Source organism: Rhizobium mesosinicum, assembly GCF_019511345.1.
Lineage (GTDB): Bacteria > Pseudomonadota > Alphaproteobacteria > Rhizobiales > Rhizobiaceae > Rhizobium > Rhizobium mesosinicum.
Window position 1 is genome coordinate 1 of sequence record NZ_JAEUAK010000007.1, and the last position, 228,401, is coordinate 228,401.

Below are 228,401 nucleotides of genomic sequence, written 5' to 3' on the forward strand. Positions count from 1 at the left end.
TCAATCTCGGCTTCATCCGGCCGGTGGAGAATATCGGCTCGCTTCGCTTCTTCTCGATTGCCCATGAGCGCTACCTGCTGGCGGTGGCCAAGGAGAGCCCGCTGTCATTGAAGAGCGAGATCGATCTCGAGGATCTGCGCTCCGAGAAGATCATCTCCTTTTCCCGTCAGAACCTCTCCTACAGCGAGCGCTATTTCGCCGAAAAATTCGAGGAGCACGATCTGACCGACAATGTCACCTATACCTGTGACGATACCTTCTCGCTGGTGTCGCTGGTGTCGGCAGGGCTTGGCATCGGCTTCGTGCCGGAATGGACGCAGGATCTGCCGAACCGCAGTTTCGAGCTCAAGAAGGTGAGGGGGATCGACTTCAAGATCGGGCTCGGTGTTGCCTGGAACAGGGAGGACCCGACTGCCGGCCGCGACGACATCATCGATATCGCCCGATCGCTGGCGCGGCCGGGCAGGTGAGGGCAGGGCCGGTCGGTCGTTGATGCTGGGTTGGGGTGAGGATTTTGACGCGCAATGGATTTCGCCGGTGGCTATCTTTCCCCTGTGAAGGAATGCGGGATGAGGAATCGGAAAAAGCGCTCGCGACGGCTTTCGAGAATGGGGAGTACAGGCGAGTGACGCGGCTTTACGGTGGTGATGAGGTGCCGGTCGAGCAATGCTGGCTTCGCGGCCGCGGCTGGTGACGCATCGACGGAATTTAACCTACAGTCTCGATAAGCGACCCGATGGCTGGGAGCAGGTGACAGTTTTGCCGCCTGCTCATGGCATCTGCGAGGTTGACGAACTGGTTACCTTCCAATAATTATCCACAATCTAAAGTCGATTCATCATCCACAACTAGCGGGCATGACGCTCCCGCCCTCTTATCAGCGGTTCGAACACCGATGACGGTGGTCGACCTCCGAGGACACAGCGCATGACGACCATTCCGACTTCCGCATTTGATTCCTCCGTCGCCTATATTCTGCTCGGCATCCGCAATAAAGCCGCTGAAGATGGTGTGACGCAGCAGTCTGCCGCCGCCCGAATTTTGCAAGGCCTTGTCGACGCTGGAGTTGAGACGGTTGGGCCACCCCAGGACTTTCTCCTGAGCATGAAATACGATACCGGCATGATCGTGATCGGCTCATCCTTCCAGTCGCTTCAGGGTACCAAGGGTGACGATGTCATGTGGGGTGGGGCCGACAGCTCCATCTCCGGTGGCGACGGCAACGACATCCTCAAAGGTGGATGGGGCTCGACAATCTCTGGAGGCGCAGGCGACGATGTCATTTTCGGCGACTACCGCACGACGATTTCGGGTGGCTCCGGTGACGACTATATCGATGCCAGTTTCCGCGGGATCGCCAATGGCGACGAAGGGAACGACAAGATCGAAGGCAGCGAAAGCAAAATCACAGATTTGGCAGGCAACAATGTCATTCGGGGTCGGCTTGGGAGCGTGATTGTTGTCGGCGATGGAAATAATGACATCACCGCTGACAATGGCAGTACCGTCCAAACTGGCAATGGAAACGATACAATCGAGCTTTCCATGAAAAGTTCGGCCAAAGCGGGATCTGGCAACGACGGCATTCGTGCTTCGTTTGGCAGTTTAGCCGACGGTGGTGCCGGCGATGACGTTATGAGTGCCGCTTATGGCTCTGAGGTTATCGGTGGACTCGGGAACGACAAGATTTTTCTTGAGACCGGATCGATGGCGTATTTCGCCGCCGGAGACGGTCACGACACCGTCACAGTCGGCACGAGTGACAACGTCCTAAAATTCGGTAACGGTTTGACCGCCAACAAGATGCACGTCGAGGCGATCGCTGGTGGCGCCATTATTACTTTCGAAGGCTCGAACGATAAGATCACTGTGGATTTCTTGCGGCAGTCTACCTCGTCTCTGACGATAGCTTTCCAAGACGGCACGACACAGACAATCAAGGGATTCAAACCAACCATCCCCGCGTCGGTCTACGCAAACGCTTACAGCCAATTTTGAGTGCAGGGCGTGATGAGCTTCGAGAACTCATCACTGACCCGTCGATGTTGGCGATAGATGATCGAGGCATGGCCGAACTTCGCATAAGGGATCCGAGCTTCCGAAGCACCTGGCACTTGAACAACGTCACCAAGTACTCGACAGAATGACCATTCGGATATGTATACCGAAAATCACGACCGCCGAAGACACCGACAATCTTGTCTGCGGAGACCACAAGTCCGGTTTCCTCCGCGACTTCCCGAACGACAGCCTCCTGGGGCGTCTCGCCGGGTTCGATTGCCCCTGCAGGTAGGCTCCATCCTTCTTCTGAAGCCTTTTCTTGCAGCAGTAGATTGCCGGCGTGATCATGGATCACGGCGGCAACGGAAGGGAGCAGAAGTAACCGATTTCCGATTAAACCGCGAAGCTCCATTACATGACGACATCCAGATGCTTCCTCTTATGCTCGAGCGATTATTCTGCAAGTAGAGGAAGACCCAGGCAAGGGTGTCGCCTGGCCGTAACCTGGTTCTCGTGAGGCGATCGGCATCGCGGGTTTCACGTATTTCCCGGCGACCACGGATGACGACGCCGCCAACGAGAAACGCGGCCGAAAGTGTGGCAGAATCAATCTCGCTGAAAAATCATTGCTGCCGGTTCTTTTTGATAAATGGAATAGGGTTGCTCTGCTAGACGCCTGGCTCGTGGCTGGGGCGATTGCTCAAACGGTATGGAACCATGCGGCGGGGTTCCCTTTGGCTCATGGCATCAATGACATCGATATCGTCTATTTCGACGGGAACGATCTTTCCGAGGACGCCGAAGCGGAACACGCAGCTCGAATACGTAGCGCCTTTTCCGAACTGGGTCTTTGGATCGATGTGAAAAATGAGGCGAGGGTTCACCTCTGGTACGAGACGAAATTCGGCTATCCTATCATACCATACCTGTCGACCGCCGATGCTATAGCGACCTTTCCGACGACGGCCACGGCGGTTGGCCTTCGTTCCAATAATGGCAGCCTCGAATTTTGCGCTCCCTTCGACCTTGCCGATCTCGAGGGTATTGTCCGTCCGAACAAGAGCCAGATCAGGGAGATTTACGAGCAGAAGGTCAACCGATGGATCAAAATGTGGCCAAAGCTCCACGTGGTGCCTTGGGTTGAGGAAAAATGATCAGCAGTTTTTTGGTGCCAATCCCGCTTCGCGGTGCGATCCGAGCATACCCGATGATACCGAACCAGCACCGGTTGCTCCGACGCAACAGAAAAGTTGCATTGCGCGCAACTTCGTCCTATATGGATTTTAGAGCAACGCTCCGGGGTCAGCGCTAGGCGCTGGCCGCAAACGAATTAAGGTCCGCAAGGACCTTTTTTCATTTGAAGCAGCTGTATTTGATGCCTAGATTCGGCCTGTCCTCTTCGCGGAGGAGTGCGTCGATCAGTTTTCCCGCCTGCATCAGGTCCACATACGGTTTATAGGTGGGGTCGTAGCCGCCCTTGGCCATCGGGTACAGCATCAGATCTGCGATTTGCAGCATCGGCGCCTTCTTGGTCCGCCGTTTGGGTTCACCCATGACGATCCGCCGGAACTCCTCTGGAGGCAGGCTCTCGTATGCAGCGGCACCCTCGCCGGCAAAGGGCATGCCCTCGGCCTTCACCGCTTTGGCATAAGCAATCAAATCCCGGTCCTCGTGTTTACCGCTTTCCTCAAAAAAGACGCGCAAGGTGCGGCCCTCGCTATCGGCAAACTTGGCAGCACGTTCGATAAGGATGGAATATGCGGTCTTGCACATGAGCCAGAGCCGTTCGTTATACTTCTCGCGATATCGCAACACGTACCCCGGCCGATCGATGACGGCCGCAATGCCAATCACAGGCAGTCCGAGAATGAAGGCGTCCAGCTCTGGGAAGAAGATCCGCGCTTTCTCAGGATTCTTCAGCCAACCGAAATCTCCGCGGCCACCCCGAATCTTGTGCGAGTGAAGCGGATAGGTGATGTTATGTGCCGCGCAAAAGACGGCATACCTCTCCTTCAACTCGTCGACGTCTTCCTCCTTGATGAGGAAGCCGCCGAGGCCGAAACAGTCCATACCGTCTTTTCGCTGCTGGGGAAGATCGTGGTCGGGATCCCGGCTGCCGGTATCGTCAATGAAGAGGAGGTATTCTGGGCGAGGGGTCATCGCGGATACTTTATCGAGCCTCTTGTGTTTTGTCATCGTCGAGCATTCGCCGCTATACATTACGTGGCATGCAGAGCTGAAAGCTCGGTCGCGGGGGGGGGGGGCGTCATCACCTCTTACGACGGCGATCGGGTCATGGCTGCGTTAATCGGCGGCACCTAAACCTCAGATGCTGCCATTTGTGGCCTGAAGATCAATTTGACGATTCAAAGCGTTATCAACCCCGCCCCCTCCAAGCAGCATGCAGGAAACACGTTCGCCGTGAGCCAGGTGGTGGGTATCGAACGAGCTCGATACGAGCCGCGCGAACAGACGTTCGCGGCGACAACGATATCGTCTGGTGGGCCGGCAGCCAACTATGCCAAGCTGGCCGAAATCACGCTTCCGCAACGTACCTGGATCACGGAAGATGCTTATACTCGCTGAGGGACGCGGCGACGTTGGGGCAGCCGCAAGAAGAACATCTGGAAGCAATTCAGCTGGAAACAGTAGAACGACATTCCCCTGGCTCAACCTGTTGGTGGACGTTTCGAGCTAAGGTTGAGAAGCCCTGCCTGGTGAACATGTCGTGGTTGAGATAGAACGGCGTCGGCCGCTAGCGTCTTCATGGAGTTTTCATCCCAACCTTTTCTCTATCATTGTTTTTCAAGGCATAATTCTTGCGGGCACTGCACTTAACGGTGTTGCAGTGGCCGCAGAATGAAGTCCGTGGAAGCAGTGCTTTGCGAACATTCGGAAAGCAGGCCAGGCTTCCTTTTGAAGTCAACGGAGAACCTAGGAATGAATAAACTTGAGTTGGTAATCTTCAACATGCGGATCGAGGGCGTTGGCTTTTACGGGCAAACCCTGGCCGCCTTAATCGGGCTCCTGCTAATCGGCCTGATCTTCTGGCGGCGCGTATGAAGGCATTGGCTTGGTGGAGAGGCGGATTGAAGCGGCCGCTGGTGACCAAAGAATGGTTGAGGTTAGGTCAGCAGGGCTGACCGTGCGCGTAGGGCAACCAGACGCCGCCGGGCGCGTCACCTAGGCGCTGGGCCACTCGTCTATGCGCTAGCGCCGGCCGCGTCAGCTCCCTCCTATCTGTGAGACATTATCAGAGATAATTAGTGCATTGGCGCGATCCACGTGGAGTCTTCGGTTCCAATCCCTTCAAGCGCTTCATGCTGAATGTTGTCGCCCAACGAACATCCTAGTTGCAGTGAACGATTCGGCTGCGTTGCGCTCCAAATCGGACATTTAGGCTCACCGGCGCAGTGCCTGGAAGCTGCCGTAGGCGGGCATCCGGCAGCAGATGGTTTGCCATCACAGATCAATCTCACCGTTCAAACACGTCGATAGCCACCTTGAACGTCATTCTTGCGGCTTGCACCGTTCGATCAATATCAGACGTGGCAATTTCATCTAGCAAGCCGAGAAGTGAGTTCCAAGAGTCCGCCCGTGAAATCTGGCTTGCCAGATGCCGCGCACCGAAACTGGGGGAGTAACCGAGTTTCTCCGCGCGACGCGTCAACACACGCGCGCCCAGACCGGAGCCTTCCAGCACATAGAGCACGCCGAGCAGACCCTGCCGGTCATTGGGAAGGTCGAAACTCGACGCCGCTTTAGGCTTGATCTGGCCAAGGTCTTCCAAATCCTTCCTAAGCAAAGGTGCGATCTCGCCTGGTAGCCAGCCGTGAATCACTACAGAAGCTGCTGCGCTGACGAGTTGGCGTTCAATCGTTTCGCGGAATGTCATCATCCCCCGAAGGTAGCGGATATAGGTCTCGGCGTCCGAGAACTGCCCCACCGCGCTTTCCAACGTGGCATGGACATCGTTCGTCCGCTCTCTAAGAATGAATCTGTTCGTCTTCTGGGTCATTCACATTGCCATCGGAGAGGTTTTCACACAGTCGCCTCGAAGGCCAACCGCCACGGAGCTATTCGTTTTCGATCATGGCCCTTACCCGCCGTGCCAGCGTGATTATATCGTAGGGTTTCGTCATCACCTGCATTCCCGGCTCGAGATGACCGTGGTTCAGCACGGCATGCTCAGCGTACCCCGTCACAAACAACACTGGCAAATTCGGGCGTCTTTGCCGGGCAGCATCGGCAAGCTGCCGGCCGTTCATCCCATTTGGCAAGCCTACATCCGTGAGCAGCAGTTCCAATCCCGGTTCCGTCTCGAGAATCTGAATCGCCTCTCTGGCATCGCCAGCCTGAAGAACGACGTAGCCGAGTTCCTCTAGTTGTTCGGCTGCGACCATTCGTATGAGCGGCTCATCGTCGACCAGGAGGATTTTACGTTCGGTCGCCATGGCGTCAGGCGTGTCCACCTGAACATATCCGCCAAGCTCAACCTTTCCCGAAAACCGCGGAAGGTACATGGACACCGTGGCGCCTTTGTCGAGCTCTGACTCGATCCTTACACTGCCGCCCGACTGTCCAGCAAAACCCCAAACCATTGACAAACCAAGACCGGTACCCTGTCCCGTGGGCTTGGTCGTAAAGAAGGGATCGAATGCGCGGGAGATCGTATCCGCACTCATTCCTGTCCCGGTATCGGAGACTGAAATCGATACGAACTGACCGGGCGAGACGCCGAGTTGTGTAGCTGCACGTGCATCAATGTTGCGATTTGCCGTCTCGATGGTCAGCTTACCCCCTTCGGGCATGGCGTCGCGGCCGTTGATACACAGGTTCAGCAGTGCGTTCTCCAATTGACCGGGATCGACCAGGATCGCCCATGTGTCGGAAGGCCGATCGGTTTCGACCTCTATCGACGGCCCCACGCTGCGACGAATGAGTTCCTCCATCGATCCTATGAGGCGATCGACATCAGTCGGTTTCGGATCTAGGGTCTGGCGCCTGGAAAACGCAAGCATTCGCTGTGTCAGCGAGGCGCCGCGCTTAGCCGCGCTGGTCGCTCCGCTTAGATATCGCTCGATCTCGCCAACGCGACCCTGTGCGAGCCTGGTTTTCATCACCTCCAAGCTACCGAGAATGGCCGCCAGCAAGTTGTTGAAGTCATGGGCGAGGCCACCAGTGAGCTGGCCAACCGCCTCCATCTTCTGCACATGGCGAAGCGATTCCTCCGCCGCCATGAGCTTCGCCGTTCGTTCGGCGACTGTTGCCTCAAGGGACTCGTTTGCCCGACGCAACTCTGCTTGGCTAGCCTGGAGGGCCGTCTCGGATCTCACTCGTTCAATATGGGCCCAGGACCGGTCCGTGACCTCGTGTACGAGTGCGAGTTCATGAGGTGTCCAGCGATAAGGCTCCTTATGATGGACCGCCATCAGAGCCGTGAGCCTGTCCCCCTTGACGAGCGGCATGCAGATCGTTGCCGAAACCCCGATATTCTGAAAGGTAGCTGCCTCGTGTGGGGCGAGCTCTCGAAGATTGTCATTGACGATCAACGGGCGGCCGGCTGAAAGCTCCTTAACTGCGAGCTCTCCGAAATCCCCCAATTTGTAGCGTCCCGTAATGTGGCCGGAGCCGGGCGCCGCCCAAGCCCCCCTTATGGTGAACCCGTCGGCATCTTCGTCCATATCGGCGTAGGCGCATATGGAAACATCCAAGATTTCGCCCAGCATCTGAGTGGTCGTCCGCAGGATCGCATCGGCGTCTTTGAGACCCGAGGTCGCCCTCCCAAGCGCGTCGAGAAAATCCAAGCGTTCCGTATAGCGCGCCTTCTCCGCCTCCGCTTTAGCCCGCTCGACAGCCGACCAGGTCCGTTCCGCAACTTCGCTGGCCAAGGCGATATCGTTGGAGGTCCACTTTCTTGGAGCGGGGTCATGAAGAAAGAGCATTGCTCTGAATCGACCCGTCTTGATCAAGGGCACGGCCAACACCGTCTTCGTGCCGATGGCGTGGAAAGCCGCGGCCATGCCACCGACGCGACGATCATGATCGACATCATCTACGCACATCAGACGCCCGGCTCTAAGCTCGTCGATGATTGGGGGGCCGAAATCGTTCATCCTGTACGTGCCGCAGACGCTCGCAATTCGGCCATCGGTCCAGTCACGTTCGACTGTGACATGCTGTTCGCCATCATCGATTTCTCCGTATCCGACGCGGGCAACATCAAGTGCGCGGCCCAGGGAGCGCGACGCTGTTTCCATCACTGCAAGCGGATCGGCAAGATCCCTCAATTCCTCTTCTAAGGCGAGATGAACCGCTTGGCGCTGCTGCAGAAGCACGCGTTCAGTTGTTTCAGTGACTGCACAAAACATGCCTTGGACGACGCCCCGGTCGTCGCGGACCGGCGAATAGGAAAAGGTGAACCAACTCCGCTCGTCATATCCAGCACGGTTCATGATGAGGGGAAGATCCTCGCTGTAGGTGGCCTCACCGTCCAGGGCCTTTCTGATCAGCGGGAATATGTCTGCCCAGATCTCAGACCAGATGTCCTTGAACCGGGCGCCGAACGCGGCGGGATGTTTGCCCCCGAGTATCTCGGCATAGGCATCGTTATAGAGGAAAACGAGCTCTTCTCCCCAGGTGACAAACATCGGGAAGTGGCTATCAAACATCAGTGCCGTCACCGACCGAAGCGGTTCACGCCAGTTGGTCGGCGCACCGATGGAAGTCTGGGAAAGGTCGACGGACTTCAGCAGATTGGCGACAAGGACAAAGGGAGGTTGTGTCGGAGCATCTCGCCGCTGGCTGCGTGAAGTTGCTTCGTAAGCCTCAGCCTCGATCCCGTTCGTCATCGCACCCTCGAACCAGCCCAAACATTTCTCACGCGCTGGAGGTCGGAGCTGTTCCAAGCCCATCCCGCTACCTTTCTCAGCTGGCCCATTTGTGCTCTGAAGCGGAGTTGCGAAATCATCCTCTATCTCCGACAATCAGGTTTTCCGCTAATGGACTGGGGCCGTGAGGATGACGCGCAAGCCTGGCCCGTTGTCCTCCTCATCGATGTCGCCATGCAACTGGTTGACCATCGCGTTGAGCATTCTTGACCCGAAACCACCGCCCGGCGCAGTTGCCTGTTTGCCCTTCCCCTTGTCGGCGACGGTAAGGCGGAGCTTGTCTCGATGCTGTTCGAGCCGAATGGCAAGAGGACCCTCCTTGCCATCATAGGCATATTTTTGCGCATTGATGAACAGTTCGGTCACGACAAGGCCTATGTTCACGGCGCGGTCGGTCGAGATAAGGACCGGCGCCAGCTCCAGCGACAGCATCTCGGACCACCCTGCATCCATGGTCGTCATCATGTCCGCGAGCAGGCTCTCGATGTACCGGGAGAGGTCGATGATCTCGACGCTGTCGTCTTGGTAGAGGCGGCGATGCACGAGCGCTACCGCATTGAGACGCTTCTGCGCCGCGTCGAGGTTCGATTTGACCTCGTCGCTCGCAGACGCTTTGGCCTGCATACGCAGGAAGGACGAAACGAGCATAAGAGAGTTCTGGACGCGATGATTGACCTCCTTGAGAAGATAGTCCTTTTGCGTCAAGAGGTTTTCATTCTCGCGGAGGGTTGTAGTCAGCTCGCGATTAAGGTCGCGCATCCGATCATTGTTGCGGGCTTCCAACATCTGTCTGACAATGCGGCCGGCAGCCTCGACTTCGGCATGGCTCCATCGTCGGGACTTACCCCTGACGCTCTCGCTCCAGGCCTCGAATGATGCCCTTGGCGTCAGCGTGTCACCGGGAACAGCCGGGCTGTCCTTGTGAGGGTTGCCCGCCCATTTCAGCACTTCGATGTGCTCGGCGCGGAACCACATGAGGATCGTGGGGACCTCTGTGGACATTGTGACAGCTAGCAATCCACTTGCGCGTTCGCGGAATGTGGCGGCCTCTGGCATTCGGGTAGAGAGCGACGCGGTGGCGAGCACCTGTCCGGCCGCAGGAAGCCTCACGTCCTCGGCGATGCGCCTGATATCGATTTGGTCGGGGCATATGCCGCAGGTGAACAGCTCCTTACCCTGCACGGCTGCAAAACCATCAGCCGACAGCAGGCGTAGCAGCTCGGGGCCTGACGTCCTTAGAAATCTATCGAGAGAACCGCCTTCCCCAAGCTGCGAAAGCACGGTGTCCTCCTGCGACCTGAGCCGTATGCGCTCACGAAATAGTGTCGCCTCCTCCTTCTTCCCAATCTGCCTTGATAGGGCATTAGCCAGCGCTTGACAGCCCATTCGGGCTGAGAGGGCGATCTCGCGGGGCGCGTGATGGTGACATGCGATTAGCCCCCAAAGGAAGCCATCCTTGACAATCGAAAAAGAGGCCGAGGCGACTACGCCCATATTCTTGAGATATTGGATGTGGATGGGCGACACGCTCCGGATCGTGGAGTCGCTCAGATCGAGTTCGCTCAGATCCGGGTCACCTTGAATGGCCCGGGGCTGGTAGCTCACATCTGGTATGACGCGAACACGGTTGCGAAGGTAAAGTGCCCTTGCCTGCCTGGGAATGTCGGACGCCGGAAAATGGTGGTTCATGAAACCGGCGGTGCCGCCGGCGGTAGACTCGCCGACGACAACCCCGGCGTCCTCGTCCACAAACTGGTAGACCATGACGCGGTCATAACCGGTGATGTCCCGAAATGCGCTTGCCGCTGCTCGGCAAAGCTCGGCCATACTGCCGGTGCGCTCGAACCGACTGCTCGCTGCGTCTAGTCGAACAAGGAACGGCACCGCCTCGATTGGCTCCTCTTCGGCCCTGTCGAGTTCGACGATTAGGTAGCGTCCGCTTCGGTATGCGACCGCATTCAGTTCGCCGGCTCGTGCCTTAACTCTCCCGAGCACCGTTACGGATCCAGTGGAAATCTCACCAAGCCGCTTTCCCAGATCCATTCCGAGCAGCTGTGAAACCGTGACCCCGGACGGCCAGTTGCCGACGACTTCCGCAACATCTCCCGCCTGACCGACGCGCTCAAGCGTAGTTTCGTCGGCGATGAGCATCACGCCATGAGGCTGAATGGACCCTGGAATATGAATCGGCTCGAGGTCACAGGCAGTGGCCTCCCCCGCATCTGTTGTTCCCCTCAAATCCGCATTCCGATCATGACGATGTCCCCTGTCGCGCCCATCAACTCAGCACAGACGCCCACTAAAGAGGGAAATGTTGTGCCTGCGTTAGAGTTCCACAACCGTTTGGGAATTTTGCAAACTTCAATGCGCAATTCGATCAACTCATCACATATCGATCGCGCTGCCTCCGACAACTTTCTTCGCCGCGTCGGAACCGCTGGGGGCATGTGCCATTGAGTCGGGCTTTCGCACGGGAAAACCATGGTCGATAAAAAAACAGCGTCACAAGAGGCAAAGTCGCTGCTGGTCCACGAGGTGGCCCGAAAGACGCTCCGTTCCGTGTTGAACCGCGTGGAAGCTCTCAGCATTGCACAACGGAAGGTGTTCAACGACAAACGAGTCGACCGCTTCGATGTCGGTGATTTCGCAAGCGACCTGTTGCTGGACATGGTCGGCTCGCTCAATCGCGATGATATCACTGCCACGATCGTTCGAAAGCCAGGCGCTCCGCGCCTCTGGTCTCAACCTCGTCGTCAGTGCAATCGTCCATTGGAATACCGTCTATCTCGACCGTGCAATCACACAGCTGAAGCGAGCGGGTCGAGATATTCCTGATACTCTGTTGAAGCACATCTCGCCGCTCAGTTGGGAACACATCAACCTTACCGGCATCTACACCTGGGATGCCGAACATCAGATGCCGAACGGATTTCGATCGCTCCGTTGCCAGCCGGGCTACGGCGGGTCGCATAAGTTCTCATTCCGTTCGCCCTTAGCGTAGGATTTCGGACTGCTCTTGTTCTGGCCCCCATCAGGAATGTCAGCCACCGCCTAGCGTTTCAGATCGTACGCTTGGTGGGAGGCGCGAAGCTCAGTCAAGGTCTTGCCGACGCATGTGCCTCCACCTTCACCGCCGATTGCCTTGGCCTTGCCGTCGAGGGTGATCGTGCCGGCGATCCGTTCGGATGCCCGATATGTTGCGATGCCATCCTGTGAGATGCGCGACAGGTAAAAGGTGTGGTAGGTTTCGTTGGACTTGCACTGAATGACCAAGGGAAATTGCTCGAACGGCTCGTCATGCGCCTGAACGATCGCGAATGGAAAGGTCACCAGCGACAGTAGACCCGCAATGCATGTTGTGACCGCTGCATTCGATCTTTGGCGGAATAGGCATCTCATGGTTCAATCCCCCTTTGCACGATCGATTTCAATCCATGACCGCTAAGCGCACCGTATGAAACTTGATTCAGGGGTGCGCTTTGGCCTCTTTGCTTTGGCCAGGACCTTGTCCCAGAATCGTCCACGCTTCCGGGCGTCATGCATCAGATGGTCAGCGCAATCAGCGCGTCGCGGTCTAAAAGTCGAACGATGCGCTGCAGCTTGCCTTTCAGGCAAAGGACGCCTTTTTCGCGGAGTTTCGTGAAGCAGCGGGCAACGGTTTCGACGGTCAGACCGAGATAGTCGGCCACATCGCTGCGCGACATCATCATGTCAAATTCCAGATCGTCCGGATGACGGTCGGCCATTTCGCAAACGAAGGCCGCGACCCGCTTCAGCGCGCTTTGCTCGGTGATGACGAGCTGCTTGTGCTGCGCCTTTGCGAGGTTCGTCAGCGCGATGTGAAGAAGGTCGACAGGAACGACTGCGTTCTGGTTGGTCCGAAAGGGCTTGATGGAGGCCTCGCAGACGGCTTCGGCAAAGTCGGTTCGAACATTCCCGGTTTCAAGGCCGAACCATTCGCCCTCGCCGCAAAACGTCAGGATATATCGCTGTCCACTTGCCATCAGGCGATAAATTCGCACCGCGCCGGTTTCGACCTGATAGATCGCAAGTGCATGTTCGCCTTCGCTGTAGATTGTCTCGTTGGCCTTGAGCTTGATCGACTGATCTTTGGTTGTTCCGACAGCTGTTCCGTGTCGACTGCCCGGAATTGCCGTTTGCGTTATGGTAGCGTGGTGTTGAAGCATAGGCGTCGCCCCCCAATCCGCTTGGCAACATAACCAATCGCCGCCTGCCGCGATATTCGAGAAACCCCTTAAGTATCGCTACGGAAGCCTGATCACCGACAGCTCTCTGCCGCTGCGCCTGACCTATCGGGCAGGCGCCCAAGCACCGTGGCCGGACTGGGCCTTGGCGGTTTCGATCGGCTGCGCTGCCGTGTCGAGCGTGATGGCCATCCGCATGAGTTCCGCCAGATTACGGGCGTCCATCTTCGCCATCACATTGGCGCGGTGAACTTCGACCGTGCGTGCGCTTATACCAAGCTGATAGGCGATCATCTTGTTCTGCAGGCCATCAAGAACGCCGGCCAGAACCTGGTGTTCGCGCTCCGTGAGCTGGCGAAGCCGTGCTGCAATGCTCTCAGAGTCAGCGATGACCCCGCCCGAGCGCTTCTGTCCCACCGCCGCGTTGATCGCGGCTATCAGCACCTCTTCTCTGACGGGCTTTTCAAGGAAATCCGATGCGCCGGCCTTCATTGCCCGGACGGCGGCGGCGATGTCGCCCTGACCGGTAATGACAATTACCGGAACGTTCAGTCTCAAACGTCGCAGGCGCTGGAGCAGCTCGATGCCATCAATTTCGGGCATGCGCAGGTCCGTCACGAGGCAGCTTCGTCCCGAAAGCGGCAACAGTTCCAGAAAGGCTTTGGCAGAGCTATGGGTCCGAACCGCGAAACCTGTCGACACCAACAGAAACGTCAAAGATCGCCTGAGCGACTCCTCATCGTCGACGAGATGGATCGTAAGGTCGTTTGCCATTGATTGTTGTCTCCACCAGCGGAAGGGAAAACGAAAGGATTGAACCGCCATCCATTCGATTGCGCGCGCTTATGTAGCCCCCATGTGCCTCGATGATGCGCTTGGACAGTGCCAAGCCCATGCCGAGGCCGCGCGGTTTGCTGGTCACGAAGGGACGAAACAGCGCCTCTTCGATGTCGACCGCAATTCCGCAGCCATTGTCGGACACATCGACAACGAGACGGGATAAATCGTCGGTTGTGGTTCGGATGGTGATATGCGGCTGCGCAATACCGTCGGTAGCCTCCACGGCGTTGCGAATAAGGTTCGTCAGCACCTGCACGATCTGGACCCGATCGGCAAGCACGACGTCCCGTTCCGCTGCGAGCTGAAAATTGACGCAATCGCCGTTTCGCTGGGATCCGGCAAGCGCGAAAGCCGTCGCCTCAAGGATGAGCGCATGCATCGCTTCAATCTTTCTCTCGTCGGCGCCGCGTTTGGCGAATTCCCTGATGTTCTGCACGATCTTTCCCGCCCACAGGGCGTGCTGCGTAATCTCGGACAAGGCTTCACGGAGTTCTTCGCAGTGGCCATGACGATCCTTCGTCACAAGCTGCTCGCAACCTTGCGCGTATGCGGCGATCGACGTCAGCGGCTGGGCAAGTTCGTGGGCCAGCGTCGATGTCATTTCCCCGAGCCCAACTATTCGGGCGATGCGGGCAAGCTCACGCTGAAGCTCCTGAACAAGCTGCAAAGTCTCGCGCTCGGTGCGGAAGTCCTCGAAGATCACCGCAGAGAAGTGTCCTTTACTGTCGTGTTGTCTGATGATCGTCATGGCGGCCGGAAGTTGGACGCCGCTCCTGGTCATTGCCACACCGGCCCGCACCACTCCCCTGTCCGCCCAGCGTCCCTTCAACGGAACATTCGGCGTGGGATACCAGACAAGGTCGATCCTCTGACCAAGCAATTCGTCTTCCTCATAACCGAACAACGCCACAGCGGCCCCGTTGCAGGCCGAAATTCGGTGGCAGTCGGTGATGAAGAACACCGCGTCCGGCAGGTGTCGATAGAATTGCCGGATCCAGTCCATCGACGGCTCGCCATCTTCTGCACGCAAAGCGCCTTGCCGGTCGCGGCCTGTTATCCGAGCGCCCGTGAACGAGGTTCGTCCGGCGACGTCCCGGTCAATGCGATCGCGTTCGTCAACATGCGGCGCCTCCATCTTGATGGACACGATGGTTTCCTCCGCCCTTTTTGAGCCGGTCAGCCCCTTTACGGGCTTTTTGCCTCTGACAAGGCCTTGAGATTACCACCTTTGGGAAAAGGGTCGGTGTAGTATCGCGTAGCCTCTATGGGTATTCCATGCAAATGACCAGTCGAACGGCCCTACCTGCCAAGGTTTTGATCGGCTCCTTCCATTGATCCGGCTCAATGCCGTCGCCTCATTCTTCCGCTATTCTTATAGGTAAAGGGCACACGGGCCACTGAGGAGCAGGAGAGATCGGAAGGGCGGGATAATGATGTCGTTGCGCCGCCGCCCGCGAAACGCCAGCTGGATAAGCAGTTCCGGACGAGCGACCGGGTTGCCTGAGAATGGCACGATATCCGATCGACGCTTGTGCATCATCGGGGAGGGATCGGTGATGTGGCGGTTGGTCGTCGAAGCGCCGCTCGAAGAGGATATCGAGCTCGCCGTCATTGACGGCGATGGTGTCCATGCCCTGATATTTCCCTGCCAGCGCTTGGTAAGCGGATGGGCCAATGCCTTGACGGGCGAGATATTGGACGTTCATCCCACCCATTGGCGCCCATGGCAGATACCGCGAAATGATCTGTCCGATCTTCACTGAGTGCTTCCTGGGCGGCGCCGGAGTCGAATGCTGCGCCGCACCTTGTCTGCAATCAATGACATGAGTGGATCGGCCAAAATAATCTGACGCTGTTCAAAGAGCCGGCGATGGCTGGAAGGAGGACCACATGCGTGGTTTCGGTGTTCATTCTGAGGTCGGAAAGTTGAGAACCGTCATGGTCTGCCGACCATCTTTGGCTCATCAGCGCCTGACGCCTGCAAACTGCCATGATCTTCTTTTTGATGATGTTATCTGGGTCCATGAGGCGCAGAAGGACCACTATGATTTCGTCCTGAAGATGCAGGAAAGAGGAGTCGAGGTTCTCGAGCTCCACGATCTGCTCGGTCAGACGCTCTCAAACAAGCAGGCGCGCGATTTCATCCTCGACCGGCGCATAACCCCGAACGTTCTTGGCTCGCAGGTTGCCGAGGCGATGCGGCCATGGCTCGACGAAATGCCGTCCACACAGCTTGCCGCATTCATGATCGGCGGCATCGCGATTGCCGACCTGCCCGATGTCAAGGCCAAGGCGTTGATGCTCAGCGCCTTGCCGGAAAGCGATTTCGTCACCCCACCGATCCCCAACACGCTGTTTCAACGGGACCCTTCCTGCTGGATTTATAACGGCGTGACCTGCAACCCGATGTTCTGGCCGGCGAGACGCGCCGAGACATTGGTTCAGCGCGCTATTTACAAGTTTCATCCGATCTTCCAGGGCGGCGATTTCCAGATCTGGTGGGGTGATGCCGACCATCAATTCGCCAACGCCTCGATGGAAGGCGGCGACGTCATGCCGATCGGCAACGGCACGGTGCTGATCGGCATGGGCGAGCGCACCACCTATCAGGCCGTCGGCCAGGTGGCTCAGGCCCTTTTCAGAAGCAAGGCGGCGAAACGGGTGATCGGCTGCCTGATGCCAAAGAGCCGCGCGGCAATGCATCTCGATACGGTTTTCAGCTTCTGCGACCGTGACCTCGTCACGCTGTTTGCCGAGGTGGTCGACCAGATCCGCTGCTACAGCATGCATCCCAAGGACGACGACGGCACATTCGAGATCCATCCGGAAAATAAGCCGATGCTCGATGTCGTCGCCGAAGCGCTCGATCTGCCGAAGCTGCGAACCGTCGAAACCGGCGGCAATTCCTATCAGGCCGAACGTGAACAATGGGACGACGGCAACAACGTCGTTGCACTCGAACCCGGCGTCGTCGTCGCCTACGACCGCAACACCTACACGAATACGCTGCTACGCAAGGCAGGTATCGAGGTCATCACCATTCGCGGCTCTGAACTCGGACGTGGGCGTGGTGGCGGGCACTGCATGACATGCCCAATCTGGCGCGACCCCGCTTACTGACCTTTCCATCCACGAACCAGACGACGGAGCAAGACCATGAGTTTCAATCTGCGCAATCGATCGCTTCTGACCGTGCAGGACTATACGCCGCGGGAATTCCGCTATCTCCTCGATCTCGCCCGCGACCTGAAGCGGGCCAAATATGCCCGCACCGAGCAGGAGCATCTGAAGGGCAAGGAAATCTGCCTGATCTTCGAGAAAACCTCGACCAGAACGAGATGCGCTTTCGAAGTGGCCTGCTCGGACCAGGGCGCCAACGTGACCTATCTCGATCCGTCCGGCTCACAGATCGGCCACAAGGAATCCTTCAAGGACACGGCGCGGGTGCTGGGGCGCATGTATGATGCGATCGAATATCGCGGCTCGGCGCAGAAAGGGGTAGAGACGCTGGCAAAATACGCCGGGGTGCCTGTCTACAACGGCCTGACCGACGAATATCATCCGACACAGATGATCGCCGACGTCATGACCATGCGCGAACACAGCGACAAGCCGATCGCTGAGATCAAATATGCCTATGTCGGCGACACCCGCTCGAATATGGGGCATTCCCTGCTGATCGTCGGCTGCCTGCTCGGCATGGATGTGCGCATCTGCGGCCCGCGATCGCTGTGGCCTTCAGAAGAATATATGAAGATCGCCAGGGATTTGCAGCAGGTCTCGGGCGCGCGGCTGCTGGTCAGCGAAGATCCGAGAGAGGCCGTCAAGGACGTCGATTTCATCCACACCGACGTCTGGGTGTCGATGGGCGAGCCGAAAGACGTCTGGCGCGAACGCATCAAGCTGCTCACGCCCTACCAGGTCAACCAGGACTTGATGAAGGCGACAGGCAATCCGCAGACCAAGTTCATGCATTGCCTGCCGGCGTTCCACGATACCGAAACAACACTCGGCAAGCAGATCGCCGAAGATTACGGCATGGACAACGGCCTGGAAGTCACCAACGACGTGTTCGAGTCCGAGGCCAATGTCGCCTTCGAGCAGGCGGAGAACCGTCTGCATACGATCAAGGCACTCCTTGTCGCCACGTTGGGAGATTAGCATGCGTGTGGTCATTGCGCTTGGCGGCAATGCGCTTCTCCGGCGCGGGGAAGCGATGACCGCCGATACCCAGAGGCGAAATGCGCGCACCGCCGCTGAGGCGATTGCGCCACTGGCGGCCGAGCATGAGATCGTCGTCACCCACGGCAATGGCCCGCAGGTCGGACTGCTTGCGCTCCAGGGAGCGGCCTACAAACCAGAGGAGGCCTATCCGCTCGATGTTCTCGGCGCCGAGACCGAAGGCATGATCGGCTATATGCTGGAACAGGAACTCGGCAATCTCCTGCCGTTCGAGCAGCCCTTGGCGACACTTCTCACCATGGTGGAAGTCGACGCCGAAGATCCCGGTTTCCGGAACCCCACCAAGTTCGTCGGGCCGGTCTACGACAAGGGCGAGGCGGATCGGATCCGTGGAGAAAAAGGCTGGATTTTCAAGCAGGACGGCGAAAAATGGCGACGCGTTGTCGCCTCGCCGTTGCCGAAGCGCATCTTCGAGATCCGGCCCGTCCGCTGGCTTCTGGAGCAGCGCACCATCGTCATCTGCGCTGGCGGCGGCGGTATTCCAACGATGTACGACAAGGGCGCCGATCGGAAACTAATCGGCGTCGAAGCCGTGATCGACAAGGATCTGTGCTCGGAACTGCTGGCGCGCGAACTTGATGCCGATCTCCTGGTCATGGCAACGGATGCCGAGGCTGTCTGTGTCGATTGGGGCAAGCCGTCCCAGAAGGCGATCCGTCGCGCTCGTCCTGACGATCTCGACCAGTTCTCCTTCCCGGCCGGCTCGATGGGACCGAAGGTCGATGCTGCCTGCCATTTTGCACGGGCAAACGGCAAGACGGCCGCAATTGGCACCCTTGCCGATATTGCCGGGATGGTTCGCGGCGACCGCGGGACGATCATCAACGAGCGTTTTGACACCTTGAGCTGGCACGCCTGACGGCGTGGTCCGTCAGGCAAGCTTGTCCTGAGACGGGAGCGGTTGCGTAACGGCGCTCGCTGCCGTCTCCTTGTCCGTCGCGCCAGCCGTATTGCGTCTTTGCCAGACATAGACTGGGATTCCAAGCATCAGCAGCACGAGGCCGTAGAGCACCGGTTCGGCGCCGGAGCCGTAAAGGGTGAAGATCGCAAAGATGAACGCGACAAGCTCGATCGCGCTGACCTGCGGCATCCGTCCATCAGACACGCCCGCAATGAGGCTTCTGGCAAGCGCGCAGAAAGCATAGGGAACGACGGCGGCCATGGTGCTGAGCCCGACCATCAGCCGATAGACGGCGGCAAAGCCTTCGGAGCCGAGCGCCTGGACGAGCACGAGGAGCGTTGCGAACAAGGCCGAGATGATCATGCCCCATGCCGGCACGCCCCGCGGGGAAAGTCGGGAAAAAAGCGGCGGAAATAGCCCGTCCCGGGCAGCAGCCATCGGAACCTGCCCCATCAGCAAGGTCCAGCCGTTGAGCGCGCCAATTGAGGACACGAGGACTGCAAGCGCGATCGCCAACTCGCCGGGGCGTCCCCACATGATCCCTGCCGCCTGGGAAAATGGCGCAACCGACTTGACGAGCTGTTCACGCGGCACGAGGCCCATCACCACGATCGTGCCGAATACATAAAGGGCAGCGGCGATGGAGATACCGAGCACGGTCGATCGTGGGATTGTCCGCTGCGCATTCTCCACGTCGCCGGCCGGAACCGTAGCCGATTCCAACCCCAGATAGGCAAACATGGTGAGAGGCGCCAGTGTCGCAAAAGACTGCAGCAGCGGCTGACCGCTTGGATTAAATTCGGCGAAATGCGATGGATCGATGTAGAGAAGACCGATAATGGCAACGGCGCCGAAAGGCAGCAACTTGGCGTAGGTCGTGACTTGCGCGAAGACGCCCGCCGCGTGAACGCCGCGAAGATTGACGAGCACGACCGCCCAGATCACGCCGAGCGTCACCACGGTCGCGGCGAAGCGGTTGGCGAGAGCAGGGAAGAGATCGACCATCACGCCGGCAAAGGCAATCGCGATGACGGGCAGAGATGTCCATATCGAGATCCAGTAACCCCAGGCGATCAGAAAGCCGGCGAAATCGCCATAGGCGAGCCTGGTATAGGCATAGGGGCCGCCGACAGCGGGCACGAGGCTCGCCAGGCGCGCGAAGGTCAGACCCAGGCAAATCGCGCCGGCGCCCATGATGATCCAGACGACAATCGCAAGCTTGCCATAGGGCGCGACCGCGGCCGGTGAAAGATAAAAGCCCGATCCCACCATATTGCCGACCACAATCGCGGTGCAGGCAGCAAGTCCGAGGCTCTTGCCATTTGGCGAGGTTGTCATGGTCCCCTCCGAGAGACGCCCTTTCCGGTGCCGATGTCGCCTCGGACATCGGCTCTCGGTGACAATCTTCTGCTCAAAGGATGGGCGCCGCAATCCGGTTCAATGCGTAGTGAGCGACCGCCTTCAACGGCGTGTTTCCGGAAGACGTTGTTACCAGCGGTCCACTTGTCTGGGCACCATTGATCGTACTCAATGCCCGGCTCCGACGCATGAGCTATCTTCCTCAGCCGGACATTGAGCTCTAGGGAGTTTGAGCGATGAAGATGGTCATGGTCATTGGACTTGCCGTAATCACTGCCGCCGCCGGGATTGCCCCGGTCGAGGCCCAACAGACTCGGCGCGAACATCGAAGAATGAACTGGAGCGAGAACCTGCCTGAGGCGGTGCGAACCTATCATGACAGGCGATTCACAATCGTCAGCTATCGAATTGCAGGTTTTTCGGAGACCGGCTCACATCCTTCGCCGGGAAGCGACGAGCAGGTCAAGGCGATCAGGGACGCAATTCGTGCGAACAAATGGCTTATAGCCCAGCTCAAGGCCAAGAAGCTTACCGCGAACGATATCGAATGGGTCTCGCGGGCACGCAACGGCAATATGACGTTCTATACAAAATGACCAGTGTCCACGTCAGGCGAACTTCAGACTTGGGTAGGCCAGGCCACCACACACGTTTCAGACCTCGTCTCACCTCAGCGACCAGCATAAGTTGCTAGCGCATCGGCCGAAAATCGCTTCCGATTTTCGGGCTGATGCGTAGATTGAGTGTTGGGGCTGCGGATGTCGAGGCGGAGCTATTGTTAAGCGAGCAGGGGTTTCTCCGGATATCGATCGCGGCGACCGTCCTGGTGGCAACGCTCGGAGTCGTCTTCGGCATTCTTTCCGGCTCTTTCTCGATCGCCTTCGACGGCGTTTATTCGCTGGCCGATGCGGCGATGACCGGACTTGCGCTCTGGGTTTCGAGCCTAATCCTGAAATCGACGCAGAGCGACGCTCGGTCCGGCAGAATCCGGAACCGCTTCACCATGGGTTTCTGGCATCTCGAGCCCATCGTGCTGATGCTCAACGGCTGCCTGTTGATGACGGTCGGCATCTATGCGCTGATCAACGCGATCATCAGCATCTTGAACGGCGGTCACGAACTGCGCTTCGGCATGGCGACCGCCTATTCTGCGGCGACCCTACTTGTTTGCGCCGCCATGGCCTTCGTCGGCGTCAGGCTGAACGCCCGCATCAAATCCGATTTCATCTCGCTGGACATCCAGGCCTGGATCATGTCGGGCGGCATTGCGCTTGCCCTGCTCGTTGCATTCCTTATCGGCATGGCCGTACAGGCGACGCCGGCTGCCTGGCTTGCCAGCTATATAGACCCGGCGGTTCTGGCGCTGGTCTGCCTCATCATGGTTCCGCTTCCGATCGGCACCGTTTGGAGGGCTTTCACCGAGATTCTGCTGATCGCCCCTGTCGACCTCCAGGAGCATGTCGATCGTGTCGCCTCGGAAACGGTTCGACGCCTCGGCTTCCTGTCGCACCGAGCCTATGTTGCCCGGGTCGGCCGCGCGATGCAGATCGAACTCTATTTCATCGTCCCTGAAGGGCTTCCTGCAAAGACCGTGGAGGAATGGGACGCACTCCGCGATGAGATAGGGAATGCGATCGGCGACGAAAGCGCCAATCGCTGGCTGACGATCGCCTTCACCGCCGATGCGGAGTGGGCCGAATAGCCTAATCAAAATCCAAGTTCCTCCGGCGACATCGAAGTGCTTCGCTTTACCTTGATTGCAATCAAGGACGCTGCACGACCCGTCATGTACGATCCTTCAACCTGCGATCCACGCGGTCTGCACGCGGCCGCAGCCTTTGACGTCAGGTTCTGGAGGAACGCATGGAATTCCAGATGGCATTTCCGATAGCCGTTATCGACGAGGATTTTGACGGCAAGAGCGCAGCCGGACGCGGTATGCGCGATCTCGCCGCCGCCATTGAAAGGGAAGGGTTCCGGATCGTCTCCGGCGTTTCCTACGAAGATGCGCGCCGTCTCGTGCATGTCTTCAACACAGAGTCCTGCTGGCTCGTCTCCGTCGACGGCACCGAAGACAAGACGACGCGCTGGCAGGTGCTGGGAGAGGTGCTCACCGCAAAGCGGCAGAGAAATGACCGGCTGCCAATTTTTCTGTTCGGCGATGACACCACCGCAGAAGACGTGCCGACAGCGGTGCTGCGTCATGCCAACGCCTTTTTCCGCCTGTTCGAGGATTCGGCGGAATTCATGGCGCGCGCCATCGCGCAGGCCGCTCGCAATTATCTCGAGCGGCTGCCGCCGCCGATGTTCAAGGCGCTGATGGATTATACGCTGGAAGGCGCTTATTCGTGGCATACGCCCGGCCATGGCGGCGGCGTCGCGTTTCGCAAGAGCCCGGTGGGCCAGCTCTTCTACACGTTCTTCGGTGAAAACACGCTGCGATCCGATATTTCCGTATCGGTCGGCAGCGTCGGTTCGCTTCTCGATCATGTCGGGCCGATCGCCGAGGGCGAGCGCAATGCCACGCGCATCTTCGGCGCGGATGAGACCCTGTTCGTCGTCGGCGGCACGTCGACCGCCAACAAGATCGTCTGGCACGGCATGGTCGGGCGCGGTGATCTGGTGCTGTGCGACCGCAATTGCCACAAGTCCATCCTGCATTCCCTCGTCATGACAGGCGCCACACCAATCTACCTGACGCCTTCGCGCAACGGGCTCGGCATCATCGGTCCGATCTCGAAGGACCAGTTCACGCCTCAAGCGATCGCCGGCAAGATCGCCGTCAGCCCCTTTGCCGGACAGACCAGCGGAAAAGTCAGGCTGATGGTCGTCACCAACTCGACCTATGACGGCCTCTGCTACAATGTCGACGCGATCAAGGCGTCGCTCGGCGACGCGGTCGAGGTGCTGCATTTCGACGAGGCCTGGTACGCCTATGCCAATTTCCACGAATTCTACGACGGCTTCCACGCGATCTCGTCGAACAAGCCTGCGCGGTCGCAAAACGCCATCACCTTCGCCACCCAATCGACGCACAAGCTGCTGGCCGCCCTTTCGCAGGCGTCGATGATCCATATCCAGCATGCCGAGACCAAACGTCTCGACATCACCCGCTTCAACGAAGCTTTCATGATGCACACCTCGACCTCGCCGCAATACGGCATCATTGCCTCCTGCGATGTCGCGGCCGCCATGATGGAGCAGCCGGCCGGACGTGCGCTCATCCAGGAGACGATCGACGAGGCGATCAGCTTCCGCCGGGCGATGAACGCGGTGAGGAAACAGACGAAAGACACCTGGTGGTTCGACGTCTGGGAGCCGACGATTGCCGGGCAGACGCCGAGTGACACCCATGCCGACTGGGTCTTGAAGCCGGATGATGCCTGGCATGGTTTTGCCGGCCTTGCCGAAAACCATGTCATGGTCGACCCGATCAAGGTCACCATCCTGTCGCCCGGCCTGTCTGCAACCGGGGTCATGGACGAGCATGGAATACCGACGGCGGTCGTCACCAAGTTCTTGTCCTCCCGGCGCATCGAGATCGAGAAGACCGGCCTCTATTCCTTCCTCGTGCTGTTCTCGATGGGTATCACCCGCGGCAAGTGGAGCACGCTCGTCACAGAACTGCTGAATTTCAAGGATCTCTATGACGCCAATGCGCCATTGACCCGCGCACTGCCGGCACTGGCCGCGGCCCATCCGGAAGCCTATGCAGGGATGGGACTGAAGGATCTCTGCGAGCAGATCCACGCGACCTACCGCAAGGACGATGTGCCAAAGGCGCAACGCGAAATGTATACGGTCCTGCCCGACATGGCACTGCGTCCGGCCGATGCCTATGACCGGCTGGTCAAGGGCCGGATCGAGAGTGTCGAGATCGACGACCTCATGAACCGCATCCTTTCCGTGATGATCGTTCCCTATCCGCCGGGCATTCCGCTGATCATGCCGGGCGAACGGATCACCCAGTCGACGAAGTCCATTCAGGACTATCTGCTTTACGCGCGTGACTTCGACAGGAAATTCCCCGGTTTCGAAACCGATATCCACGGCCTTCGCTTCGCGCCCGGTGACGGCGGTCGCCGCTACCTCGTCGATTGCATTGCAGGGGAGGGGCAAGAATGATCCCGCGCGACGTGAAATCTCCGACGGTCGCAATACCGTTCCACAAGATGCTGAAGATCGTCGCGATCATCGAGCGCGAGAATGCCCAGGCGCAGGAACTGGTGTCACAGATCACCGCCCAGGGCTTCGAGGTGGAACAGCGCGACGATTATTCGGCCGACGTGTCAGAGGATGCTGACGTCGGCGCCTATATCGGCTCGGTCGAGGGCGGGCGGCTGGTTTCGGCACGCAGCTTCCTTCGTTCCGTCAGGGATATCGGTTTCCGCACGCCGATCTGGGCGATGGCCGATACGCTGACGATTGCGGATATGGATGTCGTCGAGATGGCCGGCGAGGTGGACGGTTTCGTCTATCTCGGCCAGCAGACCCCGGCCTTCTATGCCAAGCAGATCGTGTCCAGCGCCGTGAATTACGGCAAATCGCTGCTGCCGCCATTCTTCGGTGGCATGATGGCCTATGACGGCGAGGCCAATATCGCCTTTGATTGCCCGGGGCATCAGGGCGGCCAGTTCTATCGAAAATCGCCGGCCGGACAGCTCTTCTTCAAATATTTCGGCGAGAGCATCTTCCGCAACGATCTCTGCAACGCAGATGTCGATCTCGGCGATCTCCTGATCCATGAAGGCCCCGCCGTCGAAGCCCAAAAACAGGCGGCGCGCATCTTTGGCGCGGACCGCACCTATTTTATCCTGAACGGCACGAGCACCTCCAATAAAGTCGTCGCCAATGCGCTACTGCACAGCGGCGATCTGGTGCTCTTCGATCGCAACAATCACAAATCCCTGCATCAGGGTGCTCTCGTGCAGGCCGGCGCCATCCCGATCTATCTGCCGACCGCCCGCAATTCCTTCGGTATGATCGGCGCGGTCGACTGGGCGGCTTGGGACGAAAGCTGGCTGCGGCAAAAGATAGAGGAGCACCCACTTGTCGCCGACAAGAGCCGTGCGAAGGCGGAAAGGCCGTTCCGTCTGGCCTGCATCCAGCTCGCGACCTATGACGGCACGATCTACAATGTCGCCCAGGTGATGGAGAAGCTCAGCCATCTCTGTGATTACGTGCTCTGGGACGAGGCTTGGATCGGCTACAACGCCTTCCACCCGCTCTTCGAGGGCCATAGCCCGATGCGGTTGGAGGACCTCAGGGCTGATATGCCCGGGCTGTTCTCCACCCAATCGGTCCACAAGCAGGGCGCCGGCTTTTCCCAGGCATCGCAGATCCACAAGCGGGACGAACATATTAAGGGCCAGCGCAGGTTCGTCGAACACAAGCGCTTCAATGAATCGCTGCTGATGCACGTTTCGACCTCTCCCTTCTACCCGCTTTTCGCCTCGCTTGACGTCAATGCCAAGGTGCATGAGGGCAAGGCCGGCGAGATGCTCTGGGACCGCTGCATCGAGCTCGGGATCGAGGTTCGCAAGAAGCTGCGCGGTTTCGTGGAGCATTATGAAACCAAGGCCGCGACCCCGGAGGAGCAGTGGTTCTTCGATCCCTTCGTGCCGGACAGGGTGACGGTTTCGGGCTCCAAGCACACCGGCGATCTTGCCGCCGCCAAGTGGGAAGAAGTCCCGAGTGGGGTGTTGAAACGCGAGCAGCAATGCTGGCGGTTCGATCCGGAGGCAAAATGGCATGGTTATTCGGGATATGCTCCCGGCTACGCGATGGTCGACCCGAACAAGCTTACGCTGCTGACCCCCGGCATCGACCGGAAGACAGGCGACTATCGCGGGTTCGGCATTCCGGCGACCGTTGTCGCCAACTATCTGCGCGAGCAGCGGGTCGTGCCTGAAAAATGCGACCTGAACAGCCTGCTCTTCCTCCTGACACCTGCCGAAGACGAGAGCAAGCTGAACACGCTCGTCGCCAAGCTTGTCAAGTTCAAGAACCTGTGGGACCGCGATGCGCCGCTGCAGGAGGTGTTGCCGACCGTCTTCGCCGCCCATCGCGAGCGTTACGCCGGCTACAGTGTCCGCCAGGTCTGCCTCGAAATGCATTCATTCTATCGCGAAGCAGGCGTCAAGGAGCTGCAAAGGCTATGCTTCCGCTCCGAAAGTTTCCCGCAACCGGCGATGGCGCCCAAGCAGGCCTATGAGGCTCTAGTCGCCAATGATGTCGACTATGTGCCGCTGACGGAGGCGGCCGGCCGCATCTCTGCGACGCTGGCGTTGATCTATCCGCCCGGCATTGGCGTGATCGTGCCGGGAGAGCGTTGGGACGACAGGGCGCGGCCGATGCGGGACTATTTCCTCGCCTTCGAAGAATCCTTCAACCGCTTCCCCGGCTTCAATTACGAGGTCCAGGGCGTGTTCCAGGAGCGGATCGATGGGCGGATCAAGTTCCACACATATGTCGTGCGTGAGCAGGGGCTAGGGAGGATTTCGTCATGACCGACAACACGATGCATCTTGCGGCCGAGGCCACGACCAAGAAGAAGATGAACTTGGTGCAGCTCACCTTCATCGTCGCCGTCAACATGATGGGATCGGGGATCATCATGCTGCCCGCCAATATGGCGCAGGTCGGGGCGATCTCGCTGCTTTCCTGGCTTGTGACCGCCATCGGCTCGATGGCGATCGCCTATGGCTTCGCCCAGGCCGGACTGTTCAATCAGCGCCCTGGAGGCATGTCCGCCTATGCGGAGGATGCCTATGGGAAGGACGGCTATTTCATGGTGTTCTTCCTGTATTTCCTGTCGCTTGCCGTCGGCAATGTGGCGATCGGCATCTCGGCCGTCGGGTACCTGGCCGGGTTCTTTCCGGTGCTGACCTCGACCCCGATCGTGACCTGCCTGGCGCTGATCGTGCTCTTGTGGCTGACCACGGCCGCCAATTTCGGTGGACCGCGCATCACCGGCCGCATTGGCTCGGTCACGGTATGGGGCGTCATCCTGCCCGTTGGACTGCTGTCGATCATCGGCTGGCTCTGGTTCAGCTCCAGCACTTTCGCCGCCGCCTGGAATCCGCAAGGCCTGACGCTTGGGCAAGGTATGGGATCGAGCATTTCACTGACCCTCTGGGCATTCCTCGGCATGGAATCGGCCGCTCAGAATTCCGATGCCGTCGAAAATCCCAAGCGTGACGTGCCGCTCGCCTGCATGTTCGGCACGCTGGGCGCCGCCGTCATCTACATCCTGTCGACGACAGTCATTCAGGGCATCGTGCCGAATCCGGATCTCGCCAGCTCCACGGGGCCCTTTGCACTCGCTTATGCCACCATGTTCAATTCCACGGTTGGTTCCATCGTCATGGCGCTTGCCGTGCTGGCCTGCCTCGGCTCGCTGCTCGGATGGCAGTTTACGATCGCCCAGACCGCGAAAACCGCCGCCGACGAGCGGATGTTCCCATCCATATTCTCGCGGGTGAACGAGATGGGGGCGCCCGTGGCAGGCATGATCATTCTCGGCATCGTGCAGACATGTCTTGCCTTGATGACCATTTCGCCGACGTTGAGCGAGCAGTTCTCGGCGCTCGTCAACCTCGCGGTCGTCACCAACGTACTGCCCTACATCATCGCGCTGTCTGCCCTTTTCGTCATGATGAAGGCCGCCCGCGTGCCACGGCCGAAATATCGGCTCAACGCCACCATCGCCTTGGTCGGCATGGCCTACAGCGTCTTCGCCATCTATGCCTCCGGCAAGGACGCGGTTCTCGGCGGCATGATCGTCACAGGCATCGGTTTCATCATTTACGGCCTGATCGCCCCGCGTTTCGCCAGCAACACAAACCAGCTTCCGGCCGAGTAATAGAGGAGGATCAGACATGTCAGGAACAAATGATCGCTGGGCGGGTATCGCCGCCTCTGTCCTCACCGCGGCGGCCATGTTGGCCGTCAGCATGCCCGCGCAGGCTCAGACACTCGACCGCGTCAGAACAAGCAGTGCGCTGAAGCTCGGCTACGATCCGGATTCAAGGCCCTTTTCCTTCAACGGGGAACAGGGACGGCCGGACGGCTATGCGGTCGCCCTCTGCAACAAGGTTGCCGATAGTCTGCGGGCACAGCTGAACCTGCCGAAGCTCGATGTCGAGTGGGTTTCGCTTTCAGGCGACGCCAAGGCAGAGGCGATAGCGAGCGGCGCGGCTGACCTTGTCTGCGCTGCGGAGCCGGTGACATTGACGCGCCGGCAGCAGGTGTCGTTTTCCATCCCGATCTTCCCGAGCGGCACCGGCGCGCTTTTGAGCACCAGTTCGCCGCTGGCTTTGCGCGAAGTGCTGCAATATGGCGAACCCTCGAGCCGTCCGGTCTGGCGTGGTTCACCGGCGCGCACGATACTGGAGCACAAGACCTTTTCCGCCATTGCGGGCACGACGAGCGAAGGCTGGCTCAGCGACAGGATCCAGACTTTTCAACTCGCTGCAACGGCTGCGCCGGTCGACAATTATCAGCAGGGGATCGAGCGCGTCGTGGACGGCAGTTCGGCGGTGCTCTTCGGTGACATGCCGATCCTGATGGATGCCGCCGCACGCAGCGACAATTCCGGGAATCTTATAGTCCTGCGGCGACATTTCACCTACGAACCCCTGGGTCTTGAACTAGCGCGCGGCGACGAGGACTTTCGCCTTGCCGTCGATCGCGCGCTGAGCCAAGCCTATGCCGGGCGGGATTTCCGGTCATTCTTCACAACCTGGTTCGGGCCGCCGGATGAAGCGACCGTCACATTCTTTCGGCAAACAGCGCTGCCGGAGTAGCAATGCATTGCAACGGTTTACCAAACTGTCAAGTGAATGGCGCGCTCCGGATCTGGCTATATCCACCTATAACCCGCTGCATGCCTCAAACCACGGATGACGGATTCAACAACCCAGCGGGAGTGACGGGTGAGCCTTCTTTGGAAAGAAATTCGTGACAGCCCCATGCTGTGGCTGCTCCTCGCGGTGCCGGTGGTCTTCGTTGCTGCGAGCGTTGCGCCCGAGGCACACACGGTGCTCTTCATCCTGTCTGTGCTTGCCGTGATACCCCTTGCCGGGCTCCTCAGTCACGCTACCGAGTCCGTTGCTGCAAAAACGGGCGATGCCGCTGGCGGGCTGCTTAACGCCACCCTGGGAAATCTGACGGAGCTTGTCATCGCGCTGACCGCCCTGCGTGCCGGACAATATACGCTGGTAAAATCGTCGGTTGCCGGTGCAATCGTCACCAACACGTTGTTCATGCTGGGTGCGTCGTTTTTGCTTGGCGGCCTCAAGCATCACACTCAGGAATTCAACCGAGCCAATGCACGTCTCCAGGCTGGTCTGCTCTTCCTCGCCACCGTTGGCCTGCTCGTACCGTCAGCGGTTGCCTCAAGGGATTCGGGCTCTGCGACGGACGTCCTTCATAAGCTCAGCTTGGGCCTCGCCATCCTGCTGATCGTCGGATATGCGCTGGGGCTCCTGTTCACTCTCAAGACGCATCGAGAGTTTTTTGCTTCCGCCGAGCACGCCGAGACGGAAGAATCTCCGTGGCCACTTGGCTTGGCGCTGTCGACGCTTGCCGGTGTCACAATACTGGTCGCGCTGGTCAGCGAGGTCTTCGTCGAGTCCGTGCAGCAGGCTGCCGAAGTTTTTGGGATGACGCCTGCTTTTGTCGGTTTCATCGTCGTCGCGCTGGTCGGGGGCGCAGCCGAAATGGCTTCGGCATTCTCTGGTGCACGCAAGAACCGCCTCGACTTGAGCGTGGGGATTGCGCTCGGAAGCGCGTCGCAGATAGCCTTGTTCGTAGCGCCCGTGCTGGTGGTGTTGAGCTACGTCATCGGACCGACACCGATGGATCTGCAGTTTCCTCCGGGCGTTGTCGTCATGGTCTTCCTGGCGACCATGACCGCGATGTTCGTCACCAACAGCGGGCGTTCAGCATGGATCGTCGGCATATTGGTCCTGATGGTTTACATGATCTTCGCCATGACTCTTTATGTGTTACCTGATCGGGGTCATGAAGCGGATCCGGAAAGAGTCGGGGCTCGGCTCGGATCGGTGCCCTGGTAAGGGTGGCGTCGCGGGAGGACTCGATGGTATCGGAAGAGGGAAGAACCAGCCCCGCACCTCACGATCCCGCAGCCGTTCGCGAGCAGCTCGATCGAATCCTCGCCAGTCCCGAGTTTCATGCTCCCGAGCGTGGGCGGCGGTTCCTGGAATATATCATCGAGGAGATGCTGGAAGGACGCGGCGAACAGCTCAAGGCCTATACGATCGCGCAGGCGGTTTTCGGGCGCGACGCCTCCTTCGATGCGCAGAATGACCCGGTCGTGCGCATCGAGGCGGGCCGCATTCGCCGGGCGCTGGAGCGATATTATCTCGTCAGCGGAAGAAGAGATCCGATCGGGATAACCATCCCCAAAGGAGGCTATTCGCCACATTTTTCAAGCACCAATGGCAGCGCAAGTCCCGGCGGAGCGAATGACTCGCAAGACCGCGGAAACAAGCGCGGCGGTCTTGCTCGGCCGATTGCCTATCGCGATCTTCTGCTGCCGATTGGCCTACCGGCGCTGTTGGGCGTGATCGCGATTCTGGCCATCATCCGCCCGTTGGAAGATTATTTTTCAGGGCCAAAAGCGCCGCCGGCGCCCGCCGCGTCGACCCTTGCAAGCAAGGCCAGCATCGTCGTCGAGCCCTTCTCGGCTCTCGGGGGCAGCTCCGAAGGCTTAGATTTTGCGAATGGCTTGGCCGACCAGCTGCTGACGAAGCTGATGAAAGCGGAAAATCTCGTCGTGCTCGCGCCCGACCGGCCCGCCGCTCAACCGATCGCTCCACTGTTCAATTTGCAGGGAAGCGTTGCCATCGAGGGCTCGGCCCTTCATCTGCATGTCCGACTGATCAATGGCGCCGACGGCACGGTCATATGGGCAAATCAATATGATCGCGAGATCAAAGGCCGCACCATTCTCGATATCGAGGACGAGATCGCCATGCAAATCGCTCTGGAAATCTCGAAAAGACGCAGCGCCGCACCGCCAGATCGATAGCGGCATTATCGTTTCGCGGTGGTGTCGACAGCAATTCCAGAGGCACGCAATCCGTTCAGGAAACGCTCCCGATCTTCAGGCCGTTGCAGGCGCAGCGAAACTTCCTCGCGGATATTGGCCATCAATGCCGGCGCGTGGGTATAAAGCCAACGCTGTTCCGCTTCGGCTTCCTCGGCCTTGCCGGCGGCCCCGAGAATGGATAGCAGCACGAGACGATGGACAGGGTTCGAAGCAAGATCGGATTTTCGCGACCAGCGCTCCGCCTGCTCGAGGTCGCCTTTGATGAATGCACAGAGCGCCATGCCAGCTTCATAGTATCCGCTGGGACCGACGTCCCTGTTGAGGGCGATCGAGAGCAGTTCGCAGCCTGACTGCCATTTCCCGGAAAGCGCCAGTCGATAGCCATATTCGCCGGCGACTTCGACGTCGCCGGGATTGGCGGCATAGGCCGCCGTGCCGGCCTTAAGGGCTTTGTCGACATCTCCCTGGAAGAAACCTACCAACATCAGCGCCTGCAGAACACGGGGATCGCTAGGCGCGAGAGATGCCGCCCGTTCCACCGCAGCGGTCGCCATTTCGAGTGGTTGAACCGACGAGGGCGTGCCGAGCTTGTAACGAAACCGCAGCTCGTCAAGATAGACCATGGCCAGCACTGTCCAGGAAGCAGCGTTATCCGGGGAGCGCTGTGTCGCCTGCCGGAGGCATTCCAGTGCGGCAGCGTGGCTTTGCGCGGTCATGGCCCGACGGTAGCTGTAATAGGCGCGCGTGCAGGCATAGTCATCCTGACCGCCGTTTTGCGCTGGCCCGACGATCTTATCCGTCTCGGTTTGAAGGATGGCGCCATCAGAATGCGCGATGGCGCTGGAAATCTGCCGGGAGATGTTGGCTTGGATGACAAGCTTGTTCTCGGCTTGAAGATCGGCATCGAAATTTCTAGCCCAGATGACGGCGCCGTCCGATTGACGCACCAGCCTAGCTGCGGCGCGCAACCTGCTTTTGTCGAGCTGCACATTGCCCTGGAGCGAGTAGTCGGCACCGGCGCCCCGTCCGCCGCGCAGCGGATCGGCAACGACGATGATGCCGTCGACCCGGGCAAGCTGACCGATAACGTCGTCCCTCAGGCCGCGAGCGATATCCGGACCGGCGCCGGCGACGCCGCTTTCGGAAAAGAACTCGACGAGCACCTTCGGATGGGTGCTCGCCAGCGGCGGCGTCCCGGTCGTTTGCCCGTTCCAAACAGACAGAGCAAATGCAAGGGCCAGGGCGAGGAGCGCAAACCCCATTGATATGAGGATTCCGACGCCTCGAGCTGCCGACCGCGTCGAAGCACGGATCGCGCGACGAGGGCTGTCTTGCACACTAAGCTCTGCAGCCTGGGGGTCCTCCAGGTTCGCCCCCGACGGAAGCAGCAATCCCTGAGCATATTCGAAATGCGGTACGTATCCGCCTTTGGGCACGGTGATGATGACCTCGTCCGTGCGCCCTGCGACGAGATAGTAACGCTCGAGCGCCTTTCTGATCCGACCGGCCTCGATCCGGACGACTGGATCATTCTGCGGGTCAAATGAAGCTTCCCGGCCGAAAACGACATTCGCTATCGTAAAAGCTTTCAGGAACCCCGATCGGCCGGCGAGCGTCTCATTGACGACGAACTCGAGGAAATCCCGCCCCCGCTTCGGCGCATGAAATTCCTCGCTTCCGAGAATCCGCTCGACCTGACGGCAGATTTCATCCGCCGTCGGCTCAAGACTGCCCAAAACATTGACCTTTGCGTTCCTCATGATCGCCCCACGACAAGTCACGCAATTATCTTAGCTAATTCTAATACATCATAGCGCGCGAGACTGTGGTTGCAAGTTTTGCATTTGGACTCGCGCATAAGGCCACAATTTTGGGCGGGGGCTGTTCGTTTATGCAGCTTCTAAGGAGCGAATTTGGGCATCGCATTGAGCGTTCGATACCGAGCGGATTTGGCAATGAGAGCTTCCGGTCTGATACAGTTGATGTTACCTCGGGAACAATTCGGGGGCTTTCTGACTTCGTATCAATTGCAGACGCGGTACCAATGCGGAGCAAGTTCATGAGCCAAGAACGTGGCCGCAGAAAACTGATGTTGCGGCTTCCTGATATCCGCCATCTGCTAGCGGACATTACCAACGAGACCCTCAGCGAACTGTTCGAGTCCTACGATCTTGCGGTCGATGCACTGGATCGGTTCCGGACTCAGAACCCGAGGGAAGACAAGCTCGTTGTGGAATATGAGGAGCTCTGTCGCGACATAGAGCAGGAGGTCGTCGTCTACTGTACCAGCAGGTAGACCGGCAAAGACCTATCCGGCGCGCTTAGTTTCGGAGCTGAAAGCCGGCGGGCGATCATGTTCTGATCCTTCTACGATTGCCGGAGGCCAGGCCCAGGCTCTCAGCAGCTCAAAAAAAACACTGAGAACGACCGGTCCGAGAAAAAGCCCGAGCAGCCCGTGGGACAAAGTGCCGCCGATCACGCCGATCAGGATGACCGGCATTGGAGTCGAGAGGCCTCTCGCCATCATGATGGGCTTCAGGATGTTGTCGACGATCGAGATCGGCACCGCAAGGCAGGTAAAGGCAAAGGCACTGGCGAACGGCCAGGAGAACCAGGCCCACACGACAAGGGGCAGCAGCACCAGCGCTGGCCCAAGTTGCATGACGCACAGTAGGAAGACCACGAAGGTGAGCGCTCCACGCGCTGGAACGTCGAAGACGGCAAAACACAGTCCGCAGAGCAGGGCCTGCAGGAAAGCCACGCCGATGACCCCGCGCGAGACATTCCGCACCGTGGTTCCCGCCAGCCGGGCGAAACCGACGCCTTTGTCTCCCGCTACCCGGCTTGCCAAAACCTGTATCGCCGCGGCCAAACGCGTTGACTGGGTGAGAAACAGGCCGGAGAGCATGATGGAGACTACAAAACGCAACACGTCGCCGCCGATCGAGGCAAGCTTTGTGACGACCGCACCCATGACCTCAAGGATCGGCGCCTGAAACTTGATGATCGTGGAAGCTAGGTCGCCGGCGAGCCGGTTCCAGATGTCATGGAGCCGCTCGCCGATGACCGGCCAATCCCTGATGGCGTCAGGCGCTGCGGGCAGGGTGAATTCTCCCGTTCGTAACCTGCCGATCAGCGGCTCTACGGTGTCGGCGAAATTAACGGCGACGAGGGCGAGCGGCGCGATGATCAGGACGAGGCAACCGGCGACGATGACGATAGCGGCGATCACGGGCCTGTTTCCGATCAGCCGCGAGAATGTCGCAAACATCGGAAAGAGAGCCACCGCGAGGATGGCGGCCCAGCTGATGATGAGCGCGAAGGGAGCAATCAGCGTCATCGTCCAGTAAGCGAAAAGTCCAATAATGCCCAAACGGACCAGATCGCTTACTCTCGCCTCTATCGAAATCTGACCCGCGCCGGTGCTTTGCGTTGTCGTATCGACTGTCTGCTCCATCGTCCCATCCGTGAGGTTACAGGCCGGACTGTCATCCCCTATGACGTCGTGTCGGGCACGACATGGCGGACGCTGCGATCCTCGGTGAAGTCGGCCGGTCGTTTCTGCCGTTTCCCCAGATCGGGTTCGTCAAATTTCACTCGTTCATAGGGAATGGACTGCAGGATGTGCGAGATGCAGTTGATCCGCGCCCGTTTCTTGTCGTCGGAAGGCACGATCCACCACGGTGCATGGTTGGAGTCGGTCATCCGCAGCATCTCGTCATAGGCGCGCGTATAATCCCACCAGCGCTGGTAGGATTCGACATCCATGGAACTGAGCTTCCATTGCCGCACCGGATCATGAATCCGGCGCCTGAAGCGACGCTCCTGTTCCTCCTCGGTGACCGTCAGGAAATATTTGAGGAGGATGACGCCGCTTTCGACGATGGCGGCTTCGAAGCGGGGCGCGAGTTCGAGAAAGCGCTGGGCCTTCTTGTCACTGCAGAAGCCCATGACACGATCGACGCCGGCACGGTTATACCAGCTGCGGTCGAATATCACGACTTCGCCGGCTGCCGGCAGGTGGGCGATGTAACGCTGCATGTAGATCTGCGACTTTTCCCGGTCGGTGGGAGCCGGCAGGGCCACAACGCGGAAAACACGCGGGCTGAGCCGTTCCATGATACGCTTGATCATGCCGCCCTTGCCGGCGGCGTCGCGCCCTTCGAAGATGATGACGATCCTTGCGCCTGACTTCTTCACCCAGGCCTGAAGATACGCCAACTCCACATGCAGCCGGCTGATTTCCTTGTTGTAATCCCAGGATTTCTTCTTCTTTTTATCTTTGCCGTTGCGGGTTGCCTCTGCTTCTGCCTGTCTCGGCTCGTAGTTTTCGTCCATGGCTCTCCCTCCTTCTCTCAACTAGGGTACATTAGCGGCCGGGACTGTGCGGTCGGTCTGGTCGATATCGCCAATCAGCGCCCGCAAGGCTTCTTCCCTGCCGTTGAAAAGATTGTCGGCGCCGATCGCGTTGATCACGCCGGCACGATCAAGAATCGCGCGGCTTTCCTCGCTGAGATCGGCGATCGCGAAGGTTATGTTGCGTTTCGCAAGCATGTCAGCGATGGCCTCCAGAGCGGTTGCTCCGGTGCTGTCGATGTGCGTAATGGCGCTTGCATCGAGCACCAGGCATTTGGTTTCGGCGGAAAGCGCCTTTATCACCGACGTCAGCCGCAAGCGCACGTAATCGGCGTTGTAAAACAGGATGCTGCCCTGGACCGCAAAGACTGCCGCCCCCTCGATGGGACGGGCTTCAGGAAAGCGCTGTAGGTCAAAGAAGCCGTGCCGCCCCTTGATGCGGCCGAGAAGGCCGTCGCGCGGAAACATCGTTTGACGCAGCAGATAGGCGAAGGTTGCCGCGATGGCGACGATGACGCCGTTGAGGACCCCGAAGCTGATCGCACCCCACATGGCGATCAGCGCAAAGATGAACTCGATACGGCTGATGCGCCAGATCTTCCTGAGTTCATCGACATCGATGAGGCTGATGGCTGCCGTTGCTAGGATGGCCGCCAGCGCCGGGATCGGGAGGACACGAAGCGCGTCGTGGAGGAACACCAGAGCCGCGACCAGGGTGGCGGCCGAAACCAGCCCTGCAAGCTGGGAGACACCGCCGGTCGAGAGGTTTATGGCGGTTCTGGAATCCGATACGCTGATTGGAAACGAACCGAAAAGGCCAGGTGCGATATTGGCGGCGCCAAGTCCGATCAGTTCCTGGTTTGCATCGACTTCCTCGCCGGTGCGCGACGCGAAGCTGCGCGCCGCCACTATGCCGGCGCCGAAGCTGACGAGAAAAATCGCGGCTGAACCGAGCACAATCTTGTCGAGAGGCATCTGATGAAATGCGGGCAGGGAGACGGCCGGCAGGCCACTCGGCAGATCGCCGACCACGGCGATGCCGTAGTAGCGGAAATTGAAAACGGCCGACAGGACGACCGAGACGACCACCACCAGAACAGGGCCAGGGACCTTCAAGCGCAGAGCCCGGACGATCCATAGCAGCGCAAACATGGCAAGGCCAAGGATCAGCGAAGGCCAATGGATCAGCCCGCTCTTGGCGAACATTTCGACGAGCGGAGCGACCAGGCCGTCGGACTCGATCTTCACGCCCGTAAAGCGGCCAATCTGTCCGACGAGGATTGAAAGCGACACTCCAGCGAAAAACCCGACCAGAATCGGCCGGGAGAGGAAGCTCGCGAGAACGCCGAACCTCAACAGCTTCGCGGCGATATAGAAGACGCCGACGCCGATAGCGAGCGTCGAAGCGATCGCGACCCGGTCGCCAGCGGTTCCGGCCGGCGCCGCCGCGATGATGGCGCCCATGGCAGCTGCAAGCACTGTCATCGTCGCCGCGTCGGGCCCGACGATCAGCAGCCGCGATGGCCCGAAAATCGCGTAGGCGATCGGTGCAAGAATGCTGGCATAGATGCCAGTCTCCGGCGGCAGGCCGGCGATCGCCGGATAGGCGATGGCGCTTGGCAGGCCAACGGCAGCGACCGACAGCCCAGCCGGGATATCGCTGCGAAGCCAAACCCGGCTGAAACCGCTCAGGCCCCGCAACATCGGAATGCTACCTATCACCGCTGGCTCCTATGCTTTCACCGTTTGGTTCTTCCCAGGTCATCACGCAGCTTGTCCGCACGGTCGGGATTGGCGTCAACTGGCACCAGCAGATCGCAACGACCACCCGTTCGGCAGTGTTCAGCGGCGTGCTGCTGGGGTGGTTTCGTGCGTTGGCGATCACATGTGGAACGTCGATCGCGATCATGATGCTAATCGAAACACGGCCGCTCCCTTCCGGCCGGCCTGGCACTGCCGCTTGATCGCTATCAACCGCCGATATTAGGCTCGTTTCGGAGTCGAGGCTCGTAGCATCGTGTAATCTCTATCGGGTCGCGGCCATCCAAGTACTCCAGGAGCTCGTCTGCGCTCCGGAGCCGAGGGACGCGAGCGGCTTGATTCGTGCCATTGCGGCCAACGCTTCGAATTCGCCCGGCGCTTGGAAGGCCGGCTACCGTAGGTTCGCGTATTTTACGTCAGCCGCCGCTGCGCCTGTTGTACAATTTTGACATCTGCTGAGCGCAGTCGGCGGCGGGGGCGGAGATGGCGTCGGGAGATAAAGGTTCGACATATCTATCCGCCCTTGAGACGGCCGAGACTTATTTTCCCAACCAGACGCGGCTGGTACAGCGGCTTTATTACGTCAACGAGCCCTTTCACAGCATGTGCGAGGATCTCGCGGCCGCCGCCCAGGCTCTGGCGCATGTCGAAGGCCTGCCGGAGGCGGTTCGAGAGGCGCGGCGGCAGGAATATGCGGGCCTGGTAGAGGCTCTGCTTAAAGAGATGGGGGAGGCAATCGCCCAATCGAAAGTAGTCCTGCTGGGGCGGCCGCCCCTCATCGGGCCGAAGTCTTCATAAAGGCATCCGTCATTGTTTGATCCAAGGGAGGTCGATGCGATGAAAGCAATTTCCCGCAAAGTATTTGGGGGCCGATTCCTCCTTGGCCAACTCATCGCTGGCCAAGTCATTGCTGGATTGTCGGCTGTCGCGATCATCGCGTTGCAGCCGGCCTTGCCCGCGCGCGCCCAGGCGCCTACACCAGCGGCCGGCCCGGCCCAGCCGGCTGCCGAACAGCCTGCGGCGGCACTTCTGTCAGACGATGAGCTGGAAGTGCTCGTGGCGCGCATTGCCCTTTATCCGGACGAGTTGGTCGCAGCAATTTCGGCTGCCTCGCTCTTTCCCCTGCAGATCATCGAGGCGCAGCGTTTCCTTGAGGCAAAAAAGAAGAATTCCGACCTCAAGCCGAAGAGCGATTGGGACGGCAGCGTCATTTCCCTGCTCAACTATCCCGACGTCGTCAAGATGATGAGCGAGGACCTCGACTGGACGCAATCGCTGGCGGATGCGCTCACCAATCAGCAAAAGGATGTTCTGATTGCCATACAGCAGCTTCGCGACGAAGCGGTGGAAAAGAATATCATCAAGACGGATGACAAGGTGACTGTCGTTACCGAAAACGAAAATATCATCATCCGGCCGACCGATCCCGAGAAGATCTATATCCCGCAATATCCACCGGAAATGCTCTATGAACCGGGTTATGCGTCGGAGCCGATCTCCTACTATCCGGATTATTACGACAGCTATTATTACCCCGGTGCGGGGTTCTTTGCCGCTGCGGTCACGGGCTTGACCTGGGCGGCCATCGTCAACTGGGACGACTGGGGCGTCTGGGGCGGCCGCTGGGACGGCGATATCGACATCGACTGCAACAATTGCCTGAACAACGGCAACTTCAATGGGAAGCTCAAGTTTAACGACGTCGACTGGAGCAATGTCGACCGCAGCAAATTGAGCATAGGCAAGGACCAGCTCTCGAAGCTGGACCGGTCGTCGATCAAATCCAGTCTCCAGGGCGATAATCGCAACCAACTGCGCAACAGAGCCAACGATGTCCAGGCAAGCCAGCGGCCCGCTAATCGCGGTAATGCCGCGCGCGCCGAGGATATCCGCAAAAACACGGCGCAGGGCCTGAAGGCCAAGCCCGCCGCCAATAGGCCGACGGCAAGCAATCGCCAGGCCGCCTCCCGCCCGGAAGCCCGTCCTCAGAAGGCCGCCAATCGCCCCGCCAAGCCCGCCCAGAAATCCGTCAAGAAGGCCAACAAGCCGCAAATGGCCGCGAGACCTGACAATCGCGGACGCCAGCCGAGCGCTCTCGGCAACCCGCAGTCCGGTCGCCGTGAGGCCATCTCCTCGCACCGGGGCGCGCAGAGCATGGGCCCCCAGCGTTCAGCCCGTCCACCTCAGTATCGGTCGCGCCCGTCAGGCGGCGGCGGCCGCGGCGGTGGTGGTCGAGGCGGTGGACGGCGGTAGGACCTGTTTCCAGCTCAGGGAGTGACATCATGCGACGCCAATCGACAGTAATTTCGCTCATGATCGCTGCAGCGCTTTGCACGTTTTCGGCAACGCCAACGATCTCGCAGGTGCAGGCGGATCTCGCCGCCTTCAAGGCGACCGAGCCCTCGCCGAAGTTCGACACTCCGCAGCTTGCCATCGATAAACTGAAGTCGGTGCTGGCTTCCAACAATGTCGGCGAGCTTGCCGCGCTGCTTGGTCTCAATGCCGACAAGCTTCGTTCCAGCAACGAGGCGATGATCGCGTACGGATTGATCCGGGAGGGCGCAGAGCGCCAGGTGGTTCTAAGGGATCTCGCCGATAGGAAAGTGGCTGCGATCGGCGATCGGCTTTGGCCGCTGCCGTTTCCGTTGGCCGAAGACAAGGATGGCAAATGGTCCTTCGACACTCAGCGTGGCCTTGAAGAAATCATCAATCGCCGTATCGGCGAGAACGAGCTCGCCACCATCGACACCATGCGTGAATATGTGGCGGCCCAATACCGGTTCGCATCCGAAGATCGCGACGGCGACGGCATCTACGAGTTCGCAAAGAAATTGATCAGCAGCCCCGGCAAGCTTGATGGCCTTTACTGGGATCCCAGCGTCTACCCAGAGGAAAGCCCGGCAAGCGGGCTGGTCGAAACGGCCGCTTTCGGAGCCGCCAAACGCGGCGAGGGTTATTTCGGATATCGCTACCGTATCCTGACATCCCAGGGAGACAACGTGCTTGGCGGCAAGCAAAGTTATCTCGTCAACGGCTATATGACAGGCGGCTTTGCGCTGATTGCCTGGCCGGTCAAATATAGGGTCACCGGCGTGCAGACGTTCATGGTCAACGGGATGAGCGTCATCTACCAGCGCGATCTGGGCCCGACAACCGAAGAGCGCGCCGCGGCGATCAAGGATTTCAATCCGGACGCAAGCTGGACTGTGGTAAAGGATTGAGGTTCCAGCCGACGGTGCCCTGCGCCGCCGGCTGCTTGCGCGGACCAGCTGCCATGGCGCGGTTGGAATATCGCCTCTCGCCCGTGACCTCGCGCCCCAGCCATTGCGGCAGGTTGAACCGGTCATCCTCGCTCGCCATTTCGATTTCGGCGAGCGTTAGTCCCCGGTAAGCGCCGGCGAATACGTCAACGTCCCAGGTTCTGCCGTCATGCGGGACGCGGTAGCGCGTCTTTTCAAGGACATGCCCTGCATGGAGCAGGAGGTCGCGTGCCTCCTCGACGGGAATATCGTACTCAAATTCCTCGCGCGCCAGGCCTGGCGAGCGGAATTTGAGAGTCAGGAGGGCGGAACGCCCGTCGATCAGGCGGACGCGGATGCAGTTCTGATCGAGGCAGAGATAGGCTTGCTGCAGGACGTGCGGCTCGTCGGCGCAAGCGCGCCAACTGTCGTCCCGGACCAGGAACTTTCGCTCAATCTCTATCGCTTTCAATGGGATATTCCCTTGCTCACGCCTGCTCTTGCCGTCAATCGACGGGGGGTTCCCAGGTAAGGAAGAAGCCGACATCTCCCGGCATGCCGTCGGGGAAATTGATGATCATCGCCTTGAGCCCGTAGCCTTGCGGCTTGGCGACCTCCTCGAACAGTCCATACAGTTCCTTCGCCTTTCCCTGCAGCGTTTTCTGCCACCCGGCCAGATTGTTGTTGATGGCCCTGCCGCTATCCGTGCAGAAGGTCGATGGAAAGCTGTAAATCAGCGCCTCGTATTTGCCGTCGGCGGCGGCTTTCATCACCAGCCGTTTGATAACGGCGCGTTCCGCTTCTCCGATCTGCTTGCGGAAGAAATCCTCCACGAACTCAGCATGTTTCTTCGCTTCACGCGCCTTGATCTTTTCGCTGCGCTCCATTTCCAGGAGCTGGAGTTCCAAAGCGCGTTTGCGCAAGTCCTCGGCGCTCGTCATGGATGATGTGGACGTTTCAGGTGATGTCATCGCCGCCTCCTCCAGGATGTTTAGGCGATGATAGAGCGCAGGGAATGACGAAGGCAGTAAAATACATGTCCGCCCCGGTAGGATACGGTATCCTACGCTGATCCGGGTTATGCCGGGCGACCATCGACTAAGGTGATCCTTAATTAGCTCATTTCTTCAAATCGCATTGCCGTTATGCCGACTCAGGTCTATCGTCGATGGCTAATACTGCAGGTTGTTCGCAATCGGAGTCTTGGGGGAGCCGATGCAAAATGCAGGAGCTGACAGGGCAGGCAGCGATATTTCTTCACCCGAAGAGGTGCAGCAGCAACTTGAGCATATTCTGTCCAGTCCGGAGTTTCGTCTTCCGGAGCGGGCGAGAAGATTCCTCGAATTCGTGGTGACGGAGACGCTTGCCGGCCATCGCGACTACCTGAAGGCATTTACCATCGCACAGGCTGTGTTCGGCCGAGATGCGAGTTTCGATGCTCAGCAGGATCCGTGTGTTCGTATCGAAGCAGGACGACTGCGCAGGGAACTGGAACATTATTACCTGACGGCCGGCGCCGCGGACCGGGTCATCATCACCATTCCCAGAGGCGGCTATGCGCCTGTCTTCGAGGTGAGGCAAGGAGCCGTGCCTGCAGATATGCCGCAAACCGGACAGTCCGCTGCGCTGCTGCCCTCCGGAGACGATGCGCAGCAAATCCCTCCGACAGCGGGCAGGCGCAGCCGAGACAAGACAGACAGGCGCGTGTCGCGGCCCCGACATTGGCTCGCTGCGGGAGGCGCGATGGTCATGATTACCGCCGCTGCCGCTGCCCTTCAGTATGCGAGGCCGTTCGATACCGGCAACGAGATTTCGTCTGGAGCTGTCGGCCGCCCTATCATCGTCGTCGAACGCTTCGAAAGCGCCTCGGGCAGCGGGGTAGCATCCGATATCTCCCAAGGTATCACCGACGACATCATCGAAAAGCTCGTTCCTTTCAACGATATCGTCGTCGCCGCCGTTCTGCCGCGCAATCGCGATGGTCAGTTGTCCTCGCAACCGATCTATGCCTTGCAGGGCAGTATCAGGATGGAAGGCGAGACGCTGCGCTCGACGGCCAGACTTGTGCGGCGAGCCGATGGGACCGTCATCTGGGCCAACAATTACGATGCGGACATGAAAGTCCAGGGCCTCCTGCAAACGCAGGCAAGTCTTGCCGAGGATATTGCGACGGCGGTGGCCCGCCCGTTCGGTGTGATATTCCAGGCGGACACCGCCAACATCGCCGGAAATGCGGACGCGTTTTCCTGCATTCTGTCCTACTACAGCTATCGGAGCGAAATGACACCGCAGGCGCAGGAAGCGGCAAAATCCTGCCTGCGGCATGCCGCCGAAAAGATGCCCGATGATTCCAATATCGCGGCCTTTCTTTCGCTCACGTATCTCGACGAATTCCGCTTTCCATATCAGCTGAACACGAAGCCGACCGCTGCCACGCTGGCGATTGCCAAAGAGCTTGCCGAACGAGCGGTGCGGCTCGATCCAAAGAATGCCCGGGCTCTGCAGGCGTTGATGCTTGCCAATTTCTTCGGCAATGACCCGACAGAGGCCATGCGCGCCGGCGAAGCGGCCTATGCCAGCAATTCGAACGACACGGAAGTTGCCGGCGAATACGGCCTGCGCCTGGCAATGTCGGGGAAATGGGACAGGGGTTGCGAGCTGATTTCGGACGCGGTCGGCAAGAATGCGGGACCGCAGGGATATTATGAGGTTGGGATGGCGCTTTGTGCCTTCATGCGGGGCGATACCCAGGCTGCCGAATTATGGTCCCGCATGTCGGACCTCAACTACAATCCGATGCATCGCCTCGTCCTGCTTTCGATCCTCGGCACCCTCGGAAAATCGGCGGAGGCAAAAGAGCAAATCGACTGGATCGAGGCCCGGTCGCCCGCCTTGATCCTGAATGTCCGGCGGGAGGTCGTCCGGCGGCTGGCAAGAATCGAGGACCAGGAACGTTTCTTTGCCGGATTGAAGGCTGCGGGCCTGCCCGTTCAAAACGACCCGCCGGCGAATTGACGGCGGTGTCCGACCGGCTGTCCTCGCCGTCGGCCGAACTAAGCGACAGGCGCTGTTACCTGTAACATACAGGATCATACATGCCTGCGGATGCGTCTTTGGCCCAATCTCTTCCATGCTGGACCGGGTCGGCCCCGGCAGCATGCGTCAGGGTGGGGAGCAGTGTGAACATCAGCAACATGCGCGGCAGGCAGGCCGCTTTTCGGCGGACGCTTCGACGGCTTCTGGTCTGCGTTGCGATGATGTGCCTGTCGGGCTGCGGCGGGCATCCGAAAGGCGTGCTAACCCCGGTCGCCGAGACTGCTCCTCGCGCCGATCGCGTCGATATGCTGGTCGCCACGACGCGCAGCCGCTCCCCTGTTCCCGGAGAGATGTTCAGCGGCGAGCGCGCCCGTGAGCCCACCTTTGCCGATATCACCGTATCGATTCCACTTGGGCGAAAAGCCGGTGAAGTCGCCTGGCCGAAGAAGTTGCCGTCCAACCCCAAGACCGATTTTGCGACGCTCAAGGCAACCGAGTTGGATGTCGATGCGGCAAAGGCCTGGCTCAGCGCCAGCGTGCGCAAGAGCCCCGACAAGAGCGTTTTCGTCTTCATCCACGGCTACAACACCCGCTTCGAGGACTCCGTCTACCGCTTTGCCCAGATCGTTCATGATTCCGGCGTGCACAGCGCGCCGGTGCTGGTGACGTGGCCCTCGCGCGGCCGGCTGCTCGCCTACGGCTATGATCGGGAGAGTACCAATTACACCCGCAATGCGCTGGAGAAGCTGTTTCAGTACCTCTACCATGATCCGGAGATCAAGGAAGTCTCGATCCTCGCCCATTCGATGGGCAATTGGCTTGCCATGGAAGGCCTGCGGCAGATGGCGATCCGCAATGGCCGCCTGCCAGCAAAATTTAAGAACGTCATGCTCGCAGCTCCCGACGTCGATGTCGACGTGTTCCGCCAGCAGATCGCCGACATGGGAAAGCAGCACCCCCAATTCACCCTCTTCGTATCCCGCGACGATAAGGCGCTCGCCGTCTCCCGAAGAGTCTGGGGCGATGTCGCCCGCCTCGGCTCGATCGATCCGGAGCAGGCGCCTTACAAGCAGGAGCTCGAGGAATACGACATAAATGTCATCGACCTGACGAAGGTGAAGACCAGCGACCGGCTTAACCACGCCAAGTTCGCGGCATCGCCCGCGATCGTCCAGCTGATCGGCGCCCGTATCTCGGAAGGACAGACGCTGACCGATAGTCGAGTCGGTCTCGGAGAGAGAATTCTTGCGGCGACGACTGAAACGGCGGCCGCCGCGGGCAATGCTGCGGGTCTGGTGCTAGCGGCGCCTGCCGCCGTCGTCGATCAGGACACGCGCGACGCCTATGCCGCCGATCTCAGTGCGCATACCCGGCCTGGCGGCAGGTCGAAGCCCACGTGTGGCAATGCTTTCAGAACGGAATGTCGGCCATAGGGCGCGCAGTGTGCGATACGCGGGACTAAGAGGGATCATGGCGATAGTGTCATCAACGAACGTTCTTCGGACGCTGCTCCTGGCGGTGATGGCATCTCTCGTCGCCGCACTGACGGCCATGCCCGCGATGTCCGAGACGACGCCGGCCGGGCTGCCGGCCGAACGGATCGAGCAGTTCATAGCCTTGTCCACCGATCCGGCGGTGCAGGACTGGCTGAAGCAGCAGGCAGCGGCAAAAGCGGCTGCCGAACCAGGCGAGGCGAAGCCAACCGTTCCCTCTTTTTCCGAGTTCGCCACACGCTTCCGCCGGCATTCCTCCGATCTGATGAATGCTGCGACCTCGTTTCCATCGCAGATGATGGCGGCCGCGGCCGTGCTCGAGCGTGATATCCAGGCGAACGGCGGCACCCGGCCGGTGGTGCTCTTGATCGCCTTCATGGCGGCAGGTTTTGCCGCCCAGTGGTTTTTCCAGCGGATCAGCGGCGGCTGGCGCGCCTGGATGGAGCGGGCGCCCTTTTCGACGGTCCGGGAGCGGCTTGTCCTACTCGGCGCGAAGCTTCTCCGGGCCGTATGCCACGTGCTCGCCTTTGCGCTCGGCAGCATCGGCTTCTTCCTCGTCTTCGACTGGCCGCCGCTGGTGCGCGAAATCGTCGTCGGTTATCTCTTCGCTTTCGTCGCCTTCCGCCTTGCGGCCGCGCTGCTGCACGCTTTCCTCACTCCCCCCGCCGCCGCGCACCCAGGATTTCGCGTGGTGCCCGTCAGCGATCCGGCCGCGACGCATTGGGCACGCCGCCTCGCCTATCTCTTCGGATGGTTCGCCTTCGGCTGGGTGACGGTGCGGCTGCTTGCAACGCTCGGCCTTCCCCCCGCCTCGCGGCTATTGGCCGCTTATGCGCTGGGTGTCGTGCTTCTGACGATCACAATCGAAAGCCTGTGGCGCCGGCCGGTGGACGCGCCCGCCGAGGGGCAGGCGCCGCGCATCGGCCGGACGATCCGCAACTGGTTGTGGAGCGCCTATTTCATCGGTCTCTGGGCTCTCTGGGTCGTCGGGGCGATGAAGCTCTTCTGGATCGTTGCGGTGTGCGCCGCATTGCCGGCCATCCTTGCGCTCACCCGCGTCTCCATCGCCAATATCCTGTCCTCTCCCGCCGGCGAGGAAAAGGCCGAGCGGTCAAGCATAGCCTCCGTCCTAGTGGAGCGCGGCGTCCGGGCAGTTGTCATCGTCGGGGCCATCCTCCTGCTCGCCCGTGCCCTCGATGTCGAGTTGACCCGTATGACCACGCAGGATACCCCGATGCTGCGCATCGTCAGGGGCATGCTCAGCGCCGGCATCATCCTTCTCGTCATCGATCTCGCCTGGAGTCTTGTGCGTGTCGTCATTGACCGCAAGCTTGGCGAGACCGAAACACCGCACGAGGCCGGCAGCGAAACGGCCCGCCGCCGGGCGCGGATCCGCACGCTGCTGCCGATCCTGCGCAACGTGCTGATGATCCTGTTTGCCGCAATCGCGGTGATGATGGCGTTGTCATCGCTCGGCGTCGAGATCGGTCCGCTGATCGCCGGCGCCGGCGTCGTCGGCGTTGCGATCGGCTTCGGCGCCCAGACCGTCGTCAAGGATATCATTAGCGGCGTATTCTACCTGCTCGACGACGCCTTCCGCATCGGCGAATACATCCAGAGCGGCAACTACAAGGGAAGCGTAGAATCCTTCAGCCTTCGATCGGTGAAGCTCAGGCATCACCGCGGCGCCGTCTACATCGTGCCCTTCAGCGAACTTGGCGCGATCCAGAACATGAGCCGCGACTGGGTGATCGAGAAGATGACGGTCAGCGTGGCCTATGATGCCGATGTCGAGAAAGCCCGCAAGATCATCAAGAAGATCGGCCAGGAACTGTTGGCCGACCCCGAGTTCAAGCCCATCACGATCGAGCCGCTGAAAATGCAGGGCATCGACAGCCTGGGCGACTCCGGGTTGCTGCTACGCATGAAGTTTATGACGCTTCCCGGAGAGCAGTTCACGCTGAAGCGCCGGGCGCTGCGGATGATCTATGAGGCCTTCCATGAAAACGGCATCCGCCTTGCCGTGCCGACCGTCCAGGTTGCCGGCGACAAGGTTGCCGATACGGCCGCAGCTGCTCAACAGGCTCTGACGGCGCACAAACAGGCTCTAGCGGCAGGCGCCGGCTGACGTGATCCATGCAGCCTGCCGGCTTGCAGGCGACTATCGCAGTCACGAAAGGAGATTTCGATGGAAGACTATCACTCCGCTCTCACCGATCACGTGCCCGGCTTCATCACCGGACCGGGCCAGACGGACTATTTGTCTGTCGGCGTCATTATATTTCTGATCGTGATGATTCTCGTGGTCGGCAACCTCTACTTCCAGCTTCACGCTGTTCCCGAACGCATCGCCCACCACACGAATAAGGTGCAGATGGAGATCGTCGCGGTTCTGGCGCTGATTTCGCTCTTCACCCACAATCACCTGTACTGGATTCTCGGTCTGCTCCTGGCCCTCATTCGGTTTCCCGATTTCACGACCCCGCTTTATTCGATCGCCCGATCACTCGCCAGGCTGGCCCGACGCGACCCGGACGAGCTCGAGGACGAGGCGTCGGTCGCAGCCGATCATCCCGAACCGGTCCGCGCGCCGGCACCGGCACCAGTGGCAGAGGCACCGCCCGCCCGGGTGCCCGCCAAGACACTGCACGAAGAGGGGATCTGATCATGCTCGAATTGCTGCTCTGTTCAATGCTGACCATCTTCCCGGACTATCTCTATCGGCGATATGTCCAAGGCAAGCGCATCGGCCAGGAAATCACCCTTTACAGCATGTGGTACGAACTGCGCTGGGGCATCTCCGCCTGCCTGATCCTGACGGTCTCGCTGATCACCATGATCTTCTATTTCCATCCCGCGACAAAAACGGTCACGGCAGTGTTCCGCACCGTGACGATTCTGCCGGAAGCGTCCGGACGCGTTGACGAGGTCTATGTCGGCGTTAACGAAAAGGTCGCTGCCGGCGCGCCGCTTTTCCGCCTCGATGATTCGCAGCAGAAAGCGGCGCTTGAGACGGCCCGGCGGCAGATTGCCGAAGCCGATGCGGAAGCGAAGGTCGCGCAGACTGAGCTCGCAAGCATGGACGGCCAGATCCAGGAGGCTGAAGGCGCTCTGCGAGTGGCTGAGGACGAGCTGGAGATGAAGACCCAGCTCCTGAAAAACGACGCCGTCGCCCGCCGGGAGGTGGTCCGCCTCACCAATACGGTCGAAGGTCGCAAAGGCTCCCTCAGCGCTGCACTCGCCAAGAAGGAGACCCTGCAAACCAAGCTCAGCGTTCTCCTGCCGGCGCAGAAGGCAAGCGCGGAGGCCGCCCAGGCCGAAGCGCAGGTGGAACTCGACAAGACGATTGTCAAGGCGGGGGTATCGGGGACCGTCCAGCAGTTCACGTTGCGGCCCGGCGATGTGCTGAACACCATGCTGCGCCCTGCCGGAATCCTGGTGCCGAGCGAAGCGGGCCGCGGCACGCTGATCGCCGGTTTCGGGCAGATCGAGGCGCAGGTGATGAAACCCGGAATGGTCGCGGAGGCCGTCTGCGTCGGCAAGCCGTTCACCATCATCCCGCTCGTCGTGACCGAGGTGCAGGACGTGATCGCGGCCGGCCAGCTGCGCCCTACCGACCAGCTGATCGACGTTCAGCAGTTGGCAAAACCCGGAACGCTAACGGTGTTCCTGCAGCCGCTCTTCGACGGCGGCCTGGCCGACGTGCCGCCGGGAAGCAGCTGCATCGCCAATGCCTATACCAACAACCACGACGCGCTCGCTGATCCTAATATCAGCACGCTGCGCTGGGTGTTCCTGCATGTCGTAGACACGGTGGGTGTCGTGCATGCCATGATCTTGCGTATACAGGCGATGTTGCTGCCGGTTCAGACCCTGGTATTCGCCGGGCATTGAGCTCGAAGTCAGCTTCTCCAGCTTTTCGCCATAGCCGGGACTTTGAAACTTGACTTGGCGGATATCAGGCGGTTGAGTTTTGACGGGTGCGGCGTGGAGGGCGAACCCGCGCGAACTCCTTTCACAGGCTCGACCGTTTCATCGAGCGTCACGTTTTGCGATCTCTAATCAACGGGCACAACAAAGGCCTTGGGTGCAGGCACGGGGGCGCAGGTGCTAAGGATTTCGCCCGCTATTTCGATGGCTTTCTCCATCGGCTCGAACGATCTCACGCAACTGACGCTCGGCATCGACAGGGACGCGGGCGTTCTCGCCGATCTTTTGAACCCCTAGCGCAAGCCAGGACTTGCCAGCTCGGCCAGAGCACCGACGGCGCAGGGCAGAAAGGGCAGACCGAGAGAGCGGAGTTCTCCGGGGAAAGGAGAAGAACATGACATCGGAGTTACTTAGGTACACCTTACAGGTCGCGCTCGTCTCGTTCATGCTCGGCAGCCTGGCAGATGTCGGCCTCAAGCTTGATGTCAGGGATGCCTGGACTGCGCTGCATGACAAGGGCTTCGTCGTCCCCAGCCTATTGTCAGGCTTCGTTCTGGGGCCGATTCTTGCCATTGTTATTGCAAGGTTGCTCGCATTGCCGGAGCCCTATGCCGTTGGTTTGCTGCTGCTGGGCCTGGCGCCATGTGCACCATTCATGCCGATGCTGTCGGACATTGCGAAAGGAGACGCCGCCTATTCGGCGGCACTCATCTTGATTGCTGCCCTTGGCACAATCCTCTTGATGCCGATCGCACTTCCTCTTTTTGCTCCAGACCTTCACGCCGGTGCGGGTACGATCGCGCGGCCGCTTCTGCTTCTCATTCTCGCACCTTTCGGCGTCGGAATAGCAGTGCGTCAACTGTCGAAGAGGTGGGCGGATAGGTGCGATCCTATTGTCAGGAAGCTTGTCTCTTTCAGCACTGTCGTGTTGCTTTCCGTCGCATTCCTGCAGAATTGGGATCAAATTCTCAGCGCCATAGGAACCTGGGCGATAGCAGCTCAGTTCATCTACTATTGCGCGCTGGCTCTGTGCTCTTACGCAGTTTCGTTCAGGCTTCCTCACGAGAAGCGCGGCGTGGTCACACTTGGGGTCTGCACCAGGAATGTCGGGGCGGCTCTCGCCCCATTGTCAGCAGTTGCCAATGCCGATCCACGATCAACCACGATGTGCATCCTGGCAGCCTTCATCACCCTCATAGTCGGATTTGCCGTAGCGAAAATATTGGGCCGACTGGCGCCGAGGCGCGATGTGGCGATTAATGCTCGCTAGCTCCGCTTGTTCGCTCGGCGGCCCCTCCCAATCCCTGTGAGTCCGGTGTGCGTGCCAGCGCCAAGTCTTCAGGAACGACGTAAGTCCTCTCGAGCATCCGGTCGAGGAGGTCGAGTTCAGCGAGCAGCGCCGGTCGCCGGTCGTTAGGCAAGATTTGTGAGGCATATTCGATCATCGCTCGCAAACGGCGGGCGATCTGAAAGTTTTCCGCGCCGTACAGGCGTATCTCGCTGAAGGTCAGTTGCACGAAGTCCTCCCAGTTCGGCGTTCTGCAGATAAACCTCAATTTGCCGGATTTTCCGCGGACCTCGTCGCCGAGGAGATGCCTTCCTCCCACGAAGCAAAGGAGGCGTTGAAGCTGATCGATCGCGAGAACGGCCGTCGTGGGATCGTTGATAGCCTTCGACAGCGCTTTGATTCCGATGTCAACGATGATCCTGAAGGCAAATGTCGCATCCTGTTCGAGCGTGCGTTCCGGCCCGAAAGCGACCAAGGCTGTCACGACGCTGTCCGGCGGCAGATCTTGGCCGTATAGGCGGAAAAGAACTTCGCCCGTACCGACGAAATCGCCGACTTTTGGCACCAGCTCAATGATCGAATCTGTCCTCTCGGCCAGGGCGACCAGCGCAGCCATATTGACAGCGACCACGACCGCGGAATTGGCCTGATGGCAGACGATCCTGTCGGCCGAACCCGTGCACGTGATCAACTCGGGATGGGAGCAGTCAGTTTTGGCGGGTGCGGGATAGACTTCCTCGATGACGGCATGACCGCTTTCGCCGACTCTCAAGATGATGCTGACAGGACGCAGCAGGCGGGCCGCGTAGTCTATGAGATACAGGAAGGCTGCAATGGAAAGAAAACCAAGCAGCGCCGCGATCGCAGAGATACCATGGGGAACGGTTGCATCAAGCCTCGCAAGGGCGCCGGTTGCAAACAGCAATGTAAAAATAAAAAGGCCTACGGTGAACCGGATGGCATTGTCGCGCAAAAGAGTCGTTGCGATGATCCGGGGCGTCAATTGACCGCCGGCAACTTGAATTGCCACCAAAAGCGATCCGAAGGTGAACACGACGAATGTCAAAGTCATTGTAATGATCGTCTCAAGCATCCTTTGCGTGCCCGCCACTTCCCAGGGCCATAAAGTGAGCCACTGGGTCCAGTTTTCAAAGAGGTAGACCAACCGTATGGCGGCGACGTAAAGGAGCAGGGCGACAAAGGGTACGACCCACAAAGAAGATCTGATGTAACTCCTGAAGCTATACCAGCGGTTCCAACGCATCGAAGTATCTCATAACTGAAGCAGAGGGCGAATTTTGCCTGACAAACATGGCTGATCCCCCCGAAAGAGCATTGATGCTGATCAAGACACGCACTTCTATTTGATCTCGCGCAATGTCCGGCCAGCCGAATGTGCGTAGATTTCAAACGATCCCGTCGCACCTCCCTGTTAGGCATGCGACGAACGGATCATGACAGGAGCAGGTGGAACATTCTGGTAGGTGGGAAGCCAAGACGATGAATAAGAAAGGGCAATATGTCTGCGTTCCAGCACCCTTCGATCTCTACAACGTGGTCGAAGCGAGCAGCGGTTCACCGGTGGAGGCGGACGTGACATCGGTTTTGCTGACACGGAAAGAAGCCCGCAATCTTATTGCTCGGCTAAGTAGTGGTACCTTTATGGAACGCCAAGTCCGACCGTCTCCGCCTGCCCAATCAGCCGTAGACCGCGCTTGCGGGTAGAGGAGGCCGAGTCAAACGGGCCTCGGGAGGCGGTCACTTCACCTTCAGCATCGAATGTGCGATGCTGACCAGAGCGCAACCTGCCAATCGACGACTTTCTCCTCCCAAGTGATCACGAAGCTTTTGCGCTTTTGTGACAAGTGGGTCATCAGACACGCCGGGCTTTTGATATTGATCACGGTCAATGAAATAGGCTGCTGCGTCCATCATAGTTCGCTTCAGGCTTTACCCGTGCCACGGCGGCATCCACATCGAGACTGGCTCGTCCTATGGTGGCTGGATAGCCGAGGGCAAACCGTCATCTCTGTCAGCTGGGGCGCAATGACTTCGAACACAACCAGTCAATTTGCCAACATCATCGATCCCGGAGATGCTCTGGGCGAGGTTCTTTTTGGATTGATCATGGCGCTGACGTGGACGGTCGGTTCGAGACTCGTCTTCGAACAAGAAGGTCTCGACGTCTACGAATTAGTTGTAGCGACAATTGGGTGCAACGTTGCGTGGGGCATCATCGACGCCGTATTGTTCGTCCTCGGCACCACCTTCTATCGAAGCCGTCGGCTGCGCCTTTTTCGGCAGATCAAGTCCGCCAAGAACGAGTCCGCTGCGCTCAAGGTTCTTGAAAACGAATTCCCGGTCCGAGACGTACCGCTCTCTGCAAAGGCTGCAGACGCAGATGCGCTTTATCGTTCATTCCTGGCATTTTCGCGCCGGTCCGATCCGGTGAAGGTGTCTCTGTCGAAAGCAGACCTGCTTGGTGCGTTTGCGGTCTTCATTCTGGTCGCAGCCACCGCCATACCGGCGATTATTCCTTTCCTGCTCACGGACAATACGTATCTTGCGTTGAGAGCCAGCAACGCTATTCTCGTCCTATTGCTGTTCGTGACGGGCTACACGTGGGCGAGTTTTTCGGGTGGCAGGCCGCTGTACGCAGGCATTACGATGACTGGCCTGGGATTGATATTGGTAACGATCGCGATCGCTCTCGGTGGTTGAACACCCTTCGTAGGCCCTTACTTGCAGTTCGACCTGCTTTTTTGCGGCGTGGATCATTTCGAAGGACCGGACGATGGCGACTGGCACTTTCTTAGGGCGCACCGCCCGCTGGGATCTGGAAGGTGCGCTGGAAGGAGCCGTAACGACGTTCGAGCACATGGCATTCCTTCTGCTTATCCTCCTTCTCGTCCTGCTTTTCGCCACGGATTGTCAGGTAGCTGTTGGACAGCGTGACTTCGATGTTCTTTTCATCAAGGCCGGGCATTTCGGCAGTGATTTCTCGAAGGCGTCGTCCTTTTCGATCACATCGACAGCCGGGGCGGCTGCCCATCCATTCAGCGACGGAAAGCCGCGCGAAAATGGACCGGTCAAAGGATGCCAGTGCGAGTGCGTGAAGTCATCGAACAGACGATCAATCCCCGAGCGCAGCGCTTCGAAGGGGACCAGATTCCTGCCGACTGGACCGGCTTAAGAGAGCCCGCTGTCATGCAAGAGCGAGATCGATCTTGCGGATCTTCGCTCCGAGAAGATCATCTCCTTTTCCCGCCAGAACCTCTCCTACAGCGAACGCTATTTTGCAGAAAAGTTCGAGGAGCACGATCTGACCGACAATGTCACCTACACCTGTGACGACACCTTCTCGCTGGTGTCGCTGGTCTCGGCCGGGCTTGGCATCGGCTTCGTTCCGGAATAGACGCAGGATCTGCCCAACCGCGGCTTCGAGCTCAAGAAGGTGCGGGGCGTCGATTTCAAGATCGGTCTCGGTGTCGCCTGGAACCGGGAGGACCCGACTGCCGCCCGTGACGACATCATCGATATCGCCCGATCGCTGGTGCGGCCGGGCAGGTGAGGGGTGTGATCTTGTCTTGCCGACGTGCCGTATAGGTCATCGGCTTCCGTTGGGTATTATCTGTAATGTCTGTGTGAGGTCGTGCATCCGGTGGCGACACAGCTGTCTGGCCCGTACTGACCGTGACAGAAAGTTCAGACTGCCAACGGGAACAAGAGACGAGTGTTTCCTATCCTAAATCTCGCTGTGGATATCGTCATGCAAATGCATTACGTTTGTGCCAGATATGGAGATAGCCATGGCTGCAAACGCACTTGTCCAAACACGTATTGATGCTGACGTTCGCGATCGTGCTTCCGCCGTTCTTGAGAGCATGGGCCTAACGGTATCGGACGCGGTTCGGATCTTACTCACCCGGACGGCCAACGAGGGTGCGTTGCCATTTGAACTTTTCTCGGGCAGCGAAGCTCACGACGCTTGGTTTCGCGCGAAGGTGCTGGAAGCGCTGAATGACCCGCGGGCCGATATTCCGGATGATGAAGTCGAGGCACATTTCGCGGAACGCCGGGCGACAGCGCGCCTCAAAGTGGGTAGCCGCAAATCATGAAGCTGATATGGTCTGCGTTCGCTCTGTCGGATCGTGACGCCATATTCAGCTATATCGAGGCAGATAATCCTTCAGCCGCTATCATGATCGATGAACGGATCATGGATGCCACTCGCCGCTTGATCAACTTTCCCAATGTCACGCCTTTGGCGTAGGCCCAGAGGTCGAGATCGCGTGACACGAACTCCGTCCCCTGGCCAACACGGATCGTCTTCGGATAGCCGACCTGACGGCACACCCGTTCGAGCGTCTGCACGACATCTTCTCCGCGGTAGCTATGCCGCGGATCAAGCACCGGCACGTATCGTGAGAAGGTATCAACCACCGTCAGAACCCGCAGTTTCTTGCCGGTCGCCAGCTGGTCGTGCACGAAGTCCATCGCCCAGACATCATTCGGTCCGACAGCCATTTTCCGATCCTCCCGGAGCTTGGCTTTCACTCTGCGCTTCGGCGTCTTCTTCCTGAGTTGAAGGCCCAAGTCCCTGTAAATGCGGTAGGTCCGCTTAATGTTCGTGCCCCAGCCCTCACGCTCTAAGAGCACATGCACGCGGCGATAGCCGTAACGGACACGGGTCTCGCAGATCTCACGAATACGACGTTCAAGACCGGCCTGGTCGGCGCGGCGAGAGGTGTAGTGGTAGGTTGACCGATCGAAGTTCAGCGCCCCACAGGCACGCCGGATCGAGATCGCCCAGTCCTGGCACATGCCCTTCACCATCTCTCGCTTGCGAGCAGGCCTTAGAGCTTTCGCCGAATGACGTCCTGCAACATCTCGCGGTCCAATGTCAGATCCGCGACGATCTTCTTCAATCGCGCATTCTCGTCCTCGAGCTGCTTCAGCTTCTTCATCTCCGGCGGCAGCATGCCCGCATATTTTTTCTTCCAGTTGAAAAAGGTCGCCTGGCTGATCCCTGCACCCTGCTTCAGGATGAACGCCTTCTGGGCGTCCGAAAACTGCGATGCCTTCATCGTCTTCCGCTCCTTTCCCAGCCAGGAAAATCCACCAGAAAACTCTAACCAAAACTGGTCCAGTTTGAAGGGCTCAGATCAATCGACAACACTCCCAGTCCGCCAAGCAAGACGAACCAGCGCCCCACGTATGGCCGCGGCGGTTGAGATTGCTTTCGGTGAACATTAACGTTGGAGCGGTTCAGCTTTTTGTTCTTCGCAAGTCCAGAGGGAGATCCGCGTGGTACTCTTCCGGAATTGCCCTAGCGGCCAAAGAACAACGTTTCGGCGTTCTCGACGAAAATCTTGCGTGCAAGGGCCGGATCGCCAATCGCCTCCTGCACCCGATCGATCAGGTCGGCATCATCGGGCATATCGCTCCAGAGTTCGGTATGCGGCCAGTCGCTGCCCCAGAGCAGCTTGTCCGGATGGCTGGCCGCAAGCGTGCGTACCACTTCGGCAAAACCGGCATAGCCGGGCTGACTCGTCAGCCGATAGGGCGCGGTTAGCTTGATATAGCCACCAGGATGGTCGGCGAGCTGCTGCAGCGCCCGAACATACGGGCGCCATTCGCCGCCATCAAGCGCTGTAAAGCCCAGGTGATCGATAACGAAGCGGATATTAAGGGGCGGCAACCGCACGGCAAGATCGTCGATCTGGTCCGGGTTGATCTGCAACTGCAGTGACCAATCGAATTCGCGGATGGCTGCCGCAAGCTTTTCAGCAGCTGTCAACGGCAGGCCGCCCTTGTTGCGGGTATTGATGCGAATTCCACGCACGCCGAGTGTGTCGAGCCGGACAATTTCGTCGGTGCCCACCTCGGGATCGATGACGACAATGCCGCGTAGGCGATCAGGAAGCGCGGCCAGAGCCTCAATCAGAACCCGGTTGTCGAGGCCGTAGACGCTCGGCTGCACGAGAACCCCCTTGCCGATGCCAAGCTCCTCAGCGAAGGCAAGCCAGTCGGCAGTCGTTGCTATCTGGGGCGTATAGCTGCGGGGAGAGTTGAGCGGAGCGTCCGATCGGAAAACATGGAAATGGGTGTCGATCGCGCCTCGCGGCAGGGGCTTTGCCGGAAGATGTGTCAGCGGCCGGCGCGGCAGGCAGAGTGGCGCTTCGCTTTCTGTCAGGTTCATTTCTTTTCGAGTTCTTCGTGCTGGAGAAAGTCGAAATCGACACCTTCGTCTGCCTGCAGCACACGCGTGTGATAGAGCTTCGCATAGCCGCGTGCCGGCTCTGTTGCCGGCATCTGTCCAAGCCTGGCCAAACGCCGGTCGAATTCCACCTGGTCGATTACAAGGTCAATGCGTCTTTCCCTGACGTCGAGCCGGATGCGGTCACCGGTTCTGACGATCGCCAAGGGTCCGCCGGCGGCAGCTTCGGGGGCGATGTGGAGTACGATGGTCCCGAAAGCGGTACCGCTCATGCGGGCATCGGAGATCCGCACCATGTCCTTGACACCTTGACGGGCGAGCTTGCGCGGGATCGGCAGGTATCCGGCTTCGGGCATGCCCGGCGCGCCTTTCGGACCGGCATTGCGCAGAACGAGTATATCGTCGGCGCGAACGTCAAGGTCGTCGCTGTCGATCCGCAGGGTCATGTCCTCGACGGAATCGAACACGACCGCTCGTCCCTCGTGCTGCAGCAGGTCCTTCGATGCGGCAGATTGTTTGATGACTGCGCCGCGAGGCGCGAGATTGCCATGGAGTACGGCAATGGTGCCGATCGGCTTCAGCGGCTTTTCGACCGTGCGGATGATTGTCTGCCCAGGCTCATCGGGAGCGGCGTCGATCACCTCGCCAATGGTCTTTCCATAGACCGTCTGCTGGTTGCCGTCGAGCTCGTGGCGAACGGCTTTCAGCAGCGTCTGCACACCGCCGGCCTCGTGGAACTGTTCCATATAGTGCTGGCCGGAGGGCTGCAGATCGACGAGCAAGGGGATGACCTTGCCAAGCCTGTCGAGCTCGGCCATGTCGAGGTGAATGCCGAGCCGTCCCGTAATGGCGGCAAGGTGGACGACGGCATTCGTCGAGCCGCCCATCGCCTGCAGCGCGACAAGACCGTTGCGGATGACCGCTGGTGTCAGGATATCACGGACAGTCGGCGCATCCGGGTTGGCTGCAAGCGCGGCGGCGACACGTCCCGTCTCTTCGGCAAGCCGTACCCGCTCGGATTCGGCAGCCGGTGCCGATCCCGCCCGCGGCAGGCAGAGACCCATCACCTCGGTCAGGTTGGCCATGGTGCTCGCCGTTCCCATGACCGTGCAGGTGCCGATCGAGCTTGCGAGCTTGTTATTGACATCGGCAATCTCCGACTCGTCAATTTCGCCTGCGCGAAAGCGGCCCCAGAAACGGCGGCAATCGGTGCAGGCGCCGAGCCTCTCGCCCTTGTGATTGCCGACGGCCATCGGCCCTGTCGGCAGGAAGATCGCCGGGATCTCGCTGCTGGCGGCGGCCATGATCTGCGCCGGCAGGGTCTTGTCGCAGCCACCGATCAGGATCACTGCATCCATCGGCTGGGCGCGGATCATCTCCTCGGTTTCCATCGCCATCAGATTGCGCAAATACATCGAGGTCGGCGAGGCAAAGCTCTCGTGGATAGAAATAGTCGGGAAGACCATAGGCATGGCGCCGGCGAGCATAACGCCGCGCTTGGCCGCTTCGATCAGCTGCGGGACATTGCCGTGGCAGGGGTTGAAATCGCTGTAGGTATTGGCAATCCCCACGATCGGGCGATCGAGGGCATCGTCGGAATAGCCCATCGCCTTGATGAAGGCCTTCCGGAGGAAAAGGGAAAAACCCTGATCGCCGTAACTCGTCAGCTTGCGACGAAGACCGCTCGACATTGTTCCTCCCTCGTCCCTTAATCGATCTCAAGCCTAGTGGGATACGCAGGATTGTCAATAAATAAGATATAGCGACATGCGTGCGGCTTAACTTGGCAGGCAATTTGATAAAGAAAACTCACTATAATTCACGATATTCTGCGGTTTTTATCTGCATTAGGCATTGGCTTTCCGGCGGGTGGCGCTTAGATTATCGATAAAACAGGGTGCGGTGATTTGTGGAAGAGATCAGGCGAAGGCGCGTAGGAATTATTGGCGCCGGCTGGGTGAGTGAATATCATCTGCCGGCATGGGCAAAACAGTCGGCGCGCGCCGAGATCGTCGCGGTCGCCGATCCCTCCGCCGAGGCGCGCGAGGCCAAAAGCCAGCACTTTGGCATCCCACGCGTTTACGCAAGTGCGGAGACGATGCTGGCGAATGAAGCGCTCGACGCGGTCGATATCTGCGCGCCGCGCGAGGTCCATGTCGCGCTTGTGCGGCTCGCCGCGGCAAGGGGGCTCGATATCATCTGTCAGAAGCCACTCGCGCCCGACTATGATCAGGCCGCTGCTCTCGTTGCCGGTTTGCCGTCGTCGATCCGGCTGATGGTGCATGAGAACTGGCGTTTTCGTGCTTACTATCGCCGGCTGAAGGCATGGATGGAAGAGGGCATTGCGGGTGCCGTCAGGCAGGTCCAGTTCGAATTCCTATCGAGTGGAATGATCGCGGACGGTGAGGGCAGAAGGCCGGCGCTCGTCCGCCAGCCGTTTTTCCGCAGACAGGAACGCCTTCTTGTCATGGAGGTGATGATCCATCATCTGGATACGCTGCGCTACCTGTTAGGCGAGATGGAGGTTGTTGCCGCACATCTCGAGCGCAGCAATGACGACATTGTCGCCGAAGATGTTGCGTCCGTAATCCTGCGCCGTCTGGACGACGGGGTGATCGTCACTGTAAACGCCAGTCTCGCGGTGCATGGCGCTCCGCCGGCGCCACGTGACCATCTGCGGATTTTTGGTACACAGGCGACGCTGGAACTGGATGGCATCCGTCTTTCGGCGAAGGGGCAAATACAGCGCCTGGAGGAATTTGACGCGGATGCGGTCTATCAGGGCGCCTATGATGAAACGATCAGCCATTTTCTCGACGGGCTGGAGGGGCGTGCGGCGATGGAGACGGTCCCCGACGATAACATGAAAACGCTGGCGCTGGTTGAAGATATCTATCGGCTGAGCCGGTTCGACGCTCGAGACAAACCGCGGTAAGATGGCCAGCCGCCGGAGGATTATGGATGCAGACGCTTGATGATATCAGGGAAGGTGAGATCGAACACGACGACCTCAGCATCGCGCGCGCCCTTGAGGAAGACATCATCTTCGGACGGCTGGCGCCGGGCACGCGGCTGACCGAGGACACGCTGCTGGCGCGCTTCCATGTCACCCGCCATTTCGCCCGCCAGGCCATTGTCCAATTGGAGGCGATGGGCATCGTCGTGCGCGAGCGCAACAAGGGTGCCACTGTCCGTTCGCTGACCCCTCGGCAGGTGCAGGAGATCTATGACGTGCGCGAGCTGCTACAGCGGCAGGCCGCTCTCTGGATTCCATTGCCGGCGCCCGACGAGCTGATCGCTGAACTGACGGTCCTGCATGAAGAGCACGGCCGGCATGTCGAATCTGGCTACCTGCGCGGCGTGCACGAGACGAACGACCGGTTCCACCTGACGCTCTTCGCAGCCTGTGGCAATTCCCATCTCGTTCAGTCGATCGAACTCTATATGCGCCTCAGCCTGCCGGTGCGCGCCAATTCCATGTCCAGCAAGGAATCGCTGCAGATCTCACACGAACATCATCGGCTGATGATCGAGATGCTGAAAGGCAGGGACAACTGGGTCTTGGCGCAGCTCTGTGTCGATCACCTGCAGCCGAGCAAGAAGCGCTACCTCGCCTATGTGAGCGAAAACTGAGGTCCTAGATGGATCGGCCGGCAATCATATCGGCTGCCGCCGTTGGCGTGCGATCGCCATCCCCCAGCAAAGCCGAAACCTCGGCACGCTGCGGTGCGCCGAGCCGCCCGCCAAAGGTGCTGCATTTCAACGCTGCAGCGGCAGAGGCCATCCGTATGGCGGCATCTGTCGTCAATCCCTCCGTGACCGCCAACGCATAGGCGCCATGGAAAATATCCCCGGCCGCCAGTGTGTCGACCGCCTTGACCCGAAATGCGGGCAGATGCGCGACATCAGCAGTTTCTTCGTTCCACCAATAGCTGCCGCGCTCTCCGGCGGTAACCACGATCAAAGCTTGCGGATATTGCGTCTTGAGAAGGGGTACCATGCCGGCCGGATCGTCGATTTGCGAAAGGCTGTTGGCTGCCGGCTCCGAAAAGATGATGTGGTCGGCATGTTTCGCCAGCATGTCGATGATGTGAGGCGCAGCGACATCGCCATCGAGGATCGCGGGCTTTCCGGCTGCCCTTGCTGCCTGAAGGACGTTGAGGCCGAGAGCCGGCCAGCGCACATCCACCATGACGGCATCGAATGTAGCGAGATCGTCGGCCGTGACCTCCTTGACGTGTTCGTGCAGTCGCGGATCGTAGAAGGGAACGATCAGCCTTTCGCCATCGTCGTCAATGAGGATAGTCGAAACGGCCGAACGGGCGCCCGCAACCCGGGCGCTGCCGTCGACATCAATTCCCGCTTGTTCGAGCTCTGACAGGATCTGCCGGCCGGCCGGATCGTCGCCGACTGCGCCCCACAGGCTTGCAAGACCACCGAGGCGCACGATCGCATAGGCCGCACTGGAAGCCATGCCCTCGGCCACTTGCAGCATTTCATAGGGCAGAACCTTACCCGGCGTCTGCGGGATCGTGCGGACACGAAACAGTGTATCGAGCACGGCAGCACCGACGCAGAGCACGTGGCGCGGCTTGCTGCCCGCATCGGAGAAGGTCGGGCTCAAATGCGTCGGCCAGTTGACTTGTCGAAGAGATGGACACTTGCCGGATCGATCGCGATCGAAACTGTATCGCCGTACGCGATTGCCAGCCGTTCACGGAAAAGGCAGGAAATCTGTTCTCCATTGCAATCCAGCTTGGCGAAGATTTCCGATCCCGTTCCCTCGACAATTTCGGCACGGCCGCCAATGCCGCCTTGGCTGGCGCGAATATGTTCGGGACGGATACCGTAGACGAGCTGACCAACGGGTGGTGCGCTCTTGATGTTTTCCGGCAGTGGCAAGATGAGGCCCATCTCGGTGCGGAAGACACCTTCTTCAATCCTGCCGTCGATGAAATTCATGGAGGGCGAGCCGATAAAGCCGGCGACGAAGAGATTGGCGGGGCGGTCATAGAGTTCCAGGGGAGCGCCGACCTGCTCGATGACGCCATCATGCAGAACGACGATCTTGTCAGCCATCGTCATCGCCTCGATCTGGTCGTGGGTGACATAGATCGTCGTCGTCTTGATACGCTGATGCAGCGATTTGATTTCGGCGCGCATCTGCACGCGCAGCTTCGCATCGAGATTGGAAAGCGGCTCGTCGAACAGGAAGACTTGCGGATCGCGCACCAATGCGCGGCCCATGGCGACACGCTGACGCTGGCCCCCTGAGAGCTGTTTGGGATAACGGTCGAGCAGCTTTTCAAGGCCAAGGATGTTAGCCGCCTTAGCGACCCGTTCGGAAATCTCCGACGTATCGGCCTTTTTCAGCTTCAGAGCAAAGCCCATGTTGTCGGCGACGCTCATATGCGGATAGAGCGCATAGTTCTGGAAGACCATTGCGATATCGCGGTCGCGGGCCCTCAGGTTGCTGACGTCACGAGCACCGATCCGGATTTCGCCGTCGCTCATTTCCTCCAGGCCGGCAATCATGCGCAGCAGGGTGGATTTGCCGCAGCCGGACGGACCGACGAGCACAACGAATTCTCCGTCGGCAATATCAACGCTGATGTCCCTGATGACATTGACGGCGCCAAAGCGTTTCTGGACGTTTCGAATATTCACGTTTGCCATGTTGATGGTCCTTTGAATGCCTGGGTCAGCCGCCCTTGACGGCACCAGCCGTCAGGCCCGCAACGATCTGCTTTTGCGCAAACATGGTGAGTACCAGCACGGGCAGGGTTACGATGAGTGCGGCTGCAGCAAGCGGCCCCCAACTGACCTGCTCGAACGAGAGCATGTTATAGACGGCCACAGGCAGGGTTCTGGTTTCGCGGCTCGCAAGCACGATGCCGAAGACGAAGTTGTTCCAGGAGAAGATGACCGAGAGGATGAAAGCTACGACGATGCCGGGCTTGGCGATCGGCAGCGCCACCAGGCGGAAGACCTGCCAGGAGGTCGCGCCGTCGATGCTGGCCGCCTCTTCAAGCTCCATCGGCGTCGTTTCGAAATAGCCGATCATGATCCAGACGACGATCGGCACCGTTACCACCAGATGGATGATGATCTGCGGCCAGAGCGTGCCGAGAAGGTTCAGCCACTGGAACAGCAGGAACAGCGGAATGAGGAAGGACAGGCCTGGCGTCATGCGGGCGATCATGATGACCATGGCGGAACGCTCCGCCTTGAGCCGCGCGATGCCGTAGCCGGCGGGTACGCCGATCAGCAGCGCGAGCAAGGTTGCGCCGCCGGTTACGAGGATCGAATTCCAGAAATAGAGGAAGAAATTATTCTCCTCGAAGACCTTCATGTAGTTCGACCAGGCGAAACGCTCGGGGATGAAGATCGGCGGATAGGCGCCATTGTCGATTTCATATTTCAGCGATAGCGAGATCATCCAGAGAAAGAACAGGATGACAGGGGAGACCATGACGAGGGCGACAAACAGCAGCCCGATGCGATCGATCGTCTTGCGTTTCATCAGCGTGTCTCCGTGTCGGACCAGTTGGCGCGCTGCCGGATCATCATCAGGACGAAGGAAAGCGCGATAATCATGATGAAGAAGACGACCGCCATCGCCGACCCGTAGCCGATGTCATAGTAGGAGAAGGCCGTATTATAGAGATAGATGTTGATCGTCTCCGATGCGGTGCCGGGCCCGCCCTGTGTCATCGCATAGATGATATCGAAGCTCTTGACCGCATCGATGCTTCTGATCATCACGCCGATCATCAGGAAGGGTGCGATCATCGGCAGGGTCAGGTAGCGGAACTTCTGCCAGGCGTTGGCGCCGTCGATTTCGGCACTCTCATAGGGTTCGCGCGGAACGGCCGCCAGGCCCCCGAGAACGATCAGCATGATCAGCGGTGTCCATTGCCAGGTCTCGACCAGCACGAGCGAGGGAATGACGCTGTTCTGGTTGTAGATCCATTCCTGCGGCCCGATGCCCACGAGCGACAGCAGGTAATTGAGCACGCCGAGCTGCGGATGGAACATCATCGTCCAGACGAGCGCTATGGCGACCGGTGTCGCCATCATCGGCATGACGAAAACGCCGCGCAGCAATCCGCGGAACGGAAACTGCGCGTCGAAGATCAGGGCCGCGAGCGTGCCCAGGATGAGAGGGGCGACGACGGCAAGCAGCGTGTAGAGCGCCGTGTGCCAAAGCGATTCCCAGAAGCGCATGTCCACCAGCAGCCGGGTGTAATTGTCCAGACCGGCAAAAACCACCGGCTGGCCCAGGGTCCAGCTGTTCACGCTCATCCAGAGCGTAAACACCCAAGGAAACACGATGACCGCGGCGATGACGAGCAGCGCCGGGACAACGAAGGGCCAGTAGTTCGGAGCAAGCCGACCTGGCTTGCTCCTCCCGTTTGCGATGCTATTCGATCGCGTGGTGTCCATGCTCACGGATGCCATTATCCCTCGCTTCGGGCCAGTACCGGTTCGAACTGCGCCGTGGCGCTCTTCAGTTCCGCTGCCGGATCGGCGCCGCCGATCATGTTGGTCAAGCCGACGCCATAGATGTCGCGGAACTCGGTAACCGGGATGATGACCGGCAGCGCGAGCTGCGAGACCTTTGCCGAGCCCGCAACGGCATCGACCCAGGTGCTCGGCATGGTGACGCCCTCGCGAACCTTGGCGTCTTCGAGAATCGAATTGCGGAAGGGAACGCCGGCACCCGCCTGCAGAAGGCGCGCGCCCATGTCGTGGGAAATGACCCACTGGCAGAAGAGATAGGCCGCTTCCTTGTTCTTGCTGGCGGCGGTGACGCCGATGCCGTCACCGGTCGTGGCGGCCGCCTGTGCCTTTGGTCCCTTCGGCATGATACCGTAGCCGACCTTGCCGACGACGCGGGACTTTTCCGGATTCTCGATCGGCGGCGCGAAGCCGACGCCATCGAGCCACATGCCGACCTTGCCCTGCAGGAAGGCAGACTGTGCCTCCGCCCAGTTGAAGCCGGACACGCCAACGGGCGCAGACTTCGTCATCAGGCGCTGATACATCTTGGCCGCCTCGACGGCTTCGTCAGAGGTCGTGCGCAGCTTTCCATCCGGGCCGAGCGGCGTCGAGCCATAGCCGAGCAGCAGGGTGGTCCAAACCGGAACGTTGGCATTCTTGAGGCCACGAGCCACGAAGCCGTAGCTATTGGAGGACTTATCGGTCAGGGCTTCAGCGGCACTAGCCATGTCATCGAATGTCGACGGATAGGACAGGCCCTTCTTCTCGAACAATTCCTTGTTCCAGTAGACGATCCAGTAGTCCACCGAGAAGGGAAGCGAGCGCAGCACGCCTTGCGAGTCCTTGGCAAACTGCAGGCCGGCTTCTGCAAAGTCGCTTTCGACCAGAGATGGGTCGGTCAGCGACGGATCCTTGATGAAGCCACTGATGTCGGCAAGCCAGCCGCCCTTTTCGAACTGGCGCTTCTGGACGTGATAGCTGAGGTGCACGACGTCGAAGCTGGGCTTGCCGGAGCTGAGTTCGATCGTCGTCTTCTGGCGCTGCTGCTGCTCCGGCGTTGCCTCGGCATTGACCTTGATGCCGGTCAGGGCCTCGAACTCGCTCAGATATTTGAGGATCGTCTCGCTACGCGGGCTCTTGACGAGATTGACCTCGAGCGTCGTTCCGGCAAAGCGCTTCCAGTCGACAGCTGCCGAAGCAGGCTTGATGCCCAGCAGGCCGGCGGCACCGATTGCTGCGGAACCTGCCAGGAAGTTTCGGCGCGTCGGACGAATGAATGATGATGACATGCTGCTCTCCTCCTCTTGTGTAGCCTGCGATCTCCTCACCGCAGGCGTCAGTCTAAATTCTCAGCGCGCGACTTCGCGCGTGATTGATATGTGCGGCAAGCGCATCGACGGCCCCTTGCGCATTCCTTTGCTCAATGGCCTCCAGGACGCGAAGATGCTCACCCATGACGGGGCCGACGCGCCCGTCGATGCGGAAGCGTTCCTGGCTGATCAGGCGCATCTTGATGGAGTTGACGCGGTAGGCGTTGGAAATGATGGTGTTTCCGAGCGCATCGATGAAGGCATCATGCATGCCCCAGTCGACGGCCTGGGCGTGGGCTTCCAGTTCATGTGAATGATTGCCGCCTTCGATTGCCGCCACGATCTCGCGATGCTGCTTCAGGAGTGCCGCAATCGTCTCGTCGCTTGCCGTTTCCGTGAAGATGCCAACGGCTTCCTTTTCGAGAAAAAGTCGGAGCTGAAAGGCTTCGCGGATGAGGTTGAGATCGATGTGGGCAATCTGCAGACCGCGCTGCGGTACGGTCTTGATGAGGCCCTCAGCTTCAAGCCGCGGAATGAGCTCGCGAATGGCGCCAAGCGTCAGGCCGGTCAGCTCGACAAGTCTGCGCTGCGAGACGAATTGCCCGGGACGAACGTCACGCGCAAGCAGATGCCGGGTAAAGCTCTCATAAGCTTTCTCTCTCAGCGTCGGCTGCTCGTCCGCTCCATCCATCGGGCTCTCCTCGTACATGACCGCTATGCTGCCTTTGTGCGAAAAAGTCCGTCAAAAGCAAGGGCAAGCTCGCGTCTGCCATCGGCGGAGATTGACGTCAAAGGAGGGCGAACCGCAAGCCATCTATCATCGCCAGTCATTTTTGCCACCATGACTTTCACAGCCGGCGTCACGGGATGCTTGAGAAGTTCGCCAACGAACTGTTCGACGCGCGGATCGTCATTGCCGTCGACGGCCATGGCGCGGACTTCGTGCGGCGCAAAATTGGCCATGCCCGAAATCGCACCCTGGCCTCCCATACGCACACCCTTGGCGAGGTGCCGCTCGTCGCCGATCAGGATGATCAGGTCGCCATGCTGGCGCAGCAGGGTCTCGGTGTAGGGCCAGTCGCCGGAGGAGTCCTTGACGCCGGTGACGATGGATGGGAAAGCCTTTCGCAACCGGCTGATCAGGTCGATGCTCAACGCGACCATCGTGACCGAGGGAATGTTGTAGACCAGCACGTCACGCGCTGTGTCGCCTACGTGCGCAAAGACGTCGGCAAACCAGGCAAAAATGCCGTCATCGCTGACATTCTTGAAATAGGAGGGTGGGGCGAGAAGGATGTTGCCCACGCCCTTCGACAGAGCCTGTGACATCTGCTGCGCCGCATCCTCCGCCGCATCGACGAGCACACCGACGACGATCTGCCCCGGCTGAACGCCGGCGGCAATAAATGCGTCAAGGATCCGTTCGCGTTCTTGACTGCCGATCGATGCGCCTTCCCCTGTTGTTCCGAAGAGAGTGACGCTGGCGCAGCCCGAATCAAGGCTTCGCTTTGCCTGGGCGAGCATGACCTCGGCGGCGATGGCGCCGCTGCTTTCAAAAGGTGTCGCCAATGCGACCGACAAACCAAACACCGTCACCAATATGTCTCCTTAATGTCAGTAGAGTATGACTAACATGTCAGTTGTCGGCTGTAAACCTGTTTGTGGTAAATGCGTCTTTTGGTGGCGAAGGGCTGTGGATGGGTCTCGGGAACAGGTGGCTCGTGCCCGCGGTGCTGCGCTGGTCTCGACGGCGCCAATTGTAGCGCAGTGAAGCGACGCGCGGTCAGTGACGTGACGATGACCGCGCGCCGGATTGCTCTGAGGTGGTCACGGAGTGCAACTTGAAGGGTTGCGCTCCCGCTTTTCCCGCCGTCTCACCAGTCCAGGCGCAGGAGAGACACGCCCTGGCGCGGCAGGGAGAAGGTGAGATCGATCTTGCCGTCGCGGACCGAAACAGATGTCTTGTCGTCGATCTCGGCGAGTTTGCCGGAGGCCTCGAGCCTGGTGTAATCGGCGCCCGCGATATCCTGCGGTTTGCCCATTTCTTTCCAGATGCGGAAGGAGTTGGAGTGCTGCTCGTCCATGCGGAAATGCTTGAGCGCGGCCGGACGATTGCCCCAGCCATCGATCGACAGGCTGATCTCGGCAGCGGGGCCTGCCTCGTCGTCATCGTGATAATGCCAGACGAGAACGGAGACGCCCTTGTCGTCGCGGGTCGCGACGACGTTGACGTCGGGCTTGTCGCGAACGCCGTGGCTCATGATATCCTCGATGTCGCGGCGATAGTCGCTTTCGGATTCCAGCCACTCGCCGCCAAGTTTGCCGAGCATCCGGAAGCCGTTCAGCACCGCCTTGTCGACGCCGTTGGTCGCGAGATCCCGGAAGCCGTCGAAATAGGGCTGGTCGTCGAAAAGGAAGGCCCAAGTTACGGCACCTTCGATTTCGATATTGGCACGGCGCGACAATTCATAAGTGCGGATCATGCTCTCGACGACATAGACGCCGTAGAGCGGTCCGTTGCGGTAGCCGTTCTGCGGGTGGACGCGGGCCGAGCAGGCAGCACAGCCTTCCGGGTCGGATTCGCCGATGACGACGGGCAGATGCCGAAGCTCGGGGAATTCATTGATAATGGCGAGATTGGTTTCGATGTCTCGCAGCTGCTTGTGCAGGCCCATGCGCACATGGCCGTCGAAGATGACCGGATTACCCTTGGCGTGGAATGCGATGAAATCGATCGGTGGCTTGTTCTCGACAACATGGCGCAGAAAGGCGCGAAGGAAGGTCTGCGCCTTCTCATTGGCGAAGCCGCCGCACGTGTGCGGGCCGCCGACGCGGGCTTTCGGCAGGGCGTGTTTTACGGCGCGCGCGCTCGCATCATACATGGCGCAGAATTCCGCAATCGTACCGGTCCAGTAATGGCCGTCTGGCTCGTTCCACACTTCCCAGGGCCAGGAGGAGACGACGTCTTCGCCGTAGCGGTTGGCCAGATGCCGCGCCCAGGCCTCGATGAGGTCGCCCCATTTCTTCAGGTCCTTCGGCGGCGCGGTCCAGCCGGTGGTGATCGTCGCGTATTTATCCGCCGGCTCCCAATGATGCTTGTAGGGACCGTCGAAATCGGAAAGCGCCTCCGGCGTGAAGCCGATCTGGATCAGCGGAATGTTGCCGGCCTCGACATAGGCGTCGAAGATCTGGTCGATGATCGTCCAGTCATAGACGGGATTGCCGTTCACATCCTCCGTATAGGCATTGGTCGAGCCCCACTTTAGGGCCGGCTTGCCGTCGCCGCTCGTCAACAGATTATGGGTGCGAATGCGCGGAGCGACGGGGCTGAGTTCTGTCAGCTCCTTCAGAAGCTTCTTGCCATGGGGGGAATAGGTGTAGTTCGGCTCGTCATAGCCGAACCAGTTCCACAGCGGTTTATAGGCCCCTGTCGGCCTGCCGGCGTGAACGTTGATGGTCACGTCATAGGGACTCGTCATCGTCTTTCCTCGTGAACGGCCAAGCCTCTGCCTCCTCCCGAAGGCTAACCGACCAATATGGTGATGAGATGCGGCTGTCTTGGGAGGGCGCCGCGCTCGCCGCAAAAGCTAAGCGAAATGGCCATTTTGTCAATAATACAAAAAACAACGATTAAACATGCGATAAAAAAACCCGATATTTACAAGAGTTTTTGGCATTTAAGAAATTACCTGTTGCCGTTTGGCGAATAATTGTCGATAAATGTTGAGGCGAAGCTTGTCGTCTGGAGGAGCCATATGGACGATCAGGTCCTATGAAGACGCTTTCGCCGGAGCGTGATCGATAACGGATTACAGGAAGCGCCCGCCTCTGCGGGCCAAGGAGGAGCGTCCGATGAAGTTCCCAAGATTTGCAGCCATTGTCTTATTGTCTCTAGCCGCTCTGCCTGCTTATGCGCAGGACTTCATTGCTGGTATTCCGCGCAACGAAACTCTGATCATCCAGGGCACGCCGCAGCAGAATGCCGACTGGTTTAATGTCTGGGCGCCGGGCGGGGGCGGGTCTGCCAATGTCAACGGCCTGCAGCAGCTGACGACCGATACGTTCTGGTTCATCAATCCGGAGGGTGGTCCGGATGCCTGGCAGAATGCGCTCGCCACCGAGCCGCCGGCTTATAATGCCGATTTCACGCAAATGACCGTGAAGCTGCGCAAGGGCGTCTATTGGAGCGACGGTGTCGAATTCACCAGCGATGACGTGGTCTATACGGTCAAGACTCAGATCGACCATCCCGGCATGTCGTGGAGCGCGCCTTTTTCCGTCAACGTTGCCAGCGTTGAAAATCCCGATCCGCAGACAGTCGTTTTCCATCTGAAGAAACCCAATTCGCGTTTTCATACGCTGTTCACCGTGCGCTGGAACGCCGCCTGGATCATGCCGAAGCATGTCTTCGAAAAGGCCGGCGATCCCCTGGCGTTCAAGAACAATCCGCCCGTCTCGCTCAGCGCCTATGTACTGCAGAGCTATGACAAGGGCGGCAACTGGACCATCTGGAAATTGCGTGACGACTGGCAGCGCACCTCGATCGGTATGGCCGCCAAGGAGCCGCCGCAGGTGAAGTACGTGGTATATCGCGCCGCCGGCAACCCGGAAGCGCGCGTCATCGAGCAGCGCAATCATAATCTCGACGTGATCAACGACATGGCACCCGAGGGCATGTTTGCGATGATGCGCGACAGCAAGAGCGTCGCCTCCTGGCTGAAGGGCTTCCCCTTCGCCCATCCCGATCCGACCTTGCCTTCCGTGTTGCTCAACACCAAGAAACCGCCCTTCGACAACAAGGATGTGCGCTGGGCGCTGGCATTGATGATCGATATCCGCGCCGTGGCTCTCGGCTCCTATCGCGGTGCCGCCAATCTGGCTGCTCTCGCCACGCCGCCGACCGGCTCGGCCCCGGACGATTATTACGCGCCGATGCAGGACTGGCTCACCAATTTCGAGCTCGATACCGGCAGCCGCAAGATCAAGCCCTATGATCCCAATATCTCCGCCCAGATCGCCACCATGGTCCGTGGCCAGTGGGGCGACCAGATCCCGACCGATCCGAAACAGCTGCAGCGTACCTTCGGCTTCGGCTGGTGGAAGCAGGACGTTCAAGCTGCAACCGAGCTCCTGCAGAAGGCCGGTTTCAAGAAGAGCGGCAATCAATGGCTGAAGCCCGACGGCACGCCGTTCACGATTCGCCTGCAAGTCGAGGGCGACGCCATTCCGACACTCGCGCGTGCCGGCACGGTCATTGCCCAGCAATGGAGCCAGAACGGCATTGCCACCAAGGTCGACGTTGCCGGCCCGACCAACGGTCAGCGCCTCAGCACCGGCGATTACGAAGCCGCAATCTACTGGAGTATTGAAACCTGGGGCGGCCATCCGGATCTGTCCTTCTTCCTAGACAGCTACCATTCGGAATTCATCAAGCCGCTCGGCCAGATCCAGCCGCCGCGCAACCTGCAGCGCTGGCAGGATCCGCGTCTCGATCAGATCATCGCGAAGAACCGGTCCATCGCCTTCGATTCTCCCGATGTCACCAAGGTCGGTCAGGATTTCCTGAAGCTCGCGGTCGAAGAGATGCCGATGATTCCGCTGATGGCCTACAACAAGTTCGCCCCGTTCGACACGACCTACTGGACGAACTATCCGAGCGCTGAAAACCCCTATTCCGCCTCGGGCCCGAACTGGTCGAACATTCGTTACATGGTGACCGGCCTGAAGGCCAATCCGGACGCTCCGAAGAACTGATCGCGTCGACACGGGAGTGGCCGATTGCCGCCGCTCCCCTTCTGCTACTGGAGGATGGATGCCATGAATGGTTTTCTGATCTATGCGGGCAAACGTTTCCTGCAGTTCCTTTTCGTGGTCGTGACCGGCATCACGCTCGCATTCCTGATCGCGCATTTCTCGCCGGTCGACCCGGTGGAGCAGACCGTATCGCTCTTGACGAGTTTCGGCTCGACCGATCCACAATCGGTTGAAATTCTGCGACAGTCGCTGCGGGAGCTCTATGGAACCGGCGGCCCGCTTCTCGATCAGTATTTCACGTTCTGGGGACGGGTGCTGACCGGCGATTTCGGTCCGTCGCTGTCGTCGTTCCCGACGCCGGTCATGACCGTCATCGGACGCGCTTTGCCCTGGACCGTCGGCCTTCTGACGCTTGCCACGATTATTGCATGGATCATCGGCAACCTGCTCGGCGCGCTTGCCGGTTATTTCCGCAACAGCCGGCTGCTCAAGCTTGCCGGCATCGTCATCATGGCTTTGCAGCCGATCCCCACCTACATTATCGGCCTCAGCCTCGTCATTCTCTTTGGTTTCGTCTGGCCGATCCTGCCGATCAGTGGTGGCGCGCAGGTCAATCTTACGCCTGCCTTCAGCTGGGCCTTCATCAGTTCGGTTATCGAACACGGAATTCTGCCGGCGCTGACGCTGGTCCTCGTCGGCATCGGCGGCTGGTTCATCTCCATGCGTTCGCTCGTCTCCAACATCATCACCGACGATCATGTCGTTTATGCCGAGCTCGGTGGTGTGCGCTCAAGCAGCATCTTTTCGTATTACGTGGCCCGGAACGCCATGCTGCCGCAGGTTACGGGTCTCGCGCTCAGCCTCGGCAATGTCTTCGGCGGTGCCGTCATCGTCGAGTTTGTCTTCAACTATCCGGGCATCGGCAAGCTGCTGATCTCGGGCATCTATTCCGGCGATTACAGCCTGGTCCTCGGTGTCACGACCATCGCCATCATCGCCGTCGCCGCGGCCGTCTTCGTGATCGACGTCATTTATCCGCTGATCGATCCGCGCGTGAAACTGGGATAAATGCGATGTTCAAGATCCTCAGAGACCTGCTCCGCTACAACAAGGAATTCCTGTTCGGGACGATCCTGATCCTGATCATTGTCGGGTTGATCGTCTCCTCCTTTTTCTCGCCCTATGACGAGACCGCCATCTATGTCGTGATCCCCGACATGCCGCCATCGGCCGAATTCTGGTTCGGCACGACGTCGCGCGGGCAGGATGTCTTCTGGCAGATCGGCGCGTCGCTGCGCAACACGCTGCTCTTCGGCATCATCGTCGCCATCATCAGCCGCCTCATCGCGCTCGTCGTCGGCCTCGTCTCCGGTTACATCGGCGGGCGCACCGACCAGATCATCATGGGCGTCAACGATACGCTGGGCGCACTGCCAAACATCCCGATCCTGCTTCTTCTGGTCTTTGTCCTGCGTGACCAGATGACATGGTCGATGCTGGCGGTCGTCGCAGCCCTGCTCGGTTGGACGCATGACAGCCGGCTCATCCGCTCCGTCGCACTATCGCTACGTCAACGGGAATTTACCCGGCACGCCGTCTTTTCGGGCATGCGCACGTCGCAGATCCTCATTCGCGAGCATCTTCCCTATGTCATGCCGATCGTCTTCTTCACCACGATGAACAACCTCATCTGGGCAATCGGCCTGGAAGTGACGCTCTCCATTCTCGGCTTTTCCGACATCAACCGGCCGACGATCGGTGGCATGATCTACTGGGCCAATGCGCATTCCGCCATGGTTGCTGGCATCTGGTGGTGGGTGGCCTTCCCGATGCTCTTCGTGGTCATCCTCTTCCTCGGCCTCTTCATGCTCGCCATGTCGGTCAACGAATATATCGATCCGCGCTCGCGGCTGGCCCGGATGGGAGCCTGAGACGATGCAGAATTCTTTGAGGAAAGCACCTTTGACCCTCGTCGAAAACTCCCGGGACGCGCTGACGATCGACGGGCTCAAATGCTACTACGTCAACGATTATTTCGGTGTCCGGCGCGAGATCAGGGCCGTCGACGATATAAGCCTGACCGTAAGCAAGAACGAAATCTACGGCATTGCCGGAGAATCCTCGAGTGGCAAGACCTCGCTCATCAAGACGCTTGCCGGCGCCATTCGTCCGCCGATGCGGGTCATCGGCGGCACGGTCAACTTCAATTTCGATGGCAAGCCGATCGACGTCTATGGCGAACCGCAAAAGATGCGGGCTGCGCGCTGGCGACATCTTTCCTACATCATGCAGGGCTCGATGAACGTGCTGAACCCGGTCCGGCGGGTGAAGCACGCTTTCAATGATTTCGCCTCCCGCCATATGGGGCTGGATCAAGCGGCCTTCCGCCAGCGGGTCGAGGCGCATCTTGCCCGCCTGCATCTCGACCCGCACGTCCTTGAAGCCTTTCCGCACCAGCTCTCCGGCGGCATGCGCCAGCGGCTGACCATTGCGCTTGCGACCGTCTGCGAACCGGAATTCATCATCGCCGACGAGCCTACGACGGCGCTCGACGTTTTGGTGCAGCAGGATGTTCTGGCCTTGATCAAGGAAGTGCAGACACGCATGCAAGCCTCGGTCATCTTCGTGACCCATGATATGTCCGTCCATGCTGCCATCACCGATCGCCTTGCGATCATGTATGCGGGGCGGCTCGCCGAAGAAGGACCGACGCAGGCGATCTTCGACAATCCGCAACATCCCTATACGGCGCATCTGATCGGCAGCCTGCCACGCATCGGCGATACCAGGACGCGGAAGAGCCTGCAGGGCAAACCTCCGGCGCTCTCGAACCCGCCGTCGGGATGTCGCTTCCATCCACGATGTCCGATTGCGATCGACAGGTGCTCGAAGGAGGTTCCTGTCATGCAGCCGAGCGCGGCCGGCGGGCGCGTGGCCTGTTTCAGGGCAGGGGAGTACAAGATCCAATGAAGAGTGAACACCTTCTCCAGCTTGAAAATGTTAGCAAGTTCTTTCCGATCGGCGGGTTCTTTTCACGGGCCAGGATGACGGCAGTCGATGACGTGAGCTTTGCGCTTGCGTCTGACAGGCCAGAGATTTTCACGATCGTCGGCGAATCCGGCTCCGGCAAATCCACACTCGCCAAGATGATCCTCGGCAGCGAGGCCGCAGATCGCGGCACCATCCGCTTCGACGGCGCCGACATCGGCGATATCAGCAGCCGCAACGCCCGCGAGGCCTTCATGACCAAGGTTCAGCCGGTTTTCCAGAATCCCTTCGAAGCCTTCAATCCGCTGACACGTATCGACGAGTATCTGTATGCCACGGCGCATCGCTTCAAAGGTGCGAAGAGCCGCGCCGAAAGGGAGGCCTTGGCAGATATGTCGCTGCAGCGGGTCGGCCTCTCCATTGCGGAGGTTCGCGGACGTTATTCGCACGAATTGTCCGGCGGCCAGCTCCAGCGCATCGCGGTGGCACGCGCGCTCATTCCCGAACCGAAGCTCATCGTCGCAGACGAGCCAGTTTCCATGGTGGATGCGTCGCTGCGCATGTCGATCGTCAATCTCTTTCGCGAATTGCGCGACGCGTTGAAGGTATCAATCATCTACATCACTCACGATCTTGCGACCGCCTACTATATAGCCGACCGTGTCATCATCATGCGCAAAGGCGTGGTCGTCGAAAGCGGCGAGGCGCGTAAGGTGCTGGACAATCCGCAGCACGAATATTCGTTCGCTTTAAAGAATGCCATTCTGCCCCCGGATCCAAAGCGAGCATCGGCGATCCTATGCGCGCGTCAGCGCGATCGTATGTCTGGTTGACGGAGGCGATATCCTGAGGCCGACCTGCAGGTTTTGCCTTTTTCGGAAACCTAGGATCGCCTCAGCAACTTTGCCAGGATCGTAAGGGTCGAAGGTTAGTTTCCATTCAAGAGCAAAAGACGTTCGATATACGCGTACCCTAAGTCTGCGAACGGACCGCGTCTGCGATCGGGTGGAGGTCGTCGTGTGGTAGCGCCCCGACGAGGCTGTAGCCCAGACCGTTCTTTGCCCAGCTCCAGCCTCTAATATAGCCCGTTTCACTAGCAACCATCGGCTTGTTCTGGTCCACCATCATGGGACGGGTGAGCATGACGAGGCGGCTACCCTTATCGTCGTCGTACATCAGCATAAGACCGGGACCATGTGCAGTCGGGACCACACGCCCGCCCATGAGGCGGTAGCCGGCCTTGCTGAGGTCCGGAATGGCGGCGGCGCGTCCCAGCGTCGCGGAGGCGAGCTGGTGAAGCGTGTCGCCTCCGTCCGCTCGCACCTCAACGGGATGCAGACGATCTGGAGCGAAGGTGCCGTAGCTGGCAGATGCCTCCTGCGCGAGCGCCGCCACGCCTTCGGTCGGAGGCAGGGTGTAGCCCTTGATCATCCAGCCGCCCGTTGCGCCGATCGCCAGCAGCAGGACGGCAGCAGCAGCAAGCCGGAATTGTCGTGGCCTACGGGCGGGGGCAGGGGGATGAGCCGCCGCGATTGTCCGGAGGTTCAGTCTGGATGGTACGGGCTCGCGCGCCACGGGATCGAGGGCGAAGCGTAGCGACGCAGCCTGGGTCCGGTAGGCTGTGACGCGAGCATCCGCTTCGGGGTTTTCCCGCAGGTACTCGGCCACGTCACAGTGACGCTCCGCGTCCAGCGCATTGTCCACGTAGGCCTGGAGGTCGTCTTCAGTGATCGGCTTCATGTTCATTTCACCCTCCGGATATAGGGGCCGCTGGCATAGGCTCCCAACGGCTTCAATTCCAGCATCGTCCTCAACTGCTCGCGCGCCCGCGACAATCTCGACATGACGGTTCCGAGCGGGATCTCCAGCACTTTTGCCGCCTCGGCATAGGAAAGATCTTCCACCGAGACCAGCAGCAGGACGCTGCGGTAATCGGGTGACAGGCGATCGACGGCCGCCATGACCTCCTGGCCGTAGATCGTCTCCTCCTGCGTCGCCGCGCGTGCATTCAAGGCTTCGGGCGCATCTTCGATCGGCAGGGAAGCGCCCCGTCTGGCATCCTGCCTCAGCCTGTTGACGGCCAGATTGTGCAGGATGGCAAACACCCAGGAACGGGCGTTTTCATCGCGGCGGCGGCTCCAGTTTGCCACGACACGCTCCAGGCAATCCTGAACGATGTCGTCGGCGGCTTCGGTGTCGCGCACAAGACCTCGCGCATAGCGCCTGAGGGCCGGGATCATCGGCTCCACCTGGGAAAGCAAGTCATCCATGTTCTGACCCTCCGAATGGATGGCCTGCGCGGGTGCGCGGACCATCCGGCCTTCATTACTCCGCAGCCTGAACCTGCAGCACCTTGCCGGGCTTGCCGTCGTCGACGGAGGCCACCACGAGGTACCGGCGTTCGTCCTTGTGCTTGGCTTCTACGATCTGCCGGATGGGTCCGACGGCATTGACGATCGCCGAGCCTGCCGGATTGGTCATGAAATTCGACAGTGCTTCAAGCGGACCACTGCCGTCGGCTTTGTCGGAAAGGGCCAGCACATACATGGTCTTGGGCTCCAGTCCCGTGACCGAGGCCTGCAGGACCTGCGTCAGACCCTGATCAAACAAGGAAACGCTGGACGGCGTCTTGTCCTTTTCCCCTTTTGCAGAGAGCTTCAGGTGGGCAGCTTCGCCCGCCTTGCCAAGCGGCACCAGGTTTGCCAGGCCATCGCCATCCGCCACGGCATTCGGAACGTATGCCACCGCCTGCGGCGCCTGGCCTATCGGGATATTGGCGATCACCTTGTTGGTCAGCGTGTCGATCACCGCGAACTGGTCGGCATTTTCCAGGCCGACATAGACGCGGGTGCCGTCGCCCGAGGGCCAGATGCCGTGCGGCAGGTTGCCAACCGGAATGGTCGCAACCTGCTCGAAAGTATCGGTGCGGAACACCTTGACCTGATTCAGCCCCCCGACCGTCACATAGGCAAAGCTGCCATTCTTGTTGGTGACGAGATTGACGTGATTGGTGATCGGCCCTGTGTCGAGCGTCTTGATCAGGTCGAAGGGTGCCTGGGCATTGAAGACCTGCGTCTTGCCAACATCCTTCAGGGTGAACCAGACCTGTTTGCCATCCGGCGAAGCGGCGATGTTGGGGCAGAATGGGCTTTCCTGCTTCAGGTGCCCGACGATCTGGTGGTCGGCGACGGATACAACAACAGTCTCCGGATTGAAGGACGAGCATATATAGCCGAACTTTCCATCCGGCGAGAAAATCTGCATGCCGGGGCCGGCCGGCACCTTGATCTGCGCCTTTTCCTCGAAGGTCGCTGCGTCGATGACCGAAATATAGTCCTCGCCGCGAACCGTGACCCAGACCTCCTTGCCGTCGGGCGTGAAGAAGGCCTCGTGGGGAGAGCGGCCGACATAGGTCGTATGCTTCACTGCATTCGTGGCCGTATCGATGAAGGTGACGGAGTTGGAGCCGATCGACACGACCGCCAGCGTCTTGTGATCCGGCGAGAAGCCCATGCCGTGAACGAGGACCTGGCCCTTGTAGAGCGGGCTTAAGTTTCCCGGCTGCGGATCGCCGAGCTTGATGACGCCGAGCAGTTTGTTGGTCGAGGGATCACTGACCGAAACGGTATTGGAGAACTGCTCGGCGGCATAGACGCGGTCCTTGCTGCTGATCGCGATATTCGGATCTGAGGCGGCGCCTGGCGCCTGTCCGGCAAGCGCGGACAAAGGCAATAGCATGCTGCCCGCCAGGAGGTTGGCGGCAAAAGATGTGCGAATGTTCATGGGGAGGACCTCTGCGTTACATCTTCATGTTGGGAGCCCTGCATTGTCTTGCCGGGCATGGACGGGGCGGGAGTGTTCTCCGGGGCGGCTTGCGTGGGAGCGGGACCGGAGGGCGGAAGGGTGTCGCCGATCGCAAGCTTCATGGCCGAGATCTCCTGTTGCTGGTCGACGATGATCTCCTGCGCGATGCGCTTGAGCTGCTCGTTCTTCCCGTATTTGAGAACGGCAAGCGCCATGTCGATCGCACCTTGGTGATGCGGCGTCATCATCGCCACGAAGTCACGGTCGACATTGCCGCTCGGCTTCACCTCCATATCCGCCATCATCTTTTCCATGGCGGCGACGTTCTCAGCGAGGTAAGCGGCTTCGGCGCTATCCGAAACCGTCGTATCGTGTTGATGCTGCGCGTGCTGGTGCTGTGCCGAGTCATGAGCCAGGGCCGGATGAATGCCCGCGGCTGCAACAATGATGGCCGCAAAAGCTGCTGGTTTGCCAGTCGACCAAATCGTCATCGGCTTCTTCCTTGTGTTTTCTAAACGTGTAGACATCCGGCTGAGGCATCTATTCCCCTCGCGAACGAAAAAACTCAGGTGGCAGGGTCGTCGAGACCGAAGGACGACACGAACGCCAAGGCAACCAACCAAAGCGCGACTTCAAAAGCGGCAGCCGTGATGAGAAGGGGTCTGCAGGTTCCGGGTGCTTTCGATTAAGCGGAAGGACAAGGTACCGGTTGGAGATCGCGAGGCATGTCATGAACGCCGCGACGAAGATCTTGGCGAGCAGCTTCCACTGGTAAGGGGCGGCCATGTTGAGCGGCAGCCTTCGCAGGATGAGCCAGGTATTTATTGCGCCGCTGGTCAGACGATGGCGACCGCGGCGTGGCCGAGGCTCGAAAAGCGACCCATCGAAATCACCGCGCCTCGTCGATTCATGGGGGATCCGCGACAACCTCACCAGCAGAACGAATGGAAGCAGCGCGCCGACCCATGCGGCCGCCGAGAGCACATGGACCGCCTCTACCGCTGACCGAATAAGGGCCGCATGGTTCGGATCGCCAGCCGCGTGTCCTCGTGTCGCCAGCTCGCAAAGAGCGAGTCCTGCAATGCCGACCGCCGTCCGATGATGCCCCGCCGGCGAACGCCGCGAGCATTATCAGCGTGGTAACCCTTAAGCTGCAAGCGAGATAAGCGGGGCCGCGCATAGGACGTAATCGAGTTCGCAAAGCTTCCGTGCCTTCATTGAGAAATCCGCGAGCGAGCCGCCACGGATCACACAATCGATGCCTTCGCCGATCAAGTCTGCCGACCGGTCGCTGACGCCCAGCATCAGATCGATGTCTGTATATTGTTTTTGAAAGTCCGGAAGGGACGGGATCAGTATCTCGTTAGCCAGGACCGAACCGACATCAACCCGAAGCTTTCCTTTTGGATCGCTTCTTGAGCCTGCGACTGTGCCGTCCATGTCATCGAGGTCCGCCAGCAGCCGCAACGCGCGCTCATGATACGTCACGCCCTCACTCGTCATTGTCACGGAGCGCGTGGTGCGCTCGACGAGTTTCGTTCCAAGATGCGCCTCCAGATCTTGCACCAGTTTGCTCACGGATGATCGGGGCAAATTCATCGAGTCCGCGGCTTTGGCGAACGAACCGGCTTCAGAAACGTGGATAGATTTGCGCTGTTCGGAGGGGAATCTAAGTTACCGAAACTGTTCAGTTTTGTGTTAGAGGGGGTCGATGGTTCGAGTCTCATCAACTCAGCCAATCGTCCAATAAAGGGGCTCAGGCTAGCGGTGTCCATGGTGTGAGGCCTAACAACGCGGAGCGCAGCCGGACTAGGATGCAAAGCCGTTTCTCCCGCAACTCGCTCGAACCAGGAACTCATAGGGCAGTAACTGAGGTTCGGCGACGTCGACATCAGCATCGATTTGACGAAGCAGCGTTTGCGCTCCCAGGACGCCGAGACGTCTGCGCGGCACGGAAATTGTCGTTAATGCAGGGCTGAAGGCTTCGCTGACCGGATGGTTGTCGAAACCGATGAAAGCGAGCTGCTCGGGGACCTTTATGCCACGTTCCCTCGCGACCTGAATCGCGCCGAACGCAAGTTCGTCGCTGGCGCACAGAATAGCATCGGGAAGCTGCTTTCTGCTAAGGATGCTGCGCATCGCATCTCTACCCGCCGCGATATCGAACGAGCTGAAATGCTGCACGTCGCTAATGTCTTCAAGGCCCGCTTGCTCCATTGCAGTCCGATAGCCACGGGCGCGCGCGGCGAAGATCGGGCTCTGCTCCGGCCCTCCGATGTGAGCTATGCGCTTGCGGCCGAGCGAAAGCAAATATCTCGTCGCTTCAGTTGCAGCCTGCTCGTTGTCTATGCCGACGAAGGCTATTCCAGGATTCGCGACAGGTCTGGAAATTGCGACGATCCTGCGACTGTAGTGCGTAAGCTCGCCCAGTTCGTCCGGAAGTCTCCCGTTTAACAAAATGAGGCCGTCGGCTGCTCCGGTTACAAGCTGCCGGGCCAGTGCAATCTCCCGCGCCTCGCTCCCCTTCGTGCTGCCAACGATGACACCGATATTGTATTCTTCAAGCGCCTCCTCGATGCCCAATATGACATCCGGATGCGAAAAGGCGGCGATGTTTGGAACAATAACGAGGATCTGGTTGGCTTTTCGCGACCGGAGCATGCGTGCGTTGTGATTTGCGATATAGCCGCTTTCCTTGGCGATCTGTGCAATGCGCGCACGCGTCTGCAGCGTCACGGCCGATGATCCCGAAAGAGCGCGACTGACCGTCGACGGATTGACGCCGGCGAGCCGGGCGATATCGACGATCGTGACGTTTGAGTTCGATCGCGCTGCTTTTCCTTTAGCTTTTTCTGCGGTCACGGGCGGTCAGCGTTACCGGTTGAAAGGACACAGGCGCTTTCTCGATTACTCCGCAAACTCATTCGGACTCCTCCTGAAGTTCGTCGACATAGGGCGCGATGATCAGGTCAGCCACGACAGAGGCGTATCGTACCCGTTCCTCGGCATTCAGACCCTCGTCGGTGATGATACGATTTATCCGTTCGATTGGCGTTGTTCGGTAGATTGCCCTGCTACCGAACCGGCTGCTGTCGATCAAAAGTGTCGTTTCGACCGAGGCGTCGATCATCGCGCGTTGCAGCTGGACCAGTTCCAGGGACGTGTCGCTCGCGCACTCCGTGTCGACTGCCTGAGAAGACAGGAAAAGATGATCGCAGCGTAGCTCGCGAACGAAATTGATCGCCGTTTCCCCGAGCAGGGAATAGGCCCCTGGTCGACAGATCCCACCAGGAACCACGAGCTTGATATGATCTTTGTTGACGAGGACATCGGCGACATGCACGTCGTTCGTCACCACCGTCAGCGGTATCGTCAATTCGGTGATGACATAGGCGAATTGGTGAAGCGTTGAGCGGGAATCGATGAAGATGCTCTGTTCCGGCTGAAGCAATTTTGCGGCCGCGACGGCGATGGCCCGTTTTTCCTCGACAGCCGTCTGGCGCGCTTCATCGACCAGTTGCTCGAACGTCGTATTGCGACGAACACGTACGGCTCCGCCATGAGTTCTTCTCACGACACCTTGGGACGCCAGAAAGTCGAGGTCGCGACGGATCGTCGAGATGGAAGTATTGAGACGCTTGGCGAGATCCTGGCTTGAGGCGACCTGATTGGACGAAAACCATTCCATGATTTTCTCGCGCCGCTCGGCGGGCAAGAAGTCTTCCGATTGCGGTGTTTCCGTCTCAGCCAAGAGCAGACCCTCTTTCTTTCTCAATGGAGCGCGACCTTACAGAAACAGTGGGAAAACGAAAAGCAGGGGCAACGCCTCGCTTTGGTGGCCGGCCGCCCGCCAATGTCGGGCGGCCGGGGTCGTCGTTAAAGGCTGACGTTGATATATTCCGAGCCGGCTGCACCCACGCCCTTATAGGCGGTCACTTCGATCTCGACGCGGAAATCCGGGCCGCCGAGCGGCGGGCAGGTGACCGTGCTGCAGGGATCGATGCCCCTGAACTTTTCCCCGACATAGGCCATGACGGCGGGGGCATCGGCAACGTTCGGAATGACGACGCGCGAACGCACGACATCGGCAAGCGTTGCGCCAACTGCTGCAAGGGCGCCTTCGATATTGTGGAAGCACTGTTTGGCCTGTTCGACCGGGTCGGTCGACATTTCCCGGGTCTTATAGTTGCGTCCGGCGGTGTTGGACACGAACACCCAATTGTCGACCGCAACGACGCGCGAGTAGCTTTCCTTTTCTTCGTAGAGGCTGCCAGATTTGACTTTCGTTACCTTTACCACGGATGAGATCCTTCCTCTGATGTGGGATTGAACGATCAAGCGGTCGCCGCCAGATGCGATTCTTGTTCGGTGCCGCGGCCGTAGATGCGTTCGGCAAATTCGGCCGTGATGCGTTCTTCCTTGATGTCCCGGCGAATGGAGTCGACGGATCGGCCGGAGGGCGAGCCGTAGCCGCCACCCCCGGGCGTCACGAGCTCGACCACCTGTCCCGCCTTCAACTGCACCGTTCCAGGCAGATTCTGCTGGCCGTCGCCGAAATCAAAATGAGAACCGGTCGCCTGCAGGCCGCCCTCCAACCCCCAGGGATAGACGGACAGCCGGCCACCTTCGACGCTGAAGCGGCAATCGGCCTCGATGCGATAGACGCGCCGCAAGCCCATGCCGCCGCGCCAGGTGCCGGCTCCGGCCGAGCCGTTGACGAGTTCATAGCGCAGGAGCGTCAGAGGATATTCGAGTTCGAGTGCTTCGACCGGAAGGTTGGATGTGTTCGTCATGTGGACGTGCACGCCGCTCAGGCCGTCTGCCGTCGGCCGTGCACCGCCACCACCGCCGATCGTCTCGAGATAGACCCAGAGCGAGCCATCTTCGCGTGTGCCGGTAAAGAGCGCGCCAGTGCAGGCGCCGTTGCCGGCGGCCGTGACCCTGCCGGGCAAGGCCTTGGCCAGCGCGCCCTGCACCAGATCGGCAACCCGCTGGCAGGCGGCGATACGACCGTCGACGGCCGCCGGGTGCTTGCAGTTGAGCAGCGATCCATGCGGCGCCTCGACGCTGATGGGGCGCGAAAGACCGGCATTCGGCAGGATCGTCGGATCGATGACGGCCTTGACCGCATAATAGCAGGTCGCCAGAAGTGCGGTGTAGATGACGTTGAGCCCGACGGGGACCTGGGGTGGCGCATCGAAGGCAATGTGCATCGCATCGCCCTTGACGGTGATGTCCACCTTGAGTTCCATCACATCGGAGAACTGGTTGCTGTCGAAGTAATCCGTAAAGCTGTAAACGCCGTCCGGGATAGCTGCGATGCCGGCCCGCATCTTGCGCTCCGCGTAGTCCTGCAGGGCATCGCCGGCGGAAAGCACGAGATCGGCACCATATTTCGTGCAGAGATCCTGCATGCGCTGGACACAAAGCCGGTTGGCAGACATCTGGGCGCGCAAATCAGAAAGCCGCTCGTGAGGAACCTGGCAATTCAGCAGGAACATATCCTGCAGGTCTTGCTGCAACTGACCCTGACGATAGAGCCGCACGGGCGGGATGCGCAGACCTTCCTGATAGATATGGGCATGGCCGCGGTCGGCGAAGTCGGCATGGTGAGCCGTATTGACCGCCCATCCAACCATCGTCTCGCCATGAAAGATGGGTTCTGCGAGCACGATATCCGGCAGATGTGTTGCACCGCCCTCGTAGGCGTCATTGCCCATGAACACGTCACCCGGCTTGATATCATCGGCGGCGAAGCGCTTGTTGATGTGCGGGATGATCCCGATGAAGCTTCCAAGATGCATCGGAATGTGCTCGGCTTGGCAAAGCGTGTTGCCATGCCTGTCGAACAGGGCAGTGGAGCAGTCGCGTCGCTCCTTGATGTTGGTCGAGTAACTGGCACGCACCAGCGCCTCGCCCATTTCTTCGACGATCGACGTCAGCGCGCTGCCGATGACTTCGACGGTGATCGGGTCGATCTTGCTCATGCCCGCGTCTCCAGAATGAGGTTGAGATAGGGATCGACCGTCGCCTGCATATCCGGCAGGATGACGGTGGTGGTGTCCATCTGCTCGACGATCGCCGGACCGGCGATGCGGTTGCCCGGTTTCAATTTCTCGCGGGCATAGACGGGGCAGGGCACGAAGTCCTTGGCCTCGTCCATATAAACCTGTCGCGAGCCGATGACGGCGGCGTCGCAGGACGGGCCGGCGTCCGGCAATGAGGCAAGTTCGGCCTTGTTGACGACACCGGCCGCCTCAAGCCGCAACGTCACGATCTGGATCGCCTCGCCCTCGGCGATGAAGCCGAAGCGCTGCAGGTGGGCCTGCTCGAAGCCCTTGATCAGGGCAGCAAGAGTATCCGGTGCCAACGGACCAGCAGGCACGGAGACCTGCAGCTCGTAGTTCTGGCCGAAATAGCGCATATCCGCGGTCCGATTGACAACGCGCCGACCTGGCTCGATTGACTCCTGATCGAACCAGGTGTCGGCCTGGGTTTCGAGTGCCTCAAAACCGCTGATCATCGGTTCGACGGCGTTCTCGTCGACTTTCATCAGACGAGAGATCGCGAAATCCGAGCGCAGATCGGTCAGAAGCAGGCCAAGTGCGCAGAGCGTGCCCGGTGTGAGCGGCACGATGATGCGGCTCATGTCGAGTTCCTTGGCGAGCCGGGCGGCGTGCAGCGGCCCTGCGCCACCGAATGCCATCAGCGCGTAGTCGCGTGGGTCATGCCCGCGCTGGACGCTGATCAGGCGGATGGCCTTGGCCATATTCGCCGTGACGACGGAAATGATGCCCTGCGCCGTCTCCATCAGCCCAAGGCCGAGTTGATCGGCAAGGCGCTGCACGGCTTCGATCGCGAGATCACGCCGTACCTTCATGCGTCCGCCGAGGATTTCGACGGGATTGAGGGTCTGCAGAACGATATTTGCGTCGGTGACGGTCGCCTCCGTATTGCCGCGTCCGTAGCAGACTGGCCCGGGGTCGGCGCCTGCCGAGCGCGGGCCGACCTTCAACAGTCCGCCGCTGTCGACAAAGGCGATCGAGCCGCCGCCGGCGCCCACCGTGTGGATGTCGAGCATCGGCGCCTTGATCGGATAACCATGCACATTGGCTTCACCGGTGAGCTTGCAGATGCCGCCCTGCAGCAGTGCCACGTCGCTCGAGGTTCCTCCGACATCGAAGGTGATGATATTGTCGAAGCCGGCAAGGCGTCCGACTGCCTGGGCCGCCACGACGCCGGTGCTCGGACCGGACAGCACGGTGCGGACCGGAAGCTGCGCGGCCATGTCGAAGCCGATCACGCCACCGTTAGACTGGGTCAGCTGCGGGGCGACAGGCACGCCGAGTTTGCTCAGGCGCAGTTTGAGCCGGTCGATATAGCGCTGCATGACTGGGCCGAGATAGGCGTTGACGACCGTGGTCGACATGCGCTCGTATTCGCGAAACTCCGGCGCCACCAGATGCGATGCACTGACGAAGACATCAGGCATTTCTTCACGAAGGATCTCGACCACGCGCTGCTCGTGGGCGCTGTTCAGGAAGCCGTAGAGGAAACAAACCGCGATTGCCTTGACGTCCTCCTCGGCAAGCTTGCGCACAGCGGCGCGCAGCTTTTGCTCGTCGAGCGAGCGATCCATCGAGCCATCGCATTTGAGCCGTTCGGGGACCTCCTGCCGGCGGTCACGGCTGACCAGGGTTTCCGGCTTTTCGGCGTTCATGTCGTAAAGGCTTGGGCGTTTCTGGCGGCCGATCTCCAGGAGGTCGCGAAAGCCGTCGGTGGTGATCAGCCCGGTGGCGACACCTTTGAGCTCGATCAGCGCGTTGGTGGCGACAGTGGTTCCGTGGCCAAGGAAGGCCACATGCGCCGCCGTGCTGCCCACGGTCGCGAGCCCTTCCGAGACACCATCTGCGATCCCGCGTGAAGGATCGTCCGGTGTCGATGGCACTTTCCAGATGTCGAGCTTGCCGGTTTCGTCGTCGAACAGGCAGACGTCGGTGAACGTGCCGCCGGAATCTACTCCAATTCTCAATGCCATGTCTTCACCCTCTGTGGCCAAGGCTTTCGCAAGCGGATCAGGCTGCCTTGGTCTTCTTGAAACGATCGAAGCGGAATGGCGCAGGGTCAACGCAGGGCCGCGCGCCGGTGACGATGTCGGCCATCAGCTTTCCAGCACCCGGACCGATGCCGAAACCATGGCCGGAAAAGCCGCTGGCGATGAAGAACCCAGGAATGCCGCCGGCCGGCCCGATGACCGGAACCGCATCGGGGGTTACATCGATCAGCCCGGCCCAGCTCTGCGTGATGCGGCTTTCGGCAAAGGCCGGAAATGCCTTGACGAGATGCGCAAGGCCTTCCCGGTTGAAGCGCTCGAAGGGTACGGGATCGAGAATTCGCACCTGTTCGAAAGGCGTTATCGCATCAGGCGTCCAGGAGCTGGGCGTCCGCCATTCTTCGATGAACCTATTGCCGACCCTGAGTTTCAGCTCGCGCCAGCTTTTGATAAGTGTTGGCACGAAATCGGCAAACAGCCGGAAGCTGTCCGGCACGATCGGCGCGATGTTGGCGTTGCGCATGGCGATCGAAAAGCTGCCATCCAGCCGTCGCCGGAAGGAGAAATTGTCCGCACCGACGGGCAGGTCTGGCACACCGTCGACCGAAGTGGCACGCGCCACGGAACCGAGGATCTTCAGCTGCGGAAAATCAACGCCCATGTTTCCGCTGAAAAGCCGCGACCAGGCGCCGCCTGCCAGGATGACGGACGAGCAGGCAATGCGGCCCCGTTCCGTGATTACGCCGCTGACCGCACCTGCCGAGCGTTCGATCGCCCGGACCGCGCAGCCCGTCATCACATGGGCGCCGGCGCGGATGGCGCCGCGGGCAATCGCAGGGGCGGCCTTGAACGGTTCGGCACGGCCGTCGGTGGAGGTATGTAGGGCGGCAGTAAACCCGCCGGTCATGCCGGGCAGGTGCCGGCTCAATTCCTCGCTTCTCAACAGTCTGGAATCGAGGCCGACATCGCGCGCATGCACCAGCCAGGCCTCGTATTCAGCCTCCTGGCGTGCGTTGCGGCAAAGATAGGCGATGCCGGTCTGCCGGAACCCGGTTTCCTCGCCGGTGCGCGCGTTCATACCCTTCCAGAGAGAAAGGCTCTCGATGGCGAGATGCAGTTCGGAGGGGTCGCGCCCCATCTGCCGCACCCAGCCCCAGTTGCGCCCCGACTGTTCGCCCGCGATAAGACCTTTTTCGCAAACCGCAACGGAAACACCGCGTTCGGCCAGCTCCAGCGCCGTCGAGGCGCCCACGATTCCGCCGCCGATGACGACGACATCCACCTTTGCCGGCAGGGCCTGAGCGGAGGGGACGGCGTCGGGAATAATACGTGACATAGTGCTATCTCGCGGGCATTGATCAGAGCATGTCTTCGAGCCGGCAATTCACCAGCATCTCAGCCATTGCTGCATTGTTGGGAAGCTCAATCGCGGTGCGCACGAGCGAGGCAAGGGTTTCCGGTTGGATCATCTCATCGGGCGTGACCTTGTTCGTGTAGGCGCTCATTTCGGTGCGCACGAAGCTCGGGCATATCGCCGTTGCCCGCACGCCCTTTTCCCAGGCGACATGGCGTGTCGTATGGGTCAGCCCCATCAGAGCGAACTTGGTCATGTTGTAGCCGACGAAGGCGTTTCTGACCCGCTTTCCAGATAGCGAGACGACGTTGATGATACGTCCGGCGCCTGTCGCTTCGAGGTGGGGCATGCAAAGACGGGTGAGGCGCAGTGGCGCCTTTACATTGACGGCCCAGAGCCGGTCGAGTGCCTCGTCGTTATCGTCCATGAGCGACACGCGCTCACCGAGGCCGGCATTGTTGACGAGTGCGTCGATCCTTTGAAATTTCGCGGCAGCAGCAGCCACCCATTGCTTTGCCGTTGCCGGATCGTAGGCATCGAAATGCGCATAGTGCAGCCGATCGTTTTCCGGGCCGAACTGGGCCTCCACCGTCTTGACGTCGCGGGCGCCGAGGCTGAGGCGATAACCATGTTCGGCGAGTTCGCGGGCAATCGCGAGCCCGATGCCGCGGCTCGCCCCTGAAATCAGCGCCACGCGTGAGTGATGTTCTGGTGTCATTGTCCATTCCCCAGTCGCGACTGACCGGTCGCGCATTCGGTTGCATTGACGGTAAGTGGGCTTTTCGTTTCTGACAAGCTGGAATTTGGTAGAAATCTCAAAAAAGCTTCAAAAACTATCACCAAAGAAAAGTTTCTGCCAAAATACAAACGTGTGCTTGACGGAGTTTGGCGCTTTGTGCCTTAATAATTCAAAATATGCGCATAAGCGCTCAAAAACTACGGGAACAGGCTCTCCGGCAATGGAGGGCAGAAATCGCAGATCGGATTGCGGTATGCCGGGTAGGGAAGTTCTGAAAATTGACAATCTTTCCGTCGCCTTCAAGACGGGCGAGGGCCTGCGCACTGCGGTCAACGGCGTGTCACTTGCGCTGACATCGGGTGAAATCCTCGGTCTCGTCGGTGAAAGCGGCAGCGGGAAAACCATCCTGTCGCTGGCTGCGATGGGTCTTCTGCCGCGCAACGCGGTGGTCACAAGTGGACGTGTCGACTTCGCCGGCGAAAATCTGCTGACGGCTCGGCCGGACGTCTTGCGAAAGCTGCGCGGCAAACGCATCTCGATGATCTTTCAGGATCCGATGGCGTCCCTCGATCCGGTATTCTCCTGCGGAAGCCAGATCGTCGAAGCGATCCTGCTGCATGAGCGGATGACCCGTCGGCAAGCCGGCGAGCGGGCGCGCGATCTCCTGGCGCGAGTTGGGATCGCCGATCCGGCGCGCTGCATGCGCTCCTACCCTCACGAGCTTTCGGGTGGGCAATGCCAGCGCGTGATGATCGCCATGGCGGTTGCCTGCAAGCCCGATGTCATCATCGCCGATGAACCGACGACAGCCCTTGACGTTACGGTGCAGAAGCAGGTGCTCGGCCTTCTGCGCAGTCTCAACCAGGAGATGGGCGCCGCCATCCTGCTCATCACGCACGATCTTGGCGTCATCTACGAAGTCGCCGACCGCGTTGCCGTCATCTACCGTGGCGACCTGATGGAGGAGGCCGCCACAGGTGATCTCTTCGCCACCCCGCGCAGCCCATATACCGAAGCGCTGATCGCCTCGATGCCGTCCGTTTCCGCACCGAAGACGCGTCTTCCGGTCATCGGCAGAGACGGGAGCGGCGCAATCGCAAGCATCGTCGAAGCACGCCCGGCGCGGAGGCTGCGGCCCGTTGCGGAACCGGAGAGCACGACGCTCCTGAATATCCGCAATCTGACGAAGACATTCTGGACGCGGCAAAGCGCCCTTTCGGCGCCGCAGCCCTTCCGCGCCGTCGACGATGTCAGCCTAACCATCCGTGCCCGTTCGACGCTCGGCCTCGTTGGCGAGTCGGGTTGCGGGAAGTCGACCCTCTCACGGCTCGTCATGCGATTGATGCAGCCTGACAGCGGTTCCATCGAATTTGAGGGCCGCGATCTCGTCTCGCTCGACCACGATCGATTGCGTGCCGCCCGGCGCGACTTTGCCCTGGTGTTCCAGAACCCTTATGGCTCTCTCAATCCGAGACAGACGGTCGTCGACCTTGTCGCCGCGCCGATCGACATTCACGAAAAGGGCCGCGATCGCGAAGCGACGGTTGCAAGGCTCCTCGATGCTGTGGGCCTGCCCCGGGATGCAATGCGTCGCTATCCCCACGAGTTCTCGGGCGGCCAGCGTCAGCGTATCGTCGTTGCCCGCGCTCTGGCCCTCAAGCCGAAGCTTCTGATTTGCGACGAAGCCGTCTCGGCACTCGATGTCTCCGTTCAGGCGCAGGTCCTCAACCTGCTGCAGGATTTGCAGGACGAATTCGACCTGACCTACCTGTTCATTTCCCATGACATGTCGGTCGTCCGCCACGTCAGCGATACGATCGCGGTGATGCAGAAGGGCAGGATCGTCGAGACAGGCCCTGCCGCGGATGTCTTCGACAATCCCCAGGCTGAATATACCCGAACGCTTCTCAGCGCCGTGCCAAAGATCGGCACGGCGCAGCCAACCGCTCTGGAGGTGCGTTGATGGAAACCCTGTCGACATTCGTCATCACGCTCGGATCGAGACTGATCACGGCGCTGGTCCAGCTCTGGGTCATCGCGACCCTCGTCTTTTCCATCATGTACATCATGCCGGGGGATCCGGTGCTGCTGCTGCTCGGGCCGGAGAGCAATCCTTCCCCGGAAACGGTCGCCGCAATGCGCCATCAGCTGGGCCTCGACCAGCCCGTCCTCTCCCAATATTTCAAATGGCTCGGCGATGCCGCAAGCGGCGATCTCGGCAACTCTCTCGACGGCGTTCAGGTCATGGAATACGTGACCTCCAGTCTTCCCAAGACTATCGAGCTTGCGAGCGCCGCAATCGTCCTTGCCGCCATCATCGGCGTGCCCGTCGGCATTGCGGCAGCGTTGCGACGCGGGCGCTTTCTCGACGGTCTTTTGACCTCACTCTCGACGCTCGGCATTTCGGTGCCCGTCTACATTCTCGGGTCGCTTCTCATCCTGCTGCTCAGCCTCAAGCTCGGATGGCTCCCGTCGAGCGGCTACACCGACATTTCCCGAAACGCCTTCCTGCATTTTCAGAAACTGACCTTACCGGCGGTCACGCTCGGGCTCGGGCTCGCCGCTTCCATCGCCCGCATGACGCGTTCATCGATGCTGGAGATCCTGGGTCGTGATTTTGTGCGATCTCTGAGGGCAAGGGGAATGCGCGAACGCCGCGTGATCTGGCTTCACGTCCTGCGCAATGCGGCAATCCCGATCGTGACGATTATCGGCCTGCAACTCGGCAATCTGATGGGCGGCACGGTTCTAGTCGAAGCCCTCTTCAATTGGCCAGGATTGAGCACCCTTCTCGTCACGGCCGTTTCCAACCGCAACTATCCCCTGGTCCAGGGAAGCATCCTGACCATCGCGGCGTTGTTCATCCTGATCAATCTGTGCGTCGACATCCTCTACAGCCTGCTCGATCCACGCATCCGCCGGAAACGCGCATGAAGACGATCTTTCTTTTTCGCCGGCCGCTCGTCGCCTCCAGTCTCGTCGTCGTGACGGTGGTTCTCGGGATCGCCCTGGCGGGACCTCTTCTCGCCCCGCACGACCCCCTCGCCATCAACCAGAATGCGGTCAATCAGGCGAGTTCGACGCAATACCTGCTCGGCACCGACGAGTTCGGCCGCGATATATTATCGCGTCTCCTGGTCGGCATCCGTCCGACGATCCTGGTTGCGGTCATTTCCACCATTATCGCCGCGATTGGCGGAACGGCTTGCGGCATCGTGGGCGCCTACAGCCGGCCGGTGTTCGCCTTCTTCGTCATGCGCGGCGTCGATATCATGCTGAGCTTCCCGGCAATCCTGCTTGCGTTGTTGGCCGTCGGTTTCTGGCGCAGTGGCGTGGTGAGCCTCAGTGTGGTCATCGGCATCATCTTCATCCCTCAATTTGCGCGGGTTGCGCAATCGGCGACCCTGCAGGTGATCAGGCAGGAATTCGTGGAAGCCGAGCACGCCATGGGCGCGCGCTACCTTCGGGTCGTCTTGCGGGCGATCCTGCCGAACATTCTTTCGCCGCTGGTGGTTCAGGCCACGCTAACGATTGCGGCCGCGATCCTGCTTGAATCAGGCCTGAGTTTCCTCGGTCTCGGCATCGTGCCGCCCGAACCGTCATGGGGGCAGATGATCGGGACGGCGCGCGGCTATCTTAGCCAGAATCCCATGTATGTGGTCTGGCCATCCGTGTGCCTCGCGGTCACTGTTCTCGCCATCAATGTCTTGGGTGATGCGCTTCGCGACCATCTCGATCCGAGACTTCGCGAAAACCCATAATCTTCAACAAGGAAAGGGAACATCATGAAGAGAATTCTCAAAATGGCTCTCGCTGCGAGCCTTCTGGGGCTGACGGCAACGAGTGCGCTCGCCGGTGGTACCCTCTACTTCGGCCTTTCGGGAGAGCCGTCGACCCTTGACACGATCATCCAGCCCGGCACCTCCGGTCGCACCGTCAAGCTGGCGATCCATCGCGGGCTTGTAAATTACGGTATCGATGGAAAGATCACACCGGAACTGGCCGAAAGCTACGACGTCAGCCCCGATGCCAAGGAGTTCACCTTCCATCTGCGGCAGGCTACGTTCCACGACGGCTCTCCGGTAACGGCCGCAGATGTGAAAGCCTCCTTGGAGAGAATTCTCGACCCCAACGGCAAAGCAGCCTTCCGTAATGAGCTCTCAATCATATCGAAGATCGAGACCCCGGACGAAAAGACCGTAAAACTGACCCTTTCGAGCCCATCGGTCGCCCTCGTTGATTATTTGGCGCTGCCGGAATCCGTCATCGTTCCGGCAGACTGGCTCGCAAAGAACGCCGACAATCCGACTGCTTCGCCGATTGGTGCAGGGCCGTTCAAATTCGCCGGCTGGACGCGCGGGAGAGAGATCGTCGTCAAGAAATATGACGGTTATTACAAACCAGGCAAGCCGGATCTAGATGAGGTCCATTACGTCTTTTACAGCGATGAGAATACGCGCGTGAACGCGCTGAAATCGGGCGATGTCGACATTATCGACTACGTTCCGGCCAAGGATGCTGCCGATCTTGAAAAGGGACCCGATACCGAGCTTTTACGGAACACCGGCCCGTTCATGGGACTGCAGTTCAATACAAAATTCGAGCCATTTTCGAAACCGGAGGTTCGCCAGGCAATCGCCTACGCCGTCGATCGCAGCGTCATCATCAATACAGCCTTCAACGGACTGGGCAGCCCGATCTACGGCATCGCCATTCCGAAAGGTTACATGGGCTATTCCGAAACCAAGGCGAACTATTTCTCGCATGATACTGAGAAGGCCAAGGCACTTCTCGCCAAGGCCGGATATCCGAATGGCTTCGAGGCGCGATTGCTCGCATCGTCGCAGTATAGTTTCCACCAGAATACGGCGATCGCCATTCAGTCGGAGCTTGCGAAAATCGGTATTAAGGTGAAACTCGACCTGCCGGATTGGGCAAGCCGCATGGCCAAGGCAACCGCTGCAGACTACGATTTCACCGTGCTTGGCAGTCTCGGTGAGATCACCGACGCCGACTGGCTGAGCAACTACTACTACGGCGGTGCCAAGCTCGTCCGCACAAACAACTCTCCGTACTTCAATGATCCGCAGATAAACGAACTGCTCGATAAGGGAAGGAGCACTGTCGACAAGGCGCAACGAGCGAAAATCTACGACGCATTCGTCGACAGAGCCCTCGAGCTATCACCGCTTGTTTACTTCATGTGGCGTGAACAGAATTATGCGGTCAAGAAAGGCGTGACCGGCTTTACGAACATGCCTGGCTTCCTGACATTCCAGTCGGGCCTCAGCATCGAGAACACCAAGGTCGAATGAAACCAGAGCTACCGGAGGGATGTCTATCCCGTGGCCTTGTCACCGATCACGGTCCCGGCAACCTAGCAACCATGCGCGTTTTACGCAGTCGCTCGAGAGTAGCGCAGGTAGCGATGAGTGGTGACTTGGAAGTCACGCGGTCGCGCTAGCGGATCGATCCAACAATCGCGGCTTAGCGAAGAAGTCGCTAATTCAGGCGCGAAACGCTTGTGATCGAAACGAAGCGGGACTTGCAGGATGTCGTGTCCATTGCAGACCGCAACGTCGAAACGTTGATCAGGCAGCGCGTAGCGGAAGCTTTTGCTGCAGACGGGTTTCTCGGCGAGGAATGCGGTTATCAGGAAGGCCAGTCGGTATTGACATGGGTGGTCGATCCGATCGATGGAACGGCGCCCTTCGTCAATGGGATGCCGACATGGTGTGTATCGATCACCGTTCTGCACTGCGGCGTCCCGGTGATCGCCGTCATCCATGTTCCATGCTACGATGAGCTTTACGCAGCGGCAGCGGGCATGGGTGCGAACCTGAATGGCAAGAAGCTCAGCCTCGATCCGTCGCGCAATTTGCAGAATTCAATGACCGGCATCGGCTGCAACAGCTATGTCGCCCCGGAACGGATGGGCTCGATTGTCTCTGCCGTGCTTGGTGAAGGGGGGAATTTCATCCGCAACGGATCCGGCGCTCTGATGCTCGCCTATGTGGCCGCAGGCAGGCTTGTTGGCTACTACGAGCCCTATATGCGTGCTTCAGACTGTATGGCCGGCTACTGCCTCGTCAAGGAGGCAGGTGGAACCCATCTACCGTTCCCGGCTGAGGGAGAGGGCTTGTTGCAGGGCCATCCGGTGCTGGCGAGCAATCAGACAGTCTATACGGATCTATGGCAATCCATACTGGTTGCATGGCCTAGTCCACCCGACGCAGGACTTCGAAAACCTGCGCAATGTGCCACTAGACTTGCGACGGTCTATTCGGCAGGCATCCCATATTTCAAGCAGAAGCCGAGGTCGGCACGCTCTTCATCGTCGACCTCGCCACGACCGGCATTCCTGCCAAAACTCCATATGGTTTGCGCCCTCAGCATCACGGTAGCCGATTTTCATTCGAACATTTGATGAAGGCTTGGGAGGGCACGTTCCAGCAGCGCTCTAGATCTCGAACGGCAGATTTCGATCAGGTCATCGTCCAAAGCCGAAAAGATCATCGCTAGTCGAATATTTGCGGCGCTTGGCATTTTCAAGGAATGTTCAAATGAACATTCTTCATTGCAATATGAATATCGGCTGCTAGGGTTGCGTTCGGAGCGGGAGGCTCCAAACATCAATTGGGAGTGAGAGATGATTAAGGCTGCTTATTATCTGTCTGCGGGCCTGCTGAGCCTGTCCTTAACCGCTCCGGCCATGGCGGCGACCAAGATTCAATGGTGGCACGCAATGGGCGGCGAGAACGGTGCGAAGCTGGAGCAGATCGCTAAGAATTTCAACGCGTCGCAGACCGATTACGAAATCGTGCCGGTTTTCAAGGGGACATATGACGAAACTCTGACCGGTGCCATTGCTGCGTTCCGCGCCAACCAGCAGCCGGCAATCGTCCAGGTCTACGAGGTCGGAACAGGTACGATGATGGCCGCCCAAGGCGCAGTTTATCCGGTCTATCAACTTATGAAGGACGAAGGAGAGGCCTGGGACCAGAGCAAGTTCATTGCTCCGGTGGTCGGATATTATTCCGATACGAACGGCAACGTCCTGTCGTTACCGTTCAATTCCTCTACTCCGATCCTGTACTACAACAAGGATATTTTCAAAAAGGCCGGACTTGATCCGCAAACACCCCCTAAAACCTGGACCGACGTCGAGGCGTTTTCGCGCAAGATCATGCAATCTGGCGCCGCCAAATGCGGATTTACCAGCGCCTGGATTTCCTGGATCCAGACCGAAAACCTCAATGCGTTGCATGACAAGCCTTATTCGACCAAAGCAAACGGCTTTGGCGGTCTCGATGCGGAATTTACTTTCAACAACGACCTGACCGTCCGCCACTGGGCCAATTTGAAGAAGTGGCAGGATGAAGGCCTGTTCAAGTTCGGCGGCCCTGGAGGCGGCGATAACGCTCCGCCGATGTTCTATTCGCAGGAATGCGCCATGTATATGAATTCGTCCGCAGCCCGGGCAGGTGTCGTCAACAACGCCAAGGGCTTCGAGGTCGGGTTTGCGCCTGTCCCATATTATGACGATATCATCCAGCAGCCTCTGAATTCAATCATTGGCGGTGCCACCCTTTGGACGCTCAAGGGGCGGCCCGAGGAAGAATACAAGGGTGTCGCGAAGTTCTATACCTATCTGCAAAAGCCCGAGGTCCAGGCCGACTGGCATCAGTTTTCCGGCTACCTGCCAATCACCGAAGCGGCATACAAGCTCGGACAGGATCAAGGCTATTACGACAAGAACCCCGGATCTGACATCGGAATCAAGCAGCTCACGCGCGTCACTCCTACCGAAAATTCTAAGGGCATCCGCTTCGGAAACTACATTCAAGTTCGCGGCATCATAGACGATGAATTTTCCGCCCTATTGTCGGGCAAGAAAACCGCCAAAGAGGCGCTCGATTCTGTCGTTTCACGCGGAAACGAACAGCTCCGAGACTTCGAAGCCTCCAATCAATAGTCGCACCGAAGGGCCGGCTTTTGCGCCGGCCCTTGGTCCAGAAACTATTGGGACGTGAGGACTTATGCAAAGCAAACGAACCGTCTTTCCGGGCAAGGTTTTGCCTTATCTGCTGATTGCCCCGCAGATCTTGGTAACCGTCGTCTTTTTTCTCTGGCCGGCTGCAACCGCGTTCTGGCAATCGTTTCTGCGTCAGGATGCCTTCGGCTTCAAAACGAACTTCGTGTGGTTCGACAACTACCGCCGCCTGTTTGCCGATCAGCTCTATCTCGATGCCTTTGGCCACACCCTGATATTCGCTTTTCTGGTGACAGCGTTGTCAACGTCGATCGCTTTGGTACTGGCCGCAGCCGCAACGCGCGTATTGCGCACCTCACGGCTCTATTCGACCCTGCTGATCTGGCCTTACGCCGTCGCACCCGCAATCGCGGGTATTCTGTGGTGGTTCATGTTCAACCCGTCGATCGGGATCATCGCCTATCTCCTGCGCTGGATGGGGGTGAATTGGAACCATCTGATCAATCCTAACGATGCGATGGCACTCATCATCGTCGCCGCTACTTGGAAGCAGATTTCCTACAATTTCCTGTTTTTCCTCGCGGCACTGCAGTCCGTGCCGCAGTCCCTGCAGGAGGCCGGAGCCATCGACGGAGCGGGTCCCGTCAAGCGCTTCTGGACGATCGTCTTTCCGCTCATCTCACCGACGACCTTCTATCTCGTGGTCATCAACATCGTCTACGCGATGTTCGACACGTTCGGCATCGTCCATGCGACCACGCAAGGAGGTCCCGCACGGGCCACAGAGATTCTTGTCTATAAGGTTTATTTTGACGGCTTCATCGGGCTCAATCTCGGCTCTTCGGCTGCCCAATCGGTCATTCTCATGGTGATCGTCGTCGCGCTGACGGCTATCCAGTTCCGCTTCATCGAGCGACGCGTCCAGTATTGAGGATCACGACGATGGTCGAAAATCGCCCCTTTCTAACTTTCCTCGCCCACCTGGTTTTGATCCTCGGTGTCGTCGTCGTGGTCTTTCCGGTCTATGTCGCCTTCGTCGCATCGACCCACGGGCCTAACGACTTTCTTTCTGGCGTCGTGCCGCTTACGCCGAGCACGCACCTGATCGAAAATTATTCCACGATGCTTACAGCCGGCATGACAAATGCCGGCGCGCCGCCCATCGGGCCGATGATGCTGAATTCGTTGGTCATGGCAATCGGTGTCGCAGTCGGCAAGATCGCAATCTCGATCCTGTCGGCCTTCGCAATCGTCTATTTCAGATTCCCGTTCAGGAACCTGGCTTTCTGGATGATCTTTATTACCCTGATGCTGCCGGTCGAGGTGCGTATCGTGCCGACCTACAAGGTGGTCGCCGATCTCGGCATGCTCAACAATTACGGCGGCCTCATCGTTCCGTTGATCGCTTCGGCTACGGCAACATTTCTGTTCCGTCAGTTCTTCCTTACCATACCTGACGAACTGATGGAGGCGGCACGCGTCGACGGCGCGGGACCGATGAAATTCTTCTGGGACATCCTCCTGCCCCTGTCGGTCACCAACATCGCCGCACTCTTCATCATCCTCTTTGTTCTCGGCTGGAACCAATATCTGTGGCCCTTGATCATCACGACCGATCAGAGCTTCTACACGGTGGTGATGGGTATTCAGCGCATGGCGGCCGTCGCCGATGCAGAACCGCGCTGGAACGTCGTCATGTCGGCCGTCATCCTTGCGGCTCTACCCCCTGTCCTCGTCATCGTCGCCATGCAACGCCTTTTCGTTAAAGGCTTGGTGGAAACGGAGAAATAAGAATGGCAACGATCAATATAATCGACATCAAGAAGAACTACGGTTCAGTCCCCGCGGTCAAAGGCATCGACCTTTCGGTCGAAGACGGCGAGTTTATTGTCTTGGTCGGTCCCTCGGGCTGCGGAAAATCGACCCTGTTGCGAATGATCGCAGGCCTGGAAACAGTCAGCGACGGCGAGATCCAGATCGGGGGGCGCAATGTCAACAAGGCAGAGCCGGCCGAACGGGACATTGCCATGGTGTTTCAGAACTATGCGCTTTATCCGCATATGAGCGTGCGCAAGAATCTCGAGTATGGTCTGAAGAACCGTGGCACGCCGCGAGCAGAAATCGATCGCCGGATCGCTGAAGTCGCAGATATCCTGGAGATCGGGCCGATGCTCGAGCGCAAGCCGCGGCAACTGTCCGGCGGCCAGCGCCAGCGTGTCGCCATGGGACGGGCCATCGTGCGCGAACCGGCCGCCTTCCTCTTCGACGAACCCCTGTCCAATCTCGATGCCAAACTAAGGGTGCAGATGCGGGTGGAAATCCGCAGATTGCAGCGTCGACTGAAGACCACCAGCATCTATGTCACCCACGACCAGCTCGAGGCGATGACATTGGCAGATCGTCTCGTGGTGATGAACGGCGGTCTTATCGAGCAGATCGGAACACCTGTGGATGTTTACGATCGCCCTGCCAGCCTCTTCGTCGCGAGCTTCATCGGCTCGCCGCCGATGAATATCCTGCCACTCGACCTCCTCAGGCAAGGGGACGGTAGTGGATTGCTCACGCTGCCTGCCGGCACGGATACGATCGGCATCCGGCCCGACGGTATTTTGACGGAGAAGCCGGGCGAACCTGCAATCCGCCTCGATGCGACGGTGGAGCTGTTGGAGCCGATCGGTGGCGAAAGCCATTTGCACATCCGCCTGGGCGAGAGTAATCAGACGGCCATTCTAACGGTGCCTGGACGACCCGACTTCAGCGAAGCCAGCAGGACCCCGGTCTATATTTGCATTTCAGCTCTTCATCCTTTCGAGCGTCAGACAGGCAAGCGGACAGACCATCGCTGATATGGCGCAGCGACCCCAACGATACCGATTTTTGCTTTGAAAAGTGAACATGATGACCAAGCACCTGAAGGCTTCGGGCCCTGCAAAAAACGAGATCCAGGCCCATCGAGGCGCGTCTGCCGTCGCCCCCGAAAACACGATTGCGGCGTTCAAGGCGGCAGCGGAACAGGGCGCGCAATGGGTCGAACTGGACGTGGCGCTTCTCGGCGACGGGACGGCCGTTGTCATTCACGACGTGACCGTCGATCGTTGTTCGGCTTCGGAGGGACACCTCAAGGACATGACAGCCGCCGATCTCTCGGAAATTGATGCAGGCTCTTGGTTTGGCGCGAGATTCAAGGGCGAAAGGATCCCGCTGCTTGCCGATGTCGTCCCGGAGCTGGGTCGCCTCGGCCTCAACGTCAATGTAGAGATCAAGCAGCATCCCCATCAGACATCGCTCGAGCAATTGGCATCAACGGTACACGAGCATCTGCAAAATCGTGCGGCGCACACGCAGGTGATGATCTCCAGCTTTGACCCGCATGCATTGCGGGCAATGAATAGGCTGGATGCGAACTATGATCTCGCTATGCTTTGGAGCAAGCTGCCCGAAGACTGGGCCGACCAGCTTGCGGCCGTACCGGCACGAACAATTCATCTCCTCTATAAGTCGCTGAGCATCGGCTTCCTAGAAGAGGCGGCAAGCTGCGGGATCAAGGTACGCGCATGGACTTGCAATGATCCTTGTTTGCTGACGTCTTTCTGGCCGGCCGGTCTGACTGGTGTGATAACCGACGATCCGAGCCTTTTTCTAAAGTAGGGACAACCGATGGCGCAGCGCATGATCTCAGCGCGACAGCGTGAAATCCTGGCATTGATCGAAAACGACGGAACCCAGTTCATCGAGGAGCTTGCCCGTCGTTACGATCTGACGACGCAAACCATACGCCGCGACATCAACACGCTCTGCGATCTAGGCTTTGCCCGTCGATTTCACGGCGGAGTAGACCTCCCGGTCGAAGGCAGCAATATATCTCTCAATGCGCGCGCGCAGTTGAACAAGCGCGCTAAGCGGTCAATCGCCAGGCGCCTGGCCAGCGATATCGGTCACGACTCCACCGTTTTTCTCGGGATCGGGAGCACAGTTCAATTCGTGGCCGAGGCGCTGCGCGACCACAAGGGACTGACTGTGATAACCAATAATATTCATGTGGCGCTGACGCTTTGTGATGCTCCAGCTGTGGAAGTGCATCTGACGGGAGGATTGCTGCGCCATGACGACCGCGATGTCGTTGGCGCCGACGTCATCAAGTTCATCGAGAAGTTCTATGCCGACTATGCGGTTTTTGGTGCCGGTGCGCTGAGCGCGACGAACGGGATTATGGACTTCAGCTATGGTGAGGCGCAAATCACCAATGCTTTAATCGAGAATTCGCAGATACGCTTTCTCGTCGCCGACGTCAGCAAGTGGGAGCGAATCGCGGCTGTTCGCGTCGCTCCGTTCAAGCAGCTCAACCGCTTGTACACGGACCGCCTGCCAGGCGATGCTGAAAGCAGGCAAGCACTTGCCGCGAGCGGCGTGGAAATCGTCACAAGCGGCGAGGAAAATCGATGACTTTTGTTGATCGAGCTCCCTCTCCAGAGGAGCTTCGAGGCGTGCGCTATCTCTTCACCGACATTGACGACACGCTGACGACCGAAGGCCGGCTGCTGCCCGAGACCTATCAGGTGCTTTGGGATCTCAACGATGCCGGCATTGCCGTCATTCCGGTCACTGGAGGTTCTGCGGGCTGGTGCGAGCATATTGTCCGCGCCTGGCCCGTTAAGGCAGTCATCGGCGAAAGCGGCGCCTATGCCGTCTTTCAGCGGGGGCGCAATGTGATTTTTGATTATTGGGAGGGAGAGGCCGTTCAGAGCGAGCGGCAACGGCGGCATCTCAAAACGGTCGCCAATATTATCGCACGCGAGGGCTTGCCCTTTCAAATTGCACACGACCAAATCTTTCGGCTGGCAGACGTCGCCATCGATATCGTTGGCCGTCCACCGGCAGAGGTTGACCGCTTAGCAGCGTGTCTGCGGGCCCTTGGGGCAACCGTCGCAATCAGCTCGATCCATATTAACACCTGGATCGGTAATTACGACAAGCGCGCTATGAGTGAGCGTCTCTTAATACAGGAATTTGGCATCGGCGTGGAAGCCGTGCCGCAGCTAGCAGCCTTTGTCGGTGATTCCCGCAACGATGCGCCAATGTTCGGCTATATCGCCAATTCCTTCGGCGTTAACAATATCCTGTCGATATTGCCGCAGTTGCCGCATGCCCCTCGATGGATTTCGAGCCGGCCTGCCGGCCTCGGCTTTGCTGATATTGGGACGACCATTCTTGCAGCTGCCAAAAAACACAAAGGCTTAGAGTAAGAGTAAGAGCCGGCCCGGACGCGGGAGATGGGTCGCTGCACTCACCAATTGCTCAGGCGCGTGGTCTTGTGGGGCGGCATCTCGAGGAAATGGTCTACCAATTGGTGCAGGATTGTCGTCACGCCCGGCCACGAATTCCGTTCGCAAGATCTAGCTTTGTGAGGCATTTAAAGCGCCGACGTATCGCCGTTCGACACCCAACGGCCGTCGCTTTTCAGACCTTCTTGTCTTCTCATCGCTCGTTCCGGTTGGTAGTTTACCTTTTCGAGTCGGATCGGCTCCTCCACTCCCTCTGCATTTTCGATAATAATCTTCTACCCTTCCCGCAGGCTAAGAAGAGCAAGACCGCGAAGCGTATCCACGGGGAGCAGCCTGCCGATCGGCGTCGTCATACGGCCAGTGGTGAGGACCCGCGTGTCCCGCCTCCCGTCGACACTGAAGGTCACTCGACTGTTCAGGCTTCCAGCATCTTCTGGCAGATCCTTCCTAAACACCAAGATCGCGGCGTCCAACTTTCGCTTAAGGAGCGGGAGCAGCGGGCTGGCGCGAACGAAGGGGTCATCGGACATCGCCTAGAGCAGACATTCCCCGGCTTAGTTTTGCTATCGATTGTGCCGAACGCGCCAATCTGCATAGCGCTGTTCGTATTCTTCTTTAGTTTTCGGATAGAGACCAATGATCTGTTCGCCGCTCTTTACCTGCTCCAGGACGAAGTCCTCATAGCTTTCCATTTCGGTGCACTCGTCGGCAAGCTCCTCGGCGAGATGAGCTGGGATGACCATGACGCCGTCCCGGTCACCGACCAGCACATCTCCAGGAAACACCGCAACGTCACCGCAGGAGATCGGAACGTTGATATCCAGCGCCTCGTGCAGAGTGAGGTTGGTCGGGGCCGACGGCTTGGAGTAATAGGCGGGCATGTCCAACGAGGCGATCCCTTCCGCGTCGCGGAAGCCGCCGTCAGACACGACGCCCGCGGCACCCCGGAGAGCGAGACGGGTGATGAGAATGGAGCCAGCTGTCGCCGCCCGCGCATCCTTGCGCGCGTCCATGACGAGGACTTGTCCGGCAGGGCAGGTCTCAACTGCGACACGCTGCGGATGATCTGCGTTGCGAAATACCGTGATCGGGTTGCGGTCTTCGCGGGCAGGGATGTACCGGAGCGTGAACGCTTGGCCTACCATTGTTTCGGGCTTCGGCGAAACAGGTACGACGCCTTGGATGAACTGGTTGCGAAGGCCGCGCTTGTAGAGCGCAGTGGCGATCGACGCAGTCGAGATCTTCTTGAACTTCGCGCGCGTTGCGTCGGAAAGCACATAGTCGGTCATAGTCACCTCAAAAGATATCTGGTTCGCCCGCTGCACGGCCGAAGTCGGTTTGAAGGAAGTCGAAATCGCAACCCTTGTCGGCCTGAGTGACGTGCTGAGAGAACATCCAGCCCCAGCCCCGCTGGAACCGCGGCTCGGGCGCCTGCCAAGCTGCCCTGCGCCGCGCCAGTTCCGGTTCATCGACGAGCATGTCGAGAGTGCGGTTCGGGAGATCGAGACGAACGATGTCTCCTGTTTTCAACAGCGCAAGAGGGCCGCCCACGAAGCTCTCCGGCGAGACGTGCAGGACACACGCACCGTAGGACGTACCCGACATCCGGGCGTCCGAAATCCGGAGCATGTCTCGATGGCCCCTCTTGATCAGAGCTTTCGGAATCGGGAGCATTCCCCATTCAGGAAAGCCGGGGCCACCCTGAGGGCCGGCGTTACGAAGAACAAGCACGTGGTCAGGCGTGACATGGAGATTTTCGTCGTCGATGGCCTTCTTCATTTCCGGATAGCTGTCGAACACCAGCGCCGGACCCTCATGGACGTGATATTTGGGATCGCAGGCCGCAGGCTTGATGACCGCGCCGTCAGGGCACAGGTTTCCGCGAAGAACAGCAAGCGATCCTTCGTGGTAGACGGGATTGCTCAATGGTCGGATGACATCGTCATTGAAGACCTGCGCGCCTTCCAGGTTTTCACCCATCGTCCTGCCCGTCACAGTCAGCGCGGAGAGGTCCAGGCGATCGTCCAATTGCTTCATCAGGGCACGAAGACCTCCTGCATAAAAGAAGTCCTCCATCAGGTAGTCCTTGCCGGACGGACGGACGTTGGCAATCAGCGGCGTGACCCGGCCAAGCTCGTCGAGGTGATCAAGTGTCAGCTCGACGCCAGCACGTCTCGCCATCGCGATAAGATGCACGACGGCGTTGGTGGAGCATCCGGTCGCCATTGCTACAATTGCGGCGTTCCGACACGAGGCGTCGGTGACGATCTTATCCGGTGTGAGGTCTTCCCAGACCATCTCGACGATGCGTCGGCCGCACGAGGCGGACATGCGCTGGTGGTTTGCATCGACAGCAGGAATAGAAGAGGCGCCCGGAAGGGTCAGGCCCATTGCGTCGGCGATCGCCGTCATCGTGCTCGCCGTTCCCATCGTCATGCATGTACCGGCGGAGCGGGCGATACCGCCCTGGATGCCGAGCCACTCTTCGTCGGAGATGTTACCGGCGCGACGCTCGTCCCAATACTTCCAGGCATCCGACCCGGATCCGAGGACCTTACCTGCATAGTTGCCACGAAGCATCGGGCCAGCGGGAAGGTAGATCATCGGAACGCCCGCTGACAGCGCGCCCATGACAAGGCCCGGAGTGGTCTTGTCACAACCTCCCATCAGAACCACCCCGTCGAGTGGATGCGAGCGGATCATCTCCTCAGCCTCCATCGCCAGCATGTTGCGATAGAGCATCGAAGTCGGTTTGGTGAAGCTTTCGTCAACGGACAGCGACGGCATTTCGACGGCAAAGCCCCCAGCCTGCGCCACGCCCCGCTTTACATCCTGCACTCGTTCCTTGAAGTGCGAGTGACAGGAGTTCAGTTCCGACCACGTGTTCATGATCCCGACGATCGGCTTGTCGCGGAAGTCTTCTTCCGCATAGCCAAGCTGCATCAACCGGGACCGGTGGCCAAAGCTGCGGAGGTCGTCCGGGGAGAACCAGCGCGCAGACCGCAGCGTTTCAGGTGTCTTCTTCGTCATGGTTCATTCCACACGTCTTGCGTTTTGATGCATCCGACGTCCAAGGTTGGCATGCCTTTTGGAGCCTTGGCCCGACCATCGACGGTCCGTCAGACTATTCCTTCATTCCCCATTTCTGGATCGTGTGCCGCTCGAGCGTCCGGAAGACGAGGTTCTCGACGACGAGGCCGATCACGATAACCGTCAGCAGGCCAGCGAACACTGCTGGGATGTCGAGCAAGTTGCGATTCTCGAAGATGAACCAGCCGAGGCCGCCCTGACCGGAGGAGACACCAAATACCAGTTCGGCAGCGATCAGGGTTCGCCAGGCAAATGCCCAGCCGATCTTCAGTCCGGTCAAAATCGACGGGAATGCAGCCGGAATCAGGATTCTGGTGACGTAGGAGAAGCCGGTGAGACCGTAGTTCGCTCCGACCATTCGCAGAGTGCGCGACACCCCGAGGAAGCCCGAGTGCGTGTTCAGCGCAACTGCCCAGAGAACAGAATGGATGAGGACGAACACCAGGCTTGAGGCGCCAAGGCCGAACCAGATCAAAGCCAGTGGCAATAGCGATATCGCCGGAAGCGGATTGAACATGGCCGTCATCGTCTCGAGAAAATCGGTGCCGATCCGGGTGTTGATGGCAAGGACTGTCAGGATGGCAGCGAGCACCGTGCCTGCGGCGTATCCCATGAGTAGGATCTTCAAAGTCGTCGCGATACGGGACGGAAGCGTACCGTCTGCCAACCGGTCGACCAAAGTTTGCAGCGTGTCCGTCAGTGTCGGGAAAAGAAGCGGGTTGTCCAGGTGCACCGCATAGACTTGCCAGAGCACAGCCAGGACGACGATGATCAGGGTCTTGCGAAATGCGCCGATGCCCCAGACCAGTTCGAAGGGCGAAAGCTTCTGTTCGACTGCCGCGAGGTTCCCGTGCAGAGCCCCGGCGCCTGTATTGCCTTCAACGAGAAAGATCTGTGGCTTGGTCATGTTTTACTCCCGGTGTCCCGGCTCCGAAAAGAGCAAATCGTGGATATCTTTTTCCAGTGCTGTGGCACTGCCATCTTCTGTAGATGCGGCGTCGGCATTGACGACTTCAGCCTTCACCCGGCCGGGATGCGGCGAGAGAAGAAGGATTCGATTCGAAATCTTGATCGCTTCGGCAATCGAATGCGTTACGAAGATCACCGTAAACTTGGTGTCGTCCCAAAGCTGGAGCAGTTCGTCCTGCATCTGGCGACGGGTGAGAGCGTCCAGAGCCGCGAAAGGTTCGTCCATCAGCAGGATGTCCGGCTGCATCGCCATGCCACGAGCGATCGCGACACGTTGCTTCATGCCGCCAGACAGGGTGTGTGGGAAGCTGTCCACCGCGCGGGTGAGCTTGACCTTCTCGATGTAGGACCGGGCGATCTCTTCCGCTATTTTCTCGGGAAGCTTTCGCGCCACGAGGAGCGGGAACATCACGTTCTGTAGAACCGTCTTCCACGGCATCAGCTGGTCGAATTCCTGGAAGACCATCATCCGATCCGGTCCCGGCTTCGTCACTTGCCGACCATTGATGGAGATCGTTCCCGCCACCGGCTTCATATAGCCGCCCACGGCTTTCAGGAGTGTGGACTTTCCGCACCCCGAAGGTCCGAGGAGGACGAAACGGTCGGATTGACGGACGTCGAAACTGACGCTCTCGGTTGCTGTGACCAGCAGGCTCGGCGTCTTATATCTCAAGGTGACTTTATCGACGCTGAGAAGCGGCTGCAGCGCTGCTGTTTCGACTGGACTTTGCCCAGCCCTGACGGTCGCGTGTAGCATTGGAGAATTCCTTGTGTGAGTGCGCCTGACACCGGCGCAAGGCTCGCGCCGGTGTCTTGGCGCGTCAGTTGCCGTTCAGGTCAGCCGATTCCGGTAGGAAGTAATCCGTCCAGGCACCGGGCATCGCCTTGAGCGTACCGATCTTGTGCAGATGCGTCGCGAACTTCATTGTGCCTCGTGGATCCATCCGGTAGTCTTCGATGAAGCCCGGCTCGTTGAGAATTGACATCAAATCCTCGATTGGCGTCTTGTCGCCTGAAACTGCCTTATAGGCTTCCAACGCCGCGTTTGGATCCGTCTTGATCGAATCTATGGCCTTCTTGGTCGCTTCGCGAATAGCCTTGATAAGGACGGGGTTAGCTTCGGCGAACTTGGTGGTCGTGAAGAAAGTGGCCTGAGTAAGTCCGCTGCCCAGAATCTCGCGAGAATCCGTCACACGGTGAACTCCCGTCTGCTTTAATTCGATATACTGGAAGGGCGGTGCGGAGAAGTGGCTCTTTACTTCGTGGTTCGGATTGGCGATCGCCGCGACAGCGTCGGGATGACCGAGCTGGACTGTGTTCGGGTCAAACTTCTTTACCTGGTCGTCGCCGTACTTTTTCGCGGCCGCGATTTGGAGCAGGATGGCCTGGGTGGAGACGCCAACCGTCGGGACGGCGATCTTGTCCTTGGGCGTGATGTCGTCCAGCGACTTGATGCGCGGGTCGTTGGAAACCATGATGACGGGCTGGGCGGAACTCGTGACGATGCCCTTCACCTTTCCTTTCGTGCGGTCCCACAAGAGAAGCAGGTTTCCGGTGCCGGTGTTGACCACGTCGACGTTGCCTGCAAGCAGCGCGTCGGTTTGGGCGCCGCCGCCGCTGAACGTCCGCCACTCGACCGTCACGCCCTTTACGCCAAGGGCTTCCGCTTCCTTCTCGATTAGCTTCTGCGTCTCCATCACGTGGCTGGCGAGATAGAGGATGCCCGGTTGCCTGGTGATTGAGATCGACGTTTTTTCCTGCGCGACTGCAGGAAGCGCGATGCCTACGACGGCGGCAATTGCGGCAAGACCGCTAACGAAATTGAACATTCCTCGCCTCCCAAAAATGAGTTTTCTTTGTGCGCACCTCCCTGCGCGGCGGTTGCTATTAGTACACTAAAACATCAGTGCATCAACCGGAAATTTGCGCTATGTAGATTCAAAGGATGAATCGGAGACCATTATGACGACGAAAACTGGGTTTCTCTTGCTCGACCGCTCAAGACAGGTTGCTGTGCAAGTGCATGAAATTCTCAAGGAACGGATCCTCACGGTCTCGCTCCAGCCAGGCACCGCGTTATCTCGGGCCTCGCTCATGGAAGAATTCGGAGTAAGTCAGACGCCAGTGCGGGACGCACTTTTAAGATTGCAGGAGGATGGGCTCGTCGATATTTTCCCGCAATACGCTACCCGCGTTTCTCGTATCGACGTCGACCACGCTCGGCAGGCCCAATTCCTCCGACTATCCGTTGAAGTGGAGGCCGTCCGGCGGCTGGTCAGGACGTCGCCGAAAGAAACGGCAGACGCGTTGGATCGCGTGTTGCGGCAGCAGCAGGCGGTGGCCGATCCTTCGACGTATGATCAATTCGATACGCTGGATCGTGAGTTTCACCGTGTGCTCTATGAGCGGAGCGGAAACAACCTTCTCTGGAAGGTCATCAGACAGCAGAGTGTTCACCTCGACCGGCTGCGCCGTCTCAATCTGCCAATGGAAGGCAAGATCCAGTCCTTGCTGCGTGAACACCGTGCGATCGTCGATGGCGTCCGCGAAGGAGACGAGGAAGACGCGGTCAGCGCGCTCCGGAAACATCTTTCAGGAACGCTTTCGATAATCGACGCGATCCGTGCGAAGTTTCCCACCTTCATATATGAGCCGGCGGCGGAAGCCCGTTCAAACGCCCGAGTTGGCTAGAGTGGAAGCGGCCCAACATTAAGTCTGTCGAAGTGATCGCCAACGCACCTCATGCGCCAGTTCGGCGATATCGCCCGACAGGAGTGTCACGCCGTCGGCATCCCAGGAGGCGTAGTCTCGAGGTCGACTTGCAGGTGATCCTCGCTGGCCGCGCATCAACGGCACCTTCGGCGAGATACGCAACTTTCAAAATCCGGGACAGAAGCCTATCTCGCCGGTTTTCAGGTCGGTGAGCGGTATCAACAAGGAAGGCTGACCAGACGGCAGCCTTGACCGGCCTTGGAGCAACCCATGCTGCCGAGAGGTCCGCTACCGCTTGTTTTGCTAGCGGTTGATCTCAGTTGTCTTCACTCCCCCGCCGCCTCAGGCAGCCACGAGTGATAAAGCGGGTGGTTTGCGGAAATTGGCATTGCCGTCGGCATGCCGGTGCGTTGCGAGTGATAGGCGGCAGTGACGAGTTCGAGAGAGCGGCGGGCATCTTTAAGTGTCACTGGCGGTTCAGTACCATCGACGAGTGCCTTGTGGAAAAGCTGAAATTGGCGGGTATAGCCGTCCTCCTCGTCCTTATATTCGGCAAGTGCAGCGTCGACGCGGGTCTGATGCTCTTCCGTGCCCGCGACGAAGGTCCATGGGTCACGGCCCATCGTGTAGGGTTCCAGAATGCTTTCCGCCACCAGATCGGAAAAGCAGAAGCGCAATCGTGAGATTTCCTTGCGGGAACCGAGTGTCATGGACAAAGCTGCCAGGGAGCCGTTCTCCATCTTTACCGAAAGCGTCGCTGTGTCCTCGACCTCAATTGGGTTCACCAGCGTCGTACCATGGCTGAACACTTCGGCGCAGGCGCCATGGACGTAGTTCAGCATGTCATGGGCGTGGATCGCGTGACCCAGTAACCCACCGCCGAGTTCGCTCGTCCATTTGCCGCGCCACGGAACGGCATAGTAGTCCGGCCCGCGCCACCAGTGGGTCTCGATGGTCGTGAGAAACGGCCGGCCGGCCAGGCCAAGTTCGATAAGGTACTTCAGCTTCTGCAAACCGGTGCCGTAGCGGTACTGAAAGATCGGCATCAGCAAACGGTCTGAGCCGGCTACGATCTTGATCATCGCATCAACATCGGCGATCGAGCCATAAAGCGGCTTCTCGCAGATGACATGCTTGCCGGCCTCAATGCCGCGCTTGCAGAGTTCGAAATGCGAATCCGGCGGCGTGCAGATGTCAATGATGTCGAGATCATCGCGCGCGAACAAAGTGTCCACGTCTTGGGTGTATTCGGCGATCTTATGCTCCTCGCAAAGTGCGCGCCCGCGGTCCTCGTCCAGCGAGCAAAGGACGGCGACCTCGAACAGATTAGGGTTCCACCCAAAGCCGGACAGATGCCTCGCGGCGATCCCGGCCCCAATGACGCCGACGCGTAATCTCTTGGTCATCTCAATATTCTCCCTCGGCGCCGATCCGGGCGGCATTGGCCTGTGCCTCAAGCGAAAGGCGGCAGACTTCAAAGACATGGGCCTGCGACATCGCCGTTTCGGTGCGATGGGCAACGTCGTCGACAAAGGCGCGGAAATATATGAGCTCCTCGTCGCTGCAATCGATGTAGCGGTTTTCCGTACCGTTAATGAGGAAGAGGTGATCCTTGCCGGGTCGGCCGGAAATGTCGATATACTTGCGAAGCTCGATGTAGCCTTCGGTACCTAGGATGATCAGCCGTCCGTCGCCCCACGTGCCGAGCCCGTCTGGGGTGAGCCAATCGACTCGGATATAGCCGGTTGCCTTGTCGGAACGCAAAAGAAGGTCGCCAAAATCCTGAAAGCTCGGCTTTTCCGGCATCGTGAAATTGCCGATGCTGCTGGCAACGATCTCGCCCGTTTTCGAGCCTGTATAGAACAGAAACTGGTCTATCTGGTGGGAAGCGATATCGACGATGATGCCGCCGAAGCGTTTGGGGTCGAAAAACCAATCCGGTCGTGAGGCAAGCTGAAGCTTGTGGGGGCCGGTGCCGATCGTCTGGATGACCCGGCCAATCGCCCCCTCCTGCACCAGCTTGCCCGCTTTGACCGCCGAGCGGACGCTGTGGCGTTCGGTGAAGCATATGGAAAAGATCTTTCCAGTTTCCTCTACCGTCTTGCGAACCTCCGCGAGCTGCTCAAAGGTTGTAACCCCGGGCTTGTCCAGCATCACATCCTTCCCGGCCTTCATGGCACGGGCGGCCAGGTCCGCGCGATCCGCCGGGACGGCGGAGATGCAGATGACGTCAATCTTCGGATCATCAAAGATCCGGTCGCGGTCGATCTTCGGCACGTCGGGATAATTCTTCTCCATCGCCTCGAGAACGCCGGGGGCGGTGGTTTCGGGGCAATAGCCGACAAACTCAGCGCCAGTCGCCAAAAGTCCCTTCACATGATCGAAAATATGGCCGTGGTCGAGACCGACAGCTGCAAACCTCAACATCGCTCACTCCTTATTGCAAGCCAGCCTGAACCGGCCGATGTCATGCATTGTCACACCGTTAATTCGGCGTCGTGGACGTGCTTCGACAGCGTCTTGCGACCGTCCGGGTCGAAGAAATGCGCCTTCCCCAAATCGAAGAATACTTCCACGCTGTCGGCAACCGCCGGCTGGCCTTCAAGCAAAATCGTCAGCGGCTGCCCGTCGGCGAGGCTGGCATACACGACCGTCTGCCCACCGAGGCTCTCCACAAGATCCACCGCAGCGATGCCGAGTTTGATCCTGCTGCTGCCGGCAACGATCGAGAGGTGCTCGGGTCGGATGCCAAAGGTGACGGGAGGCGTTTCGAATGACGGGCAGGGCATCGAGAGGTCGCCGATCCTAACGCCGTTCGAGGAAGCCGCGGCCGCAAGAAAATTCATCTTTGGCGAGCCGATAAAACCGGCAACGAACCGATTGCAGGGCTCGTTGTAGAGATCAAGCGGAGAGCCGACCTGCTCAATGCGCCCATTATTGAGCACAACGATCTTATGCGCCATGGTCATCGCCTCGACCTGATCGTGGGTCACGTAGATCGTGGTGTTGCCGAGCCGCTTGTGCAGCTTAGCGATCTCGACGCGCATCTGGACACGCAGCTCGGCGTCCAGGTTAGAAAGCGGCTCATCGAACAGGAAGAGTTTCGGCTCGCGCACGATTGCCCGGCCAATTGCCACGCGCTGGCGTTGACCGCCGGATAGCTGCCGTGGTTTGCGACCCAGGAGTGCCTCGATCTGAAGGATCTCAGCTGCCTCCTGGACCCGTCGCTTGATTTCCTCCTTCGGCATCTTCGCGGTCTCGAGGCCGAAGGCGAGGTTCTTATAGACCGTCATGTGAGGGTAGAGCGCATAGGATTGGAAAACCATGGCGATCCCGCGCTCGTAGGGCGCGATATGATTGACCGTTCGGCCGTCGATCATGAGGTCGCCACCAGTAATCTCCTCGAGTCCGGCGACCATTCTCAAAAGAGTCGATTTACCGGAGCCGGATGGTCCAACGAAAACAACGAACTCTCCAGGGTCGATTTGAAGATCGACGCCGTGAACCACCTGTAGCTCGCCATAGGATTTGGTAACGTTGCGCAACTCAACGGTGGATGTCATCGATCGCCTCCCGGCTGGGCTTGAGCTTAATTTTCGGGCGTGAACAAAGTCCCGTCATCGCTTCATCCCCGTTGTTGCTATCCCTTCGATAAGCAGCCGCTGAAAGAGCAAGAAGAAGGCGAAGACCGGCATCAGGGACAGCACGGACATGGCGAACAGTCCGCCGAAATTCGACACGCCGCTCGAATCCACGAAGGTCCTGAGTCCGAGCATCGCCGTGTACTGCGGCATGTCGCTCAGGTAGATGAGCGGTCCCAAAAAATCGTCCCAGGTCCAGATGAAGGTGAAGATCGAGGCGGTGGCGAGCACCGGCATCGACAGCGGCATGATCACCTTCCAGTAAACCCGCCAAGGCGAGCAGCCGTCGATCATCGCCGCCTCATCGAGTTCCTTCGGAAGGCCGCGAAAGAACTGCACCATCAGGAAGATGAAGAAGGCATCGGCGGCGAGGAATTTCGGAACAACCAGCGGCAGGAAGGTGTTGACCCAGCCAAGTTCGCGGAACAGCACATACTGCGGGATCAGGGTCACATGATAGGGGAGCATCAAAGTCATCAGCATCAGCGCGAAGCAGATCCGGCGCCCCGGAAATTCCAGCCGCGAGAATGCGAAGGCGGCAAGTGAACAGCTAAAGACGTTGCCAAGGACGCAAAGTATCGCGATCAGGAACGAATTGCTGAAGAACCGGCCGAAGCTCACCGGGAGACCGTTCCAGCCTTCGACATAGGAGTTGAGGCTAAAGGTAGACGGAATGAGGCTCGTTGAGGTGAAGATCTCGTTTTCGGGTCTGAACGAGGCCGACAGCATCCATAGCAGCGGATAAATCATTGCGATCGAGGCGCCGATGAGCAGCACGTGAGCGACACTGCCGGCAACACGCGAACGCATCGTAGCTTGGGAGAGCGAGAGCTTATTCGTCATAGTGCACCCAATAGCGGCTGGTGAGGAAGGCGAAGGCCGTAAACAGCGCTATGATGATCAGCAGCACCCAAGCCAGGGCCGAGGCATAGCCCATGCGGAAATATCCGAAGGCTTCCTGATAAAGATAAAGGGTATAGAACAGCAGCGAATTGACCGGATTGCCCGATCCGTTCGAGATGATGAAGGCAGGCGTAAAGGTCTTGAACGCATCGATCGTCTGGATGATGGCGTTGAAGAAGATGACGGGAGTGAGTAGGGGCACCGTAATGCGTGCGAACTGCCGCCAGCGCCCGGCGCCGTCGACCCGCGCCGCCTCGTAGACATCGGCCGGTATCTGCCGGAGGCCGGCGAGGAAGACGATCATCGGCGAACCGAATTGCCAGACGGCGAGGATAATCAGCGTCCATAGCGAGTAGTTGGGGTTCGAGATCCAACTCGGACCCTCGATGCCGAACTGGGCGAGGAAGTGGTTCACCAGCCCATTGCCAGCAAAAAGCTGTCGCCAGAGAACGGCAATCGCAACGCTCGCCCCGAGAAGCGAGGGTAGGTAAAACAGCGCCCGGTAAAGCGGTAGACCGCGGATGCCGCGATTGAGCAGCATGGCAACGGCGAGCGCAAAAGCGAGCTTCAGTGGCACGGAGAACAGGACATAGACAAAGGTTATCCTGACGGAAATCATAAATTTGGGGTCTGCGGTAAACATGCGCACGTAGTTGGCAGGACCAACCCAGTCGGGCGCGGTCAGAAGGTCGAAATCTGTAAAGGACAGATAAAGCGACCACAGGATCGGGCCGAGCGAAAGGCAAAGAAAACCGATCGCCCAGGGCAACAAGAAGAGGTAGGCCGCGCGCTGCGTGGAGGAATACCGCTTAGACGCTTTTGTCGGCACCATTCCCCCGCGTGGCGCGGCCGTTTCGGGCGACTTCAGAACCGTCATAATCAGCGCCGGCTCAGGAGTTCGGTTGCCTGCTGGATAAGCATCGGCCCGGCGTTCTCCGGCTTTTCCATTCCGAAGGCGACCTGCTGGCTGATAGTGGCAAGCACCGATTGGCTGACCTCGCCGGCGGCCGTCGGCGGAGAAGGAGGGATAGGACCAAGGATATCGCCCAGCCCCGACACGTATTCCAGCCCCGCACGTTCGAGCGGCGACAGCGTTGGGGCAAGGGCTTGGCGCACCGGTTCCGAACAGGGAATGCCACGTTCGGTCCCGAGAAGCTGTGCAGCTTCCAGGTCATTTACAAAGAAACTGAGGAACTGGGCGGCTTGGCTTTTCGCGGCCGACGAGTTCGCGATCGAGAAGAACATTGACGGTTTGCGGTACTGGCCACCGATTGCACCGGATGAAATCAACGGGTAGGGCGCGAGCGCCAGCGGATCCTGCATCAAGGACTGATAGGCAACCAGAAGATTTGAATTGTCCGGTTGAAGGGCGGCCTTGCCCGACACAATCATGGTCGATTCCATCGGCCCTGTTGCCAACGCGTTATCTTCGGCCGTAACGCAAACGCCGGCCTCGCGCAGCTTCGACCACAAGGTAAACCACTCTGTGGCATCGTCGGCATCGAAGGCAAGTTGACCGTCGGCGGTGTAAAGCGCCTTCTTGCGCTGACGCAGCCAGTTTTCGAGCATCTGTTCATTACCCGAAGCGTCCACGATGACGCGAATGCCGTTGGGTAGGCCCGCCTGCTTGAAGACGTCGGCATATTCATAGAGCTGGTCATAGGTGAAACCACCCACTGGCAGTTTAATGCCAGCTTTATCGAAAACTGCGGTATTGACGATGGTCGCGACGGAGTTTGCCCCGAGGCTGATGCCATAAAGCTTTCCGTTGACTTTACCTCCCTCGATTTGATCTCTATCGAAGCCAGCGAGGTTCAATTCCTTGCCGATAAAATCGTCAAGCGGCGCGATTGCGTTACGGGCGGCATATTCGGCGATATAGCGGTAGTCCATTTGCACGACGTCGGGCGCGTTGCCGCCGGCGATCTGTGTGGCGAGTTTCGTCCAGTAATCGTTCCAGGCAAGAAACTCGTTTTGAACCGTGACGCCATTTTGGTTGGTGAAAAGCTTGCTTGCCTTTCCAGTCTTGTCCGCGCGAGCTTGCCCGCCCCAGAAGATTAGGCGAAGTCTTTCTGCGGCGGCGTGAGCGATAGCTCCGTTCAGGTTGGCGGCAAGGGCTGTGAGGCCCACGATTTCCAAGAACCGGCGGCGGCCGATAGGATTGATCATATGCTCCTCCTTTATGCCGAACTCTCCTCACTCGGCACCAAAGAGATATCAATCACGAGGGCATATGAAAAATACGATTTATCCGAAGCAATATAGAATTTATCTATATCGACAATTAATCTAGTCCCATTGTCGCCAGCTTTGAGGCACCGAGAGCCTGGATTTCCTCAAGGAGGGCGGCGAGTCGAGGGTCGCGTTCGGCGCTGTGTGTGGCATAGATGCCCACCCTGGCCGGCCGCTCCGCCTGATCATCCCGCAACGTGATCTGGTGGAGCCCTTTCTCCTCCAGTTCTTTCGCGACTACGGAGGTGAACCGAAGGACCCCCTCGCTCTTCAAAATATACTCCACGCAGACCGACATGGAATTTGATGAGAAGCTATTTGGCTGCATACGAAAACGAGGATTGCCAAACGCATCTCGGTCCCGAAGGAACAACCGCTCGTAGCGTTCTTCGGGCGAACCGACGGCCACTGCAGGGTAGGCTTGAATGGCCTCAAAGGCCTGAGGCCCGTTAAGCAACGGATGCCCTTTTCGCACGAAATAACCCTGCTTCGCGCTGCCGAATGGCACGAACCGGGTGTTGAATTCCGCGGCCATGCCGGGTGTCTCATGTCCGAGAAACATTGAAATTTCGCCAGCGAGGAGCTGATCCATGCAGCGCAACTGATTACCCACGCTCACATGCACAGGCGCATCGGGATGACTACTGCGGCGCTCAAAGACCCAGTCGCGAAGGAAGAGGATCCACCAAGTATAACCGACGCCGATACTGATTGTTAGTTCGGACTGTATGCGCTGCCGATCGATCTGGTCGATGGTGTTGTCATAAAGCTTGCGCATCACGCGCGCATTTTGGAAGAGGGTCACGCCGTAAGGTGTAAGGATCGCGCCCCGGGCCGTGCGTTTGAAGAGCGTGACACCAAGACTCTCTTCAAGCTTCCTGATATTGAACGTAAGGGTTGGTTGCGTCACGCTCAGCAATTGCGCAGCGCGACTGAATGAGCCAGATTCTGCTATTGCTAAGAACTGCTGCAATATCTTGTCCATCAAGCCTCCGTCGCTGGAGCTCGCACCTGGGCTCCTCGTCCGAATTACAATTTCGCGAGTAATTCAACTAGCCTCAAATACAACCATCTGGGCCACGCGCTATATACCGCGGATCTGAACCCATTTTTGTCGGTTCCCAAGGCACCAGTGTCCCCCTCCATCAAGCCACAAATCCACCGTCTACCGTAAGCAGTCGCTGGTGGGCACGCTGTCGTGATCCCGCCGCTATCAATGCCGGGTAAACTTCCCCAAAAGTGGGGCAATCACGGTCCGATGCGGGAGCGCAAAAAATCTATTCTTCCTCTCCCTTAGATAGATCGCTTGATGATTCTTGAGGGCGTTCGGGGTGCCGCGCGCTACGAAGGCGCCCGATGGTGGCAGATTGAGAAGGGCGGATTGGTTGGAAGGTGCTTTGGCGAGCTTCGACTGTGAGCTGGAAGACGCGATCATTCATCGCTCCTCAGGCGATCGTCATTGGCCTGATCAGGTCAATCGCAGCTTTCAATGTAGGCGAGCCGCTGCTTTACTTGCGTGACGCTTTTCTCCTAAGTTGAGCCCTACTTCATGCCACCTAGGCGGACCTATGAGCGAGGTCTCCTTGCTGGCGCCCTTTGCTCAATATCCATCGATGGAATTCCCGGCCGGCGGGCTTATCAAAGGCCGCCGAGGACCACGCTACATAGTAAGGTTGCGGCATGGGAAGCCGAAGGTCGAATGGCACGATCAGACGGCCCGCTACAATATCGTCCCAGACCATCGATAATTGCGCGAGCACGACTCCTTCGCCGTAAAGTGCGGCGTCCAGAGCCGCGTTGGTGAATGAAAACACCAAGGTAGGCTCTATAAAGGGGGAGCTCTTACAGTGTACCGCTGCCCATTGTGACCACCCCGGGGATTGCCCATCACTGTCTGCCCATTCAATCTCGGCGCCGGATGGTGCGCCGGATCCAGTTGAGGTGCGTCTGCTTTCGATCAGGCCACCTGACCGGCGCCTAGGCGCCTGAAGCGCTCGGGGTCGGTCGACTTCAGGCGTGCAGCCGCGATGAAGCCGATGGCGGCGGCAATGACCACGAGACTGGGTAGCAGGATAGCGATAAAACCGCTTGCCCCGGCGATGCCGCCAAAATTGATGGTAATGTGGACGACCAGCGCCAGGAGGATGACGCCGGTGATGACCGGCAGGATCTTCGTCACAAGCACATTGCTCTCCAATCCCGGCTGATGGCTGAAAAAGGCCACGATGGAGAAGGAGGTCGACGCCATCAGGAGAATGATAGCCAGCGTGGCCACGTTCGTCAGCCACGAGAACATCGCCAGCACGGGATCCTGCCCGGTGACCACGAAGAGCGTGGTGACGAGCACGGCAATGATGGTCTGAATGACGGAACCGACATGCGGGCTCTGGAATACAGGATGGGTGACCCCGACCGGATCCGGCAGCAGCCCCTCGCGGCCGGCGACATACTTGTAGCGGGCGACGCCGTTGTGGAAGGCCAGAACCCCGGCAAACAGGCTGGTGACGAACAGGACGTTCATGATGACGACGACCCAGTGTCCGACATAGCGTTCCGCAAGGTTGAACAGAAAGCTCGTGGGATCGGCCAGGCCCTGAAGTTCAGGCACGAGCTTGTCGGCGCCCGCCCCGACGACCATCAGCCACGACGTCAACATGTAGAACAGGCCGATGATGAAGACGGAGATATAGGTTGCGCGCGGAACCGTCTTGCGCGGTTCTCGCGCTTCCTCGCTGTAGATCGTCGTGGCTTCAAAGCCGATGAAGGCGGCAAAGCAGAAGAGAACCCCGATGGCGGGAGAACCACTTAGCAGCGCGGAAGGGGTGAACGGCGTCGAAGAGAGACCGCTATCTCCGCCTTTGAGAAGAATGGCTCCATCGATGACCAGAACGACAAGATATTCCAAGATCACCAGCACGGTGAGAACCTTGGCGGAGAGATCGACCCGGCGATAGCCGAAAACGGCAACGACCGCGATGCCGACATAGGTCCAGACCCACCACGGCAGGCTAAACCCAAGCCCGACAAAGAGGCCGGCTGTGGCTGCGCCGAACAGCCCGAAGACGCCAATCTGCATGGCGTTGTAGGCAAGGATGGCGACAAGTGCCGCGGCACCGCCAATCCGTCCGCCAAGGCCCTGCGCCGTGTAGGCATAAAATGCGCCGGCGCTGCGGATGTGCCGCGCCAGGGCCACGTAGCCCGTTGCGAACAGGAACAGAATGGCGGTCACGAGCAGAAAGGTCAGCGGAATGCCGGCTCCGTTGCCGAGCAGCATCGCGAGCGGGACGCCGCCTGCGACCGCCGTCAGCGGTGCCGCCGCCGAGACCACCAGGAATGTGATCGCGCCGACGCCCAAGGTATTGCTGCGCAGCCCTTGCGAGCCGGCCGGTGATGAAGGCTCTGTCATGTTACCCCTCCGATAGGCCTCTGGGAGGCTTCGGTTTTGTGATTTGAAGTTGGTTGGCCGGGTCCTGAGCGCGATGCTTTGCCTAGTCCCGGCCCGTGCAGCTTTCAGCCTGCGCCCGCCGGTGCACTGAACGCGTCAAGGCACTGGGGGCAGAGGTCGGATTTACGCCTCGTCTGCGTAGCTGGTAAAGTTGAGGACCCGCGCATGCGCGCCGACCGGGAAATTCGAGAGGTTGCCGACATTCTGGCCTTCGTAGCCCAGGATCTTGCCCGTGGTCTTCTTGCGGTCGAGGTCGATCATCACGACGCCCAGCGTCGGCACGATTTTTTCTCGCCAGACGAACAGGTAGAGGTTCTGGTCGATTTTGATGTAGTGGCAGCGGTCGGTGTCACCCAAGCCCTTCTCCACACCCTCGATGCAATGCCAGGTGTACAAGCTGGTGTTCAGGTAGATGTGCTCGTAGAGCTCTGTCTTGCTGTAATTGTACATCACGCGCTTTCCAACCATTTCCGCGGTGGGATGGTGGAGTTCGGCTGCGTCTCTGCCCGAGCCTGCAAGACGGCCGGAGAAGATTGCAGCCGTCACGGAGGTCAGCTCCTGCCCTTCGGCGGCGCGCTTGAAAAGGCTCTTGTCGATATCATCCTGCGCGGGCAGGCGTGCCGTCACGGACGTGTACAGGTTGCGTGCCAGATCGACCACGAGACTGACGCTCGTTTCACAGGAGATGTAGTCGATGAAGAAGATGCCATCCCGCAGCGATGTTGCGAAATAATGCTCGCTACCACGCTGTCCGTCGGCTGCACGCTTCCAGGTCAGCGTGTCCGCCGTCTCGAAGGTGATTTCGGTTTCCGCACCTTTGGCATCGGTCAAGCGGATGACCTTGCCGAGTAGCGCACCGGTGGATTCAAGCATGTAGTTGTCGGCCGAGAACCCTTTTTCCAGATCTCCGACCATGATCCATGCGGGGTTGATGTCGCTCATGTTCTGATTGCTCCGTCTCTGTTTGGCCTGCCCGAGCCAAGACCGAAACTTCCGCAAATCGCAGCAGATTGGCAATCAACCGAATGGTTGACGCCTACTGGAGGTGCGCCATGAAGGCGACGACGCTGGCGCGATTTTCAACGCCCAGCTTTTGATAGATCCTGATGAGATGGGTCTTTACGGTGGCCATGCCGATCTGCAGCAGTTCCGCGATCTCGGAATTGGTGCGCCCGCAGCAGATCAGATCGATCACCTCAATCTCGCGAGGGGAAAGGCCGAGCTTGTTCGTCAGCAACATCCGCACATATCCGCCGGATTTACGGATATGCCTTTGGAGGTTGAACTCGATATAGGCGTGTGCTGCCGAGATGTGCAGCGGCTCGATCGTCTGCCGGTCCCGGTAAAGGACGCTTGCTCCAGCGACAACGTGTCCCTCGAACCGGAACAACAGCTCAAAGACGTCGGAGATTTCGAAACAGCTCAGGAACGAGCGGTATTTCGAAATCGCCTGGGGAAGACAGTCGCGCTCCTGTCGCCACAAATGGTAGATGGCGGCGCGCTGGTCTGCCCTATTCAGGCGAGAAACATGAAGCGGATCAAAGGCATGCATGCCGCTGAGATAGCCGTTGTGAAAACTGTGATCGATATTCTGGAGCGCGAAATCAGTCATCGTCTGGCCATTGTCGACCCGATAAAATGCGATCCGGTCGGACCCCATGAACGCCCCGAGATAGTTCATCGTCACACCGATGAAATCTGCATTGTCTCTTTGCATCGGATACATCTGGCCCTCCAGGCAATCCATGCGCAGATCAAGCCTATGCGGGGACCGTCCCCGCACGGATCGACGCGCGCTACCTCTCTCAGCCGCTTTCATCGAGATAGGCAAGATGCATGCCAGAATGTGGACACGCAATGCCGCCACACCGGTCCGCAGGAGCGTTCAATGACCGACATGGCTGGATCGGTCGGCATTCGCGGCGAAGATGGCGGCCAGATCGCCATCGCATTTGTTGTGCCCCGTGTTTCGGAATTAAGGGCCGGCTCATATTCTGTTGCGGTCCGCGCATAACGCTGCTCCGATGGGGCGCGCCTATTGCGTGTTTTCAGGGTTTGGCCTTTTAGACGGTTCAGAAAGAACCGATCCGAATCATTGGTCCGTTTAATCAAGCTTCTGGGACGCACACAGAGTCTTACGTCGCTGGCCGTAGTTGCAGGGTCGCAGGTTCGATACTTTTCAAGAGCTGCATTATTTCCGTTGTTAAAAGCTGGCGGGCTTGGGGATGCGATGGCCTCTCGCCTACCTCATACTGCTATCTAGCATGCCACCGACTTTTGGTTTGTTGTTTCAATTGGCCGCCACGTGAACTTCAATTGGTCAAGACTTGACTTTCAATTGGTCATCGCCGTAGTTTCAAACGGTCACCAATGGAATGAAGCTATGGCGCTGTATCCAAGGCTCGTTGAGCAACGCGTTGCCGACGCCATGTCAGACACGCGAGTCGTTCTAATCGTAGGTCCCCGACAATCAGGCAAAACGACGTTGGCCAGGAAGATGGCCAACGAGGGGATGGAGTATTACACGCTGGACAATGGGACGACCCTGGAGGCAGCGCGACAGGATCCAGTTGGCTTTGTAAGGGGTATGGACCGCGCCATTATCGATGAAATTCAGCGCGCTCCCGAGCTGTTGTTGGCGATCAAGGAGAGTGTGGACACCGACCAGCGCCCAGGGCGTTTCCTCCTGACCGGTTCAGCCAATCTTATGACGCTGCCACGCGTGGCAGACTCGCTTGCAGGGCGTATGGAGGTCGTTCGATTGCTGCCGCTTGCGCAAAGCGAGATCAGACGGGCCGGCAGCAGCTTCCTGCGTGACGCCTTTCAAAACGAAGCAAAGGCCGGAGAACCAATCGTCGGAGACGACCTGATGGCTGCGGTTCTGGCCGGTGGATATCCCGAGGCATTGGGCCGCAAAACCTTGAGCCGCAGACAGGACTGGTATGCGGATTACATCCAGGCGATCGTTCAACGCGACGTTCGCGATATCGCGCAAATCGAGCAGATTGCTCAAATGCCGCGACTGCTACGCATTCTAGCAGAGCATTCGGGCCAGCTCGTGAACTATTCCGGGATCGGGGCTGCCATCGGGATGAACCACATCACGACGCAAAAATACGTCGGAATCTTCGAGAGCCTGTTCCTCGCTCGAACCGTGCAACCTTGGTTTTCCAACAAACTGAAACGCCTGACCAAGACGCCGAAAATACATTTCCTCGATTCTGGTCTTCTCGCATCCCTTCGCGACCTCTCTCTTGAGCGCCTCCGCGACGACAGGGGCCAGTTCGGGGCGTTACTGGAGACTTTTGTTTTTGGGGAGATCCTCAAACTCGCCAGCGGTGGGCAAACCCGCTTCGAGTTTTCGCACTTTCGGGACAAGCAGCAGAACGAAGTCGATATCGTCATCGAAGATAGAAGGGGGCGGATCGTCGGTATTGAGATAAAAGCGGCAGCAACCGTCTCGAATTCCGATTTTTCGGGGTTGCGAATTTTGGCCGAAGCATCCGGAGAAAGGTTTGTTTCGGGTATCGTCTTGTACGACCATGACAGGGTGATCCCTTTCGGGGAACGTTTGTCCGCTGTTCCAATATCGGCATTGTGGCGTTAGCGCGTGAGAATTTCGCTCAGTCTCCAGACTCGAGCATTTTTGAAACTTCGACGGTTTCGATAACAAATTGGCCTTAGGTTCGATTCCCATCAACTGCAGCCAGACAGCGACGGTGTGGAGTGCCCCCCATTTCGCCGGACAGATCAGCTATTGAGACAATGCTTTGATGAACTCCCTTGGGGAGGCCATTTTCAGCGCTGAGTGTGGGTGGATTTCACTATAGTCTTCGATCCATCCGTCGATCTTCCGGAGGGCTGTTGCGGCGTCCGGAATGGGTGAGATGCGTATGTAGTCCCGCTTCAGGGTTTTGACGAAAGCCTCCGACATGCCGTTGGACTGAGGACTGGCCACGGGCGTGAAGCATGGGATCAGGTTGAGGGCTTGGGCAAACAGCCTAGTCTCCCGCGCGGTGTATGCACTGCCGTTATTAGATAGATGTTCTATCGCATGCGGGGCGCTGGTTGCGCCGAAGCGCTTTTCGACGGCCTCCAACATCATGTCTCGAATGTCGGAGCCCGATATCCCGGCATTGGCGACGGCTGCCCATGAGATAATTTCCCGGTCAAACGCATCGATGATGAACGCGAGACGGACCACTTCGCCATTCCAGCAGGTGAACTCAAGGCCATCCGAGCACCAGCGCAGGTTAGACCGCATGACCATGACCTTGCCGTCGTGGACACGGCCTATTCGCACCGCCGTGTGTTTCTCAAGGATCATAGCGTGATTGGCCATGATGCGATGAACTCGCTTGCGATTGACGACGGGCAGATCGGGGGCTCGCCGCTGCCTGTTGAGAAGGGCAGCGATCCGCCGATAGCCGTAGGTCGGTCGAGCATCCACGAGTTTACGAATGGCAGGCAGCATCAATCTCGGCTTCATCCGGCCGGTGGAGAATATCGGCTCGCTTCGCTTCTTCTCGATTGCCCATGAACGCTATCTGCTGGCGGTGGCCAAAGTGAGCCCGCTATCCTTGAAGAGCGAGATCGATCTTGAGGATCTGCGCTCCGAGAAGATCATCTCCTTTTCCCGCCAGAACCTTTCCTACAGCGAGCGCTATTTCGCGGAAAAGTTCGAGGAGCACGATCTGACCGACAATGTCGCTTATACCTGTGACGACACCTTCTCACTGGTGTCGCTGGTCTCTGCCGGCCTTGGCATCGGCTTCGTGCCGGAATGGACGCAGGATCTGCCGAACCGCGGCTTTGAGCTCAAGAAGGTAAGGGGGATTGATTTCAAGATCGGGCTCGGTGTCGCCTGGAACCGGGAGGATCCGACTGCCGGTCGTGATGACATCATCGATATTGCACGATCGCTGGCACGGCCGGGCAGGTGAGGGCGGGGAGGGGCCGGACGTCTGTTATCGAGAGCGCCACCAGCCGCGACGTCGGCCGGAAAAGCGGAACACTCGGTCGCGGAGCAGTCGGTCCCGCGTCTCCTTCCGACCCCTTACGCTGACGCTCCTGCGGCTGCCCTTCTTCGCGCCCTCGTGTGACGCGAATTCCCGCTTTCCCACGCTTGTTCGCGCGACCACTTCTCTAATCGGCGTGTTAAGGTCAAGTTCTTTCGTAACTTCCTGCTCGATGCGGCATTGTGCGTTTCTCGCGGCCCGTGCTTCTCTCCGGGATCGGCAAACAGCCTTCCCACCATGGGGTTCAGAAGATGACGTGGCCCAATCTATGCTGCAACCTGATGATCGTATTGTCATCGGAATAGCGGCCGCACGAACTCACATCACCATCGTCCGCGAGGGACGTCTTCCGCCGCTGAGCGGAACTTCGAAATTGCTTTCCTGGTTCGCCTTGAAATTTTGCGTTCTACAGTCAGGCGCCAGGCGCCTGCTCCCGCGTCCAGCGGAATTCTGAGCCGTCTACCCACATCCTATGCATCACCACCGCAAGCCTTCTTGCCAATGCAACGGTGGCTTTCTTTCTGCCATGCCGTTTTGCAATGTTCATTGCCCATGCCTTGAGCCAACACCACTTCACCAAGCGAGTCAGCATGGTTTGCGCCGCCTCATTCCGGGCCTACATGCGCGAGAGCCAGGAGATGGTGTTCGACGCGCATGACAAGGCCTTCGCCTTCTTCCGTGGTACCTGCACGCGCGGCATCTACGACAACATGAAGACGGCGGTCGAAGCGGTGTTCGTTGGAAAGGAGCGGCAATACAATCGCCGCTTCCTGCAGATGTGCAGCCACTATCTGGTCCACCCGGTCGCCTGCACGCCCGCATCCGGATGGGAGAAGGGACAGGTCGAGAACCAGGTTGGTCTCGTGCGCGAACGCTTCTTCATCCCACGCCTGCGCGTCAAAAGCCTGGAGGAGCTGAACGTCTGGCTGCTCGATAAGTGCATCGCCTACGCCAAGGCTCACGGCCATCCTGAGCAGACCGAGCGAATGATCTGGCAGGTGTTCGAGGAGGAGCGCGGCAGCCTAGTCCATTACGTTGGACCGTTCGACGGTTCCACTGCGTCCCGGCCTCGGTGTCGAAGACCTGCACGGTCCGCTTCGACAACAATAAATATTCCGTCCTCTCGACGGCGGTCGGCCGCCCTGTTGAAGTTCATGCCTATGCCGAGAAGATCGTCATCCGGCAGGATGGTGTGATTGTCGGCGAGCATCCGCGTTCCTTTGGTCGTGGCGAAACGGTCTACGACCCCTGGCATTACGTCCCTGTTCTGGCTCGCAAGCCCGGTGCTTTGCGCAACGGTGCGCCGTTCCGCGAATGGGTTCTGCCAGCGGCCATGGAGAAAGTCCGCCGTCGGCTGAAGAGCGTTCATGATGGTGATCGGCAAATGGTCACCATCCTCGGATGCGTTCCTGCCGATGGCCTGACGGCCGTCGAGGCTGCCTGCCAGGAGGCGCTGGATCATGGCGTCTGCTCGGCCTCGGTGATCATCAACATTCTGGCCCGCAGCCGTGATCCGGCTCCGGCAATCACTCTTCAGACCCCAGATGCGCTGCGGTTGACCCATGAGCCGGTCGCCGACTGTGCACGGTATGACAGCCTCAGGAGGGCAAGCTGATGGAACGCACACAGGTTCTCGAACTTATGAGCACGCTCAAGCTCTATGGAATGCGTAGTGCTTACGACGAGGTCATGGGCAACGGCATCAAACGACAGCATGAACCGCCGCGCATCGTCGGCGACCTTCTGCAGTCGGAGATCGCCGAGAAGCAGGCCCGCTCCATTCGCTACCAACTCAGCATCGCCAAGCTGCCGCTCGCAAAGGACATCGACGATTTCGACTTCACCGATACGCCGCTCAATGAATCCTTGGTGCGGGAACTGGCTACAGGCACCTTCGTCGCCGATCAGCGCAACGTCGTTCTCGTCGGCGGCACGGGAACCGGAAAGAGCCATCTCGCCATTGCAATTGCCCGTGCACTGATCCGCAACGGAACACGCGGGCGCTTCTTCAATGTCGTCGATCTGGTCAATCGACTGGAAACGGAAACGCGCAGCGGCAAGCAGGGGCGGACAGCCGACTACCTCAACCGTCTCGACTTCATCATCCTCGACGAACTTGGTTATCTACCCTTTGCCCAGGCGGGAGGTCAGCTCCTGTTCCATCTGATCAGCAGGCTCTACGAGCGCACGTCGATCATCGTCACCACAAACCTGGCATTCGGCGAATGGCCGACGGTGTTCGGCGACGCCAAGATGACGACGGCGCTGCTCGACCGTCTCACCCATCATTGCGAGATTGTCGAAACCGGAAACGAATCCTGGCGCTTCAAGAACCGCTCTCAAAGCTAAAGCCGAAGAACGACATCACCCGCACTTGGCCTACCCTCTGCAACCCCGGCCAGCGCCGGGCAGGCCAAGCGCTGATCTACATCATCAGGGGGGTCAAAATTGGATGCCGATAAGGGGTGAATTTTGGACGCTGATTGACAGTCTTGAAAAGGCCGACCCGCATCATCTGCGCTATTCCACGAGCGTCGTTGCGGTCACTTTCGTTTGAGTCTCGAGACATGGTCGAATTGTTCTTAGCAAGGCGAGGCAGTTTGCAGAAGTATTTGAAGGTGAAGCTTTCGAATCGCAGGGATGGCGAACTGAAAACACAAACTTTAGTATACCTTCTTCGTGAGGGCAGCCATGGTATCGTTGGGCGGTACAGGACCGCCTAAGGACGACCCTCTACGACCTCTAATGCTTCGTCGCGGCGATCCAATGCGCTGCATGGAGTGCAACATAGGTTGCCAAGGAATGTCTGGCTCCCGGGCGAAGACTATCGCTATAGTCGATGACGACCGTAATTTCCGCGTCGCGTTGGAGGATATGCTTGCGTCGGCCGGATTCTACGGCGAGCTATATGCTTCGGGCGAAGATTTCGTCACTAGGAAGGGCTACCTCACTTGCGATTGCATTCTCAGCGATCTGCGAATGCCAGGAATGTCTGGAGTTGAACTTCTCCGGCGGCTGAGGGAAGATGGAATTGAGCAACCAGTCATCATAATGACATCCTATCCAGACCCGGATGCTTCGGCTGTCGCTTTAAAACTGGGAGCCCGTGCATTTCTCAGCAAGCCGATAGATAGCAATGAATTGCTCAATCTGCTGAGGCCACCATGACTAAGGCCAGCCATCCCTCGATGTCGTCTAGGACGGTTCACGTCATTGATGACGATGCCAGAATTCGAACGTCGCTTGTCGATTTCTTCGCGTCGGTCGGCACGAAGGCTACGGCGTATGCGTCAGCGAGCGACTTTATGGAGCAGGCCGACTTATCGGAACCCGGATGCGTTCTTCTGGACGTCCGGATGCCTGGAATGACCGGTCTGGAACTGCAGGAAAAGCTGTCTGCTGCAGGGTGCCCATTGCCGATCATATTTATCACGGGGGACGCTTGTGTCGAGGCCAGCGTCTCGGCCATGAAGGCCGGAGCGTTTGACTTCCTATTGAAACCACTGAAGCTCGAAACTCTCGCAGAGCTTACAGCTCTCGCGCTTTCGCGCAATGCGGAGATGCGTGCCAAATATCTCGCGCGATTCCACGCGCAAACAGTCGTAGATACGCTCACACCGCGTGAATCTGAAGTATTCGCCCTTGTTTCGAAAGGGTTGCCCAACAAGGCGATAGCACGGGAGATGAACATCAGCGAGATAATGGTCAAGCTTCACCGCAGTCGGATGATGAAGAAGCTGCAGGCCCGTTCGGTCGTGGATGTCGTGCGCACGTTCGACGACCTCAACACCGCCAAGGCCAACTAGCGGCGATCATTTGACGGCGTGCCACGATCGGCAAACTAACGTATACCGTCCGCAGCCGCTCCGTTTATGTTAGACTGCTGCGCAATGGTCCGACAGGTCTTGGCAGACAAGTACCCCGGCGGGGAGGCGTACCATGGCAGCTTTGAGTCCCAAAGCGGAAGCAACGGTCGAACCCATTGTCTATGTCGTCGATGACGACGAACGGATGAGGGAATCGCTAGTTGACCTTTTCATGGCCTCTCACAAGCAGGCATCCGCGTTTGCCAGTGGAACTGAGTTCCTCAAAGCGGCGGACACGGGGCGACCGGGATGCATAGTCCTCGATCTTCAGATGCCAAACAGCAGCGGCCTTGCGATACAACATGAACTGATAACCTCGGGAAGCCGAATGCCCATCATATTCCTGACCGGGCACGCCGATGTTCCGTCCAGCGTCACCGCTCTGAAGGCAGGGGCGGCGGATTTCATCTTGAAGCCATTCACGGCTCAAAACTTGCTTGAGGCAGTCGATAAGGCGATCAAGCTGGATGAGGAGCGTCGTCGGGTGCTGAACGAGCGAAACCGCCTATGCGCACTGGCGGATACGCTTACACGGCGGGAGCGGGAGGTGATGTTGCTCATCGCAAGCGGTCTCATGAACAAGCAAGCCGCTTACGAGCTGGGGATCAGCGAGATGACGGTCAAGCTGCATCGGATGAGCGTGATGAAAAAGATGGAGAGCCGATCCCTCGCCGATCTCGCCCGCAAGGTGGAGAAGCTTGGCCAGATCGTCCAGCATGAATGCGGTGTGGACGCCTGATTTACATGCGCCGAGTGAAGGCGTAGGGTTTCGACTGGTGAATAGACGCGGTCGGAACCGCCGGACATGGGCGATATTTCGGGCATTACCGTCGCATCTCGCGATCCCCCCTCGTTGGTGATCGGTGCAATCGCTTGCCAGATAATCGGCGGCCTCGTTCCTCAAATGTCGCCTTTTGTTGTCGCAGGGTTGATCGACGGCCTTTCATTGTCTGAGCGCGATGCTGGTTTCGTGGCGTCGGTCGAGTTGCTCTGTCTCGCGGCAGCGGCGATCCTGATCGCCCCGAACTTGACACGGTTTTCCTACAGACAAGGCAGCCTTTTCGCGATCGTTCTAACGCTGTCGGCGCAAGGCGCATCCATTTTCGTCGGCGGATGGAACGCACTCGTGCTTTTGCGAGGATTGGCGGGCATCGGGGAAGGGGTTCTCTACGCGATATCGCTCAGTATCGTAGCTGCTCACTGCCAGAACCCTGAGAAGGTCTTTGGCTACTTCCAACTTATCTGGGCGATAGGAAGTGTTGCGCTCTTCAGCGTCGGTGGCGAAGTCACCGCTGCGTTTGCTCATCGTGGTATTTTCACCCTCCTCGCGGCGACGTCCCTGGCGTTCGCGCCACTTCTTTTACTCATCCCAGACAACCGCGCGGTGAGCGACGACGGCAAAAGCGGCGTTGCCACGGGCAGGCCATTGCTCGGAATGCTGCTCTTTGGTGCAATTGTTCTCTACGTGGCCGTTTCGGCCGGGCTATTCGCATTTAGCGGCCCTTTGGGCGAACGGGTTGGCCTCGTTACAAGCGCGGTGGGGTACATACTGACCGCGTCAACGCTCGTCGGTCTGGCGGGAGCAGGCGCTGCTACGACGCTGAACGTTCGCTGGGGAAGGGCGATTCCGATAACGGGCTTCTGCGTGGGTTACATCTTTGTCGCGCTGGCGCTCTGCCTCTGGCGCGACCCCATCGTCTATAGTGCTGCGGTCATTGCTTCGGCCGTACTCTATTACTTTTCGCTGCCGTATCTGTTCGGTCTGGCTGCCGCGCTCGATTCCACCGGACGGTGGGCCGCAGCGGCAGGTTCTGCCAATCTCCTCGGATTTGCAGCAGGTCCTGTTTTTGCAGGCGTCGTGATCGAGGCTTCTGGCTATGTGAGCTTGGCGGCGGTTTCTAGCGGAATGATCGCTGCCGCCTGGCTACTGGCCATGTACGTAACAGGCCGCGGGTACAATGGACGGAGCCTTCGCGAGCGCCTGCCACGCTCGTTGGCCTAGACTTGTCTAGTTGGGAGCCTCGATCGGCAACGTGAACGCGACCGTCGCGCCCACCGTCTCATTGTTTTTCACCCAAAGACGGCCCCCGTGGGATTCCACCATTGAACGGCAGATCGGAAGTCCCATTCCCATCCCGGTGCTCTTCGTCGTGAAGAACGGCTCGAAAACGCGGTCCGGATCGCCGAACCCGCTTCCAGAATCCTCAACCGAGATGCCAACGGCGCTTGGGCCGTCTCGATCTGATTTAATCCTCAACAATCGCATCGGGTTCGTGCTGTCCATCGCCTGAATTCCATTCCGGATCAGGTTTACCAGTACCTGTTGCACTTGTACGCGGTCGACGAGAACCGGCGGCAGGCTTGGATTGAGTTCGGTGTCGATGCGGGTGGTCGTCGCGGCAATTTCGTCCGACATGAGGCTCAAAACCTCGTTGATCAAATGGTTTATATCCTCGACTGTTCGCGGTTGGGGCTTGTGCTGAAACAGGGCGCGGATTCGGCCGACGACATTAGTTACCGCCACGACGTCCTCGGCGATACGGGCTGCAGCCAGTTTGCCTCTCTCGACGTTCGGCGGGTCGATCGACAGCCATCGCGAACAGGCGTCGGAGTCAGCGGCGATGGCGGCAAGTGGCTGATTGATTTCATGGGCGATCGACGCCGAAAGTTGCGACAGGTTGGCTGCTTGCGTTGCCTGCGCAAGTTTTTCCGCCGAACGACGCAGAGCGGCCGTCGCTTGCACCTGGTCTTCGATGTCGTGGCAGAGGCCAAACCACTGAACGATGTTTCCTTCCTGATCCCGCAGTGGTTCCGCTCTGCCAGACATCCACCGAAATACCCCATCCGCTCGGAGCAGCCGATATCTCATCGAGAAACTATCCCCGGTGGCCAGGCACCGGGTAAGTTCGGTGCTTACAGGTTCGACGTCATCCGGATGGAACATGGTGTCCATAACGGACTCGAGGGTGCTTACATTAGACAAATCAAGGCCAAGAAAATCGGCCATGCGCTTATTGACCAGCGTCGTCATCCCGTCGGGCGTCAACCGCCACAGGTGGCTTGGAACCATGTCGACGAGTAGGGATAGCTCTACCGTTCGCGCCTTCAGCTCCTCCTCGGCCGCTTTCTGATCCTCGATGTCGACGTTCTGACCGTGCCATGCGGCGACACGGTGGAGTGTATCTCTCGATGGCCGTCCCTTGGTTCGAAACCATCGATGTTCCCCGTTCGCGCCGGTCAAGCGATGCTCGCTCTCGAAAATCTCGCCGGTTTGCAGCGAGTGCCGCCACTTGGCAGAGGCGGCGTCATAGTCTTCCGTATATACGTGCTCCAGCCAGTCAAATCCTTCCTTCGAGGACTCGAGCCCGAAGTACTCTTGCATGCTCGGGTTGATGTAGGTGAACTGGCCGTCGCGGTCCGCTGACCACACGTGACCAGGCAACGCTTCCACAAGGTCCCGTGCCAGCTCCGCGAGGTCGCGGTCGCCTTGGAAATCAACCCGCGACAGCGGCTTGCCTTCAGACATTGGCCCCTCCGGTCGAAAACCCACAAACGACCCTTTCGCTCGGGTTCGGGCGATCGGCTTGTTGACGGAAGGGCGCATTATACGCCGAAGGAACGCTTCTTCAATGTGGCAGCCGTGCCGCTTTCGAGTGACGACCCAATGGTGCGCCACCACCAGACCTCGGAAGAAGAGTACCCAAACTTCAGTTTACTTGTTGAGAGCGCGCCCGCGCCTTACGAAGGATATCGATGGTAGGCATCGGTACGCGCGCGACCCTGTCGAGCGGGTCACCGTGACTAGCGCTTAAAGCGGCGGCCCAGCACCGGACAACGCGAGAGGAGGAGATATTATGAAACCCTCGAAGAAAGTCGCCAACTTCGGAGTCCCTTGGGAAGCAGCCTATGGCTACTGCCAAGCAGTCCAGGTCAAGGATGTCGTTTATGTTTCCGGGCAACTCAGCCACGATAGCAATGGCGACCTCGTAGCTCCTGCGGAGTTGGATGCATCCGGGCGTCCTGTGAATTTTTTGAATATGGAGCCCCAGATGCGGCAAACCTATCTCAATGCCGCGGTTCTTCTCGCCAAATTTGGAGCCACTTTTGACGACGTAGTCGAAGAGACTTTGTACGTTCTGGACGTCGATGCCGCCTTCACGGTAGCCGGAAAAGTCCGGAAAGAAATTTACAGGGCTGAGCTGCCGCAGTGCGCCAGCAACTTGATCGGAATCTCCCGGCTCGCATTCCCCGAGCAACTCATCGAAATCACATTCCGGGCAGTCTTGGCGTCTGGTTGACCTATATCTGTCGAAGGTGTCTCAGTGCCCTCCACCTGCGGAAAGCTGGCCGGGCTTCTTCAGCAGAAGGGACGCTACCAACGCAAAGACGAGTGCCGCTCCCATCAGGAAAAACGTATCGCTGAACGCCATGATGTTTGCCTGCTGTCGGACCTTGAGGGCGATGGTCACGATAGCCTTGTGCGTCGCGGCGGCCTGATCGCTGACGCTATGGCTCAAATAGTGGGCCGCCAGCTTGGCAATGCGGTTACGGGATATCTCGTCGAAAGCGCTGATCGAGTTCGTCAAGATGTTGGAATGAAACTGTTCGCGCTTGGTGAGAAAGGTCTGCAATGACGCTATCCCCACCGCGCCACCGAGGTTGCGCATCATATTAAATAGCGAGGATGCCGACCCGGCGTTTTGCTCTTCGATTCCCGCGGTGGCGACTGCCGATAGCGGGGTGAAGACAAGGGCCTGACCGATGGCGCGGACAACGTTCGGCCAGAATAGCTGGTCGCTCGCGTAGTCTACGGTCATGTAGACGTTCATAAAGTTCGAGGCCGCAAACAGCGCGAAGCCAAGGATGATCAGAAGGCGGACGTCAAAAAGCTTCATCAGTCGCGGAACGAGCGGTATCAGGAGGAGCTGCGGGATGCCCGTCCAGGCAAGCACCGCCCCAATCTGCTGCGAGTTGTAACCCTGCACGCGGGAAAGGTAGATCGGCAGGATGAAGGCCGATCCAAAGAGTGCCATTCCAAGCAGAAAATTCGCGACGATCCCGAACCCGAAGTTTCGCCTGGCGAGAAGCCGGAGGTTGAGCAGTGGGTGATCGCTCCTGAATTCAATGATTAGAAAAAGGGTCAACGCAATTGCCGCGACAATCGACAGGCGTGCGATGAAGTCCGAACCGAACCAATCTTCCTTGTTCCCTTCTTCAAGCACTGTCTGTAGGGCGGCGAGGCCAATGGCCATCGTGACGATCCCGAGCCAGTCTCCCTTTGCCAACATGCGTAGGTCCATGGGCGCGCGATCGAGCGATGCCCAAAGCATGACGACCATGATCACTCCGGGGACGAGGTTCACGTAGAAGATAAATTCCCAACCGTAATTCTCCGTCAGGTAGCCGCCGATCGTTGGTCCTATGGCCGGCGCGAAGGTGGCTGAAAGCGCGAAAAGCGCCAACCCTGTCGGTTGCTTCGGTTTGGGAAGAAGGGTGATGATAATGGTGAAGGCCATCGGAATCAGCGCTCCGCCGGAAAAACCCTGGACGGCGCGGAGTGCGATCATCTGCTCGAGATTGGTCGCAAACGCACATGCGACAGAGAAGACGAGGAAGAGGATCGCGCTGGCGAGAAGGTAGTTACGAACGGAAAACACCCGCGCGAGCCACCCACTCAATGGAATGACGACGATCTCGGCGATCAGGTAGGACGTGGATATCCAGCCGCCGTCATCCTTCCCGGCCCCGATCGCACCCTGAATGTCGGCGAGCGACGCATTGACGATCTGGATGTTCAGAACAGCCATGAATGCGCCGAGTGTCGAGGCGACGACGGCACACCAAACCCGAAACGTGCTGGCGGCGTGTGACATTGGAATATGACGATTTTGGTTCGTCGAAATTAGAAGAGCAGCCATGGCCATGCCTCTTCGTAGTTTGATCGTGCGGGTCAGCTTTCGTTTCGGAAATTCTATGGAGCTTCCGGCGCGTAGGCGTCCTTCGTATCGATTTGCGGCTCTACAGACATGCCGGACCGAAGGGTGGCGGAGACACGCTCGTCGTCGATGAGAATCTTCACCGGAATACGCTGTACGATCTTCGTAAAGTTGCCGGTCGCGTTGTCGGGTGGAAGCAAGGAGAACTCCAAGCCGCTGGCGGGAGAAATACTATCGACGTGTCCCTTGATCTTCAGTTTTGGGAAGCTGTCCACCCTGATCTCAGCGTGTTGTCCGGGGTGCATGTGTGTGAGCTGGGTTTCCTTGAAGTTCGCCACGATGTAGACCGCATGCAAGGGTACGACGGCCATTAGTTGCGTACCTGGTGTCACGAACTGTCCGACCCGGACCGATCGCGCGCCGACCGTCCCGTCAACGGCTGCGACAATGCGGGTATAAGAGAGATTGACCTCTGCCTGATCGACGGCAGCCGTGGCCTTGTCCCGTTGAGCTACCGCTTGATCACGCTGCGTCCTCAGGACCTGAACCCTGCTCTGAGCGGAGACGAGAGCGGCTTGATCGCGCTCAACCGCCGCGGAAGCCTGGTCCAGGATGGATTTGCTTTGCTCCGCGCGCGACAAAGTCCCCGATCCGTTCGAGGTTAGCAGCGCGTTCCTAGCCGCATCTCCCTTAGCGAAGTTGTAAGACGCTTTGGACACCTCGACGGATGCTCTTGCCTGCTCGATAACCGATGCCTGCAGTTCGATCTGGGCGTCGAGATTGTCAATCGCAGCGTCTGCGCCATGCAAGTCGGCTCGCGCGGAATTGCGGGCGATCTGGAAGTCCCGATCTTCAATCGTCGCAACGACTTGACCCGCATTCACGAAATCATTGTCGTTGACCAGAACATCCTTGATGTAACCGGCTACCTTGGGGGCGATGGTGGTATAATCCGCTTTAACATAGGCGTCGTCGGTCGACTCTATGAACCGGCCAGTCGTCCAGTAGTCGTAGCCGAAGTGAGCGGCATATCCCGCCGCTGCAACAACAGCGATCGCGTACGCGCTTTTCTTGAGCAAAAGTTTTGGTGATCGGGTCCGCACCTGCGAGAGGGGCTCTGACGTTTGCGGCTCCGCGTCCTCGTTCTGCCCTTCTGGCTCTATACTTTTGCCAAATGTTTCCTGTCTGGGCAATTCGACCATGGCCCTATCCTCTCAACACGTTCTGTTGGCAGGCCTAATTGGCCGCCGGTCACGGTCCTACGCGCCCGGCGGCCGGATTTTCCTCACTTAGGCTGCGGCTTGGGAGCGTCGCGAGTGCCATGTCCTGAAGTCGAGCGTTCCAAGCTTCGCCGTGCCTAACGGAACCAGCGCCCGGTCATCGACCAGCGTCCCGAAGTACCGCGCCTGAGGATCGACAAGGACTTTTCGAGTATCTCCGATGGAAGCGAGATATTCGGTCACGAAATCGCTCATCGGCTTCTTCTCGGGGCCGGCGATTTCTATCGTTCGGTTCTCGGCGCTAGCGGTCGCCGCTTCCGCGACGAAGCCCGCGACCTCGTCCGCGGCTATCGGTTGGAACGCGCCATGAGGGACGTGGACGGTTCCATCAACCGTAGAACTGTCCGCGATGCCCCCCAGAAACTCGAGAAACTGCGTCGAGCGCACGATCGTGTAGGGAACAGCATTCTTCTTGATGAGTGCTTCCTGTGCGAGTTTCGCCCTGAAGTATCCGTTGTCTGGAGATCGCTCGATCCCGACGATGGAGAGTGCGACATGGTGGCGAACACCAGCGGCGCGCTCCGCCTTGAGCAGATTGGTCGTTGATGTCTCGAAGAACGAAAGCACGGCGCTAGGCTCGTACGAGGGGGAGTTTGTGACGTCTATTACGACGTTTGCTCCGGCAAGCGCGCCGTCGAGGCCCTCGCCGGTGATAGTGTTCACACCAGTAGAAGGAGAGGACTGAAGTACCTCGTGTCCCTGCTTTCGCAGGCGCTCGGCAACTTTTGTCCCGATCAGGCCGGAGCCTCCGATAATGACGATTTTCATGGGTCCATACCTTGTTCAGGGGCGGCACATCAAAGTTCGGATGTGGCCGCCCGGGTTCAGAGAAGATGTGGTTTGAAAGGGTCAGTGCCGTTCCCAACTCTAATCGGTAGCGCGATCCGGCATCGTGAGTTTCGTCTCGTCCGTGTTGACAACGAAGACCGCGAGAATTTTGGCCGGCTTCGTATCGCTGGCATTGGCACTGACCTGATGGTGGTCACCGGGCATTTCGGTCCAGTTTTCGCCTGTCTTATAGATCGTCACTTTACCGTCGTTGATCTGGCTTTTGATCTCGCCTTCGATGACGGTAGCGTAGATGAACGCGCTCTTGGCATGGGTATGGGAGGGGTTACGCCCACCTGGCCCATACTCGACGAGCACGCCGCGCACGCTCTTGCCTGGCACGTTGGGAAGAGGGTGGTCGAAGACCACGGAGACTTTGGCGCTGCGAGGCTTGTCCGCCGCAGCGGCCGGTACTGCGATCAGCACCGAGCAAAACAAAAAGGTCGCGAGCTTTCGCATCATGCTTCTCCTTGGCTGTTGATCCTGCCTATGACCGACGCGGATCGTATGCGACCTACCGTGAGGAGAAATAGATATACCAAGGTTAGTAACCACGGTCGGGGAAGGGTCAGTCGAAAACGGGTGCCTTCGATCACGCACTTTGAAGACAACGACTGTTGGTGGGGTCTGCTGGAAGCGTAGCCGATTAGGTCGCGGCGCTATGCTCGCGTCGGTCCCAAACCTAAGCATACCTCGACCACCCCCTGGCCTCGATTTAGGGTTCTCCTGCAGCCTATGACCGACAGCTCTCACCAACCACTTTTGGAGCCTATTATGTCAACGGTAGAAGCAAGACCCACCACTACATCGATCACTGGAGCTATGCTCGGTATCCCGCAGAACGAACTGGTCCCCTCGCGTTATGCAGTGCGTGTCGGAGACATCGACGTTCTTGTGATCAGCGACGGCGTGCTTACGCCGCCGGCCGAGTCAATGGCCACCAACGCCGACGCGGCAACCCGTTCGGCTTGGCTGGACAACATGTTCTTGTCGAAAGACGCTTTCGACTGGGCTTTAAATGCGATCGTTGTGCGCAGCGGCGCGCAAACCATACTGATAGACAGCGGTCTGGGGGAGGAATATCCGGACTTCCCTCGTGCGGGCTTGTTTGTCCAGCGGCTGGAGGCAGCCGGGATCGATCTCGCGGCCGTGACCGACGTAGTTCTTACCCATATGCACTTCGACCACGTCGGCGGATTGCTGGCCGAGGGAGTGAAGGAACGGCTGCGTTCGGGCCTTCGAATACACGTGTCTTCCGCTGAAGCCGAGTTCTGGAAGTCGCCCGACTTCTCTCGTACCGCCATGCCGCCGGCCCTTGTCGAACTGGCACGACGGGCTTCTCTCGACTTCCTTCGCGAATACGGCAGCCATCTTCGAAGGTTCGACGAAGAGGCAGAGGTAGCACCGGGGGTTGTCGTCACTCGTACCGGCGGCCACACCCCCGGACACAGCGTAGTCCGCCTTGAGTCTGGCGGCGAGCGACTGATGTTCGCGGGCGACGCCATATTTCCGGTTTCGTTCGATCATCCGGAATGGCACAACGGATTCGAGCACGATCCAGAGGAGGCAACCCGTGTTCGCCTTCGTCTGATGAAGGAACTTGCCGCCAATGGCTCGTGGCTGGTTTCGACGCATTTGCCGTTCCCCTCCGTGGGGCGCGTGGCGGCTGCCGGCAATCTCTTCCGTTGGGTCCCGGTCTGGTGGGACTTCTGACGGCTATCTGCCATTGAGGCTCGAAACCAAGCGGACCGGCGTGGTCTGTTCTGAAGCGTGAATCTCGTAGCCGGCGCTTACTACGCCCGTTTCGGCTTTTGCTTGAAGCGGGCGTCGTTTGTATGTTGCGTGAGCTGCATGGTCAGGGGCAATCAAGCAGGTCCGTTATCGCCTGTGACCATTTCGGCATCCGCAGACCGAAGGAAGTTCGGGGGTAGTTCCGTCTAAATTAATCATCCGTTACCGATGGCGCAGGGAGGCCGCATGCACACTTGCGATTAATGCACGTTCTCGACAATGGGCTGCATGGGTCGAACGTCTACAAGATTCTTGCCGAAGGGGTTTATCGCAAGCAGCGCGACCAAGATCGCCAGTGCAGACGCGGCGAACAATTTTCGCTGAAAGCTCATGTTGTCCGACCCTCAGGTCCACCTAGATCGGTGGAAGCGTCCGGAAGCTGGATGTCATCTCTGATGACCCGAGCGAGGTCATCCTCGCCCCGTACGCCAAACTCGAACCAATCGACGAGTGTCTTGGCTTTCGACTGCGCTTCGGCACTGTCTGGAGAGACACCTGTTTCTGCGCACCAATCCCGGAGAATGCGGTCGAGCGTCTGCATGATCTCGTCCGTAATCGGCTCTTTTGGCCAGTCTGTCTTCGACATCTCATTCCCCGCGCCGTTGATCTGACCCAACTCCCTCCAGGCCTCACGGTTCCAGCTCGTAGATAGAGCTTCGTCAACAACGTCACGCAACCCCTTAGAAGGCGTGGGGTAGCGTCATCGTGAATCGGCGGAGGTTTAATGGCTTTTGCCGCGGCTGCCGCAGTCGGAGAAGTCACAGCTGGCCGCTGGAGCCCTTCTTCACGGCAGGATCGCCCACATGAGGGTACCAAAGATCACGATGAAGCCTACAGGCAATGCCAGAAAGCGCGCCATGCCGGCGTTTGTATTGTGATGCCCGACCCACGCGAACCACCAGCTCGGGCCTTGATTTCCATCCGACACGCGCAGGCTCCTTTCCTAAGAAATCAGCAATAGATGACCCGGGTGGCTAGGTTCAGACGCCAGGCGTAACCTTTGGTGGAACCCGCCCGGTGTGATGAACCGGATTATCATCGCCAGCCGCTTCAGCCGGTTTCTCCGTTTGTTGGGACATTCCAGTACGTGCCGGCGGGGCGTCCGCATCCTCGGTGCCAGATTCGCCCGGTTGATCTGGCGAAGGGATCGGCTCGAGGTCCATTTCCGGTGGGCTCGGCTTCCAATTCGTGGACGGTACCGGGTCGTTCTGTGGCTTGTCCTTGGGATCGGTCATCGTCGCGCTCCTTCTCTGTCGAGGAGGAACCGGCTGTCCTCGATAAGGTTCCCTCAACCCCTGGGGCACGGTAGGTTTCGGTTTTAGTTGGACAAGGCCGCTCAGAATTTGCAGTCCGTGGATTGATGACCCGGATGCCTCGTACGAGGTTTATAGCCTCAGCAAACCAGATATGAGGCCGACTCTGCTCATGCATGTTCGCAAATCGTAGGTTGAACCCAATACGGGGGCGGACGACATAGCGTGCCGGGGCTGGATTAAGACGGCTATCGTGTCGACGCTAGACTGGCTACACGTTCGGCAAAGTGATTCCCGGCCAGCTTCTCGCCCTGACTTGCAACGTTCAGTTTTGGTTGTATTCTGTCACTCTGCACAGTCTTTGCTCAACGTGGGGGAGAGCTTATGCGGTCGAACCAGAGAGCGACGGCGGTACCAAACCGGCCGATTAACCTCACTTCGGCGGCATGAACGGGGGGACAATGCCAAAGTCATTTTGGATACCGATCCCCGCTGAGCTACTGATGACTGCCGTCATAGCGGCTGCCTCCGGCAGTCTCGCCGCAGACGCGCTTCCTGTCACCGCTCCAAGTCCGGCTGAGCGTGATCCGAACCGCGTCACCTTTGCGTTCTCGCCCTATCTCTGGATCGCCGGGATTACCGGTGACACAGCCGTGTTCGGTCTTCCCGAGGTGCACAGCAGCGAAAGTTTCGGCGACATCCTCAAGGACGTCGACTTCGGTTTCATGGGAGCCGGCGAGCTGAGATACGGATACTTCAGCGTTCTGAGTGACATCTCATACGCCCGCGTTACCTCGGACTCCGCGACGCCTCGCGGTGTGCTGGCGGACTCCGTCGACCTCAAGCAGGAGACCTTCAGCGCAATGCTGGGTGTCGGATATACGCTGATCGGCAACGAGGAGAGCAGGCTCGACGCGGTCGTAGGTGCGAAGCTCTGGTGGACGGAGACGACCATATCATTCGCCGGAGGACCTCTTGGCGGAACCTCGGGAACAGATGAAGCGACATGGGTTGACGGCTTGGCAGGCTTCCGCGGCGTCTACTCCCTCACGCCAGAAATCTATCTAACGGGGTGGGGCTACATCGGAGCGGGCGGAGCCGACCTCGACTGGGATATCATGGCTGGTGTCGGCTACAAGTGGAAGGAGTCGATCTCCGCCGTCATCGGCTACCGCGCACTCGGCGTCGACTACTCCAACGGCAGTCTCACCAACGACATTGTCGAACACGGGCCCATCCTGGGCGTCGTCTTCCGCTTTTGATCTGGAGATCGCCACAATTACGTTAGCAATCGGAGGAACTGCAATGAATCGCCGTGAATTCCTGACAGCCTCAACTTTTGCAGCCATCGGCGGTTGGACCGCCAGCGATACAAACTTGGCATCTCTCAATCCGATCTCATCCGCGTTCGCCCAGGATGGCGGACCCAAGCCTCCGACACAACACACCCTAGCTATTAACAAGAAGGTGCTCGAGGAGCTGCCGTTCAACGATCGCACGGACTTCGAGTTGGCGCAGCGTGGCTTCATCGCAGGACTCCCAGATGGAGTGATCAAGGACCCTGACGGCAAGATCGCGTTCGACGCAAAGAAATTCGCTATCCCCCTCGACCAGCCACCGCCCGACACATGGAACCCAAGTCTTTGGCGCGTGTCCCAGCTGGACGGCTTATCAGGCCTCTTCAAAGTCGTAGACCGCCTCTACCAGCTGCGGAGCCTTGATGTTGCCAACATGACGATCATGGAGGGCGATACTGGCCTCATTATCATCGACTGCTGCGGTACAGTTTCGGCAGCGCGGGCTGGCCTTGACCTCTACTACCAGCATCGCCCGAAGAAGCCGATCGTGGCGATCATCATGACGCACAGCCATATCGACCATTTCGGAGGCATCGGTGGTGTGGCCACAGCCGAAGATGTGGCCGCCGGGAAGATAAAGGTCATTGCGCCGGCCGGCTTCACCGAAGAAGCGGTGAGCGAGAACCTCTACGCCGGAAACGCGATGATCCGGCGATCAAGCTATCAATACGGGATGGTCCTTCCTAAGGGACCGGACGGTACGCTCGGCTCTGGCCTCGGCATCAGTGGCGCAGACGATCCGCCTACGCTCATCGTTCCGACCGCCTTCATTACGAAGACTGGCGAGAAGATGACCATTGACGGGCTTGAGTTCGAGTTCCTGATGGCACCTGGCAGCGAAGCGCCAAGCGAAATGCACTTCTACACGCCCGCGCTGAAGGCCCTCTGCACTGCCGAGAACGCTTGCCACACGCTTCACAATTTCTATACCCTCCGGGGTGCGAAGACCCGCGACATCTCGAAATGGGTCAAGTACCTCAACCAGACGCTCGATATGTGGGGCGATCAGGCCGAGGTGCTCTATGCGCCGCATCAATGGCCCGTCTGGGGTAACGCCGAGATCAACGACCACATCGAGAAATACCGCGACGTATTCAAGTTTATCCACGACCGGTCTCTTCATCTCGCCAATTCCGGCTACACGATGCCGGAGATCGGCACCATGGTCGAACTGCCGCCTGAACTCGCCAACAACTGGGCGACGCGCGGCTACTACGGGACTGTCAGCCATAACAGCCGCGCCGTCTACAATTTCTACCTCGGCTACTACAGCGGAAACCCGGCGGAATTGAACCCGCTTAGCCCCAAGGACGCAGCCCCGCGTTATGTCGAGATGATGGGTGGTGCCGACGCCATCGTCGGCAAGGCCCGCGAGGCCTACGAAAAGGGCGAATACCGCTGGGTCGCGCAGTTGCTCGAGCACGTGGTCTACGCCGAGCCGAATAATTTGGATGCCCGCAATCTTCAGGCCGATGCGTTCGATCAACTCGCCTACCAGTCGGAGGCCGCGACCTGGCGAAATTTCTACACAATGGGAGCGGTCGAACTTCGCAAGGGCGTTCCGGAGATCGAAATGGCGATTGGAACCTCACCCGACCTTGTCAAGAACATCCCTCTGGAGATGACCTTTGACTACCTCGGTATCGCGCTGGACGCCGAGAAGGCGGCCGGCAAGACAATCAAGATCAACTTCGAGGTCGACGGCACCGGAGAAAAGCGCTCCCTCGTGCTCCGCAACAGCGTCCTGAATTCGCGAACTCGACTTGATCCGTCGCCCGATGCCACGCTGAAGGCCTCAGGAGCTGTGTTGAACGCCGTTCTTATGGGAGGTGACCCCACCAAAGCTGGGGAGATGGGAGGCCTCACGATTGAAGGTCGGAAGGAAGCGCTGACCGATCTTTTGAGTACCATCGGGACCTTCAAGTTCTGGTTCCCAATCGTGACCAGACCGACCTAGCTGCTTCCATGTGGTCAGCACAGCCGCGGTGATCATTAATCTTGGCGATGTTGCTTGGAACGAAGCGACGAGGCAAAACCACCCCCGGAAGCAGGCTGTGCCGGTCGACGGATGGGTTACGCTGTCCCTCGACTTCGCGAGCTGGCCACTTGTGCTGATCTGGGTCCATGTTGACGCTCTGCAAGAGGAGAAAGACTGAATCTCAGTGCCCCAGGGGATAGAACCACTCGGGACGACAGGTGTCGAGCGGGATCGTAAAACCGCATCAGGGAAAGCTCGGTCAGTGGCTGTGTCTTTCGCGCTTCGTGTGCGGTTGTCTCCATTGCACCGTCGATCGGCTAGCCGACGACCTAGCTCGGATTCTTGGCTTCTGTTCGTCGTCCGGGAGAACCTTTAAGCCCGCATCCCTTGCGGCGGCGACGAAGGCTTTTCTGGCCTTCGTGGTATCTGTCTCAAGCTGGACAGCTCTCACGCATGTGGCAAGCGCATGCTGCCATACCGTGTCGTTCGCCCGTTTCGGCCAGCGCTCAGACATCAATATCCCCATCATGCCAGAGACGGTCGTGGCGGTGCTGAAATGATCTGCATCGGGAAGACCGACTGCGACTTCCCTGATAGGTGCGAATGCAATGTCGTTCATTGAATTCCTCCTTATCCAGCCTTACGCGATTTCAGGTCCTTCTCGACCGACTTTCTCAAGGCATCCATGATGTTGACGACGTTGGAGGCCGGAGCGGCTTCGGATTTCTTGCCTTTGGTGGTCTTCTTCGGTTTCAGTGCTTTCTTCTTCTCCTCGATGAGGGCCAGCAAGGCTTCCTGTATGGGATCGGTGACCATGGTCGGTGACCAATGTTTCGTCCGCTGCTTGATCAGCTTCTCGACCAGGGGAAGGGCGTCTTTCTCGCAATCGGGATCGATCCCTTCGAAGTAGGATTCCTCCGGACGCACCTCGTCGCCGAAGCGAAGGGTCCAGAGCACGATGCCTTCGTCACGGGGTTCGAGGATCACCGCCCGTTCCCTTCGTCCGATGACGAGCTTCGACACGCCGACAACCTTCGACGCCTTCATGGCGTCGCGAATGACGGAAAAGGCCTCCTGGCCGACCGGATCGTCGGGCGTCAGGTAGTGAGGTTTCTCCAGATAGGTCCAACCAATGGAATCGGCAGGCACGAACTTCTCGATGTCGATCGTTCGCACTGTGTCGAGCGCCACCGAGTCCAGGTCTTCGTCCGTCAGGATTACATAGTCGTTCTCGCCGCGTGCGTAGCCCTTGGCCTCGTTCTCGTCCTTGACCGGTTTGCCCGTGACGGAGTCTATGTACTGCGAGACGACGCGATTGCCGGTGGCGCGATTGAGCGTGTGAAACCGCACCTTCTCCGATTCCGATGTCGCCGGCGACATTGCGACCGGGCAGGTGACCAGCGACAGCTTGAGGTAACCTTTCCAATAGGGACGGGGTGCCATCGCGCGTGCTCCTATCCGGCCTTCCGCTGCGCGGCGGCTGGCGTTGCGGTTTTAGCGGCCCTGCGCGAGGCAGGTTGCCTGGCAGTGCCCTTGTTGGCATTGGCGGCCGTGCGTTTGGGTGGTTCGGGAGATTTGCCTGCGAGGCCTGCGCTTTCACGAAGGGCTGCCAAAAGGTCATTCGGCTTCGAAACCTGCACCTTCTTGGGCTTCGGCAGGGACCTGCCTTCGATCTTGGCCTTCACAAGCTCTGCCACTGCCTGTTCGTAGCGGTCGTCAAAGGTGGCGGGATCGAATTCGCCGATCTTCGTGGAGATGATATGCTTGGCAAGATCGAGCATTTCGCCCTCGATCTTCAGCTTCGGTATTCCTTCGAATGCAGCCTTCGAAGATCGTACCTCATAATCGTATTGCAGAGTCGTGGCGATCATCCCGTTGCCGTGAGGGCGAACGAGTACGGTTCGCATCCTTCGGAACAGCACTGTTCGGGCAATTGCTGCAACGTTTGATTTCTTCATACCGTCGCGTAGCAGCGTGAACACGGCTGAGCCAATTCGGTCGCTGGGCGTCAGATAATAGGGCTTGTCGAAATAGACGTCGTCGATCTCGGAGCAGGGGACAAAGGCTTCGATTTCCAGCGTCTTATTGCTCTGGGGAACGGTGGTTGCGATCTCCTCCGGATCGATCATGATGTAGCGACCATCGTCGATCTCGAAGCCTTTCGTCTGCTCTTCTTTCGGAACCGGGTCATCAGTTTCGCTGTCGACGAAAATACGATTCACCCGGTTACCCGTCGCTTTGTTGATGGTGTTGAAGGTAATGCGTTCAGCAGTAGAGGCAGCCGTGTAGAGGGCCACCCCGCAGCTGACTTCTCCAACTTTCAGAAAGCCCTTCCACTGGGCACGGTGTCCTGACGCCACGACGCGACACTCCGAATCGATGATCAACGACTCAAAGACGTGCGAAGGTGATTCGTTCCGACTCGAAACGAATCATTTTTCAATGGCTTACGACTTGATGTTGAGGTTTTGATTCAGGACGCCTTCACCGAGCAAATTGCCAACGCTGTCGTCGTAGTTTAGCCAGGGCCCTCTGTCGTCGAACATATGCCAGTGTCGATCAAATCCGGAAAGCGAGTCTCGCACCGGTCGATGCCGTCCGAGGAAACCATCCTCGGACATCCCATTGCCACACGCCTCCGGAGCTGTTGAAAGCTCAAGCTCGCTCCGTAGCGTTTGACGAGGACCTGGCGGTCGAATTCCTCCCTCCGGCCGCAGGCGCGACATTCCACCGTTATAATGGGCTGGCGAAATTCTCGGAGCGTCACGCTCGGTCCGTAGGTATTATTTCCCATCTATTGCTTTCTCGGGGCCGTGAGCTTCTTTTGCTCAATCAATTGAAAATGCTTATTTATCGACAATTTGCGTCCTGTGAATGGTGTGTGGATTAGGAAAATACACCCGAACATGCGCGTTGACTTACATGCCGATTGGGAACAAATAAAGAACAAGATCGCTTTTGGCGAGACATGAACTGAATGCGATGACGACCGGCCATGGCCCAGATGAGCGCCAACACCATCATATCCGAGCTGAGGGAGCGCATCGCGCACCTGGGGGGCGACATTGGTCGGAAGGCGGCTATCTTGCCGTTCGGCGTTCCGGAAATCGACCAGGCCCTTCCTGGCGGCGGACTGGTCTGCGGCGCTCTGCACGAGTTCGCAGGTGGCGGGACGGGAACGGTGGATGGCGCAGCCGCCGCTTTAATGGTTTCCGGAATAGTGGCGCGAATGAAGGGCAAGGTGCTTTGGTGCCTGACGAGGCCCGACCTGTTTTTTCCGGCGGTCTCGCAGGCGGGCCTGCACCCAGATCGGGTCATCTTCTGCGAAAGCGACCGCGAGGAGGATGTCCTGGCGTCAATGGAAGAGGGCTTAGCGTTCGGTGGTCTCGCAGCTGTGGTCGGGGAACTGGTCCGATTGCCGATGACGGCGTCGCGCCGCCTGCACCTTGCGGCCGAGAAGACCGGAACGATGGCCATCGCCCTTAGGAGGTGGCGAAGACAGTCCGAGGCCTCTGACTACGGTCAACCGACCGCATCGACCACGAGATGGCGGATCAGCGTGCTGCCCTCCGAGCCGTTACCTGTCGCCGGCGTAGGCCGCGCTAGGTGGCTCGCCGAATTGATGCGCGTGAAATCAGGCGAGTGTGCTGAGTTCAAAATAGGAGCCTGTGATGCCGAGGGTCGTATCTGTCTACTTCCCGTTTCTGCCGACGGACCGGATCAGACGGCATGGCAAGGACGGAGTTCCGGCTGACCAGCCTCTGGTGGTGATCGCCAAAAGCGGATCGAAGCGCTGGATATCGGCTGCCGATAGCAATGCCCGAAAGCTTGGCCTCCATATCGGCATGCCGGCGAGCAAGGCGCAGGCCATGGTCTCCACTCTCGTGGTCGTCGATGCCGACCCCACGGCGGACGCTGCTGCGCTCGAACGTCTGGCACTTTGGGCGCTGCGACAATACAGCCCGGCCGTCGCAGTGGACGGTACCGATGGCATCGTCATGGACACGGAAGGGGCCGACCATCTGCAGGGCGGCGAGGAACGTCTAATTTCTGGTCTCGTGAACATGCTCCGCGCGCGCGGCCTCACCGCAAGGGCTGCTGTCGCAGATACATGGGGTGCGGCCCATGCGCTCGCCCGCCTGACATCGGCCGAGACGACCGTCGTCCCGATCGGGGATGTTGCGAAGGCGGTGGTCGGATTGCCGATCCACTGTCTGCGCTTGGCACCGGACACTGTTCACAGTCTCAGGGTAATGGGCATCGAAACGGTCGGCGAACTCTCTGCTTTGCCGCGGGCTCCGCTGACACTGCGGTTCGGCCCGGAACCTGGGCGGCGGCTCGACCAGCTGTTCGGCCGCGTCGCCGAACCGATCGAGCCGCTGCGCACGCTCGAACTGGTCGAGGTGTCGCGCAATTTCCAGGAACCGATTGGAGCTGCCGAAACCATTGCCAAATACGTCCTCCGCCTGGTGAACCAGCTGACGGCGAAGTTGGAACAGCGTGGGCTTGGCGTCAGGCGGTCCGACCTTGTCATCCATCGCGTCGACAATACGCGCCAGAGCCTACGCGCCGGGCTTGCCAAGCCTGTTCGCGATCCCGCCCGCCTTTCCAAGTTGCTCTGCGACCGCATCGAGAAAATCGATCCAGGCTACGGGATCGAACGGATGGTCCTCGTTGCGATTATGGCAGAACCCCTCGAAGAGAAGCAGATCGCCTCGTCTCTGATCGAAGAGCAGGTGGTCGACGTCACGCCGTTGGTCGATATCCTCGGCAACCGTGGCCAGCGTCTCTATCGGGTTACTCCCGTTGCTTCAGATGTCCCCGAGCGCTCGGTGGCGCGTATCGGACCGACTATCGAGGAGACCGGAGCCACATGGGCCGCCAAATGGCCGAGGCCATCACGTCTCCTGCCACATCCGGAGGAGATCGAGGTTATCGCAGTCCTGCCGGACCAGCCGCCGGCGGTATTCACGTGGAGGGGAAAGCGTCGCCGCGTAAAGCGGGCCGATGGACCCGAGCGCATCTTTGGGGAATGGTGGACAACGCCGTTGGAGATGCGGGCCGTCCGCGATTATTTCGTCGTTGAAGACGAAACCGGCGAGCGATACTGGGTCTTCCGCGCCGGCGACGGCCTCGATGTCGCAACGGGATCGCACAAATGGTTTCTGCATGGAGTATTCGGATGAGATATGCCGAACTCCAGGTGACGACGCATTTCAGCTTTCTCAGGGGAGCGAGTTCGGCCGAGGAGTTGTTTGCGACAGCCGCCATCTATGGCATCGATGCGCTCGGTATCGTCGATCGCAACAGCCTCGCAGGGATCGTCCGCGCCTGGGAGGCTGCCAAAACGGTGGGCGTTCGGCTTGTCGTCGGGTGCCGTCTGGACCTGAGGGACGGAATGTCATTGCTCGTCTACCCGACACACCGCCCTTCTTATTCCCGGCTGACCCGATTGCTTTCGCTCGGCAAAAGCCGCGGCGGCAAAGGCAAGTGCATCCTCGATCTGACCGATGTCGAAGCCTATAATGAAGGGCTGCTGGCTATCCTGGTACCCGATGAGGCAGACGATATTTATGCGGGTCAATTACGCAGGGTCGCCACAATCTTTGGTGATCGCGCTTACGTCTCCCTTTGCCTTCGCCGCCGCCCTAATGATCGCCTCAGACTGCACAATCTATCGAACATGGCAGCGCGTCATAAAGTGAAGACCGTCGTTACCAACGACGTCCTGTTTCATGAGCCCGGGCGGCGGCAGCTGCAGGATATCGTCACTTGCATTCGCAATAAAACGACCATCGACGACGTCGGATTCGACCGCGAGCGGCACGCCGACAGGTTCCTCAAGCCGCCGGAGGAAATGCATCGGCTGTTTGCCGACTATCCCGAAGCTCTGGCCCGCACGCGCGAGATCGTCGATCGCTGTCGTTTCGATCTTTCCGAACTCGAGTATCAGTATCCCGAGGAAGCAATAGTGCCGGGCCTCGATGCGCAACAGTCGCTCGTGAAATTGTCTTGGGAGGGGGCGGCCGAGCGCTATCCCGAAGGCGTTCCGGAAAAGGTCAGGAAGGCGATCCTTCACGAGCTGGACCTGATCCGGGAGATGAAATACGCCCCTTATTTCCTGACCGTTTTCAATATCGTCAGGTATGCGCGTTCGCAGGGAATTCTCTGCCAGGGCAGAGGATCGGCGGCCAATTCCGCGGTCTGCTATTGTCTGGGTATCACGTCGATCGATCCCGAGACGTCGGACCTGCTGTTCGAACGTTTCGTCTCGCGCGAGCGCGACGAGCCGCCCGATATCGACGTCGACTTCGAACACAACAGGCGTGAGGAAGTGATCCAGTGGATTTACGAGACCTACGGCCGTTCGCGGGCCGCACTCGTCTGCACAGTCGCCCGCTATCGCACCAAAGGGGCTCTGAAGGACGTGGGCAAGGCGCTGGGCCTGCCCCAAGACCTGATCGAACAGCTGTCCTCAGGGGTCTGGGGCTGGTCCGAAGGGGTGAGCGAGCAGCAGCTGAAGGAGAACAATCTCAACACGGCTGATTATCGTCTGCGCCTGGCACTTGAGCTGTCGTCGCAATTGATGGGCGCGCCGAGGCATCTGAGCCAGCACCCGGGCGGATTCGTGCTGACACAGAACAGGCTCGATGACCTTGTCCCGATCGAGCCGGCCGCAATGGAAGATCGTCAGGTTGTCGAGTGGGACAAAAACGACCTTGAAGCCCTGAAATTCATGAAGATGGATGTCCTCGGTCTGGGCATGCTGAGTTGCATGTCCAGGGCATTCGAGTTGCTTGCCGAACACAAGGGGCTTGCCATGGGACTTGCAGATGTCCCGCAGGAGGAATCGAAGACCTACGCGATGATCCGCAAGGCCGATACGCTCGGGACCTTCCAGGTGGAATCCAGAGCCCAGATGGCGATGTTGCCACGCCTCAAGCCAGAGACGTTTTACGACCTGGTGATCCAGGTGGCGATCGTCCGCCCCGGTCCTATTCAGGGCGATATGGTCCATCCCTATCTCCGCCGGCGCGAAGGCAAGGAGAAGGTGGTCTATCCGACCCCCGAACTCGAGGCGGTGCTGAAGAAGACCCTCGGGGTGCCGCTGTTCCAGGAAAGCGCCATGAAGGTCGCCATGGTCTGCGCGGGCTTCACCGCGGGCGAGGCCGACCAGCTGCGGAAATCGATGGCGACCTTCAAATTTACGGGCGGAGTCTCGAGGTTCAAGGACAAGCTGATCAAGGGGATGATCAACAACGGCTATACGCCGGATTTCGCCGAGCAGACGTTCGGACAGTTGGAAGGCTTTGGCTCCTACGGCTTTCCGGAAAGCCATGCCGCGAGCTTTGCCCTCATCGCTTACGCGTCCTGCTGGGTGAAATGCCATCATCCGGATGCCTTCTGCACCGCGCTGCTCAACAGCCAGCCGATGGGTTTTTACGCGCCCGCCCAGATCGTTCAGGATGCCAGAAAACATGGCGTGGAAATCCGACCCGTCTGCGTCAACCGATCCCGCTGGGACTGCACGATGGAGCCGATCGAAGGGTCCGACCGCTTCGCCGTTCGATTGGGGATGCGGATGGTCAAAGGATTGGTGATGAATGACGCCGCCAAGATCGTCATCACCCGCGCCGACCAGCCCTTCGCCTCCGTCGACGACATGTGGCGACGCTCCGGTGTCCCGGTCGCGGCTCTCGAGAAGCTCGCCGAAGCCAATGCTTTCTTTTCGTCGCTGCACCTCGAGCGACGTCAGGCGCAATGGGACATCAAGGCGCTGCGCGATGAACCCCTCGAACTATGGGCGGCGGCGGCCGCACGCGAAGCCAGGACAATCCCGGAGATGCAGGAGCCCGAGGTGAGGCTGAAGTCCATGACGCATGGCAGGGAGGTGGTCGAGGACTACACGCATACGGGGCTGACGCTAAGGCGGCATCCGGTCAGCTTCCTGCGCAGCAAACTCGCGAAGAAGAGTATTGTCACCTGTGCAGAGGCGATGAACCAGAGGGATGGTCGATGGTTGATGACGGCCGGCCTCGTTCTCGTCAGGCAGCGGCCGGGATCGGCCAAGGGCGTCATGTTCCTGACACTCGAAGACGAGACCGGGATCGTCAATGCAGTCGTTTGGCCATCGTTGTTCGAGCGTCAGCGCCGAATATTGATGGGTGCGAGCATGATGGCGGTAAACGGCAAAATCCAGCGGGAAGGCGAGGTCGTTCACTTAGTTGCCCAGAGGTTGTTCGATCTGTCGTCAAACCTCGCGAACATCGGGGCGAGCGACGGAGAGTTTCCGCTGCCTCATGGGCGTGGCGATCAGGTCAAGCATGGTAGCGGGCCGGACCCGCGGGATAATTCCAAGCCTGCGATGCAGACGAGGGATATCTATATCCCGGACCTCCACATCGATACGCTCAAGGTGAAAAGTCGAAACTTTCACTAGGTCGGAATTTACCAAGATCGGTCATGCGAACGACAGCGCGGTAGATTGTAGGAACGGGCTAAAAACGTGGTCCGTGCTTCCTGGGACCAAAGTCCGACGAGAGATCGCCGGGATTTGTTCGATTGTGTCGAATATGGTTGTCGGAGCAGGGATTCGAACCCCGCGTCAAAGCTTGAAGGCTGTGAGCAACCTCGGACCCGAGGGATAGGAGAGCGCCACGCTCCGATTACGCTTACGCCCGACTGAACCATTAGCTCGTAGGCCCTTGCGATTGTTCCTGAGGTGGTGGCCTCAGGGCCGCAAAGCGCAAAATTGATTTACCGACGCCGAGCTTGGAAACGCAGTCAAGGACGCTCGAACATTGAGCACGAGGTGGACTCCTGCCGAAAGCCTTGCAGCCAAGGATGCGCAAAGAGTTCGTGACGTCATCGACGCGGACGCATTACATCGCGGCGTTACAAAAATTCTCAGTTTGAGAGATTTTCTGAGGAAGGCTTAGGACCGCTGAACCGGCATCTCTTATCCCCGCTGCCCCGAGCGCAGATATCAATGAAGAACGGCGACCGCGGCCACACCAGCTTCGTTGGCGGCCCGTAGGATAGCGCTTCTTAATTCAGTGCGGCTTGCTTTTCCAACCATGACGTCGAGACAGGCTTTAACTGCCGACAAAAATTCCTCGCCATCGTCCGAAGGCCATTCCTTGATCAAAGCGTTGGCAGCCTCGTGAACGGTACGAACAATTAACCGCCGGCCTGGATCTTTGAAGATGAGGATCACTTGATCAATTTCGGTCGACATGTCGAGTTTCATTACGCAAGACTCCACGGCATACGAGCGCCAATCCATTTTGCGTGCGGAAGCTAGTTGCGAGGAGGCGACCTGTCTCGTGAAAAGCGCGTGACATGTGACTTGTGTCACAGCGGAGCGCTCGTCGCCTGATCCTCGATCGCGTCTCCTCAGGCGGCCGGCCCTTTTGTCGAAACGTCCGTTGGAAGCCTAACTCTGGGTCGCTTGGCTCCCGCGCACTTCGGATCTGTGTCCGCAGGAGATTTACTGACCTGCCATGGGTTCGGATCTCTTCACCTGCCGCCAGACGTCGAATGGCATCAAGTTCCACTGAATTAAGAGCAGCGCCTTCGGCTCCATTGTTAGCGTAATCCGTCTTGAGTGACAGCGCACTATTTCTCGGGACGTCTTCGAGTTCGTCCGCTCTTGATCGACAACGTCACATCGCGTCAGGTTTGATGACATCGCGAAATTGCCGCTGACGCATTCCATGCGATCCTGACGTCTCTGGGTGCGTCGCAACCGCATTCCTCCCAGCACGCGCCGTTCTTCTGGAAAACTGAACCGTCGCCGTTTTCAGTAAGCAGTCCATGTTACAAGCCATCGGAAGTCGTAGATGAACTTAAATAAGATGCAGGTCCGCGGCGAAAGCCACGGTACGGTTTTGCTCGGCGATAAGAACTTGACCCTTACCGCCAATAGGAACACCGATTGGTTCCACCACCCCGCCGGCAGCTTCCGTCGCAACGATGTCCTTTCCTTGGCTACCGAGGTAGCGGAAGGGACCTTTTCCGTCAGAGCCCGGATTTCCGTCGATTTCGCTTCTCCTTATGACGTCTTTCGAGCGCCGCCTCGTCATTCGTCAACGGCCATATTCTCTATGTCGATGGCGGGATAACCGCGAGCCTGTAAGCCCAAGTTCGCGCCTTCTGGATCAGGTTCTCTTGGAGATGCAACCGTAACGCCGAGGCCCTTAGGTCTGGGAGCACTTCCCACGTATGCAATGACATGCTCTGCAGTGGGTGAGATCCCGCCACGCGTTGATCCTTTCGAATCCGACTCTAGCGTCAATCCGAAGCCTGCTTTGGATGCGATGCGTAGATTCGCAGTCGAACTTGGCCCGTATAAGCTTTCAGTGCCTTGGAGTTATTTCGCGGGTGGGCCTCGAGCCAACCTGCCCAGCTGCAAATTGGAATATAAAAAGGCTCCCGATCCGCTTTCGATTTGCTGGGGAAAAGGCCTTTCGACAGGTGAGATTGATCGTTCCTAGCGAACGATCCCTTCGTCCGATTCCCGCCCAATAGATTACGAGCCAAACAACCGCCGATCCCAGAAGACAGGCCGATGTAGGCTCGCACCAATACTGCGAAGCTCGGGATGAGCTGGATTGATGAGGGCGTTCTGCTCGATCCGGGTAATCACACTCGGAACCAAGAGGACAGCGCTGCGCGCCTGTTTCACCCATGTCTCTCCATACACTTTACTGACATGCGGCGGAATTGCATCCCACCCCGGCAAAGCAGGCTCTGAAAACACTTCATAGGACACCCCTGCCGCTATGGTGATCTCGACATAGTGTTGGTTCGGTGGCAGTGCGCCGGACCCGTGCACCAGTTTCTCCAGGAGAGCGGTCGAGTACTGCAGGCTCGTGTAGATGATTGGGCTTGCGGGCGTATTCCACCGACCGGGAGCAATTGTCGAGCCGGTTGCGTCAAAAATGGGATAGGCGCCGCGCGGATCGCCGATGCGATAAGTCAGAAGCGTTCTGTCCAGGACCTGAGCCGTCAAGCGGCGGACCCGTATTTCAGCCGGCCAAGAATATCGAGAACCATTTCCGCTCCGAGTTCGTTTTGAATGACGAGATCAATCGGTCTTTTGTCTTCAAGCATCGCATGTGGCCGAAACAAGAAAGCGCGTGCACTTTCCTCCGAACCCCAAACGTCGACCGCTGCGGACCAGACCCTAGCAATGCGGGTGACTTTTGCACCTTCATCGGCAGAAAGCTTGTTGCCCGATTGGGCTTTACGCCTGTTTAACGTGGCTCTTGGAACCACGTTATAAATGAACTTGATATCGTTGGGAGCGAGCGAATTTGCTATCCGTAGCAAGCTCTCGACTGGAAGCCCCCCCTCGATGCGCTCAATCAGGCGCAGCGGCGAAACATCGGCACCGGATCTGGTAGGAGATGGTATTCCTAACAGCCGAGCCACATCGGAATAAGCCGTAAATGACATAGCGACACTCCTTGCTCATGTGAGACATCATATAGGATCATTTGGTCATAAAGCAAGCTGCGAAAATATAGTGAGAAGCTGGCGCATCGCAAACATAACACCGACGACCGCACGTGAGGGAAACCGCTCCACTTCGCCGCACCAGTGGCGCCGGATCCCCCGGATCACTTCGCTGCCGCTGGCGGATCAAAAGACACGCCGGCGGCGGCAAATCGATCGGAAGCTGTGGAAACATTGCCAGGGGAACTCCCGAGTTCGCAGCTGCATCATGACAACGATCACGTCCGATGTCAGGGATTTCGCGTTATCTATGATGCGGAGAATATCATGACTACCACCAACGAAATCGCGGACAGGATTGCTGGCGAGCACGGCCTGACGAAGGTCCAGGGCAAGGCAATCGTCGAGGCCGTCATCGCCTCGATTACCGAAGCAGCGCTTGCCGGCAACGAGACCTCGCTCCCGGGCTTCGGCAAATTTAAGGTCAAGGCGACCCCCGAGCGCGAGGCACGCAACCCATCGACCGGGGCGACGATTAAAGTCGCAGCTGCCAAGAAGCTCACATTCCAGCCGGCCAAGGCGCTCAAGGATGCAATGAATAAGTGATATGCCGAGAGCCTCGACGCCTAATCGAGGCTCTTACTTTTCGCCCCCTGCGGGTGTTATCGATGATATCGGGCTAAGCGTGCGAGGGGCAGTGAACCGAAGACGAGAAATCGCCGATCGCGTTGTGGCGCGTTGGAGGGCTCGCGGCTTCGCTCTCGATGCGGATGCTACCTCTATCGTCGAACTTTGGATCGACGGGGCCATCACGGCAGCGGAGATGCGTCGCCGGTATCTCACGGTGCTTCGCGAGCGAGAATTTCTCCGTGCATCGCGAAACGTGCCAACGAAGGATGCGCCTTCGCAGTCGGCTCAAGGTGCTCCGATAGTTGACACGCTGAAGCCAGAGGCAACCGATTCTGCCCTGGCCCCCACTCCTTCGCCTTCACCAACCGACTAAAGGAGACATCCAATGGCAACGACACTCCGTCGGCCCGTCAATCCGCTGGACGCCGCAGAAGCGCTGTTCAAGCCGGTCAAGAAGACACTCGCAGACGCCGTCGAGCGGCGCAAGGTTCCTGTCGCAACCGAGACCGTCTCCATCAGGATCGATGGTGATGTCCTGGCCTTTTTTCAGGAAGATGGCCCGGGCTGGCAGGACCGCATTAACGTAGCGCTTCGGCAGGCCATGGAAAGCTCACGCTAATCGGCCAATTGTCCTCGATGTCTCAGGACAGACCACATCCTCAGTCCCAACGTCTTCGTGCGCGAGAGCGACCGTTTCAGCTCCAACTGCTGGGTGAGCTCCGCCATATGGCTGCGGTCGGCAAGGCGAACAGCCTCGCGGATGCGCTCGATGTCGCGATAGAGCACTTATTTGCCCAGCAGTGGATACGCGATAAAAACAGAAACACAAAATGCGGCGGACGAGAGAGCCAACAGAGGCTTTAGGAGAAATGGCGGCATCGAGAAATCAGAACACATTGGCTCGTTAGGTCCCCATTGACCTTGCCCCAGGTTTTATCCAGTTTTGAGCTCGCTCCAGCGGTTTTGGGTTGCTGTATTCGGGGCGCATTTCCTTCCTAATAATCCGATCTTTGCTCCAGTTCTACAAAGCAACAGCCAACAAACCGCCTGGAAGTTCCATAAGACAGATTACGCGATTTACAACGACAAATTGCGTACACTAGCCTCGGCGACTTTCCCGAGAGTCTGAGATCAGAAAAGCGCGAATCTCACCCGCACGTGTCTGACGCGAATCGAAGACCGGTATTTCGGCTCGCTTTCCCCGTGGCGAGCAATCTAGGTCAGAAATAGCTTTCCATTTCGGTGCACTCGTCGGCAAGCTCCTCGGCGAGATGAGCTGGGATGACCATGACGCCGTCCCGGTCACCGACCAGCACATCTCCAGGAAACACCGCAACGTCACCGCAGGAGATCGGAACGTTGATATCCAGCGCGCCTCGTGCAGAGTGAGGTTGGTCGGGGCCGACGGCTTGGATCGGCTCTGTCCGGTCGGCTCGCAGCTTTGCCTTGACCCGGCGCTTGGGAACCTTGTGCCTATCCTCTAATCGTTATACTGTTTTTGGAAAACAGTATAACGCCGAGTCAAAGCTAATGAAGTCCATCGACCTCATGTATCAGACGATGCTCGCCGAGCTGGGTCAGCGCTCGCTCGACGCCGCGTGGACGGCCGATTTCCCTCCAGAGGGTCGATTCACGCCGGCGAACATCAAGGGGCGCAAGTACTGGTACTTCGACATTCCAGATGGGCATGGTGGTACGAAACGTCGTTACGTCGGCTCTGCTGATGATCCGGACATCGCGCAGCGCGTAGCTGATCATAAGCGGGACAAGGACGATCTACGCGCTCGCAGGCGCTTGGTAAATACCCTAACTCGCGAAGGTGGGATGATCGCCCCTGACGCCATGTCGGGCGACATCGTCGAGGCTCTTGCCGACGGAGGTCTTTTTCGGCTCCGGGGCGTTCTCATCGGCACGGTCGCCTTTCAGTGCTATTCAGGACTGCTAGGGGTCCGCCTTCCCATGGGTGCGATCCTGACCGGCGATGCAGATATCGCCCAGGACTATGCCATCAGCCGGGAGGTTGAAGACAGTCTGCCTCCGATCGTTGAGCTGCTGCAGGGCGTCGACGCCAGTTTCCGGCCAGTTCCGCATCGATCGGGGTCAGCGGCCTCATCGGCCTTTCAGAACGCCGACGGCTACCGGGTTGAATTCCTGACGTCGAACCGTGGTTCGGATGACTACATCGACCAGCCAGCGAAGATGCCCGCCCTTGGTGGCGCCAGCGCGGATCCATTACGCTTTCTCGACTTCCTGATAAGAGAACCCGTCAGGACAATGCTGCTCCACCGAAGTGGTATCCCAGTCGTCGTCCCCGATCCCTCCCGGTATGCAGTCCACAAGCTAATAGTCGCCAGCCGCCGGCACACTGACGGGCAGGGGCTGGCAAAGCGTGAGAAGGACGTTCGTCAAGCTGCACTGCTCTTTGAAGCCCTTCAGCAGACAAGGCGATCTGCTGATTTGGCGCTCGTCTATAAGGAAGCCTGGGAGCGCGGGCCAGCATGGCAAGATGCTATTCGAATCGGGGCGGGAATGCTGTCGGCACAAGATGCCGATCGGTTCAAGATGGTCCTGGTCGAGGGGGCAAAAAAGAACCGCGAAGAAATCGAACTTCCCGTTGGAGAATAGGTCGTCTCCAGCTTCGAAAGCCAAGCAATTGATTTGATTAGAGGCGGCGAAGATAAATACAGCGACGAGAGTTCGATTCCTTTCATGTCAGGCTTTTTGTCAATCGTTCATTCGAGTGGCGTCGAATTTCTTCTTGGTAGCGGATCCGCGGTCTGAGCCCATAGCAATTACCGGCCCGGTTCTCGGGCCTGTACAACCTCATATGTGGAACGGCCCGCGGCGCAAGAGGCTTCGCAATCGACTTCGGTGGGTTCAAGGATGAAGTGCGACTTGCTAGTGATCCCAATGGGTTATCACTCGCAAGGAAGGCGCAATGCAACGCACCTACTCTCAGATTGGCTTGGACGAACGCCGTAAGATTGCCCGTTGGAGGTCAGCTGGGCTCAGTGTTGACGTCATTGCAGAGAAACTCGGACGACATCGTTCGACGATCTTCCGCGAGATCCGGCGCAACATGTTTGTCGACAAGCAGATACCTGACCTCAGCGGTTATTATTGTGTGACGGCACATCAGACCGCTTGCGATCGTCGTTCGAAGCTGCGGAAGCTCGCGCGCTTCTCACATGTCCGGGAATCGGTAATCGACCGGATCGTACACGGCTGGTCGCCGCAGCAAATTGCTGGGCGGATGCGTCTGGAGCACCATCCAATCTCGGTAAGCCATGAGACGATCTACAAGTTCGCATATTCAGCAGACGGCCAGGCGATCAAGCTTTGGCGACATCTGCCAGAGCGTCGCGCCAGACGCAGGCCAAGACATGCCAGACGCAAACACGGTCAACGGTTTAGCTCGGACCTGAACATTCTGCGCCGCCCCGACGCCGTCGCTGAGCGCAAGCAGTTTGGGCACTGGGAATGTGATCTGATCCAGTTCCGCAAGAAGTTCGGAAAGGCCAACGTGACTTCGCTCGTCGAACGCGTTAGTCGATTTGCGATCTTCCTGCGCAACAACGACCGTCAGTCACGCCCGGTCATGGATGGTCTCATACGCGCCCTCAAGACCCTACCCCATCTCGCCCGTCGCTCGATCACTTTCGACCGTGGCACGGAGTTCACGGATTGGCCTTATCTCCAGGCGAGCATTGGCACCCAAACCTGGTTCTGCGACCCGCAATCGCCATGGCAGAAAGGCACCGTCGAGAATACCAATGGTAGGGTACGGAAATGGCTTTCGAGAGAGGTCGATCCATTGTCGGTCACGGATGTTGATCTGATCAACATCTGCAACCGTCTCAACGAGACACCACGCAAATGCCTCGGCTACCGAACACCGGCCGAAGTCTTTCGCAAGAAACTGCTCGCACAGATCAGGCATGCCGGTTAGCTTGATGAGCACAAAAGTCGCGGTTCAGCATGAACTCACAATGCTATACGCAGCTTGCCCTCGCCGACCGACGACGCCTACATCAGCTGGTGGCGGCAAAAGTTCCCGTCAACGAAATGGCCCGTCAACTTGGCCGTCGCCGATCGACCATCTATCGTGAGATCAGGCGGTCGCTTCTGTCAAACGACGTATATCGTTTCGCGCAATCTCGTTTATAGCCTTGCAGCTTCAGTTTGGTGTAAAGCCGCTCGATCGCCCGACTTGCGGTGATCGCCGGTCAGGCGGTTGGAATTGACATGATTTCATTTGCGGATACAGGCAACGCAAAAAGTCTCCATTTTGGAGATCTGACAATCGACGAAGCTTGCATGTTTGCCCATCGCAACGGGCAGACTATCCAATTCACCAGAAACGAGCGCGCCCTGCTGCTTGCTTTCACCAGCAATCCGCAACGGCTTATGACTCGCAGCCGTCTGCTGGATGAGATCGCTCAACTCCGATTCCTCCGACCGCAATATCGATTTTCTGGTCAACAGATTGCGGCTAAAGCTGGGTGATAATGCAAAATCACCCATCTATATTGCCACCCAATATGGCGAGGGTTACGTCTGGATCGCGACGCCATCTCGCCGGGGTCCGATCGATGCTTTCCTGATCATCGGCCCAAGCTTCGAGCTTCAGAATCATCCGCTGCGTCAACAAGGCATGTCCTGGTCACCTCAAGTTCCATAAATCCGATTATTTATGCGATTCGCAACTAAAAAGTGTGTTATGCTCGCTTGGATTGCCGCGGCGCTACCGGCCCGCCATGATCAGAACGCTGACGCCTGTATGTCCCGCCATCCGTGGTGAGCATATCTATGTCAGAAGGAGCGTTTCCCGGCCCTGACCGTTTAGTAGATCAACTGCTTTTTGGTCGAAAGACACGAACGTGTCCCCACCAAGCCACGCTCCTTCATGCGCGATGACGCCGTCTGCGAAATCGCCTCCGGCCTCAAGGACGGCCAGGCCCGCCTCCACGGCCGGCCTGTCCATCGAGACATTTGCCGTGGCTAGAAGATCACGGATTGTCTGCGCGATATCGTCTTTGGACAGCTTTGCGCCACGCCGTAAGATCCAGACCAACTCGCAAAGACTTGGCAATGAAACGGCGATCAGCGTGGCTTCCTCAAGAAGTTTTGCCGCTGCCTTGCCCTGCTTCGGATCGTCCTGCAAAACCGCTCGCGCCAAAACATTCGTATCAACGGCGATTTTCACGCGTCGTCGCTCCAGCCCTCAGCCGCGATTTCGTTCATTTCCTCGATGGTCAGGGCCTTCTTCGACTTTCCGGCGTGCCGTCCGATAAAATTCCCGATCGTGCCGGTCGCCCGGACAGCCCGGATACGTAACTCGCCGCCAGGCAGCTTTTCAAATTCGATCCGTTCTCCGGGTTTCACACCAAGATGGGCAAGCAGGTCGCGTTTAAGGGTAACCTGGCCCTTCATAGAAAGAGCGACTGAAGGCATGAGGGGCTCCATAGTATAGTCGGTAAAAAGTAATGTAAATTTCACTTACTTTCAAGTGGCCCGACGGACCTTAGAAGGCGGCAATCGTTCGGGTAGAGGGAGTGTGGTTCAACGTTTCAGTTGCTGCCTTGCCCGGGCGATATCCACAATCAGATAATCGTCCTCCCTGACGATATCGGCATCGGGATTTTGGCCGATCGTGTCGAACAGCCGCTTGCGTCGCTCGCAGAAAGGATGGATCCGACGCTATACCAGAGCTTCAGCAGCAGCAGATCGTCATCGGTAAGCGTTGTCGCCGCCAACGACGGAAAACTGTTTCGGCTGTCATTCTGTGGTCAATTCCTGATCAGGCGCGCCAAGTCCAGCTTGCCACAGATCGAGGTCTTCCGGTCGGTCGCTTTCAAGTTTTCGAGACTGCCTGATTTCGACGATAAACGGCTTTGTCTGCTGACGCATGAATCTCCAGGCGACGATTCAAGTGATCACGATATCCCGTGGGCGATAGGGGGCAACCGGTCGGTTGGTCTGATCGTCATGCCCGCATTGATGCTGTGACTTGAGGCAGTGCAACGGCCCGTCATGTCAGAGGTTCCGGTGCGGAGCGTGGTAACGAGGCCGCCATATCATATTCCCTCTACCGCTGTTGCCGGCGCGTCCTGCGCGGGCTCGATGAGGCATGTCTGATCGGAGAGCGGCTTCGCCTCGATCGTTCTCCCGCAACGCCCTGTCGTAATTTTCTGACCCCTGTCGCAACCTACCCCACTCGCCAGGTCGAGTGGGGGTAGGTTGCCGCCATTCCTCGCCAACTAACAAATTTGCGACTTGCCGCCCTCCACGCTGTTCCGGCCCTATGGGTGCGGTCCGATCGTCCCCGATCCTTGCGACAGCCATCGAGGCCGCGAAGGGCGCGGCCCGAAACCAACGAAAGGAATATGACAATGGCAACCATCGGCAACTTCACCACCACCGAAACCGGCTTCAACGGCTCGATCCGCACCCTCGCTCTCAACGTCAAGGCCCGCATCGCCCGCGTTGAGAACCCCTCCGACAAGGGGCCGCACTACCGAATCTTTGCCGGCAATGTCGAGTTCGGCGCCGCGTGGCAGAAGCGCTCCACTGAGACGGACCGCGACTATCTCTCGGTCAAGCTGGACGACCCGAGCTTTCCGGCCCCGATCTACGCGACCCTTACCGAAGTCGAAGGCGAGGACGGTTACCAGCTGATCTGGTCCCGCCCCAACCGGGACTGAGATCGGGAACGGCCCCGCTCACCAAGGCGGGGCCCAACGCCCGATTGGCAAAGCGGCAGCGGGCATCGAGCCCGCTACCGGCTTTTCTGGTGCCATACGGAACGGGAAATGTCTGCTCAGATAGCCAAATTGTGCTGTGGCGGGATGGCGGCCTCAAGGACGAACGGTTCCGCCAATTTCCGGCGGCGGCCACAGACCGCCACCAGAAAATCGGCTCCCCCGTTCGCCGCGCCAGCGGTCGCTTGCGCGATCCCTGACCCCGTCATCCCGCCACAGCCCCGCGTCGTCGTCTTTTACGAACCCAAGGAGATGAGGCGATGACCATCGAAGAGCACATCGAGGAACTGCGTGCCGAACTTAACAATATGCTGGACGCTGCCGAGCGTCGCGAGATCGAGGCGGAGCTTCAGCTTGCTCAGGCGGATCTCGCCGTCATGCTTGCCGAACAGGAGGGTGTCATCGAAGTTGAGCCGCCCTTCTGAAGGAGGCTCTTTTTTTGCGTCTGATGAGCCGGTCTGCCGGATCGACCGGCCGGCTGTTAGGGATTTCATCCCTCGACACTCCTGCCGGCTCACGCCGGAAACGGACGCGTCCCCTTTGGGTCCGCGGGTCTCTTCTCTCTCTGCCGTCCGACCGTACTCCAGCAAATCCGGCGTCAAGGACGACGCGGTCTCCCCCAATTTTTCCGCTGCTGCGCTACGACTTCGCTCTGGAGAAATCGGTTCCCCCGCTTGCAAGTCGCGTTCCGCGATCCCTGACCCCTTTTTGCTTGAGGAGTGGCCGATCCCCGTCATCAACTGAAGGAGATCACATTATGACAACCGATCAGAACCTCATGCTCTACACCCAGCTTGCCGGCTTCCGGCTTGTGGTCCTCGCAAACCGCTTCGGCTGCGATACCGACTTCTCGCGAAAGCTTCATGACCGCCTGGTCGACGGGCTGGAGGCAGGAATTGACCGCCTGCGGGTGATTATGGCGCTGGAGCGTAGCGTTATCGCAGCCGACGATGAGTTCGCGGAACTCCAGTTGGAAGGCGAGACCGAGATTTTCGGACGCTTTACCATCAACCTGCTGGACGAGCTCGAAATCGATTTCGACACGCACGAATATCGGATCAACGGCGGCAATTGGGTCATCGCTTTGACGGCAGACTACACTGGCGTCGATATCGACTATCCGGAACTCATCTCCCTGACCGAGGACGAACTCGGCTCACTGGCGCCGATCCTCGAGGACATCGCACGCCAAACCGGAATTGGCGTTCACGCAGCGCGCGCCGTCCACACCTGGTGGTCAGGATCATGACCGATCCTGCAGTTGCAGTCCGATTCATCGAGGGGCGGCCAAGGCGGCCTCTCAATTTGATCCGAATTGAACGCTCAGAGTGACATCCTCTCGGTGCACTGTTCGTGAACACGCGGATGGACGAAGCGCCATGCTGAGCAGCTCTTAGCTGCCCTCTCCTTTCGACGATGCCGTCATCTCTCATCGGGGTTGTTGCGGCCGTTCGTCGCGACGCAACCTGGCGCCGCCAGAATCTTTCCCGCCGCGCTGCAGCTCCTCCCTCTAAAGCATGTCGCGTAAAAATGTGCAGCGGTTTGCGGCTACGACATGCATAAGAACAATGAGCTAAGGCCTGTCGCGTGCATTCTTTTCACGCGACAGGGTTAGTTCCGAACCAGATCCGCGAGATATGTGTTTTCAGCACGCGAACGGGCAAAATCCTGCGGTCGAATGGTCGCGAAAAGCAGCTTTTCGCCTTCGGCCGGCGCTTCCGCTAGGAGGTTGCCGTCAGGCGCGGCTATTTGCGACAGCCCGGCATAGGCGAATGTATCGTCGGCGCCGCAATGATTGATATAGGCCACAAAAACCTGGTTTTCGAAGGCACGGACACGGATCATATGCTCGGCAATCATGGTACCTGAGTGACCCCTCGGGAGGGCCGTGGGCACAACGATGAGATCGGCGCCGGCCTGTGCCAATCGCCGTACGTTTTCGGGGAATTCCACGTCATAACAGATCAGCATGCCGAGCTTGATACCATTGACCGACGTGATCTGAGACGAGGGCAAATCTGGCTTAAACCAGGTCCGTTCATAATCGCCGTAGAGATGAGACTTGCGGTAAAGGGCAGTCGTCCCCCTACCATCCGTCAAAAGTGCGCTGTTGTAGATCGTCCCGGCGACCCGTTCGGCGAAGCCCGCAACGATGGCGATACCGTTCTCGCGGGCGATCGCGTCGAGCCTGTCAGGGATCTCGCCACTCGCCTCGCTGGCAAGACGACGAAAAGCCTTACCCGCCCCATATCCAACAACTGCCAGTTCCGGCACGACCAGCATTCCCGCATCGTTAGCGGCTGCTTTACGAGCCGCATCTTCAATGCGTGTGAGATTGGCTTCAACGTCGCCACATACGGCTTGCATTTGCAGAGCGGCGAGTTTCATCGTCCCGGCTCCTATTTCTCGTTGGACGACATGGCGCCGAGCAATTTCGGCAGATCGCCGAAGCGCGCGACGAGGCTGAACACCGTCGCTGCCACGACCACGAACAGGATCGTTACAGAGGCCATGGTCGGCGTGTAGCCATAGCGCAACGCGTTGAAGATCTTGATCGGCAACGTCTCGAGCGTGAAGCCGACGGTCATGTAGGCGACGATATACTCGTTGAGCGACAGCACGAAGGCGAAGGCATAGCCGGAAACAAGGTAAGGCAGAATGAGCGGCATGACGATGGTGCGAAACACCGTGCTATCGTCGGCGCCCATGGTCGCGGCCGCCTCCACTAGCGATCGATCGATCGCTGAGAACCCGAGCGAGATCGTAACGAGCGGCAGGGTCACGAAGAAAATGGCGTGACTGATGACTGCTGTCCATGGTTGGCCATAAGAGCCGACAGTCGCCCAAAAGGTAAGCATTCCGAGCGCCGTGATAACAGGCGGCAGCGTGAAGGGCGCAATGCCAAGAAGTTGGAATATGTTCGCCCATGGCGCAATGCGGCGCCACAGGAACCAGGCCAGCGGCAGGGCGATCAGCACTGCAACGGCAGCGGAAAGAATGGCGAGTGCCAGCGATGCGAAGAAGGCGCTCCGCCATTCTGGATCCAGGAAGATCTCACCGTACCAGGCAAGCGAGAAACCCTGCGGCGGGAAAGTCAGGCTTTGCTTCTCGTTGATAGAGACGCCTGCGACCACAATGATCGGCGCTGCAAGGAACAAGCCGATGAAAAAGAAGAAGAGACGATGCCAGAGGTTCATGCCGCCGCTCCTTTGCGTCCGATCAAGATCGTGAGGCCGACGAGGGCGACCGCGACCAACACGAGGAATACAGCCATGGCAGCTGCAAACGGCATGTTCGATTGGTAGATCGCCTGGTCCGTAATGAGGACCGACAGCGTCCAATGCTGTGGTCGGCCGAGAATTTGTGGCAGAAGGTAACAGCCGAGCGCGAAGATGAAGACCATGATCAGCGTGGCGATGATCGTGTTGCGGAGCGCTGGAATGACGACCGTGAAGAAGGACTTGACGGGTGAGGCACCGAGTGTGCGCGCCGCCTCGGTCAATGTTGGATCGAGACGCACCAAGGCCGGATAGAGTACGAGGATCGTATAGGGCAGTGCCTGATAGACCATTCCGGTTAACACGGCCGGGAAGCCCGGGGTCAGGGCCACGGCTTGCTTCATCACACCGAGCATCACGAGCAGATTGGTAATGCCTGCCGTGCGCGAAAAGAGCGTTGACCAGGCGAAGCCTATGATCACCTCGGAAAGGGACAGAATGGAAAGCAAGGCGATCAGCCACAGGATCTGGGCTCTCCGGCTCATACGGGTCAGCAGATACGTGAATGGGATTCCGAGAACGATGCAGCAGACGGCAACCGAAACCGCAAGAAAGAGCGAGAAGCCGAGCACCTTGCCGAAGAAGAGGCTGAAGAATCGTGCGTAGTTATCGAAGACGAAGGCGGGCGTGTAAAAGCCGCCCTGTTGTCGCTGGAAGAAGCTGACCGCAATCATCGTGCCGAATGGAATGACGAAAAAGATCGTCAGCATTGCTGCCGGGAAGGCAAGCGGCCCGTAGTCCCGGAGCGTCTGAGGCGGTTCGCGTATCATTGCTTCAGCACCACACACACATCCGGCGAAAGCGTCACGCCGACCTCCTGACCAATATGGACGCTTGGCCGCTCGCGGGGAGTGGAAACAGCAATCACCCGTGTGCCGGAAATATCAACAAAGGTTTCGATCGTGCCACCGAGATCGCGAATGAAGGCAACCTTGCCGTTGATCCTCCCGGCTCCCGGCCCCGTCAGGTGCACGTCTTCCGGTCGTACGGAAAGGGTCGCCTTCGTCAGCCCGTCTGGAATTGTCACCCCCTCGACTGGGTGGCCAAGCACGACCGTCCGCCCAGCGCTATCGCTCTCAACGGCGAGAAGGTTGGTCGATCCGATGAAGTCCGCAACGAAGCGGTCGGCGGGGCGCCGGTAGATCTCGACGGGGCTTGCCGCCTGCCGGATTTGGCCGCCATTCATGACGACGACCGTATCGGCCATGGTCATGGCTTCTCGCTGATCATGGGTGACAACGATCGTGGTGATGCCGAGTTGCTGCTGCAGCTGGCGCAGCTCCACCTGCATGGCTTCGCGCAGCTTGGCGTCCAGCGCCGAGAGCGGCTCGTCAAGCAGGAAGAGCCTCGGCGAGATCGCTAATGCGCGCGCGATTGCTACACGCTGGCGCTGGCCACCCGAAAGCTTATTGACCGGTCGGCCGGCATAGCCAGTAAGATCGATCATCGCAAGCAACTCGTCGACCCGCTTTTTCTGCGCTTCCTTTGCCGCGCCGCGGATGCGCAAGGGGTAGGCTATGTTCTCGCCGACCGTCAGATGCGGGAAAAGCGCAAGCGACTGAAATACCATGCCGAAATCCCGCTTGTGCGTCGGAACTGGCGTAATGTCGGCCCCATCGATGAGGATTGCTCCGCTGGTCGGCGTGTCCAGGCCGGCGATCATCCGCAGCAGGGTCGTCTTTCCGCAACCCGACGGGCCGAGCATGCAGACGAAGGTTCCGTGCGGCACGGTGAGCTGCACATGATCGACGGCAGTGAACGTGCCGAATTGTTTCGAGACGCTGTTTAACGCCAAGCCAGACATTCAAATCTCTCCGGTAAAAGGGTCGCCGTCCTGCGGCGGCGACCCGTCAATCGTCGCTTAACCGGCGATAAGTTCCGTCCATTTCTGGTTCAGCCAGTCGGACTTGCTCTGATAGAGATCATAGCGCGGCGTGATCGGCTCGATGTCCGAGGAAACGGCGGCGAATTCCTTCTCATTGAGATCGAGCAGATCGCGCATGACCGTAGGGGCCGTGCCGACCTTGCGCGACAAGGTCGCCTGGATCGCCGGCTGGCACATATAGTCGATGAAGATATGCGCCTCTTCTGCCTTCTTGGATGCGCGCGACAGCGCCCAGCAGCCGGAATCCTGAATGCCCCCTTCCTTCGGGAAGGTCGAGCGGACATGGAAACCGTCGGCGGCTGCAAGTCCCGTGACGTCATGGTAATACTGACCCATCGGAATTTCGCCGGACTTCAGAGCCTGTTCGAATTGAGCTTCATCGCGATACCAGAGCCGGACATTCGGCTTGACTTCAGCGAGCTTTTCAAAGGCCTTCAGAATGCCGTCCTCGGTATCCAGCGCATTGGTGCCGCCAAAGAAGGTCTTGGCCGTGACCTCCAGCAGGAAGGAATTGGAGACGAGCGCCAGCAGGCCGAGCTTGTCGGCATTTGCCGGATCCCAAAACGCCGCCCATGACGTGGGCGCGTCTTTGTAGACATCGGTGTTGGTGACCAGCGTAATGTACCATGCGACGGCGCCGATGCCTGCCACGCGGCCATCCGGATACTTGTTGATGAAGCGATCGATGACCCCGGACGAATTTTTGATTTTTGCTGTATCGAGAGGCGTCCAGAGTTCGGTCGCCTGTCCCTTGAGCATGGCAACCTGCGACATCATCGAGACGTCCGCTGGTGCCTGTCCAGCCTTGGCGGCCTGCTCGAGTTGTACCAGCCAAGCTTCGCCAGTCGGCTCGGCGACGGATTCGACCGCGATTCCGGTCGCCTTGGTAAAGTCGCCGAAGATGTTCTTGTCGAAGCTATTCTTGAAATAGCCGCCGTACACGCCGACCTTCAACGACTTGTCCTGCGCCCGCAGGACCGTCGGCATAGCCAGCAACGAGGCGCCGGCAAGACCGGCGCCTAGCAGGGCGCGCCGGCTCATGCTCGTGTTGAGGATGTCACTCATTTCTTCTCTCCTTTATTTGCCGACCGGCGTTTTCGCCATCCCGGCCAGTTCCCACATTGTTGTTACTATGTTTTACGCCTTTGCCGCGATGAAAGGGCTGAATACCATCAGGCTCAGGATCTCGAACAATACCTGTGCACCCGCCTGCGCCGTGTTCGTTGTCGCGTCATATTGCGGCGCGACTTCCACGACATCGCCGCCGACGAGATTGATGCCCTTGAGGCCGCGGATCAGTTCCAGAACTTCGCGCGTTGAAAGGCCTCCCACTTCCGGCGTCCCCGTTCCTGGCGCGAAGCTCGGATCAAGACTGTCGATGTCGAAGGAAAGATAGGTCGGGCCGTTGCCGACGATGGCCTTCGCCTTCTCAATGATGGCCGCCATGCCCATGCCCGGGATATCCTCCGCATGGATCACCGTCATGCCTGACTCATAGGAGAATTCCCAAAGATATTCGGCCGAGCCGCGGATGCCGATCTGAATCGTGCGCGTGGGGTCGAGCACACCATCGAGCACGGCGTTGCGAAACGGTCCGCCGTGGTGGAACTTGGTCTGGTCGAATGCGCCGCCGGTGTCGCAATGGGCGTCGATATGGATCAGGCCGACCGGTTCCTTCCTCCCAACCGCCTTCAGGATCGGATGGGTGATGGAATGGTCGCCGCCGACCGAAAGGGGAACGACCCCGGCATCAACGATCTGGCCGATCCGCCGCTCGATATCGTCATGACTCATTTCCAGCCGGTAGCGGCTCGCGAAGGGCACGTCGCCTATGTCTGCCACACGCAGATCGAAGACCGGCGCACAGCCGAGCACGTGATTGTAGGGACCGATCCGCTCGATCGCACGGAGCGCCCGCGGTCCAAAGCGCGAGCCCGGCCTGTTCGTAACACCAAGATCCATCGGCACGCCGGTGATCGCAACCTGCAGATTGCCGAAATCAGGATTATCGGCATCGACGGGCATGTAAGGGGCGGTCAGGAAGGTCGGCACGCCGGCATAGGGGGCAAGACGCGTTCCAGTCTTGGAAAAGATCTTGTCGGCGACCTTGCGGAAGGCGGCATCGAAGAGCTCGCCGCCATGGCCCTCGCCATATTTTGCCCTCAACGCCTGCAGTTTGCCGTTGTCGAATGCCATTCCTGCTTCCCTTCTGCATCGGTGGAGCGTGCGGAAAATCGCTAGCCGCGCCGCCTGTAAGAATGTTGTTCCCCAGAACGGAATGCCGAAAAGTGTGCTCGGTTTTCGGGCGACATTCCGCTCTGATTTTTTGATCGGGAGACGGATTGAGATTTCAGGTCGATCTGACCTCAAATCTGAATCCGTCTCTAGGGCCTTGCCCCTGTTTTTCCATTATCATTGTAAAGCCCATAGAAAATCAATTGACATTGTTATAGCAATTGATGTGAGAAAAATTCACATGAAATATCCCCTGGAAGTTGGATGTCCGATCGTTTGCCACCCCTGAACCCCTTGCGTGCTTTCGAGGCGACGGCGCGTCGCGGCTCCGTTTCGGCAGCTGCGCGCGAACTGAACGTCACGCACGGTGCGGTCAGTCATCAGATCCGGGCACTGGAAGAGTCGCTGAATGCTGCGCTCTTCGAGCGCGGCGGCAAGCGGCTGAAGCTGACTGCGCAAGGTGCGCTGCTCTTGCCTGCCGTTACGCGGGCTTTTGGCGAAATCGCTGCGACCACGGCGCTGATGAAACGACCGGCAACGAGCGGTGAACTGACCGTTACCTGCGTCCCGGCATTGCTGTCCTTCTGGCTGATACCGCGCCTCAACCGTTTCACCGAGCAATATCCGGATGTGAGGCTGACGCTGATTGCATCCAATGATCCGGGTCAGCTTCATTCCAGGGATGTCGATATCTGCATCCTCTATGGCGACGGCAATTGGTCCGATTTCTGGACACGGCTCTGGAGCCATTTGCGTCTCTTTCCGATCGCAAGCCCCACTCTGGTCAACAGCCGGCCATTGCGATCCGTGCGCGATCTCGCCGACCACGTGCTTTTTCATGGAGACGACGGACGGGAGTGGAACACGTGGCTTGCCGCGGCAGACGCGATTGATCTCAGCCGCGGTCAGCAGCATTTCATGAGCGATGCGCGACTTTCGACTGAAGCTGCGCTGCACGGTCAGGGGATTGCCCTTGGCGACACGATCACCGCGGGGAACCTGATTGCCAAGGGGGAGCTTATCGTTCCCTTCGATCTCACCGTGCCTGCGAATGACGCCTTCTATGTCACTTGCCGCCATGAGGTTCGGGCGGCTCCCATTGCCAAGGTCTTCATCGACTGGCTCTTCGCCTCGCTTCAAGCCGACAGTTTGCCCGAACCCCAGACCTCGGCCCGCACCTTGCTCAGGACGCGCGCCGGCCGTTCCGGTCAGGAAGGCTTTCAGCCTGTTTCGGCGCCCGGTCAAAGGCGCGCAGGGCAGGTGCAGAGACGAAAATCTCGGGCCTAAACTCGGATAGAACCACAGGAAACCCAATGCCGCCCTTCAATCCGCTCGTCGACAAATTGGTACCGCCTCCGATCCCTTCCGTTTTCGCCTGGGCAAAATCCTACGACGGGCGGCACGGGCCGTTGATCGATCTTTCTCAGGCCGTACCAGGCTATCCGGTCCACCCGGAAATGCTGAAATTGCTCGGGGAATTCGCTGCTTCAGCCGCGTACACCGGCTACGGGCCGATCGAAGGCGAGGCGGAATTCCGGCAAGCCTATGCTGCTCACGCCTGCGAGGTCTATGGCGCCCCTATCGGCTCTGCCAACATCCATATTACCGCAGGCTGCAACCAGGCCTTCGTTTGTGCGGCGATGACGGTTGCCGGGCCGGGCGACGCAGTGTTGATGACCAATCCCTATTATTTCAATCAGGAAACGACCCTTGCCATGCTGGGGATCAAAAGCCGGTTTGCAGCCTGTGATCCGGCAGCCGGTTTCCTTCCGGACCCAGCCGCGCTCGCCGCGGCAATCACGCCTGATGTGCGGGCACTGGCGATCGTCTCGCCCAACAACCCGACCGGCGCCGTATATCCCGCCGACCTGATGGAGGAGATTTTTGAGCTCTGCAAGGGGCGCGGGATCTGGCTGATCCTTGACGAGACGTATCGTGACTTCCTGCCCGAAGGTGTCGGCCAACCGCACGGGCTCTTTGCCAAGGACGGATGGGAGGATACGCTGATCGGCCTCTACAGCTTCTCCAAGTCCTTCTGCATCCCTGGCCATCGGCTCGGAGCGATCACGGCGGGGCCGCAGGTCGTGAGCCAGGTCGCAAAAATCATGGACAACCTGCAGATCTGCGCGCCTCGTGCGCCTCAGGCGGCCGTGGCAAAGGCTCTTCCGCGCTTAGCCGCATGGCGGCAGGAAAACCGGCGGGAGATCGCATTGCGGGCCGAAACCCTTCGCCTCACGATGGCACGGGTGACGAAATGGAAGCTTGGCGCGGTTGGCGCCTATTTCGCTTTCGTACGTCATCCCTTCGACCGGCGGGATTCGACCGAAGTCGCCGAAGCGCTCGCGCGCGACGCCGGCGTTCTCTGTGTGCCTGGCGCCTATTTCGGGGAGGGTCAGGAAGCTTATCTCCGTTTTGCCTTTGCCAATGCGGATGCTCAAACCATTCGCATGCTCAGTGGCCGCCTCTCGCGATTTTGACCGAGGGCTCCGAATGGACAGGCTGGTCGCGCCTAAGCGTGATGAAGTCCGTGCGCTTGCCGCCTGGTGAGCCCAAGCCGCTTCATCGAGTCCTCCGACAGTCTATTCGCAAGTGTGACGCTGTGCCATTCTGCCCTTCCTGCGGCCGTGTTCATCGAATGGAGCGTCAAAAAATGCGTGCCCAGCGGCATTTGCGGGTCGGCAATGCCACTTCTTTCGCGAGGGAAAGCTCGGCCTGAAACTTGCCATCAAGATCTCGTTCTTCGTCGAGAGCGAGGGGACCTTCGAACGGACTGGAACCGCCGCCGATGGGCTTTTCTGCCCAGCTTCGGCGGTTTTTTCACATCGACATCGAGGGGCGCGGACTATAGCCGCGCTTTCGTTTCTGCCGGAGCAGATCGAGGAAGAGACCGACCGCTTCCTCTTCCCTCCCGAAATGGTGGACCATCATCTGGCCCTTGGTTCCGATGCGGCCCCATTTCCGCAGCAGACTGACGTCGCCGAATAAGTTCGGTTCGATCGACATGGCATAGTAGCGGGCCATGTTCTTCGAGGCATCGGAGCGTTCGACATAAAGGTGGTAGGGCTGCGAGATCATGAGCCCAGAATCGTCGATCTCGGTAATTCAGTCCAACGACACTTATGAATCGATGGGCATGAATTGATTCACATCGGTGATGATTTGCTGAATGTCGTCGTAGCCCAGAAGATCGCCGTCGTAAGTTTGAGAAGGCCGCTCCGTCCCGTTCGGAGCGACGTTCTCCACGCACCGTGTTGATCATGCCTGCTTCTGGACTTCCGCACCCGTCGGAACACAACGACATTCGATTTCGCCACTACCTGTTCCTCTTCGATCTGCCTCAACCTATGTCGGCCCCGGTTTGATTTGCGTTCATGGAAAGCTCGGCTGCCGCCAGCAGATGGGGGACGATCAAGCGGTGTGCGAGGTGCGGGCGCAGTCGGTCCCGCCTCCCCTTCGGGTAACTCAGTTGAGGCTCCTGCGGCTGCGCTGTTTCCGCTTCTTGCACGACGAGAATTCCCGAAATCCCGACCGTCGGTCGGCGCTATGCTGATTTCTCCGATATTCTTCTTTGTCCTCGATCAGCCTTGCTCGTTGCACTGGGCGCCGGCTGATCAGGCTTCAAGCGTTTTCCCGATCTTGTGAAACCGGTTCGCTCCGACGCAAGTCTTCATGTCATCGCGCCGGAACCAGATCGCTCGGCCGCATCGAAGCGGCGCGTTGCCGGCCGTGAACACGATCTGTTCATCGGCGCGCATGCGCAGAACCTCATGCGCCTGGATTAGCGGTCTGGGTGCGAGCTGTTTAGACCGGGTCCGCGACGATCCTTTGGATTGAAGACTGCGGCTGAGCTGGTCGATCTCGACGGTGGTCATGCCGCAACGCTTCGAGATGTAGTCGGCGGTGTCGGGGTCGTTGATCGCGGAAAATGAAATCCAGCTCGCGCTTTCGAACCATTTGCTCGCGGCGTCGCGGCCGCCATAGGTTTCGCGCATCTGACCGATGGACTGGTAGATCATGGTGAGCGTGATGCCATACTTGCGGCCGGCATCGCGGGCGATTTCCAGGATGCGCATGTAGCCGAGCCGCGCCACCTCATCGAGCAGGAAGAGCGCCCTGCCCTTTACCGCGCCATCACGATTGTAGATCGCGTTGAGGAACGAGCCGATGATCACCCGTGCCAGGCCGGAATGCGTCTCCAATGTCTTCAGATCGATGTTGATAAACACGTCGGTCTTGCCATCCGCAAGCGCGTCGGTCGAGAAGGTCGAACCGGATACGAGAGCGGCATAGTTGGTGTAGGACAGCCAATGCGTTTCCTTGACCGCGTTGGCGTAGACGCCGGAGAAGGTTTCCGGCGTCATGTTGACGAAAGCGGCGACGTTTTCCTTCACGAAATCCGAGTTCGAATTGTCGTAAATCTCCTGCAGCCGCTTCCGCAGTTTCGGCTCCGGTTCGGCAAGATTGGAGCGAACCTGACGCAAGGTCTGGTTCTCCTGTTCGGTGTGACCGGACAGGCAGACGTCGGCGACCAGCGCGGTCAACAGCTGCAATGCCGATGCACGAAAGAAATCGTCGCGCACGCCGCGCGCGCCCCCGCTATCGCTCATGATCCATGACGCGACCGAGGCGATATCTTCTTCCTTGGTTCCGCCGAACCGGCCAATCCAGTCGAGCGCGTTGAACCCGGTTTCCGGTTCCTTTGGATCAAGGATGCGAATGAAGCGCGCAGCGCCGTTACGATGCTCGCGCACCATGGGCGCGACCTCGTTCGAAGGGTCCAGCACGACAAGGCCGGCGCCCCATTTGAGCGCCGTCGGGATTGTCACCGACGTCGTCTTGAAACCGCCCGATCCGGCGAACACGATTCCATGAGAGGATCCGAACGAACCGTCGAAACACAGGAGCGGCGACTTGCCCCCGGCGCCCCAGGTTTCCGGGTCGTCGGCACGGAACGCGAGCGCTGCCATGTTGTCCTTGTCGACCCGATAGCGCTCGCCGATGACAATGCCGCCGGTCTCGGGAAAGAGCTTTGCCGCGTCCTGCATTTTCATCCAGTCGGCTTCACCATGGAGAGCCCGTTCCCCGCGGATGCGTTTCGGCTCGGCTCGCGCGAAGGCGGCGTTGCCGATCAGCGCGACGCGCACCGCGAAACATCCGGCCATCAGTGCCGTGGCCGCACCGACGATCGTCGCGGGGTCGAGATATGAAGCGATGGATTTGCCCGTCGGAACCTGCCCAGCGAACGCGGCAAGACGTGTGGTCTCGCGCATCACCGCGATCAGGGCCGTCGCGATGCTTCCCGCGGCGGTGCCCCAGCCTGCGAATTTGATGCTCGTCGCGCCGGCGCTAGCGAACAGGACGATAACACCGATCGCTGCGGCGGTGATATAGGGCGCGGCGATGCCTGCCCGACCCAACGCTAGCCTCGCGCTTTCCGTCTTGCCGAAGGCCGACAGCCATTGCTCGATCCCGACCATGCCGATGACGGCCAGCATCATGAGCACGAACGGGGCGCCGGCCAGAGCAATCCTATTTGCCTTCATCGCCGAAGGCCTCCGCCCCGATCGCGATCAACCGCGTCCGCTCGCCTTCGTCTGCTTTCAGCCGGGAACTGAGTTCGACCAGAGCTCCGAGAAGAACCGCGCGTTTCTCGTATCGCAAACCAGCCTTGACGATCAGGCCGCCGAGTTCGATCTTCTCCCGCGTGTCCCTTTTACGGGCATCGGATGTCCTAGTTCGCGCCATCCGCTCAAGCCTCGCCAGTGTCGCCCTGAGCCGCGCCATGCGTGACCGCCGCGGTCGATGCACCGGCACCCGCTTCTCCGTTGCCCTTCTTGCCTCCGTTCGAAACGCCCTGCCCGCCGCGAAACCGTTTCGCCAGATCCTCGAAGGCGGCCTGGAGCACGGCTTCCTCGATCTCGATTTCTCCAAGACCTGCCTTGAGCGCGATCCGGCCGATCCGCTCGGCTTCACGGGTTTCGGCAGCCTTGAGCTGTTCCTGGAGCTTAGCGATTTCGTCGCGGATCTTGGAGGAAGGCTTCTTCATTCCCGGTCGTCCTTTCATGCCGTTTCTTGTCTTGAACGGCATGAGATTCCACGAGATCGGCGTGCCGATCTACTAGCAGAAATGCGAGTTGGCGCAGCCAACGCCTTTGAGCATGATCCCGGCCGTTCCGAAGGAGCGGCTTCCAAGGGCGCAATTATACGTCGCTGATGCGACGCTCTGCTTTTGCCCCAGGGTGGGGCCGCAGCCCTCGAGGAGCGCGTTGGTTTCGTTTGCAACCGGGAAAGAATTTCGTCGTGGCCGTCCCTCATTTCTCCGTCAGCGTCGTCGCCCGCGGTTCCGGCCGCAGCGCCGTGCTGTCGGCGGCCTATCGCCACTGCGCGAAGATGGAATATGAGCGAGAGGCGCGGACGATCGACTACACTCGCAAGCGCGGTCTCCTGCATGAGGAGTTCGTCATCCCTCCGGACGCACCCGAGTGGTTGCGGTCGATGATCGCCGATCGCTCGGTTTCCGGCGCATCCGAAGCCTTCTGGAACAAGGTCGAGGATTTCGAAAAACGTTCGGATGCCCAGCTCGCCAAGGATGTCACGATCGCGCTGCCGATCGAACTGACGGCCGAGCAGAACATTGCGCTGGTCCGGGACTTCGTCGAACGGCACACTACCTCCAAGGGGATGGTGGCGGATTGGGTCTATCACGATGCCCCCGGCAATCCGCATGTGCATATGATGACGACGCTGCGGCCGCTCGCCGAGGATGGGTTCGGCGCCAAGAGGGTTGCGGTTCTCGGGCCTGATGGTAATCCGATCCGCAATGATGCCGGCAAGATCGTCTACGAACTCTGGTCCGGAGGTCTCGACGACTTCAAGGCCTTTCGCGACGGCTGGTTCGGCTGCCAGAACCGGCACCTGGCCATGGCCGGTCTCGACATTCGCATCGACGGCCGATCCTTCGAAAAACAGGGTATCGACTTGGAGCCGACGATCCATATCGGTGTCGGCGCAATGGCCATCGACCGGAAGGTGGAGCAGGCGAAGAGGGAGTCGTCGGCAGCGTCATCAAAACTCGAACGGATCGAGCTGCTGGAGGCACGGCGAAGAGAGAACGCACGTCGCATCCAGCGCCGGCCGGAGATCGTCCTCGACCTGATCACTCGGGAGAAGAGCGTCTTCGATATTCAAGACGTTGCCAAGGTCCTGCATCGCTACATCGACGATCGCGCCCTGTTTCAAAGTCTAATGGTCCGCGTCCTGCAGAGTCCCGAGGCGCTCCGTCTCGAGCGCGAGCGGATCGCCTTTGCGACCGGCACACGGGTGCCGGCCAAATACACGACGCGCGAGCTGATCCGGATCGAAGCGGAGATGGCCAATCGCGCAATATGCCTTGCGGGGCGATCCTCGCATGGCGTTCGGCAAGCGGCGCTCGAGGCGACGTTCGCGCACCACTCCCGTCTGTCGGAGGAGCAGAGGACGGCGATCGAGCATGTCGCGGGACCCGAGCGGATCGCGGCCGTCATCGGCCGCGCCGGCGCCGGCAAGACGACGATGATGAAGGCTGCGCGCGAGGCGTGGGAAGCCGCCGGATATCGTGTTGTCGGCGGCGCGCTCGCCGGCAAGGCCGCCGAAGGTCTGGAGAAGGAAGCCGAGATCGCCTCGCGCACGCTTTCGTCCTGGGAGCTTTGCTGGAGCGGGGGCAGAAACCAGCTCGACGCAAAGACTGTCTTCGTTCTCGACGAGGCCGGCATGGTGTCGTCGCGGCAGATGGCGCTTCTGGTCGAGACGGTGACGAAGGTCGGCGCCAAGCTCGTCCTCGTCGGCGATCCCGAACAGCTCCAGCCGATCGAAGCGGGGTCCGCGTTTCGGGCGATTGCCGATCGCATCGGCTATGCCGAGCTCGAAACCATCTATCGCCAGCGCGAGCAATGGATGCGGGACGCTTCGCTCGATCTCGCTCGCGGCAACATCCGTAAGGCCATCGATGCCTATACCGCTCAGGGTCGAATGATCGGTTTGCGTCTGAAGGACGAGGCCATCGATACGCTCATCGCTGATTGGAGCCGCGACTACGATCCGGCGAAAACGACATTGATCCTCGCCCACCTCCGCCGTGACGTGCGCATGCTCAACGAGATGGCGCGGGCCGAGCTCGTCGAGCGTGGCGTCCTCTGCGAAGGATTTGCGTTCCGGACGGAAGACGGGAGCCGCAACTTCGCAGTCGGCGACCAGATCGTTTTCCTGAAGAACGAGGGCTCGCTCGGCGTCAAGAACGGCATGCTCGCCAAGGTCGTCGAAGCCGCGCAAAACCGCATTGTCGCAGCGATCGGCGAGGGCGAGCACCGCCGCCAGGTTACCGTCGAACAGCGCTTCTACAACAATCTCGACCATGGTTATGCCACTACCATCCATAAGAGCCAGGGCGCTACCGTCGATCGGGTCAAGGTGCTCGCGTCGCTCTCCCTCGATCGCCATCTGACCTATGTGGCAATGACGCGTCATCGCGAGGATCTCCGCGTCTATTACGGCACGCGATCCTTCTCTTTCGCCGGCGGGCTGATCAAGATCCTGTCTCGCAGACAAGCCAAGGAAACCACGCTCGATTACGAGAAGGCGACCTTCTATCGCCAGGCGTTGCTTTTCGCCGAGGCCCGCGGCCTGCACATCGTAAACGTCGCCCGAACAGTTGCCCGCGACCGGCTCGAATGGACGATTCGCCAGAAACAGAAACTGGCAGACCTCGCGCACCGGCTCCTCGCCGTCGGCACCAAACTCGGCCTCGGTGCCAGTCCCAAACCAACCCGCCCGCAAAGCAGCAAGGAGGCCAGCTCGATAGTTGCCGGCATCGCAACATTCCCGAAAACGATCGAGCAGGCCACCGCCGACAAGCTCGAATCTGATCCCGGCTTGAAGAAGCAATGGGAAGACGTGTCAACCCGTTTCCATCTTGTCTACGCGCAGTCGGAAGCCGCCTTCAAGACTGTCAATGTCGACGCCATGCTGAAGGATGAGACTGTCGCCAAATCGACGCTGGCGAAGCTCGCCGGTCAGCCGGAAAGCTTTGGTGCACTCAAGGGCAAATCCGGCCTGCTCACAAGCCGCGCCAACAGGCAGGATCGCGAAAGGGCTGAACGCAATGCTCCGGCTCTTGCTCAAAGTCTCGGCGACTATCTGCGCCAGCGCAGCCAGGCCGAACAACGCTATCAGGCGGAGGAAATGGCGGTCCGCCGCAAGCTCTCGATCGACATTCCGGCACTGTCTCCGAACGCCCGCCTGACGCTGGAACGCGTGCGTGACGCCATCGACCGCAATGAGCTTCCCGCCGCACTCGAATTCGCGCTTGCCGACAAAATGGTGAAGGCGGAACTGGAGGGATTTGCCAAGGCGGTCGCCGAGCGCTTCGGCGAGCGGACCTTCCTGCCCTTGGCCGCCAAGGACACGAATGGCGAGACCTTCAAGACGATCACCGCCGGCATGAGCCCCGGTCAGAAAGCGGAGGTCCAGTCAGCCTGGAGCCTGATGCGCGCAATGCAGAAGCTCGTCGCTCATGAGCGAACGGTCGAGGCCGTCAAACAGGCTGAAACGATGCGCCAGGCCAAGGGCCAAGGAATGTCGCTGAAATGAACATCCATCGCGTTGAGGCAGTAGGAACGAGGCGATTAGGTAAAGGGCCCGTCGTTGTCTTTGCGACAACCGCGGCGGTGCTTCTCGGTGCGATCTTGGTGGCCGGGTTCGGGGGCTATCGGATCAATCTTACATCGAGCGAACCGCTCGGTCTCTGGCGTATCGTCAAGCTCGATCGGGCAGCTAATGTCGGCGATCTCGTCTTCATCTGCCCGCCTCGAACGGCAACCATGCAGGAGGCGCGTCGCCGCGGCTACCTGCGCTCCGGTCTTTGCCCGGGCGGCGTTGCGCCGCTGATCAAGACAATCATCGCCCTCCCCGGACAGCGCGTCGACATTGGCATCGGCGTTACCGTCGATGGACATCAAGTTTCCAACTCCGCTCTTCAGCAACGGGACGGTGCGGCTCGACCGATGACGCCGTTCCGGGGCGGAATCTTGCCGGCGGGTAGCGTCTTCCTGCACTCGCCGTTCGCCGGCTCCTACGACTCCCGCTATTTCGGTCCCCTCCCCGCTTCCGGAATCCTCGGTCTGGCGCAACAGGTGCTGACCTATGCGCCCTGATCACTACCGACCAGCGTTGCTGATCATTGCTGCGATTGTTGCCGGAACGCTCGGGTGGCGTGGCCATGTCCTGCTGCTTCCGGTGGCCCTGGCGTTTCCAATTCTTTGGGCAAGGGCGCGAACGAGATCGGTGGCGGCGCTCGTTTCAGGCGGGTATTTCCTGGCGGCATCTCGCGGTCTGCCGCAGGGCGTCGCGACCTTCTATTCGTCGGATCTGTGGCCCGGTCTGTTGCTATGGTTGTGTGCGTCGGCAAGTTTCGTTGGCGTGCACGCGATGCTCTGGACGAAGCGCTCTGGTACTCGCTCGTTTCGTTACTTGGCGGCCGCCACGCTCATGGCGGTGCCCCCTTTGGGCATCACCGGCTGGGCACATCCTGTAACGGCGGCCGGCGTTCTGTTTCCGGGATGGGGATGGTGGGGACTGGCGGCAACGACAGCCGGCCTGATGGGTCTCGTCACCCGCATGTGGCCGGCTGTCTCGATCGCCTTCGCAGGCTTTTGGGTCTGGTCCGCCGTAAACTGGACCGAACCGTGTCTACCCGATGGGTGGCGCGGCGTCGATCTGCAAATGGGTTCGTCGCTTGGTCGGAACACCAGTATGCAGCGCCACCGTGATCTGATTGCCACGGTGAAGGACCGTGGTCCCAGGGCCAACCTAACTATCGTGCTGCCCGAGAGCGCCTTGGGCTTCTGGACGCCGGCGGTCGAACGGCTCTGGGTCAAGGCTCTTGAAGGCACGGAGATTTCCGTCGTCGCCGGCGCCGCCGCCGTCCATGCCAAGGGATATGACAACGTGCTCGTCGTCCTCTCCGGCACCGACGGCGGCATCCTCTATCGCGAGCGAATGCCGGTCCCGGGCTCAATGTGGCAGCCGTGGAAGTCCCAACTCGGCGAGCGGGGCGGCGCCCTTGCGCATTTCTTCGCCAATCCGATCGCGACGACAGGAGATCGACAGGTCGCGCCCCTGATTTGCTATGAGCAGCTCCTCGTCTGGCCGGTCCTGCAATCAATGCTCCACGATCCAGATTTTATCGTCGCGGTCGGGAATGGATGGTGGACGCAAGGGACATCAATCGTCGCGATCCAACGGGCGAGTGCAACCGCCTGGGCAAACCTCTTCGCAAAACCGCTTGTTTTGGCCTTCAACACCTGAAATCCGAGGAGACTTCATGCTGGACGCTGCCCTGATCAAAGAATGTGCCGATCCTTCCCTGAAGCCGGCGATTGTCGAGCAATTCGTCGATGCTGTCGGGTCTCCCGACCCGCTCGCTGTTTCCATGAAATCGGGTGGAAGACTGATCCTCATCCCGAAAGCGAAAACCGCCGACGAGGTGATGGAAATCATTCGGCAGAATGTTGGGCATGCGGTCGTTCGGGTTGGACTGACGCAGTTTCCGGCTGGGGTCGGCGCGAAGGACGCCTCCGAGCTGAAACCCGACCTTGTCGAGCCGTGTGCCAACCTCCGCATGGGAACGGCAATGTTCGCCAAGATTCTCCGCATTGTGATCAAGTGGTACGGAAACCCCAAGAGCGAGGAGGTCTTCCCTCAGATATTCGATGACGCTGTTTATGCCTGGAAGACGGGCGAGTTTGAGGGCAATAGCGTGTTTCAGGCAGAGGATCCGGGCGGCGCGGTAGCCATGCAGTCCGGCAGTGCCGTCGAACGCGATGTTCAGAAGATGGCCGATCAACCAGGCGAGTCAGCCGCGTCTTCTCAATCGACCCTGCAGGACGCTGGCATCCGGATCGATCTTTCTCGGATCGGTGGCCAGCGTTAGCGTCGGGGACGAACCCGATCGGAGCAATCGCAGATGCTGCATGCCAGTCCATGAGCTTCGATCCCAACCGAGAATGCAATAACCGCGTGGTCGTCACGAGCTTTCGCGGCGACTCACGCTCTGCATGCCGTGCCGCTTGGATTATCCCGATTCATCGCGTCGAGACATGAATATCAGTTGATTGCTATTAGACGTGAGGATGTCGCGTCGGCACGCTTTTTCCGGGAACAATATCAACCGGGAGAAACCGACGTGCGACGATTCCAGCCACCTTCCATTCTGCCTTTAGCCCTTGCCCTGTGTTTGCCGCAGCTCGGGCATGCGGAAACCCTCGTCGTCAACAGCTATGGTGGACCCTACGAAGCCATCATTCGAAAGGCGATTATCGAACCCTTCGAGCGCAAGACCGGGATCGACGTCGTCTACGATGCAGTCGGCTCGGCCTCGCAGGACTATGCCAAGATCAAGGCAACCAACGGACATCCCGGATTTGACGTGGTGGTCATGACAGCGTCGCAATCGCTTCAAGGCTGCCGCGACGGAGTGCTCGACAAGCTCGACGTCACCACGATCCCGAACCTTGCTTCGCTCACCGCTAGCCTACAGGCCGTTGCAGGACCCTGTGGCGCGGTCCACGAGGTCCAGTACATGTCGCTACTCTATAGGACTGACAAGCTTGCTTCCGCGCCGACCTCTTGGGGTGATCTTCTCCGGCCGGATCTCGATGGCAAGGTGGTCCTGCCGACCTTCCAGAACATCATGGCCGTCTATCTACTGGAAATGATGTCGATTACAGAAGGCGGCGGGCTGATCGACGATATCGATCCCGGCTTTGCGGCCATGGCCCGTCTCGCCAAACACTCGATCGGCTTCGAACAATCCTCTGCCATCCTCGAAAGCTACATCAAGGATGGCACGGTCTGGGCAATGCCCTTCTGGAGCGGCCGCGCTCAGCTTTTGGTCGACGAGGGAATGCCTGTTGACTATGTGCGGCCCCAGGAAGGCACCATCCCGCTGATCGCGACGCTGAACGTCCCGGTTGGAGCCGAGCACAAGGCGGCGGCAAGATCCTTCATTGATTTCTTCCTGGAAAAGACCAGTCAGGAAGCCTGGGTCGCCGGTTACAAGGTCGGCAGCGCTCGTGTCGACATCGATGTTCCGGAAGGCCTGCGCCGCCGACAGATCACGTCGCAAGAAGGTTTCACGTCACTCAAGTTGCCCGATCTGACCGTGCTCGGCGACAAGCTCTCCGAATGGGGTGGACGCTGGGACCGAGACGTCGTCTCGCAGGCGCGTTGAGGAGTTACCATGACAGCTCTTATCGCCAGCGCCCCGGCTGCTTCCGGGCGCTTTGCCCTTCGCGTGTCGGCGCCGGTCCTCTTGGCACCGTCCTGCCTGCTTCTGACGATCTTCTTCGCCCTTCCGATGGGCGTGATGATTGGCCTGAGTTTCCTCGATGGTCGAACGCTCGTCCCGACGCTTGGAAATTACGAGCGCTTCTTCCTCGATGGACTGTCGCTGGCTGGTTTTGTCCGCACAGCAATTATGTCGGCCCTGGTCGCGGCTGCCGTTACGTTTCTCGGCTATCCCGTCGCCTATTTCCTTGCCCGTTCGCAAACGCGCTGGCGCACCGTTGTCTTTGCGCTAGCGCTCGCGCCCGAACTTGCCGGCGTGGTGCTGCGCACCTACGGTTGGCTGATCATTCTCGAGGATCGAGGCTTCATCAATGATGCGCTCATCCATTTCGGCATCGTCTCGACGCCCCTTCCCCTCTCCAAAAACCTGTTTGCAGTCGTTGTCGGACTGACGCATGTCGTGCTGCCCTTCGGCATCTTATCGTTGATGACGAGCATCCAGGGGATCGACGTCAATTTCGAACGCGCCGCCCAGATGCTCGGCGCCTCCAGAGCGTCCGTCATTCGTCACATCGTCCTTCCCCTCTCTGTGCCCGGCATCGTCAGCTCATTGCTGATCAGCTTCACCATGGCGGCCAGTGCCTACGCAACACCGGCCCTTCTCGGGGGCGCACGTTTCAAGGTGCTGGCAACGATGATCTCCGAACAGGTGCTCTTTTATATCGACTGGCCCTTCGCGAGCGTCATGGCGATCGCCCTGCTTGCCATGATGCTCGTCGCCTCACTGATCGGAATACGCTGGGAGGCACGTCTCAAGGTGCGAAAATCATCCCGGAAGGGAGAGGTAAGATGACGAAAGTGATTGCGATCAGCTTCTGGGCGGCGCTCACTCTGATACTGGCTTTCATCGCGCTGCCACTCCTCGTGGTTGTTGCGGCCTCGGTTAGCCCGACCTCGGCCGTGACATTCCGGCCATGGGAATGGACACTCGTCTGGTACGGCGGGCTTTTCGAGGAGCGATGGGTCCAGCCCTTCCTGTTGAGCGTCCAGATCGCCGTGATCGTTGCGGCGATCAGCGGTGCTCTCGGGACACTTGCCGCCTTTGCCCTTGTCCATGAGAGGATTCCAGGCTCGAGCGTCATCATGGCGGCACTCTTGTCGCCGCTTTCGGTCCCGCAGATCGTCAAGGGTGTGGCGATCGTCCTTTTCCTGTCGATCATCGGTCTGCAGAACATGCTCGGCATGCCGGCGCTGATTACTGCTCATATTGTGCTGGCCCTTCCCTTCGTGATGCGGATGGCGGCCGGCGCACTTGCGAATTTCGATGAGAACCTCGATCGCGCTGCCCAGATCCTCGGCGCCAGCAGGCGCCAAAGGATGCTGTACGTCGTGCTTCCGCTCATCAAACCGGGCGTTCTGTCCGGCGTCACCTTCGCCTTCATCATCTCGTTCAACAATATTCCGCTGTCGGTCTTCCTGGTCCGCCCTGGCGACACGACCCTGCCGATCGCCGTCATCAATCACCTCGAATATAGCCTCGACCCGGTCATGGCGGCGGTCAATGTCGCGTCGATGATCTTCGTTCTGATCGTGATCCTGGCGTTCGAAAAACTCGGCGGCTTTTCCGCGCAGCTTCATGGAGGAAGCAAGTGAGCGAATTCGACATCGAACTCCTGTCGGTTACAAAGTCCTTCGGCCAGGTCCCCGTCGTCAGGGACATCAATCTGCAGATCCCGCCCGGCGAGTTCGTCAGCATTCTTGGGCCTTCCGGCTGCGGCAAGACGACGACGCTGAACATGATTGCCGGTTTCAGCGCTCCGAGCGGGGGCGATATCCGGATCCGCGGACGCAGTCAGCTGAATGTGCCGCCCGAGAAACGCAATCTCGGGCTCGTGTTTCAGAATTACGCGCTCTTTCCTCACATGACGGTCGCCGAAAATGTCGGGTTCGGACTTCGCATGCGAGGCGCGAGGCGCACTGAGACCAATGCGGCAGCGGAGAAGGCACTTCGAAGCGTGCATCTGGATGGTTTCGGCGCACGCTATCCGAAGGAGCTGTCCGGTGGCCAGCAGCAGCGCGTCGCACTCGCCCGGGCGATAGCCCCTCGGCCCTCGCTCCTGCTTCTCGACGAGCCGCTCTCCAATCTCGATCTGAAATTGCGCGAGGCGATGCGCGCCGAACTGAAGGAGATCCATGAGACGCTCGGCATGACCTTCGTCTACGTCACACACGACCAGGAAGAAGCCATGGCCATGTCCGACCGGATCGTCATCATGGATCGTGGTGCCATCGTTCAGCAAGGCGCACCCGGCGACATCTATCGCCAACCGGCATCGCGCTTTGTGGCCGATTTCATCGGGCGGTCGAACATCCTGCCGATTTCGGGATGTTCGCGCTCGGCATCCGGCATCAAACTGTCGATCGAGGGCGGACCCACGATCCTCACGTCTGGCGGGTCGAGCGCGCCAGCCGAGATCAGCTTCTGCTCCGTAAGACCACAGAGCGTCAAGCTTGCCGGGGTGGATGAGGTTCCAGCCGGGGTGAACCGGCTTGAAGCAACCCTGCGCCGCGTGACCGACTTCGGTGCCTATGCAGAGCTTGAGGCGATCATCGCCGGCGGACACCGGTTGATCCTTCATCACCCAACCATCGCAACCGGACATGGCCTGACGTACGGTCGACCGATCACGCTCGCCATCGATCCCGCTGACGTCCGGCCTCTGGCGATGTGAACTTGACCGATCGATCGCCGCTATCAATGCGCCATGATCGCTATTGGAGTTCGGGTCTCTGGCGGACGTAGCATCACCTCGGCCCCAAAATGGGACCACAGAAGGAGAACGGAAATGCTGAAGGAAAGACTGAAGGCGGTGCAGGTCGAGAGCAATGTCTGCGCCGACATCGAGGGGTTTGATTTCAACAATTACGATGCGCGCGATATCGAGGAATTGCGTCGATACTGGCTGCAATATGGCGTCCTTCGCTTCAAGCGGACCCAGATCACCGATGCGGACCAGGTGGCCTTCTCGCGCCATTTCGGCGAGTTCGTCATCCATCCGAAACAGCTGCAGGAGGGTGGCCATCCCACCCATCCGGAAATTCTCGTCATCAGCAACACAACGAAAGACGGCAAACCAACCGGTGCCATGGGCAACAGCGAAGCGACCTGGCATACCGATACGTGGTTTTACGAAAAGCCACCGGCCGGCGCCATTCTACGGGCGATCAAGGTTCCGCCGTCAGGTGGCGACACCTACTTCCTGTCGACCTATATGGCCTATGAAACCTTGCCGGCGTCGCTGAAAAGCCTGGTCGATGGGCGCCAGATCTATTTCCAGAACGTCTACGACAAGACCGGCAAGCTGCGGCTCGGCAAGACCGAGCCTAAGAGCAAGGACTTTCGTGAGTGGGGCGGCATGGTGCACCCGCTGGTGCGCACCCATGGCGAAACCGGCCGCAAGGCGCTCTATCTCGGCGGCACCTCCGATGGCGCCTGGATCGTCGGCATGCCGCTCGACGAGAGCAATGCGTTGCTCGCCGAGCTCTGGGATCACACGACGAGGGACCAGGAAGTCTTCGTCCAACGCTGGGAGGAAGGCGACATCATGATGTGGGATAACCGGTGCACGATGCACCGGCGCGACTCCTTCGACCCCGCATCGATCCGCATCATGCACCGGACGACGACCTCCGGCGAGCGCCCGATCTGATCCCATTTCAGGAAAGACCGTGACATGACACCTTTCTACCGGGCCCATGAACGCCAGCTCAGCCTACCCCCTGATCTCATCGAGATGCTTCCGGCGGTCGAGACCGCAACGATCGGACATGTCGAACATCTGGGCTTTGTCGGCGACAATGTCCGTCCCGTCTTTCCCTGCCGGGCCTTCGGGCCGGCCTTGACCGTCGCGGCCCCAGGCCGCGACGGTGTCATCATCTACAAGGCGATCGACATGCTGGGGCCGGGCGACATGCTGGTCATTTCCCGTGTCGACCGCGACGATGTTGCGTGTGTGGGTGGCGGCGTTGCCGCCGCCGCCAAGGCGAAAGGGGCAAGCGGTATCGTCATCGACGGGCCTTGCACCGATGTTGAGGAGCTTGTCACCGTTGGCCTTCCGGTCTGGTGCCGGGGCGTGTCGTCGCGCACGACCAACCGGATCTTTTCGATCGGCGGATCGATCAATGTTCCAATCGCCTGCGGCAGCGCGGCAATCTTGCCGGGATATGCCGTCCTGGCCGACAGCGACGGCGTCTTTGCTGCCGAGGCCGAGCGCATGCACAACCTTGCGGAAATGGCGATCGCACGCCAGCAGCGCTCGGCAGCCCTACGTGCGCATTTGACTGCCGGCAAATCCATCTTCCTGTTCGAGCAAGAGGACCTTGCATGAAGATCTCGCTTATTCAGATGAATGCCAGCCCCGACCGGGCATATAATCTGGCGGAAGCCGGACGCCTGATGTTGAAGGCGGTTCAAAACGAAAGACCGGACCTCATCGTGCTGCCGGAACATTTCGACTGGACGGGAGGTACGACAGACGAAAAAAAGGCGGCCGCCGATCTCATCCCCGGAGGCAGAGCCTATAATATGGCGCAACGCTTTGCTGCCGAGCATGGTGTCGCCATCCATGCCGGAAGCATCCTCGAAAGCGTCCCGGGTCATGAAAGGATATTCAACACGACCGTTGTCTTCGACGCCAATGGGAGGCAAGTCGGGACCTATCGGAAGGTCCATCTCTTCGACATCACCGCGCCGGACGGAAAACGCTACGCCGAGTCCGAGACGGTTGCGCCAGGTAACCAGCTGCTGATTTATGAACTGAATGGATTCCGACTTGCCTGCTGCATCTGCTACGATCTGCGGTTCTCCCGCATTTTCGATCGTCTCGCCGCCGAAAAGGCCGATGTCTTCGTTCTACCGGCAGCCTTCACGCGCCAAACCGGTAAATATCATTGGGAGGTTCTGTGCCGGGCGCGGGCTATCGAGTTCCAGACGTTCGTCGTCGCCTGTGGCCAATGCGGTTCCTACACGACGCCGGCCGGTGAGGAGCGGCAAATGTTCGGGAATTCGATGATCTGCGACCCCTGGGGACAAATCCTCGTAAGGGCGAACGACAAGCCGGGTGTCGTCAGCGCCAGAATTGACCGTGACAGGCTGAGGCAGGTTCGAACGTGGATTCCAATGGAAGCACACCGGGTAGATGTTACGGCCATGCCGCTCGCCACTGCCAAAGCTGCCACGCCCAATCGCCGCGTGACAGACATGACCTTTTGATGGGATCAAGAGGCGGACTCAGAACAGAGGCTTCATCGCCGTCGGACCCTCTTTCGGCCGTCGTCATCGGATCGACTTCGGTTGCGAACGGAAAACCATGCCGCCCGTTATTCCACGCGCTGCAATACACGAACGTGTCGTTCTGACCGGACGGCATATGCGGCTATGATGCTCAGCCGTGATGCCACGCACGGCGGGAACCGCCGGGGTTTACCGACGTTGCTCATCAGACAAGGAGCTGATGACATGCTTGCATTTGGCAGGAGCCTCGGGGGTCTCCGGGAAAGCGAAGGGCGATCGGGGCTTGCCGGAGCGTTGACGCCCGGAGTTCTTCCATTCTGGAATATGAGGAAGAAAACGATGCGGAAAGAACGGGCGCTAGGCGCGAAAGAAACGAGCGCGCCCGGTTGGGCGTCACCAGCTCAGCGCATCGGCCGGAACGCGTTGACTCCCCCGGACTAAACGGGTCGCAACTGAGCAGGTCGGCGGTGCGTCCGTTCCGCCTTTGCTGACGAGGGGGTTCTATGCGCGCGGTAGCTCAGTGGAGCACATGCTCCGAGCCGGATCTCCTCGTTCCTCTCACTCCCCTACGATCCCGTGGCGCTGGTCGGGAACCAAACGTAGGTCTGGAAGTTCCAATCCCAGTATTAGTGGAGGTAGAGAATGAACACCGTGCTCAAAGCATTCTTGTTCACGTTGGTCACCGGCGCGGCCGCCATGCCATCCGTTGCTCATGCCCAGGTCGAGCTGCGTTTGGGGCCCGGCGGCGTCGAAATGCGAAATCCCGATCGAGACCGGTACGCAGATCCGGACGATGATTACGGCCCGCGGCGCCGGTGCGACCCGCGGGACGCCCTGGACAATGCGCGCGATGCCGGTCTTCGCCGACCGCGAATCATCGGGGAGACGCGCCGCAGCATCACCGTGGAGGGTTTTACACGCAGCGGCAGACTGGAACGCATACGCTTTGCCAATGTCAGGGGCTGCCCGGAAACCTAATTGGTTCGAGTGCCGCCGATGATGCGTTGACCGCTCATGACGGTTCGTGACCGCTCGCGCGGCTCCCGATAAGCCGTTCGAATTCCTGTTCGGGAACCCCATAGGATCCGGCAGCAAACGCCTCGAGACCGGCGCGATTGAGGATGACGACGGAGCCGCGGAGCGAACGAATCAAACGATGCCCTTCCAGGACATGGAGAGCGTTCGTCACGCCGGGGCGCCGGGCCCCGAGCATCAGCGCGATATATTCATGGGTGATGGCCATCTCATCGCTGCGAAGGCGATCGTGGCACATCAGAACCCAACGCGCGAGCCGCTGTTCGAGGAGATAGCGAATATTGGCAAGCGCGGTGAAGGCGACCTGCGTGGCAAAGACATGCATGTATTTGACGAGCGGGACCTGAAAGGTAGAGCTCTTCATCGTCGCTTGCCGCATCGCCTCGATCGGCACCCGATATCCCGAGCCGGCCATGTTCATTTCGACAAGATAGGGAACGACGTCGTCGCCGATGATCGTGGCGGTTGGCACGAAACCTTCCCAGCCGAACATGCCTGCCTCCGCGGTCTGGCCTGTGGAAGAGACCGTCATGACCGCTCCGACCCCGCTTTCGGGAAAATAGACGTAGTCGAGTTTTTCGCGCGGTTTGGCGATCTGGAACTGTGCGGGAAGATCGACGCGGTCGAGATACTGAGCAAGCAGCCCAAAATCAGATGGCTCGAGCGCAGTCAGCATGCGGTTTGATATTTGTGCCTGGCTCGGCGGCATCCCCGTCTCCTGAGTGGCTGTAGCGCGAGCGGCAACTGCAGCTCGGCTTTGACACAGTATCGAGTGAACTTTCGTCTACGCTTCTGGTTCCGCAGCAGCAGCATTCGCCACGCGGCGGCATCAGGGTTCGGGCCACGCCAGCTTTTGTGTGTTAAGCCGATCGCTCTGCGCCATCAAAGGGATTGTCGGATTTTCAAGCGCCGAAGAGGAAGCGCACCGTGCCTCGATCGAGCTAGGGCTCATGCGGACAAACTATCCTCATGCACGAAAATCATGGTCGACAGCGGCGGAAGGTCGATGAGAAGTGATTGGCTGCGGCCATGGGCACCGATACTCTCGCTCCCGCGATCTCCACCGGTCGCGCCGTTGCCCCCATAGACGCGTGCATCGGTGTTGAGGATCTGCCGCCAGTGGCCCGGCATGGGAACGCCCACCCGGTAATCGTGACGCGGAATCGGGGTGAAGTTCGAAATGACGAGAGCGACCGATCGGCGTTCGCGGTCATAGCGAAGCATGGCGAGCACGGAATTTTCCGCATCGTCGGCGATTGCCCATTCAAACCCAGACGGCTCGCTGTCGCCATAGTGCAAGCAGGCAAAATGGCGGTAGATGCGGTTGAGATCGCGCACCAGTCGCTGCAGTCCGGAATGAAAGGGATCGTCAAGAAGATCCCACTCCACCGAACCGTCATGGTTCCATTCCGTCGTCTGGCCAATCTCAGAGCCCATGAAGATGAGCTTCTTGCCGGGATGGCCCCACATGAAGCCAAAAAGGGCTCGCAGATTGGCTATCTTCTGCCAGACGTCTCCCGGCATCTTGGCAAATATTGATCCCTTCCCGTGCACCACCTCGTCATGGGAGAACGGAAGAATGAAGCGCTCGCTGTAAGCATAGATCATCCCGAAGGTCATCGAGCCGTGGTGATATTTGCGGTAGACAGGATCGTCCGACATGTAATGCAGCGTGTCGTGCATCCACCCCATATTCCACTTCATGTCGAACCCGAGCCCCCCTTCCTGCGGTGATCTCGTAACGTTCGGAAAAGCGGTCGATTCCTCGGCGATCATTAGCGCATGGGGAAAACGTTCATGAACGATGCTGTTGAGGTGCTTGAAGAACTCAATGGCCTCGAGGTTTTCGCGGCCGCCGTAACGGTTCGGAATCCATTCGCCCGCCGCCCGACTGTAGTCGCGGTAAAGCATGGATGCGACCGCATCGACGCGCAATCCGTCGATATGGTAATGTTCGAGCCACTCAAGGGCGCTGGCGATCAGGAAGCCTTTGACCTCGTTGCGACCGAGATTGTAGATCAGCGTATTCCAATCCTGGTGAAAGCCCTCGCGGGGATCTTCGTGCTCATAGAGCGCTGTTCCATCAAAACGCGCCAGACCCCAGACATCCGTCGGGAAATGCGCCGGCACCCAGTCGAGGATGACGCCGATCCCGGCGCCATGGCAGCGGTCGACAAAGTAGGCAAAATCCTCAGGCGTCCCATAGCGGCCGGTTGGCGCAAACAGGCCCAGCGGCTGGTAGCCCCAGGACCCCCCGAAGGGATGCTCCATGATCGGGAGCAACTCGATATGGGTGAAGCCCATGTCGCGAACATAGGGTATGAGACGCTGTGATAACTCCACCCAGTCGAGCATGCGCGCGCCCTCGCTCATGTCGCGCAGCCACGAACCGGCGTGAACCTCATAGATGCTGATCGCCTCTGCCTGCTTGTCGGCGCTGCGGCGGGTGTTCAACCAGGCTGAATCGGTCCAGGCGAAGGGATCGGTGGAGGCCACCACCGATGCCGTCGATGGCGCCGGCTCCGCCGCCCGGGCGACCGGATCGGCCTTCTGGGCCAGCAGGTTGCCGTACTGATCAAGGATCTCGAACTTGTAGCGCTCGCCGACGCTCACCTGTGGGATGAAGATTTCCCAGACACCCGCCTGAGGCCGAAGCCGCATAGGATGGCGCCGGCCATCCCAGCTGTTGAAGTCGCCGACCACCGACACGCGCCGTGCGTTTGGCGCCCAGACTGCAAAGCGCACGCCGGCAACGTCATCGATCGTCATCGGATTGGCCCCGAGCGCGCGCGTCAAATTGTAATGAGTGCCTTCGGCGACGAGGTGCAGGTCGAGGTCGCCGAGCAATGGGCCGAAGCTGTAGGGATCATCGGTGATCTGGATCGCGTCAGGCCAGTGTATCCGCAAACGGTAGGAGGCCAGTTCGGGCAGCACGGCGCCGAAGAGGCCCGCCGCATGGACGAGATCCGCCGTTGCGAGAAGCCTGTCACTGTCGCGGGCGATCAAATCCACTCCAGAGGCCCCAGGTAAGAATACCCGGACGCTAAAGCGACCATCGCCGCATCGATGGGGACCGAGAACGGAAAATGGGTCGCCATGGCGTCCTTCGGTGAGGGCCTGGATGGCATCCGCCTTTACACCGAAGAAGATGTCGGCGAGGTCTGTCGTCATGAGCGTCTCCCCGAGAGGCGGGTCAGGATGTTGGTAAAGCCATTCAGCGGTATCGGTAGCCACTTCGGGCGATTGCGTGCTTCATAGGCGATTTCGTAAGCAGCCTTTTCCAAGAGGAAGACGTCGAGGATGCGCCTGACGTCAGCTTCCGAATTGGGCAGGTCCGCAGAGGCCGAGAGCGCCTTCGCATAGGCCTGCAAGAAGACCTGTTCAGATGTGGCGCTAAAGCGGGAAATGACCTCGCGCCGGCGCGCGTCATGATGGTCGGAGATCGCATCGTTTTCGAGTTTCGCGGTCGCCGACAGGTAGTCGAGCGAGCGCAAAAGCCCGGCGACGTCCCGCAGAGGACTTGTCTTTGCCCTGCGTTCGGCAAGATTGCGGGCCGGTTCCCCCTCGAAATCGATGATGACGGCGTCGCCTTCCGTCACCAGGACCTGGCCAAGATGGAAATCGCCATGGGCGCGCGTGAGCAGTGTTCCTTTGGCTCCGTCGGCCAGCGCTCCGGCAATTTCGGTAATGGCGTCCTGTCGCTGCAGGAGCGATGCGGCCCGGTCTCCCGTTTCATCGTCGATCTCTGCACCGAGATCAGTGAGCTTGGAGAAGGCGTAAGCAATTTCGCCGGTGACGGACTTGCGGATGGTTTCGACGTCGTCCTCGTCGGCCCGGCGCGGCGAAAAGGCTTGATCATCCGTCGGCCGGGACAGGAGCGCATGCAGTTCGCCTAGCCTCTCTCCGATCATTGCGACGAAATTGACGAGCGGTCGCAATTGCTCGTCGGCGTTTTCGACGGCGGCTTCCGTCATGACGATCTCGTCGGCCACACGTCTGAGGTTGGCAAGCATCCAGTTCCAAGCGTCGCCCTGGTTGCGGATTGCGCCCTGGGCGATGATCAGCGTCGAGCGCCGCCCTTCGCTGTCGGTGCGAACGACTTCGCCCAGTAACGGAGCGGTATGTTCGTAGCCGTGCTCCGTCAGATAGCGGGTCATCTCGACCTCGGGATGAATGCCGACGAAGACATGTCGGATCAGCTTGATCATCGCCGCGTCGCCGACAATCAGTGAGCTGTTGGATTGCTCCGCCGACAGCCAATGGATCGGAATATCGTCAGAGAGCGCCAGGCGGTCGAGCTGGTCGGTGCCGATGAACTCGATCTGCCCCGTGCGCCCGCTGACGACCGACCGGTCGCGCAGGCCTCGCAGGATGCCGCGCGCCATCGTCTCGACAGCGAATCCGTCCGTCAGGAAGCCGACACGGCGACCCTGCCGGATGCGAGCGAGCGAGAGCTGCTGGCCGAGCACGTTGGGCGGTGTATCGTCCCATTCGGCCGCAAGCGGCAACTGATAGCTCTCAACATGATCGGGCAGCACGGCCTCAAGCTCGCCGAGAACCACACCATCGGCAAAGGGAATAGGCGTGGCGGACACGAGCCGAGCCTCCTGAAGCGCCTGGTCCTTGGCGCCAAACCAGCGCCGTTTGGACAGGTAGGCCGGCAGGATGTCGCGGCTCAGCATTGCTGCGTGTTGGGGTTGCTCGACAAGTTCAGTCAGGCTGCGCCGGATGACGACCGTGAGGAAGTCGGCCAGCTGCTCGGGCGGCGCCGTGCGCCAAGCTGGGCCGTCCGCCTCGCTGTTGAGCTCGAACCAGAAGAAGCCGTAGGGTGGGAGCGTTAAAAGATAGGTGAGCTGCCCGATCGGTGGAAAGGGCGACATGCCGGTAAGCTCTATCGGGATGCGGCCTTCGAAGGCCGACAGATCGAGTTCGACGGCCTGCGGAAGGCGCGATAGATTGGCGACGCAGAGGATGACCTCGTCTCCATATTCGCGCAGATAGGCGAGGATCCGACGGTTACTCGGCGTCAGGAACCGCAAGGACCCGCGTCCGAAGGCGCTGTGACGGCGCCGCAGCGCCAACATTCGCCGCGTCCAGTTCAAGAGTGAATGGGCGTCGGCGACCTGTGCCTCGACGTTCAGCGCCTCGAAGCCGTAAAGAGGATCTGCGACGGGCGGCAGGACGAGGCGGGCGGGATCTGCCCGCGAAAAGCCGCCGTTGCGGTCGGGCGACCATTGCATCGGCGTGCGCACGCCATCCCTATCGCCGAGATAGATATTGTCGCCCATGCCGATCTCGTCCCCATAATAGACGACGGGTGTTCCGGGCATCGACAACAAAAGCGCGTTCATCAATTCTATCCGCCGCCGGTCTCGCTCCATGAGCGGTGCCAGCCGGCGACGGATACCAAGATTGATGCGGGCCCGCTTGTCGGACGCGTAGGTCTCCCAGAGATAGTCGCGCTCGGCATCCGTCACCATTTCCAGCGTCAGCTCGTCATGGTTCCTCAGGAAGATCGCCCATTGACAGGTGTCCGGAATATCCGGCGTCTGTCGCATGATATCGGTGATCGGGAAGCGGTCCTCCTTGGCGATCGCCATGTACATGCGCGGCATCAACGGGAAGTGGAAGGCCATGTGGCACTCGTCCCCGTCACCGAAATATTCCCGCGTATCTTCCGGCCATTGATTGGCTTCGGCCAAGAGCATGACGCCCGGATGAGTGGCATCGAGGGCTGCGCGGATCTGCTTGAGGACTGCATGCGTTTCCGGCAAGTTCTCGTTATTGGTGCCCTCACGCTCGACCAGATAGGGAATTGCATCAAGCCGGAAACCGTCAATGCCGGTTTCGAGCCAAAAGCGCATGATGTCGATGAGCTCTTCCATCACCTTCGGATTATCGAAGTTGAGGTCTGGTTGATGGGAATAGAAGCGATGCCAGTAATAGGCGCCGGCGACGGGATCGAACGTCCAGTTCGATTTTTCCGTGTCGAGGAAGATGATACGGGTCTCTGGGAATTTGTGGTCATTGTCCGACCACACATAGAAATCACGCTCGGCGCTACCAGCCGGCGCTTGGCGGGCGCGCTGGAACCAGGGATGCTGATCGGAGGTGTGATTGATGACGAGTTCGATGATCACCCTGATATGGCGCTCGTGGGCGGCTGCGACGAACCGGCGAAAGTCGTCGAGCGTACCATAGTCGGCACTGACATTGCGGTAGTCGGCAATGTCGTAGCCGTCGTCGCGGCGCGGCGAGGGGAAGAAGGGAAGAAGCCAGATGGCATTGACGCCGAGAGCCGCGATATGGTCGAGCTTTTGGTAGAGGCCCTCGAAATCGCCGATACCGTCGCCGTTCGCGTCGTAAAAGGACTTGATGTGTAGTTGATAGATGATCGCATCCTTGTACCAGAGCGTATCGACGGTTATCGGCTTGCTGTCTTCTATGAAGGCTGTGTCCATCTCAGGCTTCTCCTACCCTGACCCGCCAGATGGCGAAGGGCAAATGGGCCGGGTCCAGCCTGATCGTTTGCCACTTTCCGGTGCGCTTGAAATTCTGGCCGCTGACAAGATCTTCGAGTGCCAGCGCGCTCGTATCGGCGAGGCCGAACTTCCAGAGGGGAAACTCGACACCGCTCTCCTCGATCCCGTGCGGGTTGAGAGTGACGGCGATCAGCAGCACGTTATGACGGTCGGCATCTGCCTTCTCGAAAAACATGACGTTGCTGTTCGATGAGGGCAAAAGCGTCAGGCCGAGATGCGAATGGAGTGCCGGATTGTCCCTGCGGATGCGGTTGAGCATCGCGATCTCCGCCTTGATGTTGCCGGGGCGGTCGTAATCCCAGGCGCGGATCTCGTATTTTTCGCTGTCGGCATATTCCTTGCGCTTGGCGTCGGGGCGTCCCTCGCAAAGCTCGAACCCGTTATAGACGCCCCAAAGCCCCGACAGCGTGGCGGCGAGCGCGGCACGGATGACAAAAGCAGGCCGCGGCGCGTTTTGCAGGAAGTCGGGGTTTATGTCGTGGGTATTGACGAAGAAATGCGGCCGGAAGAATTCGCGTACCTCGCTTGCGGTAAGCTCGCTCATATATTGCTCGAGCTCCCACCTTTCGTTGCGCCAGGTGAAATACGTATAGGATTGCGAGAAGCCGATCTTGGCCAGCCGGTACATGACCTTGGGACGGGTGAAGGCTTCCGACAGAAAAATGACGTCGGGGTGGCGCGCGCGAATGTCGCCGATCAGCCATTCCCAAAACGGAAAAGGCTTTGTGTGCGGATTGTCGACGCGAAACAGCCTGACGCCTTCGTCGACCCACATCTCGACGATATCGCGCAGTTCCACCCACAGGTCCGGAATGGCATCCTTGGCGTAGAAATCGACGTTGACGATATCCTCGTATTTCTTCGGAGGGTTTTCGGCATAACGGATGGTGCCGTCCGGACGCCAATCGAACCAGCCGGGATGTTCGCGCAGCCACGGATGGTCGGGCGAGGCCTGGATCGCGAGATCGAGGGCGATCTCCAGCCCGACCTTTCTCGCCTCATCGACCAAGCGTTCGAAGTCATCGAATTCCCCGAGCTCGGGGTGAATGGCCTCGTGACCACCGGCTTCCGAGCCAATGGCGTAGGGACTGCCCGGATCGTTGGGTGCGGCGGCCAGAGAATTGTTGCGACCCTTGCGGTTGGTGCGGCCGATCGGGTGGATCGGCGGAAAATAAAGAACGTCGAAACCCATGTCGCGAATGGCCGGCAGACGGGGGATTACGTCGTCGAATGTGCCGTGACGGTTCGGGTCGCCGCTCTGGGAACGCGGAAAGATCTGGTACCAGCTTGAAAATCCGGCCTCACGCCGCTCCGATTCAACGCCGTAGACACTTGTGCGGCAGGCAAAGGGGCGCTGGTCGGCGCGCGCCATGAGCTCGGCGGTATGCGGTGCCAGCAGGATGTCAAGTTTCGTGGCGCCCTCCCGGCGCTCGAGTTCGCGGAGAAGCGCTTCAAGCTCGCTCCGCTCCGCGGCCGCCATCGCCGCAGCCGGATCGGCCGCCGCCCCGCGTATCAATTCTTCCCCTTCGATGATTTCCAGACTGAGGTCGAGGCGGGCTTCGTGTTTCTTGACGAGCTCGTAGCGGAAAATCGCAAACGGGTTCTTCCAAGCTTCCACGCAGAACTCGAACCGGCCGACACGATCGAGAACGAAACTGCCTTTCCACCGATCGTTTTCGAAAAGGCTCATGCGCGCTTCGCGCCACACTTCCTGTCCGCGCGGGCGGAAGAGAAGCGCTGCCGACAGAAGATCGTGCCCGTCGGCGAAGATATCGGCCTCGACGACGACCGTCTCGCCGACGATGCGCTTGATCGGAAAGCGACCGTCGTCGACCGCCGGCGCGACTTTTTCGATAGCGATGCGCGGCGAGGACGTCGCCTGGTCGAGCGGCAGGTCACCCCGCTCGGCGGTAATGGCGGCGCGCGCCTGGGTTTTGATCAAACGCGTCTCGCCAGGCTTTAGGCGCAGGTAAGATGTCGCTGCATCCACGGGCACGAAGGGTGCTACGGCCCGATTGAGAATGGTGTCGGGAAGGAGGGCGGAACGACGCAGGTCCCGATTGACTGCAAGCAGCTGTACGGAGCGGGCGCTCCTGATATCAGCCACGTCGGCTTGCGAGATGACAGTCACCTGGTTCGCGATTTCGCAATTGACCAGCTGTTTTGCCGTATTGCCGCGGGCTGCCAGCAGATCGCGCAACTCGCGGGTCAGATCGAAGATGCCTTCGGCTCTCAGCCTGCGCAGGCCTTCGCCATGCCCTTGTGTCGGGTCGAGCGGCAGCACCGCTCCGAATTCGAAACCCATCGGCACAAGAAGACCGTCGCCGATCTCCACCGCCAGGCGCAGGGCCCGCCGCGACCGCCGCTCACGGATCTCTCTGCTCTCCGTGCCATGCGCAAGGCGCTTGCCGAAAGGGGGTTCCGGAAAGGCTATCTGCGGTCCGAGCGGGCGCTGCAGCCGATATTCTTCAAGGATCCAGCTTTCCCGCAGGTCCCACCAGGCAAGCGAGGTGAATGTGGCGTCGAGCCCGCAATCGCGCAGACTGGTTCTAAGGGCAAAGTCGGTACCGGGGGTATAGGCAAGAAAAGCCGTTGACGGGTTTGCGGTCCGGGCGGCGGCGATCAGTTGCTGCCATTCGGAGATCTCCAGGAGATCTAGGCCGACAAGCCGGTAGCCAGCAATTCCGGCAGCGGCGAGGCGGGACAGCCTCTTCTGCCACGCATCTATCAGCCCGGGCGAGGCCGACGAGGCCGGGGCACGGAACGGCGTGAGCGGCGATCGTCGCGGGTCGAGAGACAGCCGCGCCTGATCGCTCCATTCGGCGACTGCGCTGACCGCGAGGTCCAGCGTCAAGTTGATCCCGCGAGCGTCGGCCTCGCCTGCCAGCATTGCAAGCGCCTCCTCGGCATTCCCGGAAAGGCTGAGGGCTGGATCGAGGCTGGCATATTCGTGTGGCGAGAAGAGGCTTTCACCTGTTCTTTGGAAAGGCGGGGCCGACAGCACGGTATCGAAGCCAAGAAAGGCTGCATGGTCGAAGATCTCGAGCCAGCGGTCTCTGCCCGACAGCAGAAGCGGGTTGACATAGTAGATCCGCGCAGAGTGAGGGAAAGCGGTCGAAGAGATTGCAGTTGTCATCACTCGGTCTGTCTCCGCGTGTCCAGTCGCATGAACAGTCTTTGAAGATTGCCGAGGTGAACCTGCGGGCGCTTTACTTGTTCCCACTCGAGGCGACGGAAGGTGCATGCGAAGGGACAAACCCAGCCTGCCGGGTGCCTCGCCTTATCAAATCTACGAGGCGTGGCTGCGCGCCTGCGACAGATTCCGTCCGCTGACAGATGCGGTTGAGGAAACCGGAGACGACTTTTCCAGGACCATCGCTGGGTCAGGATCGGCAGACAAGGCTGCTTTTATCGATTGGAGCCGATGATCCATGCGACAGCAGCAGTGACGGCGACGGCTGCGATCGGATTATCCTTGATCCAGGCCCTGATCCCGCCGAGGAGGCCGTTGCTGTCTGTGTTTTCGGTGGCCGGCGGCGCGCCGGCGACCGAGGTGATCGAATGCGATACCGGATCGGAGGCTGGAAACGTATCCTCGAGCGCCTTGTCGAGCGCGCCGTCGTTTCCGCGCTCCTGCTTTGCCTTGTCGAGCTCATAAGCCTCGACGGCGGGGGATTTGGACTGGGTCATCTCTTCCTCCATCTGTTGGTCGCCTAACGCCGCCGAAAACCTCGAAGTTCCGTTCTGTCCCGTCCAGTGCAAGGATTTCGTTGGCGAGCGTCCCAGTCCTATGGTCCTGCAAGACCAGACCCCATTACCGGTGCATGCGACGGTCCGCGTGACCCGGGAACCGAGACCGACCGCAGGCGATCGCAGGCACTCCGAAGACTTCGCAAGGCCGACGGTGACCTTGGTGGCTCTTATTGTCCGACGGGCGGTGTAGGCGGTGGCGTTTTTGAGATCTCCTCGAGAAGCAGCCGGAATTCGGCAATCGGGGCACGATCTTCATCGAAGAGTTCGACAGAGATCATGTTGAGCGGAGCCTCCGGCAGCCCATCGCAGGCCATTTGGGCAAGCGCCAGTTTTGCCTCGCGCTTGGCATCATCGAGGCTTGAGAATTCGTGCGCGACTTCGGCTGGTTCGGGGCTTGTGCGGTCGATAACCTGAAAGAAAAATTTCTGCATGGGCACCTCCTTGGCCGAGAACATCAAGCATGTCTCTTTGTTCCCGAAACGCGGTGGCCACTCCGCCTCGAAAAGCGAACCGGTGGATGGCACCACCGCTGCGCGCCATCAGCACCGAAACGTCCTCGAAAGGTTTCCGAACCGTCGCATTCACCGCGTCATGCAGCAGAAAAGATTGGCCAAATATTCACCCGCAGCTCCCGGCAAAAACCCTAAGCTCAAACCGTGCAGGCCTTAGATCGCGACAAGGGAGGAGACGACGATGAAGGCATCGGACGATATCTTGTTTTTAAATGCCGGAGACATGGAGCACAGCGATCGCGCTTTGACGATCGGCGAGATTCACTTGGCCACGGCCAAAGCCTGGGATGAAATCCGATCGGGAACAGCGCGCGGCGGAAAGGCGGTCTTTTCGCTTTCGGAGGAGGAGTTCTGGTCAAGGCCTGACTTCTCCGCCTTCAGGGAGGACTTTGCCGACGAGCGGCTCGGCTGGAAACTGTCGTCGCTCTACGGCGTGAATTCGACATATGGCGGTGTGAAGGTCATCGGGGCGAATGCGTTCAATCGGCGTCTTGGCCTGCCGCGATCGACGTCGACCTTCATCCTCTTCGACAAATATACGCTTCGGCCAATCGCCATCCTCGACGAAACGGCTCTGTCGGCCGACCGGACCGGAACCTACGCATCGATCGTCGCCGAGCGATGCCTGCGCCGGCAGGCCACCGTCTCCGTCTTCCTTCTGGGATCGGGGCCGGTCGCCCGCAGCGTGATCCGCTCGCTCACCTATTCCTGCGAAACCGGGATTGAGCAGATCTTCATCCGCAGCCGCAGGATCGAAAATGCTCGTGCCCTGGCGATCGCGCTTTCGGCCGAGACGAAGATCCCCCTCCTCTGCGTCGAGGATAACAGGGCGATGCGCGACTGCGCGCTCGTTATCACAGCAACCAATGCCCGCGCCCCGGTGTTTGGTGACGAGGAGCTCCAAGAAGCGGCGACGACCCTTCATCTCGGCGGCGACGAGGCGCCGGCGGACTACCTGCGGCGCGTACTGCGCTCCGGGCTCGTCATCTGCGACGACCTTCCGACCGTTTCGCGGCGCAATTCGCAGAGCATCGCTTTGCATTTTTCCCGCCAGGGCCTGTCGATGGAAGCCGTCGGGCCGCTGATCGGCATTCGCTCGCTCTCAGATATGCAGGACTGGTCTCTGGATGCGGATGGGCCGACCTGCATCACGTGTGTCGGCCTGCCCATGCTCGATCTTTTCGTTGCGCAGGCGAGCTACGAGAAATATTGCCGGGCCGCTGATGCCGATCGGATCGCCGGATGCACTGTCTGAGCCGCGTCCTTGCAGATCATGTATGCCAGGGCCCGACCGCTTATCCGGCCGAACTTAACGATGTCGCCCGACGCTGCATCCTGGACCTCGTGGGCGCTGCTGTTGCCGGCGCCGACATGCCCGGCCCCGTTGCGGCGCGCTCCATTGCCACCTCCGTTTTTGGAACTGGCACCGACACGATCTGGCTAACTGGGAATAGCTCGCCCACCGGCGCGCTGTTCTGCAATTCGACAGCCGCGACTGCCCTCGACATTGATGATGGACATCGTGCGGCTCGCGGCCATCCGGGTGCAGCAGTCATTCCGGCCGCTTTGATGTTGACAGCTCGCGCCGGCGCAACCGGCGCAGAACTGTTGAGCGCCGTCATCTGTGGCTATGATGTCGGGGTGCGGATTTCAGCTGGCCAGATCGCCGAACGGATTAGGACGCGGCAGTCGGGGCGCTGGGCGAGCTTTGCAGCGGCCGCAACGGCCGGCCGTCTGCTTCGGCTCGAACCCGATCGCCTTGCCCATGCGCTCGCGATCGCCGGCGTGCTTGCGCCCAACCAGCTTGCCAACGGCAGCTCGGGCTATTCGAAAATGACCGGCAACGATGTGAAGGAAGGCATTGCCTGGAGCAGCATTCTCGGGCTGACGGCAGCTCATCTGGGAGGTGCAGGGTTTACCGGTCCCGCAGATATTCTCGATCATTCCGACTATTACGATGGCGCGCGCATCGTTGCAGACCTCGGTCGCCGATGGGAAATCGGCGATACCTATTTCAAGCCCTATGGCTGTTGCCGCTATATTCATGCAGCCCTCGACGCCTATGGCGAAATCGCCGCAGCGGATACGATCGACGCCGATGACATCGTCGAGATCGAGGTTCAAACCTTTTCCTGGGTTCAGAAACTCGCAAACAGTCTCGAACCGCAAAGCCTGATCGATGTGCAATATAGTCTTCCCTATTGTGTGGCGATTTTTGCGCGAGACGGCAGCAAGGCACTGTCGCCGATTGATGCCAGTGCGATCGGACGCAAAGACCTGCAGCGGTTGGCACGCAAAGTACGGATGACGGTCGATCCGCAAATCGATCGGTCTTTCCCGGCGCAGACCCTGGCGCGAGTGATCGTGAGCACACGCACGTTGCAGCTTGTCTCTTCTGTCCACACCCCGCTTGGAGAACGGGCGAAACCGATGGATTGGTCGGCGATCGTGCAGAAGTTCGAGACTGTTACTCGACATCGGCTTCAGGAAAAACACCAGCAGGAGCTTATCGATGCCGTCGCGGCACTGCCGGACGGAGACCCGGCCGCAATCACCAGATTCCTCGGGCGCTCGACCAAGTCGTCTTAGGCACCTTCTGACACCTCCTGAGATGAGATGGAGTTGAATCGGAGCTCTCCGTTGAAGACGACGATCCTGCCGGCGCAGAGGACGTGGCGGACCCGGGCGAGATTGTGGGAGTGGCAGATGACGATGTCGGCACGCTTGCCTCTGGCGATCAAGCCGCGGTCGCCCGCAAGCTCAGGAAAGATCCGCGCCACGTTTCCCGTCGCCTTGGCAATAGCTGCTGCCGGCAGGCACAGCCTCTTTCTCACCAGCCGATGAACCGCCTCCAGGATACCATCCCAGTCGCCGCCGGCAAAATCGGTCGAAATCGTATCGACGAGACCGGCTTCGACCAGGGCATCGACATTGCCCGGCCCATTGCGCCAACGTGTCGAGATGCCGTCGAGTGTCGAAACGTCGATGCTGGCGCCGAGATCGCGCAGCGCCACGGCAGTCTCCAAGGCTTCCTGGGCCGTGAACGAGGGATGGTTGCTATGGCCGGCGACAATCCTCGCCTTTGGATGGGCTCTTGCAAGATCGATCAGCTGGCTGGCCGTTGGTGCTGCGTTATGGAAAATAGCCGGTATTCCCGTGCGGGCAGCCTCGCCGGCAATTTCCGCAAGACCCCTGCGGGCGAGCGCTACTGGCGGCATCACCGTCTCGCGGATCAGACTGGACAGGCTTTCAGCCGTGAAATGCCGCCCGAGCCCGTTCTCCTCCATCAAACGCGCGAGCGCTTCGTCGCCCGCGGTGTCCGCTCCGTCCAGACTGCGCCCGAGCGTCGCTTCTTTGAGGAGCCGCGCCAAGTTCGGATGCACGACGATGCCGCAGGCTTTTTCGATCGCGGCAGGAAGAATGCGGTAATCCTGGGCGCCCCCGCCAAGCGTCTGGCCACCGCCGGCCTCGCCAAGCGCCTTGGCGCCGCGGCTAAGAAGGTCATCGATCCTTGCTGCCAGATGTCTGGCCGAAAGCCCTTCGCCATCGACTGCTCGAGCGGCGGCGAGGCTGGCTGGCGTGTGAGCGGTGCTGATATGGACGTCAAGCGGATGGCCCCCATTGGGGCCGGCATCGATCTCGTCGTCGAGCGCAAGGCCGCAGACGTTTAGCAACGTCGTCGTGCCAGACAGGAGGTGGCGGTTACGCTGGTAGTCGACCTCTCTTTGATCGAAGGGTGCTGATCCGCTTGGCATTGAAGGACCGAAGACGCAGCCATGCGCGTGGGCGTTGATCACTCCGGGCATGACGATGCATCCCGACGCGTCCAGCACAAGATGGTCTGGGAAGAGCGAAGGCAGATCGAGCTCTACGACCGCCTCTATCCGGCCATTTGCAAGAAGCACGCTCGCCTTGTCGAGCACGGTTACGCCGTCACCTGTGATGACGATCGCATTGATGATCACGATCGGACGGATCTGGCTCATACGGCTGCCCTTTCTTCATTCCCGGTCGAATTCGATGCCGTAACCGATCCCGCGAACGGTACGGATGATGTCCCTTGCCATGACGGCCGAAAGCGCCCTTCGGAGCCTGCCGATATGGACGTTGACGGTTTTCGGGTCCACGAATACGGCTTGCGGCCAGGCCAAGGACGCCAGTTCGTCGCGCCGGAAGGCGCGGCTGGGCTCGCCCGTCATCGTCCGCAACAGTGCGAATTCGATCGGCCCAAGATGAATATCGCGACCGTCATACATCACACGATGGGCGCGCGGGTCGACGGTCAGCCCCCGGTGTTGGATGGCCTCTTGTTCCTGATGCATGCACGATCGGCGGCCGTTGGCGCCAAGCAGTCGTTTGAGCGCGCGCAGATATCGGTCGGGCTCGATCGGCCGGATAAAGACCTCATCCACGCCGGCGTTGAGAAACGCCTCGTAACGGTGCTCCGCTTCTTTCGGGACGAGCGTGACAATGCGAACTTGGCCGATCCCTGCATCCGATCTGAGTGACCTGCAAAGGTTGATTGCGAACTCATTCCTGCCGTCAAGAACGAGCCCGACGTTCTGTTTCTGCCTGATCGCGTCGACCGTTTCAGCCGGGCCCATGGCAAGGTCGGTAGAAAACCCCTCAACCTCGAGGATATGACGGAGCGTCAGCGAGAAGTCGGCATCGAGCGAGCTTATGACGATATTGGGTTTCACGGGCGGACCGCGAGAAATCGAGTTCCTTTTCGACTCGACAACTCTTGTGCGCAACGATGCCATGAACGGTCAATGGCTGCAAAGACTATGATATTAAATGTTATTTCCTCTGAGGATACGGCGGCTTGGAGCTTTCGCCCACGCCGATTGATCCCCTCACATCTGCGACTTGAAGGTGCCGCATTCTGTGCTGTCCTGACCGGATGGAAACGCCGCGACGGAAGTCCGCCATACTCATTGCCACCGACGATTTCTCCTCCGCCGCACCACTGGTGGAGGAGCTCGGCAGACACGATCTCGCAAGCACGGTCGTCGCGCCCGCTCAAGCCCCCGCTCAAGCGCGGTCAGGCGGTCGCTGTCGAATTCTCATCATCTCCGCGTCCGCCACGGCGGAAATAGGCCTCGACCTGTGCCGGCGCATCCGCGCCGCGAGTTCGATACCGATCATCCTTTTGAGTGGAGCTGAGGAGCAACTCGATGGTCTTGAGGCGGGCGCTGACTATTGCCTTCCCTTTCACACGGACATGCGCCGGCTGATGGTCCATGTTCGCGCACTCCTGCGCAGATCCGATTTGTATGAGGACGAGCGTCGGTTCACCCTCAATTTTGAGGGCTGGGGCGTCGACCCGCGCCGTCGCGAGTTAGTGGCGCCTGACGGCTCGCATGTCGCACTACTGGCGGCAGAATTCGAGATCCTGATCGCCCTGTGCCGACAGCCAGGCGTCATCCTGTCACGTCGGGCGCTTTTGGACGCCACGCATATCGGCCTCGGCAGGCCGCTCGAGCGTAGTGTGGACGTGCACATCTGCCGGCTGCGCCGCAAGCTGGCCCAGGGCGGAAATGCCGCCGAACTCATCCAGACCGTCCGTCTGGGCGGCTATGTCTTCGTTGGTCAAATCAACCCTGAATAAGTACGGATTCCAATTATCGTGTCATAGGTGTTTAATCCAGGTTGCAGGCATATGGAGTGGCGAGGATGCCCGGTTGGGCGATTGTCTTTAGTCGCGAAGCCGGCCAACGGGAGCGATGTGTATTGAAGAAACGACTGGATAACCTGATTGATGTTCTAAGCCTTTCGACCGATGAACGTTCGACGCACCACGCACTCTTGTCATTCGCCGAGCAATGCGGCTTCGACCATTTCGCTTATGTAAACGTGCGTGCCGGCGATACCGAAGCCTTCTCTAACTATCCGCCGGAATGGCAAGATATCTACTTTGCAAACCAGTATCAGACGGTCGATCCCGTTATCACTGCCGCAAAACGCTTGCTGAAGCCATTTCATTGGTCGGCGACGGGCCTGTGGTGGTCCTCTTCACCGGAGGAACGAAAATTCTACGAGCATGCGCGTCAATTCGGCATCGTTTCCGGGCTCTCCATGCCGATCCCCACCGAATTTGGTCGAATAGCGGTTTTGACACTGGCATCGAAGCTTCCCGATTTCCAATTCGACGGCGCAATCGATGACATTCGTGCGGCGACCGCCACAGCAATGGTCCATGCAACGCTAAAAATCGCCGACCCGTCCACCATGCGCAGAGCGGATGTCAGCCTGTCCGTGCGGGAAAAGGAATGCCTGAGCTGGGCCGCACGCGGCAAATCGATGTCGCTGACGGCCGACATCCTCGGGATCAAGAAGGTGACCGTTCGCTACTATCTGGACGGCGCGCGGCGCAAGCTCGGTGCCCATACGATGTCGAATGCGATCTATCTGGCGACGCGCCTCGGGCTGATTTGAAAACGCGAGCCGCGGCGCTGGCATCAAAGCGAGCGCGTACGGCTTCGAACTGGACTGCCGATGCCAGGATATTTTTGGCAGGTCGTTGTAACGCGCCGGAGAACGCGCTCCCGTGCTACCTAAGGGTGGGATTTGAGCTGCGTGCGAATACACCCATAGCGATGTCGGACCGCGACGTTCGGCTTAGCAGCGTCCTTTCGCTGCAAACAATTGGGTCAGGCGACGCCGTTCTGATAATAGGTGTCCGTGTCGGATAGTTCGGTCAAATCCCATGGTATCGGCGCTAGAATGCGGGATAGGCGCCCGGAAAGACGATATCCTGATCGACGAGGAGGTTGAACCTGTAACCGGGTCGGATTTGCAATGTCGGCTGGACGTTCAGGTTCTTGTCGATCGTCCGCTCGGCAACGCGTCCGAAGCTTTCCGCGAAATTGCGCCTTGCTGCGTCAGAGGCGGTGTCCTCTGTCGCCCGCGTCGAGCTTTCGGGAATGGAGGCATCGATGCCCGTTCCAATCAGCGCGATGAGGGCGGCTGACCCAAACGTGCGAAGCGTGTGGTTGCCGACGCGATCCCTGAAGCCCCCGTAACCTTCGGCGTCCGTGCCCGCCATGCCGCCGATCTGCAGCGTCTGGCCGTTCGGGAAGATGAGGTCGGTCCACACGACCAGTACGCGCGCCTGGCCGAAAGCGATCTTCGAATCGTAGCGACCGAAGAGTTTTGCCCCTTGCGGGATCAGCAGGCGGTTGCCGGTCGCGCTGTCGTAGACGTTCTGGCTGACCTGGGCGCTGATCCGCCCCGGCAGGTCCGAATTGATGCCGGAAATCAGCGTTGCGGGAATGACAGATCCCCGTTTGAGCTCATAGGGCGAAAGCTGTGGCACGACCCTGTTTGGCAGGTAGCCGAGCTCCTTTATGTCCCCGTTGAAGAAATCCTCCTTCGAGAGCTGCTTGTTTGGATCGGCATTCTGGCCGGCAGAACCCGCCTCGAGCGCCGCTTGATAGAGATCGAGGGGCGCCGCTGGCGCTCTGCCGGCGGAGCGTCCCTCTCCCTCATCGCCAGTTGGCGCGGGGACGCGCGCCTGCGTGACATCGACCTGAAGCGGCGAATCCAGCGCCGCTTCCGCCGCCTGCAGACGTGCCATGCGGCGGCGCTCGATCTCCCGCAGATAGCGTTCGCGCCCTTCGCGTGCCAGCCGAGCTTCGAAAACGTCGTCGGACTCCGGCTCTATCGCTTCTGGAGCCGCCTTCTGAACGACGGGCGGTGGTTCGGGCGCCAACTGATTGGGCGCCGTCTCGGGAGGCTGCGGTTTGAACCGGTCCGCCGGCTCTGGCTCGCCGATTATGCCGTCCTGAATCCCCCGTTTGAGCTGGTCCGCATAGTTCGATGCGGGGATGCCGGTTCCATCTTCCTGCTGCGCTTGCCTCCCGTAGAATCCCCTGCCTGCAAGGCCGAAAATGATCACAGCAAAGAAGATCAGGATCAGGCCGAGCGTTACGAGCACCGGCAACCTGCTGAGGCGACGCATCGGCTGGCTCTGTCCCTCCGGTAGGTGCCCGAGCTGGAGTGATTGAGCCATGGCGTGCTCCTGCTAGAACGTCGTGACGGACAAAGGGCCGGTCGGCGTTACCCGCGCACCCGAGACGGCGTAGATTCGGGCAAGCCGTATTTCGTCTGTCGAGAGACTGGCGAGAAGGCCATCGGCAGATTGCGTAAGACCGTAGGAGAGGATGATCGCCTTCGCCTTGGGTGTCGCACCGCTCGCGACGGTGTAGCCGGACGCTTTCAGCGACGCGCGCAGCGCCGGCGAGAATTCCGACGCCTCATCTGAGAGTCTGATCAGGCTCGATGCAGGAGACAGACGCTCGGAAAGCCGGACCGCCATGTCGCCTGCGATCACCGCCGCGACGTCCGGCGAAACCGGTGCTGGCTCGATCGCAAGCCCCCCGTCGCCGCTCGGAGCCTGGCAGCTGTCGAGAGCCACGCAGCAGGCGAATGCAAGGAGGGATCGGCGCATGTCAGCTGCTCCGCCGGATCGTGACCTGCTGCTTGCGCCAGCCGACGCCGGAGACGAGGACGGCGCGTTCGATATTGTAGTCGACCACCATCATGTCGTTTGCGAGGCGATAGTTGACGATGCGGTTCTGCCCGCCGGAAACGACGAAGAGAACGGGTGCGTCCTGTCCGGCCAGGGTGCGGGGGAACTGGATATAGGTCTTTAGCCCGTCGGAATAGACGCGCGTCGGCTTCCATGCTGCGCTGCCGCTGACGGTATAGGAAAAGTTCAGACCTTCTGCCGGCACGCCCGTTCCGGGCGCCCCTTTGACCTCCAGACGTGCATTCACTTCGGCGAGCCTGTCGGAAACGTCGTCCGGATAGGAAAAGCCGACGCGTGCCATATACTGGTTGGGATGGGACCTCAGCTGGATATGGTAGGTGCGCCGGGATGTCGTGATGACCATCGATGTCACCAAGCCGGGCTCTGCGGGCTTGACGATCAGGTGGATCGCCTGCCCCCCGACCGCTCCCGAAGTTGCCGGCTCGACCTTCCACCTGACCGTATCGCCGACGAGAACGTCGCGCACCACTTCGCCCGGTTCGAGCTCGATGTCGCAGACCTGGAGCGGTGAACAGACGATGGAGGGCTGGGTCTCGCCGAAGAGGAAGACAATCTTGCCATCGGGGCCTCTCGTCACGAGGCCGCGGCCGTCGCGCCATTTCGACGACAGGCTCGTCCCCTTCGTCTCGTTTGCGCTCAGCGATTGTGCCTTGGCCGGCGCCACGCTGGCGGCCATCGCAGCAAGGATCATAAAGGAGAAGGTAAGCGATCGATGCGTCCTGCAATCCATGAATTGTCCTCGTTTCATAGCTGTGCGGTCCAGTCGAGGTCTTTGAGATAAAGCCCGATCGGGTTTAGGCGGATCGTCGCCTCGTCCTGTGGTGCCGTCATCGTCACGGTAGCGATCGCCCTGAACCGTCGTGTGCCGGTTTCCTTGCCGCGTCGATCACGTTCGAACTCGGTCCAGTCGATCTGGTACGACTGGTTCGACAATGCCACGATATTGTTGACTTCGACGGCCACCGTTGCGGTCTTCGCCTTTTCAAACGGGGAATTGCCCCGAAACCAGGCGTTGATCTTCTGGGTCGACGGGTCGGAGGTCCTGAGCAGCGCATAGGTCCGGTCGATATATTGCTTCTGCACGACAGCATCGGGGGTGACCGAGCGAAAGCTGGTGACGAAGCCGCCAAGTATCGCGCGCACGACGCGGACATCCGCATATTCGATATGCTCGGGAAACCCGGCCGAAGAGGGCGTACCAAGCCTGTCGACCTCGACGATATAAGGGACGAGTTTTACCTGGGTGCTCAGGTATAGTGCGTAGCCGACGCCGACGAGGGCGATCGACAGAGAGAGAATGGCAACGATGCGCCAGGCCGCCGCTGCCCGCACATAGGACCCGTAGCGCTCGTTCCATTCGAGGCGCGCCGCGAGGTAGGGGTTCTCCGAGGCATGCGCCATCACGACCTTGTCTTCGCTCTTCATGGGCGATGCCTTTGCCGGGGCGCGGTCGAGGACGGCCCGGCCGCGCTCATGCGCCCGTGGTCGAGCTTGGAATTGGCAAGGCCGAGCAGCGAGCTTGCATGGGATCCCGGCGCTTCGATGGCCTTTTCCTTCATGGCCGACCCGGTAGCCTTGCCTGCGGCCCCGATCCCTTCGGCCATGCCGCTTAAGATGGCGCCCGCCATCGAAGCGCCGCCGGCCCGAGCCGACCGGGCAGCCGCCATGCCGGCCGATGCGCTGCCGGCCGCGAGGAATCCTGCGCCCGCTGCAAGGGATGCGGCTTGGCTGCCGTGGCGGATGACCTCCATGCCGTTGCCGACCGACACACCCTGGATGACGCCCTGGATGATATTTGGCACATAGATCGCGATAACGAAGACCACGACCGCAATTCCGGCGATCGCAAGCAGCGTCTGGAACTGCTCGCCGATTTCAGGACGGTTGGCCAGACCGATCAAGACCTCGGAGCCGATGCGGGCGATCATGACGAGCGCCATCAGCTTCATTCCGACGCTGAACGCGTAGACCAGATATTTGATGGCGAAGTCCTTGGTGAAGGAGGAACCACCGAGCCCGAGCATGATCATGCCGGCGAGGAGGCCGATATACATTTCCGCCATGATCGCCACGAAGATCGCTGCCACCAGCGAAAAGGCGATGACCACTACGATCGTTGCGAAGGCGGCCGAGATGGCAAGCGCGTTGTCCTCGAAAAGGCCGAAGCGGATTTTTTCAGCCATCTTGCCGGCCACCACCAAGCCTGCATTGAAGATGTCTGCGGGTGAGGCGTTGCCGCCGGACGCCCCGATCTGGAAGAGACTGTCGACAACGGCCTTTGCAAAGCTCGGCCCTTGGTCGAGGACAAGTGCGAAGAAGCCGACGAACATGATGCGACGCACAAGGGCTGCGAACCATTCCTGCAGCGATGGCGCCTGCAACGCGAGCCAGATCGCGGCCAGACCGATCTCGATCGAGGCCAGGATCCAGAAGAGCGATCGCGCCGCATTCGAGACGGTCTGCTCCCAACCGCGAGCCGCACTGCTGATCTCGTCCTGCAAGGATGTGATGAGGGAGCCTTCCTGGCCATGGGCGGGAGCGACCGTGAGGGCAAGAAGAAAGACTGCCGAGGCGATGGCGCGCGCGGCAATCGCTGCGGTGTGACATTGTAGGGACCTCACCATTGCGGCTCCATGGTCCGGCCGCCGGTTGTCGGCGGGACAGTGGACTCGAAGAAGCGCTCGCGGCGGGCCTGCGCAAGGTCTTTGTCCGTCTGCCCGTTTTGCAGCCACGCCCCCATCATCGTCATCTGCTGCGAGACGAGACCGCGAAGCTTCTGCATCTGGGCGACTTGCTGGGCGGCGATCTGGTGCCCGACCTGAATCGCCTTCAGCTGCCCGTCGGCCCCTTCCGACAGCGAGCGAAGGGCTGCCATCGTCGACTCCTCGCTGTCGAATTGCCTTGCCGTGAGGCGCGCCGCACTGAGCGTTGCTGCGATCGTGTCTCGATTGGTGTCGGACCAGGTCTGATAGGTGGTTGAAAATTCCTCTGCGCTCGGCAGGCTTCTGCGCAGGTTTGCATAGCTTGAAAAACGCTGCCGCAAAATGTCGTCGGCATTGGCCATCGAAAAAGCGATGCTCTGGCCGTCGGAGACGATCGAGCGCAACTGATTGAGGTCGCCCTCGACCTCTCCCCAGATATGAGCCGGAAGCTGCTTCGTGTTCTGCAGCATGTTTTCGTAGATCTTCAGTTGGTTTTGGATCTGTTCGGCAAGCTGGGTGATCTGGGTCAGCTGGTTATCGACCTGGACGCCGGAACTTTCGAGCAGCTTGACGAGCTCGCCATTGTTGGCAAGCTGCGTGAATTCGGTCGCAGCACCGGTTGCGGCCCCCGCCATGACGACAGGCGGTCTGGCTGCTGCCGCTACGAGGACGGCAAGTGAGAGGGCCAGGATGCGGCTGCTAGAGGATGACATCGGGCACTCCCCTCTCCCTCAGCCAGACCGATGGCCATTCATCGCCATGCTCGCTGCGTAGCTTGCGGATGCGTTTGAGGTCGTCCTTGCCGGAGGCACCGACGAAGGAGAGCGCAAGCGGTCCGAGTGCCATGTCGAAGAGGCGCCGGCCGTCAGGAGAGACGACGTAATAGTCCCGTTTCGGTCTCGCGGTCGCGACAATCTCGAGCTGACGTTCGTTCAATCCTATCCGCTCGTAGAAATCCCGCGTGCCGGGCTCGCGTGCCGAACCATTCGGCAGGCAGATCTTCGTCGGGCAGCTTTCCTTCAGCACGTCGATAATGCCCGAACGCTCGGCATCCGAAATAGACTGGGTGGCTAATACGACGGCGCAATTGGCCTTGCGCAGCACTTTGAGCCACTCGCGGATCTTCTCACGAAAGGCTGGATGGCCGAGCATCAGCCAGGCCTCATCAAGGATGATGAGGCTCGGTGCGCCATCCAGCCGTTTTTCGATGCGCCGGAAGAGATAGGTCAGAACCGGAAGCAGCGTCCGCTCGCCCATCGTCATCAGCTGTTCGATCTCGAATGTCTGGAAATGCCCGAGCATCAGGCCGTCGCTTTCGCCATCGATCAGCTGCCCCATCGGCCCGTCCACCGTAAAATGACGCAGCGCCGTCTTCAGGTCACGCACCTGTACTCCGCTTACGAAATCCGACAGAGAGCGCCCTGGCGAGTTAGCCATCAATGCGATCTGCCGCGCTATTGCATTGCGATGATCGGGCGTAACGGAAATACCCTGCAGGCCGATGAGCGTTTCGATCCATTCGCACGCCCAGGCGCGATCGGCCTCGTCCGACAGGGACGCGAGTGGACAGAAGCTGAGGGCAGCACCCTCCCCTTCCCCGCCGATCTCATAATGGTCGCCGCCGGCAGCAAGGGTGAGTGGCAACATCGACAAGCCCTTGTCGAAGACGAAGAGCTGCGCATCCCGGTAGCGCAGGAACTGGGCGGCGATCAGAGCCAGGAGCGTCGATTTTCCCGAGCCCGTCGGGCCGAAGATCAAGGTATGGCCGACATCGTCAACGTGCAGGTTGAAGCGAAATGGGGTGGAGCCGGAGGCGACCTGCATCAAGGGCGGTGCGGCCTCCTCATAAAACGGGCATGGGGCCGTCGCGCTCCCCGTCCACACCGCGTTCAAGGGCACGAGATCGGACAGATTGCGGGTGGTGATAAGAGGTTCGCGGACATTGCAGTACCAGTTGCCGGGCAGACTGCCGAGATAGGCCTCTGTGGCATTCAATGTTTCGATGCGGGCGCCGAACCCTTCTGCCTGGATCAGCCGGCGAACAGCCTCCGCCTTCGTCTGCAGGCCGTCTGCACGATCGTCGAAAAGGACGACGACAGGCGTATAGTATCCGTAGGCGACAAGCTCGGATGCGGCTTCAGCGATCGCATCTTCGGTTTCGCTCACCATTGACAGCGCGTCCTGGTCGACCGACCTGCTCTGGGTCTGAAAGAGCTGGTCGACAAACGGCCGTACCTTCTGCTGCCACTTCTTTCTGGTTCGCTCGAGCCTGACCCGAGCTTCCGTAGCGTCGAGGAAGATGAAGCGTGACGACCAGCGATATTCAACCGGCATGAGGTCGAGACTATTGAGGATCCCGGGCCAGCTTTCAGCCGGCAATCCATCGATCGCAACGATTGCGACGAACCGATTGTCGATCTTGGGGGCCAACCCGTGCAGCAGTTGCGCCGTCAAGATGCAATCGAGATACATGGGCACGTCGGGCAGCCGGACGGGGTGATTTTCGCCAGTGATGCAGAAGCGGATGAATTGCAGGAGCTCGTCATAGCGGCCGCAATCGGGGCCGGCCTTGAAGCTGCGCGTCCGCATTCTGCGAATAGACAAGGTGGTTGCAAGATACTGCTCGATCTCGCGTATTGCCGCCTCGAAAGCTGAAAGTGCGATCTCCGCATGGCCCTGCTTGCGGCTGACGGGGTCGGAATAGAGGTATTTGCCGAACGTCGAACGGCGAGGCTCGGGTGGTCGATGGGTGAGAATGATGGCGTGGTGACATTCGAAATGGCCACCTTCGCTCTCGAAATGCCGGCGGCGCTCCTCGTCGATTGCGCGCGTCACTCGGTCTGGAAAATGCGAGCGATCGGGGCTGGCATAATCGGCCGTCGCCACGCGGACGGCCTCCACCTGGATCATCCATCCGGAGCCAAGGCGCGAAAGCACCTGGTTTATCTGCCGGGCGACCTCGTTGCGCTCGCCATCGGTCGAGCTTTCGCAATCCGGTCCGGAGAAATACCAGCCGGCCATCAGGGAGCCGTCCTTCAGGAGAAGGACGCCTTCGGCGACCAGGCCTGCATAGGGGACGAGATCGGCAAAGGATGGTCCGGCATGGCGGAAAGAGCGAAGCGCCACCATGACCCACCTCAAACCGTTCGCCAGGGCGTCGACGTTGCCCGGTAGTGGGAGCGGTAACGCATATGGCGAAGATAGATCCTGCGCATCATCGGATCGGCCTTGGCCATGCGACGCAGCAGCCCGATGATCGCCAGCCAGATCGCAATGCCGATCACGACTGAGTAGACAGTCAGCACGACGAAGATGAGAATGATGGCTGCAAGGCCGGTGAGGAGCACAAGCTCACGATCGGCGCCCATCAGAAGGTTCGGCCGAGACAAGGCGCGATGGATGCGGTTTTTCTGCAGCGCCGGGATGTGCGGGGTCATCGCGTCTTTCCTCCCCTCTCTTCTTCCACATGGACCGCGAGCGCAGATATGCCGATTGTGGCGCCTGTCGCATTGAAAAGTGCGACGATCTGGGTGGCTCCGAGGAGAACGCCGGCAACGAGGACAAGGTACATCAGGCGCCGCGCGAAATCATTGAGTTCGCCGCCGAAGATCAACATGCCGCCGGCCACCGCAACTGCCGCAAGGGCGATGAAGCCTGCGACCGGACCTGTGATTGATTCCTGGATCTGTTCGAGCGGCGCTTCCCAGGGCAAGCCTCCTCCCGAACTTGCGAGAGCCGGATGTCGAAGGCCTGTGACCGCCAGGAAAACAGGTCCGATGAGAGCACGATATCTACGCCGCATGACGTCCCTCCACGTCGGGTTCGAGATGATAGGCACCGCCGGAAAAACCGTTCACCTGGAGGATATCCGTGATGCGTCTGCCCTGCGGGGTCCGTTCGATCGAGACGACGAGATCCACGGCCTCGCCGATGACCGCCTGCATGGGCTGGCGACTGGCTTCGGCGGTAAGCTGTTCGAGACGGACGAGTGCAGAATGCGCTGAATTGGCATGAAGGGTCGTCACACCGCCAGGGTGACCAGTGTTCCATGCTTTCAGAAGGGTCAATGCTGCGCCGTCGCGTACCTCGCCGACTATGATGCGGTCGGGGCGCAGGCGCATGGTGCTCTTGAGGAGCTGCGCCATGTCGACCTCGTCGCTCGTTCGCAGGGACAGCACGTTTGCAGCCGCACATTGAAGCTCGCTCGTGTCTTCCAGAATGATGAGGCGATCGTTCGGGCAATGGTTTGCAATCTCAGCAATGATCGCGTTCGAAAGCGTCGTCTTGCCAGATCCGGTGCCGCCTGAGACGACGACGTTGAGCCGGGCACCGACGGCGTCGCGCAGGATCCTCGCCTGTCTTGCAGTCATGATACGCGACGTCACGTAGTCGTCGAGCGCGATGAGCTGGCTCGCGTGCCTGCGGATCGAGAAGGCCGGACCTGACACGATCGGTGGGAGCAGGCCCTCGAAACGATGGCCGCCGATCGGCAGCTCCCCGGACACGATGGGGCGTGCCGTATCGACCTCGGTGTTTAGGACATGGGCGACGACGCCTATGATGATTTCGGCGCTCCCCTCCTCCATTTCGCCAGCGCGGACGATGCCTGCGCCGAGCCGTTCGATGAAGAGGCACCCGTCCGGATTGAGCATGATCTCGCTGACCGAGGGGTCTGCGAGCGCGGTCAGGAGCGAGGGACCGAGAGCGTCCTCGAGCTTTCGCACGAGCCGCGGTAATGAGCGTGCTTGCATAGCCAGGTCCTCAGGCGGCGCAGCGAAAGCAGGTCGATAGGGGCGAACGGTAGGCAGCCGGCCGCAGCGCCTGGAAATGCTCGTCCGAGACGGGCAAGCTTCCAGCAACGCTCATGACGTTGCCGATCAAATGCGGTTTGCCGTAGCGCGAAAGCGGCCAGGCGGCGCGTTTGAGAATCCGCTCGAACCGCAGGTCTGTCACCGTGGCAATTTCCGTCATGCCTTTGGCCAGGCACCATTCGAGAATGGCGGCAAACAAAAAGACGGTCGCCTCGTTCAAACCGAAGGCTCCGGCCGCCGCCTTCGTCTCTGTGTCGACGCAGAACCTGGAACTTTCGACCATGCGTGCATGCGGCACGAATGGCCTATCACCCAGAAGTTCCGGAAAGACATCGACGAGCATGGTCGGGCCAAGCGCTGGAAGCAGACGTGCCGAGGCAATTGCTTCACCGCCCTCATCGACGATGATGATGTAGGAGACTGCAAGGTCGTCGAACCGATCGCGCTCCCTCCCCTCTTCGACCGTGACCTCCCAGTTCAGGCGCGCGCCAAACACGCGTGCCCTGAGGCGGAACATGCTGTCGAGAAGATATGGTTCTGATGCTGCATCTGCCGGTGCGATCGCCGTCGCAAACATGAGCGTTCTCCACGTCAATTGAGGTGCGGTTATCCAAACCACGATGTCTGCGGCTTGTCAGACCCTCCAATGTGAGGGGGCCTTGATCGCGCTGCAGAGGTGCTTCATCCACAAGGGATGGAAAGGTTGTCGGTGGAGTAATTTACGTTGATGCTCGTCGAAATGTCGGTGACGATCGCGGCCGCGGGGGACGAGGTCCTCAGTGCAGCCATTGGTGACGATTTCCGCCAAGACTGGCAGCGCGCGGCAAGAGTGGATCTCTATTCGCGCCCGGTAGCAGAATTCGACCGGCCGCTTTTCGCCGGAGGCGCCCCTGATTTGTAAGCGACACGCGCTGCTGCTCGCGAACCGGTCGGCGTGCTTGAATTTCAGGTTCATTAACCATGTGACGTAATGGCCTTATTTCACCAGGCGGAAGCGAAATCTGCACTCACTTCCGTTGGCCATTTTGGATGTCGCCCAAGCAACCCATCTCTGGGCGCTCTGTCCGACCGGTTTCGAGCAAATCGAAGGCCGTCGTCCATCAATCGCAGCTCTCAGGCAAGACTGCCAATTTGAGTGGGTTCGGTCGTCGGGCGAGCGGGACGCGAATTGTGCTGCGGTGCGAAGCCGGAGCCCGCAGTCGTCAGAGCAAATCCACTCGGGTGAAACGGTATTCCTGGCTAGGCGGCACCAGGCAGAGGTGCCGTGGTCAGACTTCATGAAGCGAACCTTTCTCCACCTCTGCAGTGGCATTGGATCCCCTTCCCTCGTCCACCGTCAAATCGTGAACCGCGTCATGTGACCAGCAATCGGTCGCGCTAACTTGGCCGCCACCGACCTTCCAAAGCGCATTTTTACTTTCCGTCGAAAGACGTGGTCTTGGAGAGTGTTCAACGCGATATCGTGCACTTGATGCCATCGTGGGTGGGTCCTCATGGAATGGCTGCCGGTCAGGCCGTTGGCCAGGTCGCATCGTAGACAATCACCGAAAGCTGTCAGTCGCCTTTCATGCGATTCACGCGTCTTGAATCTCGGCCGATTCGGACAGAGGGCATTTCGCTTCGAACAAAACAGCGCCCGATCGACTGGGCACTCGGGCATTCGGCGTGACCGATGCCGCTCCGATCTCGCCGCTGCGTTCGTAGACCCACATCTCTTGTTGTCCGCGGACAACATGTAACGTTCTGACGATTGGCGACGCAGCGCGAGCCCCCTCACATGCGTGGGGATGAGCCTCAGTAGACTTTCGCATATCCTCGATTCCGGCGCAGAAGTACGCAGAAGGTCGGCGATCGTTACGCTTATCGAAACTCGCGGTAGGCGGATCACGTACCTCACCAATATGCCTTCGCGGCTTCGATGGCGGCGCATTACGAAGAGTCGTGCTGCAGAAAAGGAGGCCAAAAAGGCCTGTGGACAGCCTTATGGTTAAGCGTTTGTAAATCAGTAACGAATCACGCGATAATGTAACTGCGCAGTTGATGCCGTTTCTCCCAAAATTGCGCAATTAAATCGGAAACCAAGATGCTAGCGAATCCAGTTCTGAAAGACGATCAAGAGCACCTTCCGTCGCTTCTGGCAACGGATGCTCAGGAGCTCGCCTATCAGCTCCAGCAGCACCAGGCGAAAATTTTCCCGCCGCTGTCTCGAAAGACGATGCGGTTATTCTCTCCGGCGGAAGCCGCTTCCTATATCGGAATCGGCGAAGGTTATCTCCGTCAGATCGCCAAAGACGGCCACGGACCCGATCCACTTGCCAACGGCCGGCGCCAGTATGATGCCGACGACATGAACCGCATCCGTCAGGCGCTCGACGAGCGCAATGGTATGCCGAAATATGTCCCCATCCGGCGCGGCGCTGAGAAGCTGCAGGTCGTCTCGGTCATGAACTTCAAGGGCGGCTCCGGCAAGACGACGACGTCGGCCCATCTCGCGCAGTTTCTGGCGCTACGCGGCTACCGCGTGCTTGCCATCGATCTTGACCCGCAGGCGTCCCTTTCGGCGCTCTTCGGCCACCAGCCCGAACTCGACGTCGGTGAGGGAGAAACGATTTACGGCGCCATCCGCTACGAAAATCCCGTGCCGATCTCCGAAGTGGTTCGCTCGACCTATACTCCGAACCTCCACATCATTCCCGGCAATCTCGAACTGATGGAATTCGAGCATGAGACGCCGAAGGCGATGACAGGAGGCACTGCCGAATCCATGTTCTTCGCCCGTATCGGCGAGGCGCTGACCGATATCGAAAGTCTCTACGATATTGTTGTCATCGACTGCCCGCCGCAGCTTGGCTTTCTCACGATGTCGGCTCTTTGTGCTGCGACCTCCGTGTTGATCACTGTGCATCCGCAGATGCTCGACGTCATGTCGATGTCGCAATTCCTGACGATGACGAGCGAACTCATGTCGGTCGTCGAACGGGCAGGCGGGCGCACCAGCTACGACTGGATGCGCTATCTCGTCACTCGCTTTGAACCCAATGACGGACCGCAGAGCCAGATGACCGGCTTCATGCGGGCGATCTTCGGCAATCGCATGCTTCAGAACTCGATGCTGAAGTCGACGGCAATCTCGGATGCTGGCGTTACCAAGCAGACGCTCTACGAGGTCGACCGCTCTCAGTTCACCCGTGGAACCTACGACCGGGCGCTGGAATCGATGAACCTCGTCAACGGCGAGATAGAGGCCCACATCCGCTCGACCTGGGGCAGGAGATAGCTGAATGGCGCGCAAGAACCTTATCGAAGTCTCGAACGAAGTTCGCCCGGAAGCGTCTGCAGTCGCGCCGCGTGACAGCCGGCCAATCGCCGGCTTCATCCCGCAGTCCCGCAGTGGCGGCCCTGTCGGCGGCATTACCAGGACGCTTGGCAATATCACCGAGAAGGTTGAGCGCGCCAATGACCTGGAACGCCAGCTCGCCGAGGGCCAGACAGTCGTCGAGCTCGACCCGGCCCTGATTGATGCTTCCTTCGTCGCCGACAGGCTTGAAGTCGACGCCGCTGAGCTCGCGCAATTGACGGATCAGATCCGCGAACACGGCCAACAAGTCCCTATTCTGGTGCGTCCGCATCCCGACGGCACGGGCCGTTTCCAGGTTGCCTTCGGCCATCGCCGCCTCGCTGCTGCCAAAGCGCTCGGGATCAAGATCAAGGCGATCGTGCGGGCGCTGAGCGACGAACAGCTTGTCGTCAGCCAGGGTCAGGAAAACAATGCCCGCACCGATCTTTCCTACATCGAGCGGGCGCTGTTTGCGTACCGGCTCGATGAGAAAGGTTTCGGCAGCGACGTGGTGATGGCTGCGCTGAACGTCGACAGGGCTGCATTGTCACGAATGCGTCTTATCACGCGTCAGGTTCCGATCGCGCTGATCACTGCGATCGGATCGGCGCCGGAGATCGGCCGACGGCGCTGGGTTGAGTTCGGCGAACATCTCGAGACGGCCGATATAGACGCGCTCCTAAAAATGTTGTCCGCGGACAACATGGGCGGCATGTCGAGTAATGACCGGTTCCATCATGCCTTTGCGCTGGCGACGAAAAAGCCGACGGGTGCGAAGGCTGCCATGACGTCAACGCGAATCGGCGATCTGCCGGTGAAGCTCAAACGCACGCCGGCGACCGCGACCTTTGTTTTCGACAGTAAGGCAGCGCCAGGTTTCGATGAATTCGTGCAGGAGAGGCTCAAGCATCTCTATGCAGAGTACCAACAGCAAAGAGGAGCTTAGGAAAGCAAAAGAAAAAGGCCCCCAAACGTCACCGTCGTGGAAGCCCTTCTCGTTCTAGCAAATCAAGAATCGCATTTCCACGAATCGCAGTCAAGAGTCTTTAGGCGTCAGTTTGGCGAGCGGCTTTCTTTTGCCTGACAGAGGGTGAAAGAAAATGAATAGTGGAAGTGTGACGACGCCCTTTGGGCGGCGGCCGATGACGCTTGGCATGTTTTCAAGCCAGGTTGTCTCGCGCCAGATCGAACCGGACAAGTCGGTCGACAAATGGAAACTCTATCGGGCGCTGTGCGAAGCGCGCTCACGGCTCGGCATATCCGACAGGGCGCTCGCTGTCATGAATGCGCTTTTGAGCTTCTATCCGAAGAACGAGCTTTCGGAAGAAAACGGGCTTGTGGTGTTTCCCTCCAATGTCCAGCTGTCCCTGCGCGCCCATGGCATGGCCGAGCAAACGATCCGGCGCCATCTGGCGGTCCTTGTCGGCGCTGGGCTATTAATCCGCAAGGATAGCCCGAATGGCAAGCGTTACGCGCGCAAGGACCGGACGGGATCGGTAGAGGATGCTTTCGGCTTTTCGCTTGCTCCGCTGCTTGCGCGCTCGGAAGAGATAGAAACACTGGCTGCCCAGGTCGTGGCGGATCGGTTGCATCTACAGCGCCTGCGAGAGCGCCTAACGCTGTGCCGCCGCGATATTTCAAAGCTCGTCGAAACCGCGCTTGAGGAAGACCTTTCTGGCGATTGGGACGCTGTGGTCGCGTATCAGAAGGGCATTGTCGGCGCGCTCACGCGCAATCCCGGCACCGCAGAGCTAGAGGGAGCCCTCGAAGAAATGGAGCAGCTGCGGGAGGATGTGGTCAACCAGTTGGAAAACCTCCTCGATTCCCAAAAAACAAGCGGCAATGCCCATCAAAGCGAGCGGCACATACAGAATTCAAACCCCGACTCTATTTCTGAACTTGAACCTGGCTTCGAAACGAAGCTGGGCGCGACAACCGAGAGCGACAACGAACGAAGTGCCAAGACGGAAGGGCAGCAGCGGATAACAATACAACGGGCGAGGGGACAGCCGATCAGCGAGCTAAAATCCTTCCCGCTGGGCTTGGTCCTGCAGGCCTGCCCGCAAATATCCGACTATGCAGCGGGCGGCGCGATCGGCAACTGGCGGGATCTGATGGCGGCCGCCGTTACCGTCCGCTCGATGCTTGGCGTCAGCCCGTCGGCCTATCAGGAGGCCTGCGAGATCATGGGGCCGGAAAATGCTGCGACCGTCATTGCCTGCATCTTGGAAAGGGGAGGGCACATCAATTCGGCCGGCGGCTATCTGCGCGACTTGACGAGAAGGAGCGAACGAGGGGAGTTTGCGCTCGGTCCGATGCTGATGGCGCTTTATCGCGGCAATGGGAATGGGGGCAGGCGGGCCCTGCTTGGTTAGCGGCATCGATTTCGTTGCGCTGAGTGAGCTCTTACCTGCAAGGTTCAGCGAATAACGGCCCGCCAGACTCAAATCGTCACCCGAGACGAGCAACGGAGAGTTCGCAGTGGCAAAGCCACTCCAGAGGTCTCTGCGAGGGAATTTCCGAGAAATCGTCGCGTTTCGACCAAGTTCCATTGGGCGTAGCGCTGAGGAATCCTGCCGCCGCAAACGGCACGGCGATGGCAAGCTGGCATCTGCCATCTTGATGGCAGAGCGTTACGAGCCTATATTGTCTGTAAAGGAGACCGAAATGGCCGCACCACAACTTTCTGTCCGAAGCTCCAAGGCAAAGGATCTGGCCCACAGGCTGGCTCGCCGTGAAAATCGTTCGATTGCCGAGGTGGTCGAACGTGCGCTTGAAGCCTATGAGACACGCGAGGCGGGTCGCGAGCCAGCGGCAAGTTTCTACCGGCGCGTCAACGCGCAAGCTGCCACGGATATCGACTTGGATACCATCATCCGTGAAAGTCGTCGTCCTCACCGGGGCATCGAGCTTTGATATTTCTCGATACGAACGTCGTCTCGGAGACGTTGCGGAAGGATCCTGACGAAGCCGTCATGGCTTGGCTGGTTCGGTTCGACGCCGAATTGGCATTGCCCACTGTGACAATCGCCGAGATTGCTTTCGGCATTCAAAAGATCAGGCCGGACCAGCGTGCCGAGCGGTTGGAACAGGGGCTGACGGAATGGCGTCGGCGGTTTGCCGATCGGATGTTTGGTCTTACAGAAGAAGCCGCGCTCGCTTATGGCGAAATCATGGGGCAGGCGGCGCGCCAGGGGCACGCAATGTCAGCACCCGATGCAATGATCGCTGCAATCGCGCGGGTGAACGGTGGACGCTTGGCCACGCGCAATCTCAAGGATTTCGAAACGACGGCTCTCGGTCTCCTTAATCCGTGGGATTTTTAACTCGTTCAAGCGCGTGAGCGTTTGCTGGCCACATTTGCGACGCTGGCTCCTTCTGGTGAACGAGTGCGGCGGGAAAGGCGGTTCAAAGCATGCGGGCTGCCTGGCCACTAAGCCGTGTCGCATCGTTATAGTAGCTCGATGCCTGCTGCACGGATCGGTGGCGGGGCTGCTCCATCGCTTCGAGCAGGGGGATTTTGCGGATCGCCGCCTCGGTCAGGTATCCCGATCGCAATCCGTGCGCGGAAAAATCTCCAGCATCCAAACCCGCCAGTATCGCCCGCCCTTTGACGATGTCGTTGATCGCCTTCGGATCGAGCGCGCGGCGGCTGACATTGCCCCAGCGGTCGATGGCCCGAAACACGCTGCCCTTGTCGATCTTCGCGGCATCCAGCCATGCATTGAGTGCCTCTACCGGCCGGCCGACGAGATAAACGACCTCGTCCTGGCTGGCGCCGGAATTCTTGGTGCGGCCAAGATGGATGGAAAGCGAGGGGAGGGGGACGTCGTCCTCACCCTTTACCGGCGGTTCGACCGTCAGCTGCTCCTTCCGCAGGTTGGCGACTTCACTGCGCCGGCGACCCCCCGAAGCAAAGGCGACCATCAGGATGGCGCGGTCGCGCAGATCGCGCAGGCTGTCGCCGGCACAGGTCGCCAGCAACTTCGCCAGCACGTCGCCGGTGATTGCCTTGGCGCTCTTGCGCTTTCGCGGCCGCGGCACGGCGCGGACCGCCAGCCGGATGGCAGACTTCAGGGCAGGGGAGGCGAAGGCCCCAGGTCGCCGAGCAATCTTTTTGGGCAGATTTGGCGCCGCGAAGCGCTCAATGCACTACCTGAGTTCGGCCAAAGCTGTCCCTAAAGCTGACAGCGACATTGCTTCCACGTCTTGCTTCATGGGAAAGACTTCGCGCCCAGGATAAACGACGATCCGACGCAGCGGATTCAAATCCTCGCACGCAAGATAGAACCCCTTTTCGAGTTTAGGTGATAGGCTGCGCTTGATTTCAATGGCCCAGGGACGATCGCCCGGTGGCGTGAGAAGAAGATCGATTTCGGCACCGGCGGATGTCCGATAGAAATTACTCTGTGTTCCGGCCGGTGCTGCTGCAATCAACGTTTCGATCACGAAACCTTCCCAACTTGCACCGGCGATCGGATGACCGAGCAGATCCTCCTGACTGGTCAGTCCCAAGAGGGTGTGGGTGATGCCGCTGTCGCGAACATAAACTCGTGGTGACTTTACGAGCCGCTTTCCGACATTTGCATGCCAAGGCTCCAAACGCCGTACGAGCAGCAAATCAACCAGAAGGTCGAGATAGGAGGCGACGGTCTTGCTATCGACGCCAAGCGCGCGTGCAAACTCCGCGGCGTTCAGAAGTCCGGACTGACGATGTGCGAGCATCGTCCAGAAGCGCCGCAGTGTCTCGGCGGGAATACGAGGACCGAGCAAAGGAATGTCTCGCTCCAGATAGGTGCGAATAAAGTCCTGCCGCCATCGCTGGCTTGCACGATCGCTCGGAGCGAGTAGGCTGTCTGGGAAACCACCTCGTAGCCACAGCGGATCCAGTTCATCAGCTGGTACTTCGATGCCGTTGACCGGTCCCATTTCAAGATAGGCGATACGGCCAGCCAGCGTCTCGCCCGACTGTTTTAACAAGTCAATGGATGCCGACCCAAGCAGCAGGAACTGTCCGGCTTTCCTTCCGTTACGACGGCCGCGATCGATAAGTCCGCGCAAATTCTGGAAAAGATTAGGAAGCCGGTGGACCTCGTCCAAGATGACGAGCTTGTCGTTGTGTTGGCTGAGATATAATTCCGGTTCGGCGAGCTTTGCACGATCAGCATCCGATTCCAGATCGAGATAGATCGAGGGCCGATGGTCGGCTATGGAGAGTGCCAACGTCGTTTTTCCGACCTGACGGGGGCCGATGAGCGCGACAGCTGGGCGCGTGTCTAGCAGTTCGCTCAGCGCGGATGATATTCGGCGGTTGATCATCCTTGCATTTATGGAATTAAACTCCAGAATTGCAAGGGAAAACGTAGTAATCCGCCCATAAAAGCCGGGGCGCGGCGCTAAACGATCAAGCGAGCCGCCCGCCCGTTCTTCCGCTCTGCATCGTTATAGTAGCTCGATGCCTGCTGCACGGATCGGTGGCGGGACTGCTCCATCGCTTCGAGCAGGGGGATGTTGCGGATCGCCGCCTCGGTCAGGTATCCCGATCGCAATCCGTGCGCGGAAAAATCTCCAGCATCCAAACCCGCCAGTATCGCCCGCCCTTTGACGATGTCGTTGATCGCCTTCGGATCGAGCGCGCGGCGGCTGACATTGCCCCAGCGGTCGATGGCCCGAAACACGCTGCCCTTGTCGATCTTCGCGGCATCCAGCCATGCATTGAGTGCCTCTACCGGCCGGCCGACGAGATAAACGACCTCGTCCTGGCTGGCGCCGGAATTCTTGGTGCGGCCAAGATGGATGGAAAGCGAGGGGAGGGGGACGTCGTCCTCACCCTTTACCGGCGGTTCGACCGTCAGCTGCTCCTTCCGCAGGTTGGCGACTTCACTGCGCCGGCGACCCCCCGAAGCAAAGGCGACCATCAGGATGGCGCGGTCGCGCAGATCGCGCAGGCTGTCGCCGGCACAGGTCGCCAGCAACTTCGCCAGCACGTCGCCGGTGATTGCCTTGGCGCTCTTGCGCTTTCGCGGCCGCGGCACGGCGCGGACCGCCAGCCGGATGGCAGACTTCAGGGCAGGGGAGGCGAAGGCACCGTCGAGGCCGCGCCATTTGGTCAGCGTCGACCAACTGGCGAGACGCCGGCGAACGGTATCGGGTGCATGCGGACCGGTCGATCTCAGAAAGCCCTGGTCGCGAAGCCCTTGCTGGACATTGGCTGGCATGCCGTGGTCCGGATCGGTGTCTCGCTTTGTCGGGTCCCACAGATGATGGGCGACGAATTTCAGGAGCAGCGCCTCTGGCGCCGGCCAGGGCAGGGGAGAGCCGGTGGCGGCAAGCGACCAGGCCTGCAGATAGGCAAGATCGGAGGTCAGAGCCCGCAGCGTATTGCCACCCATTCCCTCGTTGACCAGATGCCGCAGCGTTTCGACATCCTGGTCGGTGAGCAGCTCGGCGAGCTCATCGCGGCGTTCGATCGGCAGCACCGCGGCGATCGTGTCGAGCTCTTTCGCGCGGCGATCAATGGTGGCGTTCATTTCGGGAGGCCGTGTTCGTCGTAAAAATCGTCATGTGCTGAAGTGGTGTTGGGGTCGACAGCGGCACGGCCTTCGGCGGCCAGTTTCAAGAACGCATCTATCGCGCTGGCATTCCCGGCGCCGCTTAAGGGGTTGCCCGCCAAGGACTGGCGCTCACCCCTGCTGGTCTGTTTCTCGCCTTTAGTTATCGCCGTGAGGATAGCGACGGCAATGCCATCGCGGCAAATGATCACTTCGTCTTCCGGCACGATCAGATCCAGAAGCTCCTCCAACCGTTCGGCCGCTTCGTCCGCATCGATCACTACGCGCATGTCGTATTCCTTTGCTCGCTCTATCCAACCGACAAGGTCTCGATCTTCGCGAACCGTTCTCACGTCTCGGGATCAGCGCTGTCGTTAACACGGATCTCAACATTGAAAATGTCCGGAAAACCCGTATATTCCGTAAAAAGGAGTTTTGACATGACCTCCACTGCCACGGCGGCCGCCGTCTCGAAGAATTTCGGCGCCTATCAGGACGCCGCTGTCCGCGATCCCGTCATCATCACTAAGAACGGTCGCCCGAGAACGGTGCTGATCGCCTACGAAGACTATATGCGTCTGACGAGGCGGGATAGGCGTGTCGAGCTGACGTCGTCGCTCAGCGACAACGACCTGGCAGCGATCGAGGCGTCTGAGATGGATGATGGCCTGGATCATCTCAACGCCGAGTTGACCGGCAAGCATGCTGCCGATTGAGCCGAAGGTCGGCTGGGTCTTTCGCTATTCCTATCTCTGGCATTGGCAATATCTCGAAGGCCGCGAGGAGGGTGACAAGGATCGCCCGGCGCTTGTGCTGGCCATCGTCGCACGTCTCGAGGACGGCACGCCGACGGTTCGCGTTCTGCCGATCACTCACACGCCGCCCGGCAAGGCAGAAGACGCGATCGAGATTCCGCCGGCGACGAAGCGACGGCTTGGGCTCGACGACGATCGTTCCTGGATTGTGCTGACTGAGAGCAACCGCTTTGTCTGGCCGGGTCCGGATATCAGACCGGTCGATGGCGAGACGGGATATGCCGGGCCATTGCCGCCGGCGCTGTTTAACGAGGTGAAGCGTCGCTTTGTCGAACTGGCCCGGTCGCAGCGGCATCGGGCGACACCAAGAAGCAAGTAGCAGCATAATCTTATCCTGACCGGCATTATTCACGGCCGCGCTGGCCGTCCATTTGCTGTTGTTTTCGCTGTGTCGATTGGCCTGATTGAGCGGAATTCATTTCGTTGTAATGATATCGCTTTGGGTCATCCAAGTTCACCGGAATCTTCTTGGTCGACAAGAATGCCAATTCCGACCATCGCAACCATCGCAAAATTTCTTCGTCTGCGACAGCGCAGAAAAGAAAATAGCGGCCTTCGCTACAATTTTACGAAAAATTTAGGTTAATTGACGGTTTCCATATTGGGCCGTTCCATTGCAACCGCAGATCGGTAAGTTAGGTGGCATCAGCCTTTGCCATGAAACTTCCGGAGCGTTGCGCATGACCATGCTTGCCACAAGTAACAATTCGCATGCGGATGGTCTTCCGTGGCACTCGCAGGCGAGTGTCGTGGCGACTGGTACACGGATGGTTGGCCCCGACATTTTGCGCTCACTGGCGATCTTGCTGGTGATGCTCGTCCACTTGCCGCTGAACGCCACCCCCGGCGTATTGGTGACTGTCCGTGAGTATGGTTGGCTCGGCGTTGATATCTTCTTTGTGCTCAGCGGTTATCTGATCGGCACACAGCTGTTCAAGGAAGTTACACGCACTGGGGCAGTTGATTTCAAATCATTTTATCTCCGCCGTGCGTTCCGCATCTTTCCGGCCTTCTTCGTGGTCCTTGGCCTTTACGCCTTGGTTCCGGTCCTTCGCGACAATCCGGCGATGCAGCCTCTGTGGAAATTCGCGACCTTCACGGTGAATCTCGGGTTCGATCCGAGGGAGGGCAACGCGTTCTCTCAGGCATGGACGCTTGCAGTCGAAGAGCAATTCTATCTCGTCCTGCCTTTGCTGGTTCTTCTCCTGTATAAGCGCATCGGCACGGGATGGGTCCTTGCCCTCGCAGGACTGTTGACCATCGCCGGGATCGTGCTGCGCTACGCGATCTGGGATGTACAGGTTGGCACCCTTGTCGCAGAAAGCCAGTTCCGCCCCGCCTTTGCGACATACCTCCGAGATGTCTACTACCCAACATATACGCGTCTCGACGGTCTGCTGTTCGGCGTGGTGCTTGCGGCCTTCCGCTTTTTCAAACCCGAGCTTTGCAGGCGATATCTGCCGCCGAAGGTCACGATTCCCTCAGGTCTGATCTTTGTGATCGCGGCGCTCATCTGCTTCGTTGATCGGGGACCGCTTGCAGGACAAGGCATATTTCCAGTGTTTCAGGCGCAACTCGGCGCGGTCGCGGGCTTTCCGCTAATCTCGATCGGCATCGCACTGTTGTTCTGCGCCATGCTCGATCTTGAGCACGTTCTAAGCCGCTGGCCCATGCCGGGTGCAGCTCTCGTGGCGACTCTCTCCTACAGCCTTTACCTGACGCACAAGTCCGTCTTTCACGTCACGCGCCTAGTTGTCGGAGAGGAGAATCTGCAAGGCAGCCTTGGCTTTGTTGTCTACCTGATCGCAAGCTTTGTTGTCGCAGTCGTTCTCTGGTTTTTCGTAGAGCGAACATTCCTGCATCTTCGGGATAAAATGCTGTCGTCGGTGAAATAAGCGTCGTGCTGACTTGATCGCGAAACTTGAACGACAAAACCAGTGATGTCCGCAAAGGTGCCGAAAGCAGTCCTGTCGTAAGGGGAGAAATATACCACGACGCAGCGTCTTCCAGTTGTCATGCTTAGCGAGCATTCTGAGATCAGTAGCGATTGATAGTGGCCAAGCCGGATTTTCGCCTGGGAGGTCTCAATGGCGCAGACACCCAATGGGACGCTTATCAGCGAGACGGCTTGGCAGAAGGCCTTGGCTCGCGAGGCAGTCATTCGTCCTCTCGCTTTCGGCGGGGCGCTGAGCGTCTCGGAGAGATCTTCCGCCTGCAGGCAATTGGGTCTCAAACCATCGAGATTATATCAGTTACTTAGCCAATTCCGACGAAAGCCCGTCACAAGTTCGCTATTAGACGAGACGCCCGGCCCCGAGAAGGGGAGGCGGCTGCTATCTCCAGAACAAGAAGCGGCCGTCACGCACGCCATCCAAGAAACCCATTGCCGCCGCGAGCGCCCGACAATCACCGCCGTCCACGACCATGTTCGATTGGTTTGCCGCGAGCGAAACCTGCCGGCCCCCTCCTGGAAGGCAGTGAAGGTTCGCATCGATCAGGCCGACCGGCAAAAGCTGACCAAAGCCCGAGAGGGCGCACCGGCCGCACGTCAGCGCTTCTCCGCCGTCGTCGGTGAATATTCGGCAGAGCATGCGATGGAGATTGTGCAGATCGATCACACGTTGGTCGATCTTTTCGTCGTTGATGCTGTAAACCGCCAACCGCTACAGCGTCCCTGGCTGACCTTGGCAATCGACATCGCCAGCCGCATGGTGGCCGGCTTTTATCTGAGCCTCGAACATCCATCGTCAACATCCGTGGCCTTAGCCATCCGGCACATGGTTTTACCGAAGACGCCGTGGCTTGCTGAGCAAAATGTGATAGGCGACTGGCCAGTCTACGGCCTACCCACTACCATTCATCTGGATAATGCTCGGGAGTTCCGGGGAAGGGCCCTCGCATGGGGCGTGGCTGAGCATGGCATCAATCTCATTCACCGGCCCGTTGCCCGACCACATTACGGCGGTCACATCGAGCGGCTTATCGGCACTATGATGGGAGCAGTTCATT

At 59.4% G+C, this 228,401-nt stretch carries 206 protein-coding genes and 14 pseudogenes (1 of these 220 running past the window's edge); 107 read left to right on the forward strand and 113 right to left on the reverse strand.

Annotation, left to right across the window (positions count from 1 at the left end; genetic code table 11):
• Together JNB85_RS18570 and JNB85_RS18575 are read left to right on the forward strand one after the other, a co-directional pair.
• The coding region (locus JNB85_RS18570) for a LysR family substrate-binding domain-containing protein (protein WP_220335787.1) at positions 1–470 on the forward strand (470 nt) is incomplete at its 5' end.
• A gap of 457 nt (positions 471–927) precedes the next feature.
• On the forward strand, positions 928–1,998 hold the full coding sequence (locus JNB85_RS18575; protein ID WP_220335788.1) for a hypothetical protein: 1,071 nt from the start codon (positions 928–930) through the stop codon (positions 1,996–1,998).
• Here the strand turns inward: JNB85_RS18575 and JNB85_RS18580 are convergent.
• Positions 1,946–2,413, reverse strand: a complete 468-nt coding sequence (locus tag JNB85_RS18580; RefSeq protein WP_220335789.1) for an NUDIX domain-containing protein — start codon at positions 2,411–2,413, stop codon at positions 1,946–1,948. The genes JNB85_RS18575 and JNB85_RS18580 overlap by 53 nt on opposite strands.
• Positions 2,414–2,627: 214 nt before the next feature.
• Between JNB85_RS18580 and JNB85_RS18585 the strand changes: the two genes are divergently transcribed.
• On the forward strand, positions 2,628–3,155 hold the full coding sequence (locus JNB85_RS18585; RefSeq protein WP_222858711.1) for a nucleotidyltransferase family protein: 528 nt from the start codon (positions 2,628–2,630) through the stop codon (positions 3,153–3,155).
• A gap of 199 nt (positions 3,156–3,354) precedes the next feature.
• Here the strand turns inward: JNB85_RS18585 and JNB85_RS18590 are convergent, their stop codons facing one another.
• The gene (locus JNB85_RS18590) at positions 3,355–4,197 is read right to left on the reverse strand and encodes a DUF3800 domain-containing protein (protein WP_223216531.1); all 843 of its coding nucleotides are present in this window, start codon (positions 4,195–4,197) and stop codon (positions 3,355–3,357) included.
• A 162-nt stretch (positions 4,198–4,359) separates the two neighbouring features.
• Between JNB85_RS18590 and JNB85_RS18595 the strand changes: the two genes are divergently transcribed.
• Together JNB85_RS18595 and JNB85_RS30955 are read left to right on the forward strand one after the other, a co-directional pair.
• Positions 4,360–4,587 (forward strand): hypothetical protein, encoded by a 228-nt coding sequence (locus JNB85_RS18595; RefSeq protein WP_220335790.1) that lies wholly within the window; start codon positions 4,360–4,362, stop codon positions 4,585–4,587.
• A 354-nt stretch (positions 4,588–4,941) separates the two neighbouring features.
• Positions 4,942–5,064 carry a hypothetical protein gene (locus JNB85_RS30955; protein WP_262928186.1) on the forward strand — a complete coding sequence of 41 codons (123 nt, stop codon included), beginning with the start codon at positions 4,942–4,944 and terminating at the stop codon, positions 5,062–5,064.
• Positions 5,065–5,476: 412 nt separating this feature from the next.
• On the opposite strand, the gene JNB85_RS18600 is transcribed toward JNB85_RS30955, so the two are convergent.
• The 3 genes from JNB85_RS18600 to JNB85_RS18610 all read right to left on the reverse strand — a co-directional run bounded on the left by JNB85_RS18600 (position 5,477) and on the right by JNB85_RS18610 (position 11,129).
• Positions 5,477–6,019: a biliverdin-producing heme oxygenase gene (locus JNB85_RS18600; protein WP_220335791.1), complete on the reverse strand. Its 543-nt coding sequence runs from the start codon at positions 6,017–6,019 to the stop codon at positions 5,477–5,479.
• Positions 6,020–6,077: 58 nt separating this feature from the next.
• A complete protein-coding gene (locus JNB85_RS18605; RefSeq protein WP_223216532.1) occupies positions 6,078–8,852 on the reverse strand; it encodes a GAF domain-containing protein in 2,775 nt (924 codons plus the stop codon).
• 147 nt (positions 8,853–8,999) lie between these two features.
• Complete coding sequence (locus tag JNB85_RS18610; RefSeq protein WP_220335792.1) at positions 9,000–11,129, reverse strand: histidine kinase dimerization/phosphoacceptor domain -containing protein; 2,130 nt, start codon at positions 11,127–11,129, stop codon at positions 9,000–9,002.
• Positions 11,130–11,595: 466 nt separating this feature from the next.
• Here JNB85_RS18610 and JNB85_RS18615 point away from each other — a divergent pair.
• Positions 11,596–11,864: pseudogene (locus JNB85_RS18615) on the forward strand (Tn3 family transposase); the annotation flags it as partial.
• A gap of 78 nt (positions 11,865–11,942) precedes the next feature.
• Here the strand turns inward: JNB85_RS18615 and JNB85_RS18620 are convergent.
• The 5 genes from JNB85_RS18620 to JNB85_RS31115 form a co-directional block, all read right to left on the reverse strand.
• On the reverse strand, positions 11,943–12,290 hold the full coding sequence (locus JNB85_RS18620; protein WP_220335793.1) for a hypothetical protein: 348 nt from the start codon (positions 12,288–12,290) through the stop codon (positions 11,943–11,945).
• Between the two features lie 143 nt (positions 12,291–12,433).
• Complete coding sequence (locus tag JNB85_RS18625) at positions 12,434–13,078, reverse strand: helix-turn-helix domain-containing protein (RefSeq protein ID WP_220335794.1); 645 nt, start codon at positions 13,076–13,078, stop codon at positions 12,434–12,436.
• A gap of 123 nt (positions 13,079–13,201) precedes the next feature.
• Complete coding sequence (gene fixJ, locus JNB85_RS18630) at positions 13,202–13,870, reverse strand: response regulator FixJ (RefSeq protein WP_220335795.1); 669 nt, start codon at positions 13,868–13,870, stop codon at positions 13,202–13,204.
• A complete protein-coding gene (locus JNB85_RS18635; RefSeq protein WP_338050332.1) occupies positions 13,833–15,083 on the reverse strand; it encodes a sensor histidine kinase in 1,251 nt (416 codons plus the stop codon). The genes fixJ and JNB85_RS18635 overlap by 38 nt, the downstream gene beginning before the upstream one ends.
• 208 nt (positions 15,084–15,291) lie before the next feature.
• Positions 15,292–15,696: a hypothetical protein gene (locus JNB85_RS31115; RefSeq protein ID WP_220335796.1), complete on the reverse strand. Its 405-nt coding sequence runs from the start codon at positions 15,694–15,696 to the stop codon at positions 15,292–15,294.
• A 130-nt stretch (positions 15,697–15,826) separates the two neighbouring features.
• Between JNB85_RS31115 and arcA the strand changes: the two genes are divergently transcribed.
• The 3 genes from arcA to arcC are packed head-to-tail and all read left to right on the forward strand — an operon-like array spanning position 15,827 to position 19,037.
• Entirely contained in the window at positions 15,827–17,056 is a 1,230-nt protein-coding gene (gene arcA / locus JNB85_RS18645) for an arginine deiminase (protein WP_220335797.1), read from the forward strand.
• Between the two features lie 36 nt (positions 17,057–17,092).
• Positions 17,093–18,097 carry an ornithine carbamoyltransferase gene (locus JNB85_RS18650; RefSeq protein WP_220335798.1) on the forward strand — a complete coding sequence of 335 codons (1,005 nt, stop codon included), beginning with the start codon at positions 17,093–17,095 and terminating at the stop codon, positions 18,095–18,097.
• Position 18,098: 1 nt separating this feature from the next.
• A complete protein-coding gene (gene arcC, locus JNB85_RS18655; protein WP_220335799.1) occupies positions 18,099–19,037 on the forward strand; it encodes a carbamate kinase in 939 nt (312 codons plus the stop codon).
• Between the two features lie 12 nt (positions 19,038–19,049).
• On the opposite strand, the gene JNB85_RS18660 is transcribed toward arcC, so the two are convergent.
• A complete protein-coding gene (locus JNB85_RS18660; RefSeq protein WP_220335800.1) occupies positions 19,050–20,417 on the reverse strand; it encodes an amino acid permease in 1,368 nt (455 codons plus the stop codon).
• A 257-nt stretch (positions 20,418–20,674) separates the two neighbouring features.
• On the opposite strand from JNB85_RS18660, the gene JNB85_RS18665 reads away from it, so the two are divergent.
• From JNB85_RS18665 to JNB85_RS18700, 8 genes are all read left to right on the forward strand, one after another.
• Positions 20,675–21,034: a hypothetical protein gene (locus JNB85_RS18665; protein WP_223216533.1), complete on the forward strand. Its 360-nt coding sequence runs from the start codon at positions 20,675–20,677 to the stop codon at positions 21,032–21,034.
• 134 nt (positions 21,035–21,168) lie between these two features.
• Positions 21,169–22,140, forward strand: coding sequence for a cation diffusion facilitator family transporter (locus tag JNB85_RS18670; protein ID WP_223216534.1), 972 nt, complete (start codon positions 21,169–21,171; stop codon positions 22,138–22,140).
• 161 nt (positions 22,141–22,301) lie between these two features.
• Positions 22,302–24,563 (forward strand): arginine/lysine/ornithine decarboxylase, encoded by a 2,262-nt coding sequence (locus tag JNB85_RS18675; protein ID WP_220335801.1) that lies wholly within the window; start codon positions 22,302–22,304, stop codon positions 24,561–24,563.
• Complete coding sequence (gene speC, locus JNB85_RS18680; protein WP_220335802.1) at positions 24,560–26,947, forward strand: ornithine decarboxylase; 2,388 nt, start codon at positions 24,560–24,562, stop codon at positions 26,945–26,947. Before JNB85_RS18675 ends, speC begins: the two co-directional genes overlap by 4 nt.
• Complete coding sequence (potE, locus tag JNB85_RS18685) at positions 26,944–28,302, forward strand: putrescine-ornithine antiporter (protein ID WP_220335803.1); 1,359 nt, start codon at positions 26,944–26,946, stop codon at positions 28,300–28,302. Before speC ends, potE begins: the two co-directional genes overlap by 4 nt.
• Positions 28,303–28,318: 16 nt before the next feature.
• Positions 28,319–29,245, forward strand: coding sequence for an amino acid ABC transporter substrate-binding protein (locus JNB85_RS18690; protein WP_220335804.1), 927 nt, complete (start codon positions 28,319–28,321; stop codon positions 29,243–29,245).
• A 129-nt stretch (positions 29,246–29,374) separates the two neighbouring features.
• Complete coding sequence (gene cax / locus JNB85_RS18695) at positions 29,375–30,517, forward strand: calcium/proton exchanger (protein WP_220335805.1); 1,143 nt, start codon at positions 29,375–29,377, stop codon at positions 30,515–30,517.
• Positions 30,518–30,540: 23 nt separating this feature from the next.
• Positions 30,541–31,494 (forward strand): hypothetical protein, encoded by a 954-nt coding sequence (locus tag JNB85_RS18700; RefSeq protein WP_220335806.1) that lies wholly within the window; start codon positions 30,541–30,543, stop codon positions 31,492–31,494.
• 5 nt (positions 31,495–31,499) lie between these two features.
• On the opposite strand, the gene JNB85_RS18705 is transcribed toward JNB85_RS18700, so the two are convergent.
• The gene (locus tag JNB85_RS18705; protein ID WP_220335807.1) at positions 31,500–33,275 is read right to left on the reverse strand and encodes a hypothetical protein; all 1,776 of its coding nucleotides are present in this window, start codon (positions 33,273–33,275) and stop codon (positions 31,500–31,502) included.
• Positions 33,276–33,574: 299 nt separating this feature from the next.
• On the opposite strand from JNB85_RS18705, the gene JNB85_RS18710 reads away from it, so the two are divergent.
• Positions 33,575–33,811, forward strand: a complete 237-nt coding sequence (locus JNB85_RS18710; RefSeq protein WP_220335808.1) for a hypothetical protein — start codon at positions 33,575–33,577, stop codon at positions 33,809–33,811.
• A 12-nt stretch (positions 33,812–33,823) separates the two neighbouring features.
• Here JNB85_RS18710 and JNB85_RS18715 read toward each other — a convergent pair whose 3' ends face one another.
• Genes JNB85_RS18715 through JNB85_RS18725 form a run of 3 tightly spaced genes read right to left on the reverse strand, consistent with a single transcriptional unit; the run spans position 33,824 to position 37,575 of the window.
• Positions 33,824–34,972 carry an AI-2E family transporter gene (locus tag JNB85_RS18715; protein ID WP_220335809.1) on the reverse strand — a complete coding sequence of 383 codons (1,149 nt, stop codon included), beginning with the start codon at positions 34,970–34,972 and terminating at the stop codon, positions 33,824–33,826.
• A gap of 38 nt (positions 34,973–35,010) precedes the next feature.
• Positions 35,011–35,853 carry a polyphosphate kinase 2 gene (gene ppk2 / locus JNB85_RS18720; RefSeq protein ID WP_220335810.1) on the reverse strand — a complete coding sequence of 281 codons (843 nt, stop codon included), beginning with the start codon at positions 35,851–35,853 and terminating at the stop codon, positions 35,011–35,013.
• A 21-nt stretch (positions 35,854–35,874) separates the two neighbouring features.
• Positions 35,875–37,575 (reverse strand): SulP family inorganic anion transporter, encoded by a 1,701-nt coding sequence (locus tag JNB85_RS18725; RefSeq protein WP_222858718.1) that lies wholly within the window; start codon positions 37,573–37,575, stop codon positions 35,875–35,877.
• Between the two features lie 29 nt (positions 37,576–37,604).
• Here JNB85_RS18725 and JNB85_RS18730 point away from each other — a divergent pair, with 29 nt between their 5' ends.
• The 4 genes from JNB85_RS18730 to JNB85_RS18745 all read left to right on the forward strand — a co-directional run bounded on the left by JNB85_RS18730 (position 37,605) and on the right by JNB85_RS18745 (position 40,853).
• Entirely contained in the window at positions 37,605–37,835 is a 231-nt protein-coding gene (locus JNB85_RS18730) for a hypothetical protein (protein ID WP_220335812.1), read from the forward strand.
• A gap of 280 nt (positions 37,836–38,115) precedes the next feature.
• Positions 38,116–38,430 carry a hypothetical protein gene (locus tag JNB85_RS18735; RefSeq protein ID WP_220335813.1) on the forward strand — a complete coding sequence of 105 codons (315 nt, stop codon included), beginning with the start codon at positions 38,116–38,118 and terminating at the stop codon, positions 38,428–38,430.
• Positions 38,431–38,469: 39 nt separating this feature from the next.
• On the forward strand, positions 38,470–39,885 hold the full coding sequence (locus tag JNB85_RS18740; RefSeq protein WP_220335814.1) for a DUF3300 domain-containing protein: 1,416 nt from the start codon (positions 38,470–38,472) through the stop codon (positions 39,883–39,885).
• Positions 39,886–39,914: 29 nt separating this feature from the next.
• Positions 39,915–40,853, forward strand: a complete 939-nt coding sequence (locus JNB85_RS18745) for a DUF2950 family protein (protein WP_220335815.1) — start codon at positions 39,915–39,917, stop codon at positions 40,851–40,853.
• Here JNB85_RS18745 and JNB85_RS18750 read toward each other — a convergent pair.
• Entirely contained in the window at positions 40,816–41,343 is a 528-nt protein-coding gene (locus JNB85_RS18750; RefSeq protein WP_223216535.1) for a CYTH domain-containing protein, read from the reverse strand. The genes JNB85_RS18745 and JNB85_RS18750 overlap by 38 nt on opposite strands.
• Positions 41,344–41,377: 34 nt before the next feature.
• On the reverse strand, positions 41,378–41,842 hold the full coding sequence (locus JNB85_RS18755) for a hypothetical protein (protein WP_220335817.1): 465 nt from the start codon (positions 41,840–41,842) through the stop codon (positions 41,378–41,380).
• 244 nt (positions 41,843–42,086) lie between these two features.
• Between JNB85_RS18755 and JNB85_RS18760 the strand changes: the two genes are divergently transcribed.
• From JNB85_RS18760 to JNB85_RS18790, 7 genes and pseudogenes are all read left to right on the forward strand, one after another.
• Positions 42,087–43,886, forward strand: coding sequence for a hypothetical protein (locus tag JNB85_RS18760; protein WP_220335818.1), 1,800 nt, complete (start codon positions 42,087–42,089; stop codon positions 43,884–43,886).
• A gap of 242 nt (positions 43,887–44,128) precedes the next feature.
• Entirely contained in the window at positions 44,129–45,340 is a 1,212-nt protein-coding gene (locus JNB85_RS18765) for an alpha/beta hydrolase (protein WP_220336032.1), read from the forward strand.
• Between the two features lie 37 nt (positions 45,341–45,377).
• Positions 45,378–47,528 carry a mechanosensitive ion channel family protein gene (locus JNB85_RS18770; RefSeq protein ID WP_220335819.1) on the forward strand — a complete coding sequence of 717 codons (2,151 nt, stop codon included), beginning with the start codon at positions 45,378–45,380 and terminating at the stop codon, positions 47,526–47,528.
• Positions 47,529–47,588: 60 nt separating this feature from the next.
• A complete protein-coding gene (locus JNB85_RS18775) occupies positions 47,589–48,065 on the forward strand; it encodes a hypothetical protein (RefSeq protein WP_220335820.1) in 477 nt (158 codons plus the stop codon).
• Positions 48,066–48,067: 2 nt separating this feature from the next.
• Positions 48,068–49,294: an HlyD family secretion protein gene (locus tag JNB85_RS18780; RefSeq protein ID WP_220335821.1), complete on the forward strand. Its 1,227-nt coding sequence runs from the start codon at positions 48,068–48,070 to the stop codon at positions 49,292–49,294.
• 215 nt (positions 49,295–49,509) lie between these two features.
• Positions 49,510–49,621 (forward strand): annotated as a pseudogene (locus JNB85_RS18785) (putative PEP-binding protein); the annotation flags it as partial.
• Between the two features lie 103 nt (positions 49,622–49,724).
• Positions 49,725–50,600, forward strand: coding sequence for a bile acid:sodium symporter family protein (locus tag JNB85_RS18790; RefSeq protein WP_220335823.1), 876 nt, complete (start codon positions 49,725–49,727; stop codon positions 50,598–50,600).
• Here JNB85_RS18790 and JNB85_RS18795 read toward each other — a convergent pair.
• Positions 50,587–51,882, reverse strand: coding sequence for a DUF2254 domain-containing protein (locus JNB85_RS18795; protein WP_220335824.1), 1,296 nt, complete (start codon positions 51,880–51,882; stop codon positions 50,587–50,589). The two genes, JNB85_RS18790 and JNB85_RS18795, sit on opposite strands and share 14 nt — an antisense overlap.
• Positions 51,883–52,664: 782 nt before the next feature.
• Here JNB85_RS18795 and JNB85_RS18800 point away from each other — a divergent pair.
• Positions 52,665–53,339, forward strand: coding sequence for a VIT1/CCC1 transporter family protein (locus JNB85_RS18800; protein WP_220336033.1), 675 nt, complete (start codon positions 52,665–52,667; stop codon positions 53,337–53,339).
• Positions 53,340–53,430: 91 nt separating this feature from the next.
• Here JNB85_RS18800 and JNB85_RS31120 read toward each other — a convergent pair whose 3' ends face one another.
• Complete coding sequence (locus JNB85_RS31120; protein WP_338050333.1) at positions 53,431–53,604, reverse strand: Hsp20/alpha crystallin family protein; 174 nt, start codon at positions 53,602–53,604, stop codon at positions 53,431–53,433.
• Positions 53,605–53,814: 210 nt separating this feature from the next.
• Between JNB85_RS31120 and JNB85_RS18810 the strand changes: the two are divergent.
• The 3 genes and pseudogenes from JNB85_RS18810 to JNB85_RS18820 form a co-directional block, all read left to right on the forward strand.
• Positions 53,815–54,189, forward strand: a pseudogene (locus JNB85_RS18810) (LysR family substrate-binding domain-containing protein); the annotation flags it as partial.
• Positions 54,190–54,427: 238 nt separating this feature from the next.
• Positions 54,428–54,736 carry a type II toxin-antitoxin system RelB/DinJ family antitoxin gene (locus JNB85_RS18815; protein WP_220335825.1) on the forward strand — a complete coding sequence of 103 codons (309 nt, stop codon included), beginning with the start codon at positions 54,428–54,430 and terminating at the stop codon, positions 54,734–54,736.
• The gene (locus tag JNB85_RS18820) at positions 54,733–54,891 is read left to right on the forward strand and encodes a type II toxin-antitoxin system RelE/ParE family toxin (RefSeq protein ID WP_220335826.1); all 159 of its coding nucleotides are present in this window, start codon (positions 54,733–54,735) and stop codon (positions 54,889–54,891) included. The genes JNB85_RS18815 and JNB85_RS18820 overlap by 4 nt, the downstream gene beginning before the upstream one ends.
• Here the strand turns inward: JNB85_RS18820 and JNB85_RS18825 are convergent.
• The 3 genes and pseudogenes from JNB85_RS18825 to JNB85_RS18835 all read right to left on the reverse strand — a co-directional run.
• Positions 54,870–55,705, reverse strand: a pseudogene (locus JNB85_RS18825) (IS3 family transposase); the annotation flags it as partial. The gene JNB85_RS18820 and the pseudogene JNB85_RS18825 sit on opposite strands and share 22 nt — an antisense overlap.
• Before the next feature lie 242 nt (positions 55,706–55,947).
• A complete protein-coding gene (locus JNB85_RS18830) occupies positions 55,948–56,820 on the reverse strand; it encodes an amidohydrolase family protein (RefSeq protein WP_220335827.1) in 873 nt (290 codons plus the stop codon).
• Positions 56,817–58,529 carry an IlvD/Edd family dehydratase gene (locus tag JNB85_RS18835; protein WP_220335828.1) on the reverse strand — a complete coding sequence of 571 codons (1,713 nt, stop codon included), beginning with the start codon at positions 58,527–58,529 and terminating at the stop codon, positions 56,817–56,819. The genes JNB85_RS18830 and JNB85_RS18835 overlap by 4 nt, the downstream gene beginning before the upstream one ends.
• 218 nt (positions 58,530–58,747) lie before the next feature.
• On the opposite strand from JNB85_RS18835, the gene JNB85_RS18840 reads away from it, so the two are divergent.
• The gene (locus JNB85_RS18840; protein ID WP_220335829.1) at positions 58,748–59,773 is read left to right on the forward strand and encodes a Gfo/Idh/MocA family protein; all 1,026 of its coding nucleotides are present in this window, start codon (positions 58,748–58,750) and stop codon (positions 59,771–59,773) included.
• 26 nt (positions 59,774–59,799) lie between these two features.
• Positions 59,800–60,471, forward strand: coding sequence for a GntR family transcriptional regulator (locus JNB85_RS18845; RefSeq protein WP_220335830.1), 672 nt, complete (start codon positions 59,800–59,802; stop codon positions 60,469–60,471).
• A 4-nt stretch (positions 60,472–60,475) separates the two neighbouring features.
• Here JNB85_RS18845 and JNB85_RS18850 read toward each other — a convergent pair whose 3' ends face one another.
• The 8 genes from JNB85_RS18850 to JNB85_RS18885 all read right to left on the reverse strand — a co-directional run bounded on the left by JNB85_RS18850 (position 60,476) and on the right by JNB85_RS18885 (position 69,130).
• Entirely contained in the window at positions 60,476–61,462 is a 987-nt protein-coding gene (locus JNB85_RS18850; RefSeq protein ID WP_220335831.1) for a PfkB family carbohydrate kinase, read from the reverse strand.
• On the reverse strand, positions 61,459–62,514 hold the full coding sequence (locus JNB85_RS18855; protein WP_220335832.1) for an ABC transporter ATP-binding protein: 1,056 nt from the start codon (positions 62,512–62,514) through the stop codon (positions 61,459–61,461). The genes JNB85_RS18850 and JNB85_RS18855 overlap by 4 nt, the downstream gene beginning before the upstream one ends.
• A 25-nt stretch (positions 62,515–62,539) precedes the next feature.
• Entirely contained in the window at positions 62,540–63,361 is an 822-nt protein-coding gene (locus JNB85_RS18860) for a carbohydrate ABC transporter permease (protein WP_007816916.1), read from the reverse strand.
• Positions 63,361–64,299: a carbohydrate ABC transporter permease gene (locus JNB85_RS18865; RefSeq protein ID WP_220335833.1), complete on the reverse strand. Its 939-nt coding sequence runs from the start codon at positions 64,297–64,299 to the stop codon at positions 63,361–63,363. The genes JNB85_RS18860 and JNB85_RS18865 overlap by 1 nt, the downstream gene beginning before the upstream one ends.
• Positions 64,299–65,630 carry an ABC transporter substrate-binding protein gene (locus tag JNB85_RS18870; protein ID WP_220335834.1) on the reverse strand — a complete coding sequence of 444 codons (1,332 nt, stop codon included), beginning with the start codon at positions 65,628–65,630 and terminating at the stop codon, positions 64,299–64,301. Before JNB85_RS18870 ends, JNB85_RS18865 begins: the two co-directional genes overlap by 1 nt.
• Before the next feature lie 52 nt (positions 65,631–65,682).
• A complete protein-coding gene (locus JNB85_RS18875) occupies positions 65,683–66,342 on the reverse strand; it encodes a GntR family transcriptional regulator (RefSeq protein ID WP_220335835.1) in 660 nt (219 codons plus the stop codon).
• A gap of 23 nt (positions 66,343–66,365) precedes the next feature.
• Entirely contained in the window at positions 66,366–67,250 is an 885-nt protein-coding gene (locus JNB85_RS18880; protein ID WP_220335836.1) for a dihydrodipicolinate synthase family protein, read from the reverse strand.
• A gap of 275 nt (positions 67,251–67,525) precedes the next feature.
• The gene (locus tag JNB85_RS18885; RefSeq protein WP_220335837.1) at positions 67,526–69,130 is read right to left on the reverse strand and encodes a GH39 family glycosyl hydrolase; all 1,605 of its coding nucleotides are present in this window, start codon (positions 69,128–69,130) and stop codon (positions 67,526–67,528) included.
• Between the two features lie 373 nt (positions 69,131–69,503).
• Between JNB85_RS18885 and JNB85_RS18890 the strand changes: the two genes are divergently transcribed.
• From JNB85_RS18890 to JNB85_RS18910, 5 genes are all read left to right on the forward strand, one after another.
• Positions 69,504–71,405 (forward strand): ABC transporter substrate-binding protein, encoded by a 1,902-nt coding sequence (locus JNB85_RS18890; RefSeq protein WP_220335838.1) that lies wholly within the window; start codon positions 69,504–69,506, stop codon positions 71,403–71,405.
• A gap of 63 nt (positions 71,406–71,468) precedes the next feature.
• Positions 71,469–72,473 carry an ABC transporter permease gene (locus JNB85_RS18895; protein WP_220335839.1) on the forward strand — a complete coding sequence of 335 codons (1,005 nt, stop codon included), beginning with the start codon at positions 71,469–71,471 and terminating at the stop codon, positions 72,471–72,473.
• Between the two features lie 5 nt (positions 72,474–72,478).
• Complete coding sequence (locus JNB85_RS18900; protein WP_220335840.1) at positions 72,479–73,336, forward strand: ABC transporter permease; 858 nt, start codon at positions 72,479–72,481, stop codon at positions 73,334–73,336.
• A gap of 4 nt (positions 73,337–73,340) precedes the next feature.
• On the forward strand, positions 73,341–74,375 hold the full coding sequence (locus tag JNB85_RS18905) for an ABC transporter ATP-binding protein (RefSeq protein WP_220335841.1): 1,035 nt from the start codon (positions 73,341–73,343) through the stop codon (positions 74,373–74,375).
• On the forward strand, positions 74,372–75,226 hold the full coding sequence (locus JNB85_RS18910) for an ABC transporter ATP-binding protein (RefSeq protein ID WP_220335842.1): 855 nt from the start codon (positions 74,372–74,374) through the stop codon (positions 75,224–75,226). The genes JNB85_RS18905 and JNB85_RS18910 overlap by 4 nt, the downstream gene beginning before the upstream one ends.
• Positions 75,227–75,365: 139 nt before the next feature.
• Here the strand turns inward: JNB85_RS18910 and JNB85_RS18915 are convergent, their stop codons facing one another.
• The 12 genes and pseudogenes from JNB85_RS18915 to JNB85_RS18970 form a co-directional block, all read right to left on the reverse strand.
• Positions 75,366–76,139, reverse strand: coding sequence for an anti-sigma factor family protein (locus tag JNB85_RS18915; RefSeq protein WP_220335843.1), 774 nt, complete (start codon positions 76,137–76,139; stop codon positions 75,366–75,368).
• Complete coding sequence (locus JNB85_RS18920) at positions 76,136–76,663, reverse strand: RNA polymerase sigma factor (RefSeq protein ID WP_220335844.1); 528 nt, start codon at positions 76,661–76,663, stop codon at positions 76,136–76,138. Before JNB85_RS18920 ends, JNB85_RS18915 begins: the two co-directional genes overlap by 4 nt.
• Positions 76,664–76,718: 55 nt before the next feature.
• Positions 76,719–78,176: a YncE family protein gene (locus JNB85_RS18925; RefSeq protein WP_220335845.1), complete on the reverse strand. Its 1,458-nt coding sequence runs from the start codon at positions 78,174–78,176 to the stop codon at positions 76,719–76,721.
• The gene (locus JNB85_RS18930) at positions 78,173–78,688 is read right to left on the reverse strand and encodes a DUF305 domain-containing protein (RefSeq protein ID WP_420852281.1); all 516 of its coding nucleotides are present in this window, start codon (positions 78,686–78,688) and stop codon (positions 78,173–78,175) included. Before JNB85_RS18930 ends, JNB85_RS18925 begins: the two co-directional genes overlap by 4 nt.
• Before the next feature lie 673 nt (positions 78,689–79,361).
• Positions 79,362–79,841, reverse strand: a pseudogene (locus tag JNB85_RS18935) (LysR family transcriptional regulator); the annotation flags it as partial.
• Between the two features lie 165 nt (positions 79,842–80,006).
• Entirely contained in the window at positions 80,007–81,059 is a 1,053-nt protein-coding gene (locus tag JNB85_RS18940; protein ID WP_220335847.1) for a LacI family DNA-binding transcriptional regulator, read from the reverse strand.
• Positions 81,060–81,117: 58 nt separating this feature from the next.
• Positions 81,118–81,948, reverse strand: coding sequence for a DeoR/GlpR family DNA-binding transcription regulator (locus JNB85_RS18945; RefSeq protein WP_220335848.1), 831 nt, complete (start codon positions 81,946–81,948; stop codon positions 81,118–81,120).
• Between the two features lie 125 nt (positions 81,949–82,073).
• Entirely contained in the window at positions 82,074–82,496 is a 423-nt protein-coding gene (locus JNB85_RS18950) for a RidA family protein (RefSeq protein WP_220335849.1), read from the reverse strand.
• 35 nt (positions 82,497–82,531) lie between these two features.
• The gene (locus JNB85_RS18955; RefSeq protein ID WP_220335850.1) at positions 82,532–84,184 is read right to left on the reverse strand and encodes a hydantoinase B/oxoprolinase family protein; all 1,653 of its coding nucleotides are present in this window, start codon (positions 84,182–84,184) and stop codon (positions 82,532–82,534) included.
• Complete coding sequence (locus JNB85_RS18960; protein WP_220335851.1) at positions 84,181–86,235, reverse strand: hydantoinase/oxoprolinase family protein; 2,055 nt, start codon at positions 86,233–86,235, stop codon at positions 84,181–84,183. Before JNB85_RS18960 ends, JNB85_RS18955 begins: the two co-directional genes overlap by 4 nt.
• A gap of 37 nt (positions 86,236–86,272) precedes the next feature.
• On the reverse strand, positions 86,273–87,586 hold the full coding sequence (locus JNB85_RS18965; protein WP_220335852.1) for an NAD(P)/FAD-dependent oxidoreductase: 1,314 nt from the start codon (positions 87,584–87,586) through the stop codon (positions 86,273–86,275).
• A 22-nt stretch (positions 87,587–87,608) separates the two neighbouring features.
• Complete coding sequence (locus JNB85_RS18970; protein WP_220335853.1) at positions 87,609–88,322, reverse strand: SDR family NAD(P)-dependent oxidoreductase; 714 nt, start codon at positions 88,320–88,322, stop codon at positions 87,609–87,611.
• 274 nt (positions 88,323–88,596) lie between these two features.
• Between JNB85_RS18970 and JNB85_RS18975 the strand changes: the two genes are divergently transcribed.
• The 12 genes and pseudogenes from JNB85_RS18975 to JNB85_RS19030 all read left to right on the forward strand — a co-directional run bounded on the left by JNB85_RS18975 (position 88,597) and on the right by JNB85_RS19030 (position 101,579).
• Positions 88,597–90,306, forward strand: coding sequence for an ABC transporter ATP-binding protein (locus JNB85_RS18975; RefSeq protein ID WP_223216536.1), 1,710 nt, complete (start codon positions 88,597–88,599; stop codon positions 90,304–90,306).
• Positions 90,306–91,277, forward strand: coding sequence for an ABC transporter permease (locus JNB85_RS18980; RefSeq protein WP_220335855.1), 972 nt, complete (start codon positions 90,306–90,308; stop codon positions 91,275–91,277). The genes JNB85_RS18975 and JNB85_RS18980 overlap by 1 nt, the downstream gene beginning before the upstream one ends.
• Entirely contained in the window at positions 91,274–92,104 is an 831-nt protein-coding gene (locus tag JNB85_RS18985) for an ABC transporter permease (RefSeq protein ID WP_220335856.1), read from the forward strand. Before JNB85_RS18980 ends, JNB85_RS18985 begins: the two co-directional genes overlap by 4 nt.
• A gap of 24 nt (positions 92,105–92,128) precedes the next feature.
• Positions 92,129–93,658, forward strand: a complete 1,530-nt coding sequence (locus JNB85_RS18990) for an ABC transporter substrate-binding protein (RefSeq protein WP_220335857.1) — start codon at positions 92,129–92,131, stop codon at positions 93,656–93,658.
• A 194-nt stretch (positions 93,659–93,852) separates the two neighbouring features.
• Positions 93,853–94,536 (forward strand): annotated as a pseudogene (locus tag JNB85_RS18995) (inositol monophosphatase family protein); the annotation flags it as partial.
• A 456-nt stretch (positions 94,537–94,992) separates the two neighbouring features.
• Complete coding sequence (gene ugpB, locus JNB85_RS19000; protein ID WP_220335859.1) at positions 94,993–96,318, forward strand: sn-glycerol-3-phosphate ABC transporter substrate-binding protein UgpB; 1,326 nt, start codon at positions 94,993–94,995, stop codon at positions 96,316–96,318.
• A gap of 64 nt (positions 96,319–96,382) precedes the next feature.
• The gene (ugpA, locus tag JNB85_RS19005) at positions 96,383–97,267 is read left to right on the forward strand and encodes a sn-glycerol-3-phosphate ABC transporter permease UgpA (RefSeq protein ID WP_220335860.1); all 885 of its coding nucleotides are present in this window, start codon (positions 96,383–96,385) and stop codon (positions 97,265–97,267) included.
• Positions 97,268–97,278: 11 nt separating this feature from the next.
• Positions 97,279–98,127, forward strand: coding sequence for a sn-glycerol-3-phosphate ABC transporter permease UgpE (gene ugpE, locus JNB85_RS19010; protein ID WP_220335861.1), 849 nt, complete (start codon positions 97,279–97,281; stop codon positions 98,125–98,127).
• Positions 98,128–98,129: 2 nt separating this feature from the next.
• Entirely contained in the window at positions 98,130–99,182 is a 1,053-nt protein-coding gene (locus JNB85_RS19015; protein ID WP_220335862.1) for a sn-glycerol-3-phosphate import ATP-binding protein UgpC, read from the forward strand.
• 52 nt (positions 99,183–99,234) lie between these two features.
• Positions 99,235–99,984: a glycerophosphodiester phosphodiesterase family protein gene (locus JNB85_RS19020; protein WP_220335863.1), complete on the forward strand. Its 750-nt coding sequence runs from the start codon at positions 99,235–99,237 to the stop codon at positions 99,982–99,984.
• A 9-nt stretch (positions 99,985–99,993) separates the two neighbouring features.
• Positions 99,994–100,779 (forward strand): DeoR/GlpR family DNA-binding transcription regulator, encoded by a 786-nt coding sequence (locus JNB85_RS19025; RefSeq protein ID WP_220335864.1) that lies wholly within the window; start codon positions 99,994–99,996, stop codon positions 100,777–100,779.
• A complete protein-coding gene (locus JNB85_RS19030; RefSeq protein WP_220335865.1) occupies positions 100,776–101,579 on the forward strand; it encodes an HAD family hydrolase in 804 nt (267 codons plus the stop codon). Before JNB85_RS19025 ends, JNB85_RS19030 begins: the two co-directional genes overlap by 4 nt.
• 602 nt (positions 101,580–102,181) lie before the next feature.
• Here JNB85_RS19030 and JNB85_RS19035 read toward each other — a convergent pair.
• From JNB85_RS19035 to JNB85_RS19055, 5 genes are all read right to left on the reverse strand, one after another.
• Positions 102,182–102,907 carry a ribonuclease activity regulator RraA gene (locus JNB85_RS19035; RefSeq protein WP_220335866.1) on the reverse strand — a complete coding sequence of 242 codons (726 nt, stop codon included), beginning with the start codon at positions 102,905–102,907 and terminating at the stop codon, positions 102,182–102,184.
• 7 nt (positions 102,908–102,914) lie between these two features.
• On the reverse strand, positions 102,915–104,648 hold the full coding sequence (gene araD, locus JNB85_RS19040) for an L-arabinonate dehydratase (protein WP_220335867.1): 1,734 nt from the start codon (positions 104,646–104,648) through the stop codon (positions 102,915–102,917).
• 94 nt (positions 104,649–104,742) lie between these two features.
• Entirely contained in the window at positions 104,743–105,615 is an 873-nt protein-coding gene (locus JNB85_RS19045; protein WP_220335868.1) for an ABC transporter permease, read from the reverse strand.
• Positions 105,616–105,618: 3 nt separating this feature from the next.
• Entirely contained in the window at positions 105,619–106,434 is an 816-nt protein-coding gene (locus JNB85_RS19050; RefSeq protein WP_220335869.1) for an ABC transporter ATP-binding protein, read from the reverse strand.
• Between the two features lie 64 nt (positions 106,435–106,498).
• On the reverse strand, positions 106,499–107,506 hold the full coding sequence (locus JNB85_RS19055) for an ABC transporter substrate-binding protein (RefSeq protein WP_220335870.1): 1,008 nt from the start codon (positions 107,504–107,506) through the stop codon (positions 106,499–106,501).
• A 133-nt stretch (positions 107,507–107,639) separates the two neighbouring features.
• On the opposite strand from JNB85_RS19055, the gene JNB85_RS19060 reads away from it, so the two are divergent.
• The gene (locus tag JNB85_RS19060) at positions 107,640–108,368 is read left to right on the forward strand and encodes a GntR family transcriptional regulator (RefSeq protein WP_220335871.1); all 729 of its coding nucleotides are present in this window, start codon (positions 107,640–107,642) and stop codon (positions 108,366–108,368) included.
• Positions 108,369–108,715: 347 nt separating this feature from the next.
• On the opposite strand, the gene JNB85_RS19065 is transcribed toward JNB85_RS19060, so the two are convergent.
• From JNB85_RS19065 to JNB85_RS19115, 11 genes are all read right to left on the reverse strand, one after another.
• A complete protein-coding gene (locus JNB85_RS19065) occupies positions 108,716–109,795 on the reverse strand; it encodes a Gfo/Idh/MocA family protein (RefSeq protein ID WP_220335872.1) in 1,080 nt (359 codons plus the stop codon).
• A 1-nt stretch (position 109,796) separates the two neighbouring features.
• Positions 109,797–110,816 (reverse strand): Gfo/Idh/MocA family protein, encoded by a 1,020-nt coding sequence (locus JNB85_RS19070; RefSeq protein WP_220335873.1) that lies wholly within the window; start codon positions 110,814–110,816, stop codon positions 109,797–109,799.
• Positions 110,817–110,866: 50 nt separating this feature from the next.
• Positions 110,867–111,952: an ABC transporter ATP-binding protein gene (locus JNB85_RS19075; RefSeq protein ID WP_220335874.1), complete on the reverse strand. Its 1,086-nt coding sequence runs from the start codon at positions 111,950–111,952 to the stop codon at positions 110,867–110,869.
• Between the two features lie 54 nt (positions 111,953–112,006).
• Entirely contained in the window at positions 112,007–112,840 is an 834-nt protein-coding gene (locus tag JNB85_RS19080) for a carbohydrate ABC transporter permease (RefSeq protein WP_223216549.1), read from the reverse strand.
• Between the two features lie 22 nt (positions 112,841–112,862).
• Positions 112,863–113,765, reverse strand: coding sequence for a carbohydrate ABC transporter permease (locus JNB85_RS19085; RefSeq protein WP_223216550.1), 903 nt, complete (start codon positions 113,763–113,765; stop codon positions 112,863–112,865).
• Positions 113,766–113,812: 47 nt separating this feature from the next.
• The gene (locus JNB85_RS19090; protein ID WP_220335877.1) at positions 113,813–115,102 is read right to left on the reverse strand and encodes an ABC transporter substrate-binding protein; all 1,290 of its coding nucleotides are present in this window, start codon (positions 115,100–115,102) and stop codon (positions 113,813–113,815) included.
• A gap of 115 nt (positions 115,103–115,217) precedes the next feature.
• Positions 115,218–116,150, reverse strand: coding sequence for a LysR family transcriptional regulator (locus tag JNB85_RS19095; protein WP_220335878.1), 933 nt, complete (start codon positions 116,148–116,150; stop codon positions 115,218–115,220).
• 571 nt (positions 116,151–116,721) lie between these two features.
• A complete protein-coding gene (locus JNB85_RS31270) occupies positions 116,722–117,126 on the reverse strand; it encodes a LysR substrate-binding domain-containing protein (protein WP_223216551.1) in 405 nt (134 codons plus the stop codon).
• Positions 117,123–118,571 carry an APC family permease gene (locus JNB85_RS19105; protein ID WP_220335880.1) on the reverse strand — a complete coding sequence of 483 codons (1,449 nt, stop codon included), beginning with the start codon at positions 118,569–118,571 and terminating at the stop codon, positions 117,123–117,125. The genes JNB85_RS31270 and JNB85_RS19105 overlap by 4 nt, the downstream gene beginning before the upstream one ends.
• A gap of 162 nt (positions 118,572–118,733) precedes the next feature.
• Positions 118,734–119,552: a molybdenum cofactor biosynthesis F family protein gene (locus tag JNB85_RS19110; protein ID WP_220335881.1), complete on the reverse strand. Its 819-nt coding sequence runs from the start codon at positions 119,550–119,552 to the stop codon at positions 118,734–118,736.
• A 94-nt stretch (positions 119,553–119,646) separates the two neighbouring features.
• Positions 119,647–120,336 (reverse strand): helix-turn-helix transcriptional regulator, encoded by a 690-nt coding sequence (locus JNB85_RS19115; RefSeq protein WP_220335882.1) that lies wholly within the window; start codon positions 120,334–120,336, stop codon positions 119,647–119,649.
• A gap of 162 nt (positions 120,337–120,498) precedes the next feature.
• On the opposite strand from JNB85_RS19115, the gene JNB85_RS30960 reads away from it, so the two are divergent.
• Both JNB85_RS30960 and JNB85_RS19120 read left to right on the forward strand, forming a co-directional pair.
• Positions 120,499–120,624: a hypothetical protein gene (locus JNB85_RS30960; protein WP_262928187.1), complete on the forward strand. Its 126-nt coding sequence runs from the start codon at positions 120,499–120,501 to the stop codon at positions 120,622–120,624.
• 369 nt (positions 120,625–120,993) lie between these two features.
• The gene (locus JNB85_RS19120; protein WP_220335883.1) at positions 120,994–122,217 is read left to right on the forward strand and encodes an ATP-binding protein; all 1,224 of its coding nucleotides are present in this window, start codon (positions 120,994–120,996) and stop codon (positions 122,215–122,217) included.
• A gap of 147 nt (positions 122,218–122,364) precedes the next feature.
• Here the strand turns inward: JNB85_RS19120 and JNB85_RS19125 are convergent.
• A pseudogene (locus JNB85_RS19125) lies at positions 122,365–123,084 on the reverse strand (IS3 family transposase); the annotation flags it as partial.
• On the opposite strand from JNB85_RS19125, the pseudogene JNB85_RS19130 reads away from it, so the two are divergent.
• Positions 123,077–123,553 (forward strand): annotated as a pseudogene (locus tag JNB85_RS19130) (LysR family substrate-binding domain-containing protein); the annotation flags it as partial. The pseudogenes JNB85_RS19125 and JNB85_RS19130 overlap by 8 nt on opposite strands.
• 487 nt (positions 123,554–124,040) lie before the next feature.
• Here the strand turns inward: JNB85_RS19130 and JNB85_RS30715 are convergent.
• Positions 124,041–124,235: pseudogene (locus JNB85_RS30715) on the reverse strand (IS110 family RNA-guided transposase); the annotation flags it as partial.
• A 4-nt stretch (positions 124,236–124,239) separates the two neighbouring features.
• Between JNB85_RS30715 and JNB85_RS19135 the strand changes: the two are divergent.
• The 6 genes and pseudogenes from JNB85_RS19135 to JNB85_RS19160 form a co-directional block, all read left to right on the forward strand.
• Positions 124,240–125,301 (forward strand): annotated as a pseudogene (locus JNB85_RS19135) (IS21/IS408/IS1162 family transposase); the annotation flags it as partial.
• Positions 125,243–125,977: an IS21-like element helper ATPase IstB gene (gene istB / locus JNB85_RS19140; RefSeq protein WP_220335884.1), complete on the forward strand. Its 735-nt coding sequence runs from the start codon at positions 125,243–125,245 to the stop codon at positions 125,975–125,977. The pseudogene JNB85_RS19135 and the gene istB, both read left to right, overlap by 59 nt.
• 453 nt (positions 125,978–126,430) lie before the next feature.
• Positions 126,431–126,796, forward strand: a complete 366-nt coding sequence (locus JNB85_RS31240) for a response regulator transcription factor (RefSeq protein WP_220335885.1) — start codon at positions 126,431–126,433, stop codon at positions 126,794–126,796.
• The gene (locus JNB85_RS19150) at positions 126,793–127,434 is read left to right on the forward strand and encodes a response regulator transcription factor (protein WP_220335886.1); all 642 of its coding nucleotides are present in this window, start codon (positions 126,793–126,795) and stop codon (positions 127,432–127,434) included. Before JNB85_RS31240 ends, JNB85_RS19150 begins: the two co-directional genes overlap by 4 nt.
• 133 nt (positions 127,435–127,567) lie before the next feature.
• Entirely contained in the window at positions 127,568–128,233 is a 666-nt protein-coding gene (locus JNB85_RS19155) for a response regulator transcription factor (RefSeq protein ID WP_220335887.1), read from the forward strand.
• 66 nt (positions 128,234–128,299) lie between these two features.
• Positions 128,300–129,496, forward strand: coding sequence for an MFS transporter (locus tag JNB85_RS19160; RefSeq protein WP_220335888.1), 1,197 nt, complete (start codon positions 128,300–128,302; stop codon positions 129,494–129,496).
• 6 nt (positions 129,497–129,502) lie between these two features.
• On the opposite strand, the gene JNB85_RS19165 is transcribed toward JNB85_RS19160, so the two are convergent.
• On the reverse strand, positions 129,503–131,020 hold the full coding sequence (locus JNB85_RS19165) for a sensor histidine kinase (RefSeq protein ID WP_220335889.1): 1,518 nt from the start codon (positions 131,018–131,020) through the stop codon (positions 129,503–129,505).
• Between the two features lie 328 nt (positions 131,021–131,348).
• On the opposite strand from JNB85_RS19165, the gene JNB85_RS19170 reads away from it, so the two are divergent.
• Positions 131,349–131,792: a Rid family hydrolase gene (locus tag JNB85_RS19170; RefSeq protein WP_220335890.1), complete on the forward strand. Its 444-nt coding sequence runs from the start codon at positions 131,349–131,351 to the stop codon at positions 131,790–131,792.
• Positions 131,793–131,813: 21 nt separating this feature from the next.
• Here JNB85_RS19170 and JNB85_RS19175 read toward each other — a convergent pair whose 3' ends face one another.
• The 4 genes from JNB85_RS19175 to JNB85_RS19190 form a co-directional block, all read right to left on the reverse strand.
• A complete protein-coding gene (locus tag JNB85_RS19175) occupies positions 131,814–133,412 on the reverse strand; it encodes a DHA2 family efflux MFS transporter permease subunit (protein ID WP_220335891.1) in 1,599 nt (532 codons plus the stop codon).
• A 53-nt stretch (positions 133,413–133,465) separates the two neighbouring features.
• The gene (locus JNB85_RS19180) at positions 133,466–134,632 is read right to left on the reverse strand and encodes an HlyD family secretion protein (protein WP_220335892.1); all 1,167 of its coding nucleotides are present in this window, start codon (positions 134,630–134,632) and stop codon (positions 133,466–133,468) included.
• An 87-nt stretch (positions 134,633–134,719) separates the two neighbouring features.
• Positions 134,720–135,478, reverse strand: coding sequence for an SDR family oxidoreductase (locus tag JNB85_RS19185; protein WP_220335893.1), 759 nt, complete (start codon positions 135,476–135,478; stop codon positions 134,720–134,722).
• Between the two features lie 99 nt (positions 135,479–135,577).
• The gene (locus tag JNB85_RS19190) at positions 135,578–135,997 is read right to left on the reverse strand and encodes a cupin domain-containing protein (RefSeq protein ID WP_220335894.1); all 420 of its coding nucleotides are present in this window, start codon (positions 135,995–135,997) and stop codon (positions 135,578–135,580) included.
• A gap of 315 nt (positions 135,998–136,312) precedes the next feature.
• Here JNB85_RS19190 and JNB85_RS19195 point away from each other — a divergent pair, with 315 nt between their 5' ends.
• On the forward strand, positions 136,313–137,251 hold the full coding sequence (locus JNB85_RS19195) for an MBL fold metallo-hydrolase (protein WP_220335895.1): 939 nt from the start codon (positions 136,313–136,315) through the stop codon (positions 137,249–137,251).
• A gap of 406 nt (positions 137,252–137,657) precedes the next feature.
• Here JNB85_RS19195 and JNB85_RS19200 read toward each other — a convergent pair whose 3' ends face one another.
• The 3 genes from JNB85_RS19200 to JNB85_RS19210 form a co-directional block, all read right to left on the reverse strand.
• A complete protein-coding gene (locus JNB85_RS19200; RefSeq protein ID WP_220335896.1) occupies positions 137,658–137,915 on the reverse strand; it encodes a TipAS antibiotic-recognition domain-containing protein in 258 nt (85 codons plus the stop codon).
• A gap of 198 nt (positions 137,916–138,113) precedes the next feature.
• Positions 138,114–138,257, reverse strand: coding sequence for a hypothetical protein (locus tag JNB85_RS19205; RefSeq protein WP_220335897.1), 144 nt, complete (start codon positions 138,255–138,257; stop codon positions 138,114–138,116).
• Between the two features lie 52 nt (positions 138,258–138,309).
• A complete protein-coding gene (locus JNB85_RS19210) occupies positions 138,310–138,564 on the reverse strand; it encodes a hypothetical protein (RefSeq protein ID WP_220335898.1) in 255 nt (84 codons plus the stop codon).
• Positions 138,565–139,085: 521 nt separating this feature from the next.
• Between JNB85_RS19210 and JNB85_RS19215 the strand changes: the two genes are divergently transcribed.
• From JNB85_RS19215 to JNB85_RS19225, 3 genes are read left to right on the forward strand one after another with little or no spacing between them, the layout of a single operon-like run.
• Positions 139,086–139,844, forward strand: coding sequence for a hypothetical protein (locus tag JNB85_RS19215; protein WP_223216537.1), 759 nt, complete (start codon positions 139,086–139,088; stop codon positions 139,842–139,844).
• Between the two features lie 43 nt (positions 139,845–139,887).
• On the forward strand, positions 139,888–141,897 hold the full coding sequence (locus JNB85_RS19220; RefSeq protein ID WP_220335900.1) for an alkyl/aryl-sulfatase: 2,010 nt from the start codon (positions 139,888–139,890) through the stop codon (positions 141,895–141,897).
• Between the two features lie 10 nt (positions 141,898–141,907).
• Entirely contained in the window at positions 141,908–142,096 is a 189-nt protein-coding gene (locus JNB85_RS19225; RefSeq protein WP_220335901.1) for a DUF3302 domain-containing protein, read from the forward strand.
• An 81-nt stretch (positions 142,097–142,177) separates the two neighbouring features.
• Here the strand turns inward: JNB85_RS19225 and JNB85_RS19230 are convergent, their stop codons facing one another.
• Genes JNB85_RS19230 through ku (JNB85_RS19240) form a run of 3 tightly spaced genes read right to left on the reverse strand, consistent with a single transcriptional unit; the run spans position 142,178 to position 144,278 of the window.
• The gene (locus JNB85_RS19230) at positions 142,178–142,537 is read right to left on the reverse strand and encodes a DUF982 domain-containing protein (RefSeq protein ID WP_220335902.1); all 360 of its coding nucleotides are present in this window, start codon (positions 142,535–142,537) and stop codon (positions 142,178–142,180) included.
• 11 nt (positions 142,538–142,548) lie between these two features.
• Positions 142,549–143,361 carry a non-homologous end joining protein Ku gene (gene ku, locus JNB85_RS19235; RefSeq protein ID WP_220335903.1) on the reverse strand — a complete coding sequence of 271 codons (813 nt, stop codon included), beginning with the start codon at positions 143,359–143,361 and terminating at the stop codon, positions 142,549–142,551.
• A gap of 11 nt (positions 143,362–143,372) precedes the next feature.
• On the reverse strand, positions 143,373–144,278 hold the full coding sequence (ku, locus tag JNB85_RS19240; protein WP_220335904.1) for a non-homologous end joining protein Ku: 906 nt from the start codon (positions 144,276–144,278) through the stop codon (positions 143,373–143,375).
• 635 nt (positions 144,279–144,913) lie between these two features.
• Between ku (JNB85_RS19240) and JNB85_RS19245 the strand changes: the two genes are divergently transcribed.
• From JNB85_RS19245 to JNB85_RS19255, 3 genes are read left to right on the forward strand one after another with little or no spacing between them, the layout of a single operon-like run.
• Complete coding sequence (locus tag JNB85_RS19245) at positions 144,914–145,672, forward strand: ImuA family protein (protein WP_220335905.1); 759 nt, start codon at positions 144,914–144,916, stop codon at positions 145,670–145,672.
• Positions 145,590–147,104: a Y-family DNA polymerase gene (locus tag JNB85_RS19250; protein WP_220335906.1), complete on the forward strand. Its 1,515-nt coding sequence runs from the start codon at positions 145,590–145,592 to the stop codon at positions 147,102–147,104. The genes JNB85_RS19245 and JNB85_RS19250 overlap by 83 nt, the downstream gene beginning before the upstream one ends.
• The gene (locus JNB85_RS19255) at positions 147,101–150,358 is read left to right on the forward strand and encodes an error-prone DNA polymerase (protein ID WP_220335907.1); all 3,258 of its coding nucleotides are present in this window, start codon (positions 147,101–147,103) and stop codon (positions 150,356–150,358) included. Before JNB85_RS19250 ends, JNB85_RS19255 begins: the two co-directional genes overlap by 4 nt.
• Before the next feature lie 546 nt (positions 150,359–150,904).
• On the opposite strand, the gene JNB85_RS19260 is transcribed toward JNB85_RS19255, so the two are convergent.
• The 3 genes from JNB85_RS19260 to JNB85_RS19270 all read right to left on the reverse strand — a co-directional run bounded on the left by JNB85_RS19260 (position 150,905) and on the right by JNB85_RS19270 (position 153,378).
• Positions 150,905–151,168 carry a DUF982 domain-containing protein gene (locus tag JNB85_RS19260; RefSeq protein WP_220335908.1) on the reverse strand — a complete coding sequence of 88 codons (264 nt, stop codon included), beginning with the start codon at positions 151,166–151,168 and terminating at the stop codon, positions 150,905–150,907.
• Between the two features lie 1,281 nt (positions 151,169–152,449).
• A complete protein-coding gene (locus JNB85_RS19265) occupies positions 152,450–152,932 on the reverse strand; it encodes an RES family NAD+ phosphorylase (protein ID WP_220335909.1) in 483 nt (160 codons plus the stop codon).
• Positions 152,929–153,378: an antitoxin Xre/MbcA/ParS toxin-binding domain-containing protein gene (locus JNB85_RS19270; protein WP_220335910.1), complete on the reverse strand. Its 450-nt coding sequence runs from the start codon at positions 153,376–153,378 to the stop codon at positions 152,929–152,931. The genes JNB85_RS19265 and JNB85_RS19270 overlap by 4 nt, the downstream gene beginning before the upstream one ends.
• A gap of 327 nt (positions 153,379–153,705) precedes the next feature.
• Between JNB85_RS19270 and JNB85_RS19275 the strand changes: the two genes are divergently transcribed.
• Both JNB85_RS19275 and JNB85_RS19280 read left to right on the forward strand, forming a co-directional pair.
• Positions 153,706–153,984, forward strand: a complete 279-nt coding sequence (locus tag JNB85_RS19275; protein WP_220335911.1) for an HU family DNA-binding protein — start codon at positions 153,706–153,708, stop codon at positions 153,982–153,984.
• A 409-nt stretch (positions 153,985–154,393) separates the two neighbouring features.
• Positions 154,394–154,627, forward strand: a complete 234-nt coding sequence (locus tag JNB85_RS19280; RefSeq protein WP_220335912.1) for a BrnA antitoxin family protein — start codon at positions 154,394–154,396, stop codon at positions 154,625–154,627.
• 607 nt (positions 154,628–155,234) lie between these two features.
• Here the strand turns inward: JNB85_RS19280 and JNB85_RS19285 are convergent.
• Positions 155,235–155,422 (reverse strand): annotated as a pseudogene (locus tag JNB85_RS19285) (RraA family protein); the annotation flags it as partial.
• Between the two features lie 116 nt (positions 155,423–155,538).
• Here JNB85_RS19285 and JNB85_RS19290 point away from each other — a divergent pair.
• The 3 genes and pseudogenes from JNB85_RS19290 to JNB85_RS19300 form a co-directional block, all read left to right on the forward strand.
• The gene (locus tag JNB85_RS19290) at positions 155,539–156,633 is read left to right on the forward strand and encodes a nucleotidyltransferase family protein (protein ID WP_220335913.1); all 1,095 of its coding nucleotides are present in this window, start codon (positions 155,539–155,541) and stop codon (positions 156,631–156,633) included.
• Positions 156,634–156,946: 313 nt separating this feature from the next.
• Positions 156,947–157,957: an IS30 family transposase gene (locus tag JNB85_RS19295; protein ID WP_220335914.1), complete on the forward strand. Its 1,011-nt coding sequence runs from the start codon at positions 156,947–156,949 to the stop codon at positions 157,955–157,957.
• 29 nt (positions 157,958–157,986) lie between these two features.
• A pseudogene (locus tag JNB85_RS19300) lies at positions 157,987–158,130 on the forward strand (helix-turn-helix domain-containing protein); the annotation flags it as partial.
• A 129-nt stretch (positions 158,131–158,259) separates the two neighbouring features.
• On the opposite strand, the gene JNB85_RS19305 reads toward JNB85_RS19300, so the two are convergent.
• The gene (locus tag JNB85_RS19305) at positions 158,260–158,451 is read right to left on the reverse strand and encodes a hypothetical protein (RefSeq protein ID WP_220335915.1); all 192 of its coding nucleotides are present in this window, start codon (positions 158,449–158,451) and stop codon (positions 158,260–158,262) included.
• Here JNB85_RS19305 and JNB85_RS19310 point away from each other — a divergent pair.
• Positions 158,438–158,689, forward strand: coding sequence for a winged helix-turn-helix domain-containing protein (locus JNB85_RS19310; RefSeq protein ID WP_220335916.1), 252 nt, complete (start codon positions 158,438–158,440; stop codon positions 158,687–158,689). The two genes, JNB85_RS19305 and JNB85_RS19310, sit on opposite strands and share 14 nt — an antisense overlap.
• A 126-nt stretch (positions 158,690–158,815) precedes the next feature.
• Here the strand turns inward: JNB85_RS19310 and JNB85_RS19315 are convergent, their stop codons facing one another.
• The 4 genes and pseudogenes from JNB85_RS19315 to JNB85_RS31280 all read right to left on the reverse strand — a co-directional run bounded on the left by JNB85_RS19315 (position 158,816) and on the right by JNB85_RS31280 (position 159,918).
• Complete coding sequence (locus JNB85_RS19315; RefSeq protein WP_220335917.1) at positions 158,816–159,214, reverse strand: type II toxin-antitoxin system VapC family toxin; 399 nt, start codon at positions 159,212–159,214, stop codon at positions 158,816–158,818.
• Positions 159,211–159,462 carry an AbrB/MazE/SpoVT family DNA-binding domain-containing protein gene (locus tag JNB85_RS19320; protein ID WP_037095306.1) on the reverse strand — a complete coding sequence of 84 codons (252 nt, stop codon included), beginning with the start codon at positions 159,460–159,462 and terminating at the stop codon, positions 159,211–159,213. The genes JNB85_RS19315 and JNB85_RS19320 overlap by 4 nt, the downstream gene beginning before the upstream one ends.
• Before the next feature lie 117 nt (positions 159,463–159,579).
• Positions 159,580–159,749 (reverse strand): annotated as a pseudogene (locus JNB85_RS31275) (DUF433 domain-containing protein); the annotation flags it as partial.
• Positions 159,750–159,786: 37 nt separating this feature from the next.
• Positions 159,787–159,918 (reverse strand): hypothetical protein, encoded by a 132-nt coding sequence (locus JNB85_RS31280; RefSeq protein ID WP_476748514.1) that lies wholly within the window; start codon positions 159,916–159,918, stop codon positions 159,787–159,789.
• Between the two features lie 482 nt (positions 159,919–160,400).
• On the opposite strand from JNB85_RS31280, the gene JNB85_RS19330 reads away from it, so the two are divergent.
• The 3 genes from JNB85_RS19330 (at position 160,401) to JNB85_RS19340 (ending at position 162,018) form a co-directional block, all read left to right on the forward strand.
• On the forward strand, positions 160,401–160,712 hold the full coding sequence (locus JNB85_RS19330) for a DUF736 domain-containing protein (protein ID WP_220335919.1): 312 nt from the start codon (positions 160,401–160,403) through the stop codon (positions 160,710–160,712).
• 317 nt (positions 160,713–161,029) lie between these two features.
• Positions 161,030–161,194 (forward strand): hypothetical protein, encoded by a 165-nt coding sequence (locus tag JNB85_RS19335; protein WP_220335920.1) that lies wholly within the window; start codon positions 161,030–161,032, stop codon positions 161,192–161,194.
• A gap of 332 nt (positions 161,195–161,526) precedes the next feature.
• Entirely contained in the window at positions 161,527–162,018 is a 492-nt protein-coding gene (locus tag JNB85_RS19340) for a hypothetical protein (RefSeq protein WP_220335921.1), read from the forward strand.
• Between the two features lie 362 nt (positions 162,019–162,380).
• Here the strand turns inward: JNB85_RS19340 and JNB85_RS19345 are convergent, their stop codons facing one another.
• The 6 genes from JNB85_RS19345 to speB form a co-directional block, all read right to left on the reverse strand.
• A complete protein-coding gene (locus tag JNB85_RS19345) occupies positions 162,381–163,157 on the reverse strand; it encodes a carbon-nitrogen hydrolase family protein (RefSeq protein WP_220335922.1) in 777 nt (258 codons plus the stop codon).
• 11 nt (positions 163,158–163,168) lie between these two features.
• Positions 163,169–163,966, reverse strand: a complete 798-nt coding sequence (locus tag JNB85_RS19350; protein ID WP_220335923.1) for an ABC transporter permease — start codon at positions 163,964–163,966, stop codon at positions 163,169–163,171.
• A complete protein-coding gene (locus JNB85_RS19355) occupies positions 163,963–164,817 on the reverse strand; it encodes an ABC transporter permease (protein WP_220335924.1) in 855 nt (284 codons plus the stop codon). Before JNB85_RS19355 ends, JNB85_RS19350 begins: the two co-directional genes overlap by 4 nt.
• Complete coding sequence (locus tag JNB85_RS19360) at positions 164,814–165,851, reverse strand: ABC transporter ATP-binding protein (protein ID WP_220335925.1); 1,038 nt, start codon at positions 165,849–165,851, stop codon at positions 164,814–164,816. The genes JNB85_RS19355 and JNB85_RS19360 overlap by 4 nt, the downstream gene beginning before the upstream one ends.
• 57 nt (positions 165,852–165,908) lie before the next feature.
• On the reverse strand, positions 165,909–166,997 hold the full coding sequence (locus tag JNB85_RS19365; RefSeq protein WP_222858714.1) for an ABC transporter substrate-binding protein: 1,089 nt from the start codon (positions 166,995–166,997) through the stop codon (positions 165,909–165,911).
• A gap of 72 nt (positions 166,998–167,069) precedes the next feature.
• Positions 167,070–168,128, reverse strand: a complete 1,059-nt coding sequence (gene speB, locus JNB85_RS19370; protein WP_220335926.1) for an agmatinase — start codon at positions 168,126–168,128, stop codon at positions 167,070–167,072.
• 303 nt (positions 168,129–168,431) lie between these two features.
• On the opposite strand from speB, the gene JNB85_RS19375 reads away from it, so the two are divergent.
• Both JNB85_RS19375 and JNB85_RS19380 read left to right on the forward strand, forming a co-directional pair.
• Positions 168,432–169,454, forward strand: a complete 1,023-nt coding sequence (locus JNB85_RS19375; protein ID WP_220335927.1) for a LysR substrate-binding domain-containing protein — start codon at positions 168,432–168,434, stop codon at positions 169,452–169,454.
• Positions 169,455–169,480: 26 nt separating this feature from the next.
• The gene (locus JNB85_RS19380) at positions 169,481–170,644 is read left to right on the forward strand and encodes an aminotransferase (RefSeq protein WP_220335928.1); all 1,164 of its coding nucleotides are present in this window, start codon (positions 169,481–169,483) and stop codon (positions 170,642–170,644) included.
• Between the two features lie 340 nt (positions 170,645–170,984).
• Here the strand turns inward: JNB85_RS19380 and JNB85_RS19385 are convergent, their stop codons facing one another.
• The 4 genes from JNB85_RS19385 to traC form a co-directional block, all read right to left on the reverse strand.
• Positions 170,985–171,242 (reverse strand): WGR domain-containing protein, encoded by a 258-nt coding sequence (locus tag JNB85_RS19385; RefSeq protein ID WP_220335929.1) that lies wholly within the window; start codon positions 171,240–171,242, stop codon positions 170,985–170,987.
• A gap of 536 nt (positions 171,243–171,778) precedes the next feature.
• Positions 171,779–173,710 carry a Ti-type conjugative transfer system protein TraG gene (gene traG, locus JNB85_RS19390; RefSeq protein WP_220335930.1) on the reverse strand — a complete coding sequence of 644 codons (1,932 nt, stop codon included), beginning with the start codon at positions 173,708–173,710 and terminating at the stop codon, positions 171,779–171,781.
• Positions 173,697–173,912 (reverse strand): type IV conjugative transfer system coupling protein TraD, encoded by a 216-nt coding sequence (traD, locus tag JNB85_RS19395; protein WP_132589857.1) that lies wholly within the window; start codon positions 173,910–173,912, stop codon positions 173,697–173,699. Before traD ends, traG begins: the two co-directional genes overlap by 14 nt.
• Positions 173,913–173,916: 4 nt before the next feature.
• Complete coding sequence (gene traC / locus JNB85_RS19400; RefSeq protein WP_220335931.1) at positions 173,917–174,213, reverse strand: conjugal transfer protein TraC; 297 nt, start codon at positions 174,211–174,213, stop codon at positions 173,917–173,919.
• Between the two features lie 254 nt (positions 174,214–174,467).
• Between traC and traA the strand changes: the two genes are divergently transcribed.
• The 12 genes from traA (at position 174,468) to JNB85_RS19460 (ending at position 187,758) form a co-directional block, all read left to right on the forward strand.
• Complete coding sequence (gene traA / locus JNB85_RS19405; RefSeq protein WP_220335932.1) at positions 174,468–177,791, forward strand: Ti-type conjugative transfer relaxase TraA; 3,324 nt, start codon at positions 174,468–174,470, stop codon at positions 177,789–177,791.
• Positions 177,788–178,354 (forward strand): conjugative transfer signal peptidase TraF, encoded by a 567-nt coding sequence (gene traF / locus JNB85_RS19410; protein WP_220335933.1) that lies wholly within the window; start codon positions 177,788–177,790, stop codon positions 178,352–178,354. The genes traA and traF overlap by 4 nt, the downstream gene beginning before the upstream one ends.
• Positions 178,344–179,507, forward strand: a complete 1,164-nt coding sequence (locus JNB85_RS19415) for a conjugal transfer protein TraB (RefSeq protein WP_220335934.1) — start codon at positions 178,344–178,346, stop codon at positions 179,505–179,507. The genes traF and JNB85_RS19415 overlap by 11 nt, the downstream gene beginning before the upstream one ends.
• A gap of 16 nt (positions 179,508–179,523) precedes the next feature.
• On the forward strand, positions 179,524–180,132 hold the full coding sequence (locus JNB85_RS19420; protein ID WP_220335935.1) for a TraH family protein: 609 nt from the start codon (positions 179,524–179,526) through the stop codon (positions 180,130–180,132).
• Positions 180,133–180,411: 279 nt separating this feature from the next.
• The gene (locus tag JNB85_RS19425) at positions 180,412–181,431 is read left to right on the forward strand and encodes an ABC transporter substrate-binding protein (RefSeq protein WP_222858722.1); all 1,020 of its coding nucleotides are present in this window, start codon (positions 180,412–180,414) and stop codon (positions 181,429–181,431) included.
• 9 nt (positions 181,432–181,440) lie between these two features.
• On the forward strand, positions 181,441–182,340 hold the full coding sequence (locus JNB85_RS19430; RefSeq protein WP_220335937.1) for an ABC transporter permease: 900 nt from the start codon (positions 181,441–181,443) through the stop codon (positions 182,338–182,340).
• Complete coding sequence (locus JNB85_RS19435) at positions 182,337–183,140, forward strand: ABC transporter permease (protein WP_220335938.1); 804 nt, start codon at positions 182,337–182,339, stop codon at positions 183,138–183,140. The genes JNB85_RS19430 and JNB85_RS19435 overlap by 4 nt, the downstream gene beginning before the upstream one ends.
• Positions 183,137–184,219 (forward strand): ABC transporter ATP-binding protein, encoded by a 1,083-nt coding sequence (locus JNB85_RS19440; protein ID WP_220335939.1) that lies wholly within the window; start codon positions 183,137–183,139, stop codon positions 184,217–184,219. The genes JNB85_RS19435 and JNB85_RS19440 overlap by 4 nt, the downstream gene beginning before the upstream one ends.
• A 114-nt stretch (positions 184,220–184,333) precedes the next feature.
• The gene (locus tag JNB85_RS19445; RefSeq protein WP_220335940.1) at positions 184,334–185,197 is read left to right on the forward strand and encodes a TauD/TfdA dioxygenase family protein; all 864 of its coding nucleotides are present in this window, start codon (positions 184,334–184,336) and stop codon (positions 185,195–185,197) included.
• A 24-nt stretch (positions 185,198–185,221) separates the two neighbouring features.
• Complete coding sequence (locus JNB85_RS19450) at positions 185,222–185,875, forward strand: RraA family protein (RefSeq protein ID WP_220335941.1); 654 nt, start codon at positions 185,222–185,224, stop codon at positions 185,873–185,875.
• Entirely contained in the window at positions 185,872–186,759 is an 888-nt protein-coding gene (locus JNB85_RS19455) for a carbon-nitrogen hydrolase family protein (protein ID WP_220335942.1), read from the forward strand. Before JNB85_RS19450 ends, JNB85_RS19455 begins: the two co-directional genes overlap by 4 nt.
• Before the next feature lie 663 nt (positions 186,760–187,422).
• Entirely contained in the window at positions 187,423–187,758 is a 336-nt protein-coding gene (locus JNB85_RS19460) for a hypothetical protein (protein WP_222858716.1), read from the forward strand.
• Between the two features lie 34 nt (positions 187,759–187,792).
• Here the strand turns inward: JNB85_RS19460 and JNB85_RS19465 are convergent, their stop codons facing one another.
• The 6 genes from JNB85_RS19465 to JNB85_RS19490 form a co-directional block, all read right to left on the reverse strand.
• Positions 187,793–188,524 carry a Crp/Fnr family transcriptional regulator gene (locus JNB85_RS19465; RefSeq protein ID WP_220335943.1) on the reverse strand — a complete coding sequence of 244 codons (732 nt, stop codon included), beginning with the start codon at positions 188,522–188,524 and terminating at the stop codon, positions 187,793–187,795.
• 239 nt (positions 188,525–188,763) lie between these two features.
• Entirely contained in the window at positions 188,764–190,986 is a 2,223-nt protein-coding gene (gene glgB / locus JNB85_RS19470; RefSeq protein WP_220335944.1) for a 1,4-alpha-glucan branching protein GlgB, read from the reverse strand.
• Positions 190,983–194,276, reverse strand: coding sequence for a maltose alpha-D-glucosyltransferase (gene treS / locus JNB85_RS19475; RefSeq protein WP_220335945.1), 3,294 nt, complete (start codon positions 194,274–194,276; stop codon positions 190,983–190,985). Before treS ends, glgB begins: the two co-directional genes overlap by 4 nt.
• A gap of 1 nt (position 194,277) precedes the next feature.
• Positions 194,278–197,493 (reverse strand): alpha-1,4-glucan--maltose-1-phosphate maltosyltransferase, encoded by a 3,216-nt coding sequence (locus tag JNB85_RS19480; RefSeq protein WP_220336036.1) that lies wholly within the window; start codon positions 197,491–197,493, stop codon positions 194,278–194,280.
• Positions 197,494–197,765: 272 nt separating this feature from the next.
• Positions 197,766–198,047 carry a hypothetical protein gene (locus JNB85_RS19485; protein ID WP_220335946.1) on the reverse strand — a complete coding sequence of 94 codons (282 nt, stop codon included), beginning with the start codon at positions 198,045–198,047 and terminating at the stop codon, positions 197,766–197,768.
• A 230-nt stretch (positions 198,048–198,277) separates the two neighbouring features.
• A complete protein-coding gene (locus tag JNB85_RS19490) occupies positions 198,278–198,541 on the reverse strand; it encodes a DUF6894 family protein (protein ID WP_220335947.1) in 264 nt (87 codons plus the stop codon).
• Between the two features lie 262 nt (positions 198,542–198,803).
• On the opposite strand from JNB85_RS19490, the gene JNB85_RS19495 reads away from it, so the two are divergent.
• Together JNB85_RS19495 and JNB85_RS19500 are read left to right on the forward strand one after the other, a co-directional pair.
• Positions 198,804–199,877, forward strand: a complete 1,074-nt coding sequence (locus JNB85_RS19495; RefSeq protein WP_220335948.1) for an ornithine cyclodeaminase — start codon at positions 198,804–198,806, stop codon at positions 199,875–199,877.
• The gene (locus JNB85_RS19500) at positions 199,865–201,211 is read left to right on the forward strand and encodes an MmgE/PrpD family protein (RefSeq protein WP_220335949.1); all 1,347 of its coding nucleotides are present in this window, start codon (positions 199,865–199,867) and stop codon (positions 201,209–201,211) included. The genes JNB85_RS19495 and JNB85_RS19500 overlap by 13 nt, the downstream gene beginning before the upstream one ends.
• On the opposite strand, the gene JNB85_RS19505 is transcribed toward JNB85_RS19500, so the two are convergent.
• Together JNB85_RS19505 and JNB85_RS31125 are read right to left on the reverse strand one after the other, a co-directional pair.
• Complete coding sequence (locus JNB85_RS19505; protein ID WP_220335950.1) at positions 201,208–202,608, reverse strand: amidohydrolase family protein; 1,401 nt, start codon at positions 202,606–202,608, stop codon at positions 201,208–201,210. The two genes, JNB85_RS19500 and JNB85_RS19505, sit on opposite strands and share 4 nt — an antisense overlap.
• Before the next feature lie 15 nt (positions 202,609–202,623).
• Entirely contained in the window at positions 202,624–203,322 is a 699-nt protein-coding gene (locus JNB85_RS31125) for a winged helix-turn-helix transcriptional regulator (RefSeq protein ID WP_220335951.1), read from the reverse strand.
• Between the two features lie 203 nt (positions 203,323–203,525).
• Here JNB85_RS31125 and JNB85_RS19515 point away from each other — a divergent pair, with 203 nt between their 5' ends.
• Together JNB85_RS19515 and JNB85_RS19520 are read left to right on the forward strand one after the other, a co-directional pair.
• The gene (locus JNB85_RS19515) at positions 203,526–204,233 is read left to right on the forward strand and encodes a response regulator transcription factor (protein ID WP_220335952.1); all 708 of its coding nucleotides are present in this window, start codon (positions 203,526–203,528) and stop codon (positions 204,231–204,233) included.
• 122 nt (positions 204,234–204,355) lie between these two features.
• Positions 204,356–205,060, forward strand: coding sequence for an autoinducer binding domain-containing protein (locus JNB85_RS19520; protein WP_220335953.1), 705 nt, complete (start codon positions 204,356–204,358; stop codon positions 205,058–205,060).
• Positions 205,061–205,343: 283 nt separating this feature from the next.
• Here the strand turns inward: JNB85_RS19520 and trbI are convergent, their stop codons facing one another.
• From trbI to JNB85_RS19575, 11 genes are read right to left on the reverse strand one after another with little or no spacing between them, the layout of a single operon-like run.
• Entirely contained in the window at positions 205,344–206,636 is a 1,293-nt protein-coding gene (gene trbI / locus JNB85_RS19525) for an IncP-type conjugal transfer protein TrbI (RefSeq protein ID WP_220335954.1), read from the reverse strand.
• 12 nt (positions 206,637–206,648) lie between these two features.
• Complete coding sequence (locus JNB85_RS19530) at positions 206,649–207,074, reverse strand: hypothetical protein (RefSeq protein WP_220335955.1); 426 nt, start codon at positions 207,072–207,074, stop codon at positions 206,649–206,651.
• Between the two features lies 1 nt (position 207,075).
• On the reverse strand, positions 207,076–207,867 hold the full coding sequence (trbG, locus tag JNB85_RS19535) for a P-type conjugative transfer protein TrbG (protein ID WP_223216555.1): 792 nt from the start codon (positions 207,865–207,867) through the stop codon (positions 207,076–207,078).
• Between the two features lie 53 nt (positions 207,868–207,920).
• Entirely contained in the window at positions 207,921–208,577 is a 657-nt protein-coding gene (trbF, locus tag JNB85_RS19540; protein WP_220336037.1) for a conjugal transfer protein TrbF, read from the reverse strand.
• A gap of 20 nt (positions 208,578–208,597) precedes the next feature.
• The gene (gene trbL, locus JNB85_RS19545) at positions 208,598–209,800 is read right to left on the reverse strand and encodes a P-type conjugative transfer protein TrbL (protein ID WP_220335957.1); all 1,203 of its coding nucleotides are present in this window, start codon (positions 209,798–209,800) and stop codon (positions 208,598–208,600) included.
• On the reverse strand, positions 209,794–210,591 hold the full coding sequence (gene trbJ, locus JNB85_RS19550; protein ID WP_220335958.1) for a P-type conjugative transfer protein TrbJ: 798 nt from the start codon (positions 210,589–210,591) through the stop codon (positions 209,794–209,796). Before trbJ ends, trbL begins: the two co-directional genes overlap by 7 nt.
• Positions 210,578–213,007, reverse strand: a complete 2,430-nt coding sequence (locus tag JNB85_RS19555; RefSeq protein ID WP_220335959.1) for a conjugal transfer protein TrbE — start codon at positions 213,005–213,007, stop codon at positions 210,578–210,580. The genes trbJ and JNB85_RS19555 overlap by 14 nt, the downstream gene beginning before the upstream one ends.
• An 8-nt stretch (positions 213,008–213,015) precedes the next feature.
• Entirely contained in the window at positions 213,016–213,315 is a 300-nt protein-coding gene (locus JNB85_RS19560) for a conjugal transfer protein TrbD (protein WP_220335960.1), read from the reverse strand.
• Positions 213,312–213,680, reverse strand: a complete 369-nt coding sequence (locus tag JNB85_RS19565; protein ID WP_220335961.1) for a TrbC/VirB2 family protein — start codon at positions 213,678–213,680, stop codon at positions 213,312–213,314. The genes JNB85_RS19560 and JNB85_RS19565 overlap by 4 nt, the downstream gene beginning before the upstream one ends.
• The gene (trbB, locus tag JNB85_RS19570) at positions 213,670–214,629 is read right to left on the reverse strand and encodes a P-type conjugative transfer ATPase TrbB (RefSeq protein WP_220335962.1); all 960 of its coding nucleotides are present in this window, start codon (positions 214,627–214,629) and stop codon (positions 213,670–213,672) included. Before trbB ends, JNB85_RS19565 begins: the two co-directional genes overlap by 11 nt.
• 10 nt (positions 214,630–214,639) lie before the next feature.
• Positions 214,640–215,266: an acyl-homoserine-lactone synthase gene (locus JNB85_RS19575; RefSeq protein ID WP_220335963.1), complete on the reverse strand. Its 627-nt coding sequence runs from the start codon at positions 215,264–215,266 to the stop codon at positions 214,640–214,642.
• A 147-nt stretch (positions 215,267–215,413) separates the two neighbouring features.
• On the opposite strand from JNB85_RS19575, the gene JNB85_RS19580 reads away from it, so the two are divergent.
• From JNB85_RS19580 to JNB85_RS19605, 6 genes are all read left to right on the forward strand, one after another.
• Positions 215,414–215,590: a hypothetical protein gene (locus JNB85_RS19580; RefSeq protein WP_220335964.1), complete on the forward strand. Its 177-nt coding sequence runs from the start codon at positions 215,414–215,416 to the stop codon at positions 215,588–215,590.
• A 1,182-nt stretch (positions 215,591–216,772) separates the two neighbouring features.
• Complete coding sequence (gene repA, locus JNB85_RS19585; protein ID WP_220335965.1) at positions 216,773–217,966, forward strand: plasmid partitioning protein RepA; 1,194 nt, start codon at positions 216,773–216,775, stop codon at positions 217,964–217,966.
• A gap of 4 nt (positions 217,967–217,970) precedes the next feature.
• Complete coding sequence (gene repB / locus JNB85_RS19590; protein ID WP_220335966.1) at positions 217,971–218,972, forward strand: plasmid partitioning protein RepB; 1,002 nt, start codon at positions 217,971–217,973, stop codon at positions 218,970–218,972.
• A 154-nt stretch (positions 218,973–219,126) separates the two neighbouring features.
• Positions 219,127–220,401: a plasmid replication protein RepC gene (gene repC / locus JNB85_RS19595; RefSeq protein ID WP_220335967.1), complete on the forward strand. Its 1,275-nt coding sequence runs from the start codon at positions 219,127–219,129 to the stop codon at positions 220,399–220,401.
• A 292-nt stretch (positions 220,402–220,693) separates the two neighbouring features.
• The gene (locus tag JNB85_RS19600; protein ID WP_220335968.1) at positions 220,694–220,942 is read left to right on the forward strand and encodes a type II toxin-antitoxin system VapB family antitoxin; all 249 of its coding nucleotides are present in this window, start codon (positions 220,694–220,696) and stop codon (positions 220,940–220,942) included.
• Complete coding sequence (locus tag JNB85_RS19605; protein WP_220335969.1) at positions 220,939–221,352, forward strand: type II toxin-antitoxin system VapC family toxin; 414 nt, start codon at positions 220,939–220,941, stop codon at positions 221,350–221,352. The genes JNB85_RS19600 and JNB85_RS19605 overlap by 4 nt, the downstream gene beginning before the upstream one ends.
• A gap of 82 nt (positions 221,353–221,434) precedes the next feature.
• Here JNB85_RS19605 and JNB85_RS19610 read toward each other — a convergent pair.
• The 4 genes and pseudogenes from JNB85_RS19610 to JNB85_RS19625 form a co-directional block, all read right to left on the reverse strand.
• Positions 221,435–222,169, reverse strand: a pseudogene (locus JNB85_RS19610) (site-specific integrase); the annotation flags it as partial.
• Positions 222,170–222,178: 9 nt separating this feature from the next.
• Positions 222,179–223,345: an ATP-binding protein gene (locus tag JNB85_RS19615; protein WP_220335970.1), complete on the reverse strand. Its 1,167-nt coding sequence runs from the start codon at positions 223,343–223,345 to the stop codon at positions 222,179–222,181.
• A gap of 77 nt (positions 223,346–223,422) precedes the next feature.
• Entirely contained in the window at positions 223,423–224,556 is a 1,134-nt protein-coding gene (locus tag JNB85_RS19620; protein ID WP_220335971.1) for a site-specific integrase, read from the reverse strand.
• Entirely contained in the window at positions 224,553–224,867 is a 315-nt protein-coding gene (locus tag JNB85_RS19625) for a type II toxin-antitoxin system Phd/YefM family antitoxin (protein WP_220335972.1), read from the reverse strand. Before JNB85_RS19625 ends, JNB85_RS19620 begins: the two co-directional genes overlap by 4 nt.
• 150 nt (positions 224,868–225,017) lie before the next feature.
• Here JNB85_RS19625 and JNB85_RS19630 point away from each other — a divergent pair, with 150 nt between their 5' ends.
• The 4 genes from JNB85_RS19630 to JNB85_RS19645 form a co-directional block, all read left to right on the forward strand.
• Positions 225,018–225,293 carry a type II toxin-antitoxin system Phd/YefM family antitoxin gene (locus JNB85_RS19630; RefSeq protein ID WP_220335973.1) on the forward strand — a complete coding sequence of 92 codons (276 nt, stop codon included), beginning with the start codon at positions 225,018–225,020 and terminating at the stop codon, positions 225,291–225,293.
• Positions 225,280–225,711 (forward strand): type II toxin-antitoxin system PemK/MazF family toxin, encoded by a 432-nt coding sequence (locus tag JNB85_RS19635; RefSeq protein WP_220335974.1) that lies wholly within the window; start codon positions 225,280–225,282, stop codon positions 225,709–225,711. Before JNB85_RS19630 ends, JNB85_RS19635 begins: the two co-directional genes overlap by 14 nt.
• Positions 225,712–226,072: 361 nt before the next feature.
• Positions 226,073–227,287, forward strand: a complete 1,215-nt coding sequence (locus tag JNB85_RS19640) for an acyltransferase family protein (RefSeq protein ID WP_220335975.1) — start codon at positions 226,073–226,075, stop codon at positions 227,285–227,287.
• 192 nt (positions 227,288–227,479) lie between these two features.
• On the forward strand, positions 227,480–228,401 hold the 5' portion of the coding sequence (locus tag JNB85_RS19645) for a Mu transposase C-terminal domain-containing protein (RefSeq protein ID WP_220335976.1). It continues 716 nt past the right edge of the window; the window shows 922 of its 1,638 coding nt (coding positions 1–922); it begins with the start codon at positions 227,480–227,482; its stop codon lies off the right edge, out of view.

Excerpts from the sequence above, each read along its gene's own strand:
- JNB85_RS18575 (WP_220335788.1), top strand. The coding sequence starts at position 928 with ATGACGACCATTCCGACTTCCGCATTTGATTCCTCCGTCGCCTATATT.
- JNB85_RS18580 (WP_220335789.1), bottom strand. The coding sequence starts at position 2,413 with ATGGAGCTTCGCGGTTTAATCGGAAATCGGTTACTTCTGCTCCCTTCC.
- JNB85_RS18590 (WP_223216531.1), bottom strand. The coding sequence starts at position 4,197 with ATGACAAAACACAAGAGGCTCGATAAAGTATCCGCGATGACCCCTCGC.
- JNB85_RS30955 (WP_262928186.1), top strand. The coding sequence starts at position 4,942 with ATGAATAAACTTGAGTTGGTAATCTTCAACATGCGGATCGAGGGCGTT.
- JNB85_RS18600 (WP_220335791.1), bottom strand. The coding sequence starts at position 6,019 with ATGACCCAGAAGACGAACAGATTCATTCTTAGAGAGCGGACGAACGAT.
- JNB85_RS18605 (WP_223216532.1), bottom strand. The coding sequence starts at position 8,852 with ATGACGAACGGGATCGAGGCTGAGGCTTACGAAGCAACTTCACGCAGC.
- JNB85_RS18620 (WP_220335793.1), bottom strand. The coding sequence starts at position 12,290 with ATGAGATGCCTATTCCGCCAAAGATCGAATGCAGCGGTCACAACATGC.
- JNB85_RS18625 (WP_220335794.1), bottom strand. The coding sequence starts at position 13,078 with ATGCTTCAACACCACGCTACCATAACGCAAACGGCAATTCCGGGCAGT.
- fixJ (WP_220335795.1), bottom strand. The coding sequence starts at position 13,870 with ATGGCAAACGACCTTACGATCCATCTCGTCGACGATGAGGAGTCGCTC.
- arcA (WP_220335797.1), top strand. The coding sequence starts at position 15,827 with ATGCGTGGTTTCGGTGTTCATTCTGAGGTCGGAAAGTTGAGAACCGTC.
- JNB85_RS18650 (WP_220335798.1), top strand. The coding sequence starts at position 17,093 with ATGAGTTTCAATCTGCGCAATCGATCGCTTCTGACCGTGCAGGACTAT.
- arcC (WP_220335799.1), top strand. The coding sequence starts at position 18,099 with ATGCGTGTGGTCATTGCGCTTGGCGGCAATGCGCTTCTCCGGCGCGGG.
- JNB85_RS18660 (WP_220335800.1), bottom strand. The coding sequence starts at position 20,417 with ATGACAACCTCGCCAAATGGCAAGAGCCTCGGACTTGCTGCCTGCACC.
- JNB85_RS18665 (WP_223216533.1), top strand. The coding sequence starts at position 20,675 with ATGAAGATGGTCATGGTCATTGGACTTGCCGTAATCACTGCCGCCGCC.
- JNB85_RS18670 (WP_223216534.1), top strand. The coding sequence starts at position 21,169 with ATGCGTAGATTGAGTGTTGGGGCTGCGGATGTCGAGGCGGAGCTATTG.
- JNB85_RS18675 (WP_220335801.1), top strand. The coding sequence starts at position 22,302 with ATGGAATTCCAGATGGCATTTCCGATAGCCGTTATCGACGAGGATTTT.
- speC (WP_220335802.1), top strand. The coding sequence starts at position 24,560 with ATGATCCCGCGCGACGTGAAATCTCCGACGGTCGCAATACCGTTCCAC.
- potE (WP_220335803.1), top strand. The coding sequence starts at position 26,944 with ATGACCGACAACACGATGCATCTTGCGGCCGAGGCCACGACCAAGAAG.
- JNB85_RS18690 (WP_220335804.1), top strand. The coding sequence starts at position 28,319 with ATGTCAGGAACAAATGATCGCTGGGCGGGTATCGCCGCCTCTGTCCTC.
- JNB85_RS18700 (WP_220335806.1), top strand. The coding sequence starts at position 30,541 with ATGGTATCGGAAGAGGGAAGAACCAGCCCCGCACCTCACGATCCCGCA.
- JNB85_RS18705 (WP_220335807.1), bottom strand. The coding sequence starts at position 33,275 with ATGAGGAACGCAAAGGTCAATGTTTTGGGCAGTCTTGAGCCGACGGCG.
- JNB85_RS18710 (WP_220335808.1), top strand. The coding sequence starts at position 33,575 with ATGAGCCAAGAACGTGGCCGCAGAAAACTGATGTTGCGGCTTCCTGAT.
- JNB85_RS18715 (WP_220335809.1), bottom strand. The coding sequence starts at position 34,972 with ATGGAGCAGACAGTCGATACGACAACGCAAAGCACCGGCGCGGGTCAG.
- ppk2 (WP_220335810.1), bottom strand. The coding sequence starts at position 35,853 with ATGGACGAAAACTACGAGCCGAGACAGGCAGAAGCAGAGGCAACCCGC.
- JNB85_RS18725 (WP_222858718.1), bottom strand. The coding sequence starts at position 37,575 with ATGTTGCGGGGCCTGAGCGGTTTCAGCCGGGTTTGGCTTCGCAGCGAT.
- JNB85_RS18730 (WP_220335812.1), top strand. The coding sequence starts at position 37,605 with ATGCTTTCACCGTTTGGTTCTTCCCAGGTCATCACGCAGCTTGTCCGC.
- JNB85_RS18735 (WP_220335813.1), top strand. The coding sequence starts at position 38,116 with ATGGCGTCGGGAGATAAAGGTTCGACATATCTATCCGCCCTTGAGACG.
- JNB85_RS18740 (WP_220335814.1), top strand. The coding sequence starts at position 38,470 with ATGAAAGCAATTTCCCGCAAAGTATTTGGGGGCCGATTCCTCCTTGGC.
- JNB85_RS18745 (WP_220335815.1), top strand. The coding sequence starts at position 39,915 with ATGCGACGCCAATCGACAGTAATTTCGCTCATGATCGCTGCAGCGCTT.
- JNB85_RS18755 (WP_220335817.1), bottom strand. The coding sequence starts at position 41,842 with ATGACATCACCTGAAACGTCCACATCATCCATGACGAGCGCCGAGGAC.
- JNB85_RS18760 (WP_220335818.1), top strand. The coding sequence starts at position 42,087 with ATGCAAAATGCAGGAGCTGACAGGGCAGGCAGCGATATTTCTTCACCC.
- JNB85_RS18765 (WP_220336032.1), top strand. The coding sequence starts at position 44,129 with ATGTGCCTGTCGGGCTGCGGCGGGCATCCGAAAGGCGTGCTAACCCCG.
- JNB85_RS18770 (WP_220335819.1), top strand. The coding sequence starts at position 45,378 with ATGGCGATAGTGTCATCAACGAACGTTCTTCGGACGCTGCTCCTGGCG.
- JNB85_RS18775 (WP_220335820.1), top strand. The coding sequence starts at position 47,589 with ATGGAAGACTATCACTCCGCTCTCACCGATCACGTGCCCGGCTTCATC.
- JNB85_RS18780 (WP_220335821.1), top strand. The coding sequence starts at position 48,068 with ATGCTCGAATTGCTGCTCTGTTCAATGCTGACCATCTTCCCGGACTAT.
- JNB85_RS18790 (WP_220335823.1), top strand. The coding sequence starts at position 49,725 with ATGACATCGGAGTTACTTAGGTACACCTTACAGGTCGCGCTCGTCTCG.
- JNB85_RS18795 (WP_220335824.1), bottom strand. The coding sequence starts at position 51,882 with ATGCGTTGGAACCGCTGGTATAGCTTCAGGAGTTACATCAGATCTTCT.
- JNB85_RS18800 (WP_220336033.1), top strand. The coding sequence starts at position 52,665 with ATGACTTCGAACACAACCAGTCAATTTGCCAACATCATCGATCCCGGA.
- JNB85_RS31120 (WP_338050333.1), bottom strand. The coding sequence starts at position 53,604 with ATGCCCGGCCTTGATGAAAAGAACATCGAAGTCACGCTGTCCAACAGC.
- JNB85_RS18815 (WP_220335825.1), top strand. The coding sequence starts at position 54,428 with ATGGCTGCAAACGCACTTGTCCAAACACGTATTGATGCTGACGTTCGC.
- JNB85_RS18820 (WP_220335826.1), top strand. The coding sequence starts at position 54,733 with ATGAAGCTGATATGGTCTGCGTTCGCTCTGTCGGATCGTGACGCCATA.
- JNB85_RS18830 (WP_220335827.1), bottom strand. The coding sequence starts at position 56,820 with ATGAACCTGACAGAAAGCGAAGCGCCACTCTGCCTGCCGCGCCGGCCG.
- JNB85_RS18835 (WP_220335828.1), bottom strand. The coding sequence starts at position 58,529 with ATGTCGAGCGGTCTTCGTCGCAAGCTGACGAGTTACGGCGATCAGGGT.
- JNB85_RS18845 (WP_220335830.1), top strand. The coding sequence starts at position 59,800 with ATGCAGACGCTTGATGATATCAGGGAAGGTGAGATCGAACACGACGAC.
- JNB85_RS18855 (WP_220335832.1), bottom strand. The coding sequence starts at position 62,514 with ATGGCAAACGTGAATATTCGAAACGTCCAGAAACGCTTTGGCGCCGTC.
- JNB85_RS18860 (WP_007816916.1), bottom strand. The coding sequence starts at position 63,361 with ATGAAACGCAAGACGATCGATCGCATCGGGCTGCTGTTTGTCGCCCTC.
- JNB85_RS18865 (WP_220335833.1), bottom strand. The coding sequence starts at position 64,299 with ATGGCATCCGTGAGCATGGACACCACGCGATCGAATAGCATCGCAAAC.
- JNB85_RS18870 (WP_220335834.1), bottom strand. The coding sequence starts at position 65,630 with ATGTCATCATCATTCATTCGTCCGACGCGCCGAAACTTCCTGGCAGGT.
- JNB85_RS18875 (WP_220335835.1), bottom strand. The coding sequence starts at position 66,342 with ATGGATGGAGCGGACGAGCAGCCGACGCTGAGAGAGAAAGCTTATGAG.
- JNB85_RS18885 (WP_220335837.1), bottom strand. The coding sequence starts at position 69,130 with ATGACGAGTCCCTATGACGTGACCATCAACGTTCACGCCGGCAGGCCG.
- JNB85_RS18890 (WP_220335838.1), top strand. The coding sequence starts at position 69,504 with ATGAAGTTCCCAAGATTTGCAGCCATTGTCTTATTGTCTCTAGCCGCT.
- JNB85_RS18895 (WP_220335839.1), top strand. The coding sequence starts at position 71,469 with ATGAATGGTTTTCTGATCTATGCGGGCAAACGTTTCCTGCAGTTCCTT.
- JNB85_RS18900 (WP_220335840.1), top strand. The coding sequence starts at position 72,479 with ATGTTCAAGATCCTCAGAGACCTGCTCCGCTACAACAAGGAATTCCTG.
- JNB85_RS18905 (WP_220335841.1), top strand. The coding sequence starts at position 73,341 with ATGCAGAATTCTTTGAGGAAAGCACCTTTGACCCTCGTCGAAAACTCC.
- JNB85_RS18910 (WP_220335842.1), top strand. The coding sequence starts at position 74,372 with ATGAAGAGTGAACACCTTCTCCAGCTTGAAAATGTTAGCAAGTTCTTT.
- JNB85_RS18915 (WP_220335843.1), bottom strand. The coding sequence starts at position 76,139 with ATGAACATGAAGCCGATCACTGAAGACGACCTCCAGGCCTACGTGGAC.
- JNB85_RS18920 (WP_220335844.1), bottom strand. The coding sequence starts at position 76,663 with ATGGATGACTTGCTTTCCCAGGTGGAGCCGATGATCCCGGCCCTCAGG.
- JNB85_RS18925 (WP_220335845.1), bottom strand. The coding sequence starts at position 78,176 with ATGAACATTCGCACATCTTTTGCCGCCAACCTCCTGGCGGGCAGCATG.
- JNB85_RS18930 (WP_420852281.1), bottom strand. The coding sequence starts at position 78,688 with ATGACGATTTGGTCGACTGGCAAACCAGCAGCTTTTGCGGCCATCATT.
- JNB85_RS18955 (WP_220335850.1), bottom strand. The coding sequence starts at position 84,184 with ATGAGCAAGATCGACCCGATCACCGTCGAAGTCATCGGCAGCGCGCTG.
- JNB85_RS18960 (WP_220335851.1), bottom strand. The coding sequence starts at position 86,235 with ATGGCATTGAGAATTGGAGTAGATTCCGGCGGCACGTTCACCGACGTC.
- JNB85_RS18965 (WP_220335852.1), bottom strand. The coding sequence starts at position 87,586 with ATGTCACGTATTATTCCCGACGCCGTCCCCTCCGCTCAGGCCCTGCCG.
- JNB85_RS18970 (WP_220335853.1), bottom strand. The coding sequence starts at position 88,322 with ATGACACCAGAACATCACTCACGCGTGGCGCTGATTTCAGGGGCGAGC.
- JNB85_RS18975 (WP_223216536.1), top strand. The coding sequence starts at position 88,597 with ATGCCGGGTAGGGAAGTTCTGAAAATTGACAATCTTTCCGTCGCCTTC.
- JNB85_RS18980 (WP_220335855.1), top strand. The coding sequence starts at position 90,306 with ATGGAAACCCTGTCGACATTCGTCATCACGCTCGGATCGAGACTGATC.
- JNB85_RS18985 (WP_220335856.1), top strand. The coding sequence starts at position 91,274 with ATGAAGACGATCTTTCTTTTTCGCCGGCCGCTCGTCGCCTCCAGTCTC.
- JNB85_RS18990 (WP_220335857.1), top strand. The coding sequence starts at position 92,129 with ATGAAGAGAATTCTCAAAATGGCTCTCGCTGCGAGCCTTCTGGGGCTG.
- ugpB (WP_220335859.1), top strand. The coding sequence starts at position 94,993 with ATGATTAAGGCTGCTTATTATCTGTCTGCGGGCCTGCTGAGCCTGTCC.
- ugpA (WP_220335860.1), top strand. The coding sequence starts at position 96,383 with ATGCAAAGCAAACGAACCGTCTTTCCGGGCAAGGTTTTGCCTTATCTG.
- ugpE (WP_220335861.1), top strand. The coding sequence starts at position 97,279 with ATGGTCGAAAATCGCCCCTTTCTAACTTTCCTCGCCCACCTGGTTTTG.
- JNB85_RS19015 (WP_220335862.1), top strand. The coding sequence starts at position 98,130 with ATGGCAACGATCAATATAATCGACATCAAGAAGAACTACGGTTCAGTC.
- JNB85_RS19020 (WP_220335863.1), top strand. The coding sequence starts at position 99,235 with ATGACCAAGCACCTGAAGGCTTCGGGCCCTGCAAAAAACGAGATCCAG.
- JNB85_RS19025 (WP_220335864.1), top strand. The coding sequence starts at position 99,994 with ATGGCGCAGCGCATGATCTCAGCGCGACAGCGTGAAATCCTGGCATTG.
- JNB85_RS19030 (WP_220335865.1), top strand. The coding sequence starts at position 100,776 with ATGACTTTTGTTGATCGAGCTCCCTCTCCAGAGGAGCTTCGAGGCGTG.
- JNB85_RS19035 (WP_220335866.1), bottom strand. The coding sequence starts at position 102,907 with ATGACCGACTATGTGCTTTCCGACGCAACGCGCGCGAAGTTCAAGAAG.
- araD (WP_220335867.1), bottom strand. The coding sequence starts at position 104,648 with ATGACGAAGAAGACACCTGAAACGCTGCGGTCTGCGCGCTGGTTCTCC.
- JNB85_RS19045 (WP_220335868.1), bottom strand. The coding sequence starts at position 105,615 with ATGACCAAGCCACAGATCTTTCTCGTTGAAGGCAATACAGGCGCCGGG.
- JNB85_RS19050 (WP_220335869.1), bottom strand. The coding sequence starts at position 106,434 with ATGCTACACGCGACCGTCAGGGCTGGGCAAAGTCCAGTCGAAACAGCA.
- JNB85_RS19055 (WP_220335870.1), bottom strand. The coding sequence starts at position 107,506 with ATGTTCAATTTCGTTAGCGGTCTTGCCGCAATTGCCGCCGTCGTAGGC.
- JNB85_RS19060 (WP_220335871.1), top strand. The coding sequence starts at position 107,640 with ATGACGACGAAAACTGGGTTTCTCTTGCTCGACCGCTCAAGACAGGTT.
- JNB85_RS19065 (WP_220335872.1), bottom strand. The coding sequence starts at position 109,795 with ATGACCAAGAGATTACGCGTCGGCGTCATTGGGGCCGGGATCGCCGCG.
- JNB85_RS19070 (WP_220335873.1), bottom strand. The coding sequence starts at position 110,816 with ATGTTGAGGTTTGCAGCTGTCGGTCTCGACCACGGCCATATTTTCGAT.
- JNB85_RS19075 (WP_220335874.1), bottom strand. The coding sequence starts at position 111,952 with ATGACATCCACCGTTGAGTTGCGCAACGTTACCAAATCCTATGGCGAG.
- JNB85_RS19080 (WP_223216549.1), bottom strand. The coding sequence starts at position 112,840 with ATGCGTTCGCGTGTTGCCGGCAGTGTCGCTCACGTGCTGCTCATCGGC.
- JNB85_RS19085 (WP_223216550.1), bottom strand. The coding sequence starts at position 113,765 with ATGGTGCCGACAAAAGCGTCTAAGCGGTATTCCTCCACGCAGCGCGCG.
- JNB85_RS19090 (WP_220335877.1), bottom strand. The coding sequence starts at position 115,102 with ATGATCAATCCTATCGGCCGCCGCCGGTTCTTGGAAATCGTGGGCCTC.
- JNB85_RS19095 (WP_220335878.1), bottom strand. The coding sequence starts at position 116,150 with ATGGACAAGATATTGCAGCAGTTCTTAGCAATAGCAGAATCTGGCTCA.
- JNB85_RS19105 (WP_220335880.1), bottom strand. The coding sequence starts at position 118,571 with ATGACAGAGCCTTCATCACCGGCCGGCTCGCAAGGGCTGCGCAGCAAT.
- JNB85_RS19110 (WP_220335881.1), bottom strand. The coding sequence starts at position 119,552 with ATGAGCGACATCAACCCCGCATGGATCATGGTCGGAGATCTGGAAAAA.
- JNB85_RS19115 (WP_220335882.1), bottom strand. The coding sequence starts at position 120,336 with ATGTATCCGATGCAAAGAGACAATGCAGATTTCATCGGTGTGACGATG.
- JNB85_RS30960 (WP_262928187.1), top strand. The coding sequence starts at position 120,499 with ATGACCGACATGGCTGGATCGGTCGGCATTCGCGGCGAAGATGGCGGC.
- JNB85_RS19120 (WP_220335883.1), top strand. The coding sequence starts at position 120,994 with ATGGCGCTGTATCCAAGGCTCGTTGAGCAACGCGTTGCCGACGCCATG.
- istB (WP_220335884.1), top strand. The coding sequence starts at position 125,243 with ATGGAACGCACACAGGTTCTCGAACTTATGAGCACGCTCAAGCTCTAT.
- JNB85_RS31240 (WP_220335885.1), top strand. The coding sequence starts at position 126,431 with ATGTCTGGCTCCCGGGCGAAGACTATCGCTATAGTCGATGACGACCGT.
- JNB85_RS19150 (WP_220335886.1), top strand. The coding sequence starts at position 126,793 with ATGACTAAGGCCAGCCATCCCTCGATGTCGTCTAGGACGGTTCACGTC.
- JNB85_RS19155 (WP_220335887.1), top strand. The coding sequence starts at position 127,568 with ATGGCAGCTTTGAGTCCCAAAGCGGAAGCAACGGTCGAACCCATTGTC.
- JNB85_RS19160 (WP_220335888.1), top strand. The coding sequence starts at position 128,300 with ATGGGCGATATTTCGGGCATTACCGTCGCATCTCGCGATCCCCCCTCG.
- JNB85_RS19165 (WP_220335889.1), bottom strand. The coding sequence starts at position 131,020 with ATGTCTGAAGGCAAGCCGCTGTCGCGGGTTGATTTCCAAGGCGACCGC.
- JNB85_RS19170 (WP_220335890.1), top strand. The coding sequence starts at position 131,349 with ATGAAACCCTCGAAGAAAGTCGCCAACTTCGGAGTCCCTTGGGAAGCA.
- JNB85_RS19175 (WP_220335891.1), bottom strand. The coding sequence starts at position 133,412 with ATGGCTGCTCTTCTAATTTCGACGAACCAAAATCGTCATATTCCAATG.
- JNB85_RS19180 (WP_220335892.1), bottom strand. The coding sequence starts at position 134,632 with ATGGTCGAATTGCCCAGACAGGAAACATTTGGCAAAAGTATAGAGCCA.
- JNB85_RS19185 (WP_220335893.1), bottom strand. The coding sequence starts at position 135,478 with ATGAAAATCGTCATTATCGGAGGCTCCGGCCTGATCGGGACAAAAGTT.
- JNB85_RS19190 (WP_220335894.1), bottom strand. The coding sequence starts at position 135,997 with ATGCGAAAGCTCGCGACCTTTTTGTTTTGCTCGGTGCTGATCGCAGTA.
- JNB85_RS19195 (WP_220335895.1), top strand. The coding sequence starts at position 136,313 with ATGTCAACGGTAGAAGCAAGACCCACCACTACATCGATCACTGGAGCT.
- JNB85_RS19200 (WP_220335896.1), bottom strand. The coding sequence starts at position 137,915 with ATGTCGAAGACAGACTGGCCAAAAGAGCCGATTACGGACGAGATCATG.
- JNB85_RS19210 (WP_220335898.1), bottom strand. The coding sequence starts at position 138,564 with ATGACCGATCCCAAGGACAAGCCACAGAACGACCCGGTACCGTCCACG.
- JNB85_RS19215 (WP_223216537.1), top strand. The coding sequence starts at position 139,086 with ATGACTGCCGTCATAGCGGCTGCCTCCGGCAGTCTCGCCGCAGACGCG.
- JNB85_RS19220 (WP_220335900.1), top strand. The coding sequence starts at position 139,888 with ATGAATCGCCGTGAATTCCTGACAGCCTCAACTTTTGCAGCCATCGGC.
- JNB85_RS19230 (WP_220335902.1), bottom strand. The coding sequence starts at position 142,537 with ATGAACGACATTGCATTCGCACCTATCAGGGAAGTCGCAGTCGGTCTT.
- ku (WP_220335903.1), bottom strand. The coding sequence starts at position 143,361 with ATGGCACCCCGTCCCTATTGGAAAGGTTACCTCAAGCTGTCGCTGGTC.
- JNB85_RS19245 (WP_220335905.1), top strand. The coding sequence starts at position 144,914 with ATGGCCCAGATGAGCGCCAACACCATCATATCCGAGCTGAGGGAGCGC.
- JNB85_RS19250 (WP_220335906.1), top strand. The coding sequence starts at position 145,590 with ATGCCGAGGGTCGTATCTGTCTACTTCCCGTTTCTGCCGACGGACCGG.
- JNB85_RS19255 (WP_220335907.1), top strand. The coding sequence starts at position 147,101 with ATGAGATATGCCGAACTCCAGGTGACGACGCATTTCAGCTTTCTCAGG.
- JNB85_RS19260 (WP_220335908.1), bottom strand. The coding sequence starts at position 151,168 with ATGAAACTCGACATGTCGACCGAAATTGATCAAGTGATCCTCATCTTC.
- JNB85_RS19270 (WP_220335910.1), bottom strand. The coding sequence starts at position 153,378 with ATGTCATTTACGGCTTATTCCGATGTGGCTCGGCTGTTAGGAATACCA.
- JNB85_RS19275 (WP_220335911.1), top strand. The coding sequence starts at position 153,706 with ATGACTACCACCAACGAAATCGCGGACAGGATTGCTGGCGAGCACGGC.
- JNB85_RS19280 (WP_220335912.1), top strand. The coding sequence starts at position 154,394 with ATGGCAACGACACTCCGTCGGCCCGTCAATCCGCTGGACGCCGCAGAA.
- JNB85_RS19290 (WP_220335913.1), top strand. The coding sequence starts at position 155,539 with ATGAAGTCCATCGACCTCATGTATCAGACGATGCTCGCCGAGCTGGGT.
- JNB85_RS19295 (WP_220335914.1), top strand. The coding sequence starts at position 156,947 with ATGCAACGCACCTACTCTCAGATTGGCTTGGACGAACGCCGTAAGATT.
- JNB85_RS19310 (WP_220335916.1), top strand. The coding sequence starts at position 158,438 with ATGAGATCGCTCAACTCCGATTCCTCCGACCGCAATATCGATTTTCTG.
- JNB85_RS19320 (WP_037095306.1), bottom strand. The coding sequence starts at position 159,462 with ATGCCTTCAGTCGCTCTTTCTATGAAGGGCCAGGTTACCCTTAAACGC.
- JNB85_RS31280 (WP_476748514.1), bottom strand. The coding sequence starts at position 159,918 with ATGCGTCAGCAGACAAAGCCGTTTATCGTCGAAATCAGGCAGTCTCGA.
- JNB85_RS19330 (WP_220335919.1), top strand. The coding sequence starts at position 160,401 with ATGGCAACCATCGGCAACTTCACCACCACCGAAACCGGCTTCAACGGC.
- JNB85_RS19335 (WP_220335920.1), top strand. The coding sequence starts at position 161,030 with ATGACCATCGAAGAGCACATCGAGGAACTGCGTGCCGAACTTAACAAT.
- JNB85_RS19340 (WP_220335921.1), top strand. The coding sequence starts at position 161,527 with ATGACAACCGATCAGAACCTCATGCTCTACACCCAGCTTGCCGGCTTC.
- JNB85_RS19345 (WP_220335922.1), bottom strand. The coding sequence starts at position 163,157 with ATGAAACTCGCCGCTCTGCAAATGCAAGCCGTATGTGGCGACGTTGAA.
- JNB85_RS19350 (WP_220335923.1), bottom strand. The coding sequence starts at position 163,966 with ATGAACCTCTGGCATCGTCTCTTCTTCTTTTTCATCGGCTTGTTCCTT.
- JNB85_RS19355 (WP_220335924.1), bottom strand. The coding sequence starts at position 164,817 with ATGATACGCGAACCGCCTCAGACGCTCCGGGACTACGGGCCGCTTGCC.
- JNB85_RS19360 (WP_220335925.1), bottom strand. The coding sequence starts at position 165,851 with ATGTCTGGCTTGGCGTTAAACAGCGTCTCGAAACAATTCGGCACGTTC.
- JNB85_RS19365 (WP_222858714.1), bottom strand. The coding sequence starts at position 166,997 with ATGAGTGACATCCTCAACACGAGCATGAGCCGGCGCGCCCTGCTAGGC.
- speB (WP_220335926.1), bottom strand. The coding sequence starts at position 168,128 with ATGGCATTCGACAACGGCAAACTGCAGGCGTTGAGGGCAAAATATGGC.
- JNB85_RS19375 (WP_220335927.1), top strand. The coding sequence starts at position 168,432 with ATGTCCGATCGTTTGCCACCCCTGAACCCCTTGCGTGCTTTCGAGGCG.
- JNB85_RS19380 (WP_220335928.1), top strand. The coding sequence starts at position 169,481 with ATGCCGCCCTTCAATCCGCTCGTCGACAAATTGGTACCGCCTCCGATC.
- JNB85_RS19385 (WP_220335929.1), bottom strand. The coding sequence starts at position 171,242 with ATGATCTCGCAGCCCTACCACCTTTATGTCGAACGCTCCGATGCCTCG.
- traG (WP_220335930.1), bottom strand. The coding sequence starts at position 173,710 with ATGAAGGCAAATAGGATTGCTCTGGCCGGCGCCCCGTTCGTGCTCATG.
- traD (WP_132589857.1), bottom strand. The coding sequence starts at position 173,912 with ATGGCGCGAACTAGGACATCCGATGCCCGTAAAAGGGACACGCGGGAG.
- traC (WP_220335931.1), bottom strand. The coding sequence starts at position 174,213 with ATGAAGAAGCCTTCCTCCAAGATCCGCGACGAAATCGCTAAGCTCCAG.
- traF (WP_220335933.1), top strand. The coding sequence starts at position 177,788 with ATGAACATCCATCGCGTTGAGGCAGTAGGAACGAGGCGATTAGGTAAA.
- JNB85_RS19415 (WP_220335934.1), top strand. The coding sequence starts at position 178,344 with ATGCGCCCTGATCACTACCGACCAGCGTTGCTGATCATTGCTGCGATT.
- JNB85_RS19420 (WP_220335935.1), top strand. The coding sequence starts at position 179,524 with ATGCTGGACGCTGCCCTGATCAAAGAATGTGCCGATCCTTCCCTGAAG.
- JNB85_RS19430 (WP_220335937.1), top strand. The coding sequence starts at position 181,441 with ATGACAGCTCTTATCGCCAGCGCCCCGGCTGCTTCCGGGCGCTTTGCC.
- JNB85_RS19435 (WP_220335938.1), top strand. The coding sequence starts at position 182,337 with ATGACGAAAGTGATTGCGATCAGCTTCTGGGCGGCGCTCACTCTGATA.
- JNB85_RS19445 (WP_220335940.1), top strand. The coding sequence starts at position 184,334 with ATGCTGAAGGAAAGACTGAAGGCGGTGCAGGTCGAGAGCAATGTCTGC.
- JNB85_RS19450 (WP_220335941.1), top strand. The coding sequence starts at position 185,222 with ATGACACCTTTCTACCGGGCCCATGAACGCCAGCTCAGCCTACCCCCT.
- JNB85_RS19455 (WP_220335942.1), top strand. The coding sequence starts at position 185,872 with ATGAAGATCTCGCTTATTCAGATGAATGCCAGCCCCGACCGGGCATAT.
- JNB85_RS19460 (WP_222858716.1), top strand. The coding sequence starts at position 187,423 with ATGAACACCGTGCTCAAAGCATTCTTGTTCACGTTGGTCACCGGCGCG.
- JNB85_RS19465 (WP_220335943.1), bottom strand. The coding sequence starts at position 188,524 with ATGCCGCCGAGCCAGGCACAAATATCAAACCGCATGCTGACTGCGCTC.
- glgB (WP_220335944.1), bottom strand. The coding sequence starts at position 190,986 with ATGACGACAGACCTCGCCGACATCTTCTTCGGTGTAAAGGCGGATGCC.
- treS (WP_220335945.1), bottom strand. The coding sequence starts at position 194,276 with ATGGACACAGCCTTCATAGAAGACAGCAAGCCGATAACCGTCGATACG.
- JNB85_RS19480 (WP_220336036.1), bottom strand. The coding sequence starts at position 197,493 with ATGACAACTGCAATCTCTTCGACCGCTTTCCCTCACTCTGCGCGGATC.
- JNB85_RS19485 (WP_220335946.1), bottom strand. The coding sequence starts at position 198,047 with ATGACCCAGTCCAAATCCCCCGCCGTCGAGGCTTATGAGCTCGACAAG.
- JNB85_RS19490 (WP_220335947.1), bottom strand. The coding sequence starts at position 198,541 with ATGCAGAAATTTTTCTTTCAGGTTATCGACCGCACAAGCCCCGAACCA.
- JNB85_RS19495 (WP_220335948.1), top strand. The coding sequence starts at position 198,804 with ATGAAGGCATCGGACGATATCTTGTTTTTAAATGCCGGAGACATGGAG.
- JNB85_RS19500 (WP_220335949.1), top strand. The coding sequence starts at position 199,865 with ATGCACTGTCTGAGCCGCGTCCTTGCAGATCATGTATGCCAGGGCCCG.
- JNB85_RS19505 (WP_220335950.1), bottom strand. The coding sequence starts at position 202,608 with ATGAGCCAGATCCGTCCGATCGTGATCATCAATGCGATCGTCATCACA.
- JNB85_RS19515 (WP_220335952.1), top strand. The coding sequence starts at position 203,526 with ATGGAAACGCCGCGACGGAAGTCCGCCATACTCATTGCCACCGACGAT.
- trbI (WP_220335954.1), bottom strand. The coding sequence starts at position 206,636 with ATGGCTCAATCACTCCAGCTCGGGCACCTACCGGAGGGACAGAGCCAG.
- JNB85_RS19530 (WP_220335955.1), bottom strand. The coding sequence starts at position 207,074 with ATGCGCCGATCCCTCCTTGCATTCGCCTGCTGCGTGGCTCTCGACAGC.
- trbG (WP_223216555.1), bottom strand. The coding sequence starts at position 207,867 with ATGATCCTTGCTGCGATGGCCGCCAGCGTGGCGCCGGCCAAGGCACAA.
- trbF (WP_220336037.1), bottom strand. The coding sequence starts at position 208,577 with ATGGCGCATGCCTCGGAGAACCCCTACCTCGCGGCGCGCCTCGAATGG.
- trbL (WP_220335957.1), bottom strand. The coding sequence starts at position 209,800 with ATGGTGAGGTCCCTACAATGTCACACCGCAGCGATTGCCGCGCGCGCC.
- trbJ (WP_220335958.1), bottom strand. The coding sequence starts at position 210,591 with ATGTCATCCTCTAGCAGCCGCATCCTGGCCCTCTCACTTGCCGTCCTC.
- JNB85_RS19555 (WP_220335959.1), bottom strand. The coding sequence starts at position 213,007 with ATGGTGGCGCTTCGCTCTTTCCGCCATGCCGGACCATCCTTTGCCGAT.
- JNB85_RS19560 (WP_220335960.1), bottom strand. The coding sequence starts at position 213,315 with ATGACCCCGCACATCCCGGCGCTGCAGAAAAACCGCATCCATCGCGCC.
- JNB85_RS19565 (WP_220335961.1), bottom strand. The coding sequence starts at position 213,680 with ATGCGGCGTAGATATCGTGCTCTCATCGGACCTGTTTTCCTGGCGGTC.
- trbB (WP_220335962.1), bottom strand. The coding sequence starts at position 214,629 with ATGCAAGCACGCTCATTACCGCGGCTCGTGCGAAAGCTCGAGGACGCT.
- JNB85_RS19575 (WP_220335963.1), bottom strand. The coding sequence starts at position 215,266 with ATGTTTGCGACGGCGATCGCACCGGCAGATGCAGCATCAGAACCATAT.
- repA (WP_220335965.1), top strand. The coding sequence starts at position 216,773 with ATGCTAGCGAATCCAGTTCTGAAAGACGATCAAGAGCACCTTCCGTCG.
- repB (WP_220335966.1), top strand. The coding sequence starts at position 217,971 with ATGGCGCGCAAGAACCTTATCGAAGTCTCGAACGAAGTTCGCCCGGAA.
- repC (WP_220335967.1), top strand. The coding sequence starts at position 219,127 with ATGAATAGTGGAAGTGTGACGACGCCCTTTGGGCGGCGGCCGATGACG.
- JNB85_RS19600 (WP_220335968.1), top strand. The coding sequence starts at position 220,694 with ATGGCCGCACCACAACTTTCTGTCCGAAGCTCCAAGGCAAAGGATCTG.
- JNB85_RS19615 (WP_220335970.1), bottom strand. The coding sequence starts at position 223,345 with ATGATCAACCGCCGAATATCATCCGCGCTGAGCGAACTGCTAGACACG.
- JNB85_RS19620 (WP_220335971.1), bottom strand. The coding sequence starts at position 224,556 with ATGAACGCCACCATTGATCGCCGCGCGAAAGAGCTCGACACGATCGCC.
- JNB85_RS19625 (WP_220335972.1), bottom strand. The coding sequence starts at position 224,867 with ATGCGCGTAGTGATCGATGCGGACGAAGCGGCCGAACGGTTGGAGGAG.
- JNB85_RS19630 (WP_220335973.1), top strand. The coding sequence starts at position 225,018 with ATGACCTCCACTGCCACGGCGGCCGCCGTCTCGAAGAATTTCGGCGCC.
- JNB85_RS19635 (WP_220335974.1), top strand. The coding sequence starts at position 225,280 with ATGCTGCCGATTGAGCCGAAGGTCGGCTGGGTCTTTCGCTATTCCTAT.
- JNB85_RS19640 (WP_220335975.1), top strand. The coding sequence starts at position 226,073 with ATGACCATGCTTGCCACAAGTAACAATTCGCATGCGGATGGTCTTCCG.